Raw genomic sequence first — 222,160 nt, 5'->3', positions numbered from 1 at the left:
GCAATAGCGCGGTGGTCCCACCTGACCCCATGCCGAACTCAGAAGTGAAACGCCGTAGCGCCGATGGTAGTGTGGGGTCTCCCCATGCGAGAGTAGGACACTGCCAGGCATCAAATAAACGTTATCAGTGTGACGACTGGTAATGCGCAAGTCGCAGAGTGCGATATTGCCGGTATCGAAAGATACAACGTAAAAGAATCGGTGGAGCGGTAGTTCAGTTGGTTAGAATACCTGCCTGTCACGCAGGGGGTCGCGGGTTCGAGCCCCGTCCGTTCCGCCACTTATTTAATTATGCCTGCTTTATTAGCAGGCATAATGTTAAGCGAGATTTAGGGGCGTAGCTCAGTTGGTAGAGCACCGGTCTCCAAAACCGGGTGTCGCGAGTTCGAGTCTCTCCGCCCCTGCCATATTAAGAACCCTTTGCGAAAGCAAAGGGTTTTTTTTTACCTATTATCCCTTTCCTTAGCGCGTTATCGTTTTGGAAAAGAGCGCATCGGCTGTTCTATGCTGATGTTTATCTGATCCGAGTTGCTCCATAACCTTTCGATCTTTACCTCCGCAGAGCTCCTGATTCTCCTGCCATTTTGCATTTTCTTCTCTCAGAAGGCGATGGGCGGCTTTTTGCATGATAGACAGCCAAGACCACGGTGGCGGCTTTTAAGGCCGCCATAGCGCTTTAGGCTGCGGTATTTAAAGGTATTTTAAGTAATTGCCGAATCAAAGGTTGTTGATCGCTATTTTGCAACCAGACGGCATACAGTGGGCGGATAATCGGCGGGATCTCGCTGGCGGCCACCAGCTGTGGGTACTCTTTTTCCCAATGGCTGGGTAGGAAAGCGCATCCGCCCGTGGTTTCCAACAGCTGACGCGTCAGGTGAGCGGAGGTGGTGGTAAGCACCGGTACGTTATCACCTTCCAACATGCGGTTTTCCTGTTGGTGGAAGTCGGCTCCCCATTCCAGCTTGATGTAGGGCATTGGGGCCTGTTTGTCACGATAAGCGGATGAGAACAGGCGTAATGAGAAATTGCTCAGCTGCTGGCTGGCCAATTCATCCATCTTCGGCGGTTCAGTGGTGATCAGTAAATCGAGCTGCCTTTCATGCAGTTGTTTTACCAAAGAGTGCCTTAATGCCACCCTGGCTTCTAGCTGCAGCGCCTCGCGTTGTTGATAGAGTGCTTGCAACCAGGGAGTCAGATAGGCCTCCCACAACGAAGCGGTAGCGCCGATCGATAACTCGGTGTGTTGCAGCGAACGCACGACTTCCTTCTTCGCCAACTGCCAGGTGTTCATCAGGCTCTCGGCATAGGGCAGAAGCCGCTCGCCGGCAGGCGTCAGGCGGATGTTATTGCGATGACGGGTAAATAAATTTGCGCCCAACTGGTTTTCTAACTGACGGATGCGGAAACTGACCGCGGACTGCGTTAAGTACAAAGATTCTGCGGCTCTGCCAAAGTGACGCGTTCTACTGACCTCCAAAAAGGTTTTCAGTAATTCGGTATCCACACCTATCTCCAAAAAAATTTGTCGTTAAGATTTAAATGTTTTGTTTTACACGCTGTCAAGCCTATCTAATACTCCGCGCCATAAACAGCACGGCCATAAGAGAATTAGGAGCGTGTCAGATGGCGGATAGCTTCACCACGACCAATCGTTTTTTTGATAATAAACATTACCCTCGCGGGTTCTCCCGTCACGGCGATTTCACCATTAAAGAGGCGCAATTGCTAGAGCGCTTCGGCTACGCGTTTAACGAGTTGGACTCGGGCAAACGCCAGCCGGCCACTGAAGAAGAACAGCTGTTCGTCGCAGTGTGCCGAGGTGAGCGCGAAGCGGCTACCGAGCAGGAAAAAGTATGGGCTAAATATCTGGCGCGCACACGTCGCCCGAAGAAATTCCATACTCTGTCCGGCGGTAAACCGCAGGCTGACGCAGTAGAAGATTACAGCGACAGCGAAGACTAAAGACGATGGGGCCTGCGGGCCCCATTTTCATTCCAGACTGCGATGCAGTTGTAACAGCAGACGGTCCATACTGCGATAGCCCAGTGCTTCGCTGAGGTGGTGCCTGTCGAGTTCAGCATCTCCCGCCAAATCCGCCAGCGTGCGCGCCACTTTCAAGATGCGCTGCCAGGCGCGAACCGATAACCCCAGCGTGTTTAATGTTGCTTCCAAAAACTCGGCGTCAGCCGCCTGCAAAACGCAATCTCGTTCCACTTCGCGGTTGCTCAACAGCGCGTTGACTTTACCGGCGCGTTCGAGCTGCCGGGCGCGTGCCTGCTGCACCCTTTTCCGTACTTGTTCGCTGCTTTCTCCATGGGTTTTCCGATGACTGAGCGTACCCGGCGGCAACAACGGTACTTCGATAGACAGATCGAAACGGTCGAGAAAAGGCCCTGACAGCCGGGCCAGATAGCGCAACACCTGCTGCGGTGAGGCGCGATTGTGCAATCCCTGATAATGCCCTGTCGGGCTGGGGTTCATTGCCGCGATCAGTTGCACCCTGGCGGGGAAACAGACCTTGGCGTTGGCACGCGAAATCACGATCTCGCCGGATTCCAACGGCTCACGCAGCGCATCCAGTACCTTACGCTCGAATTCCGGCAGTTCATCCAGAAACAGCACGCCGTTATGCGCCATCGAGATCTCGCCCGGTCGCGGCAGTGAGCCGCCGCCGACCAATGCCGCCATCGAGGCGCTGTGGTGCGGTGCGCGGAACGGCCTCTGACGCCATGGTAGAGCGGCGGGAATATGATGCTGCAAGCTGGCGACCGCCAGGCTTTCCAGCGCCTCAGTCTCCGTCAGCGGCGGCAGTAAGCCCGTGAGACGGCTGGCCAGCATGGTTTTACCGGTGCCCGGTGGCCCAATCAACAGTAGGTTATGCCCGCCGGCGGCGGCGATCTCTAATGCCCGCTTGGCCTGTTCCTGGCCGATGATGTCGCGCAGGTCGTCGTTTTCGCACGCGTTGTCTGCATCGGGGGGCGTGGCCGCCACCGGCAGTTCGCCTTGGCCGAGCAGAAAAGCGCAGACTTCCAGCAGGTGTTGGGCAGTATGGGAGTGCGACTGCGCGATCAGGCCGACTTCGGCGGCGTTGTCCGTCGAGAGGATCAGTTGCCGCCCGGCATCAGCCGCCGCCAGCGCCGCCGGGATTGCTCCCCTGACCGCGCGCAGTGAGCCGGACAGCGCGAGTTCGCCAAGAAACTCGTAGCGTGCCAACGGTGCGAGGGGTAACTGCTCGGAGGCGGCGAGGATCGCCAGCGCTATCGGCAGATCGTAACGCCCGCCTTCTTTCGGCAGATCGGCGGGGGCTAAATTGACGGTGATGCGCCGGGCGGGAAAGGTGAAACCGTTGTTGATCAGGGCGCTGCGCACCCGATCGCGCGCTTCTTTTACCGTGGTTTCCGGCAGGCCGACCAGCGTCAGGCCGGGCAGGCCATTGCTGATATGCACCTCCACCGTCACGGAAGGGGCCTGAACGCCGATGATGGCGCGGCTATAGATTAACGCCAGTGACATATCGCTCTCCTTGCTGAGGACGACATGATGCGTGATTCATCCTGGCATTGCGCGGCGTTATTGGTGGTTTTTCTAGGGGTTTCGCAGCGTAATTGCTCATTTTCATCGAAGTAAATGAGATTGTGCGAGCCGCCTCGCATCCTGCGGCAATACCCATTAACAATTCGCTGAAGGCTGCAACACATTAGCGGCCCATACACATTGCAATCATAGGGTTAACGGGTGTATTTAACAATTGATTAAAAGAAAAATCACTTCTTTAACAAGCCCCGACCGCCGCCGCATTCTGCCCGGCAGCCGCTAAACCTCCTGACTTCGTACTCTACGGTAGGGATAACACTATGTTTGGTTGGACCCCGCTGCAACGCAACGCGGCAATCGCCAGTTTTTCAAGCTGGACGCTCGACGCTTTCGATTTTTTCGTGCTGGTATTCTTACTCAGCGATATCGCGCAGTCCTTTCACGTCGGTCTGGAACAGGTCACGTTGGCGATTCTGCTCACGCTGGCGGTGCGCCCGATTGGCGCGCTGATCTTCGGGCGTGCGGCGGAAAAATATGGCCGCAAACCGATCCTGATGTTGAATATCGTCTTCTTCTCGGTGTTTGAGCTGCTCTCCGCCGCCGCGCCTTCGCTGACGGTCTTCTTGCTGTTGCGGGTGTTGTACGGTGTTGCGATGGGCGGCATCTGGGGCGTGGCGTCATCGTTGGCGATGGAAACCATACCGGACCGCTCACGCGGCCTGATGTCGGGTATTTTCCAGGCCGGCTATCCGTTTGGTTATCTGCTGGCGGCGGTGGTGTACGGCCTGCTGTTCGAAACGGTCGGCTGGCGCGGCATGTTCGTCATCGGCGCGGCGCCGATCCTGCTGCTGCCGTTTATTTATTATTGCGTGCAGGAGTCGCCGGTATGGCTGGCGGCGCGTGAACGCAAAGAGAGCACCGCCTTGCTGCCGGTGTTGAAGAGCCACTGGAAGCTGTGCTGCTATCTGGTGCTGCTGATGGCGGCGTTCAATTTCTTCTCCCACGGTACGCAGGATCTGTATCCGGTGTTTCTGAAAGTTCAGCACGGTTTCGACCCTAAAACCGTCAGTATTATCGCCATTAGCTACAATATCGCGTCAATTATCGGCGGTGTTTTCTTCGGTTCGTTGTCAGAAAAGATCGGCCGCAAAAAAGCGATCATCATTGCCGCGCTGTTGGCGCTGCCGGTGATCCCGCTGTGGGCGTTTTCCAGCGGTTCGCTGATGTTGGGGATCGGCGCTTTCCTGATGCAGTTCATGGTGCAGGGCGCCTGGGGCGTGGTGCCGACCTATCTGACCGAGCTGGTGCCGGCCAACACCCGCGCGGTGCTGCCGGGGTTCGTGTACCAGCTGGGTAACCTGATCGCCTCGGTCAACGCCACGCTGCAAGCCACCATCGCCGAGCATCATGGGCATAATTACGGCCTGGCGATGGCGATCGTCGCCGGTACGGTGGCGGTGGCGATCGCCCTGTTGGTGTTCTTCGGCAAGGATACGCGCGGCAAGGCGATCACCGACGCGGTAGAAAATCCGGGTATGCGCGCCAACGTGTGAAAGAGGGGCGATTCGCGTGAGGTATGACCAGATTGCGCCGAATAATAACGCAAAAAAAGTGTTGTCATGTCGCGCGCGGCTGTGGTACCTCTGTAAGCATTAGTTCTGAATGAGCACAGTGAACAAACCCATTATGAAAGCCTTTGCCCAAGTGATTAGCCTAGTCGTGATTAGCGTGGTGGTGATTATTATCCCACCGTGCGGGGCTGCACTTGGACGAAGAAAGGCTTAGCAAACAAGCCGGAATCGCAAGAGAACCCCCGCACCGTCAGGTCCGGGGGTTTTTTATTGGCAAGAGAAAAGTGGAGCAAGGGGCAGAGCATGAAAAACAGAACAAAATCCTGCAGTTGTCGAAGAAAGGCGGGGAAATAACTATGAATGGCGCTCAGTGGGTAGTTCAAGCGTTGCGTGCGCAGGGTGTAGATACCGTATTCGGCTATCCGGGCGGGGCAATCATGCCGGTGTACGATGCGTTGTATGACGGCGGCGTGGAACACCTGCTGTGCCGCCATGAACAGGGCGCCGCCATGGCCGCCATCGGCTACGCCCGCGCCACCGGCAAAGTCGGTGTCTGTATCGCCACTTCCGGCCCCGGTGCCACCAACCTGATCACTGGCCTGGCTGATGCGCTGCTCGATTCTGTTCCCGTTGTCGCCATCACCGGCCAGGTGGGTTCCGCGCTGATCGGCACCGATGCCTTTCAGGAGATCGATGTTCTCGGCCTGTCTCTGGCCTGCACCAAGCACAGCTTCCTGGTGGAGTCGCTGGACGCCTTGCCGGGCATCATGGCGGAAGCGTTCGCCATCGCCGCAGGCGGCCGGCCCGGCCCGGTGCTGATCGATATCCCGAAAGACATCCAGCTGGCGCAGGGGGACTTGCACCCGCATCTGATGCCGGTTGACGAAGCGCCGGCGTTCCCGTCGGCGGCGTTGGCCGAGGCGGCCGCGCTGCTGGCGCAGGCGCACAAACCGATGCTGTACGTCGGCGGCGGCGTGGGCATGGCGCAGGCGGTGCCAGCGCTGCGTGAGTTTATCGCGGTGACCCGCATGCCGAACGTCGCCACCCTGAAGGGGCTGGGCGCGCCGGACGCGCAAGACCCGCTGTATCTCGGCATGTTGGGCATGCATGGCGCCAAGGCTGCCAACCTGGCGGTGCAGGAGTGCGATCTGCTGATCGCCGTCGGCGCGCGTTTCGATGATCGCGTGACCGGCAAACTGAACGCCTTCGCGCCGCACGCCAAAGTGATCCACATGGATATCGATCCGGCGGAGATGAGCAAACTGCGCCAGGCGCATGTGGCCCTGCAGGGTGATTTGAAAACGTTGCTGCCGGCGTTGCAGCGCCCGCTGGACATCGCCGCCTGGCAGCAGCAGGTGACGGCGCTGAAAGCCGAGCACGCCTGCCGCTACGATCACCCCGGCCAGCCGATCTACGCACCGCTGTTCTTGCGCCAGCTGTCTGACCGCAAGCCGGCCAACAGCGTAGTGACCACCGACGTCGGTCAGCACCAGATGTGGAGCGCGCAGCACATGACGTTCGAACGTCCGGAGAATTTCATCACCTCCAGCGGCCTCGGCACCATGGGATTCGGCGTGCCGGCCGCGGTAGGCGCTCAGATTGCCCGCCCGCAAGATACGGTGATCTGCGTCTCGGGCGATGGCTCCTTCATGATGAACGTGCAGGAACTGGGCACTATCAAGCGCAAGCAGCTGCCGCTTAAGATCGTGCTGCTGGACAACCAGCGCCTCGGGATGGTGCGTCAATGGCAGCAGCTGTTCTTCGACGGCCGCTACAGCGAAACCAACCTTTCCGATAACCCCGACTTCCTGATGCTGGCCGCCGCCTTCGGCATTCCCGGCCAGCGCATCAGCCGCAAGGATCAGGTGGAGGGCGCCCTCGAGGCGCTGTTCAACACCGAAGGCCCTTATCTGCTGCAGGTCTCTATCGACGAACTCGAAAACGTCTGGCCGCTGGTGCCGCCGGGCGCCGGCAACGAAACCATGTTGGAGGAAATATCATGATGCAGCATCAACTCTCGATCCAGGCGCGTTTTCGCCCCGAAATGTTAGAGCGCGTATTGCGGGTCGTGCGTCATCGCGGCTTTCAGGTTTGTGCTATGAATATGGTTTCCCCGGCCAACGCCGACAGCATCAATATCGAATTGACCGTTGCCAGCCCGCGCCCGGTTGCCCTGTTGTCATCTCAATTAAGTAAACTGATGGACGTCTCCTGCGTCGAGATCCAGCAGCCAACATCACAACAAATACGCGCCTGAGGCGCCGAGAAGGATAAATAACAATGACAAAGAAAGCCGATTACATTTGGTTCAATGGTGAGATGGTTCCTTGGGCCGAGGCCAAAGTGCACGTGATGTCGCACGCGTTGCATTACGGCACGTCGGTGTTTGAAGGCGTACGCTGCTATGACTCGCACTTGGGGCCGGTGGTATTCCGTCATCGCGAGCATATGCAGCGCTTGCACGATTCGGCGAAAATCTACCGCATGCCGGTTTCGCAAAGCGTCGACGAACTGATGGAAGCCTGCCGCGCCACGCTGCGCAAGAACAATCTGGTCAGCGCCTACATTCGCCCGCTGGTGTTCGTCGGCGATGTCGGCATGGGCGTCAACCCGCCGGCCGGTTATAAAACGGACGTGATTATCGCGGCGTTTCCTTGGGGCGCTTATCTGGGTGAAGAGGCGCTGGAGCAAGGCATCGATGCGATGGTCTCCTCCTGGCACCGCGCCGCGCCGAACACCATCCCGACCGCGGCCAAAGCCGGCGGCAACTATCTTTCCTCTCTGCTGGTGGGCAGCGAAGCGCGCCGCCACGGCTATCAGGAAGGCATCGCGCTTGACGTGCACGGCTACATTTCCGAAGGGGCGGGCGAGAACCTGTTCCAGGTGAAAGACGGCGTGATTTACACCCCGCCGTTCACCTCGTCGGCGCTGCCGGGCATCACCCGCGACGCGATCATCAAGCTGGCGAAAGACATGGGCTTCGAAGTGCGTGAGCAGGTGCTGTCGCGCGAATCGCTGTACCTGGCCGATGAGGTGTTCATGTCCGGCACTGCGGCGGAGATCACGCCGGTGCGCAGCGTGGACGGCATTCAGGTCGGTATCGGTAAACGTGGCCCGGTGACCAAACAGATCCAACAGGCGTTCTTCGGCCTGTTCACCGGCAAGACCGAAGACAAGTACGGTTGGCTGGATCCGGTAAACCCGTAACGACAAGGCTCGCCGCGCAGCGTGGCGGACGACAAGACAGACAAGATAAGAAATATCCAGGCGGTTCGTTCGCCGCCTGCCATAAATACATTTGGAGTGAAAAGAGCATGCCTAAGTACCGTTCCGCCACCACCACCCACGGCCGCAATATGGCGGGTGCCCGCGCATTGTGGCGCGCGACCGGGATGACCGACGCCGATTTCGGCAAGCCGATCATTGCCGTGGTCAACTCCTTTACCCAGTTCGTGCCTGGCCATGTGCATCTGCGCGATCTGGGCAAACTGGTCGCCGAACAGATTGAAGCCTCCGGCGGCGTGGCCAAAGAGTTCAACACCATCGCGGTGGATGACGGCATCGCCATGGGCCACGGCGGCATGCTCTATTCCCTGCCGTCGCGCGAGCTGATCGCCGACTCGGTCGAATACATGGTGAACGCCCACTGCGCCGACGCGATGGTGTGCATCTCCAACTGCGACAAGATCACCCCGGGTATGCTGATGGCGGCGTTGCGCCTGAACATTCCGGTGATCTTCGTCTCCGGCGGCCCGATGGAAGCCGGCAAAACCAAACTCTCCAACCAGATCATCAAGCTGGATCTGGTGGACGCGATGATCCAGGGCGCGAACCCGAACGTCAGCGACGCCGACAGCGAGCAGATCGAGCGTTCCGCCTGCCCGACCTGCGGCTCTTGCTCCGGCATGTTCACCGCCAACTCGATGAACTGCCTGACCGAAGCGCTGGGCCTGTCGCAGCCGGGCAACGGTTCGCTGCTGGCCACCCACGCCGATCGCAAGGAACTGTTCCTCAACGCCGGCAAGCGCATCGTCGAGCTGACCAAACGCTATTACGAGCAGGACGACGAGAGCGCGCTGCCGCGCAATATCGCCAACAAGGCGGCATTTGAAAATGCCATGACGCTGGACATCGCCATGGGCGGTTCGACCAATACCGTGCTGCACCTGTTGGCTTCGGCGCAGGAAGGCGAGGTGGACTTCACCATGGAAGACATCGATCGCCTGTCGCGCAAAGTGCCGCACCTGTGCAAGGTGGCGCCGAGCACGCAGAAATATCACATGGAAGACGTGCACCGCGCCGGTGGCGTAATCGGCATCCTCGGCGAGCTGGATCGCGCCGGCTTGCTGAACCGCGAGGTGAACAACGTATTGGGGCTGACCCTGCCGCAGACGCTGGAGGCCTACGACGTGATGCTGACCCGCGACGAAAGCGTCAAGAAAATGTACTCCGCCGGGCCGGCCGGTATCCGCACCACGCAGGCATTCTCCCAGGACTGCCGCTGGGATTCGCTGGACACCGACCGCAAGGAAGGCTGCATCCGCACCCGTGAGCACGCCTACAGTCAGGACGGCGGGTTGGCGGTGCTGTACGGCAACCTGGCGGAAAACGGCTGCATCGTCAAAACCGCCGGCGTCGACAAGGAAATCCTCACCTTCCGCGGCCCGGCCAAAGTGTATGAAAGCCAGGACGACGCGGTAGAAGCGATCCTCGGCGGTAAAGTGGTGGCGGGCGACGTAGTGGTGATTCGCTACGAAGGGCCGAAAGGCGGCCCGGGCATGCAGGAAATGCTTTACCCAACCACCTACCTGAAATCGATGGGGCTGGGCAAGGCGTGCGCGCTGATCACCGACGGGCGTTTCTCCGGCGGCACCTCCGGGTTGTCCATCGGTCACGCTTCGCCGGAAGCGGCCAACGGCGGCCTGATCGCCCTGGTGCAGGACGGCGACATGATCGCGATCGACATTCCTCATCGCGGCATCCAGCTGGATGTCAGCGAGCAGGAGTTGGCGGCGCGGCATGAGGCGGAACTGGCGCGCGGCGACGCGGCCTGGACACCGAAAAACCGTGAACGTCAGGTGTCCTTCGCGTTGCGCGCCTACGCCTCGTTGGCTACCAGCGCCGACAAAGGCGCGGTGCGCGACAAGAGCAAACTGGGGGGATAAGCAGCATGGCGGTCTCTCAACCCCTACCCAGCGCCCCCTGCGGCGCGGAATATCTGCGAGCGGTACTGCGCTCGCCGGTTTACGAGGTGGCGCAAGTCACCCCGTTGCAGGCCATGAGCAAAATCTCTTCGCGCCTCGGCAACACCATTTTGGTGAAGCGCGAAGATCGCCAGCCGGTGCACAGCTTCAAGCTGCGCGGGGCCTATGCGATGATCGCCGGGCTGGACGAGGAGCAGAAGGCGCGCGGCGTCGTGACGGCTTCGGCCGGTAACCACGCGCAGGGCGTCGCCTTCTCCGGTAAACGGCTGGGGATCAAAACGCTGATCGTGATGCCGGTGTCCACTGCGGACATCAAGGTGGATGCGGTGCGCGGTTTCGGCGGCGAAGTGTTGCTGCACGGCGCCAATTTCGACGAGGCCAAAGCGAAGGCGATCGAGCTTTCCCAACAGCAGGGCATGACCTTTGTGCCGCCGTTCGATCACCCGACGGTGATCGCCGGGCAGGGCACGCTGGCGATGGAGCTGCTGCAGCAAGACGCGCATCTGGATCGGGTTTTCGTGCCGGTTGGCGGCGGCGGCCTGGCCGCCGGGGTGGCGGTGCTGATCAAACAGCTGATGCCGCAGATCAAAGTGATCGGCGTCGAAGCGGAAGACTCCGCCTGCCTGCGCGCGGCGCTGGATGCCGGCCATCCGGTGGATCTGGCGCGCGTCGGGCTGTTCGCCGAAGGCGTGGCGGTGAAGCGCATCGGCGACGAAACCTTCCGCCTGTGCCGTGAGTATCTGGACGACGTGATCACCGTGGACAGCGACGCCATCTGCGCGGCGGTCAAAGATCTGTTCGAGGACGTGCGCGCGATTGCCGAACCTTCCGGCGCGCTGGCGCTGGCGGGGCTGAAAAAGTACGTCCAGCAGCACAACATTCAGGGCGAGCGTCTCGCGCACGTGCTGTCCGGCGCCAATCTCAACTTCCACGGGCTGCGCTATGTTTCCGAGCGTTGCGAACTGGGCGAACAGCGCGAAGCGCTGCTGGCGGTGACCATTCCGGAACAGCAGGGCAGCTTCCTCAAGTTCTGCCAGCTGCTGGGCGGCCGCTCGGTGACCGAATTCAACTACCGCTACGCCGATGCCGACAACGCCTGCATTTTCGTCGGCGTGCGGCTGACGCGCGGTCACGCCGAACGGCGGGAGATCATCGACGAACTCAACGCCGGCGGTTATCAGGTGGTGGATCTGTCGGACGATGAGATGGCCAAGCTGCACGTGCGCTACATGGTGGGCGGGCGTCCGTCGAAGCCGCTGCGCGAACGGCTGTTCAGCTTTGAGTTTCCGGAGTCGCCGGGCGCGCTGCTGAAGTTCCTGCAAACGCTGGGCACGCACTGGAACATCTCGCTGTTCCACTATCGCAGCCACGGCACCGACTTCGGCCGGGTGCTGGCGGCCTTCGAGCTGGCGCAAAGCGAGCCGGAATTCGAGCGGCACCTGCAGGCGCTGGGCTACGATTGCCACGACGAAACCGACAACCCGGCGTTCCGCTTCTTTTTGCAGGGGTGAGCCGGATTGATAAGCAACCGTGACGCGTTAGTCAGTTTATGGGTTGCATGGTTGTGATTTTGTCGTGCATTTTTATACTGCCAAGACTTCTGACGTATAGGGATGCACGACAATGAAAACCGCTTTTTCTACGCCGTTCGGTTCTCCCGAAGACGATTTGACCAACGCCGAATTTGCCCGCCTGTTGGGCAATGCCGGGGTACAAGAGTTCTATCGCGATATTAATCTGCAAGCCTTGCAGGACTCGCTGGACTGCAGCCTCGCTTTTCATGGCGTGGGAATTATTTTTTCCGACGGGCAAAACTCATTTTTAGTCCGCCCGACGCAGCACACCGGTTATTCGAACGCTTCGCAGGTCACCCACGTGGTCATCAGCAAAACGGTGGCTCATACCTCGCGCGTTGCCGCGACCAATACGCTGTCGGAAGCGTTGAGCAAACCCAGCGTGAGCAAAGAGTTGGCCTCGGCCGCGCTGTCGTGCGGAACGCTGCTGGTATCGGTATTTTTACTGGCGTCGGGCAGCGTCGCCGTGCCGTTCACCGGCGGCACCAGCTCTGCGGTGGCTTATCTGGGCTATGCCGGCATGGCCGCCAGCGCGCTGCAGTGCGGCAATGGGCTATACCGCGTCAACAAGCTTTATGACGGGAAAGGCGATGAATTGGCGCAGCTCGACTCTGAGCAGTGGTATATCGCCACCAGCACCGTACTCGATGTGATCTCGCTGGCCAGCGCGGGGGCCGCCCTGAAGGAAGCGACGATGACCTACCGCGCCATGCGCCGCATTTCGGCGCGCAAGGCGACGGAATGGCTGAAAAGCATGCCCCGCAGCGAAAGGAAGCGGCTGACCGAAAACATCATTCGGGCGGAAAATCCGGGGATTTCCAATAACGTCTTGAAAGAAATGGTGAAGAACGGCTTATACCCGAAGCGTTACCCGACGGAAGCGATCCAAAACGGGCTGCGTCAGCAATTGCATTCGGCGCTTAATAACGCGTTGACGTTCGTGGGCAGCGGCATCAGCGGCACCCTGTCTGCGCCGGTGAATGTGAAAACCACCGGGCAGTATTTTGTAGGCATTATGCAGAAATTGCCGCAGATGGTGAGGTAATGGCGGACTGGATGATTAAACGCCTGATCGTGCAGGGCCGGGAGATGGAACGCCAAATCGCGGCGCGCGATCGCGCGCTTTTCGCCGGCGTGGATGCGCAGCTTGAGCAGCATTTCCTGACGCCGGGCCAGCGGCTGTCACCGCCGGGCGTCAGCAATGTCATGTTGCTGATGGTATGCCTGACGCTGGGGCTGGCGGGCGTGATGGGCCTGGCCACGGACGTGGCGGCCGCCTGGAGCGGCAAGACTTCCGCCGCCGTTCTCATGGGCAGCGGCGCGATCGTGGCGGTGTGGATGACGCTGATCCTGTTCCAACTGGTGCAGGGGAAAAACAGCGGGGTGGTATTGCTGCAATATTACCTTGGCATGCTCGGTCTGTGTTGCCTTGGCGCCGCAGTAGCGTGGGCGACGGGCATGACCGGCATCGCCACCGGCGCCATGTTGCTGGGGGGCGCAGTGGGTGGTGCGCTATTCAGCAATCGGGCGGCGTTCTACCTGTATGTCGCTTATTTTCGCACGCGTCGGCGCGTGTTTATCAAACGCCGTTGGCAGAGGGAAGATCTGCGCAACACCCGATAAATCGTCAGAACGGAAAAGCTTATGACGCAACCCTTCTCCGGCTTTAGTCAGCAGGGCTTGAATTTCCTGCAGCAGGTGCGGATTGAGAATGATAAGGCGTGGTTCGACGGCAACCGCGACATCTACGATCGCGAGCTGCTGGCGCCGTTCCGCGCGCTGGTGGAGCAGTTGGCTCCCGGCATGCTGGCGATCGATCCGCAGTTCGAGACTCGCCCGGCGATCGGCAAAACGCTGTCGCGCATTCATCGCGATACGCGCTTTTCTCATGATAAATCGCGCTACCGTAGCCGCATGTGGCTGACGTTCAAGCGTCCGAGCAAAGACTGGAAAGACGCGCCGGTGTATTTTTTTGAACTGGGGCCGGACATGTTGCGCTATGGGCTCGGCTACTACAGCGCCAACAAGCCGACCATGGATCTGTTCCGCCATACGCTGAGGCAGCGGCCGCAGCCTTTCCTTGAGGTGGCCGCCTGCTGCCGGCCGCCGTTCGAGCTGGTGGGCGAAAGCTACAAGCGCCCGCTGGTGAAGGAGCAGGCGGCGGAGATCGCCACCTGGTACAACCGCAAATCGTTCGCGGTGATGGTGACTGACAGCGAAGTGGAAAAGCTGTTCAGCGCCGATCTGGCGCCGCGGCTGGCCGGGGCATTTTTGCAGCTTGAGCCGCTCTACCACTGGCTGATGCAGGTAGAGACGATGAAGCAGATCGATCCGGCGGATCTGTAAACCTCGCGTCAGCGGGGATGCAGCAACCGCCAAAAGGCGTCGATCAGCGGATCGCTGAGGCGCTTTTTCTGGACGCAGACCCCCAGCTCGAAGGGTTCGACCATCGAGATGTTATCCAGCTGCGAGATGCGGTTGCGCACCGGCTCCGGGCTGTTATCCACCACCACGCTCGGGATCAGCGCGATGCCGCAGCCCAAAGCGACCATCGAAACGATCGCTTCGTGGCCGCCGACGGTGGCGTAAATCAGCGGATTGCTGATGCGGTGGCGGCGGAACCACAGCTCGATGCGTTTTCGCGAAGGGCCGTGTTCCGGCAGGATGAACGGGATCTCGGCCCAGTCGGGTTTGTCGGCAAACGCCTGGCTGCGTACCGCGCAGGGCAGCGCCGGTGCGATCAGCACCAGCGGGATTTCACCGATTTTGGTGAACGCCACGCTGGCGGGCAGCGTTTCCGGCCGGCCGGCGATGCCGAGATCGGCCTCGTTGGACTGCACCTTGTCGACCGCGTCGGCGGCGTCGCCGGTGGTCAGCTTAATTTCTACCAGCGGGTGCTGCGCGCGGAAGCGATCGAGGATCGGCGGCAGGTGGCTGTACGCCGCGGTCACCGAGCAGAACAGCCGCAGTTCGCCGCTCAGCGAAGGGCCGTGCTGGCCGAGCGAGTGCTTCAGCTGCTGATATTGCAGCAGCGTTTGCTGGGCGAATTCTTTCAGCTGTTCGCCGGCGTCGGTGAGCTGCACGGTGCGGTTATCGCGCAGGAACAGCGGCTGCCCGAGGATCTCTTCCAGCCGCTGGATCTGGCGGGAGAGCGTCGACGGGCTGACGTGCATCGCCTTGGCGGTGCGCCCGAAGTGATGGCTTTCGGCCAGATGCAGGAACAGCTTTAAATCACGTAAATCCATATCGATACGCTCGCAGTGAGAGTGTTGCAAAAATTGCAATATCACGTTCTCAATATATCAATTTAAGCAACGCATTTCCTGTTATACATTGAGTTTAACGAATCTCCGCACAGACAGGGCGGGGAATGAAAATAACAATGCAAGACAACATCAAACCGGAGTACCACCATGGCTAACTATTTCAACACATTGAACCTGCGTCAGCAGCTGGCGCAATTGGGTAAATGCCGCTTTATGGCGCGCGACGAATTTGCTGACGAAGCCGGCTACCTGAAAGGTAAAAAAGTGGTGATTGTCGGCTGTGGCGCCCAGGGCCTGAACCAGGGGCTGAACATGCGTGACTCCGGCCTGGATGTCGCCTATGCCCTGCGCAAAGAAGCGATCGACGAAAAGCGCGCTTCCTGGCGCAAGGCGACCGAAAACGGCTTTAAGGTCGGCACCTACGAAGACCTGATCCCACAGGCGGATCTGGTGGTTAACCTGACCCCGGACAAGCAGCACTCTTCTGTGGTGCGTGCGGTGCAGCCGCTGATGAAAGACGGCGCGGCGCTGGGGTATTCCCACGGCTTCAACATCGTTGAAGTGGGCGAGCAGGTGCGCAAAGACATCACCGTGGTGATGGTCGCGCCGAAGTGCCCGGGCACCGAAGTGCGCGAAGAGTACAAGCGCGGCTTCGGCGTGCCGACCCTGATTGCGGTTCACCCGGAAAACGATCCGAAAGGCGAAGGCATGGCGATCGCCAAAGCCTGGGCGGCGGCGACCGGCGGCCACCGCGCCGGCGTGCTGGAATCCTCCTTCGTCGCTGAAGTGAAATCTGACCTGATGGGTGAGCAGACCATTCTGTGCGGCATGCTGCAGGCGGGGTCTCTGCTGTGCTTCGACAAGCTGGTTGCTGAAGGCGCCGATCCGGCTTACGCCGAGAAACTGATTCAGTTCGGCTGGGAAACCATTACCGAAGCGCTGAAGCAGGGTGGCATCACCCTGATGATGGATCGCCTGTCCAACCCGGCCAAGCTGCGTGCCTATGCGCTGTCCGAACAGCTGAAAACCATCATGGCGCCGCTGTTCCAGAAGCACATGGACGACATCATTTCCGGCGCCTTCTCCAGCGGCATGATGGCCGACTGGGCGGAAGACGACGTGAAACTGCTGACCTGGCGCGAAGAGACCGGCAAAACCGCGTTCGAGAATGCGCCGCAGTTTGAAGGCAAGATCAGCGAGCAAGAGTACTTCGATCATGGCGTGCTGATGGTGGCGATGGTGAAAGCGGGCGTTGAGCTGGCGTTCGAAACCATGGTCGATGCCGGCATCATTGAAGAGTCGGCTTACTACGAGTCGCTGCACGAGCTGCCGTTGATCGCCAACACCATTGCGCGTAAGCGTCTGTATGAAATGAACGTGGTCATCTCCGATACCGCGGAGTACGGCAACTACCTGTTCGCCAACGCAGCGGTGCCGTTGCTGAAGGACTTCATGACCACCCTGCAGGCGGGCGATTTGGGCAAAGCCGTGGCGGGTACGGCGGTGGACAACGCGCAGCTGCGCGACGTGAACGAAGCGGTGCGCAGCCACCCAATCGAAACCGTCGGCCGCAAACTGCGTGGCTACATGACCGACATGAAACGTATCGCCGTTGCGGGCTGATTTTCCGCAAGATAAAAAACAAAAGCCGGCTGCAATGCCGGCTTTTTTATGCCTGCGGCGGCGCGATCAGTTGCCGTTCAAGGCCGCGCCGGATCGCGTGTTTGGCGTTGGCGACCCCCAGCTTACGCACCGCATTGCCGATGTGAAACTTCACCGTGCCGGTTTTGATCCCCAGGATCAGCGCGATCTCGTTATAGGTTTTGCCCTGGCTGGCCCAATAGAGAATTTCCCCTTCGCGTGGCGAGAGCCGATCCTTTCGGCCAGCCTCGGCGCTGGCCAACGCAAACGCGTGCTGGTGGGTATCGACCAAGACCATCTGCAGGCTGGCCCTTTCTTCCGCCATTAGCTGCCGCAGTTCGGCGTCATCGGCCGCCGTCGCGCTGATCGACAAGATCGCCAGGTTGTTGTCGTGATCGTGCAAAACAAAGCTGCAACCGTGCACGATGTCGTACTCCCGCGCCTGGCTGAAGATCTTCCGGTAATGCCGATCCTCGGTGGTGAGGGCGGTGTCGTGCCACATAAAGGGCGCACAGCGGCTATGGGCGGCGCGCACGACGGGATCGATGTGCTGATAGCGATTGGTACTGTAGATGTCCAGCCATTCTTGCGGGTAGTTCGATACCAGCAGATGGCGATCGGGATGGTGTTTGTTGAAGGTCAGGTAAGCGTATTTGAATTGGCTGAAGGCCTGTAGCCGGCCGTCAAGATGTAGTCTTGCGGCGACGGCGTTGGCGAATGTGGCGGCCATCGGTAACCTCCCTGTCGTTCGGCGGCTCAGCCCGACCTGCACCAAAGTCCAGCTAGTCAGTGCGGCGGATTGAAATTTATACTCGGCTAATAAATTCAAAAAGACGGCAATGCCAAGACCCGAGCTTAGCAGCTCTGGGCGGAAATAAGCCAACGCCAGGGAAATTCTTTCAATCATCCTCTGATCAATGCTTCTGGGATCCATTGCGTGGGCGGCGGGGGTGACTTCGCCGCCGCCTTATTGATTATGCGGGCATCGCCGCTGCGGGAATGATGGCGCCGCGATGTTGGATCACCGTCGCAGCAAGCTGGTGGCCGCGCTGCGCCGCCTGCTGGGCACCGCCGCCGTTCAGGCGCACCGCCAGGTAGCCGGCGCTGAAAGAGTCGCCCGCCGCGGTGGTATCCACCACGCGCTCCGGCGGCAGCGCGATCGCCGGCACCTCAAGCCGCTCCCCCTCCACATTGAACACCAGACAGGCATCCGCGCCGCGTTTGATAACGATCTCGCCGACGCCGAGCGCCTGCGTGCGCGTCACTATCTGTTCAACCGGCTGCGCTCCCCACAGCAATTCTTCGTCATCCAGCGTCAAAAAGGCGATGTCGGTGCAGGCCAGCACCTCGCGGTAGGCCTGCTGCGTTTCCTCACGGCTTGGCCACAGGCGCGGGCGGTAGTTGTTGTCGAAGATCACCTTGCCGCCGTTGGCGCGACAGCGGCGCAGCAACGCCAGCAGCTTCGTGCGGTCGGCAGGCGCGAGGATCGCCAGGCTAATGCCGCTGAGGTACAGGTAATCGAACTGCGCCAGCCGCGCGCACAGTGCGTCGGCCTGCGGTCCAGCAAGCCAATAGCGGGCGGCGGCGTCATTGCGCCAATAGTAGAAAGTGCGTTCGCCGGCGGCGTCGGTTTCGATCACGTACAGGCCCGGCAGCTTGTTGTCGAATTGCTGAATCAACCCGGTCTCGATCTTCTCCTGCCGCCAGGCCTGCAGCATCTCGCCGCTGAAGCTGTCGGTGCCGAGCGCAGTGACGTAATGCACCTGCAACGTCTGTTTCGGCATTTGGCGGGCGAGGTAGACGGCGGTGTTGAGGGTATCGCCGCCAAAGCCGCGCGTCAGCTGTGCGCCCTGCTGCGACAGCTCGATCATGCATTCGCCGATCACGGCGAGGTTTCGGATAGTCATCGTCAATAAGCCCTGGCTAAAGAAGAAGCAACAGCCACCAGTCTCCACGCAAGGCGGTAAGGGAGTCAATAAATTAAAACAGTGTTTTAATTTTTTATGATCGCGATCGGCCAACGCCAACAGGGTGAAGAGGAAAGCGTGCGGCAATTCGTGCTTAAAGTTTTACGCGGCGTGGCCGATAAGTTGGGTAAAGAAACAGCGGCAGCGCTCTCACTTCCCCGCCACGGCGATAGTACCGATGATAACCAATCTGATCTCGGGTCTGCTGGCGCCCTGTTTTGCCCTCTATGCCTGCGCCAAATCGCGGCGCTACTGGCGGCAATGCCGGCGCTTGTATACCTTCCAGCCGATTTATCGCACCAGCGGCGCGCTGTTGGCGGTGGAACTGCTGACGGCGGTATATCACCCGAATGAGCCGGACAAGCGGCAATCCCCGGAACACTATTTTGCCTCGCTCGGCGTCGCCCAGCGTTTGCGGGTGGTTCAGGAACAGCTGGCGTTGTTGCAGCGCTGGCAGGCGTTGTTCACCCGCCATGCGGTGATGGTATCGGTCAATATCGACGGCATCGCGCTGCAAGCATTACAGCGTCATAGCGCCTTGCAACGGCAGATCGCCGAGATGCCCTATCTGCGCTTCGAGCTGGTGGAGCACGCCGCAACGGCATCAAGCCGCCCGCTGCAGCAGATTGTCGGCGGCGAGCGGCTATGGCTGGACGATTTCGGCAGCGGGCTGGCCAACTTCTCCGCCGTCGGCGCCTGGCGCTATCAATACATCAAGGTGGCGCGCGAATTGTTCACCTTGCTCAAACAGTCGGAAGAGGGGGTGCAGCTGCTCGGCACCCTGATCAAAATGATGAACCAGCACAGCGACGGGGTGATCGTCGAAGGCGTGGAAACCGAGCAGGAGTGGCGGCTGGTGCAGCGCTCCGGCGCGTTGGCCGCCCAGGGCTACTACCTTTCCCGTCCGGCGTGCTTTGAAACGCTGCACAGCGTGCCGACGCTGTTCGCCGCACCCGGCGCGCCGGCGTGAACTCCGGCCCATCCTCAGCTAGGCTTAAACGGGGCTGCTAACTCCTTTTCCTTTCATTCGGCAGCCCGATTTATGCGCTGAGGGAGCCGCTATGACAAGAACAGGAAAGGTTTTCAGCTGGCTGGGCGGCATTGTGCTGCTGCTGATCGTCGCGCTGGCGATCTTCATCGCGACCTTCGACTGGAATCGACTCAAGCCCACCATCAACGACAAAGTGTCGGCCGAACTGCGGCGACCGTTTGCCATTCGCGGCGATCTGGGCGTCGACTGGTCGCGCAATCCGGATGAGGGCGGCTGGCGCGCCTGGGTGCCCTGGCCGCATATTCACGCCGAAGACGTGTGGCTGGGTAATCCGAAAAACATGCCCGGCGACAGCATGGTGACGCTGCAGCGCGTCGACGCCAGCATTGCGCCGCTGGCGCTGCTGGGTAAAGAGCTGCTGATCCCGCGCATCTGGCTGAAGCAGCCGAATGCTTCGTTGCAACGCCTGGCCAACGGCGACAACAACTGGACGTTTGACCTGGCCGCCGGCCAGGATCCCAAGCAGCCGCCTTCCGACTGGTCGTTCACCGTTCACGACATCGTGTTCGACAAGGGGCAGATCGCCTTTAAGGACGCCACGCTGAAGGCGGATTTCCGCGCCGTCATCGATCCGCTCGGCAAGCCGTTGCCGTTCAGTGAAGTGACCGGCAAACAGGGCGGCGACAAGGCCGCCACCCCCGATTACGTTTTCGGCTGGCAGGTGAAAGGCAAATATAACGGCGAGCCGTTGAGCGGCAGCGGCAAGATTGGCGGCATGCTGTCGCTGCAGAGCGCCGATTTGCCCTTCCCGCTGCAGGCAGACGTGCGCTCCGGCAGCACCCGGGTGGTGGTCGCGGGCACCTTGTCCGATCCGCTGAATCTCGGCGGCCTGGATGTACAGCTGAAATTTTCCGGTGAAAGCCTGAGCAACCTCTATGGCCTGACCGGCGTGTTGTTGCCGAATACCCCGCCGTATGCGACCGATGGCCATCTGACCGCCCGCCTGCATCAGCCGGGCGGCGCGGTGTTTGAGTACCAGAAATTCGACGGAAAAATCGGCGACAGCGACATTCACGGCAGCTTGAAGTACGTTGCCGGTAAACCGCGGCCCACGCTGAGCGGCGCGGTGAACTCCCGGCAGCTGAGGTTGGCGGATCTGGCGCCGCTGATCGGCGCGGACTCCAACGCCGCCAAAGCCGGGCGCGGCGAGAAAAGCCGTCAGCCGGCGGATAAGGTGCTGCCGGTCGAACAGTTCGATACGCAAAGCTGGAGCAAGATGGATGCGGACGTGAAGTTTGCCGCCGCGCGCATTGAACGCGGCAGCGATTTGCCGCTGAGCGATCTGGCCACGCACCTGAAGCTGAACAATGGCGAACTGCGCCTGGATCCGCTGCGCTTCGGCATGGCGGGCGGCAGCCTGAACGCTGTCGTGCGTCTCGACGGCGGCAAAAAGCCGATGCGCGGGCAGGTGGATATGCATGCACGCAAACTTCAGCTTAAACAGCTGTTGCCGAACGTGGAGGCGATGAAGCGCAGCCTCGGGCAGATGAACGGCGACGCCAGGTTGACGGGCAGCGGCAATTCGGTGGCCGAACTGCTGGCCACCAGCAATGGCGACCTGCGCCTGCTGATCAATAACGGGGTGATCAGCCGCAGCCTGATGGAGATCCTCGGTCTGAACGTCGGTAACTATCTGGTGGCGCAGCTGTTCGGCGACGACGTGGTGGGCATCAACTGCGCGGCGGCGGACGTCGGCATCCGCAGCGGCGTCGCCGCGCCGCGACTGTTTGTGTTCGACACCGAAAACGCGGTGATCAACATCACTGGCAACACCAACCTCGCCACCGAACGGCTGGATTTGTCCATCGATCCGGAAAGCAAGGGCATGCGCGTGCTGACCCTGCGATCGCCGCTGTACGTGAAAGGCACCTTCAAGCACCCCGACGCCGGGGTCAAAGCCGGGCCGCTGATCGCGCGCGGCGCGGCGGCGGTGGCGTTAGGGGCAGTGCTGACGCCGGCGGCGGCGCTGCTGGCGCTGGTCTCGCCCAGTGAAGGCGGCGAGGAGAACCAGTGCGGGCAGATCCTGCGGGAGATGAAAGGCAAAAAATAATCAGGCGCGCGGCGGCGGCGTGAGCAGCCGGCAGTCGTGATCCTGGATCTCTTCCGCCGAGGCCAGGGTGAACGGCAGCAGGCTGCGCTCGGTTGCCAGCAGCAGGAAATCGCCGTCCGGCAGCGCGGTCATCGCCAGGCCGAAGCTGCCCATGCGCCCGTCGGCGCGCGGCAGGCCGGAGGCCAGCAGGCGGAAGGCGCCCTGTTGTTCCAGTTCAGCGGCGGTCACCCGCCGCCCCAGATAGTCATGCCCCAACAGGCCACCGGGCAGCGGTTGCCATTGCTTGATGAAATGGGGGCCGATTTGCGCCAGCCGCTGTTTTACCGCCGGCAGCAGGCAGGAGATATGAATGTGCAGCTGGTTTTGCGTGCGGCCATATTCCGAATTGATCGCCAGGGAAATATCGCCGTCGTCGATCGGTTTGCCATAGCGTTCCGCCATCACGTGGCGCGCGCGCCAGGCCTGGGCGAAGAAATTCGGCGTGGCGGCGTCCAGCACCGCCGGGCTTTCGATACCGGTGATTTTGGCGCTGGGCATCAGCAGGTATTGCAGCGGCCCGTTGCGATCTTTAAACACCACGAAACCGGCCTGCACATCCACCTGCGCGCAGGGCGCCGGGTTGTCGTGCGCCTGCTGATTGGGCAGACATTGCTGGCTGACGATGCGCCACAGCGCATCGGGATGGTCGGGTTTCAACCCGTAAAAGAGCGCGATGGCGAGAGCCGCCAGCAGCACCATGCAGACAAATACCCCACGACGCAGAGACATCGGCCGATCCTGTTACCGAGAGAAACATTCAGCATAGCCCGGTTTTATGACAGGAAACGAACACCGCGTGCGGCCCCCCGCAGTGAGGGGGCCGTAGGGGATCACAGCGACTGATGGCGGGTTTCTTTCATCAGCAGCAGGGCCAGCAGCGTCAGCCCGGCCATCGCCGCCAGGTACATGCCGACGTAGAACAGCCCGTAGTGGGCCGCCAGCCAGGTGGCGATATAAGGCGCCACGGACGCGCCGAGGATCGACGCGACGTTGTAGGAGAACGAGGCGCCGGTATAGCGCACTTCGGTAGGGAACAGCTCCGGCAGCAGCGCGCCCATCGGGCCAAAGGTCAGCCCCATGATGCTCAGGCCGCACAGCAGGAAGCCCATCACCAGCGCCTGGTTGCCGGAGCCCAGCAGGGTCGGGAACAGGAACGCGAAGCCGATCATCAGCAGGGTAATGGCGATCATGGTCTTGCGGCGGCCGAACGCGTCCGCCAGCAGACCGGCGATCGGCACCATCACGCCGAAACCGATCACCGCCACCATCAGCATCCACAGGAAGCTGTTGCGGGAGTAACCGAGCCCGAGCGGCTGCGGCGCGGTGCCGTAGGTCATCGAATACACCGTCATCAGATAAAACAGCGTGTAGGTCGCCAGCATGATGAAGGTGCCGAGGATGGTGGCTTTCAGATGCTTGCTCAGCAGCGTGCCGAGCGGCACTTTTACCTGTTTGCCGGCCTTGGCCACTTTGGCGAACACCGGCGTTTCATGCAGTGATATCCGCACGTACAGGCCAATCAGCACCAATGCGGCGGAGAGGATGAACGGCACGCGCCAGCCCCATTCCATAAACTGCTGGTCGCTCAGCAGCCATGAGAGCAGCAGGAAGGTGCCGTTGGCGAAGAAGAAACCGATAGGCGCCCCTAACTGGGGGAAGGAGCCGTACAGCGCGCGCTTTTTGGCCGGCGCGTTCTCCGTTGCCAGCAGGGCAGCGCCGCCCCATTCGCCGCCCAGCCCGAGCCCCTGCCCAAAGCGCGCCAGCGCCAGCAGGATCGGGGCGAAGATGCCGATGGTTTCATAGCTCGGCAGCAGGCCGATCAGCACGGTGGAAATCCCCATGGTCAGCAGCGAGGCGACCAGCGTCACCTTGCGCCCCACGCGATCGCCGAAGTGGCCGAATAGCGCAGAGCCGATAGGGCGCGCGACAAAGGCGACGGCGAAGGTGGCCAGCGATTGCAGCGTCGCGGTGGTCGGGTCGCCCTGTGGGAAGAAGATATGTGGAAACACGATCACCGCGGCGGTGGCGTAGATGTAGAAGTCGAAAAACTCGATGGCGGTGCCGACCAGCGAGGCGACGATGACTTTCCCGCGGGAGTTCACCGGTGTGGACGCGTCGTCGGCGTCGAGTGGGGGTGCGATGGTGGCTTGCATATCTATTTCTTATTGTTGGAGGGGGTAAAAATCCATCTTAGTGACAGCATTCCGCCTTTTCAACGCTGGAACTCTGGGCAGCGCCGCCGCTAACCGGTTAAAAAGACTAATGTTTTATCTGGCTTCTTTTCTGCAGCGTTAAACGTTGAGAAAGGGCTTTCGTGCAGAGGGAATGGCTGTAAAAGCGGGAAAGAAAAGTGATTGGGTAGTTTGTTATGCTGGTTTTTCGAATACCATGCCGCATGATTTAGAGGGATTGACTGGTTTTCTGCTTATTAACCAGAGGAAAGTGCCGGCGCGTGCGATAACACCGGCACGATTGCATGGCTTCAGCGTGCCGGCGGCTCACGTTCCGGCAAGGCTTTGTCGCCTTTGTAGTCGGCCGTTGCGATCCAGGCGGCGCAAAACAGCGTCAGGCGGGCGAAGAAGTAGAAGAACGCCATCAGCCCGATCACCGAGCCGAAGGCCGCGCCGGAAGGCGATTTCGCCACCTGCGGCAGCGTCATCGTCATCACGAACTTGATCACCTCAAAGCCGATAGCCGCAAGCAAGGTGCCGCGCAGCAGCGCTTTTTTCTTCGGTTTGTGGCGCGGCAGCATCCAGAAAATCCACAGGAACAGCAGATAGTTGGCGAAAATCGAGATCGACAGTGCGATCGTCGTCAGCGCCGGCCGCAGCCATTCGATACCGTCCAGCCCCAGCGCGTTGACGATCGCCGCCTGCGCCGACCCGGCGACCGAGGTCAGCGACAGCGTGATGATCAGCGCGACCACCAGGCCGGTCAGCGAGATGAAGTCGCGGGTGTACTTGAAATAGATTTTCTCCTGATCCTGCGGATTGCGCTCCCAGACGTCACGCGACTGCGCGCGGATCGCTTCGCGCAGGTTGCCCATCCAACTGATGCCGGAATAGAGCGCCAGCGCCAGACCGGTCAACCCCACGGTGGTGCGCTGCTGAATGGCGGTATTGACGGTGTTCTTCAGCGTGCTGGCCAGCGTCGGATCGCTGATGCTGCCGACGATCCGGTTGATCAAGCGGGCCAGCAGATCCGGGTTGGAAGCCAGCACGAAACCGGCGGCGGCGAACGACACCATCAGGATCGGGATCAGCGAGAGGAATGAAAAGTAGGTGATGGCGGCGCCGAACTGGCTGCCCAGCCGATCGTTAAAGCGTTCGGCGGCGCGCAGCAGGTGCGCCACGCTCGGCCAGGCTTTGATGCGTTCAATCAGACGTGAAAAACCGCTGATGCGGCGGTCGAGCGTCTCATGGCCGGTCTTGATGGCGATAAGCGGCTTCGGCGGCGTGTCTTGTGCGGGCTGGCGGCGTTCCTGGTCTGGTCCTGTAGGCATTACTTCACGATTTCCTTAACGTTAAACGGCATGTATCAGCGTTGATTATAGCCAAAGCCCTGCGGCGTTTTGAGCGCCGGGGCGGCAAACGGTCAATTTCCGAGCTTAACGCGTTAGCGCCCGGCATGAAATGCCGGGGATGGTGCGATAGGTAAAATTCCTATGAAAACCCCGTGGCGCCTCGGTTTTTTTCACTTCTCTACCTCCAATTTTTATCTGTTTCGTCGGCGAGAAAGCGTTTACTCATGATGTGGCGTCGCGCTTTGCCGCTCGCCGCTCCGCTGCAGCCGTAGGGGCTGGAACGGTCTCATCCGTCATCAACAGAAAAACTGGAAGGTCTTATGAAATTGCTTAATCACCCCACCTGTCGTCCGTTTACCGAAGCGGGCAATCTGTCGCAGATCTCCGCCTACTATGAAGAGGGGCGGCACATCATGTGGATGCTGCTGCGCGCTGCGCCACGCCCCTGCTTCAACCAGGCGTTGATTGAAGACATCATGACGCTGGCGCAGGCGGCGAAGGAGTCTTCGCTGCGGTTCGACTTCTGGGTCACCGGCTCGCTGGTGCCGAACATGTTCAACGTCGGCGGCGATCTGCAGTTCTTCGCCGAAGCGATCAAAAACCGCAAGCGCGAGGCGATGATGGCCTACGCGCGCGCCTGCATCGACTGCGTGCATGCGGCGGCGCGCGGTTTCGACACCGGCGCGGTCAGCATTGCGATGGTTGAAGGCAGTGCGCTGGGCGGCGGTTTTGAAGCGGCGCTGGCGCACCATTTCGTATTGGCGCAAAACAATGCGCGCATGGGGTTCCCGGAGATTGCGTTCAACCTGTTTCCCGGTATGGGGGGTTACTCGCTGGTGGCGCGCAAGGCGGGCATGCGCTTGGCTGAGGAGCTGATTTGGGGCGGCGAGTCGCACACCGCAGAGTGGTTCGAGAGCCGCGGGCTGGTAGACCAGCTGTTCCAGCCCGGCGACGCTTACCTGGCGACGCGCACCTTCATCGATACCATCCGGCCGAAGCTCAACGGCATGCGCGCCATGCTGCGGGCGCGTCAGCGCGTGTTGCAGCTGACGCGTTCCGAGCTGATGGACATTACCGAAGATTGGGTGCACTCGGCCTTTACCATTGAGGAAAAAGACCGTGCCTACATCGAGCGGCTGGTGATGTTGCAGGATCGCCATACCCTGAACCTGCGTCGTGCCGGCTAACGTTAACGCGCCCGCCTCATGCGGAGGGTGAGCGCGGGCGATAGGACTGCAGCCAATGCTCCAGCTGTTCCGGGAGCATTGGCCGCGCGAACAGAAAGCCCTGTTTTTCGTCCACGCCGACTTCGTCGAGGAAGTGGTTTTCGCTCTCGGTCTCCACCCCTTCGGCGATCACGCGGAAGGCCAACGCCTCCGCCGCCGCGACGATCGCGCGTACCAGCGATTGCGATACCGGATTGAAATTCACCCCGCGCACGAAGCTTTTATCCAGCTTGATGGCGTCCAGAGGAATGCGTGCCAGCTGCGCCAGCGACGAATAGCCGGTGCCAAAGTCGTCGAGATGCACCTGCGCGCCCAGTTCGCGCAGCCGGGTGATCAGCGCGCGCGCGCGATTCTCGTCTTCAATCAGGCTGCTTTCGGTCAACTCGAAGTCCAGCAGACAGGGGGCCATGCGGTGACGGTGCAGCACCCCGAGCAGGTCGTTGACGATGCTGTCATCGGCCAACTGACGGGCAGAGAGATTGACCGCCACCCGCAGATTCAATCCCCGCTCTTGCCACTGCGCCGCCTGCCCGGCGGCGGTTTGCAGCACCCATTGGCCCAACGGGCCGATCAGGCCGGACTCCTCGGCGTAGGAGATGAACTGCAGCGGCGGGATCAGGCCGCGCTCCGGCGAATCCCAGCGCACCAGCGCTTCCACGCTGTGCACTTCACCGCTGTGCGCGTCGATTTTAGGCTGGTAATACAGCACCAGCTGATTTTGCTCCAACCCTTTGCGCAGATTGGTGTCCAGCCACATGTACTCGGCGACGCGTTTGTTCATCTCCGGCGAGAAGACGGTATAGGTGCGTTTTCCGTGCTCCTTGGCGACGTACATGGCGGTATCGGCGCTGCGGATCAGGCTGTCGAGATCGTTGCCGTGCTCCGGGCACAGCGCGATGCCGATCGAACAGCCGGTATACACCTCAATCAGGCCGATGCGAAAAGGGGTCTTCAGCCTGTCGATAATGCGCTGCGCCAGCGTTTGCAGGCGCTCGCGATCGCTTTGTGGCGCCAGCACCAAGAATTCGTCTCCGCCGAGGCGGGCGAGCACTTGATCCGGGCTCAGGCAACCGAGGATCGCCAGCGCGACCTCGACCAGCAGCCGATCGCCGAACATATGGCCGTAAGCGTCGTTGACCTTTTTGAAGTTGTCGAGATCGAGGTACACCAGGCCGAAACTCTCTTCGCCGCGCGTGGCGATGGCGTGATTGATCTTGTCCTGTATGGCGTTACGGTTCGGCAGGCCGGTGATGAGATCGGTGTTGGCCAGCACCCGTAGCCGCTCTTGCGCGCGGCGTTCTTCGGTGATGTCGGTACCGGAGCAGATCAGAAAGACTTCGTTTTTTCCGCTGCCGCTGTGCACGAATTTGTTGCGAAACAGGAACAGCCGTTCACCCTTGACCGTCTTTACCCAGCGTTCCACCTCATAGGACGAACCGTTGCGGAAGAAGCCGGCGATGTTGCGCCGCGAAGCGGCGGCTTCTTCCGGGCTCATAAACAGTTGGAATACGTTTTTGCCGATCACCTCGTGTTCGTGCAGCCCGGTGTACTCCTCGCTCAGCCGGTTGAAGCGCTGGATGCGGCCGTGCTGATCGACGATCACGATCACCGAGTTGGCTTCGGACACCACCTGCTCGGCGAAGGAGAGGCCGTGCACCAGGTCGCGCGCCACGGATTGGGTGTCGCTGAAGGCGGAAGCGGTGCCCGCCCATTCGAGGTTGTTGACGCGGCGCCCGACCAGATGCAGATGCAGCGGTTCACCGGCTAGCGTAATGGTCAGCTCAAGGCTGGCGGTCACGCCGGTCAGACGGCGGATTTTCGCCGCTTCCATGGCGCTGAGCGCCACCGCGACATGAGCTTTGCCCTTAATAGCGGACAGCTCCAGGGCATTGCTGTCAAACGCCAGCCGCCAGTGGGGGCTTTGGGTGCCGAAGTGAGCGCTAAGAAGCTCAGGGCCTTGGTCTGCGGGCATGACGATTCCTCAAAAGAGCACGGGCGGGCGGCCGGCACAGCGCCGGGCAGCCTGTTGGCCCGAAAGCGATCGCCGTACGCATCTGTGCATCATATAACAGGTTTTCACAGGCGGGGCGGGTGATGGAAACTATTATATAAGCAATGATTAGTTTTGCGGTGTAAACGTCGCCCGGCGGCCGCTTGCCTTAAAGTGTAGGAGAACATCGGATCGTGTGATGCTTAGTGATTTTCCCTGCTATCGGAAAACGGTTGATACAAGGTTGCCGTGCAGGTGAGTAAATTATAGCGGTGAGGGGAAAGCGGAAAAATAACTCCACCGGGGGGATTTTTGCCGAGAAATTAAAATTTCCATCAAATAAACGCCATCTTCATAGTTTTCTCATAATTGGTGAATAAATCCGAGACGGGTTTTAAAAAGTTTACACACCCTCGCATTACTTGAAATTTATCAGCCTATTATTATCTCCGACAACGAATGAGCCTGTTAACGTACAGCGCTCCTGATGAAGAAAATTTTTAAGGAAATGATTATGCGTAAATTGACGGCTTTATTTATTGCTTCCACGCTGGCTCTGGGTTCTGCTTCCGCGGCGTTCGCCGCCGATACGGCGACGGCCCCGGCGGCGGATGCGGCGCCGATGAAAATGATGCATCACAAGGGTGAAGGCAAAGGCGGCCCGTTCGCCGGGCTGAACCTGACCGAGCAGCAGCGCCAGCAGATGCGCGATATCATGAAAGAGTCGCACCAGAAGCGCGGGCCGGGCATGAAAGAGGAGCGCCAGGCGTTGCACAATCTGGTCGCTTCCGACAGCTTTGACGAAGCGAAGGCGAAGGCACAAATTGACGCGATCGGCAAAGCGCAATCCGAACGCATGCTGGCACGCGCCAAAGCGGAAAATAAAATGTATAACCTGCTGACGCCTGAGCAGAAAAAACAATACAATGAGAATTATCAGAAACACGAGCAAAAGATGATGGACCACATGAATAAAATGAAGGAGCAGATGCCCTCCGGTCAGTAATATCCGCTCGCGGTGAATAATAAAGGGCCAGGCTATTTGTCTGGCCCTTTTTATTTGGCGTTATCACCGGCAGGTTCTGCAGTGAGTGATAATCATTCCCCGCCGACAATGCGCCGGAACTGTTCGGCAACGGCCTGTGCAAAGCGCGGGTCGTTAATATGATAAGGCGTTTTTATCAGCCGGCGTTTGTCGGTGGCGTATACCGTCTCCTCCAGCGCTTGCGTAAAGGCGGCCAGCGCCGCCGGATCCCAGAACGGTTGACCGGGCGCATCCAAAGCCGATACGCCGCCCGCCGGGATAACGAAACGCACTTCGCCCGCGCAGGCGTTGATCTTTTCGCCCATCCAACGCCCCATTAACGCATTCTCCCGCGCGCTGGTGCGCACCAGCGTCACTTGCGGGTTGTGATGGTGACGCAGACGGTTGGCATAGCGAGCCGGCACCGTATTCGGCGCGCCGAAGTTGATCATGTCTATCGCGCCGCAGGAGAGCACGCACGGGATGCCGGTACGCGCAATGGCACCAAAACGATCCGTATTGCAGGGCAGCACACCGCCAAACAGGTAATCGGCCACTTCGGTAGTGGTTAAATCGATGGCGCCGTGCAGTTGGCGGTTATCGATCAGTTTTTCCAACGATCTGCCGCCGCTGCCGGTCGCATGAAACGTCAGACAATCCCATTGTGTTCCCAGTTCGGCAACCAACGCCTGAACGCAGGGCGTGGTGACGCCAAACGTCGTCAGGCCGATCGCGGGTTTGTTATCGTGATAGTCGACGGCGGCGAAGTGCACTGCGCCGGCTATCTGGCGCGCTGCGTTGCTCAGCACCCGTCGCGAGATGCGATTCAGGCCGGCGAGATCGGTGACCGAATACAGCATGTTGATATCGCTGGCGCCGACATAGGCGGAAACGTCTCCCGCCGCCATGCTCGAGACCATCACTTTCGGCAGGCCGATCGGCAGCTGCTGCATGGCCGGCGTGATGATGGCGGTGCCGCCTGAGCCGCCCAGGCCAAGCAAGGCGGCGATATCGCGGCGCGTCAGGATAAAACGTTCGAAAGCGGTCGCCATGGCGGCGATCGCCTGGCCGCGACTGGCGCAGAAGACCGCGTCGGCGCCCGCCGGATGGTGGCGTGCGACGTCCTCTGGACCGATATCGGCCGGGGAGTCAAACGGCAAGCGACGAGTGGAAAGATCGACGGTTCGCGTGGGTAAATTCAGGGCAGCGATCAGCCGCCGTACATACTCCAGCTCTTGTCCTTTCGTATCTGCTGTGGTAGCAATATAGACAAAATTTGAAGTGTCTTTCATGTATCTTCCTGGGGTGTTTCTAATTTTTATTTAAAAAAATCATTTTGTTATATTTTTTTAGGGTGCCCTGGTGTTGGCGTTTAAATTAAATTGATTAATGTATTTATATAATGAGACGGCAGTATCATTTTTGCAAGGGCAGCTCAGTGCAAAATGGGACTCCTGTCTCATTTTTGAGCTTTTCAACGTGGCCGGCGCTTTGCCGGCAGCCAGTCGACAGAGGCGCATCCTCTGTTGCGCAAGCGTGTGCAGATGCATGAGGTTTATGTGCCGATAGATGCTTTTCCCACCCCGTTTGATCCTTCACTGACTTCCACCCGGGCAAAAACCTACCGTTTGTTGCTGGCCAGCGCGATGACGCTGTATGACGAAGGGGCGTTTCCTTCGATCACCGAACTGGCGGCGCATGCGCAGGTATCGCGTGCGACGGCCTACCGCTATTTTCCGACCCAGAGTGCGCTGATTAGCGCCGTGGTGGCGGAAAGCCTGGGGCCGATTCTGGAATGGCGCCCGCAAGACGATGACGCCCTGAAACGCATCCAGCAGTTGCTGACTTTCGCCTATCCTCAGATGGAGCGGCACGAGGGAGCATTGCGCGCGGCGCTGCAGCTCTCTTTGCAACAGTGGGCGCACGCGACGCCGGGCGAGAAATTCGTGCGCGGCAACCGCAAGCGTCTGTTGGCGCTGGCGGTGGAACCGCTACAGGGCAAACTGCCGCCGGACTCTCTGCAGAGAGTGATTCATGCTTTCTCGCTGATTTACGGCTCGGAGGTGTTTCTGGTGCTGAAAGATATCTGGGGGCTGGAGCTTGAGAGCATTCAGGACGTCACGCAATGGATGGCCAAAGCCATTCTGCGTCAGGCGGAAGAGGACGCGACGAACTGCAAAAAAACATCAGCAGGATAATCCAATTTTTGCCGATGGCCGAGTGAAAAACCAGCATAATTCACTGAGTGAATATTGGCAAAATTTATAATTAAAAGTGATAAAAGACGCCTGTTAAGCACTTTTCAGGCGGCCGCACTCTTCATGTGTCCCTAGGTTATATTTTTATTTATCAGTAAATTATAATTTATCCCTTCACTTATTATCGCCGTTTCGATACCGGTAAACGTCATTGTCATTTCTTATCGGCATAGGCCTGATTCACCCCTGAAACATTCTCTCCTCCCGTCGAACTGCCGGATGACACATTAAGCGCACTTGAGATTGTTGTGCTTTATTTATTTGGTGTTACCAAACTGTTACACAAAAAATCTTATAAAACATTTGCAAACAACAACGGACGGTATCTGGGATGGAGAAGAAACGTAGAGGAGTCAAATCCGCTCGGGCGGCCTTCGGCTGGCCTGAAATCGGAGTTCATCGCGCACAATGGAGCGCGATGCTGATCTGCCTGACGGCGATTGGCGGGGCGCAGGCCTCCAGCTATATAGAGAACGGCCAGGCGGGCGATCCGGCCAGCTGGCGCAGCAGTGAGTTCAATGCAGAATGGGGGCTGGGGGCGATCCACGCTGACCAGGCCTACGCCGCCGGTTATACCGGAAAAGGCATCAAACTTGGCATTTTCGATCAACCGGTTTACGCCAGGCACCCGGAGTTCGCCGGTGAGAATAAGGTGATCAATCTGGTTACCGAAGGCATCCGCGAATACACCGATCCCTATATTCCGGTGAAAAAAGGCGACGCTTTCCGCTATGACGGCACGCCGAGCGTGGATTCCGATGGCACGCTCGGTTCGCACGGCACCCACGTGGGCGGCATCGCCGCCGGCAGCCGAGACGGCGGCGCCATGCACGGCGTGGCGTTCAACGCGCAGATCATCAGCGCGGAGAACGGCGATCCCGGCCCGGAGGACGGCATCATCCTCGGCAACGACGGCGCGGTGTATAAGGCCGGCTGGGATGCGCTGGTGGCCAGCGGCGCGCGCATCATCAACAACAGCTGGGGCATCGGTATTACCGAAAAGTTTGATGAGGGCGGTTATGACCCGGCTTATCCGCATTTCACAGTAAACGATGCGCAAAAGCAGTTCGATCAGATCAAACAGATCCTCGGTACCAAGCCTGGCGGCGCCTATCAGGGCGCGATCGACGCGGCCCGCAGCGGCGTGGTCACCATCTTCGCCGCCGGTAACGACGGCAATCTGAATAACCCCGATGCCATGGCCGGCTTGGCCTATTTCGTGCCGGAGATTGCGCCGAACTGGCTGTCGGTCGCCAGCTTGCAGGATCCGACCAATACCGGCGATTACAGCATCAGCACCTTCTCCTCTCGCTGTGGTTATACCGCCAGCTTCTGCGTCTCGGCGCCGGGCACCCGGGTATACAGCTCGGTGATTGAAGGCACCAGCCTAGAGAATCTGACAACCGGCTACGCCAAATACAGCGGCACCTCGATGGCGGCGCCGCACGTGGCCGGCGCAGTGGCGGTGCTGATGGAGCGTTTCCCGTATCTGAGCGGCGCACAGGTGGCGGAAGTGCTGAAAACCACCGCCACCGACATGGGCGCGCCGGGCATCGACGCGCTCTACGGTTGGGGGATGATCAACCTGGGCAAAGCCATCAACGGCCCGGGCATGTTGGTGACTGCCGAAGATATTCCTGCGGAGTTCCGTATTCCGGATCCGACAGGCGTGGCCTACGGCCCGACCCAGTTTGTGGTGGATCTGCCGGGCGTTGGCGCGGTGCTGGACAAGGGTAAACCGACCGAGCGCGTCTGCAGCGATGTGCTGTGCGGCCTGGATTTCTGGAGCAACGACATCTCCGGCCATGGCGGCCTGACCAAACAGGGTATCGGCACGTTGGTACTGACCGGTAACAACACCTATGCCGGCCCGACGCTGGTTAATCAGGGGCGGCTGGCGATCAACGGCTCGGTCACCTCGGCCGTCAGCGTGCAGAACGGCGGCATCGTCGGCGGCAGCGGCACGGTCGGTTCGCTGACTGCCCGTCAGGGCGGCACCGTGGCACCGGGCAACTCGATCGGCACCCTGAACGTGGCCGGCAACGTCAGCTTCGAGCCGGGTTCGCGCTATGCGGTGGAAGTGGGGCCGAACGGCCAGAGCGATCGGATCCAGAGCAGCGGAGCGGCGACGATCGGCGGCGGCGAGGTGGCGGTCACGCTGGAGAACAGCAGCAACCTGCTGACGCAAAGCGAGGTGCGCAGCCTGCTGGGCCAGCAGTACACCATCCTGAGCGCGCAGCAGGGGGTGAGCGGGCAGTTTGACGCGGTGGCGCCGAACTACCTGTTCCTCGGCACCGGGCTGAGCTACCAGCCGAATGGGGTGACGCTGAGCGTCGGGCGCAACGGCACAAGCTTCGCCAGCGTGGCGCAGACGCCGAACGAGCGGGCGGTGGCGGTGGCGGCGGATGCGCTGGCGGCGGGCAACCCGGTGTACGAAAGCCTGCTCAACAGCGGCTCGGCGGGCGAGGCGCGGCAGGCGTTCCGCCAGCTGTCGGGGCAAATCCATGCGGACATCGCGTCGGCGCTGGTGAACGACAGCCGCTACCTGCGTGAGGCGCTGAACGGGCGCCTGCGTCAGGCGGAAGGGCTGGCGAGCTCGTCGGCCATCAAGGCGGATGAGGACGGCGCCTGGGCGCAGCTGCTGGGGGCGTGGGACCATGCGTCGGGCGACGCCAACGCCACCGGCTATCAGGCCTCGACCTACGGGGTGCTGGTGGGGCTGGACTCGGCGGCGGCGGCCGACTGGCGGCTGGGGGTGGCGACCGGCTACACCCGCACCTCGCTGCACGGCGGGTACGGGTCGAAGGCGGACAGCGACAACTACCACCTGGCGGCGTACGGCGACAAACAGTTTGGCGCGCTGGTGCTGCGCGGCGGTGCGGGCTACACCTGGCACCGCATCGACACCAAACGGTCGGTGAACTACGGGATGCAGTCGGACCGCGACACGGCGAAGTACAGCGCGCGCACCGAGCAGCTGTTCGCGGAAGCGGGTTACAGCGTGCAGGGTGAGTGGCTGAACCTGGAGCCGTTCGTCAACCTGGCGTACGTGAACTTTGAAAACAACGGCATCGCGGAAAGCGGCGGCGCAGCGGCGCTGCGCGGCGACAAACAGCACACCGACGCGACGGTGTCGACGCTGGGGCTGCGCGCGGACACCGCGTGGCAGGTGAGCCCGGGCACGACGGTGGCGCTGCGCAGCGAGCTGGGGTGGCAACACCAGTACGGCGGGCTGGAGCGTGGCACCGGGCTGCGGTTCAACGGCGGCAACGCGCCGTTCGTGGTGGACAGCGTGCCGGTGTCGCGTGACGGCATGGTGCTGAAGGCGGGGGCGGAAGTGGCGGTGAACGAGAACGCCTCGCTGTCGCTGGGCTACGGCGGGCTGCTGTCGCAGAACCATCAGGACAACAGCGTCAACGCCGGTTTCACCTGGCGCTTCTAAGCAACATCGACTCAATCCTTGTACGGGAACCGTCTGCGGGCGGTTCCTTTTTCACATCCTGCTAATGAGAACCCGGCGCACCTGGGGCGTCGGCCAATAACAAGCAAAAGGTAAGGAAATGACAACAACAATGGGTTTTGACAGCAAAGGAAACGCTCGTCGCTCGCCGTGGCGGCTGAACGCGCTGGTCTGCTGCATGGCGCTGGCGGGGTATGCGCAGGCGGCGCCGCACGAGGTGAATGGCCAAGCCGGCGATCCGGCCAGCTGGCGCAGCGCCGAATTCAACGCCAACTGGGGGCTGGGGGCGATCCACGCCGATGAGGCCTACGCCGCCGGCTACACCGGCAAAGGGCAAAAGGTGGGCATTTTCGACACCCCGGTTAACCGCCATCCCGAGTTCGCCGGCGACGGCAAACTGATCAACGTCGTCACCGAAGGCTACCGCGCCTATACCGATCCGCACCGGCCGGGGATTAACGCCGGCGATCGCTTTTACTTCGACGGCACCTTCCACTTCTACAGCGGTTCACAGGGCATGCTGAGCAATCACGGGGTGCACGTCGCGGGGATCAGCGCGGCGAACCGCGACGGCGTCGGCATGCACGGCGTGGCCTTCGATTCGCAGGTGATCAGCGTCGATAACGACAACGACGGCCCGGCCTACGGCGAATTCCTCGGCCTGGACGGTGCCGTCACCAATGCCGGCTGGCAGGCGATGATCAAGAGCGGCGTACGGGTGATCAACAACAGCTGGGGCGTCAGTATTCCCGATTTCCTGTCCGACGGCGGCCGCGATCCCAACGCGCTGCACTTTGAGCTGAAGGATGCGCAGGAACAGTTCGATCAGGTCAAACCGCTGCTCGGCAGCCTGGCCGGCGCAGGCTATCAGGGCGCCATCGACGCGGCGCGCAAAAATATTCTGGTGCTGTTCGCCGCCGGTAACGACGGCAACTACAACCAGCCGGATGTGATCAGCGGGCTGGCCTATTTCGTGCCGGACATCGCGCCGAACTGGCTGTCGGTCGCCAGCGTGGCGCAGGATGCGACATCGACCAACAGCGTGCCTTACACCATCAGCAGCTTCTCTTCCCGTTGCGGCTATACCGCCAGCTTCTGCGTCTCGTCGCCGGGCAGCAAAATCTACAGCACCGTGGCCAACGGTTCCGATCCGGCCAACCTGGTGTCGGACTACGGCAATAAAAACGGCACCTCGATGGCGACACCGCACGTCACCGGCGCGGTGGCGGTGTTGCTGCAGCGCTTCCCGTACATGAGCTCGGCGCAGATTGCCGACGTGCTGAAAACCACCGCCACCGACATGGGCGCGCCGGGCATCGACGCGCTCTACGGCTGGGGGATGATCAACCTGGGCAAGGCCATCAACGGCCCGGGCATGTTCTATACCGTCGAAGATATTCCTGCGGAGTTCCGCATTCCGGATCCGACGGGCGTGGCCTACGGCCCGACCCAGTTTGTCGCCAATATTCCGGGTCTGGGCGCCGAGGTGGATGCCGGCACGCTGCACGCCAGAAAGTGTGACGACATCAGTTGCGAGCTGGAAGTCTACTCCAACAACATCTCCGGCCATGGCGGCCTGACTAAAGAAGGGATGGGCACGCTGGTCATGATCGGCGCCAACACCTATGCCGGCCCGACGCTGGTCAATCAGGGGCGGCTGGCGATCAACGGCTCGGTCACCTCGGCCGTCAGCGTGCAGAACGGTGGCATCGTCGGCGGCAGCGGCACGGTCGGTTCGCTGACCGCCCGCCGCGGCGGCACCGTGGCGCCGGGCAACTCGATCGGCACCCTGAACGTGGCCGGCAACGTCAGCTTCGAGCCGGGTTCGCGCTATGCGGTGGAAGTGGGCCCGAACGGCCAGAGCGATCGGATCCAGAGCAGCGGAGCGGCGACGATCGGCGGCGGCGAGGTGGCGGTCACGCTGGAGAACAGCAGCAACCTGCTGACGCAAAGCGAGGTGCGCAGCCTGCTGGACCAGCAGTACACCATCCTGAGTGCGCAGCAGGGGGTGAGCGGGCAGTTTGACGCGGTGGCGCCGAACTACCTGTTCCTCGGCACCGGGCTGAGCTACCAGCCGGCCGGGGTGACGCTGAGCGTCGGGCGCAACGGCACAAGCTTCGCCAGCGTGGCGCAGACGCCGAACGAACGGGCGGTGGCGGCGGCGGCGGATGCGCTGGCGGCGGGCAACCCGGTGTACGAAAGCGTTCTTAACAGCGGCTCGGCGGGCGAGGCGAGGCAGGCGTTCCGCCAGCTGTCGGGGCAAATCCATGCGGACATCGCGTCGGCGCTGGTGAACGACAGCCGCTACCTGCGTGAGGCGCTGAACGGGCGCCTGCGTCAGGCGGAAGGGCTGGCGAGCTCGTCGGCCATCAAGGCGGATGAGGACGGCGCCTGGGCGCAGCTGCTGGGGGCGTGGGACCATGCGTCGGGCGACGCCAACGCCACCGGCTATCAGGCCTCGACCTACGGGGTGCTGGTGGGGCTGGACTCGGCGGCGGCGGCCGACTGGCGGCTGGGGGTGGCGACCGGCTACACCCGCACCTCGCTGCACGGCGGGTACGGGTCGAAGGCGGACAGCGACAACTACCACCTGGCGGCGTACGGCGACAAACAGTTTGGCGCGCTGGTGCTGCGCGGCGGTGCGGGCTACACCTGGCACCGCATCGACACCAAACGGTCGGTGAACTACGGGATGCAGTCGGACCGCGACACGGCGAAGTACAGCGCGCGCACCGAGCAGCTGTTCGCGGAAGCGGGTTACAGCGTGCAGGGTGAGTGGCTGAACCTGGAGCCGTTCGTCAACCTGGCGTACGTGAACTTTGAAAACAACGGCATCGCGGAAAGCGGCGGCGCAGCGGCGCTGCGCGGCGACAAACAGCACACCGACGCGACAGTGTCGACGCTGGGGCTGCGCGCGGACACCGCGTGGCAGGTGAGCCCGGGCACGACGGTGGCGCTGCGCAGCGAGCTGGGGTGGCAACACCAGTACGGCGGGCTGGAGCGTGGCACCGGGCTGCGGTTCAACGGCGGCAACGCGCCGTTCGTGGTGGACAGCGTGCCGGTGTCGCGTGACGGCATGGTGCTGAAGGCGGGGGCGGAAGTGGCGGTGAACGAGAACGCCTCGCTGTCGCTGGGCTACGGCGGGCTGCTGTCGCAGAACCACCAAGACAACAGCGTCAACGCCGGTTTCACCTGGCGCTTCTAAGCCAAGCGGTCATTACAGGGTCAACGGAGCCGGCATGCCGGCTCCGTTTTTATTTGCGGCTGCGGGGTGAGTCCGTATGATGGCGCGGCGCCAGGGCAATAAAAAACCGGGACCCTGACGGATCCCGGCTTAAAAGTGGGTAAAACAGATTAGCGCTAAAGGCTCAAGCCCCGTTTTGCTTATGCAGTCCAAGCGATGTGAGCATCGTCTCAGTAGCGGCAACGGAACAAATTTTCCCTGGTGTTACTATGGTTATTATTAAAAATCGTGCTGGTGTTATTTTTTATAGTGTATTGCTGTATGTCTCTTTTGATACCATGTTTGACGATACAACATGGTATGTCAAGCAACGTTTTTAACGCATAATTGCATGGGATGCTAGTTTTAGGTGTGGCTTTTTCAGCAGAAATAATCAAAACGACTGATAAATCAGTAAAAAAAATCGAAGGAACAAATGGATAACAATCATCAAAAATTCGATTCACAGTCGATTGCCAATCGGGTCAGGGAGCTGTTTTTACATTACGGGATTGGAAAACGTCAGCATGCCCGCGAACTCAGCCGCATCTTGGATCTGAGTTTTTCACATGCGCACCGCAAATTGAAAGGGCAAAGCCCCTGGACGCTGGAACAGATCAACAGCGTCGCGGCCGCGTTGGGAGAAACGCCGGCGGCGATCGCCGATTTGAGCGCCGAACATGAGACGACCGAGCCAAACATGGCGCGTGATGCCATCTTTTTCGTGGCGGGAGTGGCGATCCCCTGCGTCGGGCACATTGGCGACGAACTTTCTGCCGGGCGGCCGGCGGAATTTGTGGCGCTGCGTGTGGAGGGGCAATGGCATATCTATCGCGCCGATGAGGCGCCGGCAGGTCTGCGTTACGGCGTCGAACTGATAGAAATCCGGCCTGGCTACGGCGATGACGAGCGGTTGAGCATCGCGGTATTGGACGATTCGCATCAGGCGGCCGATGAGCTGGCCAAGTACCTCGGCGGCTGCGGTTTCAACGCAGTGGCGTTTTACGATGTCGACAGCTTCTGCCAGGCGTTGCAGCAAAGCCTGTTCGACGGTTACGTGGTGGACTGGCTGATCGGTGAGGAAACGGCGGATCGCTGTATCGCTACCATCCGCGCTTCCGACAACCCGGACGCGCCGGTACTGGTGCTGACCGGCGAACTGGGCACCGACCGACGCGAGTCGGAGATCGCTCAGGCGATGCGCGAGTACGATGTGCTCGGCCCTTATGAAAAACCGGTGCGGCTCCATGTGATCGAAGCCGCACTGCAACGCTGTTTTAATCTTTAGCGGGGAACACCTCGGCCAGTGCGCTCGACAGCGCATCCAGCCGAACCGGTTTCATCAGGTAGTTATCGAACAGGGCGCGCTGATCCGCCGTCAGCTGCTCCGGCGTATAGGCGCTGATGCCGATGATTGGCACATGGCGGTTGGGGCCGCGACGATTGCGCAGCTGCCTGGCCAGGGCGGCGCCGTCGATGCCCGGCATCTGCAGATCCAGCAACAGCGCGTCGTAAGGGCGTCTGAGCAGCTTCTGCAACGCGCGCTCCGGCGAGTCGCACAGTTCGTGCTGGTAGCCCAGTTTGTCCAGCAACGCCGCAAAGGCGTCACCCACCGACTTGTTGTCATCCACCACCAGCACCTGCTGCGGTTTCTGCTGCAGAGAGGTATTGGCGGTGGCGGGCTCGTCGGCGCGTTCTTCTTCACTGATCTGCACCGGAATGCTGACGATAAAGGTGCTGCCCTTCTTGATTTCGCTGTACACCGTGATGGTGCCGTTGAGCAGCGTCACCAGGCCGTGCACGATCGCCAGCCCCATCCCCACGCCGGCATACTGTTTGGTATGCGACTGATCCAACTGGGTAAAGGGTTTGAAGATCTGATCGAGCTGGTCTTTTTCGATACCGATGCCGGTGTCGGTCACTTCGATGATCAACGAATTGCCGCCCGGCTGGCGGCGCAGGCAGCTGTGCAGCGTAATGCTGCCGCTTTCGGTGTATTTGTAGGCGTTGGTCAGCAGGTTAACGATAATCTGCCGGATGCGCAGCGGATCGGAGTGCACCAACAGGTGGCTGCACTCCACTTCGCAGCTCAGTTTGACCTGCTCTTTGCGGGTCAGGGTGGCGATTTCATTGGCGGTTTCCGCGATCAGCTTCTGCGCGTCGAACGGCACGATGCGCAATTCCATCATGCCGCTGTCGAGGTGCGCGTAGTCGGTCAGATCCTTCATCTGGCTTTCGATTTGCTGCGCGGCGGTCTCCAGCCGCTGGAAAGTGTCCGCATGCTCCGCCGACACCCGGGTGTTCACCAGCACGTCGATGGCCGACATCACGCTCTGCAATGAGGTGCGCAGCTCGTGGCCGATGGCGCCGAGGAAGGCGTTTTTGGTGCGTGTCGCTTTCTCCGCCTCAATGGCCTTGGCCTGCTGGCGAATGGTCAGCCGCTGCTGGCGGAACACGATCAGGGTGATGGCGATCAGCGCGATCACCGAGAACATGACGATCACCAGCCCATAGAAAATGATGTGCCGTTTCTCGATGTAGTCCTCATAGGCGGCGGTGCGCTGCTTCACCTCGGCGTGGTCGGTCAGGTTGGCCATTTCGATGGCGTAAGGCTTGATGGCCTTCATGGCCGCGAAAACCTGGCTGAAGTCGATTTTCGGGTTATCCAGCAGTTTATCGATGCGATCCATCTGCAGGCGCATCTGCTTGACCACTTCCGGGTAGCCCGGCTCGGCGTACAGCGGTTGCGTGGATTCGGAGACGGTTTCCAGCACGTAAAAGCGCGAATAGAGGATTTCGAACCGCAGCCGCAGGTTGTCGCTGTCCACCTGCGCGGCATGGCTCTGCTGCTCGACGAACGTGTCGAATTCCGCCAGCTTGATGGAGAACTTGGCGATAGACCAGGAGTAGTTCTCCTGCGTGCCGGCGATGGCATACAGCCCTTTTTTCGACAGGGTGGCGCTGTAGTAATAGAGCGTGACGGTCGAAGCCACTAAAAACAGCGCGGCAAAGATGGCCGGGATCGCCAGCCTGCTGCCGTTCTTAAAGGTCGTCAGCTTCATTTGATCACGATCCTGTCGACTTGCCAAATAAAGCGTGAATTGTACAACGGCGAGTTCAGTTCAGGCCCGGCGGCGTCGCGCGGGTAAACCAGGAACAGCGGGCCGAAGTTTCTGAGCTTCAGCATTTCCCCGTCCATCCTGTAGGCCAGGATCATGTTGTATTTCTTGACGTCGGACAGCGGCACGTCGATGTAATAATCGTTCAGCGCGTAGAAAGTCAGCGTCTCGCCCTTGGCGCCGACGCGCTCCAGGATATCGGCCACCGAAATCCCTTCAAATTTTCTCTGCGGCGTCCAGGAGGTGGAGGTGGTGATGCTGCGCACCGGCATCGCCAACAGCTGCTTATCGGTGAACAGATAGCTTTTTTTGACCGGGTCGGTCACGTTGTCGATCTTGCCCGCCACTTCCAGGGTAAAGCTGAGCGCGCTGCTCTGGGCGATAATCAGGGCCACGCAGGCCATCGCAAGGGTTTTGCATAGTTTGAACAGCATCGGCGTTCTCCAGAGGCGCGGGGAGGTTTGTATCAGTCCCGCTAATTTATCAGGCAGAATAATGGCAGAAAAAGCAGGCGGGTGCGAAGGGAATAGTAAACCGCACAAAAAGAACAGGCCGGTATTTACGCCGGCCTGAGAGTGGGATAAACGTAGCGGTTAGCGCATGGTGACGAACTCTTCCGCCGCGGTCGGGTGGATCGCCACGGTGTTGTCGAAGTCCTTCTTGGTGGCGCCCATCTTCACCGCCACCGCGAAGCCCTGCAGGATCTCGTCCATGCCGAAGCCGATGCCGTGCAGGCCGACGATTTTCTCTTCTTTACCCGCGCACACCAGCTTCATGCGGCACGGCTGGCGGTGCTGCGTCACGGCGCTGTACATGGCGGTGAAGGAGGATTTGTACACCTTCACATTGTCCGCACCGAACTTCTCGATGGCTTCCGGCTCGGTCAGGCCGACGGTACCGATCGGCGGGTGGCTGAACACCACGGTGGCGATGTTGCTGTAGTCCAGATGCTCGTCCGGCTTGTTGTTGAACAGGCGCTCGGACAGACGGCGGCCGGCGGCCACGGCGACCGGGGTCAGCTCTACCGCGCCGGTGTTGTCACCCACCGCGTAGATGCCTTTAACGTTGGTGTTCTGGAACTTATCGACGTCGATGTAGCCTTTCTCATTGGTTTTCACCCCGGTAACGCCGAGGTTCAGGTTGTCGGTCGCCGGTTCGCGGCCGATGGCCCAGATCAGGCAGTCGACGGTGAATGCTTTGCCGTTTTCCAGCTGCAGCGTCAGGCTGCCGTCGGCGTTCTTGACGATCGCTTTCGGCACCGATTCGGTGTGCAGGCTTGGCCCTTCGGTGTTCATTACTTCCACCAGGGTTTCGACGATCATCGGATCGAAGCTGCGCAGCGGCGCGTGCTTGCGCACGAACAGGTGCGTTTCGGCGCCCAGCGCGTTCAGCACGCCGGCGATTTCCACGGCGATATAGCCGGCGCCGACTACGGCGACGCGTTTCGGCATGGCGTCCAGCTCAAAGAAGCCGTCGGAGTCGATGCCGTATTCCGCACCCGGAATAGCCGGATGGCTCGGGCGGCCACCGGTGGCGATCAGGATGTGATCGGCGGTGATGGTCTCGCCGTTCACTTCCACGGTGTGCGCATCCACGAAGCGCGCGAAGCCTTTGATCACGTCGACCTTGTTCTTGCCCAGCACGTTATCGTAGGAGTTGTGGATGCGATCGATATAGGCGGTGCGGTTGGCGACCAGCTTTTTCCAGTCGAAGGCGTTGACGGTGGTGTCGAAGCCGTAGTCCGGGCCGTACTGATGGATAGCCTCGGCGATTTGCGCCGCGTGCCACATGACTTTTTTCGGTACACAACCCACGTTTACACAGGTGCCGCCCAGCTCTTTGGCTTCAATCAGCGCACACTTTTGGCCGTACATGGCTGCCCGGTTGATCGATGCGATACCGCCGCTGCCGCCGCCAATTGCTAGATAATCGTAATGTTTCGTCATCTGGGATTTCCATGAGTTGTGAATTTGAAGAGGGTAAGAGTTTAACGCCTGACCGGGGTTTGTCGCAAAGATTGCGTCGATGGCTGCGATAGGTGGACGCAGGGCGCGGCAAACCGCGCCCTGATGGGGATTATTCCGGTACCACCCAGTTTACCAGATGGTGACCGATGCCCGACGGCACCAGCACCTTGTGCAGCCACGGCAGCACGTTCTTCATCTGCTGTTCCAGCTTCCACGGCGGGTTGATGACGATCATGCCGGAGGCGGTCATGCCGCGCTGATCGCTGTCGGGTTTCACCGCCAGCTCGATCTGCAGGATGCGGCGAATGCCGGTGGCTTCCAGATCGCGCAGCATGCGTTTGATCTGCTGGCGCATTACCACCGGGTACCACAGCGCATAGGTGCCGGTGGCGAAACGCTTGTAGCCTTCCTGAATGCCTTTGACCACGTCCTGGTAATCGGTCTTCATTTCATACGGCGGGTCCATCAGGATCAGGCCGCGGCGCGACAGGGGCGGCAGCTGGGATTTCAGCTGCTGATAGCCGTCGGCGCGCTGCACTTTGGCGCGTTCGTCTTTCTGGAATTCGCTGCGCAGCAGCGGGTAGTCGCTCGGGTGCAGCTCGGTCAGGTGAATTTTGTCCTGCGGGCGCAGCAGCTGGCGGGCGATCAGCGGCGAGCCGGGATAATAGCGCAGCGTGCCGGAACGGTTGAAGTTGTGCACCACGCTCATGTAGGCCGCCAGCTCTTCCGGCAGATCGTCGCGTTGCCACAGCAAACCGATGCCTTCCAGGTATTCGCCGGTGCGCTCGGCGTGTTCGCCGCTGAGCTGATAACGGCCCGCGCCCGAGTGGGTATCCAGATACAGGAACGGCTTCTCTTTTTCCTTCAGCGACTCGATGATCAGGCTCTGAACGGTGTGCTTGAGCACGTCGGCGTGGTTGCCGGCGTGGAAACTGTGGCGATAACTTAACATGACGGGTGGCGGTTCCTTGTGCTCCGCAGGCGGAGCATTCAATGCAATAAGGCTTATAATCTGCACAGTATAAACTGTCTGGCCGGGAAAAACCGGACTCCGTTGCCGCAGACGTTAACAGAAAGGGACAGGACGATGAGCAAACAGGCGATTTTGGCGAATTACCCCGACGCGGCACGCTGGGCGTTCGGCGACGGCCCCGCGTTAGCCGACGAACTGCTGGGATTGGTGCTGAGCGGGGATAAAACCGCCACCTGCAGTTCCTATGCGAGCTATCGTCGGGAACAAACCCCGCGGATCGGCGATTACAGCATCGTTCTCGATGGCCGCGGCGAACCGGCCTGCGTGATCAGAACCCTGGCGCTGCGCCTGGTGCGCTACGACCAGGTGACCGCCGAGATGGCGGCCAAAGAGGGTGAAGGCGACAAAAGCCTGGCGTTTTGGCGCCAGGGGCATCAAGAGTTCTTTACCCGCGAGGGCACTTTTGCGCCGGACATGTGGCTGGTGTTCGAAGAGTTCGAATGGGTTGAAACGCTGTGAATCACAAGGAGAAAGGATGAGCTGCATTTTTTGCGACATCGTGGCGGGCAAGGCGCCGTGCCATAAAATCTGGGAAGACGACGACCATCTGGCATTTCTGTCTATCTTTCCCAACACCGACGGTTTCAGCGTGGTGATCCCCAAGGCGCACCACCCGAGCTACGCGTTTGATCTGCCGGACGAGGTGCTGAGCGCGTTGATGCTGGCGACCAAGCGGGTGGCGAAGCAGCTGGATCGCGCGTTCGACGACGTCGGCCGCTGCGGCATGGTGTTCGAGGGCTACGGCGTCGACCATGTGCACGCCAAACTGATCCCGCTGCACGGCACCGCATCGCTGGAGCAGTGGCGGCCGATCGAATCGACCTCGCCGAAGTTTTTCGAACGCTACGAGGGCTATATCTCCTCCCACGACGCCGCGCGCGCCGACGACGAACAGCTGGCGGCGCTGGCCGCCCGCATCCGCCAAAGCGCCATTTAAGGCACGAACGATCAACGCCGGGCATTGATTTTCCTGCTGTCTGGCTCCATGTTAGAGATTCATACGCATTTTAAGGCTCGCCCGTGTGGCGGGCCCAACGCTAATCAGGACTGCCCTATGACAAATCCGTTGCTGACCCCGTTTTCCCTGCCGCCTTTCTCGGCGATCCGCCCTGAAGATATCGTGCCTGCGGTGCAATCCGCGCTGGCGGACTGCCGCGCCGCGGTAGAGCGCGTGGTCGCGCAGCCGGGCCCGTTCACCTGGGACAATCTGTGTCAGCCGTTGGCGGAGTCGGACGATCGCCTGTCGCGCATCTGGTCGCCGATCGGGCACCTGAACTCGGTGAAAAACAGCCCGGAGCTGCGCGCCGCCTATGAGCAGGCGTTGCCGCTGCTGTCCGAGTACGGCACCTGGGTCGGCCAGCACGAAGGGCTGTACCAGGCCTACCGCAGCCTGAAAGAGGGCGCGGCGTTCGAGGCGCTGAGCGTGCCGCAGCGCAAGGCGGTGGACAACGCGCTGCGCGATTTCGAACTGTCGGGCATCGGCCTGTCGGCGGATAAACAGCAGCGCTACGGCGAGATCGTCGCGCGCCTGTCCGAACTGGGTTCCACCTACAGTAATAACGTGCTCGACGCCACCATGGGCTGGAGCAAACTGATTACCGACGAAGCGGAACTGAGCGGCCTGCCGGAAAGCGCCCTGGCACAGGCGCAGGCGATGGCGCAGGCCAAAGAGCAAGACGGCTGGTTGCTGACGCTGGACATGCCGAGCTACCTGCCGGTGCTGACCTACGCCGACAACCGCGCGCTGCGCGAAGAGATGTACCGCGCCTTCGCCACTCGCGCCTCCGATCAGGGGCCGAACGCCGGCAAATGGGACAATAGCGAAGTGATGGCGGAAACGCTGGCGCTGCGCCACGAGCTGGCTCAGCTGCTGGGCTTCGATACCTACGCCGACAAGTCGCTGGCGACCAAAATGGCGGAGAGCCCGGAGCAGGTGATCGGCTTCCTGAGCGATCTGGCCAAGCGCGCCCGACCGCAGGCCGAGCAAGAGCTGGCGCAGCTGCGCGCCTTCGCCAAACAGCACTATGGCGTGGACGAGCTCGAAGCCTGGGACATCACCTATTACGGCGAAAAACAGAAACAGCATCTGTTCTCCATCAGCGACGAGCAGCTGCGCCCGTACTTCCCGGAGCAGCGGGTGGTGGAAGGGCTGTTCGAAGTGGTGAAACGCATCTACGGCATCACCGCCAAAGAACGTAAAGACGTGGAAACCTGGCATCCGGACGTGCGCTTCTTCGATCTGTTCGACGCTAACGGCGAGCTGCGCGGCAGTTTCTACCTCGATCTGTACGCCCGCGAAAACAAACGCGGCGGCGCCTGGATGGACGACTGTGTCGGCAGCCTGCGCAAGGCCGACGGCACGTTGCAAAAACCGGTCGCTTACCTGACCTGCAACTTCAACCGCCCGCTGGGCGACCAGCCGGCGCTGTTCACCCATAACGAAGTGACCACGCTGTTCCACGAATTCGGCCACGGTCTGCATCACATGCTGACGCAGATCGATACCGCCGGCGTCTCCGGCATCAATGGGGTGCCGTGGGATGCGGTCGAGCTGCCGAGCCAGTTTATGGAAAACTGGTGCTGGGAGCCGGAAGCGCTGGCGTTTATCTCCGGCCACTATCAGAGCGGCGAGCCGCTGCCGAAGGAAATGCTCGACAAGCTGCTGGCGGCCAAGAATTACCAGGCGGCGCTGTTTATCCTGCGCCAGCTGGAGTTCGGCCTGTTCGATTTCCGCATGCACTTCGAATACAGCCCGGAGAAAGGGGCGCAGATCCTGCCGACGCTGGCGGAAGTGAAGAAAATGGTGGCGGTGGTGCCATCGCCGAGCTGGGGCCGCTTCCCGCACGCCTTCAGCCACATCTTCGCCGGCGGCTACGCGGCAGGTTACTACAGCTACCTGTGGGCGGAAGTGCTGTCGGCCGACGCCTACTCGCGCTTCGAAGAAGAGGGGATTTTCAACGCCGAGACAGGCAAATCCTTCCTCGACAACATCCTGTCGCGCGGCGGTTCGGAAGAGCCGATGGCGCTGTTCAAACGCTTCCGTGGCCGCGAGCCGCAGCTGGATGCTATGCTGCGCCATTACGGCATTAAAGGATAACCCGACACGTGAGCGTGTGTTTATTGTGTGAAGCAGGCGCCGATCCCGGCGCCTTGTCTGTTTTGGCGCAGCGCTGGCGGCTGACGTCCGACGACGACGCGCCGATGGCGCTGGTACTGACCCCGCAACGGCTGGAGCTGCGCAAGCGCGACGAGCCGAAGCTCGGCGGGATCTACGTCGATTTCGTCTCCGGCGCCATGGCGCACCGGCGCCGCTTCGGCGGCGGCCGCGGCGAGGCGGTGGCCAAAGCGGTCGGCATCAAGGGCAGCTACCTGCCGGACGTGGTGGACGCCACCGCCGGGCTGGGGCGCGACGCCTTCGTGCTGGCGGCGCTGGGCTGCCGGGTGCGGATGCTGGAGCGCAATCCGGTGGTGGCGGCGTTGCTGGACGACGGCCTGCAGCGCGGCTATCAGGATGCGGAAATCGGCCCGTGGCTGCGCGAGCGCCTGACGCTGCTGCACGCCTCCAGCCTGACAGCGCTGGCGGATCTCAGCCCGCGTCCCGAGGTGGTGTATCTGGATCCGATGTTCCCGCACAAGCAGAAAAGCGCGCTGGTGAAGAAAGAGATGCGGGTGTTCCAATCGCTGGTGGGCAGCGACGATGACGCCGACGGCCTGCTGGAACCGGCGCGCCGTTTGGCCACCAAGCGCGTGGTGGTGAAACGCCCGGACTACGCGCCGCCGCTGGCCGACGTGCCGGCGCACGCCGCCACGCTGACCAAAAGCCACCGCTTCGATATCTACATGCCGCTGTAATGTCTGCCGGGCCCGCCGTGTCGGGTCCTCAGTTTTCCTCTCGCAAACTTTTCCCCACGCCGCCGCCCGGATGCACCGCCAGCAAGGCGCTCTTGTCGTAACCGCTGCGCGCCATCAGGCAGGCGCAGGCGGCGTCGAAGATCGCCAACACCAGCACAATTGAGGTGGTGGCCAGCATGTTCAGCGGATCTATCTCCTTCTGCACCCCGGTAGCGATCGTCAGTTGCGCCGCCTGCGCGATGGCGGAATGCGGGTTTTCCGTCACCGCGATCAGCGTCACCCCCTTGGCTTGCAGCGTCGGCAGCAGGCGGGTCAGCTCGTCGGAATTGCCGCCGCGCGAGATCAGGATCAGCAGATCGTCGGCGCGCAGGAAGCCCAGATCGCCGTGCGCCGCGCCGGTGGCGTCGAGATAGACCGCCGGCCGCTCCACGCAGGCCAGCATATGGGCTATCTTGCGCGCCGCAATCCCCGAGGTGCCGACGCCGGTGACGGCGATTTTACCGCGGCAGTCGGCCAGCAGCGCCAGCAGCCGCTGCCAGGTGTGCGCGTCGAGGCGTTCGCCCAGCTGCGCCAGCTCCTGGCTGTAGGTTTGCCAGCCCTGTACGGCCTGCCGCCACTCCTGCTGCATCACGCCTCCTCCTGCATCAACCGGCGGTATTTCATGTGGTCGTTGTACAGCTCGTGGAACACCCGGTATTTACGGTCGTAATAGTTTTTTATCTGGTTGGTCTGCGGCGTGACCGTCTTGCCGATGCGGCTCATGGCGCTCATCGCCTCCGGCAAGGTGTCGAACACGCCGGCCGCCACGGTGCCCATCATCGCGCCGCCCAGCAGCATCGCTTCGCTCTCCTCCGGCAGCAGCATGGCGCAGCCGGTGGCGTTGGCGTGCTCCTGCACGAAGATCGGGTTCTTGGTGCCGCCGCCGCTGGCCATGATGGTGTCGATGCTGTAGCCGCTGTGGTTCATGGTTTCGATGATGTGGCGAGTGCCGAGCGCGATGGCCTGAATGGTGGCCAGGTAGTGCAGCGCCATGTCTTCCGGCGTGCGCGACAGCTTCAGCCCGGTCAGGATGCCGGTCAGCGTCGGGTTGGCGCGCGGCGAGCGGTTGCCGTGGAAATACGGCAGCATGTGAATGTCCTGCGTCAGGAAGGCGATGTTCTCCGGCTCGCCGGCCATGCGGCGCAGAATGGCGTTCAGCACCTCATAGATGGTCTGCCCCTGAGTTTTCGCCTGCGCCAGCAGCTCCTGATAGCACGGATGCGACTGGATGACGTGGTCGATCAGCGCGCCGGTAGCGGACTGGCCGCCCTCGTTCAGCCAGTATTCCGGCAGGATCGCCGAGTAATACGGCCCCCAGACGCCACCGATAAAGCGCGCGGTGCGCGACATCGCCATATGGCCGGTGGAGGTGCCGCCGATCAGCGCGACGCGGCGATTGAAGTCGGCCACCTCGCCGGAAACGCCGGTGGCGCCCAGCGTGCCGAGGGTGCCGGCGTGCGCGTCGATGATCGATACGCTCACCGCCGTGCCGGCGATCAGCCCCATCTCGCTGGCGGCACGCTGGGTCAGACCGTGGCCCAGCGGCTCACCCATCATTTTAACGTCGCTGCCGATCTTGGCCGCGTCATGTTCCAGCACGTCTTCCAGCCCGATCTGCTGGAAGTAGCTCTTGTCCCAACGCTGCTCGTGGCCGAGATAGGTCCACTTGCACACCGTCGAGCACAGCGAACGGGTGGCGTCCTGGGTGGCGCGCCAGGTGAGAAAGTCCGGCAGATCGAACAGGTAGCCGGCGTTGGCCCAGGTGGTGGGCATGTGCTGTTTCAACCACAGCAGTTTCGGCGTCTGCATCTCCGGCGAAATGATGCCGCCGACGAAGTCCAGCACCCGGTGTTTGGTGGCGTTGATGCGCTCGGCCTGGGCGATCGCCCGGTGATCCATCCACACGATGATGTTCTGCTCGGTTCGGCCGGAGGGGCTGACGGTCAGCGGCTTGCCCTCTTTATCCAGCACCACCAGCGAACAGGTGGCGTCGAAGCCCAACCCCTTGACCTGGATCGGGTTGATGTCGGCCTGGTTGACCGCGTCGCGCACCGCATTGCACACCGCCTGCCAGATGTTATCCGACGACTGCTCGACGAAATCCGCCTTCGGCCGGTACAGATCGATGGCCCGGCTGGCCTGGCCGACCATGCGCCCATTGAGATCGAATACGCCTGCGCGCGCGCTTCCGGTGCCCACATCTACGCCAATAAAATAGCTCGCCATTATCTGTTTTCTCCTAAGCTTTTCGATTCTGTAACGCGATAAACAGGATCAGCACGCCGCCCCAAAGGGCCATGGTCAGGTAGCTGCTGACCCCCAGCAAATTGAGGCCGCTTTCCAACATTTGCAGCACGATCAGCGCCAGCACCAGCCCCAGAATGCGGCCGAAACCGCCGTCCGGGTTGATGCCGCCCAGCACCGAGGCCAGAATGGTCACCAGCAGATAAGATTCGCCGTAGCCGGCCTTGGCCGAGTTGAACTTGGCCATCATCAGCAGCGCTGCGCCCCAGCCGAGCAGCGCCGACAGGATGTACACCGCGATCTGCACCCGCGCGGTGTTCACGCCGCTAAAGCGGGTGGCCTGCTCGTTGGAGCCGATCAGGTACAGGCTGCGGCCCAGCGTGGTGTGCTCCAGCAGCAGCCACAGACCGACCGCCACCAGCAGGAACAGGATCAGCGCCACCGGTACGCCGAGCACGGTGCCGTTGCCGAGAAATTGAATCGCCGCCGGGAAGCCGGAGATCACCGCGCCGTTGGACAGCAGGATGTTCAGGCCGGTGATCAGCGTCATGGTGCCGAGCGAGGCGAGGATCGGCGAAACGCCGATCCAGGCTACCAGCACGCCGTTCAGCGCGCCGATCGCCACCGCCACCAACAGGCCGGCCAACAGCGCCAGCGCCAGGAACAGCGGCTGGTCGGGATGGCTGACGATGATCGCCGCCATCACCAGCGAACAGGCGTTGGCGCCGGCGATGATCGACAGGTTGATGCCGCCGGTCAGCATGGTGATGCCCATGCCGAGCGCCAGCAGGCCGAGGATCGGCAGCTGCGAGGCGATCGACTGGAAGTTGCCGAGGCTGAAGAAGCGCGATCCGAGCAGCCCGGCGAACAGCAGCGCCACCGCGATGATGATCGCGCCCTGCAGGCGAATGATCCGATCGTTTGGGATCAACCGAGTTAACTGCGTCATGTCAGATCTCCTTGAGCAGCTTGCGTTTTTCGTTCCAGGCGGTGGTGCTGATGCTGATCAAAATGATCGCGCCGCTGAATACCTGGTGCCAATAGGCCGAGACGCTGAGCAGCGTCAGCCCGTTTTGCAGGAAGGCCAGCAGCACCACGCCGAGCAGGGTGCCGGTCAACGATCCGCGGCCGCCGCTCATGCTGGTGCCGCCCAGCACCACCGCCGCCAATACCGTCAGCTCGAAACCGAGCAGCGAGTTGGGCGCCACCGACTGGGTGATTTGCGCCTGCACCACCGCCGCGACGCCGGCCAGAATGCCCATATAGCCGTAGACGCAAAAATGCAGCCGCAGCAGGTTCAACCCCAGGCGCGACGCCGCGTCGCGATTGCCGCCCATGGCGTAGATCTGGCGTCCCAGCCGGGTGCGGTTCATCAGCACGCCGGTGACGACGATGGTCGCCAGCAGGCACAGCAGCGGCAGCGTCAGGCCGTAGTCGTAGCCGTCGGCGCCCTGGAACGAGAACCAGTTGATGCCGTTCATGAACCAGTCCGGGAAGCCGTACAGCCAGGTGCCGTTGGTGGCGTATACCAGCAGGCCGTAGAACAGGTTAAGGGTAGCGATGGTGATGATGATCGCCGGCACCTTGAGCCAATACACCAGGAAACCGTTCACCAACCCGAGCAGCAGGCCGACGCCAATCGCCAGGGCGAACGCCAGCGGGAAGCTGCCGCCGTGCTGGATCACCCAGCTGGCCATCACATACTGCGCGATGGCGGTGACCGCCGGGAACGAAATGTCGATGCCGCCGGCGATCAGCACCACGAACAGCCCGCAGGCCAGGATGCCGAGAATGGCGTAGCTGGTGGCGACGTCGGTCAGGTTGCCGAGCGTCAGAAACTCATCGGTGCCGGCGCTCAGGCCGATCGCCAGCAGCAGCACCAGCAGGCCGAGATAAAACTCGTGCCGCCCGGCCAGGCGGGCCAATAATGACTTATCCATTCACCACCTCGGCGATCTGTTGTTCGGTACTCTGGTGCGGCGCGAATTCGGCGATCAACTCGCCCTTGCGCATCACCATCACCCGATGGCTGTTGTAATAGGCTTCCGGGATCTCGTCGCAGATCATCAGCACCGCCATGCCCAGCTGCGCCAGATCGCGGGCGATCTGATAGATCCCCTCTTTGTTGGCGATGTCGACGCCGACGGTGGGTGAGTCGAGGATCAGGATCTTCGGCTGGGTTGCGACCCATTTGGCGATGGCGATGCGCTGGGCGTTGCCGCCGGACAGGGTCTTCACCGGCAATGCGCTGTCGGACACCTTGATGTTCAGATCGCGGATCAGCCGGTTGACCAGCTCGGTCGCCTTGGCGTGATCCAGCAATCCAAGCGAGGTATGCAGCCGATCGAAGACGGTGACGATGGTGTTGTCGTAGATCGATTGCTCCATGATCAATCCCTGCGTCAGACGATCCTCCGACACATAACCGATGCCGTGGCGCACCGCTTCGCGGTTGTTGTGCAGCTGCACCGCTTGGCCCTCGATGCGGATCTCGCCGCTGTCCGGCCGCGTCATGCCGAACAGGCTGAGGCACAGTTCGGTGCGGCCGGCGCCGAGCAGGCCGACGATCGAGACGATCTCGCCGCCGCGCAGCGCCAGATTGACGTTGCGGTATTTTTCGCCGCGGCTGAGGTTGCGCACCTCGAGCAGCGGCGCCTGTTCGGCCGGCGGCAGCGGGGGCAGCGGGCTGTAATGAAAGCGTTGGCCGGTCATCAGGAACGCCAGTTCATGGCTGTCCAGTTCGCTGGCCGGCCAGGTGCCCACCAGCTTGCCGTCGCGCATCACGCTGATGCGATCGGCGACTTCCATCACTTCATCCAATCGGTGGCTGACGAACACCACGCAGATGCCGGCTGCTTTCAGTTCGTTGACCACCCGCAGCAGGCCATCGACCTCCTGGCGGGTCAGCGAGGCGGTCGGTTCGTCCATGATAACCAACCGCGCTTCGGCGGCGATGGCGCGGCAAATCGCCACCAGCTGCCGATCGGCGATCGACAGTTTTTCTACTTTTTTATCGGGATCGATGTGTACGCCGACCCGCGCCATGGCGTCCAGCGCCGTCTGGCGCATCACCCGCTTGCGCACCCAGAAGTGGCCGCCGGGCAGGTAACGGTGGATGGCGATGTTTTCCGCCACCGTCAGGTTAGGGAACAGCGACAGGTCCTGGTAGATCACCTGTATGCCGTAATAACCGGACAGCTGAGGCGTCAGGGCGTGGAAGAGTTTGCCTTCCAGCGAAATATTGGCGCCTTTTTCCGGCTGATAGACGCCGGAGATGATTTTAATGATGGTGCTTTTGCCGCAGCCGTTTTGCCCGGCCAGGCAGTGCACTTCGCCTTTATTCAGCGTCAGGTTGATCTGGTCTAATGCCAGCACGCCTGGGAATCGCTTGCTGATATTCTCCAGGGTGATAAATGCGGGGGAGGCTGTCATAACGTTAACCTGTGCTTGCGTAGCGGCCGAAGCCCTGGGCGCAGCAGGCTGCGCCCCTACGAGGGTTTAACTACTTTCCCGGTGTAGCGAAATTACGCGAAAAATCAGAATCCGAGCGATTTGGCGTTGTCTTTGGTCACTTCCAAAATCTTATTAAACCGAATCACTTTGTGTTCCATATCGACGTCGGCCTTGCCGAGGCCCTCGATCGACAGGTCTTTGTTCACGTCCTTGCCCTGCAGCAGCTGGTCGGCCACCGTCACCAGCGCATAACCGGCGTCTTTCGGATCCCACAGCAGCGCTTTCTTGATGTCGCCGCGCATCAGGTAAGGGGCGGCCTGCGCCGGCATGGCGATGCCCACCACCGCGATTTTGTCCTTGGCGCGCTTCTTGGCCACCGCCTGGCCGGCGCCGATTGGGCCGAGCGAACCGAAGCCGATGATGCCCTTCATCTGCGGATAGGTTTTCATCAGATCCAGCGTGGTGGCGTAGGATTTGTCGATGCTTTCCGCCACCGGCAAGCGCGAGGTGACTTCAAACATGTCCGGGTATTTTTCTTTCTGATACTTGATGGCGGAATCGGCCCAGGCGTTGTGCAGCGGCACGGTCAGCGAGCCGACGTAGATCGCGTAGCCGCCTTTGCCGCCCATGTCTTTCGCCAGTTCATCGACGTTGGCCTGCGCGTATTTCTCGCTGTCGATGGTCTCGATGTCCCACTGGCCGATCTGTTGGTCCGGGGATTCATGGGTCAGCACCACGATGCCTTTGTCGCGCGCTTTTTTCAGCACCGGCTCCAGCACTTTGGCGTCGTTCGGCACCACGATGATGGCGTTGACGTTCTTGGCGATCAGATCCTCAATCACCTTGACCTGTGCGGCCGGATCCGGCGTAGAAGGGCCGGTCTGGTAGGCGTTGACGTCGAGTTTTTTCGCCGCTTCGTTGACGCCCACTTCCATGCGGTTGAACCACGGAATGCCGGTCACTTTGGCGACCACGGCAATCTCATATTTATCAGCGGCGAACACAGGTGTTGTCGATAACATGCACGCAGAAACCACACATGCATTTAATAATGCGAGGTTAAATTTCATTAGCTGTACCTTTTTTTATCTGTAGGGGTGGCGGTTTTTCCACCGCTGCAGATTACAAAGGAATGGAAGAGGGGGCGTAGCCGAAGTTAACGAAATGTGATCTGCGCACATTTAAGTAAAATATTGGCGTATTTAGTGTTAAATAAATGTTTAATTATTTGTCGGTGGTAAATTTACTATCAACAAAACGGCTGAAAATAACTTTTTATTAACTTTTAATTAACGCATATGCATCATTTTGATGGCTTGGACGCGGAAAAAAATGCCGGCGAAGGAGCCGGCATTGAAGCATTTAATCGATGTGTGAACAAGATCACCTTTGCGCCCGATTACAGCACGCCCTGCGCCAGCATCGCCTCCGCAACCTTAACGAAACCGGCGATATTCGCGCCGTGCACATAGTGGGTTTGCTTGCCCTCGCCGCCGTATTCCACGCAGGCATGGTGAATATCCGCCATGATATGTTGTAAACGTACATCCACTTTTTCCGCCCGCCAGCCGATGCGCGCGGCGTTTTGCGCCATCTCCAGCCCCGAGGTGGCCACGCCGCCGGCGTTGGCCGCCTTGCCGGGCGCGAACAGCACCCCGGCGTCAAGGAAGGCGTCGGTGGCCTGGATGGTGGTCGGCATGTTGGCGCCTTCCGCCACCGCTTTCACCCCGTTGCGGATCAGCGTCTGCGCCGCCTCGAGATCCAGCTCGTTCTGGGTGGCACACGGCAGGGCGATATCCACCGGCACGCTCCACGGCTGCTGGCCCGCCAGATACGTCAGACCGCGCTCACGGGCATAGTCCGCCACCCGGCCGTAACGCTGGTTCTTGATCTCCGCCAGATGCGCCAGCTTCTCGGTGGTGAAACCGTCTTCGTCCACCAGGGTGCCGCCGGAATCCGATACGGTGATCACGCGCGCGTCCAGTTCCAGCGCTTTCTCGATGGTGTACTGCGCCACGTTGCCGGAGCCGGATACCGCCACCCGCATGCCCTCAAAGCCCAGGCCGTGGCGCTGCAGCATGGCGTCGGTAAAGTACACCAGGCCGTAGCCGGTCGCCTCGGGGCGGATCAGGCTGCCGCCGAAGGAGAGGCCCTTGCCGGTAAACACGCAGGCGGTGTTGTTGGACAGTTTTTTCATCATGCCGGCCATAAAGCCGACTTCACGGCCGCCGACGCCGATGTCCCCGGCCGGCACGTCGGTGTCCGGGCCCAAGTGGCGATACAGCTCGGTCATCAGTGCCTGGCAGAAGCGCATGATCTCGCCCTGGCTTTTGCCCTTGGGATCGAAATCGGAGCCGCCTTTGCCGCCGCCCATCGGCAGGGTGGTCAGCGCATTCTTGAAGGTCTGCTCAAAGCCGAGGAACTTCAGGATCGACAGGTTTACCGATGGGTGGAAGCGCATGCCGCCCTTGTAGGGGCCGATGGCCGAGTTGAACTGCACGCGGAAGGCGCGATTGACCTGCACCTGGCCGCGATCGTCCACCCAGCTGACGCGGAACTGAATGATACGCTCGGGCTCCACCAGGCGCTCCAGCAGCGCCTGTTCGCGATAGCGCGGGTTGCGCTCGATAAATGGCCACAGCGAGGTGAACACTTCGCGCACGGCCTGCAGATATTCCGGCTGGTGAGGGTTATGGCGTTGTAACGAGGACAGGAAAGACTCTACCGATACGGCATATTCCATGGATAACTCCTTTTCGCATTAAATTTCCCCCGCTATTTCTTATAAATATGGGTATAGGCGATGCTCGGGGGAGGATGTTGTGTCTTTAGCGACTATATCATCGGAGGGCGGTTGATTATCAAGCGATTAATCGGCGTGGCGGCATGAAAAACGCCCGCAGGGCGCGGGCGTTGGTCAGTTAAGTTAGCAAACGCTTACTTCATTCGTCTTCTTCATCGCGCAGCGGCACGATCAGCATATCGATGTGCACGGTATTGATCAGCTGGCGCGCGGAAGACATCAGCTTGCTCCAGAAGTCCTGATGGTGGCCGCACAGCACCAGGTCCATATCGTATTTCTTGATGGCGTCCACCAGCACCTGCGCCAGATCGCCGCTGCCGCTCAGGGTCTCGGTGATCGGGTAGCCGGCGTTTTGCGACAGCTCGGTCAGCGCCTGATGGGTTTCTTCAGAGATGCGTTTTTGCATGTCGCCGAGATTGACGTCGATAAGGCCGGTATAGAGGTCGGAATAGTTGACATCGACGTGGATCAGAGAAACTTTGGCGTTATACGGCCGCGCCATAGAGACGGCTTTTTCTACCAGGATCTTGCTTTCCGGGGATAGGTCTACCGCGATCAATATGTGTTTGTAAGCCATAAGAATACTCCTTCCATAAACATGCCGATTAAAAAGGGTTAGCAGGCGTTCCGTGTACCCGCCTGGCGCTGTTGGTTCCATAGTATCATTCGGATAACGCAATGATATGTTGGGGCGATCACACTGCGCCGCATCGAAAATCTCTGCGCACGATACCTTTTGTTGTACACCCGCGTGGCGTAAAAGCCTATGGGTTATGCGGGTTTTAACGGTCTGACCGCTTGAATTATAAGCGTTATTAAACAAAGTATAGCGCTAAATGTGCAATCAGCGCTCCAGATGCGGCTGCAACAGGCTTTCAAACCACTCATGAAACACCGCCAAACGGCGGGAACGCTGGCGGCGATGGGGGTAGATCAGGGCGATCGGCATGGAGGCGGCGCGGTAACCGGGCAGGACTTCCACCAGTTCACCGGCGTCGAGCAGGTGTTGCACGTCGTAGCGCGGGATTTGCATCAGCCCCAGCCCGGCGCGGCAGCAGGCGATATAGCTTTCGGCGTTGTTGACCACCACCCGGCTGGGCAGTTCGAGCCGTTGCGTAGGGCCGTCGCCGGTCAGGAATTCCCAGGGGGATTCGCGGCCGGTCTTGGGCGAGGCGTAGCCGATGCTCCAGTGCCCCTCGGCAAGATCGCCGGGGTGGAGCGGATGACCGAATTCGCTCAGGTAGGCGGGGCTGGCGCAGTTGATCAGCGCGATATGGCCGAGCGGGCGCATCACCAGGCTGCTGTCGTGCAGATCGCCGACGCGCACCGCGCAGTCGACCCCCTCCTGCACCAGATCGATGGCGCGATCGGCGGAGCCGAGCACCAGCTGCAGGTGAGGATGCCGCCGCAGCAAGCCGGGCAGCGCCGGAGCGATCAGCCGGCGGGCGATGCGGCTCGGCACGTCGACGCTGAGCCGCCCGGAGGCCTGCCGTTGGCTGGCCTGAAATGACTGATCGATGTCCTCCACTTCGGCCAGCAGCGGGCGCAGCCGCTCGAGCAGCTGTTCGCCGTCGGCGGTCAGCCGCACCTGCCGCGTGGTGCGGTGCAGCAGGCGCACGCCCAGCTGCGTTTCCAATTGCTGCACGGCGGCGGACACCGAGGCGCGCGGCACCTCCAGCGCATGGGCCGCCCGGATAAAGCTGCCCATTTCCGCCACCTGTACGAATACGCGGTATTGATTGAATCTGTCCATCTCGTTGACCTGCTGTTCCTTGGCGCCGTTCCCGACAGAAAGTGTAGCCGCATGGCGCGGTTGCGCGCGAGCAGGTGCGGGGGCCTCTCCGCCCCCGTCGAACTATTTGGTGGTGTAGCCGCCGTTGATCAGGATGGTTTGGCCGGTTACCCACCAGCCGTCGCTGACCAGATGGCGGATGAACGGCACCACGTCTTCGATATCGGTCAGGCCGGTTTGGCTGAACGGCGACAGCGCCGCCGCCGTTTTGTGGTAGGCCACGGCGTCCGCACCCTCTGCCGGGTAGAAGAACGGGGTATCCATCGGGCCGGGGCCGACCGCCGTCACGGAGATGCCGCGCTCGCCGAACTCCTTGGCGGCGGCGCGGGTGAAGTGCTCCACCGGCGCCTTGGTGCCGGCATAAGCGGCGTAGAACGGCGTGAAGGCGCCGAGCAGCGAGGTGACCAGCGTGCAGATTTTGCCGTTGTCGTTAAGGTGCTTACCCGCTTCTTTCAGGAAGAAGAACGCGGTTTTGGCGTTGACCGCCGTCATCTCGTCGTACTCGGCTTCGCTGATGTCGATCAGCGGCTTTTTCAGCACCTTGCCGACGGTATTGATGGCGATATCCGGCTTGCCGACGGCGGCGACCGCATCGGCGAACAGCTTCTCGACCGCGCCTGCGGTGGTCAGATCGGCCTGCAGCGCGACACCTTGCGCCCCGGCGGCCTGAATGGCGGCGACGGTTTTCTCCGCTTCGGCTTTGGAAGCGGCGCTGTTGTAGTGGATCACCACCGCTTTGGCGCCTTGTTCAGCCAAATCGCGCGCGATCAGCCCGCCGAGGTTTTTGGCGCCGCCGGCGATGAGGACGGTTTTTCCCTTGATTGAATGGTTTGCCATAACAGTTTCCTTGGATGAGCGTAACGGAAACCTGAGTCTAGCCAGCGTGGGGGGAAAGATCAGTGGCGTGGCGCGGGATAGACTATCCAGAAAAGCGACATAATCGAAACGGACGGTTATCGCTTATAACGCCCCGGCAGGTGACTTTTCGGTACAGGGCGGTAAATTTTATCCACTGCTCAGGCCAGTTTGCGTTCCATTAACCTACAATGATGGATATGGGCCTCACCATTTCTCCTCTGAGTAGAACCATGCCGTGCAAATCTCATCGTGCGGTGCGGCAACGTCTTCGGAGGCGGTGGGTTATGGGCGTGGCTCGTGCAGGCAAAAAAAGGGGATGAGAGCGGTAAGCTCCAGCAGAGTATCGGGTAATGAGGTAGGGCGGTTGGACCCGGCGGATGGCCGCGGATAACAACGCCTTGAGGGGGTAATCATGATCAGTACCGTCGCGCTGTTTTGGGCCTTATGTGTGGTGTGTGTGGTAAACATGGTGCGGTATTACTCTTCTCTGCGCGCGTTGCTGGTGGTATTGCGCGGCTGTGACCCGTTGCTGTACCAATACGTCGACGGCGGCGGCTTCTTCACCGCCCACGGCCAACCCAGCAAGCAACTGAGGCTGGTGCGCTATATCTTTGCGCAGCGCTATGTCGAACACCACGATCCGGAGTTTATTCGCCGCTGTGAGCGGGTGCGCGGGCAGTTTATGCTGACCTCGGCCCTGTGCGGCCTGGTGGTCATCTGCCTGATAGCGATGATGATTTGGTATTAATGCCTTTCTGTTTCCCTTGATGCAGGCAAAAAAAAGGCGGCCCTGCGGCCGCCTTCCTCATGATGCTTATCGCTTAGATCAGCTTCAACGCAATCCAATACAGCGCACCGGAAAGCAGAATCGAGATTGGCAGGGTCAGTACCCAGGCCAACAGGATGTTCTTCACGGTTTTGCTCTGCACGCCGCCGCCGTCCACGATCATCGTCCCGGCAACCGCCGAAGAGAGGACGTGGGTGGTGGAGACCGGCATGCCGGTATAGCTCGCCACGCCGATCGACAGCGCCGCGGTCATCTGGGCCGATACGCCCTGGGCGTAGGTCATGCCTTTCTTGCCGATCTTCTCGCCGATGGTGGTGGCCACGCGTTTCCAGCCCACCATGGTACCGAGCGACAGCGCCAGCGCGACGGCGACGATGATCCACATCGGCGCGTACTCGACGGTCTGCAGCAGATCCTGACGCAGGTTCTTCAGGAAGCGCTGGTCGGCGGATGAGGTTTCCGGCAGCTTGGCGACTTTATCCGCCGTGTCGGTCACGCACATCAGCAGGCGGCGCAGGTGGCTGCGCTGGTCAACCGTCAGCTGATCGTAGCTTTGCAGGTTGGTCAGCATGCCCTGAGCCAGCTCGATCGCCGGCATGGCGCGCGAACTGTCACAGTGGAACTCGGCCGGTTTGCCAGACGCAGCTTCGTCATCCGGGCTTGGCACCAGCGGCGTCAGCGACACCGCATGCGACAGCGCGTCGCCGTGCTGCTGGTAATATTGCTGCAGGTGGGTCACGGCGTCACGCGTACGGGTGATGTCATAACCGGTTGCATTCATATTGACCACGAAGCCGGCCGGCGCAACGCCGATCAACACCAGCATGATAAGGCCGATGCCTTTCTGGCCGTCGTTGGCGCCGTGCGAGAAGCTGACGCCAATCGCCGACAGGATCAGCGCGATACGGGTCCAGAACGGCGGCTTGCGTTTGCCGTCGACCTTTTCACGTTCCGCAGGGGTCATGTGGATACGCTGGCGTTTCTTGGTGCCACTCCAATAGCGGCGCAAGGCGAACACCATCACTCCCGCCACCATCATGCCGACCAGCGGCGAGAACAGCAGAGAAAGGAAAATACCAATCATTTTCGGGACGTTAAGCGCATCCACCACCGAAGTGTGGGTCATCAGGGCGTTGGTTAAACCGACACCGATGATTGCGCCTATCAGCGTATGGGAACTGGAGGCCGGCAGACCGAAATACCAGGTGCCGAGGTTCCAGATGATTGCCGCCAACAGCATGGAGAAGACCATGGCTAATCCGTGTGCTGAACTGACGTTCAACAACAGATCGGTAGGCAGCAAGTGGACGATGGCGTAAGCAACACTCAAACCGCCGAGCATTACGCCAAGAAAGTTGAACAAACCTGCCATCACGACCGCAAGTTGCGAGCGCATGGCGCGGGTATAAATAACTGTAGCGACCGCATTGGCCGTATCATGAAAACCGTTGATGGCTTCATAAAACAACACGAACAACAATGCGAGAATTAACATCAGGCCGGTATGGAAATCCAGGCCAGCGAACAAATGCAGCATAAGCGTTACGCCAGTTTGTGGACATGAACGCCGCGCATTATCAGTGACAACCGGGGCCGGGGAAAAGGAAAATATGACGTTTTTTTGATTTGGACATGACGAAACGATGACGCGCCTATAACAAAAATATTGAATATCAACGCGTTATTCTCCTCTGACCTCTGTAATATTTTCTTACTGTGGCGTTGGCGGCGCCGGGGCTTTACAATCTGCCGCCGTGAATTTGGCGGTGACCGGCGGCGAAACGGCGTAATATGGCGCTCTTTTGTCGCGATTGTGGTTTTGATAAGTGAGGCTCAGGTGGAACAGTTTGATGTCGTAGTGATTGGGGCGGGTGCCGCCGGCATGTTTTGCGCCGCGCAGGCGGGGCAACTCGGTTGCCGCGTGTTGCTGCTCGACAACGGCAAAAAACCGGGCCGCAAGATCCTGATGTCCGGCGGCGGGCGCTGCAACTTTACCAACATGTACACCGAACCGGCGGCCTATCTGTCGAACAACCCGCACTTCTGCAAGTCGGCGCTGGCGCGCTACACCCAGTGGGACTTCATCGATCTGATCAACCGCTACGGCATCGCCTACCATGAAAAAACGCTGGGGCAGCTGTTCTGCGACGACTCGGCGCAGCAGGTGGTGGATCTGCTGGTCAAAGAGTGCGAGCTGGGTCAGGTGACGATGCGCCTGCGCAGCGAAGTGCTGGGCGTGGAGAAAACCGAGAACGGCTACCAGCTGGCGCTCAATGGCGAAAAAGTAAGTGCTCGCTCACTTGTGGTGGCCAGCGGCGGATTATCCATGCCGGGGTTGGGCGCCTCGCCGTTCGGTTACAAACTGGCGGAGCAGTTCGGCCTCAGGGTGCTGCCGACGCGCGCCGGGCTGGTGCCTTTTACCCTGCATAAGCCGCTGCTGGAGCATGTGCAAACGCTGTCCGGCGTGTCGGTGCCGGCGGTGATCACCGCCGAGAACGGCGTCAGCTTCCGTGAAAGCATCCTGTTCACCCATCGCGGTCTCTCCGGCCCGGCGGTATTGCAGCTGTCCAGCTACTGGCAACCGGGTGAGTATGTGAGCGTTAACTTACTTCCTGAGCTGGATCTGGCGGGCTTCCTGGATAACCAACGCCAAGAGCACCCGAACCAAAGCCTGAAAAACACTCTGGCGCTGCATTTGCCGAAGCGGCTGGTGGAGTGCTTGCAGACCCTGGGACAACTGCCGGAGGCGACGCTGAAGCAGCTGAATGCGCCGCAACAAGCGGCGCTGGTTGATCTGTTGCAGAACTGGCGCGTGCAGCCGAACGGCACCGAAGGCTACCGCACGGCGGAAGTGACGCTCGGCGGCGTCGACACCAACGAACTTTCTTCCAAGACGATGGAGGCCCACAAGGTGCCGGGGCTCTATTTCATCGGCGAAGTGGTGGACGTGACCGGGTGGCTGGGTGGCTACAACTTCCAGTGGGCCTGGAGTTCGGCCTGGGCCTGTGCCCAGGCGCTGGCGGCGCAGGGGCGTTAAAACCCGCTCAGCCTTGACACGTGCCGGGTCACATTGGCCCGGCCTTGAGCTGATTCATTAATTTCATTTTAGTGTTGCCGTCGAGAAAACTCGCCTCCAGCGCCTGTCGGTTGCTGCGGTTAAAATCGTCATCCTGCCAGCCGAAGGCGTCATGCAACAGCTGGTACTCCTTGTTCAGCGTGGTGTCGGCGACGGTGCGCGCATCGGTATTCACGTTCAGCCGCACTCCCATCCTTTTCAGCCGATCTATCGGATGATCGTCGATGCTGTCGAACAGATTGCAGACGAGATTGCAGCTGGGGCAGATCTCGAGCAGGACGCCGGTGGCTATCAGACGCTCGATAAGGGCAGCATCCTCGATGCTCCTGACGCCGTGGCCGATGCGCGACACCTGTAGCTGCTCCAGCGTTTCCCGTACGCTGTCGGCGCCCTTCGCCTCGCCGGCGTGGGCGATGACGTTGCCGCCGGCTTCGCGCACCGCCCGAAAGGCCGCTACGTGATTGGCCAGCGGGTAACGCGCTTCATCGGCGGCCAAATCCAGCGCCACCACGCCGCTTCCCTGATAATCGATAACCAGTTTCGCCGTTTGCAGGCTGGCGGCCGCGTCGAAATGTCGCAGCGTACACAGGATCAGCCCGGCGGCGATGCCGTAAGCCCGTGATGCGTGATGCATGGCCGCCAGCACCGTCTCGACCACCGCTTCGCCGGTTAATCCCAGCCGGGTATGCAGCAGCGGCGCGAAGCGCAGCTCGGCATAGATGACATTATCCGCCGCCAACTGCGCGAATAAGTCCTCGACGGCCAGCGTTATCGCCTGGCGTGTCTGTAATAGATCTATTTGCGGCGCTATCTTGCTTAAAAAGTTCCCCAGATCGGCGCATCGCTTCGGCGCGATAAATTGCCGATTAAATGCCGCTCTGGTTATTTGCGGGTCGACCTTTTTGACATAGTGGTAGCTTAAACAGGTATCCAAATGGACGTGTAATTCCACTTTCTTCAATTTTCTTGGATCGAATTTCATAAGGGCCACTTATTTCATTAACGGCTGAGATAACAACGAGAACAGTTTTTCTTTAAACAGGCCGGGTTTGATGCGGGTGATCACGCGCGCATTGGCCGGTTCGTCGGTCAGGTGGGTGGAATCGATGACGTAATGGCCGTAAGACCTTTCACTTTTATATTCAACCCAGGAATACGCCTCCAGACTGGTTTCGACGATGTCCGGGTAGAGCGCCACCGCCATGGTGGTCGGATCGGGCAAATCAAAGCCTTTACGTTCGGTGCGCATGGCGTTGAACGCCATCAGCGTGCGATTGCAGCGCACGGCAAAGCGCCCCAGTTCGCCGAGATTATTCAATCGCTCTATATCGCGTTCGTTGATAAATGCTTCCCCCATGCCGATCTCCCAGCCAACGAGGGTGAGTGGCAGCCCGGCAGTGAGCACCAGATGCGCGGCCTCGGCATCGGCGTAAAAATTAAATTCGGCCAGCGGGGTGATATTGCCGGGCATCAGCCCGGAACCGCCCATCACATAAACCCTCTTCACTTTTTCGGCCAGCGTGGGCGCTTTCAGCACCGCCATCGCGAGATTGGTCAACGGCCCGAGGGTGACGATTTCCAGCTCGCCATTGAGCCGTGCGGCACAGTCGATGATGGCGTCCACGGCATGAACGGGTTCGGCGTTCTGGCGCGGATCGGGCAAGGCCATGTCGCCCATGCCGTCTTCGCCGTGAATATGGTGCGAATGATAACGCGTTCGGAAAAGCGGTTTCGCCATGCCGGCATAAACCGGGGGCGCATAGGTTCCCGCTTTTTCCACGCAGATAAGTGCATTTTTGACGCACTGTTCAAGCGGGCAGTTTCCCGCGACGGTGGTGATCGCTTCCACCTTCACGTCGGGTGCGCGCAACGCCATCAGCAGCGCGACGGCATCGTCGGAAGCAGTATCGGTATCTATCAAAATATGTCGCATGGCCATCTCCTCGGGTGGGCTATGCGGAGAAAGTACCCAGACGACCTAAGGCAAAAAAGGTCAGATGTCCTTTTTCGTTCTGAAGCGCGTCGGCTATGCTGAACGCAGTCGAAAGCGAGGATGTAAGACGTTTAAGGATGAGCCCTGGGAGTGAATCGCCTTGAAAACGGTCGGTGACAGCAAGCTAAAAGAAGCTTTTATCGACGCTCACGATCTGCGAACGGCGCTTTCGCCCACGCTGCTCGCCGCACTGCGCCTGGTCAGCGTCGAGGCCGGCGAATACCTGGTGACGCAAAGCGATCGTTTGACCCACCTGTTTTTTCTCGTGCAGGGAAAATTGCAGGTTGAGAATTTTGATGTGAATGGCGCGCACATTGTCTTTTCCTTCGAAACGGATTTCTCGGTGATTGGCGATCTGGAGCTGTTCTCCCAGGCGCAGCGCACGCTGTTCAGTACCGTGCAGGCGGTGACCGACGCGCTGCTCCTCGCGGCACCGATAGAGGCCATCAACAATCACGCCCTGAGCGACCCGGCGTTCCTCACCTTTATCTGCCGGCAATTGAGCAATAAGCTGCTGAATGCCTCTTTGCTGCATGCGAACGGCGTTTTTACGGCGGAGTATAAACTGCGAAAATTTTTATTATTCAAGATAAAGAACGAAGGGGAATTGATTGAGCTGGAAAACCGGGAGGCGCTGGCGGCGAGATTGGGCATCTCCGTCAGACAGCTGAGCCGCGCGCTGGCGCAGCTCGCGGCGGATGGCATCATTCAATTTAAAAACAAATCACTGCGGGTGACGGATCGCCAACGGCTGTCCGACATCAACGGGAGCGCCAGGATCTAGCCGATCGCCGGCCCCTTCAATTCCACGCGATTGCCGTCCGGATCGCTGAAATAAATGGACGGGCCGTCGCCTTCAGCGCCATAGCGCGATTCGGCGGGATCAACGCCGATCCCCTGCGATCGCAGATAGGCCAACAGCTCGTCCTCGTTGAAAGGATCGATGCGCAGGCAGATGTGATCGACATTTTGCCGGTGAGGATCGGGCGCCGTGCCGCCTTTTTTCCCCAACACGCCGTTAATATCCACCAGATCGATCATGGCCGCTCCGGCGCGCAGGTGCATCAGCCCCAAATCCGGCCGCTGTTTGGCGATATCACAGCCGACGATCCGGGTATAAAAATGCAGGCTTTTCTGCATATCGCGCACGCGCAGCACCACATGGTCGATAGTCTTCAGGCTGAAAGGGCGCACGGCCATCTCCTCAAACGGAAGTCTCCTTTACAGCATAAACGGCGCTGGCGGATTTATCCTGCTCCAGAGCTAAAGCAAAAAAACGGCCGATGGTTTTCACCATCGGCCGTAAGCGTGAGGAGTGTTCACGCATTAGCGCGGGAAGTTGCCGCTCAGCGCATCCAGGCCATCCTGGTAGATGCCATGGAACAGGGCGACGGCTTCGTCGTCGCTGATATTGACCGGCGTGAAGCTGCCCGACCATTCCACGCGCGCCACGTTGGCGTCGTCGGTGGCGTGTACCGACAGGGTGGACAGGTAATTCACCACCGGGAACGGCGCCTGCATGATGGAGTAGCTGTAGCTGCGTTGACGGTTGTCGAACGCTTCCAGCCGCTCGATAACGGTGCCGCCGTCAGAGGTCGTCAAAGTGCGCACGCGGCCGCCTTCAGAAACGACGCTTTTCGGAATGAACGGCAGCCAGTCAGGCAGGGCGTCGAAGCCGCCGATCAGTTGCCATACGGTGTCGGCGGATGCCGGGATGTTCATAGATACGGATGTAGTAGCCATTTTCTTTCTCTCTTGATATCGGTTTAGGGTACGGAATTACATTGCCAGGGTGTCGACGACGCCGCCGTCGACGCGCAGCGCCGCGCCGGTAGTGGCCGAAGACAGCGGAGACGCAAGGTAAACGGCCAGGTTGGCCACTTCATCGACGTCCGCCGCGCGTTGAATGATGGAGCTTGGGCGTTCGGTTTTAACGAACTCGTCGGCCTGATCGCGCGCGCTGCGCCCGGATTTGGCCGCCGCTTCCGCCAGCATCTCCTGCAGGCCTTCGGTAAAGGTTGGCCCTGGCAGGATGGCGTTGACCGTCACGCCGGTGCCGGCGAGGCGTTTCGCCAGGCCGTGAGATACCGCCAGGTTGGCGCTTTTGGTCACGCCGTAGTTGATCATATCCGCCGGGATGGCGACGCCGGATTCGGACGACACGAAAATAATGCGTCCCCAGCCCTGTTCGGTCATGCTCTGCGCGTAGTGGCGCGCCAGACGCACGCCCGAGAGGACGTTGACGTTATAGAAGTGCATCCACTCGCTGTCGGGCACGGTAAAGAAGTCTTTATCGTTGAAAATACCGAGGTTGTTGACCAGCACGTCGGCTTTCGGCTCCGCGGCGAACAGGGTTGCAGCCCCTTGTTCGGTGCCGAGATCGGCGACCACGCCGCGTACCTGCGCGCCGGGCACGTTGGCGCTGATGTCGGCGATGGCGTTATCGACTCCGGCTTTCTGACGGCCGACGATCACCACGGTGGCGCCCGTTTTGGCAAGCCCGCGCGCGATGCCGAGACCGATGCCGGAGGTGGAGCCGCTGACGACGGCGACTTTGCCTGAAAGATCCAGTTTCATCATGTATATCACTCTGTCATGTGGGTAATGGGGCCGGGGGGGCGGCCCCATAAAACTTAACGAATCGGCAGCGGCGCGTTGTCGGCCACCAGTTTCTGGCGGCGCATCTCCGCCCAGAACTCAGCCGGGATCACTGCATCCAGCGCAGCCAGATCTTCGGCCATGCGGCCAGGGCGGCTCGAACCGGGGATCACGGCGGCGACGGCCGGGTTAGCCAGCGCGAATTGCAGCGCGGCGGCTTTGACGTCTACCTGGAAGCGAGCGGCGATCTCTTTGATTTTCGCGACTTGCTGGCGAATAGCCGGGGACGCTTTCTGATATTCGAAATGTTCGCCGCCGGCCAGCACGCCGGAGCTGTATGGGCCGCCGACGACGATATCGACATTCTGTTCCAGCGCTTCCGGCATCAGGCGTTGCAGGGCGCGTTCGTGATCCAGCAGGCTGTAGCGGCCGGCCAGCAGGAAGGCATCCGGTTTCGGCTCATCAAGCGCCAGCGTCAGTTCGCAAGGCTCGACGCGGTTGACCCCGAGGCCCCAGGCTTTGATCACGCCTTCGTCACGCAGGCGGGACAGTGCGCGGAAGGCGCCGGTACGGGCGATATTGAACTGTTCCAGCCAGCTGTCGCCGTAGAAATCCTGAGCGACGTCGTGGATCCAGACGATATCCAGACGGTCGGTTTTAAGACGCTTCAGGCTGTGTTCAATGGAGCGAAGCGTGCCCTCTTCCGAGTAGTCGTTCAGGATCTTGTTTTTCAAACCGTGTTCGAACAGGCCGCCTTTCTCACCCAGATCGCGGGCGGCGGGATCTTCCATTTCGTCCAGCATGATGCGGCCCACTTTGGTGCTCAGCACGAACTCATCGCGTGGGTACTGAGAGAGCGCTTCGCCCATGCGAATTTCCGACAGGCCGGAACCGTAAAGCGGTGCGGTGTCGAAGTAGCGGATGCCCAAGTCCCAGGCGCTGGTTACGGTAGCCAGCGCTTCTTCTTCTGGAATGGCGCGGAACATATTGCCGAGCGGCGCGCCGCCCAAACCGATCTTGCCGGGTAAAATATTTTTGATGCTCATGGTGAATCCTCAATACGTTATCTTTTCAGGGAAACTAGTGGGGCTCATACAGCGTCTGCCCCGTCACGAGGCTAAAGATAACTTGGCAAGTTGTGACTTGATAGGACATAATTTGTCTAAGTTAAGTCCTTTGAGGTCTCACATGATCGATTTACGTCAGTTGAAATACTTTGTGGCGGTGGCGGAAGAAGAGCACGTCGGCCGCGCCGCCGAACGGCTGCACATTTCCCAGTCACCGCTGAGCCGGCAGATTTCCCAGCTTGAGGAGCGCCTCGGATTGATGCTGTTCGAACGCAATCAGCAGCGCATCCGCCTGACCGCCGACGGCCAGACGTTTCTGGCCGAAACCCGCGCGCTGTTGACGCACGCCACCCGGCTCGAGTCGCTTGGGCGCCGTCTGGGGCGCGGGGAAGACGGCGGGCTGTGCATTGGCTATATCGAAAATGCGATGCACTCCGGCGTCTTGTCGAACGCCTTGCGGTCGCTGCGGGTGTCCCGGCCGGATGTGCACATCGTGCTTTACAGCCAGCCTTCTTCCATGCAGCTGGAAGGGCTGCGGCAGCGTAGCCTGGACGTGGCGCTGGTCAATACGGCGCCGGATCGCGACGATCAGGATTTGGACTATACGCAGGTGTTGGACGATCGCATGTTGCTGGCCCTGCCGCAGACGCATCCGCTGGCGGACAGGGAAACGCTGCAGCCGGCGGATCTCACCGATCAGGCCTGGATCTCGGTGATCCACAAAGAGGATGCCCATTCGCGCGACGACTTCGTGGCGGCCTGCGTGAAGGCCGGGTTCGATCCGGATATTCGGCTGGAGGCGGGCGAGCCGCTGACTGCGTTGGGGTTGGTCGCCGCCGGGTTGGGGATGACGCTGATCCAGCACAGCCTGCGGCATAACGCGCCGCAAGGCGTGGTGCTGCGCGAGCTGCCCTGGATGCAATACACCACGCAGCTGTGGGCCGTGTGGCACAAGGCCAACCTGCGCCCGCTGGTCACCCATTTCCGCGAAGTGATGTCGGCCGGGCCGGCCTGCCACTGACTGCGCGGCGGTGTCCGGCCCGGATGGCGCCCGCTACGGCGCAGCGCGCAGGGCCGCGACGATCGCCGCCAGGTCGGCGCGTTGCTCGTCTGCCAGCGCGGGCTGCGCCTGCTCGGCATTTTCCGCCAGCAGGGTCTGCAGGCCGATCAGCCAGTCATAGATATAAAATGCGGTATTTTTGGTTGGCGTCGGTGCCAGCCGGGTGAGCCGCTGCTGGCCGCTCCAGTCCACCGCCGGCTGCGGCGGTGGGGTAAAGATCGGTTGGCCGGGATTGACGCGGCTCTCGGGGCGCATTGCCGCATCGCGCCGCTGGAAGCCGAGCCAGGCGACGAAGTCGCCCAACAGCGCCAACGCCTGGCTGATCTGCCGATCTTCCCCCTGTTCCGGCAGGCCGCCGGCGCACAGCGCGCGCTCCAGCTCATCATCGAGCCGCTGGCGGCAGGCGGCGCCGATCAACGCATCAACCAGCAGTTCGAGATGCGGTTTGTCGACGCCGAGCAGATCCAGCAAGCGGCGGCTGTCCGGCAGGCTGCGCAGATGGTTGATCCAATCCGCGAATATCCGCGCGGCAAAGGGTGACGTGGGGGGCTCGCCGGGCGCCGGGGTTTCCGGTGCGCCGAACAGATCGATGTCGAGCCCGAACGGCGCAGGCGTAGCCGGGGTCGGCGCGGCGTGCTGCTGTTGCTGGTAAAGCTGGCGCAGCGTATCGCGCTGGGGCAACAATCGTTCCAGCAGTTCGCCGTGGCGGCCGGCCTGCGCCTGCAGCGCGCGCAGCAGCTGTTGGGCGCGTTGCTGGGTCGCGTATGGATCGGCGGCGGTGAGCCAGTTGCCGAGCAGGCTTTCCGTCAGCTCGCGCTGCAACTCTTCGCGCAGCTCGAGCAGGCGCGCTTGCTTGTGGGCCGGGCGCGCCTGTGCGGCCAGGTAGTTCACCATGCGGCGGCAATCCTGCTCATCCAGCGCCAGCAGTGTGGCCCAGCTGTCACCGGGTTCGCCGACCTGGCGCTGAACGGCGTCGTCAGGGCGCGGTTTGCCTTCCTGGCGTGGGTCGAACGGCGTGATCGCCCAGATTAAACCGGGTTTGCGGCGCTGGCGCAGCGCCGGGGTTTCCCCCTGGGTGTGGTCGACCCAACCGGCGAGCGCCTGGCCGATGCGCGCGGCGTCCTGCGGCGTGGCGGCGGCATCGGCCACCAGCAGCAGGTTGGCGTGCAGGCCGTCCGCGCAGCGGGCCAGCAAATGGGCGCGTTTCGCCTGTTGCAGCCGCTGCGTCGGTTCCGCCTGCGGGCGGGCGCAGCTGCCGGGCAGGTCGATCAGCGCCACGTCGGCGGGCAGGCCCGCCTGCGCGGTTTGCGGCAGAACGGTGGTGACTTCGGCGGTCAGCCAGACCAGATCGCTCAGCGCGATCTCCCGTTCACCGCCGTGTTCGGCCATCACGACGATTGCCGTGTTTTCCGGTGCGGCGCTCGCGGTCAGCAGCGTCAAGGCGCGGCGCGGGGCATGAACCTGTCGGCTGCCACCGAGGGCATGCAGCGTGTGTGCCAGCTGGCGATAATGCGTCGTCAGCGTCGGTTCCTCTCCCCACAGCGGCGCAAACAGGCGCGCGCGATCGTCGATGCTCAGCTGCGGCGCCAGCGCCACGGCCTGCGGCCAGAAATGCCTGTCCAGCGTCTGTTGCCCCTTGTCGCCGTGGCGGCGTTGGCTATCCCACAGCGCCAGCACATCGCCGTCGCTGAGGCCGTCGGGGGCGATGGCTTGGCGGTGGCGCGCCAACGTTTGCAGATGGCCGGCGATCGCGCGGGCGTCCCAGTCCAGCCGGAAGCCGCCCATCGCGGCGGCATCGAGCGTGATGGCCAGCCACTGCGCTTCATTGAGCAGGGCGAGGGCGATCGGATACTCGGCGGGCCCCGCCTCGGCCGCCGTGCAGTAGCGCACCGCGAGCGAAAGGTCCGCGTTGAAGTGCTTTGCGCCAGGCGCCAGCGCCGCCAGCAGATGGGCCTTGGCGGCGGCGTTGTGGCCATACAAACCGATGGCGACCTGCGCAGGGCATGTGTTTTCCAACCGTGCGGCGCGGTTATGGCAACGGCGCAGGCGCAGCGTCAGGCGATCGGCCTCCCGCTCCAGGCGGGGGGATTGCCGGCGAGCGGCGTCCACCCAGCCGATAGCTTGCAAAATGCCGGCGCTGAGCGCGTTATTCGGAGCCGCAGGGGTGAAGGTTTGCGTGTTCATCGTGGGTAAATGCTCCCGCTGTCTATCCAGTAGTGGGTCGCGCCGGAGGCGCTGGCAGCCAGGGTATTGAGTTTCAGTTGCAGGTGGTGCGCCGGGACGGGGCTGCCGTCGGCCAGCAACGCCTGCGCGATCTTGACGCTTTCGGCACCCTGTTCGGCGCTGGCGGTGATGGCCAGCCGCAGGCTGATCACCGCATCGCCGGCCAGTTTGCGCGCCAGCTGGGCATCATTGATGGTCAGCGTATAGAGTGGCGAGGCCGGCCAGCGTTCGTTGTCCAATTGGCGGAACCCCAGACGCAGCGGGCCGCGCAGCTGGAAGCTGCCGGCGGGATCGAGCGCGAAATCGGCGCGATCCAGATCGATGTCGCGGTAATAGACGTTATCGTCCGCCAGCATGTTGTTACCGTCCAGCATGCCCAGATAACGAATGGTGGAGTAGGGCTGGAAATCCCCGACGTTGAAGTAAAAGCTCTCCAGCCGCAGGTCGATCGCCAGCAGGCACAGCATGGCGCCCACCGCGGCGGTGGATTTTGGGTTGTCGATGCGGCCGCGTTTGTTGAACGGGTACCAGCTGCGGGTGTGATACCCCTCGAGCGGCAGAATACGGCTGGCGGGCAGCGGCTGCAGATGGCGCAGCAACGCCTGCACGCCGGGAAAACGCGCCGGGCGGCCGGTCAACAGCAGTACGTCGCAGGTATACAGCGCCACCACCTCGGCCAGCAGGCGCAGGCAGCGGCCGATGCCGATGCGATCGGACAAGAAGGCGGCGTGCAGATCGGCCAGGCGGATCACCAGCGGGGTGTGCAGGATATCGAAGGCGTTGCTGTCGGCTTCGCGCTGCACTTCGCCGTTGATAAACGCCAGCACCTGCGGCGTCGGCGGCTGCGGCAGCAGATCGCCCAGGCTGGCGGCGATTTCCGCCCGGTTGTCCAGCGGGTCGTATTCTTCATAGGCGCCGAGCAGCGCGCGTCCGGCGGGCATGAAGATCTGCAGCGCGGCCTGCTGACGCAGGGTGGAAAGCCCGTCCATGCGCCCTTCGTTGCCGAACAGCCTGTCCATCAGCGCCGGGGCGGTGCTCACGCCGGCGGCTTCGAATGCCTGCTGCACGGCGGGCAGGATAAACTGCTGGATGGCGTCCAGCAGGATATCGTCGCCGGCGACTTTAAAGCCCTCGCGGAACAGCAGGCGCGGGTTGATTTTGATGTTGTTGCCCACGCCGTCGTCGAGCGAATAGTGCGTGATCGCCAGATCCGTGGTGCCCCCGCCGATGTCGATGGAGGCGATACGCAGCGTTTTTCCCGCCTGCTCACCCGGCGCCAGCGGCCGGTCGGGCCGGGCCATGGCGGCGAAAAAGGCGTCGGTGCGGCCGGCGAAGTTCACCTGGGTTTCGTTGTACAGATAGACCATCTGACCGCAGGTGGCCTCGTCCCACTCCATCTGCACCTGCGGCGCCGGGAAGTGGGCGTGCGCGCCGTCGAACGGCGCATCCTGCGGGTGCCAGCCGAGGGCCTTCCACACCAGCCCGATCGCCTCCTGCATGCGGCGGCGGAAGATCTCGCGCTCCGGTTTCGGCATCGCCGAAGGCAGCGTCAGAATGATGGCGCGCAAACGGCGCGGCGCGGCGGCGTTCGGCATGCGGCTGCGCTGGGCGATGCTGTTGATCTGCATCAGCGCCTGCGCCAGCAGCTCGCTCAGCATCAGCGTCATCACCGCGCTGCGGCTGTAATGGGCGGCGAACACCGGCAGCCGTTGCGCCGTCGGCAGGGCGGACAGCGGCACGCCTTCGTCGTTGATCAGGGTGGTCAACGGCGCGGCGGCGGCCATCGGCTCGTGCCGCTCGTTGAAGCGCCAGCCGGGCGCATAGCGCTCCTCGTCCCACAGGTAGCGGCGCGGGCTGGAAATGCCGGTGGTGCCTTCATGGCCTGTTCGCCGCTGCGCCAGCTGCGCGGCTTCGCGGCCGACGCGGGTGATGGACGGCCACTGGAAGGCGTCGTCGCGCCCGCTCTGGAACGACAGATGCGGCTTGCCGAAGCTGGCCTGAGAAAACTCCACCCGGCTCTCGAACAGCTCGTTGTAGACGCGGTGCGGTTCAGACAGCGAACGCAGCTGCAGCTCGTAGGTTTGCTTCAGGCCGTTGCTCTCTTCCGGGTGGTCTTCGACCAGCACGCCGCAGGTGTGCGAGTTGCCGACGTCCAGCACCAGATCGACGCCGATCGCCGGTTGCTGCAGCGTTGCCGCCACCATTTTTATCTGCGGCACCGCCAGCTGGTGGCCGAGCATGTGCAACAGGTTGAGGTAGTGCGCCTGATACTCGAAGGTTTTCAGCCCGGCGTTGATCTCCGTCTCGGCGCGCTGTTCCCGCTCGGCGGCGCGCTGGCTGAACGCCTCGCGCAGCCAGCCGTCCACCCAGGTCAGATCGAGAAATTCGCCCAGCTCGTGGTTGCGGTGCGCCAGCGCGAAGCTCAGATCGGCGCCGAGATCGCTTTCGCCCGGCGCCAGCGCCTCCTGGCCGGGCGTGGCGGCGCGAGTGTCGAAGGCCAGCACCACGCGCAGCAGGTTGCCGTCCTGATCCGGTTCATCCAGCTGCACCACCTGCAGGCGCGCCCAGTTGTCCGGGCCCGACAAAAACAGGCCCGCCGGGGTGTGGCGCAAGAAGGGCAGCGGCAGCCAGAGCTTATCCAGCAGGCGCAGCGACTGCTGCAGCGGGTAGCTGAACTCCGGCCGCACCACTTCGGCGGCCTGGTCGCCCACGGCCGGCAACTGGTATTTGCCGCTCTCGGCCTCCCATTGCAGGCGCAGCAGCGGGCCGCTGGCGGTCTTGCGCACGAATTTGCCGGGAAACTCGGCGTCCAGCAGCGGGGTCAGGGCAAAGTCCAGAAACTGAATGCCGCTGTCCTGGATCAGCGTAATGCCGTGTTTGTAGTCCGTAAGAGGTGCCAGCATCATTTACTCTCGCGCTTGAACGTCATGGGATAGGTGGTGTCCGCATCGTAGCGGCCGGTGCACTCTGCCGCGCCGGTTTCGCCCTGGCGGCAGACGATCTCCGGGATCTGGTAGCGGCTGCCGTCGCTGCAGCGCGCCTTGGTGCGGCTGTTGATCACCAGATTGCCGGACTGCATCAGCCCGGCTTCGACCGCCACCCGGCAGCTGACGCCGTCGCCGTAGGCGATGACGGCGCTGCCCTTGCCGCCGTTCAGACGGTATTGCAGACCGGGGCGCTTGCCGGTAATCGGGTCTTTCAGCGCCACCGTGGCGCGCCATTTGCCGTTAAGGAAACGGGTGGAACCGGCCTTCACCGCCTCGGGCGGCAGCACCAGCGCATTTTTGTCCAGCGGTTGCGGGATGGCCGGCGCCGGGGGCGGCGGCATCAGCGTCGCGTGCGCCAGCGGCAAGCGCAGCTTGGGCAACGGCGCGGCGGTTTTTTTCGGCGGCGCCGGATGCCGTACCTCAGCCGGTATCGCCGGTTGCGGCGGCGGTGAGCGGTGCAGCCAGGCGGCCAGCGCCGCACTGCCAAGCAACAGTACGGGCAACAGCCAGAGAGCGTGGCGCCGGCGAGCGGCAGGGGATTCGATAGGCGCTGCCGGGGCGGGCGCCGGTTCGGGCTCGGCGGCCGGGGCCGGTTTTACCGGTTCGACAACCGCTGGTTTACGCGGAGCGGCGGCGATCGGCACCGGTTTTTCCACTTCGACTTTCATCTCTGCTTCGATCGGGCGCAGGCAGGCCAACGGATCGTTCGGGCTCTGCGCCTGCGGCTTGATAAAGCCCCAGAAGGTCAGCACCGGTCGATCGTCCACCAGGTAAACGTGGTTGGGGTCGGGTATGTGCATCGCTTTGGCCAGCAGCGCGCCGAACAGGCGATGGCTGGGGTGATCGGTCGCCAGGGCCTGTTCCGTCAGGCTGCGGAAGGTCGTCAGGCAGTGTTCCAGGTGCCGTACCGCCTGCGCGCGCTGGGCATCGCTCGCCGCCAGCCAGGAGGTGACTTTGCCGGGGAAGGGCGCATACCAGTCGATGCGGGTGCCGCTTTCGTTCGGCTGGGGGATCGCCAGACAGTCGGCGGCCTGCTGCTGCCGGCGAAGGCGCAGGGTTTCCCGCAGCTGCTGCGCGCAGGCGTAGACCGGTTGCCCGTTCTCGCCTAAAGCCAGCACATCATCCAAACTGCCACTGCGTAAGAAGGGTTTCACCACGGCGCCGCACCTTGTCCTGTTCTACAAAAACGCATAAAAGTCCATGATACCCCGCAGGCAGGGCCGCCAAACGGCCAAGGACAGCCCGAAAAACGCCCTTCTTTGGCGTTAGCGGCGCGCTTTGCTAACCGGCACAGTAAAAATTTCACTATCTGGACCTGTCTGTGAACCGCTTTATCTGAAAAATAGAACGCAGCCCCGGCAAACGAGCCGGGCAACGATGTTCTCTTTCACTATGACATCGCCTCGCGGGTTGCCGATTTCGGTATGCCTCAGGCGTGCGGAGCGTTCACATGACGGACAGTCAGTCTGCAAAAACTCTCGTTGTTACCCCTGCACATCCCGCCGCCGGTCATTCGGCCCAGGGCTGGATGAACGGTTTTCTTGGCATGATGATCTTCAGCGGCTCGTTGCCCGCCACCCGGGTGGCGGTGCTGGAGCTCGATCCGCTGTTTCTGACGGCGGTCAGGGCGGCGATCGCCGCTTTGCTGGCCCTGTGTGCGCTGCTGATCACCCGGCAGGCGCGGCCGACGCGGGCCGATTTGCCGCCGCTGCTGTTTGTGGCGCTTGGCGTAGTCATCGGTTTTCCGCTGCTGACGGCGCTGGCGCTGCAGCACACCACCTCGGCGCATTCGCTGGTGTATATCGGCCTGCTGCCGCTGGCGACCGCCGGTTTTGGCGTTTTGCGCGGCGGAGAGCGGCCCAAGCCCGCTTTTTGGGCTTTTTCAGGCGTCGGCGCCGTGCTGGTGGGCGCTTTCGCGTTGAGCCAGGGGAGCGGCGGCGCCTGGCAAGGGGATGCGCTGATGGTCGGGGCGGTGTTGCTGTGCGGCCTGGGTTATGCCGAAGGGGCGGTGCTGTCGCGCCGGATCGGCGGCTGGCAGGCGATCTCCTGGGCGCTGGTGGTCGCCTTGCCGTTGACGCTGGCGGCCACCTGGCTGGCGGCACCGGCCGCCTGGCCCGTGGTCAGCGGCGCTGCCTGGCTGTCGCTGGTTTACGTCTCGGTGTTCAGCATGTGGATTGGGTTTATTTTCTGGTATCGCGGCCTGGCGCAGGGCGGCATCGCCGCCGTCGGGCAGTTGCAGCTGCTGCAGCCGTTCTTCGGCCTGGCGCTGGCGGGCTGGCTGCTGCATGAGACCGTCCAGCCGATGATGATCGCCGTGATGGCCGGCGTGGTGGTTTGCGTGTTCGGCGCCAAACGTTTTTCCCGCTAGGCGCCGCTGCCGGCGCAGGCCAGGATCACCTGTCCGAGCCGTTCCACCGCCTGTTGCACCTGGCGGTCGGCGTAACCGCCCAATCCCAGCACCAGGCCCGGCTCACCGTGGCCGGGCGCATACATCGGCGACACCGCCCGCAGCGCCAACCCGGCTTCGTTGGCCAGCAGGGCGACCCGCACGTCGTCGAGATCTTTTCTCAACCACAGCACCATGTGCATGCCCTGATCGCAGGGCTGCACCACCGCTAGCTCGGCCGGGATGTACGCGTTGATCGCCTCGATCAGCACCCGACGCTTCTCGGCGTAGACGCCGCGCATTTTGCGGATATGCCGGTCGAGATACCCTTCGGCAATAAAGGCGGCCAGCACGTATTGATCCGCGCTGGGTGGATGGCGATCCATCAGGATCCTGGCGCCGCAAAAGGCGTCGACCAGCGGCGGCGGCACGACGGCGTAACCCAGCCGCAGCGAAGGGAACAGCACCTTGCTGAAGGTGCCGAGATAAAGCGTCCGCTCGGGTGCCAGCCCCTGCAGCGAAGGGAACGGGTGGCCGGCGTAGCGCATCTCGCTGTCGTAATCGTCTTCCACGATCCAGGCTTGCCGCTCTCTGGCCCAGGCCAGCAGGGCGCTTCTTTTCGCCATGCTCATCGGCATGCCCAGCGGATACTGATGCGACGGCGTGACAAAGGCGGCGCGGGCATTGGCGGCCAGGCGCACGCCGGCGGCGACGTCGATGCCGTCGTCGGCGACGGGCACCCTAATCATGCGCCGATCGCGGAACAGGCTATCGAAAATGGCGGTAATGCCGGCGTAGGCAGGATCTTCGACCCAGGCGCTGTCGCCGGCATCCAACAGGATCTGCGCGGCCAGATACAGGCCCTGTTGGGTGCCGGAGGTGATGAGGATTTGCTGCGGCGTACAGTTTACCGAGCGGGAACGGCGCACATAGTCGCAGATGGCTTCGCGCAGCGGCAGTGCGCCCAGCGGATCGCCGTAGCCCGACGGCGCGCCGGGGCCGCGGGCGCGGATGCGGTTGCCGAGCCGCCGCCAGATATCGTCGGGCGCGGTATCGCCGATTGGCACTGACACAGTGAACGGCACCGGCGGCAGCGCCCGCGCCTGCGTGGCAAAGCGCGCCAGATGCTGCGCCTGTGAAGAAAGCGGAACCGCTACCGCCGAACTCGCCTGCGCCGTGGCGTGCGGCGTGCGGCGCGGCGCCTGATAGTGGGCGACCCGGGTGCCGGAGCCGGGCTGCGGTTCGAGAAAGCCTTCCGCCGTCAGCTGAGCAAAGGCTTCCAACACCGTGCCGCGCGCCAGATCCAGCGCCGCCGACAGCCGGCGCGTCGAGGGCAGCAGATCGCCCGCTTTCAGATCGCCTTTGTGAATGGCCCGGCGCAGGGCCTGCGCCAGCTGGTGGCTAAGCTGCCCCGCCTGGCGGTCAATCTCGCCGAGGGCGGGGACGTCAACGACTTGGGCTGTTCTGGGCATGGATTCCGGTCCACATTAAAAAAAGAAATCGCTTAGGCAGAGTAAACCACTTTATCCCGCCATGCATGCGTTGCCGAATTCGCGGTGCCGCGGCATGGCGATTGTTTCAGCCTCGCCATAATTTAGTGACGCCTGACTGTCGATATAGAGGAGGTAATGTTGCTGATTCCTTGTGCCTGTCGGCGTGGCGACTGTTTTCATCGCGGACGTAGAGCATTTATATCGCGAGCGGCGTTGAATGTGATTTGCCTGAGTGAACAGGATCAGCGCTGAATAAAGCGCACGATAATAAACGATGTGAGGAGGGTCGCGGCAAATGAATAAGCTCGAGAAATTCTCCCCGGATAGGGCGCGTGACGATGATTCGTGAACGTAGCGGGGACCGGCTTTTGCCCTGTAAGAGTCTAAATACGGTTCATTAATGGTGTAAATGTTAATTTTTGGTGTTTATGTTTGTTAATTGGCGTTTTGGATGAAATTTAATTCTATTTAAATTATTAAAATTTATCGAAAGTATAAGTCAGATATGCTGCTAACTATTAATTAAATCTATTTTTTGTTCATTAAAATCTATTTTTACTCATTTGGTGTTATTTTGTTCTGAATTATATTAAAAAATCAACATATACATCTGAAAAGGTGTTTTTATCTGTATCATTGCTCCAGGTCATTCAAACGAGGAGAGAGGCGCTGATGGCGCGCAGAGAACAGGCTCTCAGCGTTGTAATGCGGAATGCTGATGAGAGGTTGGGTCTAAAAAAAGTAACGCTTTTTTAGGTTTTTGAAGTTTTCAGCTAGTTTATCCGAAAATGCAGAGTGAAAGACTCACCGCTAAAAGAATGACGGATTTGATATTTTTTTCTGATAACTTTATTGCCTTGGTCAAAAATAAGGCGAGGCCGAACTTTAATGGACATTAAATCTGTTTTATGACGTTTATGGTCATTATGGCTGATTAGTTAGCAGGGATTGTCTCAGAGTGTTCTGAAATTATAATGTCATAGCGATATTATGATTATGAGTTATTTGTTTTTTATTTTATCCAGGGAATGACATGATGGAACGCAATCTTTTTGGTTTTATCATCGATAACGATATACAACTCGATATCGCTAATAAGCGGCTGGTGCGCATTAATTCTTTATCGCCGGAAAAACTGGTGTTATTTAGTGCCGTGACGCTCAATGATGCCATGGTGCGGCTGCTGGTTTTTTTGCTGATTCAATATGGTAAAGGCCGGCAGCTTTCGAAGAATGAAATACTGAAAAAAGTCTGGGATGAAAATCATTATTCTTCGTCCAGCCAAAAACTTTGGCAAACCATTAAAGAGCTGAGGATACGGCTCGATGCCATCGGTTTGCCGCACGACTTCATAGTGAATGTGAGGGGGTCGGGTTATACCCTGAATAATCCTATCGTTATACCTTTGTTCTACGAGTGAGCTTATTGAACGTGCGTTGCATGAAATAACGTATTGCTCAAGGAGCTCGTTCCCGCTGGCTATCACCTACGGAAATAGAACGCGTTATAATTAAAATCATCAGGAGTATATATGAAAAAGACCTCCGTAATAGGATTGGCCTTGCTGGGCTGCGTTGGTCAGGTGCAAGCCGCCAGCACCGGGACGATCAATTTTAGCGGCACTGTATCTACGATGACCTGTGATGTACGGGTCAATGGGCAGGAAGCCGATGGTAATGTTGCTTTGCCGGCTGTAAGCGAGAGTCAGCTGAGCGTGATGAGCTGGACTGCAGGTCGCACGGCGTTTGAGCTGAAGTTGAATAATTGCCAGGGCGCCTTGAAAACCACGACGGCGTTCTTTGAAGCTGGCCCCGGCGTGGATTCAAGCGGACGCCTGCGCAACCTTACGGGCACGGCGAAAAACGTCGTGCTGCAGCTGCGTGAAGGCTCCGGAGCGCTCAATCCGATCGTAGCGGGCAGTCAAAACCAGATAGCGAACGCTACCTATTACACCATCACCAATGGCATGGCGACCCTGCCGTATACGGTTGAATATTATGCCATGGGCGCCGCGACCGCCGGCTCGGTGGTAAGCAACGTCGTATATTCACTGCAATATAAATAACCCGTATTCCAAGGGGGGAGTTTCCCCCTGTTTCTCTGCTATTTATTGGGGCGATTATTATGAGCAGACAGGCTCGTATTTTATCGCAGGCTTTCTTGCTTGCAGTTATTTCTCTTTTTTCGACAATGACATTTGCCAGCGTGGTGATTAGCGGTACGCGCGTTATTTATTCCTCGGAAGCGAAGGATGTCACCGTTAAATTGAACAATGTCGGTAAAGCGCCGGTATTGATTCAAAGCTGGATCGATGACGGTGATATGACGGCGAAGCCGGAAAATATCCGCGTGCCTTTTATTTTGACGCCGCCGATTAATCGCGTCGATCCGGGCAAAGGGCAAACCTTGCGCCTGAGCTATACCGGGGCGGCGCTGCCGATGGATAAAGAAAGCGTTTTCTGGTTGAACGTGCTGGAAATCCCGGCCAAGAAACAGCTCAAAGATGATGCCAGCCTGCTGCAAATGGCTTTTCGTTCGCGCATCAAGCTGTTTTTCCGTCCGGCGGGCTTGAACGGCGACGCCAATGACGCGGCGCAGAAAGTGACGTGGTCTGCCGCGCCGGGCGGCGTGAAGGCGTTCAACCCGACGCCGTATTTCGTCTCGTTGGTGAGTTTGGCCGTCAATGGCAAGGAAAGTGAAGGGCAAATGATCGCGCCGCATTCCTCGCTGATGTTTAACGGTATGCGCGCCGCCGCGGGAACCCAGATCGCCATTGAATTCGTCAATGACTACGGCGCTGTCAATAAATTCGATGCGCTGGTGAAGTAAGCGAAGCACATCGCCATTTAATGCCTCATCGGCAGCAGCCGAACCTTGCGGAAAAAAGTTCATGACCGAATATGTTAGCGTTGCGCATGGCCTTCGCACGGCCTCTGCGCGCTTAACGCCGGCGGCGCTGTGCGTGCTCGGCGCATTAAGCGGTGCTCAGGCGTGTGCCGACGACCGTGCGCCGCAGGCCATCGCCGGAAAGGTCGAATTCGACTCGTCGTTTCTTAACCTGAGCGATCGCGCTGGCGTCGATCTGGCGCGCTTTGCGCGCGGGGCTGCCGGGCTGGCCGGCACGCATCGGGTGGCGTTGTTTATCAATGACGAGGCCTTTGGCAATAAAGAAATCGAATTTCGCAGCCGCGCCGATGAGAGTCTGTATCCTTGCCTGACGCCGGCTATTGTCAATAGCATCGCTTTTAACGACGCCGCGCTGCCGGCGGGAGCGCTGGCGCCATTGGCGCAGGGTGAACCCTGTTTTAATCTGCCGCGGCAGATCCCTGATGCGCAGATCAACTTCGACAGCGGCGAGCAGCGGCTGGATATCGTGGTGCCGCAGATTTATATGCGCAAGGCCGCGCGCGGCAGCGTTGACGCCGCGCAGTGGGACAGCGGCGTCTCGACGTTGTTTCTTAATTACAACTTGAACGGCTATTCCAGCACGTCTCGTGGAGCGGACTATAACTCCGTCTACGCCGGTTTGTCCGGCGGGGCCAACCTCGGCGCCTGGTATTTGCGCCATAACGGTGCCTATAGCTGGACGCAAAACGGCATTTCGCAATACGACAGCATTAACACCTTCCTGCAGCGCGATATTCCGCCGCTGAAGGGCAGAGGCGTGATCGGCCAGGCGAACACCACCGGCCAACTGTTCGATACGCTGGCGTTTAACGGCGTGCAGCTGGCCAGCGATGAGCGCATGCTGCCGGAATCGCAGCGCGGCTATGCGCCGGAAATCCGCGGCATCGCCAGAAGCAACGCGCAGGTGACCGTGCGGCAAGGGGGGCAGGTCATCTATCAGACCTCGGTAACGCCGGGGGCATTTCTGATCGACGATCTGTATCCCACCGGTTACGGCGGCGATCTGGAAGTGACGGTGCGTGAAGCCGATGGCGCGCAAAGCGTCTTTACTGTGGTTTATGCGGCGGTCACCCAACTGCTGCGACCAGGCGCCAATCGGTACGAAGTCGTTGTTGGCAAGGCCGACAATGACAGCCTGCGGGAAAAGCCCTGGCTGTACCAGGCCACCTACCAGCGTGGTTTATCCAATGCGTTCACCGCCTACGGCGGCCTGCAGGCCGCCCGAGATTATCAGGCCGTGCAGTTGGGTGGGGCCGTCGGTTCCTCGCTGGGCGCACTTGGTTTCGATGTGACGCAGAGCGATAGCCGTCTGGGCCGCGAGCGGCGTCAGAGCGGGCAGAGCTATCGGCTCAGCTACAGCAAAACCGTGAATGACATCGGCAGCAGCCTGTCGCTGGCCGCTTACCGATTCTCTACCTCCGGCTATATGGATTTCATGACCGCTATGCAAACGCGCGACCGGCTGAGGCAAGGCGGCGGAGAGGGCGATATCGCGCGCGCGCGCAATCGGGTGACGTTTTCCATTTCGCAGGGGTTGGCGTCTGGATGGGGGCAGCTGTATGTCAGCGGCTCTGTGCAGGATTACTGGAATGGGCAGGGCAGCGACAAGCAGTATCAGTTGGGGTATAGCAACAGCTATAAAGCCGTCACCTACGGGTTGAACATGACGCGCAGCCAGGCGAGCAATGGCCGGACGCAAAACAGCTATCTGCTGAATTTCAGCCTGCCGTTAGGGCGCCGTGACAAGGCCGGCACGCCGCAGCTGCGGCTCGGACTGGCGCATGACAGCGACGGGTTATCGAGCCAGCAGGCCACCCTCTCCGGCAACCTGGGGGCCGACAGTCGGTTCAGTTACGGCATGAGCGCGATGAACGCCAATCGCAATGGCGGCAGCGGTTCGGTAAACGGTCAGTATCGCAGTCAGGCGGCGCTGCTCAGCGGCGCTTACAGTTCCGGTAAAGGCTACCGCAGCGCCTCCGCCGGGCTAAGCGGCACCGTCGTGGGGCATGCCGGCGGCGTCTCGTTCAGCTCTTACGGCTCGGAAACGTTCGCGTTGGTGGAGGCGAAAGGGGCCGAAGGCGCCAGCGTCTCCGCTTATCCAGGGGTGTATGTGGATGCGCAAGGCTATGCGTTGGTGCCGTATTTGACGCCGTATCAGCTGAATGAAATCAGTCTGGATCCCAAGGGCAGCGCCTCTGACCTTGAAATGGATGAGACCATGCAGAAGGTCGCGCCTTATTCCGGCGCAGTGGTGAAAGTGAAATACAACGCCCGCCAGGGCTCTCCGATTCTGATCGATACCGCTGCCGCCGGTGCGCCGGCGCCGTTCGGCGCCGAAGTGCTCGAAGAAGGCGGCGCCGTGGTTGGCGCCGTGGGGCAGGGCGGGCTGGTTTATGCGCGCGTCGCTCAGGACAGGGGGGCGTTGCGCGTTCGCTGGGGGGCGGATCGCGCTGCGCAGTGCGCCCTGAATTACGTGCTGATGCCGCAGCAGAAAGGCGGTCAGCCGGTGTTGCAGCGCTTTAGCGCGCCGTGTCGCAGCGGCGTTGGCGCAGAACGATGAGACCTATTTTTTGCTCGGGAACGCCGTCGGGCACGGCTGCAGCGACGGCGTTTCAGCGCACGGGAGAGAATGAGATGACACAGAAAAACCGCCAGGGCATTTGGCGCGGCATCGCCTTGTTGGCGCTGTTGCTGGCTCAATCGGCGTGGGCCGACTGTTATTACAGCGATAAATCGGACGTTAAAAACGATCTGAATATCAATGCGCCCATTGTATCCGGCAATATCACCGTTGGGTCCGAAGTGGCCCGGGGCGCTACGCTGTATACGCAAAATTTTAACCCCACTTTCTGGAGCGTGTACGTTGAATGTTCGACGGCGCAGCCATTCGTCGCGATAGACATGGGCTATGAGCCGCCGCCGCATCCTCTGTCGGAGTGGAGTGGCGGTTTTGGCAAGGTTTATCAGACGGGCGTACCGGGTGTTGGCGTGTTTATCGATAACCACACTTTGCCCTTTACCCTACCGTACTCGTCACAAAGCACGGAGAGTCATACCCTGTATGGGTGGTCGTCGAATCTTTTTAAATATCGTATTCGGCTGATAAAAACCGGCGATATTCAACCCGGCACCATCACCGGCGCCGATCTGCCCTGTCTGGTGACTCGGGTTGGTCCGGTTGTGTCCCCCTTTACCGCGATGCGGCTTTGCTTTACCGGCTCTATCAATATCGTAGCGCAAACCTGCACCACGCCAGATGTTTTCGTTGCCATGGGGAACTACGAAACGGGCGCCTATTTTAAAGGACAGGGGAGCGTAACGGAGTGGAAAGATGCGTCCATTCATCTGTTGAATTGCCCACGTTTTTACGGCACCACAAGCACCTATTATTCCGACAGTGGGGCGGGCGGGATAACTTCGTCTACACCGAATCGGATAGAGGTATCGTTAACGCCTAATACCGACATCATTGACAGCGATCAGGGCATACTGTCGCTCAAAAAAGGCGCCGGTAGCGCAGACGGTATCGGTATTCAGCTGGCCTACAATTTTGGCGGTGTGCGGCAGTGGGTGAAATTTGCGCTCACCATGACGCGTGAGATGCCGAATTCAGACGCTACGTCGTATACCATTCCGTTGCAGGCCCGCTATATCCAAACCGAGCCCACGGTCACGCCGGGTGCCGCCGACGCAACAGTGACCTTTAACATCAATTATTATTGAGTGGGCGGGCTGGTCAACTCAGCCCGCGCTGATTCAGCAGCACTTTATTCAGCTCGCTGTTTTTTCGCACGTTCAGCTTGCGCATCGCCGAGCGTTTATGGGCGCTGATGGTTTTCTGGCTGCGCTGCAGCAGGCCGGCGATGCTGCAGGCGGACATGCCGCTGCTCATCAACCCCAACACCTTTTTTTCGCAGTGGCTGAGTGCGGCGATGCGGCAGGCCTGGCATTTCCACATGCCGGCGGCGTGCAGCGCCATCCACGGATGCTGGATAAATTTCTCCAGCGCCATCTGCAATTTGAGGCGGATGGCGTAGGCCGAATCGCGCCGATGGATGCTGAACAGCGGCGGCAGGTTTTTCACCTGTTGCTGGGTCGTGTCGTCGAGGATCAGCAGGGTCAGCTGCCGCTGGCGCGGGATGCCGTAGGGGCTCTGGTAACAGCAGGCGCAGCCCCAGCGCTCTTCCGGCGTGCGGAACACGATTTCGATGTTATCCAACGCCTGCAGCGCCAGCGGCGAGAACTGCGGGTACCGGCGCTGGCATTCGTTCAGGGAGTGCAGATAATCCTGCAGCAGCAGACGCAGCCCCTGCTGGTAGAAGTTATCGCTGTCGAACAGCGTGAAGCGAATATCTGGCATGGGTGCCTCCTTAAAAGGCCGCGCCGGAGCGAACGGTGACGGCCCATTGCCGGCGATTGCGCGCCGGGCGTTTTCCTGATTTCCCTGGGACGGTGCGGGGCTTATTGGTACGCCAGCACAAAATTGGCGACGGACGTGAATTCGCCTTCGGTAATGCTTTGGTTCTGAATCGCGCTCGGCCGCCCTTGTACATAGGCGGTGAAGTTCAGGTTGTTGGGGCCGTTTTGCAACGCGACGGCGCTGGTGGCCTTATTCAGAGAGATGTCCGCACCCTGATGATCGAACAGGGCGATGGCGGCGCCGTTCGCGCCGTTGTTGATCGCCAGCTTGCCCGGCAGCTCTCCGTCTTCGGCGCCGCTGAAGGTCACGCTGACGGATTTGAACACCGTGGTCTTGCAGTCGGTCAGCTTGATGCTGAACGGCACCGGCGTGGTATGGCCGTAGCGGTACAGGGTTTTGACGATCACCGTGCCCATCTCCACCAGCTGATCGGCGGACTGCGGTTCGATATTGCACGGGCGGCTCACCACGGTGCCGTGGAACTGCACCGGCGCGCCGATAAGCTCGGTGTTCGCCGCCGCCGGCATGGCGGCAAACCACCAGGGCGCGCAGCTCAGCAGCGCTAAAGCGCGTAGACGCATTTTCCGTTCCTCCCTCGGTTACTGGAATGCCGCCACGATGGTGGCCGATGCGTTGAATTCCCCTTCGCCGATCTCTGCGCCGCCGTTGGCGAGCGGCGCCGCCACCAGGTTCCAGGAGCCGCCGTTGCCGATGTTCGGCACCGGGTAAAACTCATTCGGGATAACCAGCTGGCCGTTGTGCGTCAGCCGGATGCCGAGATCGTTCTTGTCGGTTTTGAACACCTCGTTGCTGAAGGAGGCCGCCGTGCCCGACACCGCCAGCTTGATGTTCAGCGTGCCGTCCTCGAAGCTGCCGCCCTCGCACTGGAAGCGCACCGGAATGCTTTGCGGGTAGTTCGAGCCGTTGAGATCGCTGCCGCCGATCTCGCCAAACTCCACGTTGATCAACTGGCCTTCGTTCACCACGCATTTATCGGGCACGTAGAGGATTGCGGACTGGATAAACACCTGCGCCATCGGGTTGGGGCCGAAACCGCCGTCGGTCGAGCCGAGGCGGCCGTACATCTCGATGATCTGCCGATCGTTAATCTCAACGCCGTTAATGATCTTTTTGCGCACCCGGAAGGTGATCTTGCCTTTGGAGCCGCTGCCGTAGTTGTTGACCTGCAAGTACGGCGGCTGGCAGCGGTGTTGGCTCAGCAAATTCGATTCGTTGTAAAAAGGCACGGTGACGTAGGCGTTCTTGTTGCCGGCAATCCACACCTCGGCTTTTAAATCCAAAAAGTCATTCAGCTTTAAATAGCCGTTGCCGTAGTCGGAGGGGGGCAACGCCGAATCCGACTTGTAAAAGTGTGGGCTGGTGGGGATAGGGGTATCGCAATACACCTTGCCGGTATAGGTGCCACCCAGATCATAGGGAAACAGTTTGGTGAACCCCACCTGGTTGGTGATGTTGCTTTCATTCAGATCGATATAGAACTGTTTCGGCCCGCCGTCCGGCGTGACATAGCCGTTGGCCCAGGCGGCGGGGGCCGCCAGCGCGATCGCCAGCGGCAGGCAGAGTTTGGTCAGTTGAGTTTTCATTGCGTTCTCGAGCCTCACAGGTAAATCACCTGAATGTGCGCCACGGCGGCGAACCCGGCCGCCATCACTGCCCGCTGGGTGGATTCCACGCTGGCGCTGAACCACAGGGTGTTGCTGCCGGGCTGCAGAATGTAAGGGCGGCTGCGCTGATTCAGCTCCAGCGCCTGGCCTTGTTGGTCTTGCAGCCGCAGACCGATGCCCTGTACGCCGCCGTTCAGCTTCAGCAGCGACGGGTTGTCGACGTCGCTTTCGCCGAGAAACACCAGCGTGGCGGCCTGCTCACCCTGCAGGTAGAGGCGGCCGGCATCGCCGTTGCGCGGGCCGGCCGGGTTATCCGCCAGCGCGCGCGCGCCCAGCAGGCAATTGCGGAACGAGAGACGAAAACGCACCGGCGCACTGCGATCGCCGGCGTTGCGGAAGTCGCGTGCGCTGACGTCGCCCAGATCGACGGACTGATCCCGGCTGTCCGGCGTCAGGCTGCAGGGAGAGCTGAGCAGACCGCCGTGAAAGCTGACGGTGCCGGTGGTGCCTTCGATCACGCCCAGCGGCGTTGCCGCCAGCGCGCCGCCGCCGCACAGCAGTGCGCCGAGCAGCAGAGGGCGCAGTCGATCGGTGAATTCAGCCATGCTGGACCTCCTTATTTTTTCTCGGGCACGGCGGTGCAAACGCTGCCGTTGCAGACGAAGCGCAGCTCGGGGTGGCCGCCGTAGTCGTTGATGTAGGTGATGACGAAGCTGTTCATGCCGGTGTCGTGCAGCTTGAGGCTTTCGCTGGATTTCGGCTTCAGCATCAGCGGCTGAAAACCGCCGATCGCGCCGCCGCCCTGTTTTTGCGTCTGCCGCGTCATGCCGGTCAGGGTGATGTAAAACGGCGTCGGGTTGTCGACGGTGATGGCGCTGCCGCTTTTACGGAACACCAGCTTTTCCTGCCACACTTCACCCTTGGGCGCGACAATCGCCTTCGGCCGGTAGAACAGCTTGATCTGCGTCTGCAGCGCCAGCTGCATCACGTTGGTTTTGGTGCTTTTTGGCGGGATCTCGCGCAGGTTGAAGTAGAACACCGACTCGCGATCCTGCGGCAGGCGATCCGCTTCCGGCGTCTTGGTGATGCGCACCACGCTGCGCTCGCTCGGCTCCACGCGCTGCAACGGCGGCAGCACCACCAGCGGCGAGGTGATTTTCTGATGCTGCTCGTTCTCCAGCCAGGACTGCGCCAGGAAAGGCAGCTCTTTGTTTTCGTTGACGATATTCAGGCTGATCGATTTGGCGTCGCTCACATAAACGGCGCGCGTGCGATCCAGCGATATCGCCGCGTCGGCGGTGGGCAGTACGGCGCTCAGGGCCAGGCCGGCGGCGGTCAGTAGCGTTATCGGGTGTTTGTTCATGTCATTATTTCTCAGCGTTACGGATTACAGGGTGGCGCACGGCAGCAGCAGCTGGTCCAGCGGCTTGGCGGCGCCCGGGATCACGATGCGGCAGCGGCGTTGGCCTTCCCAGGCGACGTCCAGTTTTTCCTCCGGCTGCACGCCGGTCAGGTAGACCGAGCCGCCGTCGTTGACCACCGCGACCTCGCGGCCTTTCTCGCTCAGCACCGCGGCGCCGAACGGCGGTTCGCTGCCGTCCGCGAGGCGAATGGTGGCCAGCAGCTTGCTGCCTTTCACCACCTCGAAGTGGCGGTAACCGATGGCGCCTTCGGTCAGCGTGCCTTGCACCACGGCGCGAGTGGCCTCGACGTCGTCCGCCAGCTTGTTGACGTCGATGCGGGTGTCGGTGTTGTAGTAGCTGGTGATGTCGGAAATCACCGCCAGCCCGAAACGGTTGCTGTAGGCGCGGCCGTTGTTGATCGGCACGCCGGCGATGCCGTCGGTGTCGAGCATCATGCGGCTGCCGCCGTTGCTCGAGTTCTGATGCGCCGCGATACCGTGCCGGGTCGCGGTGAGACCGCCGCGGAACGAGCCGCCGATCGACGAGTAGCTGTCCTGCTGGTAAGAGGCGCTGGCGTTCAGCGAGCCAAACGAGGCGTTGTGGGTGTAGTACCCGCGCGCCAGCGATTTGCCGGACTGGTTAAAGCCGCCGCTGACCTGCCAGGTATTGTCCGGATCGCTGTAGTCGTTGTACGACGCGGTCTGCGTGACGTCGCCGTTGTTGGTTTGCAGCGCATAGCCGACGCGCCGACGATCGCCGATCGGTACGGTGAAGTTGAGCATCACGCTGTCGTCGGTGCGGCCCTGGTAATAGGTGCGGTAAGCCGACAGCGAGGCGGTGATGTTGCTGATATCGCCGATGCTGAACAACTTGCTGGTCGACAGCCCGTAACGATCCTGGGTTCGCGCGTCCCAATAGGTCTGGTGCGAGTAAGTCAGATAGGTGGTGATCGCCCTGGCGCTGTCTTCCGCCATAAAGGTTTTACTGGCGGTGATGGTATACAGCTCTTTCTGACGGCCGTTGTAATTCTTGTCGTAATCGCCGTAGCGCTCCTGCAGATACTGCGACATGTTCATGAATTTGCGTTGCGAGAAGCGGTAGCCGGCGAAGGTGATCTGGCTGTTCAGCTCGTCGAAGCGTTTGGCGTAGTTGAGCTTGAACGACATGCCGCTGGCGGTCGGCTCGCCGGGCAGGCGAGCGATCGACTGGGTGACGTCCAGCGACATGGCGCCGAACACGTTCAGATCGCGGCCGAGGCCGAGCGCCCAGGCGTTATAGTCGCCGCCGAGCAGCGCGCCACCATACAGCGACCAGGCGTTGCTCAGCCCCCAGGAGAAGTCGCTGGCGGAAAACAGCGGCCCCTGGGTGCGGTGGTCGTAGGCCGAGGTTTTGCCGAGCGCCACGTTGTAGCGCACGTAGCCCGGGCGGGTCAGGTACGGAATGGTGGCGGTATCCACCTGGAAGGTCGAAACGGTGCCGTCCTGCTCTTCCACCTTGACGTCCAGCTTGCCGCGCACCGAGCTGTTGAGATCCTGGATGGCGAACGGCCCGGCGGGCACGGTGGTTTCGTACAGCGTGCGGCCTTCCTGCGAGACGGTGATCTTGGCGTTGCTCTTGGCGATGCCGCGCACTTCCGGCGCGTAGCCCTGCAGGTTCGGCGGCAGCATGCGCTCGTCGCTGGCCAGGTTGAGGCCGGTGAAGCGATAGGCGTCGAACACCCCGGAGTCGAGATAGATCTCGCCCAGCGTCAGCTTGGCGGCCTGCATCGGCAGCGCGCGGTAGGCGTAGATCTGGTTCCAGTCGAAACCGGTGCTGCGATCGCCGGCCTGCTGATTGTAATTGGCCTGGTAGTCCGCGCGCAGGCGCCAGGGGCCCAGGTTGGCGCCCAGCGTGCCGTAGCTGCTCAGGTTCTGGGCGGTGTTGTTGTTGTGGCTCTGCTTGCCTAACTGGCCGCTCAGGTTGTAGTCCAGCAGCAGGCCGGGAATGCCGTCGTCCCACTGCTCGGGCGGCGTCCAGTCGGGATCGGAGTATTTCATCCACGCCTGCGGGATGGTGATCGCCAGCACGCCGCCGCCGATGCGATCGGAGATGGTCGCGCCTTTGATGCCGCGAATGTCGGCGCACTGGTTGTCGTGCCACAGGGTGATTTTTTTGGCCGCTTCTTCTTTCAACGCCATTTTTTCCACCAGGTCAGGCGGCAGGCACACCTGGCTGCCGCTCTTGTTATCCGGTGACGGGAAATACTGAATGCTGCGCTGGGGCAGCGTTTTCTGGTTGATCTTGATGTCCAGCAAATAAGCGCCGGGCATGACGTAGTCGGCGTCGGAGAAGCGCGAAAGATCCACTTTGCTGCGCTCGCCGATATCCAGGACGTCGGTATTGAATTCCGTGGCGGAAAATGCCGGACGCACCCAGAGGAAAGATAGAATGACGAGGAGAGGTAGGTGTTTCCGTGTCAGTAATGACGTCATAGCATAATCACTCATGGCAAGTCCGCGCCCAATAGCAGGTCATCCGTACGACCTGAATACGTAATGCTGTGCAGCGCCCGCCGGCGCTAGAGATAAGACAGGGTGAATTTGGCCAGAGAGCTGAAGCCGCCCGCCCGCGCCTTGTCGGGATGCAGGCGCAACTGCGCGCCAAAGCGCAGCGTGTTGTCGCCGGCGACGATCTGGTAATCCGCCGTCGTGCTGCCGAGCGGGATCGGCGTGCCGGCATCGTTCAACAGCTCGATAGCCACGCCCTGCGCCTCGCCGTAAACGCCGAGCAGGGAAGGATCCCCGCTGTCGGCGGTGCCGTCGAACGTGACGTTGGCCGCGCGATAGATGAAGTCAGGCTTCACCTGGCTGGCCAGCTCGCAGTTCACCAGTTTGATCGTGAAATGGCGGCGGCTGCCGATCAGCACCGACTGCCCATCCTGCGAGGCGTCGGTCATGGAAATCAGACCAAAATCGACGGTTTGATCCAGGCTGTCGCTGGCGATGCCGCACGGCGTTTCAACGATGGTGCCGCCCAGGCTGACTTTGCCGTGGCCCTGATTTTTCGCTGCCGCCGCCGCGCTGCCGACGCTTAGCGCGATGAGCAACAGGCCGCAAAGGCGGATAGTCATGCTGGCGTCTCCCTGTCTTTCCCTGTTCCCTTGCCGGTATCCTCGGCATGCAATAAAGCGGGGGATGCCCTGAGACATCCCCTGTGGGGTATTACAGGTAAGCCAGGGTGAAGTTCGCCACGCTGGTGAAGTCGCCCGGCACCACGGCGCTTGAGGCGCTGCTGCCCTGCAGATAAGCGGCGAATTTCAGCGAGTTGTCGCCGTCGTTCAGGCCCTGACCGTCGGTCGCGGTGCCCAGTTCCACCTCTTTGGAGTGCAGGTTGTCGTAGATCACGATGCCGGCGCCGGTTGCCGTGCCGCTCAGGGCCAGCAGTTTGTTGTTAACCGGATCAGGCGTGCCGGTAAAGGTCACTTTGACGTTTTTCATGGTGGAGATGGAGCAATCTTTCAGTTCGATGTTGAAAGGCTGCATGCTGGATTTACCCTGGTTGGCCAGGATGCGGCTGCTGATCTGGCCCATCGGCACGGTTTGGTCAACGGATTCCGGCGCGACGCTGCATGGCGCATCGATAATTTCGCCGGTAAAGGTGACTTTACCGCTGCCCTGATTAGATGCGGCATGAGCAACAGATGCGGAAGCGAAAGCAATCATGGTTGCCAGCATTAATTTATTCAGTTTCATTTCTCAGGTTCCTGTAGAGAGTTTTTAAATAAAAAGAACAGCACATCTAAATCCCCCGCGGCGGTGGCAACGCCATGTCGCCGCCCGTGCGGTTGGAGCCAGATCCTTTTGCTCTGGGCAATACGCCGATATCCGTTATTTATGAGAAATAACGAGATTTGGAAAATCGATAATGGATTTTCTGGTAAATAAAATACGTTTTTTACGTGTGGCGTGTTGCTGGGAATATTCTTGCAAATAATAGTATTGCTTGGAAATAGATTTTATTAAATTAAGTCAAATTCAGAATATAAAACCAAAAGGAAAAAGAAATATATTTGCTTTAAAATCAATAGATCGTATACAAATATTATCCAGTATAAATCACTATATAAATAACGATATGCGAGATATTAGATCGGGGGAAATAGGGTGACACCTACAATTCACAATATTGTTTTGCTAATATCGCTCTGAGGCAGCAGATGATGCATTTCCCTTTAGAAACAAAATATAAAACATAATTTATTGTTTTTATTGTTATTTCATGGTTGTTTGTTCATGAGGGAATGGGGTTTCTTATTCGCGTTTAGCCAGCGTTTAGACCTAATTGGTTAACAATTAAATAACAATTGCACCGGTAGTGAATTATTCTATCGCATTGCGTGATAGGGATTTTTTGCTACCTAACCCATTTTGATTAATCAAATTAAGGCATGTGCTGCTGCCGTTCGCCACATAATGATGACCTAAGTGACAATTAAAGGATTATAAACGGAATGATAACGATGATTAATGCTTGCGGCGGGCGCCGTTGGGTGGGATTGACCCTATTTCTGCTGTCTCTTATGGCGCTTTCTGGCTGTGCGGGCGGGAGCAAGACAAAACTGAATTCCGTGAAAAAAATCTCACAGAATAATCCTAATGATAAATCCGATGAGCAACGCATCGCGCTTTGTCAGCAGCGGGTTAATTCATTAAAGAATATTAATCCGCAAAGTTACCAAAAACGCATCGCCTATTTTAATGGCCTGCTTTCCAACGCTTCCGGATATGCCGGGGTGCGCGGCAATGTGGATGAGAGTACCCGTAAAGCGATTGATGCTCTTTATCAATATAAAACCGAGAAATTCTGCGCTGACGTCGAGCATGAGCTGATGTCCGATCTGTCCAGCCGGGTTGAGAATCTGTAGCCATGAAGCGATGCGCGCAAGGATGGGCGATGGGGCTTTTGCTGTTGGCGGCGAGCGGGGCCGCTTGCGCCGCCGATGACGGCATTCCCGCGCTGTTGAAGTTTGCCGAACAGCGGCAGGCGCCACCGGCCGCGCCCAGGGAAGATACCGCGCGTAAATCGGCGTCAGCACCAGCCGCCAAACCGGCCGCAGACAGCGCTCGTTTAACGTCGTTGCAGCACTCTGTGCAACAGCAGGCAGAGAAAATCCGTCAGCTGGAGCGGCAGTTGGCGGCGGCTCAGGCCGCCGCGGCGCCGAAACGGGAACCGGCCGTCGTCGATATTCGGCCGCTGGCCGATGCCCTGAAGGGATTGCGGCAGGCCGTTGCGCCGGTGCCTGAAGTGAGCGTGCTGGCCGCTTCGTTAACGCGGGCCGAACAGCGCAGCGCAAGTTTGGCGACGCAGCTGGCGCAGCAGCAGCGGCGGGTGGAGACCTTGCTGGCCGAACGGCAGCAGGCGGCCGAGCCGCCTGCGCTGGCCAGCGCGGCGGACAAGCAGGCGTATGCCGCCGGCGTGTCGCTCGGACGCGACATTCTGCATCTGCAGCAGGAGAACCGGCGCGCGGGTCTGGAAGCGGATACCCAGCTGTTGCTGGCGGGCATCGCCGATACCCTGGCCGGGCGATTGCGGCTCGATGAAGCCGCCATCGACGGCGCGCTGCACACGGCGCTGCACACGGCGCAGCAGCGGTTGCAGCAGGCGCTACAGACGCAGGCGCCGCCTCGGGATGACAACGCCTACCTGGCCAATTTCGTTCGCCAGGAGGGGGTCAAGCAGGATGCGCTCGGTTTCTATTACCGGGTGGACTATGCCGGCAGCGGGGCGATCGGCGCCGACGATCGGGTGGATATCGTGGTGCGCGAAAGCCTGACCGACGGCCGGGTAGTCAAAGACATGGAGCTGGCGGGGACGGTGATCTCGCAGCCGTTGACGCGCTACCCGCCGCTGTTTCGCGCGGCTATCGAGAAGCTGCAGCGTCACGGTGCGATCACGCTGGTGGTGCCGCCGGCGCTGGCGTACGGCAAACAGGGCAACCCGCCGGCGATCCCCCCGAATGCCACCATGATTTACACCCTGCGCATCGCTGACGTGCAGCCGTGAGCGGGGTGCTCAGCAGTAACCACTCAGGAGGAATGCTATGGCCAAGGCGCCGAAAACGTTTGAAAGCAGAAAATCGCTGATGCTGAATGTGTTGCAAGGATTGTGCAGGGAGCGTGTGGAAGGATCTGGGGGCCATCATCCCCCGCCGGAGCAGTGGCCGAAGACGCGCGAGCTGGCGGATAAATGCGGCGAAAATATTTATACCACCCGCACCCTGCTGCTGGCGCTGGAAAAGGAGGGTAAGGTTCACTGCACCCACCGCAGCATCAACAATTCTCTCCGCTGGTACAGCTGCGACGAACAGGCAGCGATAAAAAAAGAGTGATTCGACCCTGGCGGTCGCTTTTGACTATTCCTACAGCTAATCATTAATTAAATTTATCATTTGGCGGGGCGTTTCGCTCCGTCAATCCTTCCCCTTCGTTCGCTGCCATCCGCACAGCCATTGCTAAGATGTTTTTGGCGGCCATATACTTATCGCTCAGACGGGAACAGGTATAGGGAGCCGGCATCGTAATGAAGGAAAAGAAAGACATACTGAGATTGGATGATATTCATTATCAAATAGACAGCCAGGTGATCCTGGATTCCGTCTCTTTCACGCTGGGTGAAGGCGAGTTCAAACTGATCACCGGACCTTCCGGCTGCGGGAAAAGCACCCTGCTGAAAATCATCTCTTCCTTAATGGATCCGACCAGCGGAAAGCTCTATTTCGACGGCCAGGCGATCGACGAGATGTCGCCGGAGGCGTATCGCAAGCAGGTCTCTTACTGCTTCCAGACGCCGTCACTGTTCGGCAATACGGTTTACGACAATCTGGCGCTGCCCTACCAGATCCGCCAGGAACCGCCGGCCGAGCGAAAAATGAAGGCCGATCTGGCGCGTTTCGGGCTGCCGGAGGCGATGCTGACCAAAAGCATCAATGAACTGTCCGGCGGGGAGAAGCAGCGGGTATCCCTGATCCGCAACCTGCAGTTTATGCCCCGGGTGCTGTTGCTCGATGAGATCACCAGCGCGCTGGACGAGGAAAACAAACGTAACGTCAATGAGATAGTGCATCAGCTGGTGGCGGAACACCGGCTGGCGGTGCTGTGGGTGACGCACGATACCGAAGAGATAGCGCATGCGGACGAAGTGATCACCCTGCGCGCGCACGGCGCCGAGCAACAGGAGCAACAGCATGAATCAGCATAACATCACCAACGAATCCTTGGGCTTGTCGATGGTGCTGGTGGTGGTCGCCATCCTGATCAGCCACCGGGAAAAGCTGGCGCTGGAAAAGGACATTATCTGGAGCATCTGCCGCGCGGTGGTGCAGCTGATCATCGTCGGCTACGTGCTGAAGTATATTTTCGACCTGGATAACGCCGTTCTCACCGTGTTGATGGTGCTGTTCATCTGCTTTAACGCGGCTTACAACGCCAAGAAACGCAGCAAGTACGTCGAACACGCGTTCGTGACGTCGTTTATCGCCATCACCACCGGCGCGGTGCTGACGTTGGCGGTGCTGGTATTGACCGGCTCCATCGAATTTACGCCGATGCAGGTGATCCCCATCTCCGGGATGATCGCCGGCAACGCCATGGTGGCGGTGGGGCTGTGCTACACCAACCTCGGCCAGCGTTTCAAAGGCGAGCAGCAGAAGATTCAGGAGATGCTCAGCCTGGGGGCGACGCCCAAGTTCGCCTCGGCGGCGCTGATCCGCGACAGCATCCGCGCTTCGCTGATCCCGACCGTGGACTCGGCGAAAACCGTTGGGCTGGTCAGCCTGCCGGGCATGATGTCCGGGCTGATCTTTGCCGGCATCGACCCGGTGAAAGCGATCAAATACCAGATTATGGTGACCTTTATGCTGCTTTCCACCGCCAGCCTGTCGACCATCATCGCCTGCTATCTGGCTTACCGTAAGTTTTACAATGCGCGCCACCAGCTGGTGGTCGGCAACCTGAAGTAACGCCATGAAAAACGGCCTCCGCGGAGGCCGTTTTTTTTACCCTTGCAGCAGGGCGATGCTCTGGCGGATTTCCCGTTCGATATCCGCTTCGCTCCAGCCGTCCAACTGCGAAGAGAAGGGCTCGAAGGCATAGACGCCGGTGTAGCCCAGGCGTTCCAGGTTCTGTACCTGGCGGCGGCTTTCCAGCCGATCGCCCGCGCTCAGCATGATGCGCTCTTCATCGCTCAGCGCGCCTTTATCCCGCCCATCCTCCACGCCGGACAGATGCACCAGGCCGATCTGCGCCACCTGGATCTGCGCGTCGAAGTCGGCTTGCGCCACACCGCTCAAATAGTGGTGGAAAGTATCGAGCACGATGCGGTATGGCGCGCCCGAATCGCGGATGATCGCCTGGGTCAGCAGCGACGATCGCAACGAGCTGATGCCGAAGCCCAGCGGCTCGACGTATCCCTGCACGCCGTAGCGGGCAAACAGCGGCGCCAGCAGACGCAACGCGGCGAGGGTATCGTCCCGTTTTTGCTGCTCGCTGCGCGTGTCGTCGGCGCTGCAGTGCGGGCACAGCACCAGCGCCCGGCTGTGGATGGCCTGCGCCTGCGCCAGCAACGCTTCGGCGCGCTGCTGCAGCGCCGCCGGGTCATCCATCTGATTGAACATGCCGAGGGCGTTGATCGTGACGATTTCAATGCCGTATTGCGCGGCGAGCGCGTTGAGCTGCGCGTCGCTCAGATCGTCGGTCACCTTGCCGCTGGGCATGTCATTGCGCAGCTCAACTTTGCTGAGCCCGCAGCGTTTCACCAGGCGGAAAAAATTGTCCAGATCGAGATTCGGCGCGATCTTGCGGTTAATGCAGAAGCGGTCCAGCGCAATGTTCATGGGGCATGACTCCAGCGATAAGGGGTGAGAGATCAGGATTTGCCGTTTTCCAGCGGCAGCGGCTTGCCGTCGGGCAGGGATTGACGGTGGCGTTTGGCCAGCACCACCTGTTCCATTTTTTCCAGCGAGACGCCTTTGGTTTCAGGAATATAGCGGCCGATAAACCAGTAGCTGAACAGGCAGCAGGCGGCAAAGATCCACATCGGGAAGGCGCCGTGGAAATGCGAGAATAGGTAAGGGTGGTCGTTGATCATCGGGAACGACTGCGACACCGCAAAGTTGGCGACCCACATGCAGCCGACGGCGATGCTCATCCCCTGTGCGCGCATGCGGTTTGGGAAGATTTCCGACACCAGCACCCAGGCGCCGACGCCCCAGGACAGCGCATAAAACACCATGAAGAACAGCATGCCGAACAGCGCGAAATAGCCGGTGGCCTGCGTGTAGAGCGCGTACGAGGTGAGCAGCAGGCCGGCGATGGCGCCCAGCGTGCCGTAACGCATCAGCGGAATGCGGCCCATGCGATCCATCAGCATGGCACCGATGACCGAACCGACCAACTGCAGCACGCCGATCCAGATGGTTTGGAACAGCGCTTCCTGCGCGTTTTCGGTGACGGTTTTCAGCACCACCGGCGCGTAATACATCATCACGTTGACGCCGGTGACCTGCTGCAACATGGCGATCATGCAGCCGACGAACAGGATGAACCGCACCCGCACATCGCCGTAGTTCAGCTTCCGGTGCTGCTGCTGTTGATCCTGCTGCAGCGAGTCTTTGATTTCTTTCAGCAGATTCTGCGCGTGGGCGGCGTTGGAGACCTTGGTCAACATCGCCAGCGCCTGATCGTCGCGGCCCATCATCACGTTCCAGCGCGGCGATTCAGGAATGACGAACACCAGGATGCAGAACAGAATGCAGGGGATCACGCCCGAGGCGAACATCCAGCGCCAGCCCATTTCCACCAGCCAGGCTTCGCTGGCGATGCTGGCGATTTTGAAGTTGACGTAGAAAATCACGATTTGGCCGAAGACGATGGCGAATTGCTGCATGCTGAGCGCCCGCCCGCGCATGTCTTTCGGCGACACTTCCGACATGTACATCGGCGACACGGTGGCGGCAATGCCGACCGCCAGCCCGCCGATGATGCGGTAGATGACGAACCAGGTGAAGGTTGGAGCCAATGCGGCGCCGACGGCGGACACGGTGAACAGCAGCGCCGCCAGCATCAGCGCCTTTTTACGGCCCCAGCGCGCCGCCAGCGGCCCGGCGGCGAAGGCGCCGACCACGCAGCCGATCACCACGTTGGAGACGGCCCAGCCGGTTTCGGCCGGGCTGAGATCGAAATAGGCTTTCAACGCTTCGATCGCGCCGGAGATCACGGCGGTATCGTAGCCGAACAGAATGCCGCCCAGGGCGGCGATGCCGCAAATTCGCAATATGTAGCCGGTATTGTGCTTACGCTGATATGACATGTGTTGCTCCGATTTTTATCCTGGCTTCCGTCCGCACGGTTGGGTTGTCGGGAAGAGGGCGAGCGGAAGGGTGTGAACCGTGCCTGTCATCAAGGCGATGTCGTCGATAAATGCTGGAACAAACAAGAACATTTATTTCATAATTAGTGAATAATGGAATATTGATTTTTAGATCCAGTTCAAAAAAAACCGTCGCGAGCGATTCGGGCACCTTGGGCGCTCGAGGGCGTGCGGTAACGGCGGCAGGGCAGGCGCAGTGCGGTTTTCTGTAGCAAAGTCAGTGTGTATTACCCCAACTTTCTCCGCCGCAGTTGCGCTTTCCCTTGCACGGCAATGCAAGCGCCAACCCGATCGACACCGCAAAATTGCGACCTCACGCACTAAAAACAAATTTTTCAAAACAATTTATTTGAAACTTTTTTTTCAATGAAATAGAGTTTGCTGCATCCGGTCAGGATTTAGCCGGCTTGCCGACGGGGTTTGGCGAGCGGGACGATTAACGCCGCGCCGCCTGGGTGTGGCCAGGCGACAGCGGACTTGAAAAGAGGGCGTGACATGAAAACCGTGGGTAACTTTATTGACGGGCAGGTGTGCCTGAGCAGCAGCAATCAAACCGTCGACGTGCACAACCCGGCCAGCGGGCAGGTTGAGCGGCGCGTCACGCAGAGCACCGCCGCCGAAGTCAAGCAGGCCATCGACGTGGCCCATCGGGCGTTCGCCGACTGGTCGCGCACCACGCCGCTGCGCCGCGCGCGCATCATGTTCAATTTCAAGGCGCTGCTGGAACAGCACCGCGACGAGCTGGCCGAGCTTATCGTCAGCGAACACGGCAAAGTGTATTCGGATGCGCTGGGCGAACTGACGCGCGGCATGGAAGTGGTCGAATTTGCCTGCGGCATCCCGCATCTGATCAAGGGCGAGTACTCGCCGGACGTCGGCAGCGGCGTCGACAGTTTCTCGCTGATGCAGCCGCTGGGCGTGGTGGCGGGCATTACCCCGTTCAACTTCCCGGCGATGGTGCCGATGTGGATGTTCCCTATCGCGTTGGCCTGCGGCAATACCTTTATCCTCAAGCCGCCGGCGCTGGTGCCTTCGGCCTCGGTGCGCCTGGCGGAGCTGCTGAAAGAAGCCGGCCTGCCGGACGGCGTGTTCAACGTGGTGCACTGCGCCAATGAAGACGCGGCGCAGCTGTGCACCGATCCGCGCATTCAGGCGGTGAGCTTCGTCGGTTCCTCCACCGTGGCGGAACATATCTATACCACCGCCAGCGCGCACGGCAAGCGGGTACAGGCCTTCGGCGCGGCGAAAAACCAGGCGATCATCATGCCGGACGCCGATCTGGACGCCACGGTCAATGCGCTGATGGGCGGCGCGTTCGGCTCTGCCGGCGAGCGCTGCATGGCGTTGCCGATCGCCGTGGTGGTCGGTGACGACACCGCCGACAAACTGATCGCCAAACTGAAGCCGCTGATCGCGCAGCTGCGCGTCGGGCCGGGCTTGCAGCAGGGCGGCGAAGAGAATGAAATGGGGCCGCTGGTATCGTCCGCTCACCAGAAAAAGGTGCTGGGCTACATCGATCTGGGCGTGGAAGAAGGCGCCACCCTGGTGGCCGACGGCCGCAATTATCAGGTGCCGGGCTATCCTGAAGGCTACTACGTCGGCGGCACGCTGTTCGACCATGTGAAGCCGAACATGCGCATATACCGCGAAGAGATCTTCGGGCCGGTGCTGGGCATCGTGCGGGTGCCGGACTATCGCACCGCCATCGACACGGTTAACGGCCACGAGTTTGGCAACGGCAGCGCCATCTTTACCGGCAGCGGCCACTACGCGCGCCAGTTCGTGCAGGAAGTGCAGGCCGGGATGGTCGGCGTCAACGTGCCGGTGCCGGTGCCGATGGCGTTCCACAGCTTCGGCGGCTGGAAGCGCTCGGTGTTCGGCGCGCTGAACGTGCACGGCACCGACGGCGTGCGTTTCTACACGCGCATGAAGACCGCCACCGCGCGCTGGCCGGCCGGGCAGCAGACGGTGTCTGAATTCAGCATGCCGACGCTGGGTTAAGCGATCGCAGAGTATGAGCGGGCCGTTGCTCCATGGGGGCAGCGGCCTTTGCACGGGGAGTTAACAGGAGAATCGAAATGTCTTCACTGCTTGCCAAATGTCAGGCGCCGAACGCCGAGGGGCGTATCCAGCACGTGACGCCGGAAAATGCCGGTTGGGGCTATGTCGGCTTTGACGTTTACCGCCTGGCCGCCGGGCAGTCGCTGCAGCTGGAGTGCGGTGACAAGGAACTGTGTCTGGTACTGGTGGCCGGTATCGCCTCCGTCGCCACGCTGCGCGCCGAATACCCGCATATCGGCAAACGCATGAGCCCGTTCGAGCGCACGCCGCCTTACGCGGTGTACGTGCCGCACCACGATCGCATCGACGTGCGGGCAGAAACCGATCTGGAGTTGGCGGTGTGCAGCGCGCCCGGCAGCGGCCACCTGCCTTCACGCCTGATCACGCCGGCGGAAATCGGCGTGGAGCGGCGCGGCAAGGGGCGCAACCAGCGGTTGGTGCATAACATTCTGCCGGACAGCGAGCCGGCCGACAGTCTGCTGGTGGTGGAGGTTTACACCGACGAGGGCAATACCAGCTCCTACCCGAGCCACAAGCACGATCAAGAAGACTCGCCGGACGAGACCTATCTCGAAGAAACGTACTATCACCGCATTCAGCCGGAGCAAGGGTTCTGCATGCAGCGCGTCTATACCGACGATCGCACGCTCGACGAATGCATGCCGGTCTACAATCGCGACGTGGTGAAAGTGCCGCGCGGTTATCATCCGGTGGCGACCCTGGCGGGCTACGACAGCTATTATCTCAACGTGATGGCCGGGCCGGTGCGGCAGTGGAAATTCACCTGGGAAAAAGACCACGCCTGGATTAACGGCGACGCCTATCCCGCCGCGCAGTAAGCGCTTGAGGCCCGGCTTGCCGGGCTTTCTCTTTATCAGGGGATAAATTTGACCTAAATTTGCCCTCTATCCTTGCTCAAATGATAACCTGTCCGCACACGATTGCTCCCTGGCTGAGTGAATCTAACGAACCGCTGTTATGCAGTGAGAATGCCGGTACACAGGAGGAAAAACTATGACAACCACCATGTCTCAAAAAGCGGCGCGCGAAGGATTAGGTTCGCCCGATCTGTTTGAAGGCGGGGTTTACGTCACAAAAAATGGTGTTGCCGAGCTGTTTGTACAAACGGCGGCTGAGAGAGGGGCCGAAATACGGGAACGCAATCTCGAGCGCCAGTCCAACGCGTTGTTGAAACTGACTATGATGGCGAAGCAAGAGATTAAAAATCAGCGCGGTCTGTCGCCCGAAGAAACCTTGCAGCGGCTGCGTGACGCGCGGAAATAGACCCGAGGTGCAGGATGCCCCAGGAAATACGTTTTACCGTCGCGCCGGCGGCGGAATGGAGCCTGAAAGACATCGAGTCTTATAAGAGCGGAACGATAGGGGCCGTCGCAGCCGGGATGTTCGTGGACAATCAGTTGTTATCGTCCCTAGCGGCAAATTGCCGACGATCCCGCCCGCTACCGCTTCAACGCCGTGCTGGCGGGCATGGGAGTGCGGTTGCACGAACGATTGGATCCCGACAGCGAATACCGCGTCATCTATGACTACGACGGCCAAACGGTGGAGATTCTGCTTTTCATCAGCATGAAGCAGGATCTGGAAAGCGCGCTCTACCGCTATTTGTTGCTGCAATAATCCCGCCGCGCCCGAGCCTGTCGGGCGCGTTCACATCCGCCTTACTCGTCCCGGGCGTTATTCAGCGCCAGCGAGACCGCCAGCGTCTGCGCCAGGCACATCGAGGCCACCTGCGAACGGAACCCGTCCACCTGCGCTTCGCGCACCACGAAACAGACGTCGCTGAACGCGGCCAGCGGGCTGACCTGGCTGTCGGTGATGGCGATCTGCTGCGCGCCGCGCTTGGCGCCCAATTCCACCAGTTCCACCGCCTCGCGGGCGTACGGCGAATAGCTGATGGCGATCACCACGTCTTTCGGTTTCACCATGCTCAGCTGTTCGGTGAACATGCCGCCCAGGCCGTCGATCAGAAATGCGCGGCGCTCCAGATGGCGCAGCGCATAGGTGAGGTAGGAGGCGACGCTGAACGAGCGGCGCAGGCCGATCACGTAGATGTTTTCGGCGTTGTTGAGCAGTTCGACGGCGCGATCCAACTGCTCGGGGGCAATCTGCATCGCCAGCTGCTGCAGCGCCTGCGCATTGACCATGGTGAATACGTTGAGAATCTCCGCCGGCTTCTCCGGCGCGACGTTGTCGTCGGTAGAGGTTTGGCGGAACAGGCGCGCGCGCTCGGTATAGTTTACCGTTTCTTCCATCAGATGCTGACGGAACACCTGCTTCATTTCGTTGAAGCCGCTGAAGCCGAAGGCGTTGGCGAAACGGATCAAGGTGGAAGGCGGCACGCTGGCCTGTGCGGCGATGGAGGCAACGGTATCGAAAGCGATGCTGTTACTGTTATCCAAAATATAGCGCGCCACCTGCTTCAAACGCTTGCTCAGCGTTTCATAACGGTGGCGGATCTCGTCCTGTAACAGCGAAAGTTGAGTTGGGTTGTTCATCCATTCGGCTCGCAGTGGGGTGAAGGCGCATTGGCCTGATGCCTGAAATATTGACAGGGTATTTTAACAGACGGAGCGGAAATTTCATTTCCTCAAAAAGCGATTTATTCGATCGCACATTGCGCGACTTCACAGAAAAGGGGCAAAAAAATCCCCTTAAAGCGGCGAAATGGCCTTAAGGGGACGTGAACCTGCTGTTGCTGTCAGTGCGTGCCGCCCGCCTGCGGACGGTACTGGCGCCAGAAACCGATCAGCGTCAGGTATTTTTGTTTCACCTGCTCGATCAGGGCCGCGTCGTCGATTTCCCCCTGCAGCCAGCGGCGCGAAGGTTGGCCGAAAATGGTGCGGCCGACGGCGAAACCTTTCACCCAGCGCGCATCCGCGGCGGCGGCGAAGCCCGCCTTCAGCACCGCCTCCGGGGAGTCGAGCCCCAGGATCAGCACGCCGCGGCAGAAGGGATCGTAGGTGTCGATCAGGGCACCGACCTGCCGCCAGTTTTCTGCGCTCAGCGGTGGCAGTTTCCACCAGTCCGGCTGAATGCCCAACTGGTAGAAGTGTTCAATCATCTCCAGGTAATAGCGTTCGTCTTTGTCGGCGTTGCTGTCCGGCAGGATCACCTCCAGCAGCAGCTCGTGGCCGGATTTACAGCAGCCGCGGTAGACGTCGGCGATCAGCTCATCCTGTTCGCGGCGCAGTTCCTCCGCATCGTGCGGGTGATAAAACACCAGGCACTTCACCACGTGCTCCTGCGGCCAGTCGATCAATTGCGAACCGATATTGCCGTGCTCCAGACGCAGCGGGCGCGAGCTGGGCAGCTCCACCGGCCGGCCGATCCACCATCCCCGGCCAGTGATCTCGTTCAGCGCCGCCTGCCCGTAGGTGGTGTCGGCCAGAATGCCGCTGTTGCCGTTGAGGCCGGCCTGCGCGGCAGCCTGTTGCGCCGCGGTGAGCAGCAGGGTCTTCAGGCGCGGAATGCGTTCCTCGCCGACGCCGGCTTCGCGCGCCATGTCCGCCAGTTGCTTGCGGTGATCGAAGGCGAACACGCACAGTTCCGGCCACTGCTGCTTGCGGGTGGTGACCCGGTGCAGGTGGTTCAGGCGCGCGTCGCGGTCCGGGCGCGTGACCTGCTGTTCACGCTGCAGGTAGTCGTCCAGCTCCCGTTTGGTCGGCATCGCCGGCGCGCAGCCGTGGCGCGAAACCACCAATGCGCCGCAGGCGTTGGCGTAGCGGCAGGCCTGCTCCCAGCCCTCATCGTTCAGGTAGCCGCGAAGCAGCCCGGACATAAAGGCGTCGCCGGCTCCCAGCACGTTCAGCACTTCAACCCGCACACCGGCGTGCAGCTTCACCTGCGCCCAGTCGTCGGCGATTTCACCTTCGAACACCGAGCAGCCCTGCGCGCCGCGCTTGCACACCAGCGTGGCCGCGGTAGTCCGGCGCACGTTTTTCAGCGCCGTCAGCGTGTCGGTGCTGCCGCCGGCGATATGAAATTCCTCTTCGGTGCCGACGATCAGATCGAAATGGTGCAGCACCTCCTGCAGTTCGCGGGTCACCTGGTCTGATTCCACAAAGCGGGTTTCGCCGTCGCCCAGCGACGTCAGCCCCCACAGTACCGGGCGGTAATCGATGTCGAGCGCGGTGCGCAGGCCGTGGCGGCGCGCATACTCCAGCGCCTTCAGCACCGCGGCGCGGGTGTTCGGGTGCGACAGGTGCGTGCCGGTGATGGCCAGCGCGCGGGAGGAGGCGATGTAGGCCTCGTCGATGTCGTCCGGCGTCAGCGCCATGTCCGCGCAGTTTTCGCGGTAGAAGATCAGCGGGAAGGTTTCCTGATCCTTGATGCCGAGGATCACCAGGCCGGTTAATCGTTGCTTGTCGGTGATCAGACAGCGGGTATCGGCCCCGACGCGCTGCAGCTCTTCTCGCAGAAAGCGGCCCATGTGTTCATCGCCGACGCGGGCCAGCATGCCGGATTTCAACCCCTGAATGGCGGTGCCATAGGCCACGTTGCCGGAAGAGCCGCCGAGGTATTTGGCGAATGTGCCGGCGTCTTCCAGACGCGCGCCGATCTGCTGAGCATAGAAATCGACGGCGATGCGCCCGAGACAAATGACATCAAGCTGTTTTTGTTGTGTAGCCATACCCGTTTCCTTCTGTTAAGCAAAACTCCGGCGGCGGCCCGAGCGTGGCGCCCTGCAGGAAGCATGGGGACAGTATGGGGAATGAAAATTTCAATTTCAATATGAAATGAAATTTACACCCCAAAAATGTGATGCGTTTAAAACATCGACAGAGGCGTGGGAAAAGGCGATGAATCGGCTGCGCAAGGGCCGCTGAGGCCGAACATAAAAGGGGGATGAGGGCAGGGGAAAAGGCTGTCAGCCCATGTGCCAACGACTTTTATCGGCCGGTGCGCGGCACGAAGCCCATGAAGGCTGAACCACAAGATGAAACGGGCTTTTCATGCAATATGCGATCTTTATCGCAAAATGAAATGTTTCTTCTGTAATGTGATTTTATGAAAAATATATTTGTTTATAATCGCTTCACGTTTCAGGTTGTCGACTTCGTGAGCAGCGCGGGCATCGCCTGCTCAAGATAATAGCTGCCGCCGCGTAACACAAACACGGGATTGTCGGCTCGGCATGAGCGCTTTCCGGGGCGGCCCTTAATCTAAAGGGTGGGTAAATGGGCAAGATCAGGTTAACCATGGCGCAGGCGCTCGTCAGATTTCTCGATAACCAGTATCTGCTGGCCGACGGCGTGGAAACCAAATTCGTCGCGGGCATTTTCGCGATTTTCGGCCACGGCAATGTGCTGGGGCTGGGGCAGGCGCTGGAACAGGATAGCGGCGATCTGCGGGTGCACCAGGGCCGCAACGAGCAGGGGATGGCCCATGCGGCGATCGGCTTCGCCAAACAGAAGCTGCGCCGGCAAATTTACGCTTGCACCTCATCGGTCGGCCCCGGCGCCGCCAATATGATCACCGCCGCGGCCACCGCCACCGCTAACCGCATTCCTTTATTGCTGCTGCCGGGCGACGTTTACGCTTCCCGCCAGCCGGACCCGGTGTTGCAGCAAATCGAACAGTCTTACGATCTCAGCATCAGCACCAACGACGCATTCCGTGCGGTGAGCAAGTACTGGGACCGCATCGTGCGGCCGGAACAGCTGATGAGCGCCTGCATCAACGCGATGCGCGTGCTGACCGATCCGGCGGAAACCGGCGCGGTGACGCTGTGTCTGCCGCAGGACGTGCAGGGGGAAGCCTACGACTACCCCGACTATTTCTTCCAAAAACGCGTGCACCGACTCGATCGCCGCCCGGCGACCGATGGCATGTTGGCGGACGCCTTGGCGCTGCTGACGGCCAAACGCAAACCGCTGCTGGTGTGCGGCGGCGGCGTGAAATACTCGCAGGCTGGGCGGGCGCTGCGCGAATTCGCCGAGCGCTTCGGCATTCCGTTCGCCGAAACCCAGGCCGGCAAAGGCACGGTATCGAGCGACCATGAATTCAACCTCGGCGGCATCGGCGAAACCGGCTGCCTGGCGGCCAACACGCTGGCCCGGCAGGCCGATCTGGTGATTGGCGTCGGCACCCGTTATACCGATTTCACCACCTCGTCCAAATGGTTGTTCCAAAATCCGAGCGTCAGCTTCCTCAACATCAACGTCAGCGCCTTCGACGCCGGCAAGCTCGACGGCGTGCAGGTGTTGGCGGACGCCCGCGAGGCCCTGAGCGAACTGGGCGCGCTGCTGGCGCAGGCCGATTATCGCGCCGGCTGGGGCGACGCCATCGCCGCGGCGCGCGGCGCCCAGCGTGAAGAGACCGAGCGGGTTTACGCGGTGGAATACAGCGGCGCAGGCTTTGTGCCGGAGATCGACGATCACCTCGATCGCGAGCGGGTGTTCGCCGAATTTATCGCTCAGACCGACTCGGCGATGACGCAAAGCCGGGTGCTGGGGGTGCTGAATCGCGAGCTGCCGCCGGACAGCGTGATCGTCGCCGCCGCCGGCAGCCTGCCGGGCGATCTGCAGCGGGTGTGGCACAACCGCGGCGAGCACGGTTACCACGTGGAATACGGCTACTCCTGCATGGGGTACGAGGTGAACGCCGCATTGGGGGTCAAGCTGGCCGAGCCGCAGCGTGAGGTGTACGCGATGGTGGGTGATGGCGCGTTCATGATGCTGCATTCCGAGCTGGTCACCTCGATTCAGGAAGGCTGCAAGATCAACGTGGTGCTGTTCGACAACATGACCAACGGCTGCATCAACAACCTGCAGATGGAACACGGCATGGACAGCTACACCACCGAATTCCGCTTCCGCAATCCACAGGGCGGCAAGCTCGACGGCAAGCTGGTGCCGGTCGATTTCGCCATGCTGGCGGCGGCTTACGGCTGTAAAACCTATCGCGTCACCACCGAGCAGCAGCTGCTCGACGCGCTGGCCGACGCCCGCAGGCAAACCGTGTCCACGCTGCTGGACATCAAGGTGCTGCCGAAGACCATGGTGCACAAGTATCTCAGCTGGTGGCGCGTGGGCGGCGCTCAGGTGGCCGACAGCGAAAAAATCGTCGCAGTGGCGCGCAAGCTGCAGGAAAACATCGATAAGGCGCGCGATTACTGATTCGTTTTCATACATTAATCTCGAGGGTAGCGAAAATGACATTGAACATTGGGGTTATCGGCACCGGCGCCATCGGCCGCGATCATATCCGTCGCTGCAGCAAAGTGTTGCAGGGCGCCCGCGTGGTGGCGGTCAACGACATCAACCGCGACAACGCCGCCAAGGTGGTGAGCGATCTGCAGCTGGATGCGCGGGTGTATGACAACGGCCACGATCTGATCAAGGCCGCCGACGTGCAGGCGGTGCTGGTCACCTCCTGGGGGCCGAGTCATGAAGAGTTCGTGCTGGCGGCCATCGCCGCCGGCAAACCGGTATTCTGCGAGAAGCCGCTGGCGGTGACCGCGCAGGGTTGCAAAAACATTGTCGACGCCGAAGCGAAGCACGGCAAACGGCTGGTGCAGGTCGGCTTCATGCGCCCCTATGATCAGGGCTATCGCGCGCTGAAACAGGTACTGACCAGCGGCCAGATCGGCGAGCCGCTGATGCTGCACTGCGCGCACCGCAACCCGACGGTCGGCGAGGCCTACACCACCGATATGGCGATCACCGACACCCTGATCCACGAAATCGACGTGCTGCGCTGGCTGCTCGACGACGACTATGTGTCGGTGCAGGTGGTGTTCCCACGCAAGAGCCCGAAGGCGTTCCCGCACCTGAAAGATCCGCAAATTGTGCTGTTTGAAACCGCCAAAGGGACGCGCATCGACGTCGAAATCTTCGTCAACTGCCAGTACGGCTACGACATTCAGTGCGAAGTGGTGGGGGAAACCGGCATCGCCAAACTGCCGGAACCGTCCTCGGTGCAGATGCGCAGCGGCGCCCGCCTGTCGACCGAAATCCTGACCGACTGGAAGGATCGCTTTATCGATGCCTATGACGTCGAGCTGCAGGGCTTCATCAACGACGTAGCCGCGGGCAAGTTGACCGGGCCTTCCGCCTGGGACGGCTACGCCGCCGCAGTAACCGCCGACGCCTGCGTGGCGGCCCAGCTCAGCGGCGAGATCGTGCCGGTGACCCTGCCGGCGCGCCCGGCGTTTTACGGTAAATAACCGCTCGCAGCGCGTAACCACGATTGCAGAGGAGTGACCATGAAGATCGCTTTTGATGTCGACGTTATCCGGGATTTGGGCGTCACCAAAATGGTTCAGCAGGTGGCGGACTGGGGCTACAAATACATCGAGCAGTCGCCGCACCCGCAGATCAACCCGTTTTACAAACATCCGAAGGCCAGCCGCGAAATCATGGCGGAGTATAAAAACGCCCTAAAAGCGACCGGCGTGGAGATCTCCTCATTTATCGTGGTGTATCGCTGGTCCGGTCCGGGGGAAGATCGCCGCCAGGCGGCGGTCAAAAACTGGAGGCGGATGATCGAAATCGCGGTGGAAATGGGCGTGCAGGTGATCAACACCGAGCTGGCCGGCAACCCCAACGAACCGGAGATCTGCGAGGAGTTGTGGTATCGCTCGATGGAGGAGCTGCTGCCGATCGTTGAGCGCGAGGGTATTCGTATGGAGATCCAGTCGCACCCGTGGGACTTCTGCGAGCTGAGCAACGAAACCGCCGATCTGGTGAAGTCGCTGCGCAGCGACCACGTCAAATACCTCTACAGCGTGCCGCACACCTTCTACTACGACAAGGGGCAGGGTGACGTAGCCGGCATGCTGCAGTACGCCGGGGACGATCTGTCCCACGTGCTGATCGCCGACACCATGAACCACACCAAGCATTGCCGTTATATCGTCAACCCGCCGGGCGTTGACGCCGCGGTGCACCAGCACGTCGGCATCGGCGAAGGCGAGGTGAATTTCGACGCCCTGTTCCAGACGCTGCGCGACATGGAATTTGCCAACCGCAGCTTCAAGGTCGGCGGCGAATCGATCATCTGCACCTCGCTGTTCGGCTACCCGGAAAAGATGCCGAGCCAGGCGGTGGCGACCAGAGAACGCATCGAAAGAGAGCTGTTGGGCAAATAATCTGATTCGGCTCGCCGGCGGCGTTTGTACCGGCGGCCCTGCAAGGACCGAGGCAACCATGAATAAAGACAACGTGAAATTGGCCATTGCGCCGATCGGCTGGACCAACGACGACATGCCCGATCTGGGCAAGGAGAACACCTTCCAGCAATGCGTCAGTGAAATGGCGCTGGCCGGTTTCACCGGCAGCGAAGTGGGCAGCAAATACCCGCGCGATCCGGCGGTGCTGAAACCGATGCTGGATATTCGCGGCATCCAGATCTGCAACGCCTGGTTCAGCACCTTTTTCGCCGACGGCCAGAAAGACAAAACCATTGATGAATTTATCAACCACATGAATTTCCTGCATGCCATGGGCGCCAGGGTGATTGGCTGCTCAGAGCAGAGCAAGAGCATTCAGGGCACCACCAAAGGCGTGTTCGAAGAGAAGCCGTACTTCAGCGATGAAGAGTGGCAGCGCGTGGCCGACGGTTACAACGAGCTGGCGAAGATCGCCGCCGATAAAGGCATGCAGGTGTGCCTGCACCACCACATGGGCACCGGCATTCAGACCACGGCCGAAATCGATCGCTACATGAGCATGGTCAACGACGACGTTTACCTGCTGTTCGATACCGGCCACGCCTACTATTCGGAAGGCAGCCAACAGGCGATGATGGCGATCCTGGAAAAGTATCTGCCGCGCATCAACCATGTCCACCTGAAGGACGTGCGCGATGAGGTGGTGGCGGAAGTGAAGGCCAACAAGCTGAGCTTCCTCGACGGCGTGAAGAAGGGCACCTTCACCGTGCCGGGTGATGGCGTGATCGACTTCAGGCCGGTGTTCAAGCTGCTGGACGAGCGCGGTTACAAAGGGTGGATGGTGGTGGAGGCCGAGCAGGATCCGGCGCTGGCCAACCCGTTCGAGTATGCGGTGAAGGCGCGCCGTTATATTCGGGAAACCGCCGGCATTTAGGCGGTGGGGGGCAATAAAGATCGAGGGGCGCCGCCGGCGCCCCTTTTTTGATGGCGGCGCGTTAGCCGCCGAGCGTTTGCCAGGTTGTGACCTGGCTGCCCGGCCACGGCGTGGCGGCGTATACGCCCCGGGCGATCGCCCGAGCGAGGGTGTCCGCCGCCAGCGCGCCGATCTGCAGCACCGCCAGTTCGCGGCTGCCCTGTACCTCGCGCTGCCCGGTGGACAGGGCGAACACCACGTCGCCGTCAAACGGGCTGTGCAGCGGGCGAATAGCGCGCGCCATGCCGTCTTGCGCCATGATGGCCACCCGTTTCAACTCCACCCGCGTCAGCGCCAGATCGGTGGCGATGCAGGCCAGGGTGGTGTTCTTTCTGCCGCCCTGCGGCTCTTGCACCATCCAGTCTTCGCCCTGCGCGCGCAGTTGCGCCAGCGCCGTCGCGCCGCCGTTGCCGAATTCACCGTCAATTTCATAGGGCGTCGCCCAGAAGGCGCGGGTGCCGGGCGCTACCACCGCTCCCAGGCTGTTCACCGCCACCAGTGCACCGACGGTAGCGCCGCTGGCGGCAACGATCGATGCCGAACCGAGCCCGCCTTTCAGCTTGCCCATGCCGGTCATGGCGCCGTTGCCGGCGCCGACGGTGCCCAGTGGAAAGTCCAATCCAGCCTTGCCGACCGCGTCGATGCCCAGCTGGCGATACGGCGGCGTGAGCTGCCAGTTTTTGTCACCGCCGTTGGCCAGATCGTACAGGCAGGCGGTGGGCACGATAGGTGAGACCGGCACGCCGGGAGCCGGCCGCAGCGCATAGCCTCTGCCTTGTAGCCCGAGCCAGGCCGCGACGCCGTCCGCCGCCGCCAGGCCGTATACCGAACCGCCGCTGAACGTCAACGCATCGACGGTCTGTACCAAATTGTCTTCACCCAGCGCGTCGGTTTCCCGGGTGGCGGGGCCGCCGCCGCGCACGTCCACGGCGGCAATCGCCGGGCTGTCCGGCAGGATCACCGTCGCGCCGGTGCGCACCCGGCTGTCCTGCGCCACGCCGACCTTCAGGCCGGGCACATCGGTAATCAGGTTGCGGGCGCCAGGGCGCCCGGCGGCGGAAGTTGGCATAGCGGCACCTAATGGGGTGAAGGGGGAGAACATGCCGGCGGCGGTCAGGCCGGCCAGCGCGTGTAAAAAGGTTCGGCGGTTGATATTCAGGGGCCGGCGCAGCGGCCCCTGCGGGGGGATGAGATCACGCATCGCCGCGCGGCTGCCCGGAGCGAAAACGCGCCATATGGTAGGCATCGACCAGCACGCCGTCGCGAATGGCGAAAGCGCGGCTGGTGCCTTCAATCTCAAAACCGAACTTGCGATACAGCGCGATGGCCGCCGGGTTGTCGGTAAACACCGTCAGTTCGATGCGCTCGATGGCCGCCCAGTTGTCGCACAGGTCGATCATCGCCTGCATCAGGCGGCTGCCGACGCCTTTACCGTGGTAGCGCGGATCGACGCCGATGCCGAAGGTGGCCACGTGGCGGCGGCGAACGCGCTGATTCAGCATCACGGCTAACTGACCGACAAGCTGCCCGTCAACGAAGGCCGCCAGGTTATGCGTGCCCGGTTCGGGGTTGGCGAGGCGTTTCTGCCAGGACTCGACGGACGGTAGCGGGAGCTGCAGCGTATCGCGGTAGACGGGCGTCTGAGAATAAAGATGATGCAGAGCCTGCGCATCCGATGTTTCCACGTGGCGTATCACGATCTCGCTCATCTCGCTGCTCCTTTTGCTTACCGGTTGAATAACCTCTGAATTTATCCGTTTACTGCCTTGAGTCAATATTATTTCAACGGGTCAAAAAAAACGCTTTACAGGTGCGAATGATAATGATTATTATTGCGATGCGTTCCGGGGAGGGCATCAATCCTTGATACTCTCGCTGCGAAGGCACGACATTGCTCACATTGCTTCCAGTGTTTACTTAGCCAGCTCGGGTGCTGGCTTTTTTTTTTGCCCTTTTTCAGCCGGTTCCGCTTTCAACAAATCCGCTGCCCATCCGCTGTTTCATTCCATCGAAATTTTTGAACAGAGGCATGAGTTTTTTACGCTTTCTTATTCTGCTGGCAGGACTAGACTGTAAAAAAACATTGAGGAGAGTTGAAAATGATTTATGTACGTAAAGCGGAAGACCGCGGCCACGCCAATCATGGCTGGCTGGATAGCTGGCACACCTTCTCATTTGCCGATTACTACGATCCGAACTTTATGGGGTTCTCGGCGCTGCGAGTGATCAACGAAGATGTGATCGACGCAGGGCAGGGTTTCGGTACTCACCCGCATAAAGACATGGAAATCCTGACCTACGTGCTGAGCGGCACGGTGGAACATCAGGACAGCATGGGCAACAAGGAGCAGATCCAGGCCGGTGAATTCCAGATCATGAGTGCGGGCACCGGGGTGCGTCACTCTGAGTACAACGCTAATCAGGATCGTCCGTTGCACCTGTACCAGATTTGGATCATCCCGGATCAGGTCGGGCTGGAGCCGCGCTACGAGCAGCGCATGTTCGACGCGCCGCAGGGCCGTCAGCTGGTGCTGTCGCCGGATGCGCGTGACGGCTCGCTGAAGGTGTTCCAGGATATGACGCTGTCGCGTTGGGCGCTGAATAAGGGCGAGCAGGGGGAATGCCCGATTGCCGCCGGCCGTCGCGTTTGGATCCAGGTGGTGCGCGGCAAGGTCTCGGTCAACGGCCAGACCGCCGGCATCAGCGACGCGTTCGCGGTGTGGGATGAATCGGCGCTGACGATCCAGGCCGACGAAGAGAGCGAAATCCTGCTGTTCGATCTGCCGCCGGTGTGATTAAGCGGTAAATATCAAGGGCTCACGATGTGAGCCCTTGAGGTTAATGACACGTCTGACGATGTTGCCTGACTTGACGCCGCCAGCATATAAAAACAAGGAAAATCAATTTATTGATTTTCGGCTAATCATCACAAAGGGGGAAAAACCACGCTTTTTCCCCCTTTGTCAGCGTATGAAGGGCTCACGGTGTGAGCCCTTTTTGCGTTGGCCGTCGCATAACCGACAATATCGGCCCGCCGTTTTTTTTGCTAAAATGACTGCCCATTCACGGTTAGTCAGTTCATTGATAATGAAGAAAAAACGGCCGGTACTCCAGGATGTGGCAGACAAGGTGGGCGTGACCAAGATGACGGTGAGCCGTTATCTGCGCAATCCCGACCAGGTTTCCGCCGCCCTGCAGCAAAAAATCGCCGTCGCGCTGGATGAGCTGGGCTACATCCCCAACCGCGCGCCGGATATCCTCTCCAACGCCACCAGCCGGGCGATTGGCGTGCTGTTGCCGTCGCTGACCAACCAGGTGTTCGCCGAAGTGCTGCGCGGCATTGAAAGCGTGACCGACGCGCACAACTACCAGACCATGCTGGCGCACTATGGCTACCTGCCGGAACGTGAAGAAGAGCGTCTGACCTCGCTGCTGTCTTACAATATCGACGGCCTGATCCTGTCCGAGCGCCACCATACGCCGCGTACCCTGAAGATGATCGAGGTGGCGGGCATTCCGGTGGTGGAGCTGATGGACTGCGTCTCGCCGTGCATCGATCTGGCGGTGGGCTTCAACAACTTCGAGGCGGCGCGCCAGATGACCCAGCAGATCATCGCGCACGGCCACCGTCACGTGGTCTATTTCGGCGCTCGTCAGGATGAGCGTACCATCATCAAGCAGCAGGGGTATGAGCAGGCGATGCGTGAATCCGGCCTGGAGCCGTACAGCATCATGACCGCGCGTTCTTCCTCTTATTCCGCCGGCGGCGAGCTGTTGCGCCAGGCGCAGCGTGACTACCCGCAGATCGACAGTATCTTCTGCACCAACGATGACCTGGCGATCGGCGCGGCCTTCGAATGCCAGCGGCAAGGGCTGTCGATCCCGCAGGACATGGCGATCGCCGGTTTCCACGGCCATGACATCGGCCAGGTGATGGTGCCGAAGCTGGCCAGCGTGCTGACGCCGCGCGAACGCATGGGGCAGATCGGCGCCGAGCGTTTGCTGGCCCGGCTGCGCGGCGAAACGGTGTGCCCGCGCATGGTGGACGTCGGTTTCACCGTGATCCCCGGCGGCAGCATCTGAGCCATTTTAACGTTCTGTTTTAACATTCTTTCTTTTTACAGCGCGCCCTGAGGCGCGCTGGTTACCCCGCCTGTAAGCCCGCCGCTCGTTGCCGGCATAAGTTTGATCTCTGTCCCAGAACGCGAATTTTAGCCGGTTACCCGGTTCCGGCGCTTATGTTGTTACCGGTATCATGATACCGGTAACAACGAGTGCGCGGTCATCTTGCTGCAAGACTGAACCTCTGACTCAACAACACCTACAGCTCTTCTTAAACACCGGGAAAGAGCCTAAAAATAAAACAACCGCACGCTTTACGCCTATTGTAAAGAGAGTCGCGATAAAAGGTTGGAGAAAAACTATGCCATTAGTGATTGTTGCAGGCGGCGTAGCGCTGCTGCTGCTGCTGATGATCCGCTTCAAGCTGAACGGCTTTATCTCTCTGGTTCTGGTTGCTTTGGCGGTCGGGATCGCGCAGGGTATGCCGGTCGATAAGGTCATCGGCTCCATCAAGGCCGGCGTGGGCGGCACGTTGGGCAGCCTGGCGCTGATCATGGGCTTCGGCGCCATGCTCGGCAAACTGCTGGCGGACTGCGGCGGCGCACAGCGCATCGCCACCACGCTGATCGACAAGTTCGGCAGAAAACACATTCAATGGGCGGTGGTGCTGACCGGCTTCACCGTCGGCTTCGCGCTGTTCTACGAAGTGGGCTTCGTGCTGTTGCTGCCGCTGGTGTTCACCATCGCCGCCTCCGCGCGTATCCCGCTGCTGTACGTCGGCGTGCCGATGGCCGCCGCGCTGTCGGTGACCCACGGCTTCCTGCCGCCGCACCCAGGCCCGACCGCCATCGCCACCATCTTCCATGCCGACATGGGTAAAACCCTGCTGTACGGCACGCTGCTGGCGATCCCGACGGTGATCCTGGCCGGCCCGGTCTACGCCCGTTTCCTGAAAGGCATTGACAAGCCGGTGCCGGAAGGCCTGTACAACCCGAAAACCTTTACCGACGCGGAGATGCCAAGCTTTGGCGTCAGCGTCGCCACGTCGCTGGTGCCGGTGATCCTGATGGCGCTGCGCGCGGTCGCTGAAATGGTGCTGCCGAAGGGCCACAGCCTGCTGCGCTTCGCCGAGTTCTTCGGCGACCCGGTGATGGCCACCCTGATCGCCGTGCTGATCGCCATCTTTACCTTCGGCCTGAATCGTGGCCGTACCATGGATGAAGTGATGGGCACCATCACTGACTCGATTAAAATCATCGCCATGATGCTGTTGATCATTGGCGGCGGCGGCGCCTTCAAGCAGGTGCTGGTGGACAGCGGCGTTGAGCAGTACATCGCCGGCCTGATGGAAGGCAGCAACGTTTCGCCGATCCTGATGGCCTGGTCGATCGCCGCCGCGCTGCGTCTGGCGCTGGGTTCCGCCACCGTGGCGGCGATCACCGCCGGCGGCATCGTGGCGCCGCTGATCGCCACCACCGGCGTCAGCCCTGAGCTGATGGTGATTGCGGTCGGCTCCGGCAGCGTCATCTTCTCGCACGTCAACGATCCGGGCTTCTGGCTGTTCAAGGAGTATTTCAACCTGAGCATCATGGAAACCATCAAATCCTGGTCGGTGCTGGAAACCATTATCTCGGTGTGCGGCCTGGTGGGCTGTCTGCTGCTGGCGACGGTCGTATAATCTTTATCCGGCGCCCTGCGGGGCGTCGGCGTTCCAGAATATCTTTATCAGTTGGGACGCATTTGGCGCGCTCGCGCCAGTTCCCATAAGGGCATGACACAATGAGCAATCCGCAGAATCACGTATTTGTTTTGATGGGCGTTTCCGGCAGCGGCAAATCCGCCGTGGCCAGCGCTGTCGCTCACCAGGCCAACGCCGCCATGCTGGACGGCGATTACCTGCACCCGCGCGCCAACATCATCAAAATGTCCTCCGGGCATGCGTTGGACGACAACGATCGCGCGCCGTGGCTGGCGGCCCTGAACGACGCCATCTTCGCCATGCAGCGCACCAACGACGTGTCGCTGCTGGTGTGCTCGGCGCTGAAGAAAAGCTATCGCGACCGCCTGCGCGAAGGGAATAGCAACCTGCATTTCCTGTATCTGAAAGGCGACCAGTCGGTGATCGAGGAGCGTCTGAAGCAACGCAAGGGCCACTTCTTCAAGCCGCAGATGTTGATTTCCCAGTTCGCCACGTTGGAAGAGCCGGGCGAGCAGGAGCCGGATGTGCAAGCGATCGACATCAACCAGCCGCTGGACGGCGTGGTTGCCGATACGCTCGCCTATATTCGCCGCGTTACCGCCCGCTAAGCGCGGACCGTTGTCGGCGCCGCCAGGCGCCTACAGCTTCATGTAAGCCCGCACGCCGTCCAGGAACATCTGGGTCGACAGCATCACCAGAATCAGCCCCATCAACCGCTCCAGCGCGCTGACGCCTTTGCTGCCCAGCAGGCGCAGGAACAGGTTCGACATCAGCAAAATGGCCGCAGAGAGGCCCCAGGCGATCAGCAGCGCCGCCACCAGATGGGGCAGCTGATGCGGATACTGGTGCGACAGCAGCATCAGCGCCGCCAGAATCGATGGCCCGGCCACCAGCGGGATCGCCAGCGGCACCAGGAACGGTTCCTCGCCGGCGGACAGCCCGGAGCTGTTCCCCTCCTGCGTGGGGAAAATCATCTTGATGGCGATCAGAAACAGGATGATGCCGCCGGAAATGGAGACGGTTTCGGTGCGCAGGTTGAGGAACGCCAGAATTTTCTCGCCGGCGAACAGAAAGATCAGCATCAGCAGCAGGGCGATCAGCAGCTCGCGAATCAACACTACGCGGCGGCGGCGCGGCTCCAGGTGCTTGAGCACCGACATGAAAATCGGCAGGTTGCCCAGCGGATCCATAATTAAAAACAGCAATACCGTAGCGGAAATCATCTCTGTCATGGTGACCTCGTGATCGGGAAAACGCCTCGGCCTTTACGGCCGCGTCCTTGCCTATAAGAAGGATTGCTGAGAAATCCCCAGCCATCGAATAAATTCACTTTGCGCCCGCGCCGACATTTTGTAAGGTGAGGAGATATTGCACACAACTCGTTATCACCTAATAAGCCCTTATCCGGGCGGGACACAGATATTATGAAAAATGTTGGTTTCATCGGTTGGCGCGGAATGGTCGGCTCGGTTCTCATGCAACGCATGACGGAAGAGCGCGATTTCGACGCCATTCGCCCGGTCTTTTTCTCCACCTCGCAGCACGGTTCCGCCGCGCCGGCCTTTGGCGGCCAGCAGGGCACGCTGCAGGATGCGTATGACATCGACGCGCTGAGCGCGCTCGATATCATTATTACCTGTCAGGGCGGCGATTATACCAACGAAGTTTATCCTAAGCTGCGCGCCAGCGGTTGGCAGGGTTACTGGATCGACGCGGCCTCGTCGCTGCGCATGCAGGACGACGCCATCATCATCCTGGATCCGGTCAACCACGCGGTGATCCAGCAGGGCCTGGACAAAGGCATCAAAACCTTCGTCGGCGGCAACTGCACCGTCAGCCTGATGCTGATGTCGCTCGGCGGCCTGTTCGCCAACGATCTGGTGGAGTGGGCGTCGGTCGCCACCTACCAGGCGGCCTCCGGCGGCGGCGCGCGCCACATGCGCGAACTGCTGACCCAAATGGGCATGCTGCACGCCGACGTGGCGAAAGAGCTGCAGAACCCGGCCTCCGCGATTCTGGATATCGAACGCAAGGTGACCGAAGCCACCCGCAGCGGCAAACTGCCGACCGACAACTTCGGCGTGCCGTTGGCCGGCAGCCTGATCCCGTGGATCGACAAGCAGCTCGACAACGGCCAGAGCCGCGAAGAGTGGAAAGGCCAGGCGGAAACCAACAAGATCCTGAACACCGCCAGCGTGATCCCGGTCGACGGTCTGTGCGTGCGCGTCGGCGCGCTGCGCTGCCACAGCCAGGCGTTCACGCTGAAGCTGAAAAAAGACGTGTCGCTGCCGGAAATCGAGCAGATGCTGGCGACGCACAACGACTGGGTGCGCGTGATCCCGAACGACCGCGAACTGACCATGCGCGAACTGACGCCGGCGGCGGTGACCGGTACGCTGAATACGCCGGTCGGCCGTCTGCGCAAGCTGAATATGGGGCCGGAGTACCTGTCGGCGTTCACCGTGGGCGACCAACTGCTGTGGGGCGCGGCCGAGCCACTGCGCCGCATGCTGCGCATCCTGCTGTAAACCCGCACTTCCAGGGGGCTGGCTGCTTTCAGCCCCCTAATGCCTTATTTTCCGCTTTTTTGTTCGCCGCGCACCGCGTCGGGCAGCGTCATCGCCAGCCTCGTTTCAATGGGCGGGATCCCGCCTATCTCCTCGTCAGCCGCCGCATGCAAACGCCGCCAGGCTGGCAGTTTTCTTAATGAAGAATTTTCCTGAGCAATGCTGAGCAGTTTTTAACAGACATTGGCTATGCTTAACGCATGGGTGGACAATTTTTCACCATGACTGAAATATTTCAAAAAATAAGCATAAAGAGCGAAATTCAGGTCGGCAGAGTAAAGATTGGTCAATAACCGACCGCAATCACGCTTTAGAGTCCGAATGCATTGCATGATGACCAAAACGGCCAAGGAATAATCAACAAGCCGTGCTTAGATCATGCTGTTAATCTAAGGAAGAAGACTATGCCTGTACTTCCCGATCGTGACGTGATTGTTCAGATCATCGCCGGCCATTACGCCGATCCCTTCGCTCTGCTAGGCATGCATGCGACCGATAACGGTCTGCAGGTGCGCGCGCTGCTGCCGGACGCCGGCGCAGTCTGGCTGGTGGAACAGCAAACCGGCCGGCGGCTGGTGCAGCTGAACTGCGACGATCCGCGCGGTTTCTTCAGCGCCGTGGTGCCGCGGCGCAAAAATCCTTTCCGCTATCAGCTGCAGGTCAGCTGGCGCGATCATCAACAGATCGTCGACGATCCTTATCGGTTCGGCCCGCTGCTGCAGGATATCGACAGTTGGTTATTGGCTGAGGGTACGCATTTGCGCCCCTATGAACGGCTGGGCGCCCACCTCGTCACGCTGGATGGCATCGACGGCGTCAGCTTTGCGGTCTGGGCGCCCAACGCCCAGCGTGTTTCGGTGGTGGGGGAATTCAACTTCTGGGACGGCCGCCGCCACCCGATGCGTCTGCGGCGTGAAAATGGCATCTGGGAGCTGTTCTTGCCCGGCGTGCAGGCCGGCCAGCTGTACAAATATGAAATCGTCGATTGCTACGGCAATACTCAGTTGAAAGCCGATCCTTACGCCTTCGAGGCGCAGATGCGCCCGGATACCGCCTCGCTGGTGGCGCCGCTGCCGGAGGTGGTGCCGTCGACGCCGGCGCGCCGCCGCGCCAACGATTTTGACCAGCCGATCGCCATCTACGAGGTGCATCTCGGCTCATGGCGCCGCCACACTGACAACCACTTCTGGCTCAGCTACGGCGAGCTGGCGGTGCAGCTGATCGATTATGTGAAGGACATGGGATTCACCCATATCGAGCTGCTGCCGATCAACGAGCATCCGTTCGACGGCAGCTGGGGCTATCAGCCGCTGGGGCTGTATGCGCCGACCCGACGCTTCGGCACGCCGGCCGACTTCAGGGCGTTTGTGGCGGCGGCGCATGAGGCGGGCATCAACGTGATCCTCGACTGGGTGCCGGGGCACTTCCCGAGCGACGCCTACGGCCTGGCGAATTTCGACGGCACTGCGCTGTACGAGTACGCCGATCCGCGCGAGGGTTACCATCAGGACTGGAATACGCTGATCTACAACTACGGTCGTCACGAGGTGCGCAACTACCTGGCGGGCAACGCGCTGTATTGGCTGGAGCGTTTCGGCATCGACGCGCTGCGGGTGGATGCGGTGGCGTCGATGATCTATCGCGATTACAGCCGCGCCGACGGCGAGTGGGTGCCGAATTACTACGGCGGCAACGAGAACCTGGAGGCCATCGCCTTCCTGCGTTATACCAACCAGACTATCGGCCAGGCGCAGCCGGGGGCGGTGACGCTGGCGGAGGAGTCCACCGACTATCCCGGCGTCACCCTGCCGCCGGATGCCAACGGCCTGGGGTTCCATTACAAATGGAACCTCGGCTGGATGCACGACACGCTCAATTATATGAAGTGCGATCCGGTGCACCGCAAGTATCACCACAACCAGATGACTTTCGGCATGCTGTACGCCTATACCGAGAACTTCGTATTGCCTATCTCGCACGATGAAGTGGTGCACGGCAAAAAATCGATCCTCGACCGTATGCCGGGCGATGCCTGGCAAAAGTTCGCCAACCTGCGCGCCTATTACGGCTTTATGTGGGCGCATCCGGGCAAAAAGCTGCTGTTTATGGGCTGCGAGTTCGCGCAAGGGCGCGAGTGGAATTTCGATACCAGCCTCGACTGGCATTTATTGGAAGGGCTGGATAACTGGCATAACGGCGTGCAGCGGCTGGTGCGCGATCTGAACCACTGCTACCGGCAGCAGGCGCCGCTGTATGAGCGCGACTACTTCCCGGATGGCTTCGAGTGGCTGGTGGTCGACGATCACGATAACTCGGTGTTCGCCTTCGCGCGCTACGATTCGCAGGGCAATGAGCTGATCGCCATCAGCAATTTTACCCCGGTGCCGCGCTACCGCTACCGCATCGGCCTCTCGCGCGCCGGTGACTACCGCGAGATCCTCAATACCGATTCGCACCACTATCACGGCAGCAACGCCGGTAATCAGGGGCGGGTCTCTTCCGAAGCGGTCGGCAGCCATGGCCGCGATTTCTCTATCAGCGTGACGTTGCCGCCATTGTCGACCATTTATCTGCTGCGGGAGGCGCCATGACCGAGCTGACGGCCGGCCTCGCCGCGCCGCTGGGCGCGCAGTATGACGGCGAAGGCATCAATTTTACCCTGTATTCGGCGCATGCCGAGCGGGTGGAGCTGTGCCTGTTCGACGGCCAGCAGCGCGAAGTGCGCCTGCCGCTGCCGGCGCGCAGCGGCGATATCTGGCATGGCTATTTGCCGGGCGGCAGGCCGGGGCAACGTTACGGCTATCGGGTCTACGGCCCGTTTGATCCGGCGAACGGGCAGCGCTTCAACCCCAACAAGCTGGCGCTCGATCCGGCCGCGCGCGCGGTGGAAGGGCCGGTGGCGGACCACCCGCACCTGCACGGCGGTTACGAGCAGCCGGATCCGCACGACAGCGCCGAGCTGATGCCGAAGTGCGTGGTGGTGGACGAACAGTATGACTGGCAGGACGATCGCCCGCCCGCCACGCCCTGGGGGCAGACGGTGATTTACGAAGCCCACGTGCGCGGCCTGACGCTGCTGCACCCGCTAATCCCGCCGGCGCTGCGCGGCAGTTTCGCCGCGCTGGGGCACCCGGCGATGATCGCCCACTTCAAACGCCTTGGCATCACCGCGCTGGAACTGCTGCCGGTGCAACAGCATACCTCCGAGCCGCGCTTGCAGCGGCTGGGGCTGATCAACTACTGGGGCTATAACGTGCTGGCGCCCTATGCGCCGGACAACCGCTACGCCAGCCTGAGCACCGATGCCACGCCGCTCAACGAATTTCGCGATGCGGTCAAGGCGCTGCACCAAGCCGGCATTGAGGTGATCCTTGACGTGGTGTTCAACCACAGCGCCGAGCTGGACAGGGATGGGCCGATGCTGTCGCTGAGCGGCATCGATAATCTGAGTTACTACTGGCTGACGCCCGAAGGGGATTACGTCAACGACACCGGCTGCGGCAACACCCTGCGGTTGGATCAGCCGCAGGGCGTAGCCTGGGTGATGGATTGCCTGCATTTTTGGGTGCGGGAGTGCCACGTCGACGGCTTCCGCTTCGATCTGGGCAGCGTGCTGGGCCGCACGCCGGGGTTCGATCGCGATGCGCCGCTGTTCCAGGCGATGCTGGCGGACGATCTGCTGTCGCGTTGCAAGCTGATCGCCGAACCCTGGGACATTGGTCCCGGCGGCTATCAGGTGGGGGCATTTCCCGGCCGCTTCGCCGAATGGAACGATCATTACCGCGACGACATGCGCCGTTTCTGGCTGCAGAGCGGCGTGTCGCTTGGCCAGTTCGCCCGGCGTTTTGCCGCTTCCAGCGATCTGTACAACCAGCGCGGGCGGGCGCCTTACGCCACCGTCAACATGCTGACCGCCCATGACGGTTTTACCCTGCAGGACGTGGTCAGCTTCAACGAGAAACACAATCAGCCGAACGGTGAGGGCAACCGCGACGGCAGCGATCGCAATTTCAGCAACAACCACGGCGTGGAAGGCCTGGTCGCCGACGACGCCATTGTGCAACGCCGCAGGGCCAGCCAGCGGGCGATGCTCGCCACGCTATTGCTGTCCCAGGGCACGCCGATGCTGCTGGCCGGCGATGAACAGGGACACAGCCAGCAGGGGAACAACAATGCCTATTGTCAGGACAACGCCACCACCTGGCTCGATTGGGCCACGGCGGATGACGCGCTGACCGATTACGTCGCGGCGCTGATCGCGCTGCGCCGCCAGATCCCCGCGCTGCAGCAGGACCGCTGGTGGCAGCAGGACGACGGCAGCGTGCAGTGGCTGAACGCGCAAGGCCTGCCGCTCGACGCGCAGCAGTGGGAGCGGGGCGAGCTGCTCATGCAGATCCTGCTGTCGCAGCGCTGGCTGTTGCTGGTCAACGCCACGCCGCAAACGACGGAGATGAGGTTGCCGGAAGGCGATTGGCAGGTTGTCGCCCCGTTCACTCAGGAAGACTCACGGGCGGTATTGCCCGCCTGGCACCAGGCCGCGCGCTCGCTTTGCGTTCTGGTACGGAAATAATAAAAGGAGTCCGCTATGGTTAGGTTTGAAAATAAAGACCCCCTGATGTTGGCGCGCCAGTTGCCGATTAAATCCGTAGCGCTGATCCTGGCCGGCGGCCGCGGCTCACGTTTGAAAGATTTGACCTCCACCCGCGCCAAGCCCGCCGTCCACTTTGGCGGCAAATTCCGCATCATCGATTTCGCCTTGTCGAACTGCCTGAACTCCGGCATCCGCCGCATCGGCGTGATCACCCAATACCAGTCGCACACGCTGGTGCAGCACATTCAGCGCGGCTGGTCGTTCCTCAACGAGGAGATGAACGAGTTCGTCGATCTGCTGCCGGCCCAGCAGCGCCTCAGCACCGAGCATTGGTACAAGGGCACCGCCGACGCGGTGTACCAGAACCTGGATATCATCCGCCGCTACGAGGCCGAATACGTGGTGATCCTGGCGGGCGATCACATCTACAAGATGGATTATTCGCGCATGCTGATCGATCACGTCGAGAAAGGCGCTCAGTGCACCGTGGCCTGCCTGCCGGTGCCGCGCAGCGAAGCCGGCGAATTCGGCGTGATGAAGGTGGATGAAAGCGACCGTATCATCGAGTTTCTGGAAAAGCCCGCCGATCCGCCGGCGATGCCGGGCAACCCGGATATGTCGCTGGCCAGCATGGGCATCTATATTTTTAATGCCGCCTACCTGTTCCAGCTGCTGGAAGAGGATATGTCGACCCCCGGCTCCAGCCACGATTTCGGCAAGGATCTGATCCCGAAAATCACCGCGCAGCAGGCGGCGTGGGCGCATCCGTTTACCTTGTCCTGCGTGACGTCCAACCCCGATCTGCCGCCGTACTGGCGCGACGTGGGCACGCTGGACGCCTACTGGCGCGCCAATCTCGATCTGGCGTCGGTGACGCCGGAGCTGGACATGTACGACCGCGCCTGGCCGATCCGCACCCACATGGAACCGCTGCCGCCGGCCAAGTTTGTGCAGGATCGCTCCGGCAGCCACGGCATGACCATGAACTCGCTGGTGTCCGGCGGTTGCATCGTGTCCGGATCGGTGGTGGTGCATTCGGTGCTGTTCCCGCGCGTGCGAGTGAACTCGTTCTGTACCATCGACTCTACCGTATTGTTGCCGGACGTGAACGTCGGCCGTTCCTGCCGCCTGCGGCGCTGCATCATCGACCGCGCCTGCCACATTCCGGAGGGCATGGTGATCGGGGAAAACGCCGATGAGGACAGCAAGCGTTTCTATCGCTCGGAAGGCGGCATCGTGCTGGTGACGCGCGAAATGTTGTCAAAATTGTGAGTTAACGTGGGGGGGCAGAACGATAGCCTGCCGCCCGATGAACGGTTCGATGGCTTGCGCAACGCGGCACACATAACAGCGGCAAGCCTGCTTTATTTCTTATCCAGAGGCCTTCGGCCGACTTTCAGGAGTGATAATGCAGGTCTTACACGTATGTTCTGAAATGTTCCCCCTGCTGAAAACGGGCGGACTCGCAGACGTGGTTGGCGCGCTGCCGGCGGCGCAAATCGCCGAAGGCGCCGATGTTCGGGTGCTATTGCCCGCTTTCCCTGACGTACGCAACGGCATACCCGACACCGTGCTGGTGGCGGAAATCGACTCGTTCGCCGGCCGGGTTGGCCTGCGTTACGGCACCTACCATGGTGTGGGCATCTATCTCATCGATGCGCCCTGGCTGTATGACCGGCCGGGCAGCCCGTACCACGATCAGTCCATGTATGCCTACCCCGACAACCACCGCCGCTTTGCGCTGCTGGGCTGGATGGCCTGCGAGCTGGCCAAGGGGCTGGATCGCTACTGGCGCCCGCAGCTGGTGCATGCCCACGACTGGCACGCCGGTCTTAGCTGCGCCTATCTGGCCGCCAACGGCCACCCGGCGCGTTCGGTGTTCACGGTGCATAACCTGGCCTATCAAGGGCTGTTCTCCGCCCATCACGTGACCGAGCTGTGGCTGCCGGCGTCGTTCTACAACGTCTATGGCCTGGAGTTCTACGGCCAGATGTCGTTCCTCAAGGCCGGGCTGTTTTATGCCGACCACGTGACCGCCGTCAGCCCGACCTATGCGCGTGAGATCACCCGGCCGGAGTTCGGCTACGGCATGGAGGGGCTGCTGCAGGAGCGGCAGCGGCAGGGCAGACTGAGCGGCATCCTCAACGGGGTGGACGACAAGATTTGGGATCCGGCCCACGACCCGCGGCTGAGCGCCCGCTATGACGCCGACGATCTGAAAAGCAAGGTCAAAAACAAGCTGCATCTGCAAAAGGCCATGGGGCTGAAGGTGGACGAATCACTGCCGGTGTTCGCGGTAGTGAGCCGATTGACCAGCCAGAAAGGCCTCGATCTGGTGCTGCAGGCGTTGCCTGAACTGCTGGCGCAGGGCGGGCAGCTGGCGCTGCTGGGAGCCGGCGATGCGGTGCTGCAACAGGCGTTTCTGGCCGCCGCCGCCGACTACCCTGAACAGGTCGGCGTGCAGATCGGTTATCACGAATCCTTCTCCCACCGCATCATCGGCGGCGCCGACGTCATTTTGGTGCCGAGCCGCTTCGAGCCCTGCGGCCTGACCCAGCTCTACGGCCTGAAATACGGCACGCTGCCGCTGGTGCGCCGTACCGGCGGGCTGGCGGACACGGTGGTGGACTGCGCGCTGGAGAACCTGGCCGACGGCACCGCCAGCGGATTCGTGTTCGACGATTGCGACGCTGTCGCGCTGGGCAACGCCATCCGCCGCGCCATGGTGCTGTGGAGCCGGCCGAAACACTGGCGCCACGTTCAGCGCCACGCCATGAGCGTGGACTTCGGCTGGCCGGTGGCGGCGAAAGAGTATTTATCGCTTTATCAACGTTTGTAGCCTGCGTTTCGCGTTTCGGGTTGACGCGCGGCGGGCAGCCGTAAGGGTAGATTGTCGGGGCGCGGCGTGCCGCGTCCATGTTCAGCGGAGCCCGCTATTCCGCGGCGAATGGCGGGGCTCCCTACAAGGGATTAAAAAGCCATGACTTCACCGTTTAGTTACACCTCACCTACGGTCAGTGTGGAAGCGCTGAAACACTCCATCGCCTATAAGCTGATGTTTATCGTCGGCAAGGATCCGGCCATCGCCAACCGGCACGATTGGCTGAACGCCGTGCTGTTCGCGGTACGCGATCGCATGGTGGAGCGCTGGCTGCGTTCCAACCGCGCCCAGCTGTCTCAAGACGTGCGGCAGGTGTATTACCTGTCGATGGAGTTCCTGATCGGCCGCACCCTATCAAACGCGCTGCTGTCGATGGGCATCTATCAGGATATCGACAACGCGCTGAACGAGATGGGGCTGAACCTGGCGGAGCTGCTGGAGGAAGAAAACGACCCCGGGCTCGGTAACGGCGGTCTGGGCCGGCTGGCGGCCTGTTTCCTCGACTCGCTGGCGACGCTGGCGCTGCCGGGGCGCGGCTACGGCATTCGTTATGAATACGGCATGTTCAAGCAGAACATCGTCAACGGCCAACAGATGGAGTCGCCGGACTACTGGCTGGAGTACGGCAATCCGTGGGAGTTTCCGCGCCATAACACCCGCTACAAGGTGCGCTTCGGCGGCCGCGTGCAGCAGGAGGGGGCCAAGGCGCGCTGGCTGGAGACCGAAGAGGTCGTGGCCATCGCCTACGATCAGGTGATCCCCGGTTTTGACACCGACGCCACCAACACGCTGCGGTTGTGGGGCGCGCAGGCCAGTAATGAGATCAACCTCGGCAAGTTCAACCAGGGCGATTACTTCGCGGCGGTGGAAGACAAAAACCACTCGGAGAACGTGTCGCGCGTGCTCTATCCGGACGATTCGACCTCGTCCGGGCGCGAGCTGCGGCTGCGGCAGGAGTATTTCCTGGTGTCGGCCACGGTGCAGGATATCCTCAACCGCCATTGGCTGATGCACAAAACCTTCGACAACCTGGCGGACAAGATCGCCATTCACCTCAACGACACCCACCCGGTATTGTCGATTCCGGAGCTGATGCACCGGCTGATCGACGAGCATAAATTCAAGTGGCTCGACGCCTGGGAAGTGGTGGAGCAGGTGTTCTCTTACACCAACCACACGCTGATGAGCGAGGCGCTGGAGACCTGGCCGCTGGATATGATTGGCCGCATCTTGCCGCGCCACCTGCAGCTGATTTTCGAAATCAACGATCACTTCCTCAAGATGGTGCAGGAAGTGGCGCCGGACGACAACGATCTGCTGGCGCGGGTCTCGATCATCGACGAAACCAACGGCCGCCGGGTGCGCATGGCGTGGCTGGCGGTGGTGGCCAGCCACAAGGTCAACGGCGTTTCCGCCCTGCATTCCGAACTGATGGTGCAGTCGCTGTTCGCCGACTTCGCCCGGCTATTCCCGACCCGTTTCTGCAACAAAACCAACGGGGTGACGCCGCGCCGTTGGCTGGCGCTGGCCAATCCGCCGCTGGCGGCGGTGCTGGACGACTGCATCGGTCAAACCTGGCGCACCGATCTCAGCCAACTGAGCGAGATCAAGGCCAACGTCGATTACCCGAGCTTCCTGCAGGCGGTGCAGCGCGCCAAACGGCAGAACAAGGAGCGGCTGGCGCTGTACATTGCCAAAACGCTCAACGTGGTGGTCAACCCGGATGCGTTGTTCGATGTGCAAATCAAGCGCATCCACGAGTACAAACGGCAGCTGCTCAACGTGCTGCACGTCATCACGCTGTATAACCGTTTGCTGGCTGACCCTGACATCGAGCGCGTGCCGCGGGTGGTGATCTTCGCCGGCAAGGCGGCCTCAGCCTACTATGCCGCCAAGCAGATCATCCGCCTGATCAACGACGTGGCCAAAGTGATCAACAACGATCCGCGCGTGCATACCCAACTGAAGGTGGTGTTCATCCCGAACTACGGCGTCAGCCTGGCGCAGATCATTATCCCGGCGGCGGATCTGTCGGAACAGATCTCGCTGGCGGGCACCGAGGCCTCGGGCACCAGCAACATGAAGTTTGCGCTGAACGGCGCGCTGACCATCGGCACGCTGGACGGCGCCAACGTCGAGATGCGCGAGCACGTGGGGGAGGAGAATATCTTTATCTTCGGCAATACCGCCGAGCAGGTTGAGGAACTGCGCCGCAACGGTTACAACCCGCGCCAGTACTATGAGCAGGATCCGGAGCTGCATCAGGCGCTGACGCAGATCGCCACCGGGGTGTTCAGCCCGGAAGAGCCGAAACGCTATGGCAATTTGTTCGACTCGCTGGTCAACCTCGGCGATCACTATCAGCTGTTGGCGGATTACCGCAGCTATGTGGACACGCAGGACAAGGTGGACGAGGTCTATCTCAATCAGGACGAGTGGACGCGGCGCGCGGTGCTGAATATCGCCAATATGGGCTACTTCTCATCCGATCGCACCATTCAGGAATACGCGGATGAAATTTGGCACATTAAGCCGGTGAAGCTGTAAAGCGAGAGAGGAAAAAAGCAAAGGGCCGGATAACCGGCCCTTTTTCGTTACGCTGCAGCTCAGGAAGCCAGAGACAGCGCTTTCGTTTTCGCGTGTTCCGCCAGCCAGGCTTTCACTCGCGCCTGCTGCGCTTCGTCCAGCCACATGCCCAGCTTGGTGCGGCGCCAGATGGCGTCGTCCAGCTCCACGACCCACTCTTTCTCGGTCAGGTAGCGCAGCTCGGCTTCATACAGACCGTGGCCGAAATCTTCGCCCAGATCGGCGAGGCCGTTGGCGCCGGCCAGGATCAGCTCGCTCTGGCTGCCGTAGGTGCGGGCATAGCGGCGCGCCAGGGCTTCCGGCAGCCAGCTGTGTGCACGGCGCAGTTTGGCCGCGTAGCCGTCGCGATCGCCATCGATGTCACCGCCCGGCAGCGTGGCGTTTTTGGTCCACGCCGGGCCGCAGCCTGGGTAGTAGTGGGCCAGTTTTTCCATCGCATGTTCGGCCAGCTTGCGGTAGGTGGTCAGCTTGCCGCCGAACACCGACAGCAGCGGCGCCTTGCCTTGCTCGTCGTGCACGTCCAGCGTGTAATCGCGGGTGATCGCCTGCGGTGAATCGGATTCGTCGTCGCACAGCGGACGCACGCCGGAGTAAGTCCAGACGATGTCGTCGCGGCCCAGCTGCTTCTTGAAGTGATCGTTGTACACTTTCAGCAGATAAGCGATTTCGTTCTCGTCGATCTTCACGTCTTTCGGATCGCCTTTGTACTCCACGTCGGTGGTGCCGATGATGGAGAATTCGTCATTCCACGGGATCACAAACACGATGCGGTGGTCTTCGTTCTGCAGAATGTAAGACTGCGGCTGATCGTGCACGCGCGGCACCACGATGTGGCTGCCTTTGATCAGGCGGATGCCGTAAGGCGATTTCAGCTTCAAGCCGTCGTCGAAGAAGTTTTTCACCCACGGGCCGGTGGCGTTCACCAGGCCTTTGGCGCGCCAGGTGAAGGTTTTGCCGCTGTCGATATCGACCGCTTCCACCATCCACAGGCCGTTTTCACGCCATGCGCGGGTCACTTTGGTGCGGGTGCGCACTTCGCCGCCGCGTTTTTCCACTTCCTGCGCGTTCAGCACCACCAGGCGAGCATCGTCGACCCAGCAGTCGGAATATTCGAAACCGCGCTTCAGTTCAGGCTTCAGCACCGACTCTGGTCCAAAGCGCAACCCCTTGCTGCCCGGCAGGCTGGTGCGTTTGCCCAGGTGATCGTACAGGAACAGGCCGATGCGGATCATCCAGGCCGGACGCAGGTGCGGCTGGTGCGGCAGGCGGAAACGCATCGGGAACGCGATGTGCGGCGCCAGCTTCAGCAGCACTTCACGCTCGGCCAGCGCTTCGCTTACCAGACGGAATTCGTAGTGTTCCAGGTAGCGCAGGCCACCGTGGATCAGTTTGGAACTGGCGGAAGACGTAGCACAGGCCAAGTCTTGCGCTTCCAGTAGCAGTACCGACAGCCCGCGCCCGGCAGCATCCGCCGCGATGCCGGCACCGTTGATGCCGCCACCGATAACGATCAAGTCTTTGGTTTCCACGTCATCTTCCTCCAGATGTTCGAAATAGCTCTTTCATGTTCGTTTTCGCTCATGATTGTAATCAAAAACCAACAAGCAAGCCAAGAGTTAACCAAACAAAAACATTTAGGCGTGATAGAGGTAACAGTTTGGTGATGATAGTCACATAAACAGTATGGATATGGCGCGGGCGCGCAAACGGCTGTCGATGAGGGGAGTCTGAAGGGATGAAACGGGGCGGCGGCGCGCCCCGCAGGTTAAGGCCGGATCAGCACAACTCCAGCTGCACGTCGTACTGTTCGATGATTTTCATCACGCTCGGCGGCGGCAGTTGGTCGGTAAACAGGTAGTCGATCAGGTTCATGTTGCCCAGGTTGACCATAGCGTTGCGGCCGAATTTGGAATGGTCGGTGACCAGCATCACGCAGCGGGAATTTTCGATAATCGCGCGTTTGGTGCGCACTTCGTGATAGTCGAATTCGAGCAGCGAGCCGTCCATATCGATGCCGCTGATGCCGAGAATGCCGTAATCGAGGCGGAATTGGGAGATGAAGTCCAGGGTGGCTTCGCCCATGATGCCGCCGTCGCGGGTGCGCACTTCACCGCCGGCCAGGATCAGGCGGAAGTCTTCCTTGGCGGTCAGCAGGGTGGCGACGTTAAGGTTGTTGGTGACCACGCGCAGGTTCTTGTGGTTCATCAGCGCATGGGCCACCGCCTCCGGCGTGGTGCCGATATCGATGAACAGCGTGGCGCCGTCCGGGATCTGGCTGGCGACGCGCTGCGCGATGCGGGCCTTCTCTTCCGACCACATCACCTTGCGATCGTTATAGGCAGCGTTGACCGAGCTGGAAGGCAGCGCCGCGCCGCCGTGGTGACGCTGGATCTTGTTCTGGTCGGCCAGGTCATTCAAATCGCGGCGAATCGTTTGCGGGCTGACGTCAAAATGTTCGACCAGCTCTTCCGTGCTGACGTAACCCTGCAGGCGCACCAGCTCGATAATTGCGTCATGACGCTGTGTTTGCTTCACGATAATCCCCTAAAACGCCCGCTATGCCCATTGGGGCATAGCTCCCGGCTGTTATTGTTCGTTGTGTGCGCGATGACGCGTATCCCAAAATGCCATCAATAACCCTAACACTAAACCGGCTACGTGTGCCGCGTTGGCGATCGACATTCCTAAAATATCGAAATATCCGGCCACCAGCCACAGCACCGAGAACACCATCAGGCCGCGCGGCAGCATCAGGCCGCGCTCCGGCGCCCGTTCGCCCGACAGCCAGACATAGCCCATCAGCGCATAGACCACGCCCGACAGCCCGCCGAACAGCGCGCCGCTGAACAGCGATTGCGCCCAGCCGCTGAAGAACGCCGACACCACCGCCAGCACGAACAGCTTGCCGGCGCCGAGGCGTTTTTCCATCTGGCCGCCGAGATACCACCACCACATCAGGTTAAACAGGATATGCAGCAGGGAGAAATGCAGGAACGCATGGCTGACCCAGCGCCACAGCTGGGTGTATTGGCTGCTGTCCTGCGGCCAGGAGAGCCAGTACATCACGGTATCGTCGCCCAGCGCCTGCATCAGAATATAGACCGCGATGCACAGCACCATCACGCCGAGCGTCAGCGGCCCGGCCTTGCTGCGCAGGGTGTGCAGGTAGGATTCGCTCTGATAATGCAGGCCGGCGTCGGTATGGCCGGTCTGCCAGCTGGCGGCCTGATAACGGCGGTTGAGCGGATCGGCCAGAAACTGCTGCAGCTCGTGTTGCACCTGCTCGAGGTGACCGTCGTCGGCCAGCCAGATTTCCGCCGCCTCGCTGCTGTTGCGCAGCTCAAGCCGGATGCCCTGGGTCGCCATATAGTCGACAAAGGCCAGCGCCAGGCGCGGGTTGGATATGGCGATTACTCTAACCATTGCTCTTCCGTCGTAAGTGAATGATTTTGGCCGCGGCTTGCTCGCCGGCGACCCTGACGGCCGATTATAACGTCGAAATCCTGAGCGCTGGCAAACGGATCTGCGAAAAACCCGCGAAAACGCGCACAAAAACGAAGGGGAAGCCCGCCGACGCACGGCGGGCAGCGGGGATCAGGCAGAGGTTTCCACGTCTTGCGGATACTGGCGGGCCCAGGCTTCGAAGCCGCCGTCGATGCTGTAGACCGCGTCGAACCCCTGGTGCAGCAGGTACTGCGCCGCGCTGCGGCTGCTGTTGCCGTGGTAGCACATCACCATCACCGGCCGCTCGAAGTCGTTTTGCTGCATAAAGGCCGACAGGGTGGCGTTGGTGAGGTGAAAAGCGCCCGGCGTATGCCCGGCTTCAAAACTTTGCGGATCGCGGATGTCGACCAGGGCGGCGCTGCCCTCTTTCCAGCGGGTGTACGCCTGCTCAACGTTGATCGCTTCGAACTGTTCCATACTGCTGACTGCCTCGTAATAGGGGGACGCCGCTATTGTAACCAACTCTGCGGCGTTTAAGACCAGAGGGATATCAGGGTTTTTACGCGCCGTACCCCATCATTTTCAGCAGCTGCTGCGCCTGCTGCACCGCCTCCTGGCGATGAGCCACGCCCAGTTTCTGATACAGGTTGCGGATATGGGTCTTGATGGTGGTGGCCGCTACATCCAACTCACCGGCGATCTGGTCGTTGCTGTAACCGGAATAGATCAGCCCCAGCACCTGCCATTCGCGTTGGGTCAACGGACTGGTGCGGATCAGTTCCGGCACCTGTGGGTGGGTCAGCAGCTTATCGACGAAGTTCTCGTCAAAATGCGCGAACTTGTGCCGATGATGCTGGTTGATGTCGCGCAAGATACGCTGGGCGCGATGCTGTTCCAGCTCCGGCAGCGTGTTGAGCTGGATCAGCTGGCGCAGCTGCTGCGCCATCGCTTCGCCCTCGATGACGAAGTGGCTGATAAAGCCGGTGCGGTTGGCCAGCGACAGCGCTTCGATCAACGCCTGCTGCGCTTCGCCTTTGCGCTCTTGCAGCCAGTAAAGCTGGTTGCTGAGCAGCAGATTGCGGTTGAGATCGCTCACCAGCCGCAGGCGGCGGGCGTTTTCGTTCAGTTCATCCAGCACCACGCCGGCCTCTTCATACTGGCCGAGCAGGATCTGCACCCGCGCGATGTTGCGCCATTGGCCCTGCGTGAAGTGGTTGTCCGCCATGCCGGGTTTTTCGGTGTGGCGCAGCCACTGGGCGGCGGCGGCGGTGTCGCCGGTCATCTGCCAGTGGATCACCCGCGATTTGTCGGTGTTGGTCAGCCAGTCGCGATGATAGTGCGCGCCGTGCAGCAGGGTTTCGCAGCGCTGCAGATGGGTATTGGCGTTGTCCAGATCGCCGCGCGCCAGCGAGCATTTGGCCAGCATGGCGATGCACTGCAACTGCTGTTGCGGTTGGTAGTTGGCCAGGATTTTCAGCCCGGCGCGCGCCGCGTCTTCCGCCTCGTCCAGCCGCGACCACGACCACAGGATCTGGGCGCGGATGCGCAGCAGGAATTCGTGCATCGGTAGCTGTTCCAGATGCTGTTCGCGGATCAGTTCGAACGCCTTGTCCTGGGTTTCGTAAGCGGCCTGCAGGAAGCCTTGGGCGATAAGGATTTCGCTCTGCTGCAGCAGCGCCCAGAGCGCGTAATGGTTGGCCTGATGACGACGCGCCATCTGCTCGGTTTGCTGCATCATCGGCAGTGCGCGCGCCAGTTCGCCCTTGCAGTGGTGCACTTCGCCGGTCACCGAGGTGGTGACGATGCGGCTGTAATAGCTCGACAGCGGCAGGAATTTCAACGCTTCGGTCGCCAGCCGCTCGGCTTCTTCCGGTTTGCCGGCGTTGATCGCCACCTGGGCGCGCAAGGCGTCAAACTCGGCGTGCAGCGTTTGGTCTATCTCGATTTTCTGCTCGCGCATGGTGCGCTCGGCGCGCTCCAGCAGGGTGTTGACCTCACTGTAGCGGTGCTGGCTCTGTGCCAGCCAGGCCTGCAGCAGCGCCAGCTTGGGGTTTTGGATCAGTCGCTCATAAGGCAGCGCGTTGAGGCACTCCTCCAGCAAGGCCAGTTCGCTGTGGTGGAACAGCGACCAGGCGTGTTGCAGCAGGATATCGCGCAGCATGCTGACGTCGCTGGCCGCCAGCGCATGGTGTATGGCCTCCGCCGGATACCCCAGCGCCAGCCAGCCCTCGGCGGCGGCGCGGTGCAACCCCGGCAGCTCCAGCGCCAGTTCCCACTGGCAGCGCTGGCGCAGGAAAGAGGCGAACAGCGGATGGAAGTTGAACCATTCGCCGGTGTCGTCCATGCGGTGGATAAACAGCCCCTGGCGCTCCAGCTCCTCCAGCCGTTGCTGGCCGTTGTCTTCGCCGGTCAGCCGCACGATCAGCGCGTCGTTCATCGAGCGCAACACCGAACAGCGCAGCAGGAAGGCGCGCGCATCGGCATCGACATGATCCAGCACTTCGTCCACCAGATAGTCGGACAGGTGACTGGCGTTCAGCCCCGCCAGCCGCTTGGCCGACAGCTGAGCCGATGAGGCGGATTGGCGGGCCGACAGCGCGATCAGCTGCAGCGCGGTGGCCCAGCCTTCGACTTCGTCGCACAGGCGGCTGCTGTCCTGCTGTTCCATTGGCGCCGCCAGACGGCAATCGAAGAACTGTTTGGCCTCTTGGTGGGTGAACGCCAGCTGCTGCGTGCCCATTTCCAGCAGCTGGTCGCGCACCCGCAGGTTGGCGATGCCGAGCGGCGGCAGGGTGCGCGAGAGCAGGAGCAGCGTCAGGTTTTCCGGCTGATGGCGCAGGAAAAAGCGCATGGCTTCGTGGATGGCGTCGTTGGTGATCAGGTGATAGTCGTCGATCACCAGATACAGCGGTTGATGCCAGTCGGCCAGCTCGATAAACAGTTGGGCGAACAGCGCCGACAGGCTGGCGTACTGGTGTTTCTGGCTCAACGCCTCGCTCTTGACGCAGCGGCCGCCGCTGGCCTGCTGCAGCGCGGCGATCAGGTAGCTGGCGAAACGCTCCGGCTGGTTGTCGCTCTCATCCAGGGAATACCAGCCCAGATCGGCCTTGCCGGCCGCCCATTGGGCGATCAGCGTGGTTTTCCCGTATCCCGCCGGGCAATTGACCAGTGTCAGACGATAGTTGCCCGCGCTGGCCAGTTTGGCCAGCAGGCGATCGCGGATCACGGTATTTTGCAGCCGTACCGGGCGGCTCAGTTTTGATGGGATCAGCATAGTATTCCAGGGTATAAATCGCGGTTCCCGCCGGGATTGGAGTGGCGCTAATTATTTTATGGTTCGTAATTAATAGCTCCCCCTAACTTCTGCCAACCCTAAACGTATTGCAACAAGCTTCCGCATCGGCTTGGAGTTAAGTTGCTATCGATCACACTTTTTTACGTTTGGCGTCGGAGTACGGCGATACGGTGGCGGATCGCATTTCCGGCCATGGACAAAACTTCAGCAGCGCGAATACTTGTGCTAACGTCAGGGTTAACGTTCTCAGTGCTCGCCGCACGCGTTGGCGGGCTTTTTTGCATCGTTGCAAGGGAGTCAAAAAGTGCCTGAGATCACAATTCCAGCTACGCCCCAATCCTCCTCCCCAGCTAATCCCCAGGCGGGATGATGCCGTCAGGCTTTCTCACCGGCACGATAGCGGCAATTTGACCCACTTACTGGATAGAGAGTTTTCCTTATGTCACAGCCTACGCTCAAGAAGGATGCTTTTCTGGCGGCGCTCGCCCGTCAGTGGCAACGGTTCGGCCTCAGTTCCGCACAGCAGATGACGCAACATCAATGGTGGGAAGCCGTCAGTGCGGCGCTGGCCGAGCAGTTGGCCGCGCAGCCGGCGCCGCGCAAAAGCGCCAAACCGCTGCGCCACGTAAACTACATCTCGATGGAGTTTCTGATCGGCCGGCTGACGGCGAACAACCTGATCAACCTGGGCTGGTACGACACCGTCGAGCAGGCGCTGGCCGAGCAAAACGTCAAGCTGGCGGATCTGCTGGAGCAGGAAACCGATCCGGCGCTGGGCAACGGCGGGTTGGGGCGGCTGGCGGCCTGTTTCCTCGACTCGATGGCGACGGTGGAACAACCGGCCACCGGCTATGGGCTGAATTACCAGTACGGGCTGTTCCGTCAGTCGTTCCGCGATGGGCAACAGCAAGAGGCGCCGGATAACTGGCAACGCGAGAGCTATCCGTGGTTCCGTCACAACGCCGCGCTGGCGGTGGACGTGGGCATCGGCGGCAAGCTGGAAAAGCAGGCCGACGGCCGCGAACTGTGGCGCCCCGCCTTCACCCTGCGCGGCGAAGCCTGGGATTTGCCGGTGCTGGGGTATCGCAACGGCGTGGCGCAGCCGCTGCGCCTGTGGCAGGCGACCCATCAGCATCCGTTCAACCTGAGCGATTTCAACGACGGCAAGTTCCTGCAGGCGGAGAAGCAGGGCGTAGAAGCCGACAAGCTGACCAAGGTGCTTTACCCGAACGACAACCATCAGGCCGGCAAGCGCCTGCGCCTGATGCAGCAGTATTTCCAGTGCGCCTGCTCGGTGGCGGACATTTTGCGCAAGCACCATCAGGCCGGCCGCAAGATTGAAGAGCTGCCGAAGTACGAAGTGATCCAGCTGAACGACACCCACCCGACCATCGCCATTCCGGAAATGCTGCGCATTCTGCTGGACGAGCACCAGCTGGAGTGGGAGGCAGCCTGGGCGATCACCAGCAACACCTTCGCCTATACCAACCACACCCTGATGCCGGAAGCGCTGGAATGCTGGGATGAAAAATTGGTGCGCAGCCTGCTGCCGCGCCATTTCTCCATCATCAAACAGATCAACGCCAGGTTCAAAAAGCTGGTGGATAAGCACTGGCCGGGCGACGAGGCGATGTGGGCCAAACTGGCGGTGCACCACAACAAGCAGGTGCGCATGGCCAACCTGTGCGTGGTCAGCGGCTTTGCGGTCAACGGCGTGGCGCAGCTGCATTCGGATCTGGTGGTGAAAGATCTGTTCCCGGAATACCACCAGCTGTGGCCGAATAAATTCCATAACGTCACCAACGGCATCACGCCGCGCCGCTGGCTGAAACAGTGCAACCCGGCGCTGTCGGGCCTGATCGATGAGACGCTGAAGGTGGAGTGGGCGAACGATCTCGACGCGCTGCGCGGGCTGGAGAAATTCGCCGACGACGCGGCGTTCCGCCAGCGTTATCAGCAGATCAAACGCGACAACAAGGTGGCGCTGGCCCAGTACGTGCACGGTGTGATGGGGTTGACGCTCGACCCGGACGCGATCTTCGACGTGCAGATCAAACGCCTGCACGAGTACAAACGCCAGCACCTGAACCTGCTGCACATCCTGTCGCTGTATCGCCAGCTGCGCGACAACCCGAACCTGGACATCGTGCCGCGCGTGTTCCTGTTCGGCGCCAAGGCGGCGCCGGGTTACTACCTGGCGAAGAACATCATCTACGCCATCAATCAGGCGGCCGAGAAGATCAACAACGATCCGCTGGTGAAGGATCGCCTGAAAGTGGCGTTCATCCCTGACTACCGTGTGTCGGTAGCCGAACTGATGATCCCGGCGGCGGATATCTCCGAACAGATCTCCACCGCCGGCAAAGAGGCTTCCGGCACCGGCAACATGAAGCTGGCGTTGAACGGCGCGCTGACGGTCGGCACGCTGGACGGCGCCAACGTCGAAATCGCCGAGCAGGTGGGCGAAGACAATATCTTTATCTTCGGCAATACCGTGGAGCAGGTGAAGGCGATAGTGGCGAAGGGTTACGATCCGCTCAGCTACCGCAAGAAAGACAAGCACCTGAAGGCGATTCTGGACGAGCTGGCGAGCGGTGCCTTCAGCCACGGCGACAAGCACGCGTTCGACATGATGCTGCACAGCCTGCTGGAAGGCGGCGATCCCTACCTGGTGCTGGCGGACTTTGCCTCGTACTGCCAGGCGCAGCGCCGGGTCGACGAGCTGTATCGCGATCGGGACGAATGGACGCGGCGGACTATCCTTAACACCGCGCGCGTCGGCATGTTCAGCTCGGATCGCTCGATCCGCGATTATCAGCAGCGTATCTGGCAAGCCAAACGTTAAGGAGAGCGAATGGATCGCAAGCGTATCGATCAGGCGGCAGCGCAGGCGGGGATCGCTGCCGATTTTATCAATGCCCACGGCAAGCGGCAGGCGATTGAACCGGAGACCAAGCGCAAGCTGTTGGCGGCCATGAATCGGGCCGATGGCGCGCAGGAAGGCGCGGCATCACCGTTACCGGCGGTCAAGGTGTTCTATCAGGGCGCGCCGCTGGCGTTGACCCCGGCGGGTGAAGGCGAGTACCTGTGGGCGCTGCAGCGTGAAGACGGCGAATGCCTGCAGGGGCGCGTCGGCGCGCGCAAGACCCTGACGCTGCCCGGCGATCTGCCGATGGGGTACCACCAATTGACGCTGAGCCAGGGCGAGCAGCAGTGGCCATGCCGAGTGATCGTCGCGCCGAGACGCTGCTTCGAGCCGGACGCCTTGCTGACCGGCAAGAAACTGTGGGGCGCCTGCGTTCAGCTGTATACGCTGCGTTCCGATCGCAACTGGGGCATCGGCGATTTCGGCGATCTGCGCCTGATGGTGGAGCAGGTGGGGGAACGCGGCGGTGCCTTCGTCGGCCTCAATCCGATCCATGCGCTGTATCCGGCCAACCCGGAGAGCGCCAGCCCCTACAGCCCCTCATCGCGCCGCTGGCTGAATCTGGCGTATATCGACGTCAATGCGGTGGAGGATTTCCAGCGCAGCGACGCGGCGCAGCGCTGGTGGCAGAAGCCGGCGACGCAGAAGCAGCTGGCCAAGGCGCGCGCCGCGGAGTGGGTGGACTACACCGCCGTGATGCAGCTGAAGCTGGCGGCGCTGAAGCTGGCGTTCCCGCTGTTTCAGGCGCGCCAGCCGAACGACGCGCAGCGTCAGGCGTTCGAGCAGTTCGTGGCTGAGGGGGGCGACAGCCTGTATCAGCAGGCGGCGTTTGATGCGCTGCATGCCCATCTGGCGGCCAAAGACGCCAGCCAGTGGGGCTGGCCGGCCTGGCCCGAGCGCTATCGGCAGGGGCAGAGCGACGCGGTGCGGCAGTTTTGCGCCGAACATCAGGACGCGGTCCGCTTTTACCTGTGGCTGCAATGGCTGGCGGCCACCCAGTTCGCGCAGTGTTTTGACCAGAGCAGGCAGCAGCAGATGCCGATTGGCCTGTATCGCGATCTGGCGGTCGGGGTGGCGGAAGGCGGGGCGGAAACCTGGTGTGACCGTGAGCTGTACTGCCTGAAAGCGTCGGTCGGGGCGCCGCCGGATATTCTGGGGCCGCTGGGGCAAAACTGGGGCCTGCCGCCGATGGATCCGCACGTGATGGCGGCGCGCGGGTATCAACCGTTCATCGATCTTTTGCGCGCCAACATGACCAGCTGCGGCGCGCTGCGCATCGATCACGTCATGGCGCTGCTGCGGCTGTGGTGGATCCCGTATGGCGAAACCGCCGATCGCGGCGCCTATGTCAAATACCCGGTGGACGATCTGCTGGCGGTGCTGGCGCTGGAAAGCCAACGCCACCGCTGCATGGTGATCGGCGAGGATCTCGGCACGGTGCCGGTGGAGATCGTCGGCAAGCTGCGCGACAGCGGCGTCTACTCCTACAAAGTGCTCTATTTCGAAAGCGACGGTGAGCACCATTTCCGTGCGCCGCAGGCCTATCCGGTGCAGGCGATGGCGACCATCACCACCCACGATCTGCCGACGCTGCGTGGCTACTGGCAAAGCGACGATCTGACGCTCGGCAATCGGCTGGGCCTTTACCCGGATGCGGAGATCCTGCAGGCGCTGTTCGCCGATCGGGAACGCGCCAAACAGGGGTTGCTGGACGGATTGCATCGCTATGGCTGCGTGCCGCAGAAGGTAGGCAAGAAGGCGGCGCTGCTCGGCATGAGCCCGCTGCTCAACCGCGGCCTGCAGCGTTATGTCGCCGACAGCGCCAGCGCCTTGCTCGGCCTGCAGCCGGAAGACTGGCTGGATATGGCCGATCCGGTCAACATTCCCGGCACCAGCGATCAATACCCTAACTGGCGGCGCAAGCTGACCCAGACGCTGGAGGAGATGTTCGCCGACCCGCGGATAAACCGGCTGCTGAAGGATTTGGACAAGCGCCGACGCAAGGTATCGGTGGGTTGAAAACGACAATGCCGGAACGGGTTCCCCCTTCCGGCATTGTGTTATCTACCGTGGCGCGAACGCCGGGTATCAATAGTAGGAGTGCTCGCCGCGCTGGTGCTCGGTCAGGTCACGCACGCCCTTCAGCTCCGGGAATTTCTGCAGCAGCTCTTTCTCGATGCCTTCTTTCAGCGTGACGTCCACCATCGAACAGCCGTTGCAACCGCCGCCGAACTGCAGAATAGCCATGTTGTCGTCGGTGATCTCCATCAGCGTTACGCGGCCGCCGTGGCCCGCCAGCTGCGGGTTGATCTGCGACTGCAGCACGTATTCCACGCGCTCCATCAGCGGTGCGTCGTCATCGACCTTGCGCATCTTGGCGTTCGGCGCCTTCAGCGTCAGCTGAGAACCCAGCTGGTCGGTCACGAAGTCGATTTCGGCGTCTTCCAGATACGGCGCGCTCAGCTCATCGACATAGGCGGACAGTTTGTCGAACTTCAGTTCGGTATCCGTCGCTTCTACCGCGTCCGGCGGGCAATAAGAGACACCGCATTCGGCCGTCGGCGTGCCCGGGTTGATCACGAATACGCGGATTTGGGTGCCTTCTTCTTGATTTGCCAGCAGTTTGGCAAAGTGTTCCTGTGCAGCATCTGTTATACGGATCATAGCATTAGCTCAATAGTTGACTTCTATAGTCGGTTATAATACGCCCATTGCCGTGGCACTACAACGTGCGGCAAACGCACCATATCTGCACCGAGGCGGCGCCTTGCCGCCGCAGCAGCGCCGCGATCGCCGCGACGGTGCTGCCGGTGGTCACCACGTCATCCACCAGGGCGATATGCCGGCCGGCGACCGGCACGGTACAGGCGAACGCGCGCTGCAGATTGCGTCTGCGGGCAGAGGCGCTCAGCCGCTGTTGCAGGGCGGTTTTGCGCACCCGGCGCAAGGCGGCGGGCCGATAGGCGCAGCCCAGCCAGCGCGCCAGCGGCCGGGCCAGCAGATCGCTCTGATTATAGCCACGGCGCCAGCAGCGTGATGCATGCAAGGGTACCGCTAAAATCAGGTCGGGTCTGTTCAGATACTGCTCTCTTCGCGCCTGCTGCCACCGCAGCAGCATCAGGCGCGCCAGCGTCGGCGCCAGCTCGGGCGCGCGGTGGAACTTGAACCTTTTTACCAGTTGGCTGAGCGGCGCAACGTAGTCGCCGACGAACACCAGCCGCTGCCAGGGCGGCGGCCGTTGCAGGCAGCGGCCGCAGGGCATTTGCGTCTCGCCGGCGGGCAATCCGCAGCGCGGGCAACACGGAGGGTTGACCGGCAGATGGCGCAGGCAGCAACTGCAGATGCCATGACGCACCAGGCTCAACGGCTGTCGGCATAGCCAACAGCGGCTGCGGATTGATAGCATAGGGTCTCCGACACGGATAAGCATGAAAGGACAGTAACCAATGACAGCGCTGTACTGGCAAACAATAGGCGAAGGCGAACGCGATCTTGTGCTGCTGCACGGCTGGGGATTGAACGCCGAAGTGTGGAGTTGCATCCAGGCGCGACTGACGCCGCATTTTCGCCTGCATCTGGTCGATCTGCCGGGATACGGCCGCAGCCAGGGGTTCGGCGCCCTGTCGCTGGAGCAGATGACGGATATCGTGCTGGCGGCCGCCCCGCCGCAGGCCTGGTGGCTTGGCTGGTCGCTCGGCGGGCTGGTGGCCAGCCAGGCGGCGCTGATGCAGCCCGGGCGGGTCAAGGGGCTTATCACCGTGGCCTCCTCGCCGTGTTTTGCCGCTCGCGATGCGTGGCCGGGGATCCGCCCGGACGTGCTGAGCGGTTTCCAGCATCAGCTGAGCCTGGATTTCCAGCGCACCGTCGAGCGTTTTCTGGCGCTGCAAACGCTGGGCACCGAGAGCGCGCGTCAGGATGCGCGCCAGCTGAAAGCGGTGGTGCTTAACCAGCCGACGCCGAGCGTCGAGGTGTTGAACGGCGGGCTGGAGATCCTGCGCACCGCCGATCTGCGCGCGCCGCTGGCGGAGTTGAATCTGCCGCTGCTGCGGATTTACGGCTATCTGGACGGGTTAGTGCCGCGCAAGGTCGCCGAGCTGCTCGATGCCGCCTGGCCGAACTCCACGTCGCAGATCGTGGCCAAAGCCGCCCATGCGCCGTTTATCTCTCATCCCGATGAATTTGTGACGATGATCGAAGCGTTTATTGCAGCACATTGAATGCAGCGGGAAAACGCACGATAGAGCGCGAAAAAAAACGCTGCCGGGTGGATAAAAGACAAAGCTGTTCAATACTTAGTGAGTCAATGCGTTGGCTGCAAAATGAAAAGACCGCGTGCGGCGCTTTTCATTTTGGCGTTTCGTCTCTGGGAAACGGGCCCCGTCAGGGAAAGCAACGAGGCCTGAGGATGTCGCGGCAGCCTGCGGTACTACGCATGGATTTTTGACGGCTTTCATAACAGATAAATTATCCATTGAGAGGTTAGTGTCATGAAATCATTGAAGATGATTATTGCAGCGGCAGTGCTGGGTTCGGTGTCTTTCGGCTCCATGGCGGCAACCCTGCTGACCAAGGAAGATCTGGATAAGAACCCGGGTAAATACGAGAAGATCGGCACCGTCACCACGACGGCGGAAACCACGTCACCGATGGACGCCAAGGAAGAGCTGTCCAAACTGGCTGACGAAAAGGGCGGTCAATACTACGTGATCCTGGCAGGCCGCGAACACGGTAAATTCAGCGCCATCGCCGAAGTTTACAAAGACAAACAATAAGCCTTGAACGGTAATGGGGCGCCCGTCATTGGCGCCCCTTATCTTCAGGCTTTCAGTCGGTAGAACACCGTGCTGCACCCCTGGCCCTGCGGGCAGCTTTTGCAGCCGCAGCTCAAACAGGCGCCGTCATCCTGTTCGATGCGCTCCACTTTCCCCATCGCCGTCAAACGATCCAGCATCGCCTGCACCAGCGGCAGCGGCGTCGCCAGCGATTGGCTGAGCTGCTGCGCCTGGGCGCTGCCGCGCAGCGCCAGCGCATCGCGCACCTGCAGCAGCCCGGCCATCAGTGACAGCTCCCTTTGGCGCCCTGACAACAGGCCGCCGGCGTGGCGTTGCCCAGGCGCACCGTGACGCGGCTGCGCGCCCGGCGCAGGCCGAACAGCACCAGCAGATTCACCAGCAGCACCGCCAGGATCGCCGTCAGGCTGTACTGCGGGTGTTGGTTGAAGGTCGCCGCTTGGTAGAACAGCGTCGCCAGTGAGTAGGCCACGTTCAGCCCCCACAGGATGGAGAATGTCATCCAGCCGCGGCTCGATTCGCGGGCGATGGCGCCCATCACCGAGACGCAGGGCACATACAGCAGCACGAAGATCAGATAGCTGTAGGCGGAGATGCCGGAGCCGAATTTGCTGCTCATCACGCCCATCGAGCCGACGCCCATCTCGCCATCGCCCTTGCTGGCTTCGATCGGGTTGGACAGCACGCTCAGGCTGAAGGTGTTTTTCAGGCCGTCCCAGGTTTCCTGCAGCGCGCCGCCCAGCTCATCGAGCAGGTTGAAGTTGGCGGCGTCGAACGCCTCTTTGTTGATGTGCTCGGCGGTATACAGCGTATTCAGCGTGCCGACCACCACTTCTTTCGCCATCGCGCCGGTCACCAGGCCGACGGTGGCCTGCCAGTTATCGCGGTGGACGCCCATCGGCTGCAGCAACGGCGTCAGCACCTTGGAAACCGTGGCCAGCGCGGAGTCGTTGATGTTGTCGACCGTTTTGCCGCTGAACGAGAAGCTGTTCAGGCCGCCGATGAATATGCTGGCCACCACGATCACCTTACCGGCGCGCAACACGAAGCCTTTCAACCGCTGCCAGGTTTGCAGCAGCAGGCTTTTCAGGTGCGGCACGTGGTAAACCGGCAACTCCATCACGAACGGCGAGGCTTCGCCGCGCATGAGGGTGTATTTGAGTACCAGGCCGGTGAGGATCGCCACCGCGATACCGAGCATGTACAGCGAGAACACCACCCCTGCGCCGTCCTGGCCAAAGAAGGCGGCGGCGAATACCGCGAAGATCGCCAGCCGGGCGCCGCAGGACATGAACGGCGCCATCATGATGGTGATCAGGCGCTCGCGTTGGGCGTCCAGCGTGCGGGCGCCCATGATGGACGGCACGTTGCAGCCGAAACCGACGATCAGCGGCACAAAGGATTTGCCCGGCAGCCCGAGCGCCTGCATCAGGCGATCCATCACGAACGCCGCACGCGCCATGTAGCCGGAGTCTTCCAGGAACGACAGGAACAGGTACATCATGCCGATCTGCGGCACCAGCGGCAGCACGGTGTTGATGCCGCCGCCGACCCCCTGCGCCAGGAAAACGGTCAGCCAGTCGGGGAAGTGCAGGGTGTAGCCGAGCCACTGAATGCCCTGAATGAAGATCGCCGCCGAGCCGATATCGAAGATCGGCTGCAGCGCGCCGCCGATGTTGATCGCCAGCAGGAACATCAGGTACATCACCAACAGGAAGATCGGTACGCCCAGCCAGCGGTTGAGGATCACTTTATCCAGCATGTCGGTCAGGCGGTTGGGCATCGCCTGCTGCGAGTTGCTGACCGCGTCGCTCAGGGTGGCGATAGACTGGTAGCGCGCGTCGGCGATCACCAGCGCCGGGTCTTCTTGCTGCTGCTGTTGCAACGCCTGAATGGCCGCAGGCAGCAGCGCGACGGCGGGACCGGCCAGCCGGTGGCTGTAGATGTCGCCTTCCAGCATCTGCAATGCCAGCCAGCGGCGTTGCACCGCCGGCAGCGTTTGCGGCATGGCATCGCTCAGCGTGGCGACCGCTTTCAACAGCAACGGCGGGTAGTTCACCAGCGCCTGCTGTTCGTTGATGCGATGATTGTCGATCATCTGTTTCAGCACGCCGATGCCGTCGGCGCGGGTGGAGATCATCGGCACTACCGGGCAGCCGAGGCGTGCCGACAGCGCGGCGACGTTGATATCGATATGCTGGCTTTTGGCGATGTCGAGCATGTTCAGCGCCACGATGCAGGGAATGCCCAGCTCCAGCAGCTGCAGCGTCAGGTAGAGATTGCGCTCCAGGTTGGAGGCATCGACCACGTTGATCAGCAGATCGGCGTCGCCGCTCAAAATGTAGTGGCAGGCGATCTGCTCATCGAGCGAGGTTTGCTCTGAAATGGTGGTCAGGGAGTAGGTGCCGGGCAAATCGACCAGCCGCACGTCGGACTGCGGGGTAGTGAAATGGCCTTCTTTGCGTTCGACCGTCACGCCCGCCCAGTTGCCGACCCGTTGGCGTGCGCCGGTCAGCTGGTTGAACAGCGTGGTTTTGCCGGAGTTCGGGTTACCGATTAAGCCGATGGTGAGTTTTTTCATAGTTCAGCGTGTCGTCTTCAAGGAGAGCCGCGCCGGCGCAAGGGCGCGTCGGCAAATGGAGGCGCGCCGGTTCAGGACTGGCCGTCGAGCTGCAGCAGCGCCAGATCCTTCCTGCGCAGCACCAGGCTGACGCGGCGAGTTTTTATTTCTATCGGATCGCCCAGCGGCGCGACGCGCACCACGTCGAACGAAGAGCCGGGCAGCATGCCGAGCGATAACAGTTTCTGGCGGTAGGCCGGTGCAATTTCACCGGAAAAGCCGACAATCTTATATGTGTGTTTAGGTTGAAGCTGCATGTGATTAACCTTCCGGGTGCCGATGAACATCGGGCTGATGATAATTGGACGTTGCCGGCGAAAATGCCACGCCGTCGGCGGTATTCATCCATAAGGTCATGCAATAAAGTGAGCGCAAATAATAGTAATTATCATTATCGAATTCAATACAAAAAATAGGGGTATTGTAACCAATTATTATGGCGCCGACAGTTTTTGGTTGTGTCGTCTTGATAAGCCCCGTTTTACCACTGCTTTTACTCGGCGACAAATGAGAATGGTGAGTTAAATCAGTTGCGTATTTGTAGCCGAGTTTTCTCGTTTGCAAATATTGATGGCGTTTTTCCCTTATTTATTTCTGATAAAAGGCAATTCAATAACATTATTCCGCCGTAATACGAGCGGTAACCATTTGTGTTTCGCTCACAATTCGCAAAATGAAAAATGCGTGTTAACGACGTTGTTAATAAACGGCTGCAGAAGGGATGTTTGCCGCTTTAACAATGAGAGGGCGGTCACGCAGCAACGGGAAATAAAAAGATGAAGGTTTATTGAGACGGGTCAAAAAATGCCGCAAGTTTTCTTTCTCGGAAAGGGCGGAGCAGGCTCCGCCCTGTCGGTTCCGACTTAGCGTTTCTTGCCGAATGCCGCCGCCAGCGCGTCGCCCATGGCGCTGTTGCCGGCCGGCGCCGCGTTGCGCGGTTTGGCCTTGTTGCCGCCTGCCGAACGGTTGGCGTTGTCGCGCGTCTGGGCAGGCGCGTTGCCGCCGCGGCGCGGTGAACCCTCGCCCGGTTGCTCATCCAGGCGCATGCTCAGCGCAATGCGTTTACGCTGCAGATCGACTTCCATCACCTTCACTTTGACGATGTCGCCGGCTTTCACCACGGTGTGCGGATCTTCGACGAATTTGTCCGCCAGCGAGGAGATGTGCACCAGGCCGTCCTGATGCACGCCGATATCCACGAAGGCGCCGAAGTTGGTGACGTTGGTCACCGAGCCTTCCAGGATCATGCCCGGCTGCAGATCGTTGAGGGTTTCCACGCCTTCGGCGAAGGTGGCGGTTTTGAACTCCGGACGCGGATCGCGGCCCGGCTTCTCCAGCTCTTTCAGAATGTCGGTGACCGTCGGCACGCCGAACTTGTCGTCGGTGAAATCAACCGCTTTCAGGCTGCGCACCGCCGAGGCGTTGCCCATCAGGTCCTGCAGCGCCTGCTCGGTGGCGGCCAGGATGCGTTGCACCACCGGATAGGCTTCCGGGTGAACGGTGGAAGCATCCAGCGGGTTGTCGCCGTGGTTGATGCGCAGGAAGCCGGCGCACTGTTCGAAGGCCTTCGGCCCCAGACGGCTGACCTTCAGCAGCTGTTCACGGTTGCTGAAGCGGCCGTTCTCATCGCGCCAATTGACGATGTTCTGCGCCATCATGCGCGTCAGGCCGGCCACGCGGGTCAGCAACGGCACCGACGCGGTGTTCAGATCGACGCCGACGGCGTTTACGCAGTCTTCCACCACCGAGTCCAACTTTTTCGCCAGCTGGCTCTGGCTGACGTCGTGCTGATACTGGCCGACGCCGATGGATTTCGGGTCGATCTTCACCAGCTCCGCCAGCGGATCCTGCAGGCGGCGAGCGATGGACACCGCGCCGCGCAGCGATACGTCGAGATCCGGGAATTCCTGCGCCGCCAGTTCAGACGCGGAATACACCGACGCGCCCGCTTCGCTGACGATCACTTTCTGCGCCCGGACTTCGCCGAACTGCTTTTGCAGGTCGAGATAGAAGCGCTCGGTTTCACGTGAAGCGGTGCCGTTGCCGATGGCCACCAGCTCCACGTTGTGTTTGATGCACAGCGCCGCGACGATGGCGGCGGCTTTCGCCGCTTGCCCGGTGTGCGGGTAGACGGTGTCGGTGGCGACCAGTTTGCCGGTCGCGTCGACCACGGCGACTTTCACTCCGGTGCGCAGGCCCGGATCGAGGCCCATGGTGGCGCGCATGCCGGCCGGCGCGGCCATCAGCAGGTCATGCATATTGCGGGCGAAAACGTTGATTGCTTCATCTTCCGCGCGCTCGCGCACCGTGCCCATTAGCTCGGTTTCCAGGTGCAGCAACACCTTGATGCGCCAGGTCCAGTTGACCACCGCCTTGCGCCAGGCGTCGGCCGGGGCGTTGTTCAGGCGCAGGTTGAGGTGATTGATGATGATCAGCTCCGCCTGGCTTTCGCGCGGGGCTTCCTCAAACTGCGGATCGGCGTTCAGCGCCAGCTGCAGCACGCCTTCGTTGCGGCCGCGGAACATCGCCAGCGCGCGGTGTGAAGGCACCTGAGAAATCGGTTCGTGGTGATCAAAATAGTCGCGGAACTTGGCGCCTTCTTCTTCCTTGCCTTCGACCACTTTGGACACCAGATGGGCGTTTTTCCACAGGTAGTCGCGCACCTTGGCCAGCAGCGCGGCGTCTTCGGCGAAGCGCTCCATCAGGATATAGCGCGCGCCGTCGAGGGCGGCTTTCACGTCCGCCACGCCCTTGTCGGCGTCGACGTAGCGTTCAGCCAGTTGTTCCGGCTGCTGTTGCGGATCCTGCCACAGCGTATCCGCCAGCGGTTCCAGGCCGGCTTCGATGGCGATCTGGCCACGGGTGCGGCGCTTCGGTTTGTACGGCAGGTAGAGGTCTTCGAGTTCGGTCTTGCTCAGCGTGGCGTTGATCGCCCCCGCCAATTGTTCAGTCAGTTTGCCCTGTTCATCGATCGACTTCAGGATGGTCTGGCGACGATCTTCTAGTTCACGCAGATAACCCAGGCGGGTTTCCAGCTGGCGCAGTTGGGTGTCGTCCAGGCCCCCGGTGACTTCCTTACGATAGCGTGCAATAAAGGGCACGGTATTACCTTCATCCAGCAGACGGATGGCGGAGTCGACTTGCTCCGGCCGGGCCTGCAGTTCTGTTGCAATAATGCGGCTCAGTGGGTCATTCATAGGTCTGGTATCTGTATTGAGATCGGTGAATAAACAGGGGACAGTTATACGGATTGATCGGGGAAAATGCCAGCGAAGCGGGCCGCCGCCGCGCGGCCGCGGCATGGAGAACAGCGCAGACGGCGGCGTTGGCGGCGGTTAGGAAAAAGCTGAAAGCTTACTTCGGGTAGTTTATCTCGTTAACGTACCACTGCGCCTCGCCCAGCGGGGTATTGACGGTGGCGACGTCCCCGACCTCTTTTTTCAGCAGGGCGCGCGCCATCGGCGCATCGATGGAGATGTAATCCTTGCGGCCGAAAATCTCGTCGTAACCGACGATGCGAAAGCGTTTGGTTTCGCCGTCTTCGTTCTCCACCTCTACCCAGGCGCCGAAGAACACTTTGCCTTCCTGCTGCGGTGAATAATCGACGATCTTCAACTGCTCCAGGCATTTGGTCAGATAGCGGACGCGGCGATCGATCTCGCGCAGCCGCTTCTTGTTGTACTGGTAATCGGCGTTTTCGCTTCTGTCGCCCAGGCTGGCGGCCCAGGTCACTTTCTTGGTCACCTCGGGGCGTTCTTCGCGCCAGAGGTAATCCAGCTCTTGTTTGAGCTTGTCATACCCTTCACGGGTTATCAGTTGAGTTCTCATCGTGATTTATCTTTATGGGGCCACCGCCACAGTGTACGTGAATGCGGGGGGCTTTAGAAATGGCGCGCGGGCCTGTGCCTTGTCGCACGGTTTTTATTCAGTTTGCGCAGCTTTTAACGATCGGGAGTATGCTTAGCGTAGCGGAAAAGGAATGTGACGAAAGGAGGATATCTGGCGAGAGAGACAAGGAATTTTGGCGCACAACCCAACACATTGAAGGTATTACCGCATGGAATTTAAAGATTACTACGCCACGATGGGCGTTGAGCCCAACGCCGATCTGAAAACCATCAAAACGGCCTACCGTCGGCTGGCGCGTAAATATCACCCTGACGTGAGCACTGAAGACGATGCCGAAAGCAAGTTCAAGGAAGTGGCCGAAGCCTATGAGGTGCTGAAGGACGAGGAGCGCCGCGCCGAGTACGATCAGATCCGGCTGCACCGCAACGATCCGAACTTTGGCCGCCAGGCGCGCGGCGATCGCGGCGGCTATCAGCAGAGCGCTTCATGGCACGGCGGCGGCGCCGACGCGCAAGACTTCTCCGATTTCTTCGAAAGCATGTTCGGCGGGCGGGCGGCGGGCGGGCATCGCTCTGCTTCGCACTCGCACGGCGGGCATGGCTTCCGCGGCCAGGATCTGGAGATGGAGGTGCCGCTGTTCCTCGAGGAAACGCTGCATGGCCAAAGCCGCGAGATTTCCTACAAGTTGCCGGTGTACGACGAACTGGGGAGGCAGGTAAGCGAAGCCAGCAAGACGCTGAACGTGAAAATTCCGGCCGGCGTGGGCGACGGCGAGCGCATTCGCCTCAAGGGGCAGGGCGTTGCCGGCGTGGGCGGCGGCCAGAACGGCGACCTGTATCTGGTCATCCGCCTTGCGCCGCATCCGCTGTTCGAGATCGACGGCCACAACCTGAGCATCGTGGCGCCGCTCGCTCCGTGGGAAGCGGCGCTCGGCGCCAGCATTGAGGTGCCGACGCTGACCGGCAAAATCGCGCTGACCGTGCCGGCCGGCAGCCAGAGCGGCAAACGGCTGCGGGTCAAGGGCAAAGGGCTGGCGGGCAAGAAAGAGCCCGGCGATCTGTATGTCATTCTCAAGGTGGTGATGCCGCCGAAGCCGAACGAGAAGGCCAGCGCCCTGTGGCGGGAACTGGCTGAACAGGCGGCGTTCAACCCGCGCGCGGAATGGGAGTAAAGCAGATGATGAAAAAAGAGATCACTTTCACCGTGGTGGAATTGTGTCAGAGGGTGGAGATTTCAGAGGACGAGCTGGTCGAGATCGTCGGCCTGGGCGTTATCGTGCCGCTGGAGCCGGCGCAGCCGCGCTGGGAGTTTGATTATCCGGCGCTGAGCCACCTGCAGCGCGCGCGCAGGCTGCGTGCCGAGCTGGATCTGGATTGGCCGGGGATCGCCATGGCGCTGACGTTGCTCGATCGGGTTGATGCGTTGCAGCAAGAGAACCGGCAGTTGCGCCGGCAGCTGGCGCGTTTCCTGCAGACTTCCTGATCCGACAGCTAAACGCCACCGGTCGGTTCGCCGGTGGCGAAATTGTGCAAAATTGGGCCGTCACCCCACATTGCGCCGATAAAGGGCGAAATTTTAACGAACCCCCGTCGACATTCACTGAAAATTGTTGATAAATGGGGAAAAGAATAAGCTTTGTAACAATTTCGTCTAGAATACATACCATTAAACGCTGTCTCAAATGGCAAGGTTTTCTAACAATATTCGAGTCAGGCAATAAAGCCTTTGGGAGTAATACCATGCAAGAGAATCATAAGATCCTGGTTGTCGATGATGACATGCGCCTGCGCGCGCTTTTAGAACGTTATTTAACCGAGCAGGGCTTCCAGGTTCGCAGCGTTGCCAACGCTGAGCAAATGGATCGCTTGCTGACTCGTGAATCCTTCCATTTGATGGTGCTCGATCTGATGTTGCCGGGTGAAGACGGCCTGTCCATCTGCCGCCGCCTGCGCAGCCAGAGCAACCCGATGCCAATCATTATGGTCACCGCCAAAGGCGAAGAGGTCGATCGCATCGTGGGGCTGGAAATCGGCGCCGACGACTACATTCCTAAACCGTTCAACCCGCGTGAGCTGTTGGCTCGTATCCGCGCGGTGCTGCGCCGTCAGGCGAACGAACTGCCGGGCGCGCCTTCGCAGGAAGAGGCGGTGATCGCGTTCGGCAAATTCAAACTGAACCTCGGCACCCGCGAGATGTTCCGCGAAGACGAACCGATGCCGTTGACCAGCGGCGAGTTCGCGGTACTGAAGGCGCTGGTCAGCCACCCGCGTGAACCGCTGTCGCGCGATAAGCTGATGAACCTGGCGCGTGGCCGCGAATACAGCGCCATGGAACGCTCCATCGACGTGCAGATCTCTCGCCTGCGCCGCATGGTTGAAGAAGATCCGGCGCATCCGCGTTATATCCAGACCGTGTGGGGTCTCGGCTATGTCTTCGTACCGGACGGCAGCAAGGCATGAGGCGATTGCGCTTTTCACCGCGTAGCTCGTTTGCCCGAACCCTGTTGTTGATCGTCACCTTGCTGTTCGTCAGCCTGGTGACGACCTATCTGGTGGTGCTGAACTTCGCCATCCTGCCCAGCCTGCAGCAGTTCAACAAGGTATTGGCCTACGAAGTGCGTATGCTGATGACCGATCGGCTGCAGCTGGAAGACGGCACGTTGCTGGAAGTGCCGCCGGCGTTCCGCCGTGAGATCTACCGCGAACTGGGCATCTCTCTCTACACCAACTCGGCGGCGGAGGAGAGCGGCCTGCGCTGGGCGCAGCACTACCAGTTCCTCAGCCAGCAGATGGCGCAGCAGCTCGGCGGGCCGACCGATGTGCGGGTGGAGGTGAACAAGAACTCCCCGGTGGTGTGGCTGAAAACCTGGCTGCAGCCCGATATCTGGGTGCGCGTGCCGCTGACGGAAATCCACCAGGGCGACTTCTCGCCACTGTTCCGCTATACGCTGGCGATCATGCTGCTGGCGATCGGCGGCGCCTGGCTGTTTATTCGTATTCAAAACCGCCCGCTGGTGGAGCTGGAACATGCGGCGCTGCAGGTGGGCAAGGGCATTATTCCGCCGCCGCTGCGCGAGTATGGCGCTTCCGAAGTGCGGTCGGTGACTCGCGCATTCAATCAGATGGCGTCGGGCGTCAAGCAACTGGCGGATGACCGCACGTTGCTGATGGCCGGGGTCAGCCACGACCTGCGCACGCCGTTGACGCGCATCCGGCTGGCGACGGAGATGATGAGCGCCGAAGACGGCTATCTGGCCGAGTCGATCAATAAAGACATCGAAGAGTGCAACGCCATCATCGAGCAGTTCATCGATTATCTGCGCACCGGGCAGGAAATGCCGACCGAAAGCAGCGATCTGAACGCCATTTTAGGCGAAGTGGTCGCGGCCGAGAGCGGCTATGAGCGGGTGATTGAAACCGCGCTGTCGCCGGGCGAGCTGATGATGAATGTGCATCCGCTGTCGATTAAGCGGGCGGCGGTGAATATGGTGGTGAACGCGGCGCGTTACGGCAATGGCTGGATCAAGGTCAGCAGCGGCCGTGAGCTGCAGCGCGGTTGGTTCCAGGTGGAAGATGACGGTCCGGGCATCAAACCGGAAGAGTTGAAGCACCTGTTGCAGCCGTTCGTACGCGGTGACAGCGCGCGCAGCACCAGCGGCACCGGTCTGGGGCTGGCGATCGTGCAGCGCATTATCGACGCGCATGACGGCGAACTGGATATCGGCACCAGCGAGCGCGGCGGGCTGTTGATCCGCGCGTATATTCCGTTGCCGATGGAGAAAAAAGAGTCGACCAACGGCCATCAAACGGCCAGGGAAAACGCCTGACCTCTGGTGTGGGCCGCGCCGCTGCGGCCCCGTCAGGACTTTCTGCTCATCACGTAGTATTCCGCCGCATCTTCATGCAACCGACGGCCGGTCGGCGCCTGCCACGGATCGATTAACTCGATGCCGCAGTGGAGGAAGTCTTTGGTATTGCGGGTGGCCAGGGCGGCGCCGTAATGCAGGCAGGTGGCGGCGATTTGGGTATCGGGCATGCTCATCGCTTTACCCAGCAGCCGATTCCTTGCCGTCAATTCCGCGTATTGCATCGCGCACAGCCCATCAAACGGCAATATCTGCCCCTCGAACTTCAATTCAATGGCGTCTGCCAATTTCAGCTTGAGATCCCGCTGGCGCTTGCCGTCAGGCATGCAGGCCACGCCGCTGAACAGTTCGGCGAGGACAATGGCGCTGAGATAGAGCTCGTCATTGTCCTTTTCATTTAACCAGTTAATGACGTTGTAGTACGGGCTGGGACGCAGCGTTTCTGAAATGACGTTGGTGTCGATAATGATCATGCGTTGTCATCTTCATCATCAAAGGTGACGATGCGTGGCGGCACGGCGTCACGCGGTGGGATCTCCAGCTCAACGCCGCCGAATTCGGCGAAGTGCTGATGCATCCAGGTACCCAATCCATAGCGCGGCGGCTTTTTCACCAGCGCCTGTTTCAGGATCATGCGCGCTTCCTCTTCCATGGAGTGGCCGTTTTTCGCCGCTGAGATACGCAGCAGCTCTTTGATTTCGTCGTCCAGATTTCTGACGGTGATAGTCGCCATTTAAACCTCCTTTGCTATCAATGATTGCATTGACTTATTTTCTCGTCTTGCCGATTAAAAAGCAATCAATTGAAATAAAAAAAGGCGCGGGATCCGCGCCTTAGCTGAAGAGGTAATGCTACCGAATTACAGCTTCGGGCCGGCGCTGACCAGCGCGGCGCCCGCAGGCGTGTCGGTGTATTTGTCGAAGTTGGTGATGAAGCGCTCGGCCAGATCCTGCGCTTTTTCCTGCCACTGCTCGAGGCTGGCGTAGGTATTGCGCGGATCGAGGATCTCCGGATTCACGCCCGGCAGCGCGGTCGGCATCGCCAGATCGAAGATCGGCAGAGTGACGGTTTCCGCCTTGTCGATCTCACCGCTCAGGATGGCGTCGATGATGCCGCGCGTATCTTTGATCGAGATGCGTTTGCCGGTGCCGTTCCAGCCGGTGTTGACCAGGTAAGCCTGGGCGCCGGCGGCCTGCATGCGTTTCACCAGCACTTCGGCGTACTGCGTCGGGTGCAGCGACAGGAACGCGGCACCGAAGCAGGCGGAGAAGGTTGGCGTCGGTTCGGTTACGCCGCGCTCGGTGCCGGCCAGTTTGGCGGTGAAGCCGGACAGGAAGTGGTACTGAGTCTGGTTGGCGGTCAGACGCGATACCGGCGGCAGCACGCCGAAAGCGTCGGCGGTCAGGAAGATCACCTTGGTGGCGTGACCCGCCTTGGACACCGGCTTGACGATGTTCTGGATATGATAGATCGGGTAAGAAACGCGGGTGTTTTCGGTTTTCGAACCGTCATTGAAGTCGATGCTGCCGTCGGCCAGCACGGTGACGTTTTCCAGCAGCGCATCGCGTTTGATGGCGTGGTAGATGTCCGGCTCGGCTTCTTCAGACAGCTTGATGGTCTTGGCGTAGCAGCCGCCTTCGAAGTTGAACACGCCGTCGTCGTCCCAGCCGTGCTCGTCATCGCCGATCAACTGACGCTTAGGATCGGTGGAGAGGGTGGTCTTGCCGGTGCCGGACAGGCCGAAGAACACCGCCACGTCGCCTTTCTCGCCCACGTTGGCCGAGCAGTGCATCGAGGCGATGCCTTTCAGCGGCAGCAGGTAGTTCATCATCGAGAACATGCCTTTCTTCATTTCGCCGCCGTACCAGGTGCCGCCGATCAACTGCATGCGCTCGGTCAGGTTGAAGGCGACGAAGTTCTCCGAGTTCAGGCCTTGCTGCTGCCAGTTCGGGTTGGTGCATTTGGCGCCGTTCATCACCACGAAGTCCGGTTCGAAGTCAGCCAGCTCTTCGTCGCTCGGGCGGATAAACATGTTTTTCACGAAGTGCGCCTGCCAGGCCACCTCGGTGATGAAGCGCACTTTCAGGCGCGAGTCGGCGTTAGCGCCGCAGAAGGTATCCACCACGAACAGGCGCTTGCCGGACAGTTGTTCGGTGACCAGGTGTTTCAGATCGGCCCACACTTCCGGGCTGAGGGGTTTGTTGTCGTTCTTGCCTTTGCCCTGATCGGCCCACCACACGGTATCGCGGGTGATGTCGTCGCGGACGATGTATTTGTCTTTCGGCGAACGGCCGGTGAAGATGCCGGTATCGACGGAGACGGCACCCAGCTTGGTGACTACCCCACGCTCAAAACCTTCCAGAGATGGGTCTGTTTCTTCCTTAAACAGCAGTTCATAGCTCGGGTTGTGAACGATTTCGCTAACGTCGTGAATGCCGTAAGCGGCCAGATCCTGAGGGGTTATACCTTTAACGCGCATGTTACTACTCCTTGGTCACAGAATTTCTGGCGGCAATTGTAGGGATCTAACGGTGCGTAACCGCGATGGGTATCAAATATTTAACGTTTTAGGCGGTATTTCGTTACGATCTGAGAGATAGCACACGGAAAAAAGCAAACGTGCAAACGGCGGGCGTTGGCGGGCGCCGGGCGCGCCCGCCGAAAGGGTGTAACTTAGTGCAACTGGTCGCTTTCGCCGGTGTTACCTGCATACAGCGCGGCAACATCAACCGGGTCAAAGATATAGTGGCTGCCACAGTAGTCGCAGTGCATGTCGATATTGCCGTCCTGCTCCAGCATGTCCGCCACTTCGTCGGTCGGCAGGGTCAGCAGCGCGTCGGCGCAACGCTGGCGAGAACAGGTGCAGCGGAACTGCACGTCCTGCGGTTCGTACAAGGTGACCTCTTCCTGATGGTACAGGCGGTACAGCACTTCGTTGGCCGGCAGGCCGAACAGCTCTTCGCTTTTGACCGTGTTGGTCAGTTGCACCAGATGATCGAAATCATCGAGGTTGCCGTCCTGCGCCGGCAGCACCTGCAGCAGCATACCGGCCGCCGCGGCGTTGCCTTCCGCTTCGCCGGTGCGGATGAACAGGCGGGTTGGCAGCTGTTCGGACTGGCGGAAGTAGGCTTCCAGGCATTCGGCCAGGGTTTCACCTTCCAGGCCGACGACGCCCTGATAGCGCTCGCCTTCCGTCGGGGAAATGGTGATGACCATGACGCCGTTGCCGATCATCTGATGCAAGGTGCTGTCGTCGGCGATAGGCGCCTGGGTGCGCGCAACGCCGCGCATCTCCTGGCGGTTGTTGCCGTTGATCACCGCCAGCTTCAGCGGGCCGTCGCCTTGCAGCTGAACGGTGATGTCGCCGTCGAACTTCAGGGTCGCGGTCAGCAGACTGGTGGCGACCAGCAGCTCGCCCAGCAGTTTTTGTACCGGCGCCGGGTAGTCGTGGTTATTCAGGATCTGCTGATAGGTTTCGCTGACGGTAACCAGCTCGCCGCGCACCGCGTAGTTTTCAAACAGGTAACGGTGCAATTGGTCATGGTTGGACATAATCTTCTCTCATTGCGGTGAGGGGTTATTCCGGCTCACCAAATTTAAATTTTATCAGATCGCGCCGCTCCTTTTTGTCCGGACGACGGTCCGGATGCGGCATGGTCAACGCGTTCATCTTGCGCGCCAGCGCCATTTTTTCGCGGTTGGCGATGCTGGCTTCGGTTTCCTGATACATTTGCTGCGCCTCGCTGGCGCCGCGGCGTTGGCTGGTCAGCGCCAGCACGATCACCGTACGTTCTTCGTTGCCCTGCCGCAGCTTGAGCTCGGCGTTAAGTTCGACAATCTTGCTCGGCTTGCCACGCTGGCCGTTGTAATGCACCTTGCCGCCGTCGATCATTTCGCGCGCCAGCGCGCGGGTCTTGTAGAAGCGTGCGGCCCACAGCCACTTATCCAGCCGGACCGCGTCGTCGCGCGTCGCTTTTTCCTTCATGCTTCCCCCTTGGCCAGCGCCGGTATCAGCAGGCGATAGTCGCGCATCGACGGATGGCGCTGGAAGCTTTTCTCCGCCGTGCTGGAGTCCGGGTTTTGCACGCCCAGGCAGTAACGAATGCCGAAAGTGCGCGCCGCGTCGAGGATCGGCTCGCCGTCGTCGACGAACAGCGTGCGCTGCGGGTTGAACCCGGTGTGCTGTTGCACCGCCTGCCACAGACGCTGATCTTCTTTCGGATAACCAAATGTGTGGGTGGAAAACAATAAATCAAGGTGCCGATCCAGACCGGTATGCTCGATTTTCACCGCCAGGCTGTGCGGATGGGCGTTGGTCAGCAAAATGGTTTGCAGGCCGGCGCCGCGCAGCGCCCGTAAAAATGGCTCGGTGTCCTCGCGCAGCCGGGCGCGGCTGCCCACTTCGCTGGTCATGCGGTAGATATCCAGATCCAACCGCTCGCTCCAGTAATCGAAGCAATACCAATTCATGGTGTGCTGCACCGCCTGATATTCCCGCTCAATAATATTGCGGGCTTCGTCAAACGGAATGGCGCGCCTTTCGCTCAGCGCTTGCGGCACCAGGCTGAGCCAAAAGTGGCTGTCGAATTCCAGATCCAGCAAGGTGCCGTCCATATCCAGCAGCACGGTATCGATCTGCGGCCAATCAAACTCGGGAACCATAAAAACTCCACGGGCGAACCGACGGGCGGTCCGCAGATGAGAATAATAGCGTTAGCGTAGCATAAGCAGATGACAGGGCGCAGGCCCCGGCGTCAGGTTCAGGGCATCGGCCGCATCGACATCGGATTGAGCTGCGGGTTGAAGCAGCTGTCGTAGTAACGTTGGATATCGGCGACGCGGTGTTGATTGATGCGCCGACGCTGCACCAGCCGCCAGGCGTTATAGCCCAGGCTGACGACCACCGCCAGCAACAGCAGGCTGGTGCCGAGGTAGCGCCACAGGGTGATCATGTCCGGTTCGCTGTGCAGCGCCACGTGGCGGGTGCCGTTGGCATCGACGCTGAGGCTGGTGATCACCCCCTGAGCCTGGAACGGGGTATGCAACAGCAGAGTGGAAAGGCGCTGCAGCTCATTCCACTGGTCGAGGGCGTTGTATTCGCTTTGCGGCACCGAGGATTGCGGGTGGCTGACCAGTTGGCGGCCTTCGTCGCTGCGGATCAGGAAACCGCCCGGTGGCGGGCTGTTGAGCGCCGCGGCGGCCAGGCGCGTTTCATTGAAGATGAACGATGACGTGGCCACTTTGGTCAGGCTTTCCAGTGACTCGGCGCTCACCGGGCGCAGCAGGACGTTGACGCCTTGCAGCGCGCCGGACCTGGCGCGTTTCATCAGGCCGCTCCAGTTTTTGGCGTTGCCCAGGTTGACCAAGGCGTTTTTTAACCGCACGCAGTCGTTTTCTGCCTGACATAGATCCTGCGTTTTCAAAACGATATCAGAGAAGTCATCCAACAGGATCATGCCGGATTTCTCGATGGCGCTGGCCAGCTGCGGGTTGACCTTCTGATCGGCGCCGCTCGGATGCAGCTGGCTGTTGACCGTGGCCAGCAGGGCCGTCGCTTTGTCTATGACTTCCGATTCCGGCTGCGGCAGCGGGGCGGCGTTGTTCCAATAGATGCCGGAGCAGTCGAACGGCGCAAAATTGACGGTACCGCCACCGTTGGCCGGCGGCGGCACATAGCACATGCCGCTGCCGCGCACTTTCAGCGTGTCGCCGATGCGCAGCGGCGTGGCTTCCAGGGCCTGCACGCTGGTCACTTCCACTTTTTGCGCACCCTGCAGCCAGGCCATGCTGAGGGTCAGCGGCAGGTTGAGCGGGATATAGATCAACAGCAACAGCAGTACCAGCGCCGAGCTGGCGACCAGCACCGCGTTGCGGCCCCACTGCTGCAGCGGGAAATTCTTCACTTCGTCATGAAGCGAGAGGAAGCGCCCCTGGCGCACTACCTGCCGATTGAGGTAGACGTCCACATCGGTGGTCTTGCCCAGATCCTGAGTCAGGTACGGCTGCCAATGCGGTGGGTAGATAAGATCGATGATGCCGAGCGAAATGTTGCTGATCTGCCCCTGATCGGACTCGCCGAACAGGCCCCAGCGCTTCGGCGTGCCGCGCAGGCAGTGGATCTCTTTCAGCTCACGCGACGCCGGATGGCGGAACAGGTTCCAGCATCCCCAGGCGATCATCAGCACCGCCACAAAAATCATCCAGGGGATAACCAGCACCGGGCTTATCAGGCTGAAGAACAGCAGCAGCAGTGCGGCGGAGATGATGACGGCTTCGCGGATGCCGTTCGGCCGGTTCAGCGCATGCTCTTCCGGCGTTTCCTTGCGAATATTGACCAGCTCGACATGCTCGCTCTCTTCCTTGCGGATGGACGCGTTTTTGGTCGGCGTGGCGGCCACCACCGGCGGCTGCGGCCGATCGTGAATGTGATCTTTCAGCGAGTGCCCGTTGAGCGAAATCACCAGCGGCAGCGTCTGGGTTCTGATCACTTCCACATGGTTGTCGGCGGTGATATAGGGTTCCCAAAACGGCGGCAGATGCACCTCTTCCGCGTCGAGGTAATAGCGCCATTTATTGGGATCGTCGCTGGCCAGCCCGTAGCGGGTGATGGCGTGCGTGACCGGATATACGTTATCGCTTTGCGGGGTGAGCGCCAGTTTGGCCGCAGGCAGCGTAGCGCCGCCGCCGGGCAACAGTTTGTTGCTCAGTTTGTTTTGCTGACTGAGATAGAACTCGACCGCGGCGCGCTCTTCGTCGGTCAGCTTGCGGTGGGCAGGCTTGATAAACGGCAATGCGTGCGCCAGCGCCGACGGGTTGCGGGCCTTGAACCACAGGTACAGGCCGGCGGCAATCAGGCAGACAAGCACTAAGGCCAATATCAACACTATTGTGCTCATGCAATCCCCATCTCACACCCGTGAATTTCGCCAACCTGATGAAAAGCTGAATATTATACGGAGTAAACCGCCAGGAGGCACCCAGAACTAATGAGGGAACAAACAGATTCTCGCTCTGGATCTCATTCCTTCATGACGCAAGGCCATTTTATCACTGATTCTTGCCTGCGTGATACTAGCAACCGGCCTCTGTCGTCGATATCGGTATTATCCTATTTTCTTGCGCGCTGTTTGCTGAATCAGTACGGAAAATCGCCGGCCGCTGGCTACGCTTGTTAAAAGAAAGTAAATTACTGTTCATGCGCGTTGCGGCGGAGCTTGCCCTTAACGCACAATGTGATCAGGATCGAATTTGGTCAGCGTTTGAGCGCCAACGAGCCGTGCGTTACGCCAATCATTTTTTCGGTTGCCCCGTCCGCGCCTGGGTAACCTCTTTGAGGCAATCATGGATAAACACCTGCAAAAACCTAAAATTCTGAAAGTGGAAACGGTCGCGCGTTCGCGTTTGTTTAACGTCGAGTCGGTCGATTTGGAATTCAGCAACGGTGTTCGGCGGGTGTATGAGCGCATGCGGCCTTCGGATCGCGAAGCGGTGATGATCGTGCCGGTGATTGGCGATGACCTGCTGCTGATCCGCGAATATGCGGTCGGCACCGAATCCTATGAGCTGGGGTTCCCGAAAGGGCTGATCGATCCCGGTGAAGGGGTGCTGGAGGCGGCCAACCGCGAGCTGATGGAAGAGGTGGGGTACGGCGCGAAACGCTTTGATTTTCTCAGTAAGCTGACGATGGCGCCGTCCTACTTTTCCAGCAAAATGAATATCGTGCTGGCGCACGATCTCTATCCGCAGAGCCTGGAAGGGGATGAGCCGGAGCCCTTGCCGCAGGTGCGCTGGCCGATCGCCAACATGATGGCGCTGCTGGCGGAACCGGATTTCCGTGAGGCGCGCAACGTCAGCGCGCTGTTCCTTTCCGAGGCATTTTTGCGCGCGTCGCGCTGATACGCTTCACGCCGAATAAAAAAAGGGCCAGATTTCTCTGGCCCTTTTCGATCAGAACAGCTCGTGGCTTTCGCCGCCCGGATCGGTCAAGGTGGTGCCGGTATCGCGCGATGGGTAGTCCGTCGGCTGCGTCCCTTCGATGAAGTATTCGGAACGGCTGCCGCCGCCACCGCCTGAGAGCTTGCCGCTGCTCTTGTCGATGGTGACGCTGATGATGCCCGGCGGCGGCGTGACTTTCTGCTCTGGGATGCCTTCCAGCGCGGTTTTCATAAAGTCGTCCCACGCCGGCTGGGCGCTCTTGGCACCGCCTTCACCGCCGGAAATCTGATCCGGGATAGCGCCGGATACCGTTGAACGGCCCAGGTCGCGGCGGTGATCGTCGAAACCGATCCACACCGAGGTCACGGTATCCGGGCCGTAGCCGGAGAACCAGGCGTCCTTGGAACTGTTGGTGGTACCGGTTTTGCCGCCGATATCATGACGTTTCAGATCGCGGCCGGCGCGCCAGGCGGTACCCATCCAACCCGGTTCGCCGAAGATGTTGCTGTTCAGCGCGTCGTGGATCAGGAAGGCCAGCTGTGTGCTGATGACGTGCGGCGCATACTGTTGGTCGCCGTCCTGCTGTACCTGAGCCGGGGTGACTTGCTCCAGCTGAGGCATCGGCACCGTGCTGTTGTTGCCTTCCTGCGAGGTGGCGACGTTTTCGATGTTGTCGTCGGACAGCACCGCTGAACGGTGGGTATCGCCGTAGATCACCGGCAGGTTACAGCTGCCGCACACCACTTTCGGTTTGGCCTCGAACACCGTATTGCCGTTATCGTCTTCAATTTTGGTGATGAAGTACGGATCGACCAGGTAACCGCCGTTCGCCAGCACCGCGTAGCCGCGCACCAGCTGCATCGGGGTGAAGGAGGCGGACCCCAGCGCCAGCGATTCGGTATGCACGATATTCTGCGCCGGGAAGCCGAAGCGCTGCAGATATTCCGCCGCGTAGTCGACGCCCATCGCGCGCATCGCGCGCACCATCACCACGTTCTTCGATTGCCCCAGCCCCTGTCGCAGGCGAATCGGGCCGTCGTAGGTCGGCGGCGAGTTCTTCGGCCGCCAGTCGGTGCCGGCGCCGGCATCCCAACGGGTAATCGGCAAGTCATTCAGAATGGTGGCCAGCGTCAGGCCTTTATCCATCGCGGCGGTGTACAGGAACGGTTTGATGTTCGAGCCCACCTGACGCAGGGCCTGCGTGACGCGGTTGAACTTGCTCTGATTAAAGTCGAAGCCGCCAACCAGCGCTTTCACCGCGCCGTCGTTCGGGTTGATAGAGACCAGCGCCGAGTTGACGTCCGGCACCTGCGACAGCCACCAGGCTTCGTTCACTTTACGCACCCACACTTGCTGGCCGGCCTGCACTACGTCGGTGACGCGTTTCGGCGTTGGGCCTTGCTGAGTGTCCGAACGGTATGGGCGTGCCCAGCGCATGGTCGCCATCGGCAGGGCAATACTGCTGCCGTCGGCCAGCATCGCCGTCGCTTCCTGCGGGTTGGCGGCGGTGATCACCGCCGGCGCCAGCGGGCCGTAGTTCGGCAGGTTTTTTAGCGAATCGACAATCTGTTTGCGATCCCAGGCCGCTTCGCCGACTTTCCACAACACGTTGGATGGGCCGCGGTAACCGTGGCGCATGTCATAGGCCAGCACGTTGTTGCGCACCGACTCCTGCGCCGCCAGCTGCAGCCGTTTGGTGACGGTGGTGTAAACCTTGTAACCATCGGTATAGGCGTTTTCACCGTAACGCTTGATCATCTCCTGACGCACCATCTCGGAGAGATACGGCGCGGAGAAGCTGATTTCCGGCGCATGGTAATTGGCGACCAGGTCTTCGGAGCGCGCCTGATCGTACTGCGCCTGCGTGATGTAGTGTTCGTCCAGCATGCGCGACAGCACCACGTTGCGACGGGCAACGGCGCGATCGTGCGAATAGAGCGGGTTGAAGGTGGATGGCGCTTTCGGCAGGCCGGCGATGGTCGCCATTTCGCTCAGGGTCAGCTGGCTGACGTCTTTGCCGAAATAGACCTGCGCGGCGGCGCCCACGCCGTAGGCGCGGTAACCCAGATAGATCTTGTTCAGATACAGCTCAAGGATTTCATCCTTGGTGAGCATCTGCTCGATGCGCACCGCCAGGAAGGCTTCCTTGATTTTACGCATCAGGGTGCGTTCCGGGCTTAAGAAGAAGTTACGCGCCAGCTGTTGGGTAATGGTACTGGCCCCCTGCGAAGCGTGGCCGGAGACCAACGCGATGGAGGCGGCGCGGAAGATGCCGACCGGATCGACGCCATGGTGATCATAGAAGCGGCTGTCTTCGGTGGCGATGAATGCGTGCACCATCACCGGCGGAATTTGATCCAGTTTCAGCGGAATGCGGCGTTTCTCGCCGTATTGGGCGATCAGTTCGCCATCGGCGCTGTAGACCTGCATCGGTATCTGCAGCCGCACATCTTTCAGCGTTGCGACGTCGGGCAGCTGCGGCTCGACATATTTGTACAAGCCGAAAATCGAGGCTGCTCCCAGCACGATGCAACATACTGCAAGGATTAGTAAATACTTTACGAACTTCACCTGAGATTTCCCATTTCTAAGTCATTTGGGCAGTTTATAAACAACCGCGCGGTAGTATAAAGGCAAGCCTGCGACATGGATATGTTCTTTTATCATCTGATGTTATGGAGGCTTGCGAAACATGTTCCCTCAAGCATGGCAGGTGGGGCTGGATATACAAATCGACTGCGTGCGGGCGGTGGCGGCCCAACGGCGCCGCAACGGCTGGCAGTTGCGCCACTGGTGGCAGCAGGCGCTGCCGCAGGCGGTTTTACGCGATGGCTGTCTGGAACCTTCCGAATTTCTTATCCGGGCGCTGCGGCAATGGCGCGTCCAACTGCCGCGACATATTTCCTTACGCATTGCCCTGCCGGCGCAGCGCGTGTTGCAGCAACGCATGGCGCAGCCGGACGCGCGGCTGCGCGAGCCGGAACGCAGCGACTATATCGGCGGCCACGGTGTGAAGCAGTTTCCGCTCGACGGCCAGACGCTGGCGCTCGACTATCGCACCGCGCCGGCGGATGAGGCGGCGCTGTTGCTGACCGCCGCGCGGCGGCAGGAGCTGCAGCAGTGGCTGCATTGTCTGCGTCAGGCTGGCCTGCATCCGCAAGCGGTCGATATCACCCCCTGCGCGCTGCGGATGATGGCGACGGCGGCAGGCGTGCCGCCCGCTGCGGGACTGATGCACCGTCTCGAACGAGAATGGCTGTGGGTGGCGCCGGCCGACGGCGCGTTCGCCTTTGGTCTGGCGCCGGGCGACGATGACGCGCAGGCGCTGCGGGCGCTGCAAGCCCAGATGCCGGCGGGCGACGATCGGCCGATCTATGCCGGCAGCGTGCTGGCAGGTGCCTTGCCCGCCGGTTGCCTTGCCTGGTCGCCGCTCAGCGCCTTCACGCAGCTGCGTCCGCCGTTGCCTGCGCATCCTTCGGCGTTCGCGTTGGCCGGTGGCCTGGCGCTGCGCGAGGAGGATCGCTGATGTATCAGGTCAACTTTCTGCCCTGGCGACAACGCCGCGAGCGGCGACGCGGCTATCTCTGGTTGGGCGTGCTGCTGTTGCAGCTAACGGCACTGCTGCTGGCGCTGTTCCTGGTCGACGGCCAGTTGCGTCACCAACAGGCGCAGCGGCAGGCGCGGCTGGCGATGCTGAGTGAAGAGCTGGCGGCACTGACGTTGCTCGCCCGTCAGCAACAGCAAGAGCGGGCGCAGCGGGCGCTGCAGCGCGCCCACGCCGAACGGCAGGCGAGCAACGCCCAACATAACCGGCGTTATTTTCAGCTGCTGCAGCAATTGTCCTCCAGCATTCCTCCACCGCTGTGGCTTACGGCGATGGAGAGTGATGCGGTGAACGGCCTGCGGCTGCGTGGATTGAGCCGCTCTCCTGCGGCCATCACGCAGTTCGAACGGCGGCTGGCGGGGATGCCTGCGTTGCCGCGGTTGCGTTTGGCTGAGGTGGCGCAACGCGACGACGGCCTGTACACCTTTCATCTGGCGGCGCAGTGGGGGCGTGATGGATAACCGTTTGTCATCCGGGCTGCGTCTCTGGCTGAGCTTGCCGGGCTGGCTATTACTGCTGTCGCAAGGGTTGGGTATCGGCACGTTGGCGCTGTTGGGCGGCGGCTGGATGCTGCAAGACGAATGGCGTCAGCGGGAAAGCGCGGCGGAGCGGCAACAGCGTCTGTTGCAACAGATCGCCATGGTGCAACGCCAACTGGATGAGGTGCCGGAAACCGCTATCCCGGCGGCGCCGCTACCTCCGTCCACCACCGGCGATCTGGCGAGCGTGCTGCAACGGGCGGGAGGCGCCTTGTTGCGCTGGCAGCGGCAGGAAAAACCGCCGCGGCAAACGCTGAGCTTGCGCATTGACTACGCCGGTTTGCTGGCGCTGCTGGAGACGCTGCCCACCGATTTACGCCTTGAGCAGCTGAGCGTGGAGACGCCGTCCCTTGGCATGACGGCGCGGTTGGTTTTGCAGGATGCCACCGAGGATCAGCCCAATGAGTAAAAGGCCCGGCCGTTGGTGGTGGTTGCTATGGCCATGGGCATTGTGCGCTGAGCCGCGCGACCCGTTTGCGCCGCTTCCGATGCCTGCTTGTGCCCAAACGGAGGCGTCGCCGGCGGGCTGGCGACTGAAAGGCGTCATCGGGCAACCGACGCTGCGCTATGGCTGGGTGGTGACGCCGGCGGGGCAATGGTTGCGCCTGCGGCCACAGCAACGGGTGCTGGCCGAGCGCTGGCAGGTCACGCAGGTGCAGGCGCGTAGTCTGACGTTAACGGCGCTGACGGCCGAACCAGATTGCCCGGCGAGCCAGGGCGACGTCTCGCTCATGATGGACAACAAGGATGGCAAACCATGAAAGGATGTGTTGGATTGGGCTTGGCGCTGTGGTGCCTGGCGCTCGGCACCGCGCAGTCGCAGGATAAGCAGCGGGTTTCCCTGGAATTTCAGGATGCGCCGGTCACGGTCATCCTGCAGGCGTTGGCGGATTATCGGCAGATGAACCTGATCGCCGCGCCCGGCGTGAGCGGCAACCTGACGCTGCGGCTGGAGAATGTGCCCTGGCCGCAGGCGCTGGCGTTGACCCTGCGCATGGGCAAACTGGCGATGACGCGGGAAGGCAACGTGATACTGATCTCGCCGGAGCCGGACGCACAGGAAAAAAGGCAGCAGCGAGAAGCGTTGGCGCAGCGGCAACCGCTGCACAGCCTGACCTTGACGTTACAGAACGGCGATGCGGCGGAAATTGCCGAAAGCCTCAACGCCCAACGTGGCGCGTTGCTGAGCGAGCGTGGCAGCGTGTTGGCGGATAAACGCACCAATACGCTGCTGCTGCGCGACACCGCGCCAATCCTGACGCAGTTGAAAAAGCGGGTAACGGAAATGGACGCGCCGCTGGCGCAGGTGCAACTGGCGGCGCATATCGTGACCATCAACCGCGAAAGCCTGCGTGAGCTTGGCGTGCGTTGGGGGTTGGCGCCCGACGACAGGCCGGCGCGGCCGTTGCGGCCGGGCAATGTCGGTGTCAACCTGCCGCTGGAGCGCAGCGCGGTGAACGCCGGTTTCCATCTGGCGCGCATCAGCGGGCGTTTGCTGAGCCTGGAGCTGACGGCGCTGGAGCAGGAGAATCAGGTGGAGATCATCGCCAGTCCACGCCTGCTGACGGCGCACCTGCAAACCGCCAGTATCAAGCAGGGAACCGAGATCCCTTACGAAGTGTCAAGCGGCGCCAGCGGTGCGACTGCCATCGAGTTCAAAGAGGCGGTGCTGGGCATGGAGGTGACACCGAAAGTGTTGCCGGACGGGCGCATCACGCTGACGCTGCACATCAGCCAAAATATGCCGGGCCGCGCTATCAGCCGCGGGGCGGGTGAGGCACTGACCATCGATAAACAGGAGATTAAGACGCAGATCACGGTGAAAAACGGTGAAACCCTGGTGCTCGGCGGTATTTTTCAACGGCATAGCGGCAAGACGGCGGACAAGGTGCCGGGGTTGGGGGATGTGCCGTTATTGGGAGGCTTGTTCCGACAAAGCGGCGCACAACAGAAAAAACGCGAGCTGGTGATCTTCATTACGCCGACTCTGATTAAGGGATAAGCGGCGGCCTGTCGGCCGGGCGGCAAATCTCCTAAAGTTGATGAGCAGATACACTTTTTTATCTCCTTGGGGGGATCTGCGTTTGACGCTGCGGCCGATTTAGCTTACAAGGGTTACCGAATTGAGCACCGAGGTTTTTTGTTAGCGTCAAGACGCCGTTAAAAACATATGGTTTCCCTCCCGCGGCGTGGATTGCGATTTATTCGGTTGCCAAACTACCAAGAGTGTTGAGATAATTTTTCGTCTGATCTCGCACTATCGCTCATGAGGTTTCAGTTTAGGTCCCGCCGCTGATTTGATTGGCGGGGCGGGTTAACATTAACGAATTGTCTTAGTAATACCGAAAAACATGGCAGAGAAACGCAATATCTTTCTGGTTGGGCCTATGGGTGCCGGCAAAAGCACTATTGGCCGTCAGTTAGCTCAGCAACTCAATATGGAGTTCTTCGACTCCGATCAAGAAATTGAGCGACGTACCGGAGCTGACGTGGGCTGGGTATTCGACGTGGAAGGGGAAGAAGGTTTCCGCGATCGTGAAGAAAAAGTCATTAATGAACTGACGGAAAAACAAGGGATTGTGTTGGCGACCGGCGGCGGTTCGGTGAAGTCGCGCGAAACGCGCAACCGTCTGTCCGCGCGCGGTGTGGTGGTCTATCTGGAAACCACGATCGAGAAGCAGCTTGCTCGTACCCAGCGTGATAAAAAACGCCCGCTGCTGCAGGTCGATTCTCCGCCGCGTGAAGTGCTGGAAGCCTTGGCGAAAGAGCGCAATCCGTTGTATGAAGAGATTGCCGATGTCACCATCCGCACCGACGATCAGAGCGCTAAAGTGGTTGCCAACCAGATCATCAACATGCTGGAAAGCAACTGATTGCCGCTTTCCGCGTTCGCCGTCGGCCAATGCGGAAAACTGATTTGTGTTCCCCGCCGCAGCGGGGATCAACCACCGCCGCACCATACAGAGAACTGAGCGCGACATGGAGAGAATTACTGTAACGCTTGGGGAGCGCAGCTACCCGATTACCATCGCCGCCGGATTGTTTAACGATCCGGCTTCTTTTATGCCGTTGAAGGCGGGTGAGCAAGCGATGTTGGTCACCAACCAGACCCTGGCGCCGCTTTATCTTGAGCGTGTCCGGCAGGTGTTGGAGCAGGGCGGCGTCGTGGTGGATCAGGTGATCCTTCCCGATGGTGAGCAGTACAAATCTCTGGCGGTGTTGGAGCAGGTGTTTTCGGCGCTGCTGGAAAAACCGCACGGGCGTGATACCACGCTGATCGCCCTCGGCGGCGGCGTTGTCGGCGATCTGACCGGCTTTGCCGCCGCGTGCTACCAACGCGGCGTGCGCTTTATTCAGGTTCCCACCACGCTGTTGTCGCAGGTGGACTCTTCCGTGGGCGGCAAGACCGCCGTCAACCACCCGCTCGGCAAAAACATGATCGGCGCTTTCTATCAACCCGCTTCGGTGGTGGTTGATCTGGATTGCCTGAAAACCTTGCCGACGCGTGAACTCTCTTCCGGCCTGGCAGAAGTCATCAAATACGGGATCATCCTCGATCGCGAGTTCTTCGTCTGGTTGGAAAACAACATCGATGCGCTGATGGCGCTGGATATGCAGGCGTTGGCCTACTGTATCCGCCGCTGCTGTGAGCTCAAGGCCGAGGTGGTGGCCGCCGACGAACGCGAAAGCGGCCTGCGCGCCTTGCTGAATCTGGGCCATACTTACGGCCACGCCATCGAAGCCGAAATGGGCTACGGCGTATGGCTGCACGGCGAAGCGGTGGCGGCGGGCATGGTGATGGCGGCGGAAACCGCGCACCGTCTCGGCCAGTTCTCCGTTGAAGATATCGAACGCATCAAAACGCTGCTGCTGCGCGCCGGCTTGCCGGTCTGCGGGCCGCAGGAAATGACGCCGGCATCCTATCTGCCGCACATGCTGCGCGACAAGAAAGTGCTGGCGGGTGAACTGCGCCTGGTGCTGCCGACCGCGATCGGTGCGGCGGAAGTGCGCGGCGGCGTAGGGCATGAGCTGGTGTTGGCGTCGATCGCCGCCTGCCTGCCTGAGCAGACACGTAATTAAATCGGACTAAGTAACAGTGGCTTAGCCGCCATTTGCATCTATATTAATACAGTGAGCAGAGCACGACGGGTGTCGCTTTGCCATCATCGGGTTAATCTGCCCGTGCCACGGTAGGTCTACGGTGGTGGGCTTTTGCCTCTAGTTGGAGGGTTTCAGATGGACGAGTTTAAACCGGAAGACGATCTCAGACCTGATAGCAGCGATCGTCGCCCTACGCGCTCGCGTAAGCCGGCCGCCGCGCCGCGCTTCGCCGTTTCACGCCAACATTTGATGATTGGCATTGGCATTTTGGTGCTGCTGCTGCTGATTATCGGCATCGGTTCCGCCCTGAAGGCGCCGACCAAACATGAAGCGGCTCAGGAGAACGGCGCGCAAAACGGCGGAGCCCGCGATATCAACCTGTCCGGTTCTTCGTCGCTGACTACCGCCAACAACGGCGTGCCGGGCGGTACCACGGATACCCACGATAACAACGGCGTGAGCGCGACTCAGCCGCAGCAACCGCAGAACGTCAGCGTTCCGCCGATCTCCGGCACGCCGACCGAAGCGCAAACGCAGCCTCAGCAGGGCGGTGCGCAGCAGCGCGTCGATTTGCCGGGCAACATGGCGGATGCGTTGTCGCAGCAGCAGGGGCAGGTGGATTCGGCGACCCAGGGCATGACCGGCGCAGCGTCGACGTTGCCGACCGCACCGGCGACGGTGATGAGCGGTGCCGCAGCGCGCGAAGCGACGCGTCCTGTGCAGGGAACCGCGCAACAGCAGCATAAAACGCCGGCGAAAACTGCCGCCGCCAAACCGACCGCAACGCAGCATAAATCACCGACCACGGTGTATACGCCGCCGGCCAAGCCGTCTTCCACCGCGAAAGCGGGAGCGGTCGCCAGCAGCGGCAGCTCTGTGCAGTCTGCGCCGGGCAGCCACTATACCTTGCAGCTGAGCAGCGCTTCGCGTTCCGATACGCTGAACGCCTACGCCAAACAGCAGAAGCTGCAGAATTACCTGGTGTACGCCACCAAGCGTGACGGCAAGCCGTGGTACGTACTGGTGAGCGGCAACTATGCTTCTTCCGCAGAAGCGAAGCGCGCCATTGCTTCGTTGCCGGCGGATGTGCAGGCGAAAAAACCATGGGTCCGACCTGTACACCAAGTGCAGCAAGATCTTAAAAAATAAATCATTTAAATTTGTGCGCTGATGTGCTGTCTGAAACAGAGTACAATCCGCCGCTCTGAATTGTATAAGTAGCTAATTGACGGCATGAAGAAAAACCGCGCTTTTTTAAAATGGGCTGGTGGAAAATACCCGCTGGTAGATGAGATTCGTCGCCATCTGCCGGCGGGAGACTGCTTAATCGAGCCCTTCGTGGGTGCGGGATCCGTCTTTCTGAATACGGATTACGACGCCTACATTCTCGCCGACATCAATAGCGATCTTATCAACCTGTATAACATCGTTAAGCTGCGCACGGATGACTTCGTGCGCGATGCCCGCACGCTTTTCGCCGATGAATTCAATAACTCGGATCAGTTTTACCTGCTGCGAGAAGAGTTCAATACTAGCACCGAGCCTTACCGCCGGGCGCTGCTGTTCCTGTACCTGAACCGTCACTGCTATAACGGCCTGTGCCGCTATAACCTGCGCGGCGAGTTTAACGTGCCGTTCGGCCGGTACAAGAAACCGTACTTCCCGGAAGAAGAGCTCTACTGGTTTGCCGAAAAATCGCGCAATGCCACTTTTGTCTGCGAGCATTACCGCGATACCATGGCGAAGGCCGTGGCCGGTGCCGTGGTGTATTGCGATCCGCCTTACGCGCCGCTGTCGGCGACGGCGAATTTCACCGCTTACCACACCAACAGCTTCAGCATCGCCGATCAGCAGAGTTTGGCGCATCTGGCGCACCAGCTCTCGGTAGAGAGCCAGGTACCGGTATTGATCTCCAATCACGATACCGAGCTGACGCGCGACTGGTACCAGCATGCTGCGCTGTATGTGGTGAAAGCGCGCCGCACGATCAGCCGCAATATTCTCGGCCGCAGCAAAGTGAACGAGCTTTTGGCGCTGTATCGCTAAGCCGGGGGCACCCCGGCGCATAACAACTCGACCCTACGTTTGGAGAAGCGGATGAAAAAGTTTTTGATTGCCCCGTCCATTCTGTCGGCAGATTTTGCCCGGTTAGGTGAAGATACCGCTAACGTGCTGGCCGCAGGCGGCGACGTGGTGCACTTCGACGTCATGGACAACCACTACGTGCCCAATCTGACCATCGGTCCGATGGTGTGCGAAGCGCTGCGTAACTACGGCATTACCGCGCCGATTGACGTGCATCTGATGGTCAAGCCGGTAGATCGTATCGTGCCAGATTTCGCCAAGGCCGGCGCGTCTTATATCTCTTTCCACCCCGAAGCTTCCGAACATGTCGATCGCACCATTCAGCTGATCAAAGAGCACGGTTGTAAGGCCGGCCTGGTGTTCAACCCGGCGACGCCGCTAAGCTACCTCGATTACGTGATGGATAAAATTGACGTGATCCTGCTGATGTCGGTCAACCCGGGCTTCGGCGGCCAGTCGTTTATCCACGGCACTCTGGACAAGCTGCGCCAGGTGCGCAAACTGATCGACGACAGCGGCCGCGATATCCGCCTGGAAGTCGACGGCGGGGTGAAAGTGGATAACATCGCCGAAATCGCCGCCGCAGGCGCCGATATGTTCGTCGCCGGTTCCGCCATCTTTGGCCAGCCGGACTACCGCAAGGTGATTGACGAAATGCGCAGCGAGCTGGCGAAGGTTACCCATGGCTGATTTCGGCGCGATCCGCGCATTGGCCTTCGATCTGGACGGCACGCTGGTCGACAGCGCGCCGGGTCTGGCGGCCGCCATCGATATGGCGCTGGAAGAGACGGGCCTGCCGCAAGCGGGTGAGGAGCGGGTCGGCACCTGGATCGGCAACGGCGCCGACGTGCTGGTGCAGCGCGCGCTGCGTTGGGCGGAGGCGGAAGGCACGCCGGAGCAGTGCAGCCGGCTGCGTGAACGCTTCGACCATTTCTACGCGCAGACCGTCGACAGCGGCAGCCGTCTGTTCCCACAGGTGCAAGAGACGCTGGCCCGCCTGGCCGCGCACGGTTACCCGATGGCGCTGGTGACCAACAAGCCGACGCCGTTCGTGGCGCCGCTGTTGGCATCGTTGGGCATTGGCGACTATTTCTCGCTGGTGATCGGCGGCGACGACGTGACGGAAAAGAAACCGCACCCGGCGCCGTTGTACCTGGTGCTCGGCAAGCTTGGCCTGCGCGCGCATGAACTGCTGTTCGTCGGCGACTCACGCAACGATATTCAAGCCGCGCAGGGCGCCGGTTGCCCGAGCGTCGGCTTTACCTACGGTTATAACTACGGCGAATCGATCGCCCTGAGCCACCCCGATCGGGTGTTGGAGCGCTTCGCCGATTTGTTGCCCGCTCTTGGGCTGTCATCTTTAGAGAATCAGGAAATTTAAACATGAGTAAGCCCATCGTATTTAGCGGCGCGCAGCCGTCCGGCGAACTGACCATCGGCAACTACATGGGGGCGCTGCGTCAGTGGGTGCAGATGCAGGACGACTACGACTGCATCTACTGCATCGTCGATCTGCATGCCATCACCGTGCGCCAGGACGCCGAGAAGCTGCGCAAGGCCACGCTGGATACGCTGGCGCTGTACCTGGCCTGCGGCATCGATCCGGAAAAAAGCACCATCTTCGTGCAGTCGCACGTGCCTGAGCACACGCAGCTGAGCTGGGTGCTGAACTGTTACACCTATTTCGGCGAACTGAGCCGCATGACGCAGTTCAAGGACAAATCCGCGCGCTACGCGGAGAACATCAACGCCGGGCTGTTCAGCTATCCGGTGCTGATGGCGGCGGATATCCTGCTGTATCAAACCAATCAGGTGCCGGTGGGCGAAGATCAGAAACAGCACCTGGAGCTGAGCCGCGACGTGGGCCAGCGTTTCAACGCGCTGTACGGCGACGTGTTCAAAGTGCCGGAGCCGTTTATTCCTAAATCCGGCGCGCGCGTGATGTCGCTGCAGGAGCCGACCAAGAAGATGTCCAAGTCGGACGACAACCGCAACAACGTGATCGGCCTGCTGGAAGATCCGAAAGCGGTGACCAAGAAGATCAAACGCGCAATGACCGACTCGGAAGAGCCGCCTGTCGTGCGTTACGACGTGGTCAACAAGGCGGGCGTCTCCAACCTGCTGGATATCCTCGCCGGCGTGACCGGCAAGAGCATTGCGCAGTTGGAAGCCGAGTTTGAAGGCCAGATGTACGGCCACCTGAAAGGCGCGGTGGCGGAAGCCGTCTCCGGCATGCTGGCTGAGCTGCAGGAGCGCTACCACCGCTTCCGCAACGACGAAGCCTATCTGCAGCAGGTCATGCGCGACGGCGCCGCCAAGGCCCGTGCACGCGCGCAGGAAACCCTGGCGAAGGTCTATCAGGCCGTCGGTTTCGTACCGCCGCAGGCGTAACGCCGGCGCAAATAAAAAAGCGGCCTTAGGCCGCTTTTTTTACGTCGGTATTACGCCATTTTCGCCAGGCCGGCGGGCGATTCCTCGCTGGCGAACCAATTGAGCTTGCTGCGCAGGCTGACCACGCTGCCGACGATGATCAGGCTGGGGCTGGCGGCCTGCAGGGACAAGGCGCCCAGTTGGTGGAGCTCGCCTTCGATCACCCGCTGGCGGCAAGAGGTGCCGTTTTCCACCAGCGCCACCGGCGTGGCGGCCGGCAGTCCGTTCGCGATCAGCCGGCGCTGGATTTCCGCCGCTTGCGACAGCCCCATATAGAACACCAGCGTCTGTTGCCCGGCGGCCAGCATCGCCCAGTCCAATCCACCGTCGGCCTTGGCGTGGCCGGTCACCAGGCGGACGCTCTGCGCATGGTCGCGGTGGGTGAGCGGGATGCCGCTGTAGGCGGAACAGCCGGAGGCGGCGGTAATGCCCGGCACCACCGAGAACGGCACGTTGGCGTCCGCCAGCGTCTCCAGCTCTTCGCCGCCGCGGCCGAAGATAAAGGGATCGCCGCCCTTCAGCCGTACCACGCGTTTGCCTTGCCGCGCCTGCTGCAGCAGAATTTGGTTGATCTGTTCCTGCGGCACGCAGTGATGGCCGGCGCGTTTGCCAACGAAGATGCGCTCGGCGTCGCGGCGCACCAGCGTCATGATCGCTTCGGAGACCAGCCGGTCGTAAACCACCACGTCGGCCTGCTGGATCTGTTGCAGCCCTTTCAGCGTCAGCAGGCCGGCATCGCCCGGCCCGGCGCCCACCAGCACCACTTCACCGCGATCTGCCGGCTGTTCGCTGAACAGTTGCTCGAGCTGGCGTTCGGCCAGCGCGGCGTCGTCATTGGCCAGCGATTGCGCCAGCCGATCGTGAGCGAACAGCCGCTCCCAGAAGCGGCGGCGCGCGCCGAGGCTGCTGAAGCGCTGTTTCACCCGTTGACGCAGCGATCCGCTGAGCTGTGCCAGCTTGCCGAGGTGTTGCGGCAGTAGCGCTTCCAGCTTCTCGCGCAGCAGCCGCGCCAACACCGGCGCTTTGCCGCCGGAGGACACCGCCACCATGATCGGCGAACGGTCGATAATCGACGGCATGATAAAGCTGGCGCGTTTCGGGTCGTCGACCACGTTGCAGAATACCCGCTGCTGGTTGGCGCATTGGTACACCCGCGCGTTGACCTCCAGCCGGTCAGTGGCGGCGATCACCAGCCATTTTTCCGCCAACAGGCTCGGGCTGAATTCGCCCTCGGCCAGCGTCACCAGGCCTTCTTCCGCCCATTGGCGGAACTGCGGGGTGAAGTCCAGGGCGTTGACGGTCAGCGCCGCGCCGGCGTCCAGCAGCAGGCGCGCTTTGCGTTCGGCGATTTCGCCGCCGCCGACCAGCAGGCAGGCTTTGTGTTGCAGTTGGCAGAAAATCGGCAGGTAATCCATCGGCACTCCTCGGGGTCATCAGGGTGGGGGCGAAAGGCGCCCCCGAAAACTCAGGCGGTCTGACGTGCGGCGGCTTTCGCCGCCTGCGGGCGTTCGGCGCGCGGCGTGGCGTACCAATACCCCAGGCCCATCAGCACCGAGCCGGACAGGATGTTGCCCAGCGTCACCCACAGCAGGTTGTGGCCGATGCCGGCGAGGGTGTAGGCCTCGCTGTGGTTGCCGAACCAGGAGAGGGCGAACAGCGTCATGTTGGCGACGGAGTGTTCGTAACCCGAGGCGATAAAGGCCAGCAGGCACCACCAAATGGCGATGAACCTGGCGGCGCCTTCAACGCGGATCGCCATCCAAATCGCCAGACAAACCAGCCAGTTGCACAGCACGCCCTTGAAGAACAGCACCTCGGCCGTCGCGGTGGTTTTCGCCAACGCGGCGCTGTGTACCAGACTGGTATCCACCGGCAGCAGGCTGCCGCCGCCGTAGTAATACATCAGCGCCACCAGCACCGAGCCGAGCAGGTTGCCGAGCCAGGTTTGCGGCAGCACCGCCCACATCTGGCTTTGGCGGATGGTGCCGGCTTTGACGCCGAGCGTCAGGAACATCGTATGGCCGGTGAACAGCTCGGAACCGGCGATGATCACCAGCGTCAGCGCGATGCCGAAGGTGGCGCCCATCACCAGCGGCCGTATGCTTGGGTCGACCAGGTTGCCGAGGGTGAAGATCAGGATGATGCCGAGGCCGACGTAGGCGCCCGCCATCGCCGAACTGATCCAAAAGCCGAGCGGGCTCTCCTTCGCCAGGCGGACGATGCGCGCCGCGTTGGCGGCGCATTTGTTGATCGTATCGGTAAACATGTTGCCTCCCGAAAGGTTATGCCGCGACTTGCACGATGCCGTCGACCACCCGGCTGGTGAAGCTGGCGACGGAACGACTGTCATCTTCCAGACAGTGACCGTCGTACAGGCGGAAATGCTGTTTCTTCAGCGGGCTGGCGACCCACAATTCGCCCTGATGTTCGGCGATGAGGCCGCGCGACAGCACGCTGGCCTGGGCGAACGGGTCGATATTGCTGATGGCGAACACCTGTTCGTCGGCATAGGGGCGGAACACCGCCACCTGCCGATCGCCGATCAGGGCGCACACGCCGGTGCCGGGCAGAATGTCGGTGACGGGACAAACGGTAATCCACTGGCTCATGCGTGACTCTCCTCGGTATCGATCAGGGTGACGGGAATGCGCTCGTCCGGGCGCGCCGGGCGGTGCTGGTCGCGTTCGGCCACCACCTGCACGTTCGGATCGCGCAGCGGGCTATTGATGAAGTGGGCGAAGCGCAGCTGCGTTTCCGGGTGCTCGACGGTCTCTTTCCATTCGCAGACCACCGCGTCGCGCAGGCGGGCGATCTCGGCTTCCAACTGCGCGTTGATGCCGAGCTTGTCGTCGACGATCACCTTGCGCAGGTAATCGATGCCGCCTTCCAGGCTTTCCAGCCACACCGAGGTGCGCTGCAGCTTATCGGCGGTGCGGATATAGAACATCATGAAGCGGTCGAGGTAGCGCACCAGCGTCTCGCGATCGAGGTCGGCGGCCAGCAGGTCGGCGTGGCGCGGTTTCATGCCGCCGTTGCCGCAAACGTACAGGTTCCAGCCGTTCTCGGTGGCGATGATGCCGACGTCCTTGCCCTGTGCTTCAGCGCATTCACGGGTGCAGCCCGAGACGCCGAACTTCATTTTGTGCGGGGTGCGGATGCCTTTGTAACGATGTTCCAGCGTGACGCCGAAGCCGACGCTGTCGCCGACGCCGTAGCGGCACCAGGTGCTGCCGACGCAGGTTTTCGCCATGCGCAGCGCCTTGGCGTATGCGTGGCCGGTTTCAAAGCCGGCGGCGAGCAGCTTGCTCCAGATGGCCGGCAGGTCGTCTTTCTGCGCGCCGAACATGCCGATGCGCTGCGAGCCGGTCATTTTGGTGTAGAGGTTGTACTCCTTGGCGATTTGGCCGATGGCCAGCAGGCCGTCCGGGGTGATTTCGCCGCCGGCGGAGCGCGGGATCACCGAGTAGGTGCCGTCTTTCTGGATATTGCCGAGGAAGTTGTCGTTGGTATCCTGCAGCGGCGTATGCTGCGGCTTGAGGATGTACTCGTTCCAGCAAGAAGCCAGCAACGAGCCGACGGTTGGCTTACAGACTTCGCAGCCGTAGCCTTTGCCGTATTTGGTCAGCAGCGCCTCGAACGACTTGATGCCTTCGACGCGGATCAGGTGGAACAGCTCCTGGCGCGAATAGGCGAAGTGTTCGCACAGGTGATGGTTGACCTCGATGCCTTGCTTGCTCAGCTCGGCGTTCAGCACCTGGGTGAGCAGCGGGATGCAGCCGCCGCAACCGGTGCCGGCTTTGGTTTCGGCCTTCAGCGCCGCCACGGTGTGGCAACCTTTGTTGACCGCCTGAATGATGTCGCCTTTGCTGACGTCGAAGCAGGAGCAGATCTGCGCGCTTTCCGGCAGCGAATCCACGCCGATGGCCGGTTTGCTGCCCGCATGGGCCGGCAGGATTAGGCCGTCCGGGTTCTCCGGCAGTTCGATGCCGTTCAGCGCCAGCTGCAGCAGGTTGCCGTAGTCGCTGGTGTCGCCCACCAGCACCGCGCCGAGCAGAGTTTTGTTGTCGGCGCTGACGATGAGGCGTTTGTAGACTTCTTTGCTTTCATCCAGATAGACGTAGCTGCGGGCGCCCTCGGTGCGGCCGTGGGCATCGCCGATGCCGCCGACGTCTACGCCCAGCAGCTTCAGCTTGGCGCTCATGTCGGCGCCCTGGAAGCCGTTTTCGCGGCCCAGCAGGTGATCGGCGGCCACCTGCGCCATTTTGTAACCCGGCGCCACCAGGCCGAAGGTGCGATCGCGCCAGGCGGCGCACTCCCCGATGGCGTACACGTCTGGATCCGACGTCTGGCAGCTGTCGTTGATGGCGATGCCGCCGCGGCGGCCAATCTCCAGCCCGCATTGACGTGCCAGCTTGTCCTGGGCGCGGATGCCGGTGGAGAACACGATGAAATCCACTTCCAGCAGGCTACCGTCGGCGAAATGCAGGGTTTTGCGCGCCGTGCCGCCGCCGTTGACGATCTCCTGGGTGTTTTTGCCGGTGTGTACCTTGACGCCCATGCGCTCGATCTTGCGGCGCAGCTGGTCACCGCCCATCGGGTCGAGCTGTTCGGCCATCAGCACCGGAGCGAACTCGATCACGTGCGTTTCCACCCCCAGGCTTTTCAGCGCGCCGGCGGCTTCCAGCCCCAGCAGCCCGCCGCCGACTACCGCGCCGCGCTTGCTGCGGCGCGCGCAGGCTTCGATGGCGTTCAGGTCTTCGATGGTGCGGTAAACGAAGCAGTCCTGGCTATCCGAGCCTTTAATCGGCGGGATCCACGGGTAAGAGCCGGTGGCCATGATCAGCTTGTCGTAATAGACGGTGCGGCCGGTGTTGGAGTGGATGACCTTCTCGGCGCGATTGATGGTGATAGCGCGCTCGCCGATCAGCACCTTCACGCCGTGTTTTTCGTAAAAGCCTTCGCGCACCAGCGACAGCTCTTCGGCGGTGTGGTGCGAGAAGTAGGAGGAAAGGTGCACGCGATCGTAAGCGATGCGCGGCTCTTCGCAAAATACGGTGATGTCGAATTGGTCTTTGTCTGCTTTATCCAACAGATCTTCGATGAACCGGTGGCCGACCATGCCATTGCCGACGACGGCAAGTTTGACTCTGCTCATTATTGCCTCAAAATTCGGGTTTCCTAGGCTTACCTTATCTCTCCCGAGGGGCAATTTATTGATGCAAATCAATCACACCCTTATATACCTCTAACGTGGTATATAGATGATTTTTCACGATTTTTGATAAGTTGCGGATTTTATTCACCTTTAGCTGAAGCGAGTCAGTTTGCATGCAAATTACCCCGTAGGGGGTAGCCGCAGGAGGTAGGAGCGAAACGGTGACTTTGTCAGCGCGATCCGCTGCCAGTATGATGAAGAAAACCAGCGCAACGGCAGAGGTGAAGGGTGGCGAAACGTCCATTGAAGTTTATCGACAACCTGCGTTTAAGCGGGCATGAAGGATTGTGGCAACTGGCGATTGAGCAGGGGCGCATTGCGCATCTGGTGCCGCAGCCGGAAGGGCAGGAGTGGCGCAGCGACGTGCTGGATGCGCAGGGCGGGCTGGCGCTGCCGGCGTTCGTCGAACCGCATATTCACCTGGATACCACGCAAACCGCCGGCCAGCCGGCCTGGAACCAGTCCGGCACGCTGTTCGAAGGCATCGAGCGCTGGGCCGAACGCAAAGCGCTGTTGACCCATGAAGACGTCAAGCAGCGCGCCTGGCAAACGCTCAAGTGGCAGATCGCCAACGGCGTGCAGTATGTGCGCACCCACGTCGACGTCTCCGATCCCACGCTGACCGCGCTGCGCGCCATGCTGGAGGTGAAACAGGAGGTGGCGCCTTGGGTGACGCTGCAGATCGTCGCCTTCCCGCAGGAAGGGATCCTCTCTTATCCCAACGGCGAAGCGCTGCTTGAAGAGGCGCTGCGGCTGGGGGCCGACGTGGTGGGCGCCATTCCGCACTTCGAATTCACCCGCGAATACGGCGTGGAGTCGCTGCACAAGGCGTTCGCGCTGGCGCAAAAATACGATCGGCTGGTGGACGTGCACTGCGACGAGATAGACGACGAGCAATCGCGCTTCGTCGAAACCGTGGCGGCGCTGGCGCTGAAGCTGGAGATGGGGGCGAAAGTCACCGCCAGCCACACCACGGCGATGCACTCTTACAACGGCGCTTACGCCTCGCGGCTGTTCCGCCTGCTGAAAATGTCCGGCATCAACTTTGTCGCCAACCCGCTGGTGAACATTCACCTGCAGGGGCGTTTCGACAGCTATCCGAAACGGCGTGGCGTAACGCGGGTGAAGGAGATGCTGGAGGCAGAGATCAACGTCTGCTTCGGCCACGACGACGTGTTCGATCCCTGGTATCCGCTCGGCACCGCCAACATGCTGCAGGTGCTGCATATGGGGCTGCACGTGTGCCAGCTGATGGGCTATGGCCAGATCGACGATGGGCTGAAGCTGATCACCCACCACAGCGCGCGCACCCTTAACCTCAGCGACTATGGCCTGGCGGCCGGCAACAGCGCCAACCTGGTGATCCTGCCGGCGGAAAGCGGTTTTGACGCGGTGCGCCGCCAGACGCCGGTGCGTTATTCGATTCGCCAGGGGGCGGTGATCGCCGAAACGCGGCCGGCGGAAACCACGCTGCATTTGCAGCAGGATGAGACGGTGGATTTCCGGCGCTAAGGCGCAAAAAAAGGGCGCCTTGCGGGCGCCCTTGATGTATTTGATGCGAAGAAATCAGTGCGTCACGTGACCGTGGCTGCGGTGCTTGGTCACGAAGCCTAGCAGCAGACACATCACGAATACCGCCAGGTACAGGCCGTTGGCGGTGGTCAGCGCCGCGTGCGCGCCGCCTTTCGCCACGATCGGGCCGGTGACCACGAAGGTCAGCATGGTGCCGATGGTGCCGCAGGTCAGGATAAAGTTGACCAGCTTCGGCGAGGAGACCTTGGTCTGCAGCGAGCCGAGGGTGATCAGCGTGGTGTAGATGGCGCTGGAAACGAAGCCCAGAGCCATGATGTAGTAGCCCAGGTGTTCCGGATTGTCGGTGCTGACGAACAGGTACATCGCACCGGTAGCCAGCGCGGCCAGTACGGTAACGATGCGCTGCAGATCGAAGAAGCGCAGGATGAAGCTGAACACCCACATGCCGACCATGTATGAGGTCCAGAAGTCGCTCACCAGCTTACCGGCCTGGCCGATGTCCATGTTGAACGACTTGGTAGCGTACTCAGGCACCCACTGAATGAAGCCCAGCTGGCCAAGGATGTAGCACAGCGCGGCGATCGACAGGAACAGCACGCCGATGCCCCATTTTTCTTTCTCGACCGGTTGACCGGCGTCGGCGCCTTTCTTGCCCAGCACCGGGAATTCGGAGCACAGGGTCAGCACGAAGATCCCCACGTACAGCAGGCCGATGCAGGCATAAACCCAGTACCAGCCGATATGGCGAGCCAGCAACATCGCGGCGACGATTGGGAAAATCATTCCGGCCATGCTGAAGAAGGAATCGGTGAACAACAGGCGTGAACCGCGCTGGCGGCCGGCATACATATGGGTGATCAGGAAGGTGCCGATCGACATGGTGATACCGCTAACCACGCCAAGGATAAACATGCACAGCGAGAACATGGTCAGGCTCTTGCCGAGCATCAGCCCTGCGACCGCCAGCACCATCAGGACAAAGCCGAAGATCAGCTGACGCTTCAGCGGGATGATTTCCATCAGCCAGGCATTGAGGAAGATCGAAATCAAAATACCGGCGTTGAGGAAAGTAAAGGTGTTACTCATGCTGGAAACCGGCAGATTAAAGTACTCTGCAATGTTTCCCATCACCATCCCTGTGACGATCACTAAAGCACCGGTCAGCGCGTACGAAAAGAAGCTGATCCAGGTAAGCCGTATGCGGTTACTGTCATTCATTGTATAGGCCTGAATATGTCTGTTAGAGGTTTTAACGCTGGCATAAGGCCGCTGGCTTTTCCTGGCAAACGCAGAAAAAAGTCCCGATCAGGCCACCAGGGGGCGGATCCTAGCACAGACAACGGGATTTTTTGTGATGGTTGTCGATTTTTTGATGCAACCTATGAAGGGAGGGTACGCATTATTGTGATCTATTTGCGTACCGTCACAATGGAATCACGGTTGACGATCGTCGGCTCAAATGGGTGCGCTGGGGTGGTGGGGTCGATCAGCCTGCGCGCCGCGTATTGGGCCATCTCGCTGATGGGAAAATGTACGCTGCTCAACGCCGGGCGGACGAAGGGCGCGCGTTCGCCGCTGTCGTAACAGATCAAGGAGATATCCTGCGGCACCCGCAGGCGGTGCTCGTTGATCGCCAGCAGCGCGCCGATCGCCATCTCTTCGTTGCAGCAGTAGATGGCGCTGGGTCGTGCGGCTTGCTGCAGCAGGCGATCGGCGCAGCGGTAACCGCTTTCCAGATCGTAAACGCCCTCCAGACAGGCCACCGGCTCGATATTCGCCGCCTGCATCGCCTCTTCAAACCCTTGCAACCGCAGGCGGCTCGACGGGCGCTCGCGCGGCCCGCTGATGCAGGCGATGCGCCGGTGCCCGGCATCGAGCAGTTGCTGGGTCGCCATGCGGCTGGCGAGCGGGTGATCGAAGGTGACGCAGCGGTCTTCCAGCCCCGGCACCAGCCGATCGAGCAACACGAAATGACGTTGCTCCGCCGCCAGCTGGCGCAGCCGATCGTCGCTGAGAAAACGCACGTGCAGGATCACGCCGTCGCAGCGCAGGCTGAACAGCCGCTGCACCGCCTGCCATTCGTTTTCGGCGCTGTTGCGGCCCTGGGTCACCAGCAGCTGCTTGCCGTGGGATTCGGCCTCGGTTTGCACGAAGTCCATCAGCGCGCCGAAGAAGCCGCCGCGATATGACGTGGTCACCAGCCCGAGGGTATTGCTGTGGCTGGAGGCGAGCGCGCGGGCCGCCGGGTTGGGGGTGTAACCGAGCTGGGCTACGGCGCGTTCAACCTTCTCGCGGGTCGGCGCTTTGACGTTGCTGTCGCCGTTCACTACCCGCGATACGGTGGCGCGCGATACGCCCGCCAGCGCCGCGACATCTTCCAGTGTCACCATCGTCCAACTCCTGATTACGGCTAAAAAAATGGGTTCGGCGCGCCGAACCCCTGTCATACCGCGCGCAGGCGCTTACCTGAACTGCGGCAAATACGGCGCGTTTATCGTCAACACCTCGTCCAGCAACGGCTGCGCCAGATTGGCGTTGCCCACCAGCGGGTTGGCGATCAGTGCCAGCAAGCCGCTGCGGCGATCGCCGTGCACCGCGGCCTCGATGGTCAGGCGTTCGTAGGCTTTCACCTGCTGCGTCAGCGCCTGCATCGGTTCCGACAGCGGGCCGAAAGTCAGCGGATGCGCGCCCTGAGCATCGACGATACAGTTGATTTCTATCACAGCATCGTCCGGCAGGCCATGGATTGCGCCGCGGTTTGCGGTGTTGACCACTAATTGCGTGCCGAGATTATTATGGATAGCACGGATCAGCTCCAGCGCAACTTCGGAATAGAAAGAACCGCCGCGGAAGCTGAGCTGCTCCGGCTTACTGTTCAACTGCGGATCGGCATACAGCTCGAACAGCTCTTTTTCTACCTGCATCACCTGCTCGGCGCGGGTGCCGCGCTCGCCGGCGGCGGCCATCTCTTCCGCCAGCATCTCGCGGGTCTGGTAAAAATAGCGGTGGTACGGGCAGGGGATGGCGCCGAGCGCGCGCAGGAAGTCCGGCTGCCAGGGCTCTTCCTTGATGTTGTTCATGGTCAGCGCCGCGCCGTCGCACAGCATGTCGATCACCTTGGCGGTGACGTCGCGCCCCTGCTGCGTGACCTGATGCACCCAGACCATGTGGTTCAGGCCGGCGAACCGCAGCTGCACGTCGGCGTAAGGCGCCTGCAGCATGTTGGCGATCATGTGATGCATGCTGATCGGCACGTTGCACAGGCCGATGATCTTCGCTTTGGTAAAGCGAGACACCGCCTCGGTGACGATACCGGCCGGGTTGGTGAAGTTGATGATCCAGGCGTCCGGCGCCAGCTTTTCCACCCGGCGGGCAATATCCAGCATCACCGGAATGGTGCGCAGCGCCTTGGCGAAGCCGCCGACGCCGGTGGTCTCCTGGCCGAGCAGCTGGTATTTGAGGCCCAGCCGTTCGTCGGCGGCGCGCGCCGGCAGTTGCCCGACGCGGAACTGGGTCAGCACGAAAGCGGCGCCGCGAATCGCTTCATCCAGCGTGAAGTGCACGCTGACCTTCACCTGTTCCAGCCCGTGGCGCGCCAGCATGCGGCGCGTCAGGGCGGCGATGGTTCCCACTTTTTGGCGGCCTGGCTCGACGTCCACCAGCGCCAGTTCGGTGACCGGCAGCTCCTCGATGCGCTGGATCAGCCCATCGACCAGCTCGGGAGTGTAGCTGCTGCCGCCGCCGATCACGGCGATTTTGAGCGTGCTCATGGGCGGCCCTCCGTCAGCGACTGACGGCGATAGAGCTCGATCATGTCGTCGGCCAGATCCTGGATCACCATGGCGTTCATCAGATGATCCTGCGCATGCACGGTGATCAGATTGATCGCCAGCTTGCCGCAGCCTTCGTCCAGGCCGATCAGCTCGGTCTGGATCAGGTGCGCTTTCTTCACCCACTCTTTGGATTCGGCCATGTGTTTGGCCGCGGCGGCGAAGTCGCCGGCGCGCGCTTGTCGCAACGCCATCAACGCATTGCTGCGCGCGCTGCCGGAGAACACCAGCAGTTCCATGATGGTGCTTTCAAACTCGGGGCTGACTTCAGTCATCAATTCACTCACGTCATTTCTCCAGGGGTTGCGCGGCGATGCCGCCGTGGGATGCTTCAATATCCGTTCTTTTTATAATGAGAGCGCTCTCATTTATATAGAGTAACGACAATGCGTGTGCAAACTGGGAGGCAGATCGCAAAAACCGCCCCAGGGCGGCACGGGGCAAAAAATGCGTGATGCGGTTGGCAAAAAAGCCTTCTGCGCCCATACTTTCCGCAGCAAAATTCAGGGCCGCCTAGGATATGTCCCGTAATTGGGTAAATATAGGTAAATGGCTGGCACTTGCCGATACAGCTCTTTAGAATCAAAGCGCTTTTCCGTTGTTTGTCTCTCAGAGAAAGGACCCGTTAATGTTCAAACGTACTTTAGTGACCTTCGTCGCGCTGTGTTCCCTGTCCGCAGTGGCACCAGCCGCACTCGCCGCCGGTGAGACCCATGTCATGCTGACGACCTCGGCGGGGAATATCGAATTGGCGCTCGACAGCCAGAAGGCACCGGTTTCCACCCAGAACTTCGTCGATTACGTGAACAGCGGGTACTACAACAACACCATTTTCCACCGCGTGATCCCGGGCTTCATGATCCAGGGCGGCGGTTTCACCGCTGACATGCAGCAAAAATCCACCAAGGCGCCGATCAAGAACGAAGCCGACAACGGCCTGCGCAACCTGCGCGGCACCATCTCGATGGCGCGCACCGCCGACAAGGACAGCGCCACCAGCCAGTTCTTCCTGAACGTGGCGGATAACGCCTTCCTGGATCACGGCCAGCGCGACTTCGGCTACGCGGTGTTCGGCAAAGTGGTGAAAGGCATGGACGTGGTGGACAAGATCGCTCAGGTGCCGACCGGCAACGTCGGCCCTTACCAGAATGTGCCGACCAAGCCGGTGGTGATTCTGTCGGCCAAGGTGCTGCCGTAAATTTTTTGGCCGATCCCGCTGGGGTCGGCCGTCCTTCCTCCCGAAGCCTTGCCTTCATCACTGTTTTCTCCCGCGCCCCATGCTCTAATCGGCAGACAATAACCAGACCGGAAATCCGGCGTTCGCCCTTTGTTGTCTCTGGATGAGTTGCTGCCATGTATGAATTTAACCAGGTGCTGTTGCTGTTGCAGCAGATGTGCGTCTATCTCGTTATCGCCTATCTGCTGAGCAAAACCCCGCTGTTCATTCCGCTGATGCAGGTGACCATTCGCTTGCCGCACAAGCTGCTGTGCTACGTGATCTTCTCGGTGTTCTGCATCATGGGCACCTATTTCGGGCTGCATATTCAGGATTCGATCGCCAACACCCGTGCGATAGGCGCGGTTCTGGGCGGGCTGCTGGGTGGGCCGTCGGTGGGCTTTCTGGTCGGGCTGACCGGCGGCCTGCACCGGTATACGCTCGGCGGCATGACCGATGTGGCCTGCGCGATCTCCACGGTGTCCGAAGGGCTGGTCGGCGGCATCGTACACAGCATCGCCATGCGCCGGGGGCGCATCGAGCTGCTGTTCAATCCGCTGTTCGTCGGCGGCGTGGCGCTGGTGGCGGAAGTGCTGCAGATGGCGATCATTCTGGCGGTGGCGCGCCCTTATAACGAGGCGTTGCAGCTGGTGGAACACATCGCGCTGCCGATGATGATCGCCAATACCGTCGGCGCGGCGATGTTTATGCAAATCCTGCTGGACAGGCGCGCCATGTTCGAGAAGTACACCAGCGCCTTTTCGTCCAAGGCGTTGAAAATCGCCGAGCGCACCGAGGGTATTCTGCGGCAGGGGTTCGATCAGGAAAACAGCATGAAGGTCGCCCGGGTGATTTATCAGGAGCTGGGCATCGGCGCGGTGGCGATCACCGATCGCGACAAGCTGCTGGCGTTCATCGGCATTGGCGACGATCACCACCTGCCGGGCACGCCGATCGCCTCGGTGCATTCGCATCGCGCCATCGACAACAACGAGGTGGTCTATGCCGACGGCAATCAGCTCTCTTACTGCTGCTCGATCAATCCGGCCTGCAAACTGGGATCGACGCTGGTGATCCCGCTGCGCGGCGAAAACCAGCGGGTCATCGGTACCATCAAGCTGTATGAACCGAAAAGCCAGCTGTTCAGCACCATCAACCGGACGCTGGGCGAGGGCATCGCCAGCCTGCTGTCGGCGCAGATCATGGCCGGACAGTACGAGCGCCACAAGCAGCTGCTGGCGCAGTCGGAGATTAAGCTGCTGCATGCGCAGGTCAACCCGCATTTCCTGTTCAATGCCTTGAATACCCTGGTGGCGGTGATCCGCCGCGACGGCGAGCGCGCCTGCGATCTGGTGCAGTCCCTCTCGACCTTCTTTCGCAAAAACCTCAAACGTTCGGATGACGAAGTCAGCCTGGCGGACGAAATTGAACATGTGAACGCCTACCTGCAGATAGAGAAAGCGCGCTTCGCCGATCGGCTGGAGATTGCGGTATCGCTGCCCGAGGCGCTGCTGGCGGCGCGGCTGCCGGCGTTTTCGCTGCAGCCGATCGTCGAGAATGCCATCAAGCACGGCACCTCGCATCTGTTGGGCGTGGGCCGCATCGAAATCGGCGCCTGCTGCGAAGGCGAGCATCTGCTGCTGCAGGTGACGGACAACGCCGGGCTGTTCCAGCCGAAACCGAACTGCAGCGGGCTGGGTATGAATCTGGTGGATAAACGCATTCGCGTGCGCTACGGCGAAGGCTATGGTGTGCAGGTGGATTGCCGGCCGGACGCCTACACCCGCATTACGCTTAATGTCCCTATGGAGAGGGCAGCCTGATGTTAAACGCACTGATTGTTGACGATGAACCTTCCGCGCGCGACAACCTGCGCCACCTGCTGGAAGCTGAAGCGGGGATCTCGATTATCGGCGAGTGCGCCAACGCCATCGAAGCCATCAGCCAGATCCATCGGCTGCAGCCGGACGTGGTGTTTCTCGATATCCAGATGCCACGCATCAGCGGGCTGGAAATGGTCGGCATGCTGGATCCTAACCGCATGCCGCACATCGTGTTTCTGACCGCCTACGACGAATACGCGGTGCAGGCGTTCGAGGAGCACGCCTTCGACTATCTGCTGAAGCCGGCGGAGCCGACGCGGCTGAGCAAGACGCTGCAACGCCTGCGGCAGCGCAGTGCGCCGCAGGACGTGACGGCGCTGGATGAGAGCGCCGGCTACCTGAAATACATTCCCTGCACCGGCCACAGCCGCATCTATCTGCTGCGGTTCGATGAAGTGCTGGCGATCCGTTCCAAGCTGAGCGGGGTATTCGTGGTGCGCAGCGACGGCATGGAGTGTTTCACCGAATTGACGCTGCGCACGCTGGAAAGCCGTACGCCGCTGGTGCGCTGCCATCGGCAGTATCTGGTCAACCTGGAGCAGGTGCGCGAGATCCGCTTCGAAGAGGGCGGTGCGGCAGAGATGATCATGTCCGCCGGCGATCCGGTGCCGGTCAGCCGGCGCTATTTGAAAGCGCTGAAGGAGCAACTGGGGCTGCGGGGGTGACTATGCCGGCGGCCACCGGCGGCGAGTATGCACGATGGCCAATATGATGACGCGTTGAGCCGCCAATTCATAGACCAACAGATAGGACGGGGAGATGACCAGCTCGCGCGTGCCGGCTATCCGACCCGTTTTCCCGCTGGTGGGATGATGCACGAGGCGTGCCGCCGCGTCAGCGATTTTTGCATCATTTTCTGCGGCGGCGGCCGGATTTTTAAGTTCCAACCATTCATAAATCGCCAGACGATCGGCGATGGCGGGTACCGTCCATGTCAGTTTCACAAAAGTCCTTTTGTGTTTTATTGCGTTGATTTAGCTCTACGTTCGGCGAAATAAGCAGCCACCTCTTCATCGTCGGCGAACTTGCCTTCACGCAACGCCTTGCGGCTCACCTCGACCTTTTCCTTTAACCACTGGTCGTACTCTTCCTGCTGCGCCTGGCGGCTGACAAACTCGCGCATGAAATCGCGCAGCAGTTGCGAAGCCGTGCGATCGGCGGCCTTTGCCGCGCTGGCGAAAGCGGTTTTTAACTCGTCATCCACGCGGATTACCACGGTAGATTCAGACATGGTATTTACCTCGTATATACAGCGTAATGCTCACTATAACACTGGTGCTTTATTGTTCAAGCAAAGACGCTCTGACGCTAAGCGCAATCTGAATTCATCAGGCCCCGACGGCGCCCTTTTTGTTTGTCCTTGACGGGGTTACGCGGCGCTTATAGCTTTATTGCATCAACAGGCGCGTTTCGCGCCGCGTCAGCGTCAAAGGAACAGAAAATGAGTGAACCACGGATTATCGCCAAAGCGATGAAAAACGGAAAACCGGAACAGGATCTGGTGATTTTGCCGGCGTTGGCCAACCGCCACGGCTTGATCACCGGGGCAACCGGCACCGGCAAGACGGTGACGCTGCAGAAAATGGCCGAACAGTTCTCACGCATCGGCGTGCCGGTGTTCCTGTCGGATGTGAAGGGCGATCTGTCCGGCATCGGCGCCGAGGGCGTACCTTCCGAAAAGCTGCAGGCGCGCCTGGCGGCGATTGGCGTCACCGACTGGCAGCCGCAGGCCTGTACCATTATCCCGTGGGATATTTACGGCGAAAAGGGGCATCCGATCCGCGCCACCATTTCCGATCTCGGGCCGCTGCTGCTGGGGCGCCTGTTGGATCTGAACGAGGTGCAAAGCGGCGTGCTGCAGCTGGTGTTCAAAATCGCCGATGACAATGCGCTGCTGCTGCTGGACATGAAAGACCTGCGCGCCATGGTGCAGTTCGTCGGCGACAACGCCAAACAATTCCAAACCCAGTACGGCAATATCTCTGCCGCCTCTATCGGCGCCATTCAGCGCGGGTTGTTGACGCTGGAGGAGCAGGGGGCCAACCAGTTCTTCGGCGAGCCGATGCTGGACATCAACGATCTGATGAAAACCGACGCCAACGGCCACGGCGTGATCAATCTGCTGGCGGCGGACAAGCTGATCAATCAGCCGAAGCTGTATTCGGTGTTCCTGCTGTGGCTGCTGGCCGAGCTGTTTGAGCACCTGCCGGAAGTGGGCGACCCTGAACAGCCGAAGCTGGTGTTCTTCTTCGATGAAGCGCACCTGCTGTTCAACGATGCACCGGCGGCGCTGCTGACCAAGATTGAACAGGTGGTGCGTCTGATCCGCTCCAAAGGCGTCGGCATTTACTTCGTCACGCAGAACCCGCTGGACATCCCGGACAGCGTGCTGGGCCAGTTGGGCAACCGCGTGCAGCATGCGCTGCGCGCCTTTACCCCGCGCGATCAGAAGGCGGTGAAGACGGCGGCGCAAACCCTGCGCGCCAACCCGGCCTTCGATGCCGAAACGGCGATCACCGAGCTGGGCGTGGGCGAAGCGCTGGTGTCGTTCCTCGACGAGAAGGGCCGGCCGAACGTGGTGGAGCGGGCGATGGTCATCGCGCCGGAATCCAAAATGGGCATGCTTGGCGCGGAAGGGCTGAACAGCGCGATCAACAAGTCGCCGCTGTATGGCCGCTATGAAGACATGATTGACCGCGAGTCCGCCTACGAGAAGCTGTCGTCGGGTGGTTTCGCCACCATCGGCACCCCGCAGCAGGGGCAACAACCGCAGACGCAACAGCAACAACAGCAGGCGGGCGGCGGCCTGATGGATGGTTTGAACGAGCTGTTGTTCGGTTCCACCGGCCCGCGCGGCGGCAAACGCGACGGCATCGTCCAGACCGCCGCCAAGAGCATGGCGCGCGATCTCGGCCGCCAGATCCTGCGCGGCGTGCTGGGCTCGATCACCGGCGGCCGTAAAAAGTAAGCGGAAATTATCGTCGGCAGCGGCGGGTTAAATCAGTAAACTATGGCGGCGTTTTTCTCTGCCGGACCTGACATGCTGCTGCTGATCGATAACTACGACTCCTTTACCTATAACCTTTACCAGTACTTCTGCGAGTTGGGCGCCGAGGTGGTGGTGAAGCGCAACGATGAGCTGCAGCTGGCCGATATCGAGCGGCTGGCACCGCAGCATCTGGTGATTTCCCCCGGCCCCTGCACCCCGAACGAAGCGGGTATCTCGCTGGCCGCCATTCGTCATTTCGCCGGCAAACTGCCGATCCTTGGCGTGTGCCTGGGGCACCAGGCGCTGGGGCAGGCGTTCGGCGCCGAGGTGGTGCGCGCCCGCGCGGTGATGCACGGCAAAACGTCGGCCATTCGCCATCTGGGCGTCGGCGTGTTTCGCGGCCTGAACGATCCGCTGACCGTGACCCGCTATCACTCGCTGGTGCTGAAAGCCGATACGCTGCCGGACTGCTTTGAAGTGACCGCCTGGAGCGAACGCGACGGCGTGCGCGACGAGATCATGGGCATCCGCCACCGCGCTTTGGCGTTGGAAGGCGTGCAGTTCCATCCGGAAAGCGTGCTCAGCGAGCAGGGCCATCAGCTGCTGGATAATTTCCTCAACCGTTAATCCCGATGCGTTTTTTTCGCTCGTTAGGCGTTTTGCGTTTGCGCTTGGTTGGTTTTTTATGCATATTTCGTGATTATGTTTTCAATCTAACATTACGATAGCGCTGAAAAACCTTCAGGGTGGAGCCGAAAATGACTGAAAAATCCGCAGTGAGCCGCAGCACCTTTGACCAGGTGATCCTGCCTGTTTATGCACCGGCCCAGTTTGTGCCGGTGCGCGGCCAAGGCAGCCGGGTCTGGGATCAGCAGGGAAAAGAGTACATCGATTTTTCCGGCGGCATCGCGGTGACGGCGCTGGGGCACTGCCATCCGGCGCTGGTCGAGGCGCTCAAACGTCAGGGTGAGACTCTGTGGCATACCAGCAACGTCTTTACCAATGAACCGGCGCTGCGCCTGGCGAGCAAACTGATCGACGCCACCTTCGCCGATCGGGTGTTCTTCGCCAACTCCGGCGCAGAGGCCAACGAAGCGGCGTTCAAACTGGCGCGTCATTACGCCATCACCCGCCACAGCCCCTATAAAACCAAAATCATCGCTTTCTATAACGCGTTCCACGGCCGCACGCTGTTCACCGTGTCGGTGGGCGGGCAGGCCAAATACTCTGACGGGTTCGGGCCAAAGCCGGCCGACATCGTGCACGTGCCGTTCAACGATCTGGCGGCGGTGAAAGCGGTGATGGACGACCACACCTGCGCGGTGGTGATGGAGCCGATTCAGGGCGAGGGCGGCATTACGCCGGTCGACGCCGGCTTCCTCAAAGGCGTGCGCGAGCTGTGCGACCAACATCAGGCGCTGCTGGTGTTCGACGAAGTGCAAAGCGGCATGGGGCGCAGCGGCAAGCTGTTCGCCTATATGCATTATGGCGTGACGCCGGACATTCTCACCACCGCCAAGGCGCTGGGCGGCGGCTTCCCGGTCAGCGCCATGCTGACCACCGAAGAGATTGCGTCGGTGATGCAGGTGGGCACTCACGGCACCACCTACGGCGGCAACCCGCTGGCCTGCGCGGTGGCGGAGGCGGCGTTGGACGTGATCAATACGCCGGAAGTGCTGAGCGGCATCGAACAGCGCCACGCGCTGTATGTGCAGGCTTTGCAGGATATCGGCGATAAATACGGTATTTTCACCGCCATTCGCGGCATGGGGTTACTGATCGGCGCCGAACTGACGCCGCATTATCACGGCAGAGCGCGCGATTTCCTCACCGCCGCCGCCGCGCGTGGGCTGATGATCCTCAATGCCGGGCCGAACGTGATCCGTTTCGCGCCGTCGCTGGTGGTGGAGCTGCAGGACATCGAGGCCGGCATGGCGCTGTTCGAGCTGGCGGTGCAGGATGTGATCAACGCCTGAAGCCCGTGCGGCGAATAACGGGGCGCGGCATGCCGCGCCCTTATTGGTCGCGCAGTTTGCGCTTGAGCCAGATGCCGTGGTGCGGGCGCTGGCGCCAGGCCAGCGACGAAATGGTATGCATCACGCTCAGGTGCGACAAAATGCGCCGCAAATGACGTTCCATCTCGGTGACGGGCATGTCCGGATGCAGATCCGGCGGCTGCATGATGCCGCTGTTGTCACTGCTCGGGCCATCGTATTCCAACCGCTGCTGGCAGCTTTGCAGCGCAATTTCACAGGTTTGCAGATAGGCTTCCGCCAGTTTCGGCGTCAGCATGTAGTGCTCGCGCGCCAAAATGGTCATGGCGTTCAGGTGTTCGACGATGAACTGGCTGTGAGTGACCCACAGCCGCATGTCCGCCAGATAATTCGACGCGAACCCCGGCTCCTGCATCGCCTGATTGAGCGAGGTGAACAGCGCGTTGTGCGCCTGGTTGACCTGCATGCGGGTATAGGCCAATGCGGTGGCGTCCGGTTCCGGTTGCTTCAGCATCAGCCGCAGCGCGGCTTGATCGTTCTCCAGCGCCTGATGGGCATTCTTGCGCAGCAGCCCGCTTTGCCACTGCGGCCACAGCCAAATGGTGCCGCCGAACGCCAGCACGCAGCCTATCAGCGTATCGATCAGACGCGGTACCAGAAAATGCGAGCCGTTCAGTGCCAGCAGCTGCAGGGTGTAAACCGCCGTGACCGTAAAGCCAATCACCGACAGCCCGTAGTTCTTGCGCGAAACCAGGTAGGCCAGCAGCGTGATCACCAGCATGATGCTCAGCGTTTCTCCTTCCGGCAGCTGCAGCTGCAACAGCCCGGCCGCCAGCAATAGCCCGGCAATCGTGCCCAGCGCACGGTGCTGAATACGCACCCGGGTGGCGTTATACCCGTTTTGGCTCACCAGCATGATGGTGAGCAGGATCCAGTAAGGTTTCGGCAGGTTGAAGACCGCACCCAGGCTGCTGCCGACCGCCAGCGTCACCCCCAGCCGCGCGGCGTTGCGCAGGGCGGTGGATTTGAACGACAGGTAGCTGGCCAGCGCCGGCCAAAACGGCAGGCGGTGCTGGCCGGGCATCAGGTCGCGGCGGTACAGCGGATGCTGGGTGCGCAGCAGGCGGGCGATGCGGCTGAAGTGGTAATAACAAAACTGGCCGACCGGGTTATCGGGATGCTGCGCCGCCATTTTTTCCAGCGCCGCCAGTTCGTGGCTCATGGAGAAGCGCTTCGAATGTTGATGGTAGAGAATATCGTGCGCCACCACGCGCAGCCGGCCGGCGATCACCTGAGCGTTGCGGCGAATGATCGCTTCGGCCTGGCTCTGCTCCACCAGTTTTTGCACTTCCTCCGGCAGATGCAGGCTGACGGTGATGTGCTCCTGCAGATCCATCGCCACCTGAAAGGCGCGCTGCAGGCGCTTTTGTTCGAGGTTGTTGGCGTGCGGCAGGAAATTGAGCTGTTGGTATAAAAGGCTGATCAGATCCATCACCTTTTGTTGGCGTACCAGCAGCGGCGGCAGCGCGGTTTGCGGATCGGTGTGCTGGGTCAGCAACGAGTATTTGGCTTCGAAATAGTCCGCCAGCTCCAGATAGAGCTGGCTGAGCGTCTCGCGCATTGGCTGTTCTTTCCACAGCTTGAACCAGAACCAGGTGAATAAGCCGTACCAGACGGTGCCGATCGCGTACAGCAGCGGCGCCTGCCAGAGGGGTACCGTGCCGGCCGTGCTGAGGGCGAAAATGGCGGCCACCAGCGCCGCCGGCAACAGCCGGGCGTGCAGCGGGCTGATTTCGCCGGTGACGCCGAGCAGCAGCGCCAGGCCCAGCATCAGCGCCGGCAGCGGCACGTGCCACAGCAGTGCCTGTTGCAGCAGCACGCTGCTGAAGGCGAACAGCGAGCCGCCGACGATCAGCCGTTTAAAGAAGCGCTTATGCGGCGTGTCCAGACCGGCGATATTGCAGCAGGCGGGCACCAGAGAGAACATCAGGCCGAGCTGCAGCTGGCCTATCAACAAGCCGAACAGCACCGGCAGGCACAACACCAGCGTTTGTCGCAGTGCGTAGTTGACTTCCGGGTGGTAGATCAGGCGGCGCCACATGGCAGGGAGCAGATAAAAAAACGGCGCAGACTGCGCCGTTTCTTCGGGGATTAACGGGTGCCGTAGACGACAATGGTTTTGCCGTGGGCGGAAATCAGGTTTTGATCTTCCAGCATTTTCAGAATACGGCCAACGGTTTCACGCGAGCAGCCGACGATCTGGCCGATCTCCTGACGGGTGATCTTGATCTGCATGCCGTCCGGGTGAGTCATGGCGTCAGGTTGCTTCGCCAGATTCAGCAGGGTTTGCGCGATGCGGCCGGTCACGTCCAGGAAGGCGAGGTTGCCCACTTTTTCGGAGGTGACCTGCAGGCGGCTCGCCATTTGGGCGGACAGACGCATCAGGATGTCCGGGTTCACCTGGATCAGCTGGCGGAATTTCTTGTAGGAAATTTCGGCCACTTCACAGGCGGTTTTCGCGCGAACCCAGGCGCTGCGCTCCTGGCCTTCTTCGAACAATCCGAGCTCGCCGATGAAATCCCCCTGGTTGAGGTAGGACAGGATCATCTCTTTACCTTCTTCATCCTTGATCAGCACCGCGACGGAGCCTTTCACGATGTAGTAAAGCGTTTCGGCCTTTTCACCTTGGTGAATCAGCGTACTCTTCGATGGATATTTGTGGATATGGCAATGAGACAGGAACCATTCGAGAGTAGGGTCTGTTTGCGGTTTGCCGAGAACCATTCGCTGTTATCCTCTGTTGTTATCGCTGCCTTGTGTCACAGGGGTCAGAGTTCCCTGTAAAACCCGCCTGTAGCCGCAGTTATGAGCGAGGGCTACCGGCAAGTTTTGAGGCGTGTCATAAAAATACGCTGTCGCTCTAGCATATTAACTTGCCGTAAGCGCTGCAAGCTACATTCTGTTAACATACCGGTAAAGGAGCCTTTCTCTGGGCGTTTCCCTGAAATTCAGTGTCCCGGAAAGATTTATTGCGGCTCTGTTTGTAGCACAGAGTAAGGCGGGTGTCTCGTGTTGTCTCGCTTCAGCATGATTAGCATCAGGTTACGTTGCCTGTTTCTATGCGAAAGCGTACTCTGATTTTAAGAAATCAACCGGAGTGACCAGAATGCAGGCAAGAGTTAAGTGGGTGGAAGGGTTAACGTTTTTGGGTGAATCGGCCTCCGGCCACCAGGTGCTGATGGACGGCAATGCCGGTGATAAAGCGCCCAGCCCGATGGAGATGGTGCTGATGTCGGTGGGCGGCTGCAGCGCGATCGACGTGGTATCCATCCTGCAAAAGGGGCGCAACGACGTGCGCGACTGCGAGGTGAAGCTGACCTCCGAGCGCCGCGAAGAAGCCCCGCGGTTGTTCACCCATATCAACCTGCACTTCATCGTGACCGGCCAGGATCTGACCGACAAGATCGTCGAACGTGCGGTGAACCTGTCGGCGGAGAAATACTGCTCGGTGGCGCTGATGCTCAACAAGGCCGCCACGGTAACCCACAGCTTCGAGATCCGCCAACCGGCGTAATCGAGGCGGAGCGCGGCCGGCGCCGCGCTCAACGCATTTATTCGATCTTCTTGCCTTCCAGCAACCGTTGCACCAGCGGCGCCATGATCAGCTCCATCGCCAGCCCCATTTTGCCGCCCGGCACCACTAACGTATTGATGTGCGAGATAAACGATCCCTGCAGCATCGCCAGCAAGTAGGGGAAGTCGATCTGGTCCAGGCCGCGGAAGTGGATCACCACGAAGCTTTCATCCAGTGAGGGAATGGCCTTGGCGGCGAACGGGTTGGAGGTGTCCACCGTCGGCACGCGCTGGAAGTTGATGTGGGTGCGCGAGAACTGCGGCGTAATGTAGTTGATGTAGTCTTCCATCGAGCGCACCACCGAATCCATCACCGCTTCACGGGAGTGGCCGCGTTCGCCGGTATCGCGGATCAGCTTCTGGATCCACTCCAGGTTGACGATCGGCACCACGCCGACCAGCAGATCGACGTGTTTGGCCACGTCATGGTGCTCGGTGACCACGCCGCCGTGCAACCCTTCGTAGAACAGCACGTCGGTCGGCGCCGGCAGCGGCTCCCACGGGGTGAAGGTGCCCGGCACCTGATTGTAGGGCACCGCTTCGTCGTAGGTGTGCAGATACTTGCGCGAGCGCCCGGTGCCGTTTTTGCCGTAGTCGATAAAGCTCTGCTGCAGCAGGCCGAAGTCGTTGGCCTCGGGGCCGAAATAGCTGATGTGTCTGCCCAGATCGCGCGCCTTGCGGATCGCCGCGTCCATTTCCGGCCGGGTATAGCGGTGGAAGCTGTCGCCCTCCAGTTCGGCGGCGCGGATATTGAGCTGCTGGAAGATTTTACGGAACGCCACGCTGGTGGTGGTGGTGCCGGCGCCGCTGGAACCGGTCACCGCGATAACGGGATGTTTGGCAGACATGATGGTTGTCACTCCGTGTTGAATGCGCCGGCGTCAGGGGATTATTGTGGCTCTTGTTGACGCTCTCTATGTCAGGAAAAATGGCGCGCGCTGGTTTGCAATGCCCCATTGTTACCTGATTTTTTCCGTCAGTCATAGAACCGGGCGCCACTAAATTTCTTCCTGCCCGGCGCGGAATTGGCCGCGCGGCATGATGTTGACGCTCTCATGCAGTTCCGACCACACCAGCACCACTTCGCCGTTTTTCAGTTGGCGGCGCACGTCCTCCACCTTCTGCTCCAGCGAGCGTTCGTGTTCGCCGTAATCGGTGCCTTCGCGCAGCACAAAGGATTCGATCAGGCTGTTCAGGGTGTCGGTTGCCAGTTCTTGCCAGGGAATAATCACGTCGGAATGTCCAGATAAGGGGAAAGCCAGGCCGGAATGCGATGCTCCAGCCACATGTGCGGTTTTTTCAGCGTGCCGCCGACGAAGCCGACGTGGCCGCCGAACTCAGTCAGCTGATATTCGATATTGCGCGGCAGGCCGGCGACGTCGGGGATCACCTCAGGGGTCATGAAAGGGTCGTCCTTCGCATGGATGATCAGCAGCGGCGTCTGGATAGACGGCAACAGCGGCAGGGCGCTGCAGCGGCGATAATAGTCGGTGGCGTCGCTGAAGCCGTGAATGCGCGAGGTGATGGCGTCGTCGAATTCGCGGATGCGTCGCAACCCGTTCAGCTGTGACAGTTTGAGCGGCAGAGTGTCCGGGTAGTGCAACAGCTTGCGGGTGGCGTTTTGTTTCAGCTGCCCCAGCAGGTAGCGCTGATAAACGCGGGAGAAGCCTTGCTCCATGCGGTAGGCGCAGGGTTCCAGCATCAGCGGCGCCGAGACCATCACCGCCGCCTGCAGCAGGCTGTCGGCGCCTTGTTGCGCCAGATAGCAGGCCAGCATGTTGCCGCCGAGCGAAACGCCTACCGCCGCGGTCGGCACCTCGCCGTAGCTATCGCGCAGCCAGCGCAGAAAGAAGCGCGCGTCTTCGGTTTCACCGGAGTGGTAGATACGCTGCTTGCGGTTGGGCACGCCGCTGCAGCCGCGAAAGTGCATCACCACGCCGAGCCAGCCGCGCTCGCGCCAGGCGTTGAGCAGGCCGTGCGCGTAGGGGCTGTAGAAGCTGCCTTCCAGGCCATGAAACAGCACCGCGCGCGGCTTGGCGCGCGCCTGCGCCGGATCCTCGCTCCAGGCGAGATCGACGAAATCGCCGTCGGGCAATTCCAGCCGTTGCCAATGCGGTTTCAATAACACGCGGCGGCGCACCAGCCGCGGCAACAGCGTTTGCAGGTGCGGGTTACTGGCCCCTGTCAGAGGGCGAAAGGTGTTAGGCATAGGCTGAGTAAAATGTTGTGGGCGGCTATTGTGAGATCCCTAGCGCACTGTTAGCTTCAATACCAAGAATTATCAATGATACTGCAAAAAAGCGCCTTGGGTGAGGAGCACCCGTGCCATGGAACCGAGTTTATTCCTTTCGATGCTGGGCTTCCTGTGGGTCGCCGCCATCACGCCTGGCCCCAATAATCTGCTGCTGACCACCTCCGGCGCTAACTTCGGCTTTATGCGATCGCTGTGGCTGATGGTCGGTATCATGCTCGGCATGCAAAGCATCTTGCTGCTGGTGGCGTTCGGCGTCGGCAGCCTGATCCTGGTCTACCCGTCGCTGCACCTGATCCTGAAAATCCTCGGCAGCCTGTACCTGCTGTGGCTGGCATGGAAAGTCGCCACCGCCGCCTATGAAAAGCTGGAAACCGACGTGGCGCCACCGCAGCCGGTGCGGCTGTATCAGGGCTGGCTGCTGCAGTTCCTCAACCCGAAAGCCTGGCTGATGGCGCTGGGGGCGGTGGCGAGCTTCAGCCTGGCGGGCGATAAGTACAACGGTTCCATTGCGGCGATCGCGCTGGGCATTGTGGTGGTGAACATCGTCGCCGGCATTATCTGGCTGGCGTTCGGCACGGTGCTCGGCCGCCTGCTGCGCAGCAAAAAGGCCTGGATTATCTTCAACGTTTCCATGGGGCTGCTGACTGCAGCCTGTGTATTACTGATTTGGCATTAAGGAGCGGAACGATGGCGGAAAACTATTATCACGTGGTCGCCTTTACCGGTGAGGGGTTGCGCGGCAACCCGGCCGGGGTCTGCCTGCTGACGCAGCCGCTGCCGACGGAGCGGCTGCAGGCGATCGCTAACGAGATCGGCCTGCCGGAAACCAGCTTTGTCTGGGATGACGGCGATATGACCGCCATCCGCTGGTTTACCCCGGAACGCGAGGTCGATCTTTGCGGCCACGGCACGCTGGCGGCGGCGCATGTGATGTTCAGCGCGGTTAACCCGGCGCTGAAGGATATTCGCTTCAGATCGGCCGGCGGCGAGCTGTTCGTCAAGCGCGATGAGCGGGACGGGGAGCGGCTGGTGCTTGATTTCCCCGCCAGGCCGCCGCAGAAAGTCGCCGAACCGGCGGGCCTCGCGGCGCTGCTGGGCGTGCAGCCACAGGAAGTGTGGCAGGCGAAAGCGCTGCTGGTGGTGCTTGAAAACGAGGCGCAGGTGCGCGCGCTGCGGCCGGACATCCCGGCGCTGATCGCATTGGCCGGCCGCGCGGTGATCGTCACCGCGCCGGGTGACACCGTGGACTTCGTTTCGCGCTATTTCACGCTCGACGGCGGCGAGGATCCGGTGACCGGCTCCGCGCATTGCACGTTGATGCCCTACTGGACGGCGCGTCTCGGCCGCCATCGGTTGCACGCCCGGCAGATTTCGGCGCGCGGCGGCGAGCTGTTCTGCGAACTGCAAGGGGACCGCACGCTGCTGGGCGGCTACGCTCATGTGTTCTTGCACGGGACGATCGCGCTGTGATCCGCTTTAATATTACCTAAGGTAATAAAGAAGACTTTTTTATTCTTTTATCGCCCGTCATCGCTCAGATAAAACTGTCAGCAACTGAACAGATTTTTATCAACGGAGCGGAACATGGCGGGCAAACTCTTTTCTTTACGCAACGCGGCGCTGCTGGCGCTGTCGCTCAGCGCGGCCAGCGCCTACGCGGTGGACGTGACCGTGGCGTACCAGACGTCGGCGGAGCCGGCCAAGGTGGCGCAGGCGGAAAACAGCTTCGCCAAACAGTCCGGCGCGACCGTCGACTGGCGTAAGTTCGACAGCGGCTCCAGCGTGCTGCGCGCGCTGGCCTCCGGCGATGTGCAGATCGGCAATATCGGCTCCAGCCCACTGGCGGTGGCCGCCAGCCAAAAACTCCCCATCGAAGTGTTCCTCATCGCCTCGCAGCTCGGCAGCTCCGAAGCGCTGGTGGTGAAAAATGACATCAAAAGCCCGCAGGATCTGATCGGCAAACGCATTGCGGTGCCGTTTATTTCCACCACCCATTACAGCCTGCTGGCCTCGCTCAAACATTGGGGCATCAAGCCTGAACAGGTGAAGATCCTCAATCTGCAGCCGCCGGCCATCGCCGCCGCCTGGCAGCGCGGCGACATCGACGGCGCTTACGTCTGGGCGCCGGTGGTCAACGAACTGGCCAAACAGGGCAAGGTGCTGACCGACTCCGCGCAGGTGGGCGAATGGGGCTCGCCGACGCTGGACGTGTGGGTGGTGCGCAAAGACTTCGCAGAGAAACATCCCGACGTAGTAACCGCCTTTGCCGCCAGCGCCCTGCAGGCGCAAAAGGCCTACCTGGCGGCACCGGAACAGTGGCTTAAAGATCCGAGCCATCTCAGCACGCTGGCGCGCCTGAGCGGCGTGCCGGAAGCGCAGGTGCCGGAACTGGTGAAGGGGAACCGTTATCTGCCGGTGGCCGATCAGGTAGCCCAACTCGGCCAGCCGGTGGACAAGGCAATCCGCGATACCGCCGAATTCCTCAAGCAGCAGGGCAAGATCCCGCAGGTCGACAGCGACTACAGCGCTTACGTCACCGACCGTTTTGTGAAACAGGTGCAGGCTGCTCCGCAGTCGTAAGGAAGCAGGATGCTAAACGTCAATCATCTTTCAGCAGAGTATCAGGGGCGGCCCGCGCTGCGTGACGTGTCGTTCCAGATCGCCGCCGGGCAACTGGTGGTGGTGCTCGGCCCATCGGGCTGCGGCAAGACCACGCTGCTGAATTTGATCGCCGGGTTTATCGAGCCTTCAGCTGGCAGCATCACGCTGGATGGAACGCCCGTTCACGGCCCGGGTGCCGAACGGGGCGTGGTGTTCCAGCATGAGGGCTTACTGCCGTGGCGTAACGTGGTGGACAACGTTGAGTTCGGCCTGCAGCTGGCCGGCATCGGCAAGGCGCAACGCCGCCAGGTGGCGGAGCAGATGCTGCAGCGCGTGGGGCTGGCAGGCTATGAACAGCACTTCATCTGGCAGCTTTCCGGCGGCATGCGCCAACGCGTCGGCATTGCCCGCGCCCTGGCCGCCGATCCGCGTCTGCTGTTGCTGGATGAGCCGTTCGGTGCGCTGGACGCATTCACGCGCGAGCAGATGCAGGAGTTGTTGTTGACCATCTGGCGAGATACCGGCAAACAGGTGCTGCTGATCACCCACGATATCGAAGAGGCGGTGTTCCTCGCCAGTGAACTGTTACTGCTGTCGCCGGGGCCGGGGCAGGTGGTGGAGCGGCTGTCGCTGAACTTCGGCCAGCGCTATGCCGACGGCGAAGCCTGCCGCGCCATCAAGTCCGATCCTGAATTTATCGCTCAGCGCGAATACGTGCTGGGCAAAGTTTTCCAACAGCGCGAGGCCTTGCTATGAGCCTGCATTCCACTATGAAGGCCGCAGCCCAGCCGCAGGGCAAAGCGGCGCGCCGTTTCAGCGTGCCGCGCAACGTTTGGTTGAGCGGCGCCACGCTGTTGACGGTGTTGATCGTCTGGTGGGGCGTGACGGCGCTGCAGCTGATCAGCCCGCTATTTTTGCCGGCGCCGCAGCAGGTGCTGCATCAGCTGATCACCATCGCCAGCCCGCAAGGCTTTATGGACGCCACGCTATGGCAGCATCTGGCGGCCAGCCTGGGGCGCATTTTGGTGGCGCTGCTGGCGGCGGTGATCGTCGGCATTCCGGTGGGCATCGCCATGGGGCTGAACGACACGGTGCGCGGCATCCTCGATCCGCTGATTGAGATCTATCGTCCGGTCCCGCCGCTGGCCTATCTGCCGCTGATGGTGATTTGGTTCGGCATCGGCGAGACCTCGAAAATCTTGCTGATTTATCTGGCGATCTTCGCGCCGGTGACGCTCTCCGCCGTGGCGGGCGTGCGCAGCGTGGCGCAGGTGCGGGTGCGCGCCGCCCGCGCGTTGGGTGCGACGCGTTGGCAGGTGCTGCGTTTCGTGGTGCTGCCGAGCGCGCTGCCGGAGATCCTGACCGGCATTCGCATCGGGCTGGGCGTCGGCTGGTCGACGCTGGTGGCCGCCGAACTGATCGCCGCCACGCGCGGCCTGGGATTTATGGTGCAATCCGCCGGTGAGTTTCTGGCGACCGACGTGGTGCTGGCCGGCATCGGCGTGATTGCGGTGATTGCATTTGGGTTGGAGCTGGGGCTGCGCGCCCTGCAGCGCCGATTGACCCCGTGGCATGGAGTACAGCAATGAACGAACGTCTGAATATCACCCCGCTGGGGCCTTACATCGGGGCGCTGGTGGAAAACGTCGAATTGGCCCGGCCGTTGGGTGACGGCCAGTTTGAACAGCTTTATCATGCGTTGCTCAAGCATCAGGTGCTGTTCTTCCGCAACCAGCCGATCACGCCGCTGCAGCAGCGCGATCTGGCCGGGCGCTTCGGCGATCTGCATATCCATCCGGTCTATCCGCACGCCACCGACGTGGAAGAGATCATCGTGTTCGATACTCACGACGACAATCCGCCGGACAACGACAACTGGCACACCGACGTGACCTTTATCGAGAACCCGCCGCTGGGCGCGATCCTGGCGGCCAAGACCTTGCCTGCCACCGGCGGCGATACGCTGTGGGCCAGCGGCATCGCGGCCTACGAAGCGCTGTCGGCGCCGTTCAGAACGCTGCTCGCGGGGCTGCGCGCAGAGCATGACTTCACCAAGTCGTTCCCGGAGCACAAGCATCGCGGTAGCGAAGAAGAACACCAGCGCTGGCAACTGGCGGTGCAGAAAAACCCGCCGCTGCTGCATCCGGTGGTGCGCACTCACCCGGTCAGCGGCCGACAGGCGCTGTTCGTCAATGAAGGGTTCACCACGCGGATCGTGGATGTGGCGCCGAAGGAGAGCGATGCTTTACTGAATTTCCTGTTCGCTCACATCACTAAGCCAGAGTTTCAGGTGCGCTGGCGCTGGCAGGAAAATGACGTGGCGATCTGGGATAACCGCGTGACGCAGCACTACGCCAACGCGGATTATCTGCCGCAGCGGCGCATCATGCACCGCGCGACCATTCTGGGGGATAAACCTTTTTACAAGGCCTGAGGCTTAGGCTTCGAACGCCTGCGTTAACTGTTCCAGCTGTTCCTGCGCATCCAGCCAGGTCATTTCCGTCTCTTCCAGCGCGGATTTGGCCTGGCTTTGCTTTTGCAGGCAGTCGGTCAACTCGGCCTTGCGGCTGATGTCGTACAGCGCGGGATCCGCCAGCTGTTCCTCCACCGCCGCCAGTTCGGCGCCCAGTTTTTCCATCTGCTGTTCCAGCTTGGCGATCTGCTTGCGCAGCGGTTGGGTTTGCGTACGGAACTCCGCCTCGCGGCGTTTTTGATCCTTGCGCGCCTGCGCGCTGTTGCCGCCGCTCTCTTTTTCCGGCGCGTCCTGCTGGCTTTCCTGGCGCTGCAGGTCGACAAGCCACTGCTGATAATCGTCGAGATCGCCTTCGAAAGGCTCGACCTGGCCATCGTGCACCAGGTACAGATCGTCGGTGGTGGAGCGCAGCAGGTGACGGTCGTGCGATACCACCACCAACGCGCCTTCGAAATCGATCAGCGCCTCGGTCAGCGCCTGACGCATGTCGAGATCCAGATGGTTAGTCGGTTCATCGAGCAGCAGCAGGTTCGGGCGCTGCCAGACGATCAGCGCCAGCACCAGCCGCGCCTTCTCGCCGCCGGAGAAGCGTTCGGTGATTTCACTGACCTTGTCGCCCTGGAAGCCGAAACCGCCCAGATAATCGCGCAGCTGCTGCTCCAGCACCCTTGGGGCGATGCGGCTCAGGTGCTGCAGCGGCGATTCGTCGGCGCGCAAAAATTCCAGCTGATGCTGGGCGAAGTAACCCAGCTTGATGCCTTTCGCCAGGCCGATCTCGCCGCTCAGCGGCTCCAGGGTGCCGGCCAGCAGTTTGATCAGCGTCGATTTCCCGGCGCCGTTGCGGCCGAGCAGGCCAATGCGCGAGCCGGGCACCAGGTTCAGCTTGATTGACTTCAGGATCACTTTATCGCCATACCCGGCGCTGACTTTTTCCATGCGCAGCAGCGGGTTCGGCAGGCTTTCCGGCGGGCGGAAGCTGAAGGTGAACGGGTTGTCGACGTGCGCCGGGGCTATCAGCTCCATGCGCTCCAGCATCTTGATGCGGCTCTGCGCCTGTTTGGCCTTGGTGGCCTGCGCGCGGAAACGGTCGATATAGCTTTGCAGGTGCGCCACTTTCTCTTGCTGGTGCTGATACAGCGACTGCTGCTGCGCCAGCTTGGTAGCGCGCTGGCGTTCGAACGACGAGTAGTTGCCGGTGTACTCGTTCATCGTCTGCTGTTCGATATGCAGGATCTTGTCGACGATCGGATCGAGGAAGTCGCGGTCGTGCGAGATCAGCACCAGCGTGCCGGAATAGCTTTTCAGCCAGCGCTCCAGCCAGATCACCGCATCGAGATCCAGGTGGTTGGTCGGTTCGTCGAGCAGCAGCAGATCGGAACGGCACACCAGCGCCTGCGCCAGGTTGAGGCGCATGCGCCAGCCGCCGGAAAAGTCGCGCACCGGGCTTTGCAGCTGTTCGTTGGAGAAGCCGAGGCCGTGCAGCAGGCTGGCGGCGCGGGAACGGATGGTCCAGGCGTCGATGGCGTCCAGCTTGCCGTGCAGGGTGGCGATGGCGTGGCCGTCGTTGCGATCGTTGGCCGCCTGCAACTCGGCTTCAAGCTGGCGAAACTCGCGGTCGCCGTCGATAACATACTCGATCGCCGGCACGTCCAGCGCCGGCGTCTCCTGGTTGACCCAGGCCAGCGCCCAGTTGCCGGGGAAGGTGAAGCTGCCGCCGTCCGCCGCGATCTCGCCCTTCAGCAGCGACAACAGCGTGGATTTGCCGCAGCCGTTTTTGCCCACCAGGCCGACCTTCTGACCTGGATTAACCGTCGCCGTGGCGTTGTCCAGCAGGACGCGGATGCCGCGTCGGATTTGTAGCGAGGAGAATACAATCATAAAGCGCCGTATGTTCAGAGTATGTTAAATTATCATTAAGGTAACAGAACGCGCACCGCGCGCTGTTTTTGTCTTTGCGATGCATGGTAACGGAAAACCGCTACCCTGACGACGCTTTGGAGGGGAATGATGTCGCAGCCGCCCAAGGTCTTGCTGCTGTATGCCCATCCGGAATCTCATGACTCGGTGGCGAACCGGGTTTTGCTTCGACCGGCGCAGCAGTTGGAACATGTCACCGTGCACGATCTCTACGCGCACTATCCTGATTTTTTTATCGATATCCATCACGAACAACAGCTGCTGCGTGAGCACCAGGTCATCGTGTTTCAGCATCCTCTTTATACCTACAGCTGCCCGGCGCTGCTGAAGGAGTGGCTGGATCGCGTGCTGGCGCGCGGCTTCGCCAGCGGCGTGGGCGGCAATGCGCTGGCGGGCAAATACTGGCGCTCGGTGATCACCACCGGCGAGCCGGAAGGCGCCTACCGTACCGGCGGTTATAACCACTATCCGATGGAAGATATCCTGCGGCCGTTCGAGCTGACCGCCGGGATGTGCCATATGCATTGGTTGACGCCGTTCGTGGTGTATTGGGCGCGGCGGCAAAAGCCGGAGGTGCTGCGCAGCCATGCGGACGCCTACGGGGACTGGCTGAGCCACCCGCTGCCGCACGGAGGACGATGATCATGGAAGGATCGACCTTACTGACCGCCATTTTGCTGTTCCTGTTCGCCGCGGTGGTGACGGTGCCGATTGCCCGCCGTCTGGGGATCGGCGCGGTGCTGGGCTATCTGATCGCCGGTATCGCCATCGGCCCGTGGGGATTGGGCTTCATTCGCGACGTTGACGAGATCCTGCACTTCTCCGAGTTGGGCGTGGTGTTCCTGATGTTCATCATCGGCCTGGAGCTGAACCCCAGCAAGCTGTGGGAGCTGCGGCGCTCGATCTTCGGCGCCGGCGCCGGCCAGGTGTTGATCACCGCGGCGGTGCTGGGCGCGTTGCTGTACCTGACGCACTTCGCCTGGCAGGCGGCGGTGATAGGCGGTATCGGCCTGGCGATGTCTTCCACCGCCATGGCGCTGCAGCTGATGCGCGAAAAGGGCATGAATCGCAACGAAGGCGGGCAGCTGGGTTTCTCGGTGCTGCTGTTCCAGGATATGGCGGTGATCCCGGCGCTGGCGTTGATCCCCATTCTGGCCGGCGCCGGCGGCACCAGCGACGACTGGGCGAAGATCGCGCTCAAGGTGGCGGCGTTCGGCGGCATGCTGATCGGCGGCCGCTTCCTGCTGCGGCCGCTGTTCCGCTATATCGCCGCTTCCGGCGTGCGCGAGATCTTCACTGCCGCGGCGCTGTTGCTGGTGCTCGGCTCGGCGCTGTTTATGGAGACGCTTGGCCTGTCGATGGCGCTCGGCACCTTCATTGCCGGCGTGCTGCTGGCGGAGAGCGAATACCGCCACGAACTGGAGATCTCCATCGAGCCGTTTAAAGGGCTGCTGCTGGGACTGTTCTTTATCTCGGTGGGCATGGTGTTGAATATCGGCGTGCTCTACACCCATCTGGCCGAGGTGTTGATCGGCGTACTGGCGTTGGTGGCGGTGAAATCCGGCGTGCTCTACGGCGTGTCGCGCCTGTTCGGCCTGCGTAGTTCGGTGCGCCTGCAGTTTGCCGGCGTGCTCAGCCAGGGCGGTGAGTTTGCCTTCGTGCTGTTTTCTGCGGCGGGCGCGCAAAAGGTGCTGCAGCCGGATCAACTCTCTTTGCTGTTGGTGGTAGTGACGCTGTCGATGATGACCACACCGTTACTCATGCAGGCCATCGACCGCATTTTGGCGCGCCGCTATAACGCCAAAGGCGAAGACGAGGAGACGCCGTACGTAGAGGACGACGATCCTCAGGTGATCATCGTTGGCTTCGGGCGTTTCGGCCAGGTGATCGGCCGCCTGTTGATGGCCAACAAAATGCGCATTACCGTACTGGAACGCGACGTCAGCGCCGTCGGGGTGCTGCGGCGTTACGGATATCAGGTTTATTACGGCGACGCCACCGAGTTGGAGCTGTTGCGCGCGGCGGGCGCCGAAAAGGCCAAGTCGATCGTGATCACCTGCAATGAGCCGGAAGACACCATGGAGATCGTGCGGCTGTGCCAGCAGCACTTCCCGAATCTGAGTATTCTGGCGCGGGCACGCGGCCGCGTGGAGGCGCATGAGTTGCTGCAGGCGGGCGTGAAACAGTTCAGCCGCGAAACCTTCTCCAGCGCGCTGGAACTGGGGCGCAAGGCGTTGATGGAGTTGGGCATGCACCCCCATCAGGCCTTCCGCGCCCAGCAGCATTTCCGCCGCCTGGATATGCGCATGCTGCGTGAACTGATGCCGCCGCATCAGGGCGACGTGGCGCAAATTTCCCGCGTGAAAGAGGCGCGGCGCGAGCTGGAAGAGCTGTTCCATCGCGAAATGCAAAAAGAAAGTCGCCAGTTCGACGGCTGGGATGAATACGAATAAGCGGGAGCATAACGATGTCTGCAACACGTAAGAGATTTATCGCCGGGGCGGTGTGCCCAAGCTGTAGCGCCATGGATACGCTGGCGGTGTGGCGGGAGGATCAGGTGGAAGTGGTGGAGTGCGTCAAGTGCGGCCATCACCAGCGCCAGACCGAGCAACAGGTGGAAAAACACGTTCGCCCGCAAGAGCAGGTGATCGGCATTTTTCAGCCGAAGTAGCGTTTTTTTATCCCGGAGGGTACAGCGAGGCAGATTTCCGTTACAATCTGTCCGGAAAAGGCGCGCATCCCGATAACGGTGCGCGTCCTAGTAGCCAACGGTAGGAGATATCATGAAAGTAGCAAAAGACTTGGTGGTCAGCCTGGCTTACCAAGTACGTACAGAAGACGGTGTTTTGGTTGATGAGTCTCCGGTGAGCGCACCGCTGGACTATCTGCACGGGCATGGTTCTCTGATCGCAGGTCTGGAAAAAGCGCTCGAAGGCCACGACGTTGGCGATCGTTTTGACGTTCACGTCGGCGCGAACGACGCGTACGGCAACTACGACGAAAACCTGGTGCAGCGCGTACCGAAAGACGTCTTCATGGGCGTTGACGAACTGCAGGTCGGCATGCGTTTCCTGGCTGACACCGATCAGGGCCCGGTACCGGTTGAAATCACCGAAGTTGACGGCGACCACGTGGTGGTTGACGGCAACCACATGCTGGCCGGCCAAAACCTGAACTTCAACGTGGAAGTTGTCGCGATCCGCGAAGCGACCGCAGAAGAACTGGCACACGGTCACGTACACGGCGAGCACGACCATCACCACGAACACGGTGAAGGCTGCTGCGGCGGTCACGGCCACAGCCACGATCACGACCATGGTCACGACCACGGTAAAGGCGGTTGCGGTAACGGCGGTTGCGGCTGCCACTAAGCAGAACGCGATCACGAGACAAGAGGGCGGCCATCGGCTGCCCTTTTTTATGCGCGGCGCACCGGGCGCCGAACAGCACGACAGGACATGTCATGGCCACCATGAAAGACGTTGCGCGCCGCGCCGGCGTTTCCACGGCCACCGTCAGCCGGGTGATCAATAATACCGCCTACGTTGAGCCGGTGACCCGCGAACGCGTCGAGAAGGCGATGCGCGAGTTTAACTACCACCGTAACGCCGCCGCGCTGGCGTTGGCGAAAAGAAGCGGCAATATGCTGGGGTTGCTGACCGGCAACCTCGACGATCCGTTTTTTTCACGCCTGGCGCGGGGCGTGGAAGACATCACGCGACAGGCCGGCGTGCGTTTGATGCTGTGCAGCGGCGGGCATCAGGCCGAACTGGAAAAAAGCGGCCTCGACTTTCTCATCAATCAGGGATGCGAAGCCATCGTGGCGCACGTCACGCGCATGGGGGAGGAGGAGCTGCTGCGCTACGCCGCTCACGCGCCCGCGCTGGTGCTGATCAACCGCTACCTGCCCGCCATCGCTAACCGTTGCATCTGGCTCGACAACGCCAATGCGGCGCAGACGGCGACCAAGCTGCTCATTCGTCAGGGGCATCGGAGAATCGCCTGCGTGACAACGGATCTGCCGATCGACGACCGCGCGCAGCGGTTAGCGGGTTACCGCCAGGCCATGGCCGCCGGCGGCATTGAGGTGCCCGGCAGCTGGATCATCAGCGTGCCCTTCAATGAAAGAGGGGGCGAACTGGCGGCCGAGCGCGTTCTGGCCAGCGACCAACGCTTCACCGCCGCAGTGACGTTCAACGACGTGATGGCCGCCGGCATGATGCGCACCTGCCACCAACGGCAAGTCCAGTTGCCTGAAGCGCTGTCGATCGTCGGTTTTGACGACATTGCCCTGGCGAAATATCTCCACCCCGCGTTGACCACCGTGCATTACCCCATCGAGAAAATGGCCCGACGTGCCGCGCGTCTGGCGCTACAAATCCACAGCGGCAGCGACGTTGTGCCACGTAACAACCGCTTTTCGGCCGAACTTATCCTGCGAGACTCCGTCGCCGATGGTGAGAGGACTGAGCAAAGCAAGCGCGGCGAATGAGAGGCGGCTCACATAACGCCATCTCATGAAACCGATTACATGGCCAGTGGCCTGCGCTCACATCCTCCGATTACCGAAGCCATTACGCTGTTGCAGTACCCCCTCTTCAACAGGAGCCGTATATGGATAATAAGAAAACGCTCAACCTTGGGCTGGCGACGCTGCCGATTGTGGCCATGCTGTTGCTGCTCATCATCGGCTATGGCCAGTTTGGCCTGCGCATTGAACCGCTGCTGCTGGTTTCCGCCGCCATCGCCGCCGCGTTGGCCTGGTGGCAAGGCTACCGCTGGGATGACATCATCGGGGCCATCGTGGCCAAGCTGGCTAAGGCGATGCCGGTGATCATGATCCTGATCTGCGTGGGCGGGCTGATCGGCACCTGGATGATCAGCGGCACAATCCCTTACATGGTGTATTGGGGGCTGAAGCTGATTAGCCCCCAATACATTCTGATCGCCGCGTTCTTCATCACCAGCGTGATCTCGGTGTGCACCGGTACCTCGTGGGGGGCGGCCGGTACCGTGGGCGTGGCGCTGATGGGCGTGGCCGCCGGTCTGGACGTGCCGCTGGCCGCCGCGGCCGGGGCGGTGGTGTCCGGCGCCTACTTCGGCGACAAAATTTCCCCGTTGTCCGATTCGACGAACTTCGCGGCTATCGTCGCGGATACCGATCTCTACAGCCATATCCAGCATCTGATGTACACGACGCTGCCGAGCTTCATCCTGGCCGCCGTGGTGTACCTGATCGCCGGCCACACCGGCGCGGTGGGCAGCGTGGCAACGCCGGAAAAAGTGACCGAAATCGTCAGCGCGCTTGAGGGATTGTACCATTTCAATCTGCTGTTGATCCTGCCGCCGGTGCTGGTGCTGTGGGGCGCGGTGACCAAACGGCCGGTGATCCCCGTCATGCTGGCCGCCTGCGCGCTGGCGATCGCCATCGGCGTCGCGCTGCAGGGTTTTAGCCTGCAACAGGGGCTGAATGCGTTGATGGACGGTTTCAATCTGTCGATGTTCGCCAGCCAGGGCCATAACGTTGAAGGGATCGTCGCCGATGTGCCGCGCCTGCTGAACCGCGGCGGCATGTTCTCGATGATGAGTACGATCCTGCTGGTGTTCTGCGCCTTTTCCTTCGCCGGCGCCTTGACGCTGACCGGCGCGCTGACGGTGATCATCAGCCGGCTGCTGAAAGTGGTGCACACCACCGGCCAGCTGATCGCCGCTACCGTTGCCACCACCATCCTGGTGACCGGCGCGACCAGCGACGGCAAGCTGGCGCTGCTGATCCCGGCGGAGCTGTTCAAAGGGGCCTATCGACGCATGGGGCTGGACAACAAAAACCTGTCGCGCACCGTCGAAGATGCGGGCACCGTCATCGAGCCACTGATCCCGTGGACGGCCGCCGGTATTTACATGGCGACCACGCTAGGAGTGAGCACGCTCGATCTGCTGCCGTGGGCGATCCAATGTTATGTCGCAGTGGTGTTCGCCCTGATTTATGGCTTCACCGGCTTCGGTATCGCCAAACTCCAACCTCAGAACGACTTGCAGCGTAAGGAAGCCTGACATGACGAGTCATTTCAACGCCATCATCGATCGCCACAATACCGGCTCCGTGAAGTGGGACTTCATCGACCGCTATCTGCAACTGGACGGCAGCGAATTGTTGCCGATGTGGGTGTCCGATTTCGACTTTCCATGCCCGCCGGAGGTGCAACAGGCGCTGCATCAGCGGGTGGACCACGGCGTCTTTGGCTACAGCGAACGCGACGACGCCTACTACCAGGCGGCGATCGACTGGTTTGCCAAGCGGCACGACTTGCTGCTGCGGCGCGAGTGGTTCACGTCGATTGAAGGGGTGGTGCCGGGGTTGGCGATGCTGATCCAACTGCTCAGCAAGCCGGGGGACGGCGTGGTGGTGCAGGGGCCGTACTATGGCTCGTTCGCCAAGATAGTCACCATGAACGGCAGAGAGGTGATTGAAAATCCGCTGCTGGAAACCCCGCAGGGATACCGGATCGATTTCGACCAGCTGGCCGCCTGCCTGGCGCAGCGTAAACCGCCGCTGTTGTTGCTGTGCAATCCGCACAATCCGACCGGCCGTTGCTGGCGCCGCGAGGAACTGGAGCGGCTCATGGCGATCTGCCACGCCCACGATGTCACGGTGATCTCCGATGAAATTTGGGCCGATCTGCTGCTGCCCGGCGAGACGTTTACATCGGTGTTGCATCTGGACGAGGAATATCGTGAGCGGGTGATTGCGGCGACGTCCGCCAGCAAAACCTTCGGACTCTCTTCGCTGCGCATTTCGAATTTTCTGATCCCCAATGCCCGGCTGCGGCAGGCGTTTGTCGATCGGCTGAACGCCCACGGGCTGGATGTATTCAACGCGCTGTCGATGACGGCGGCGACCGCGGCCTATCAACGGGGCTCTGCCTGGCTTGATGAGCTGCTCGACTACCTGGCGGAGAATCGGCGCTGGTTTGAGCAGGCGTTGGCGGCCGCCGCGCCCTGGTGCACGATGACCCAGGCTGAAGGGACTTATCTCGCCTGGCTGGATTGCCGTGCACTGGGTTTGAACGATGCTGACTTACAGCAGGCGCTGGTGGCGGTGGCGAAGCTGGCGCCGTCGATGGGCAGCGGTTTCGGCCCGCAGGGGAGCGGTTTTATCCGCATCAACCTGGGGTGCCCGCGCCGCTATCTCGAGCGTGCCGTCGACGGGCTGGCACGCCTGAAATAACCGCGCAGCGGGCCCTCAATAGTGCGGCGGAGGGGTTTCTTCCGATTGCGAGGCGATCATTGAGGTTTGGGTCGAGCGCAGCTTGTCGGTCAACATGCGCAGGTGTTCGCGCATCTTCAGCATTTCCATTTGATGCTGGATGACGGTCTGGTTGAGCTCTTCGATGGTGAGCTCTTGGAAGGCCTGGCGGCTCTCCAGTTCTTCAAGCCGCTGTAGCAGGCGTTGAATGTCGGCGTTGTGCATGAGGCTACCTCTGACGCGATAAAATCCTGATTCGGCGTTATGGTAACAGCTGACGCCGGGTTTGCTCGCGCTATTTCTCCAGGCGGCGCGCAACGTTGCGATCGGCAGTGTAAAGTGCTGAAAAGTTGCACGCCCGATACGCCGTTTTTTGCTAACCTCGCCGAATATTCTGCAAGAAAAATCTGATTTATCATGCGAGTAGCACGCAGGGGGAAACTTCTTGGCAAAGCGGGAGTCACACTTTGACTCGATTGGTTACCTGTGCGACTGTTTTGTTTTGTTTCAGGCAGCTATAGTAGCCCGGTTATCTTACCTAATGATTGTTTGGGGCATTGCTTCAGACACTGGAGAAATGGATGAAATCTTTGTTTAAAGTCACGCTTCTGGCAACCACCATGGCTTTTGCTCTGAATGCGACCCAGGTCATGGCAGCCGATGCCGCCAAACCGGCAGAAGCCGCTAAACCAGCGGACGCGGCGGCAGCACCGAGCACCGGCAAGTTCAAAAACGACGACGAGCAAGCCGCTTACGCACTGGGCGCCTCTCTCGGCCGTTACATGGACAACTCTCTGAAAGAGCAAGAGAAGCTGGGCATCAAGCTGGACAAAGATCAGCTGATCGCCGGCGTTCAGGACGCGTTCGCCAACAAGAGCAAGCTGAACGACGCCGACATCGAGAAGACCCTTCAGGGCTTCGAAGCGCGCGTGAAGGCTTCTGCTCAGGCGAAGATGGAACAGGACGCCAAGGACAACGAAACCAAAGGCGCTAAGTACCGCGACAGCTTCGCGAAAGAAAAAGGCGTGAAGAAAACCGAATCCGGCCTGCTGTACCAGGTAGAGAAACCGGGCGCGGGTGAAGCACCGAAAGACAGCGACACTGTGGTAGTAAACTACAAAGGCACCCTGACCGACGGTACCGAGTTCGATAACTCCTACACCCGCGGCGAGCCGCTGTCGTTCCGTCTGGATGGCGTGATCCCGGGCTGGACCGAAGGCCTGAAGCACATCAAGAAAGGCGGCAAAATCAAGCTGGTGATCCCGCCGGCATTGGCCTACGGCAAAACCGGCGTTCCGGGCATCCCGGCTAACTCCACGCTGGTGTTCGACGTTGAGCTGCTGGACGTGAAAGCGGCGCCGAAAGCCGACGCTAAAGCCGAAAAATCGGCTGACGCGAAAGCAGACGCTAAAGCGAAATAATCTCGTCGCTCTGTTTGCCACCGCCGCGGATGCCCTCCGCGGCGGTTTTCATTTCGACCGCCGCCGCTTCTCTCTCCATTGAACGCTTGACGCCTGCCGGGCATCGGGCTTAACGTCAATACCACGCGCAAACGCAAGGACTTTACTCCGGCCGCTTTGCTAGACTAATAATTCTGACTTATCAGTCATGCGTCTGCCCCTTAGGGCGTGTACCTAAAATTGTTCCCGGCCGCCTCGCCCGCGGATGTCATCGTGCCGTTTATGCTGCTCTCAGCCAGCCGTGCTGCGGCGTGCCGACGACGGCAGCGATCCGGTCCGAGCGGTTTTAGCTGCGCCCCCTGGCACAGGCGATCTATGAGGGTGGTATCTTCGATGTCGAATTCGCTTTTATCCAGCGAAGCCAGCGAACTTGATTTGCTGAATGAACGTCCGTTTACTCAAACGGATCATGAAATCCTGAAATCCTATGAAGCGGTGGTCGATGGGCTGGCGATGTTGATCGGCGGCCACTGCGAGATCGTATTGCACGCGCTGGAAGACCTGAACAGTTCGGCGGTGCGCATCGCCAACGGGGAACATACCGGGCGTAAAATCGGTTCGCCGATCACCGACCTGGCGCTGCGCATGCTGCACGACATGGCTGGCGACGACAGCAGCGTGTCGAAAGCCTACTTCACCCGCGCCAAGAGCGGCGTGCTGATGAAGTCGGTGACCATCGCCATTCGCAATCGCGAACAGCGGGTAATCGGCCTGCTGTGCATCAACATGAACCTCGATGTGCCGTTCTCGCAGATTATGCAGACCTTTATGCCGCCGGCCACGCAGGACGTGCCGTCGTCGGTGAATTTCGCCTCTTCAGTCGACGATCTGGTGGCGCAGACGCTGGAGTTCACCATCGAAGAGGTGAATGCCGATCGCTCGGTATCCAATAACGCCAAGAACCGCCAGGTAGTGCTAAACCTCTATGAGAAAGGCATCTTCGACATCAAGGATGCGATCAATCAGGTGGCGGATCGCCTGAATATCTCCAAACACACCGTGTATTTGTATATTCGCCAGTTCAAGAGCGGCGATCTGTTGGGAAGCGACCGTTGATGCTCGATTATTGTCTGTTGGTCACCGGCCCGGCTTACGGCACGCAGCAGGCCAGCAGCGCCTATCAGTTCGCTCAGGCCCTGCTGGCGAAAGGGCACCGGCTTTCCAGCGTCTTTTTCTACCGCGAAGGGGTGTTGAACGCCAACCAGCTGACCGCGCCCGCCAGCGATGAGTTCGACCTGGTGCGCGGTTGGGCGCAGCTGGCTCAGCAACACGGCGTGGCGCTCAACGTCTGCGTGGCCGCCGCGTTGCGCCGCGGCGTCACCGACGAGCAGGAGGCGGCGCAGCAGGGGCTGGCAAGCGCCAACCTGCAGCCCGGTTTTACCCTGAGCGGGCTGGGTTCCCTGGCCGAAGCGTCGCTAAGTTGCGACCGTCTGGTGCAGTTCTGAGGATAGGATGAAACGAGTCGCTTTTGTTTTCACCCATGGGCCGCACGGCGGCGCCAGCGGCAGGGAAGGGCTGGATGCGCTGCTCGCCACGTCGGCGCTCAGTGAAGATGTGGGGGTGTTTTTTGTCGGCGATGGCGTATTGCAGCTGTTGCCGGGCCAACAGCCGGAAAAGATTTTGGCGCGCAATTACATTGCCACCTTTGGCGTGCTGCCGCTGTATGACGTGGAGCGGTGCTATCTGTGCCAGGCTTCACTGCAGGAACGCGGACTGAGCCAGGTGACCGATTGGGTGCTGGACGCCGAGGTGCTGGCGCCGGACGAACTGCGCCGCGAACTGGACGGCTACGACGCCGTGATGACGTTTTAGGATCCTCTGATGCTGTATACCCTGAGCCATTCGCCAAACCAATGTGACCTGCCTGCGCTGCTGCGCCTGACGGCGCAGGGCGACGCGCTGTTGCTGCTGCAGGACGGCGTGCTGGCAGGCCTTGCTGGCAGCGCTCATCTTGAATTGCTGCTCGCCGCCCCCATATCCCTTTATGCGCTGCAGGACGACCTGGAAGCCCGGGGATTGGTTGGTCATTTTTCGCACAAAATCACTGTCGTCGGCTATAATCACTTCGTTGAATTAACCGAACAACACCGCAGCCAAATGGCCTGGTGATGAGAGTGATGTTGTATATTTCTTGACACCCATACTGGTCAGCCATAAAATTCTGCGTCCTCGTACTTTGCCAGTAGTGCATACGAGGGGATTTATCACATGTTTACGAAGCTAGTACGAAGCAAAAACCAGGAGCTTTTTTAATGGCAACAATTAACCAGCTGGTTCGCAAACCACGCTCTGTGAAGGCTGCTAAAAGCAACGTTCCAGCGCTGGAAGCCTGCCCGCAGAAACGTGGCGTATGCACCCGCGTATATACCACTACCCCGAAAAAACCAAACTCCGCACTGCGTAAAGTTTGCCGTGTGCGTTTGACCAACGGTTTCGAAGTGACTTCCTACATCGGTGGCGAAGGCCACAACCTGCAGGAACACTCCGTAATCCTGATCCGTGGCGGTCGTGTAAAAGACTTGCCAGGTGTGCGTTACCACACCGTCCGTGGTGCACTTGACTGCTCCGGTGTTAAAGACCGTAAGCAAGCTCGTTCCAAGTACGGCGTGAAGAAGCCAAAGGCTTAATGGTTCTCCGTTAAGTAAGGCCAAACGTTTTAACTTTAATGTCAAAATAAACTCGTAGAGTTTTGGACAATCCTGAATTAACAACGGAGTATTTCCATGCCACGTCGTCGCGTAATCGGCCAACGTAAAATCCTGCCAGATCCTAAGTTCGGATCTGAGCTGCTGGCCAAATTTGTAAATATCCTGATGGTAGACGGTAAAAAATCTACTGCAGAAGCAATCGTCTATACCGCGCTGGAGACCCTGGCTCAGCGTTCTGGTAAAGATCACCTGGAAGCTTTCGAAGTCGCTCTCGACAACGTTCGCCCGACTGTAGAAGTTAAGTCGCGTCGCGTTGGCGGTTCTACTTATCAGGTACCAGTTGAAGTCCGCCCGGTTCGTCGTAATGCTCTGGCAATGCGTTGGATCGTTGATGCTGCACGTAAACGCGGTGATAAATCCATGGCTCTGCGCCTGGCGAACGAGCTGTCTGACGCAGCAGAGAACAAAGGTTCTGCTGTTAAGAAGCGTGAAGACGTTCACCGTATGGCCGAAGCCAACAAGGCGTTCGCCCACTACCGCTGGTAATCATCCGGCTGTAGTCATGCTAACCAAGCGGGCGCGTCAAATCGGCCCGCTTGGGTTAACTGAACTTGAACGCCCTAGGAATAGAGGAATCAAATGGCTCGTACAACACCCATTGCACGCTACCGTAACATCGGTATCAGTGCTCACATCGACGCCGGTAAAACCACCACTACCGAACGTATTCTGTTCTACACCGGTGTAAACCACAAAATCGGTGAAGTTCATGACGGCGCTGCCACCATGGACTGGATGGAACAGGAGCAGGAGCGTGGTATTACCATCACTTCTGCAGCGACTACTGCCTTCTGGTCTGGTATGGCCAAGCAGTTCGAACCGCATCGCGTAAACATCATCGACACCCCAGGGCACGTTGACTTCACCATCGAAGTAGAACGTTCCATGCGTGTGCTGGATGGCGCGGTAATGGTTTACTGTGCTGTTGGTGGTGTTCAGCCACAGTCTGAAACCGTATGGCGTCAGGCTAACAAATACAAAGTGCCACGTATCGCGTTCGTTAACAAAATGGACCGTATGGGCGCTAACTTCCTGAAAGTTGTAGGCCAGATCAAAACTCGTCTGGGCGCCAACCCTGTTCCTCTGCAGCTGGCTATCGGCGCAGAAGACAAATTCACCGGCGTTATCGACCTGGTGAAGATGAAGGCGATCAACTGGAACGAAGAAGACGCAGGCGTAACCTTCGAATACGAAGACGTGCCGGCTGACATGATGGATCTGGCTGAAGAATGGCGCCAGAACCTGATCGAGTCCGCTGCGGAAGCTTCCGAAGAGCTGATGGAAAAATACCTGGGCGGCGAAGAGCTGACCGAGGAAGAAATCAAATCCGCTCTGCGTCAGCGCGTGCTGAACAACGAAATCATCCTGGTTACCTGTGGTTCTGCGTTCAAGAACAAAGGCGTACAGGCGATGCTGGATGCGGTAATCGAATACCTGCCGGCACCAACTGACGTTCCTGCGATCAACGGTATCCTGGACGATGGCAAAGATACTCCGGCTGAACGTCACGCAAGTGATGACGAGCCGTTCTCTGCGCTGGCGTTCAAAATCGCTACCGACCCGTTTGTGGGTAACCTGACCTTCTTCCGCGTGTACTCCGGCGTTGTTAACTCCGGCGACACCGTGCTGAACTCCGTTAAGGCTGCGCGCGAGCGTTTCGGCCGTATCGTTCAGATGCACGCCAACAAGCGTGAAGAGATCAAAGAAGTTCGCGCAGGCGACATCGCCGCTGCGATCGGTCTGAAAGACGTGACCACCGGGGACACCCTGTGTGATCCAGACTCTCCAATCATCCTGGAGCGTATGGAATTCCCTGAGCCGGTAATCTCTATCGCCGTTGAACCAAAAACCAAAGCTGACCAGGAAAAAATGGGTCTGGCTCTGGGCCGTCTGGCTAAAGAAGACCCGTCATTCCGCGTATGGACTGACGAAGAGTCTAACCAGACCATCATCGCCGGTATGGGTGAACTGCACCTCGACATCATCGTTGACCGCATGAAGCGTGAATTCAACGTTGAAGCTAACGTGGGCAAACCTCAGGTAGCTTACCGCGAAGCGATTCGCGCGAAGATTACCGATGTTGAAGGTAAGCACGCCAAGCAGTCTGGTGGTCGCGGTCAGTACGGTCACGTTGTGATCGACATGTACCCACTGGAGCCGGGCTCTAACCCGAAAGGTTACGAGTTCATCAACGACATCAAAGGTGGTGTAATTCCTGGCGAATACATCCCTGCCGTTGATAAAGGCATCCAGGAGCAGCTGAAGTCTGGTCCGTTGGCTGGTTACCCGGTAGTAGACATGGGTATTCGTCTGCACTTCGGTTCTTACCACGACGTTGACTCCTCTGAACTGGCGTTTAAACTGGCCGCGTCTATCGCCTTTAAAGAAGGCTTTAAGAAAGCGAAACCAGTTCTGCTTGAGCCTATCATGAAGGTTGAAGTTGAGACTCCAGAAGAGAACACCGGTGACGTTATCGGTGACTTGAGCCGTCGTCGCGGCATGCTGCGTGGTCAGGAATCTGAAGTGACTGGCGTTAAGATCCACGCTGAAGTACCGTTGTCCGAAATGTTCGGCTACGCAACTCAGCTGCGTTCTCTGACTAAAGGTCGCGCATCATACACCATGGAATTCCTGAAGTATGATGATGCACCGAACAACGTCGCTCAGGCCGTAATCGAAGCCCGTGGCAAATAAGCCGCAGGGTTAAAACCAAAGTCCCGTGCTCTCTCCAGAAGGGGAGAGCGCTATAGTAAGGAATATAGCCGTGTCTAAAGAAAAATTTGAACGTACAAAACCGCACGTTAACGTTGGTACTATCGGCCACGTTGACCACGGTAAAACTACCCTGACTGCAGCGATCACCACCGTACTGGCTAAAACCTACGGCGGTTCTGCACGTGCTTTCGACCAGATCGATAACGCGCCAGAAGAAAAAGCTCGTGGTATCACCATCAACACCTCCCACGTTGAGTATGACACCCC

194 protein-coding genes, 2 tRNA genes, 1 rRNA gene and 1 pseudogene are annotated in these 222,160 nt (G+C 60.8%); 111 read left to right on the top strand and 87 right to left on the bottom strand.

Annotation, left to right across the window (positions count from 1 at the left end; translation table 11 throughout):
• The 3 genes from rrf to ACJ8IJ_RS22525 all read left to right on the top strand — a co-directional run.
• Positions 1–109, top strand: a 5S ribosomal RNA gene (rrf, locus tag ACJ8IJ_RS22535); the annotation flags it as partial.
• Between the two features lie 94 nt (positions 110–203).
• A tRNA-Asp gene (locus ACJ8IJ_RS22530) sits at positions 204–280 on the top strand.
• Positions 281–331: 51 nt separating this feature from the next.
• Positions 332–407, top strand: a tRNA-Trp gene (locus ACJ8IJ_RS22525).
• Positions 408–676: 269 nt separating this feature from the next.
• On the opposite strand, the gene hdfR is transcribed toward ACJ8IJ_RS22525, so the two are convergent.
• A complete protein-coding gene (hdfR, locus tag ACJ8IJ_RS22520) occupies positions 677–1,504 on the bottom strand; it encodes an HTH-type transcriptional regulator HdfR (protein WP_004929945.1) in 828 nt (275 codons plus the stop codon).
• Positions 1,505–1,623: 119 nt separating this feature from the next.
• On the opposite strand from hdfR, the gene ACJ8IJ_RS22515 reads away from it, so the two are divergent.
• Positions 1,624–1,962, top strand: a complete 339-nt coding sequence (locus ACJ8IJ_RS22515) for a DUF413 domain-containing protein (protein ID WP_004929946.1) — start codon at positions 1,624–1,626, stop codon at positions 1,960–1,962.
• Between the two features lie 27 nt (positions 1,963–1,989).
• On the opposite strand, the gene ACJ8IJ_RS22510 is transcribed toward ACJ8IJ_RS22515, so the two are convergent.
• Positions 1,990–3,513: a YifB family Mg chelatase-like AAA ATPase gene (locus tag ACJ8IJ_RS22510; protein ID WP_154871846.1), complete on the bottom strand. Its 1,524-nt coding sequence runs from the start codon at positions 3,511–3,513 to the stop codon at positions 1,990–1,992.
• 341 nt (positions 3,514–3,854) lie between these two features.
• On the opposite strand from ACJ8IJ_RS22510, the gene ACJ8IJ_RS22505 reads away from it, so the two are divergent.
• The 10 genes from ACJ8IJ_RS22505 (at position 3,855) to ACJ8IJ_RS22460 (ending at position 14,229) form a co-directional block, all read left to right on the top strand.
• Complete coding sequence (locus ACJ8IJ_RS22505) at positions 3,855–5,087, top strand: MFS transporter (RefSeq protein ID WP_004929950.1); 1,233 nt, start codon at positions 3,855–3,857, stop codon at positions 5,085–5,087.
• 133 nt (positions 5,088–5,220) lie between these two features.
• The gene (gene ilvL, locus ACJ8IJ_RS22500) at positions 5,221–5,319 is read left to right on the top strand and encodes an ilv operon leader peptide (protein WP_013814970.1); all 99 of its coding nucleotides are present in this window, start codon (positions 5,221–5,223) and stop codon (positions 5,317–5,319) included.
• A gap of 142 nt (positions 5,320–5,461) precedes the next feature.
• Positions 5,462–7,108 (top strand): acetolactate synthase 2 catalytic subunit, encoded by a 1,647-nt coding sequence (gene ilvG / locus ACJ8IJ_RS22495; protein WP_286093661.1) that lies wholly within the window; start codon positions 5,462–5,464, stop codon positions 7,106–7,108.
• Positions 7,105–7,362, top strand: coding sequence for an acetolactate synthase 2 small subunit (gene ilvM, locus ACJ8IJ_RS22490; RefSeq protein WP_004929955.1), 258 nt, complete (start codon positions 7,105–7,107; stop codon positions 7,360–7,362). Before ilvG ends, ilvM begins: the two co-directional genes overlap by 4 nt.
• 23 nt (positions 7,363–7,385) lie before the next feature.
• Positions 7,386–8,312, top strand: a complete 927-nt coding sequence (locus tag ACJ8IJ_RS22485; RefSeq protein ID WP_004929958.1) for a branched-chain amino acid transaminase — start codon at positions 7,386–7,388, stop codon at positions 8,310–8,312.
• 107 nt (positions 8,313–8,419) lie between these two features.
• Complete coding sequence (ilvD, locus tag ACJ8IJ_RS22480) at positions 8,420–10,270, top strand: dihydroxy-acid dehydratase (protein WP_015379395.1); 1,851 nt, start codon at positions 8,420–8,422, stop codon at positions 10,268–10,270.
• 5 nt (positions 10,271–10,275) lie between these two features.
• Positions 10,276–11,820: a threonine ammonia-lyase, biosynthetic gene (ilvA, locus tag ACJ8IJ_RS22475; RefSeq protein WP_004929963.1), complete on the top strand. Its 1,545-nt coding sequence runs from the start codon at positions 10,276–10,278 to the stop codon at positions 11,818–11,820.
• Positions 11,821–11,932: 112 nt separating this feature from the next.
• The gene (locus tag ACJ8IJ_RS22470) at positions 11,933–12,928 is read left to right on the top strand and encodes a hypothetical protein (protein WP_004929965.1); all 996 of its coding nucleotides are present in this window, start codon (positions 11,933–11,935) and stop codon (positions 12,926–12,928) included.
• Complete coding sequence (locus tag ACJ8IJ_RS22465; protein WP_442518961.1) at positions 12,928–13,506, top strand: hypothetical protein; 579 nt, start codon at positions 12,928–12,930, stop codon at positions 13,504–13,506. Before ACJ8IJ_RS22470 ends, ACJ8IJ_RS22465 begins: the two co-directional genes overlap by 1 nt.
• Positions 13,507–13,527: 21 nt before the next feature.
• Positions 13,528–14,229, top strand: coding sequence for a DUF2461 domain-containing protein (locus tag ACJ8IJ_RS22460; protein ID WP_004929969.1), 702 nt, complete (start codon positions 13,528–13,530; stop codon positions 14,227–14,229).
• A gap of 8 nt (positions 14,230–14,237) precedes the next feature.
• Here the strand turns inward: ACJ8IJ_RS22460 and ilvY are convergent, their stop codons facing one another.
• On the bottom strand, positions 14,238–15,128 hold the full coding sequence (ilvY, locus tag ACJ8IJ_RS22455; RefSeq protein WP_004929971.1) for an HTH-type transcriptional activator IlvY: 891 nt from the start codon (positions 15,126–15,128) through the stop codon (positions 14,238–14,240).
• Positions 15,129–15,296: 168 nt separating this feature from the next.
• Here ilvY and ilvC point away from each other — a divergent pair, with 168 nt between their 5' ends.
• Positions 15,297–16,772 (top strand): ketol-acid reductoisomerase, encoded by a 1,476-nt coding sequence (gene ilvC, locus ACJ8IJ_RS22450; RefSeq protein ID WP_004929973.1) that lies wholly within the window; start codon positions 15,297–15,299, stop codon positions 16,770–16,772.
• Positions 16,773–16,818: 46 nt separating this feature from the next.
• Here the strand turns inward: ilvC and ACJ8IJ_RS22445 are convergent, their stop codons facing one another.
• Positions 16,819–17,520 (bottom strand): LuxR family transcriptional regulator, encoded by a 702-nt coding sequence (locus tag ACJ8IJ_RS22445; RefSeq protein ID WP_044030082.1) that lies wholly within the window; start codon positions 17,518–17,520, stop codon positions 16,819–16,821.
• A 244-nt stretch (positions 17,521–17,764) separates the two neighbouring features.
• Positions 17,765–18,697, bottom strand: coding sequence for a sugar kinase (locus ACJ8IJ_RS22440; RefSeq protein ID WP_004929977.1), 933 nt, complete (start codon positions 18,695–18,697; stop codon positions 17,765–17,767).
• A gap of 238 nt (positions 18,698–18,935) precedes the next feature.
• Here ACJ8IJ_RS22440 and pdeH point away from each other — a divergent pair, with 238 nt between their 5' ends.
• Together pdeH and ACJ8IJ_RS22430 are read left to right on the top strand one after the other, a co-directional pair.
• The gene (pdeH, locus tag ACJ8IJ_RS22435; protein WP_021505226.1) at positions 18,936–19,727 is read left to right on the top strand and encodes a cyclic-guanylate-specific phosphodiesterase; all 792 of its coding nucleotides are present in this window, start codon (positions 18,936–18,938) and stop codon (positions 19,725–19,727) included.
• Positions 19,728–19,818: 91 nt separating this feature from the next.
• Complete coding sequence (locus tag ACJ8IJ_RS22430; protein WP_131165602.1) at positions 19,819–21,858, top strand: AsmA family protein; 2,040 nt, start codon at positions 19,819–19,821, stop codon at positions 21,856–21,858.
• On the opposite strand, the gene ACJ8IJ_RS22425 is transcribed toward ACJ8IJ_RS22430, so the two are convergent.
• From ACJ8IJ_RS22425 to yhjD, 3 genes are all read right to left on the bottom strand, one after another.
• Positions 21,859–22,626, bottom strand: a complete 768-nt coding sequence (locus ACJ8IJ_RS22425; RefSeq protein WP_442518960.1) for a CDP-diacylglycerol diphosphatase — start codon at positions 22,624–22,626, stop codon at positions 21,859–21,861. It abuts the gene before it with no gap.
• A 101-nt stretch (positions 22,627–22,727) separates the two neighbouring features.
• Positions 22,728–24,050 carry an MFS transporter gene (locus ACJ8IJ_RS22420; RefSeq protein ID WP_442518959.1) on the bottom strand — a complete coding sequence of 441 codons (1,323 nt, stop codon included), beginning with the start codon at positions 24,048–24,050 and terminating at the stop codon, positions 22,728–22,730.
• A gap of 329 nt (positions 24,051–24,379) precedes the next feature.
• Complete coding sequence (gene yhjD / locus ACJ8IJ_RS22415) at positions 24,380–25,399, bottom strand: inner membrane protein YhjD (protein ID WP_021505224.1); 1,020 nt, start codon at positions 25,397–25,399, stop codon at positions 24,380–24,382.
• Positions 25,400–25,740: 341 nt separating this feature from the next.
• Here yhjD and ACJ8IJ_RS22410 point away from each other — a divergent pair, with 341 nt between their 5' ends.
• Positions 25,741–26,607 (top strand): crotonase/enoyl-CoA hydratase family protein, encoded by an 867-nt coding sequence (locus ACJ8IJ_RS22410; RefSeq protein WP_004929989.1) that lies wholly within the window; start codon positions 25,741–25,743, stop codon positions 26,605–26,607.
• A gap of 16 nt (positions 26,608–26,623) precedes the next feature.
• Here ACJ8IJ_RS22410 and pdeR read toward each other — a convergent pair whose 3' ends face one another.
• Positions 26,624–28,618, bottom strand: a complete 1,995-nt coding sequence (pdeR, locus tag ACJ8IJ_RS22405; RefSeq protein WP_021505223.1) for a cyclic di-GMP phosphodiesterase — start codon at positions 28,616–28,618, stop codon at positions 26,624–26,626.
• 532 nt (positions 28,619–29,150) lie between these two features.
• Between pdeR and spy the strand changes: the two genes are divergently transcribed.
• Positions 29,151–29,642, top strand: coding sequence for an ATP-independent periplasmic protein-refolding chaperone Spy (gene spy, locus ACJ8IJ_RS22400; RefSeq protein WP_442518958.1), 492 nt, complete (start codon positions 29,151–29,153; stop codon positions 29,640–29,642).
• Between the two features lie 92 nt (positions 29,643–29,734).
• Here the strand turns inward: spy and ACJ8IJ_RS22395 are convergent, their stop codons facing one another.
• The gene (locus ACJ8IJ_RS22395) at positions 29,735–30,952 is read right to left on the bottom strand and encodes a Tm-1-like ATP-binding domain-containing protein (RefSeq protein ID WP_044030077.1); all 1,218 of its coding nucleotides are present in this window, start codon (positions 30,950–30,952) and stop codon (positions 29,735–29,737) included.
• Between the two features lie 252 nt (positions 30,953–31,204).
• Here ACJ8IJ_RS22395 and ACJ8IJ_RS22390 point away from each other — a divergent pair, with 252 nt between their 5' ends.
• From ACJ8IJ_RS22390 to ACJ8IJ_RS22375, 4 genes are all read left to right on the top strand, one after another.
• Positions 31,205–31,858 carry a TetR/AcrR family transcriptional regulator gene (locus ACJ8IJ_RS22390; protein ID WP_048326479.1) on the top strand — a complete coding sequence of 218 codons (654 nt, stop codon included), beginning with the start codon at positions 31,205–31,207 and terminating at the stop codon, positions 31,856–31,858.
• A 478-nt stretch (positions 31,859–32,336) separates the two neighbouring features.
• The gene (locus tag ACJ8IJ_RS22385) at positions 32,337–35,360 is read left to right on the top strand and encodes an autotransporter outer membrane beta-barrel domain-containing protein (RefSeq protein WP_442524993.1); all 3,024 of its coding nucleotides are present in this window, start codon (positions 32,337–32,339) and stop codon (positions 35,358–35,360) included.
• 118 nt (positions 35,361–35,478) lie between these two features.
• Entirely contained in the window at positions 35,479–38,583 is a 3,105-nt protein-coding gene (locus ACJ8IJ_RS22380; protein ID WP_442524992.1) for an autotransporter outer membrane beta-barrel domain-containing protein, read from the top strand.
• A gap of 454 nt (positions 38,584–39,037) precedes the next feature.
• Positions 39,038–39,889 carry a helix-turn-helix domain-containing protein gene (locus ACJ8IJ_RS22375; RefSeq protein WP_004931021.1) on the top strand — a complete coding sequence of 284 codons (852 nt, stop codon included), beginning with the start codon at positions 39,038–39,040 and terminating at the stop codon, positions 39,887–39,889.
• Here the strand turns inward: ACJ8IJ_RS22375 and ACJ8IJ_RS22370 are convergent.
• The 4 genes from ACJ8IJ_RS22370 to ACJ8IJ_RS22355 form a co-directional block, all read right to left on the bottom strand.
• Entirely contained in the window at positions 39,879–41,663 is a 1,785-nt protein-coding gene (locus tag ACJ8IJ_RS22370) for an ATP-binding response regulator (protein ID WP_049186557.1), read from the bottom strand. The two genes, ACJ8IJ_RS22375 and ACJ8IJ_RS22370, sit on opposite strands and share 11 nt — an antisense overlap.
• A complete protein-coding gene (locus tag ACJ8IJ_RS22365; protein ID WP_004931017.1) occupies positions 41,660–42,154 on the bottom strand; it encodes a molybdopterin-dependent oxidoreductase in 495 nt (164 codons plus the stop codon). The genes ACJ8IJ_RS22370 and ACJ8IJ_RS22365 overlap by 4 nt, the downstream gene beginning before the upstream one ends.
• Positions 42,155–42,313: 159 nt before the next feature.
• Positions 42,314–43,666: a glutathione-disulfide reductase gene (gorA, locus tag ACJ8IJ_RS22360; RefSeq protein ID WP_021505213.1), complete on the bottom strand. Its 1,353-nt coding sequence runs from the start codon at positions 43,664–43,666 to the stop codon at positions 42,314–42,316.
• A gap of 130 nt (positions 43,667–43,796) precedes the next feature.
• The gene (locus ACJ8IJ_RS22355) at positions 43,797–44,639 is read right to left on the bottom strand and encodes a 23S rRNA (adenine(2030)-N(6))-methyltransferase RlmJ (protein WP_004931012.1); all 843 of its coding nucleotides are present in this window, start codon (positions 44,637–44,639) and stop codon (positions 43,797–43,799) included.
• Positions 44,640–44,774: 135 nt separating this feature from the next.
• Here ACJ8IJ_RS22355 and ACJ8IJ_RS22350 point away from each other — a divergent pair, with 135 nt between their 5' ends.
• The 4 genes from ACJ8IJ_RS22350 to rsmJ all read left to right on the top strand — a co-directional run bounded on the left by ACJ8IJ_RS22350 (position 44,775) and on the right by rsmJ (position 48,572).
• Positions 44,775–45,179, top strand: coding sequence for an ASCH domain-containing protein (locus ACJ8IJ_RS22350; protein ID WP_004931010.1), 405 nt, complete (start codon positions 44,775–44,777; stop codon positions 45,177–45,179).
• 16 nt (positions 45,180–45,195) lie between these two features.
• The gene (locus ACJ8IJ_RS22345; protein ID WP_103086199.1) at positions 45,196–45,657 is read left to right on the top strand and encodes an HIT family protein; all 462 of its coding nucleotides are present in this window, start codon (positions 45,196–45,198) and stop codon (positions 45,655–45,657) included.
• A gap of 117 nt (positions 45,658–45,774) precedes the next feature.
• Positions 45,775–47,817: an oligopeptidase A gene (prlC, locus tag ACJ8IJ_RS22340; protein WP_154871836.1), complete on the top strand. Its 2,043-nt coding sequence runs from the start codon at positions 45,775–45,777 to the stop codon at positions 47,815–47,817.
• Positions 47,818–47,825: 8 nt separating this feature from the next.
• Positions 47,826–48,572, top strand: coding sequence for a 16S rRNA (guanine(1516)-N(2))-methyltransferase RsmJ (gene rsmJ, locus ACJ8IJ_RS22335; protein ID WP_028128290.1), 747 nt, complete (start codon positions 47,826–47,828; stop codon positions 48,570–48,572).
• Positions 48,573–48,600: 28 nt separating this feature from the next.
• Here rsmJ and ACJ8IJ_RS22330 read toward each other — a convergent pair whose 3' ends face one another.
• The 10 genes from ACJ8IJ_RS22330 to ACJ8IJ_RS22285 all read right to left on the bottom strand — a co-directional run bounded on the left by ACJ8IJ_RS22330 (position 48,601) and on the right by ACJ8IJ_RS22285 (position 59,740).
• The gene (locus ACJ8IJ_RS22330; protein ID WP_004931004.1) at positions 48,601–49,200 is read right to left on the bottom strand and encodes a KpsF/GutQ family sugar-phosphate isomerase; all 600 of its coding nucleotides are present in this window, start codon (positions 49,198–49,200) and stop codon (positions 48,601–48,603) included.
• Positions 49,200–50,837: an FGGY-family carbohydrate kinase gene (locus ACJ8IJ_RS22325; protein ID WP_044030062.1), complete on the bottom strand. Its 1,638-nt coding sequence runs from the start codon at positions 50,835–50,837 to the stop codon at positions 49,200–49,202. The genes ACJ8IJ_RS22330 and ACJ8IJ_RS22325 overlap by 1 nt, the downstream gene beginning before the upstream one ends.
• 13 nt (positions 50,838–50,850) lie before the next feature.
• A complete protein-coding gene (locus tag ACJ8IJ_RS22320; RefSeq protein WP_442518925.1) occupies positions 50,851–51,804 on the bottom strand; it encodes an ABC transporter permease in 954 nt (317 codons plus the stop codon).
• 1 nt (position 51,805) lies between these two features.
• The gene (locus ACJ8IJ_RS22315) at positions 51,806–52,795 is read right to left on the bottom strand and encodes an ABC transporter permease (RefSeq protein WP_015379367.1); all 990 of its coding nucleotides are present in this window, start codon (positions 52,793–52,795) and stop codon (positions 51,806–51,808) included.
• A complete protein-coding gene (locus ACJ8IJ_RS22310) occupies positions 52,788–54,287 on the bottom strand; it encodes a sugar ABC transporter ATP-binding protein (RefSeq protein WP_015379366.1) in 1,500 nt (499 codons plus the stop codon). Before ACJ8IJ_RS22310 ends, ACJ8IJ_RS22315 begins: the two co-directional genes overlap by 8 nt.
• Before the next feature lie 104 nt (positions 54,288–54,391).
• On the bottom strand, positions 54,392–55,378 hold the full coding sequence (locus tag ACJ8IJ_RS22305; protein ID WP_028128102.1) for an autoinducer 2 ABC transporter substrate-binding protein: 987 nt from the start codon (positions 55,376–55,378) through the stop codon (positions 54,392–54,394).
• 329 nt (positions 55,379–55,707) lie between these two features.
• Positions 55,708–57,051 (bottom strand): NADP-specific glutamate dehydrogenase, encoded by a 1,344-nt coding sequence (gene gdhA, locus ACJ8IJ_RS22300; protein WP_016930438.1) that lies wholly within the window; start codon positions 57,049–57,051, stop codon positions 55,708–55,710.
• Positions 57,052–57,250: 199 nt separating this feature from the next.
• Positions 57,251–57,688, bottom strand: a complete 438-nt coding sequence (uspA, locus tag ACJ8IJ_RS22295; RefSeq protein ID WP_004930988.1) for a universal stress protein UspA — start codon at positions 57,686–57,688, stop codon at positions 57,251–57,253.
• 267 nt (positions 57,689–57,955) lie between these two features.
• Positions 57,956–58,864 carry a LysR family transcriptional regulator gene (locus ACJ8IJ_RS22290; protein ID WP_442518924.1) on the bottom strand — a complete coding sequence of 303 codons (909 nt, stop codon included), beginning with the start codon at positions 58,862–58,864 and terminating at the stop codon, positions 57,956–57,958.
• A gap of 102 nt (positions 58,865–58,966) precedes the next feature.
• Positions 58,967–59,740: an SDR family oxidoreductase gene (locus tag ACJ8IJ_RS22285; protein WP_004930983.1), complete on the bottom strand. Its 774-nt coding sequence runs from the start codon at positions 59,738–59,740 to the stop codon at positions 58,967–58,969.
• Between the two features lie 433 nt (positions 59,741–60,173).
• Between ACJ8IJ_RS22285 and uspB the strand changes: the two genes are divergently transcribed.
• Positions 60,174–60,509: a universal stress protein UspB gene (gene uspB, locus ACJ8IJ_RS22280; RefSeq protein WP_004930978.1), complete on the top strand. Its 336-nt coding sequence runs from the start codon at positions 60,174–60,176 to the stop codon at positions 60,507–60,509.
• A gap of 73 nt (positions 60,510–60,582) precedes the next feature.
• Here the strand turns inward: uspB and pitA are convergent, their stop codons facing one another.
• Positions 60,583–62,085, bottom strand: coding sequence for an inorganic phosphate transporter PitA (gene pitA / locus ACJ8IJ_RS22275; protein WP_015379362.1), 1,503 nt, complete (start codon positions 62,083–62,085; stop codon positions 60,583–60,585).
• Between the two features lie 300 nt (positions 62,086–62,385).
• Here pitA and ACJ8IJ_RS22270 point away from each other — a divergent pair, with 300 nt between their 5' ends.
• A complete protein-coding gene (locus ACJ8IJ_RS22270) occupies positions 62,386–63,585 on the top strand; it encodes an NAD(P)/FAD-dependent oxidoreductase (protein ID WP_197753914.1) in 1,200 nt (399 codons plus the stop codon).
• 28 nt (positions 63,586–63,613) lie between these two features.
• Here ACJ8IJ_RS22270 and add read toward each other — a convergent pair whose 3' ends face one another.
• Together add and ACJ8IJ_RS22260 are read right to left on the bottom strand one after the other, a co-directional pair.
• Positions 63,614–64,606, bottom strand: coding sequence for an adenosine deaminase (gene add / locus ACJ8IJ_RS22265; RefSeq protein WP_049240476.1), 993 nt, complete (start codon positions 64,604–64,606; stop codon positions 63,614–63,616).
• A gap of 9 nt (positions 64,607–64,615) precedes the next feature.
• Positions 64,616–65,557, bottom strand: a complete 942-nt coding sequence (locus ACJ8IJ_RS22260; RefSeq protein WP_131165320.1) for a nucleoside hydrolase — start codon at positions 65,555–65,557, stop codon at positions 64,616–64,618.
• A 160-nt stretch (positions 65,558–65,717) separates the two neighbouring features.
• On the opposite strand from ACJ8IJ_RS22260, the gene ACJ8IJ_RS22255 reads away from it, so the two are divergent.
• Positions 65,718–66,401 carry a Crp/Fnr family transcriptional regulator gene (locus ACJ8IJ_RS22255; RefSeq protein WP_021505201.1) on the top strand — a complete coding sequence of 228 codons (684 nt, stop codon included), beginning with the start codon at positions 65,718–65,720 and terminating at the stop codon, positions 66,399–66,401.
• On the opposite strand, the gene ACJ8IJ_RS22250 is transcribed toward ACJ8IJ_RS22255, so the two are convergent.
• The 4 genes from ACJ8IJ_RS22250 to ACJ8IJ_RS22235 form a co-directional block, all read right to left on the bottom strand.
• On the bottom strand, positions 66,398–66,817 hold the full coding sequence (locus ACJ8IJ_RS22250) for a VOC family protein (RefSeq protein ID WP_004930960.1): 420 nt from the start codon (positions 66,815–66,817) through the stop codon (positions 66,398–66,400). The genes ACJ8IJ_RS22255 and ACJ8IJ_RS22250 overlap by 4 nt on opposite strands.
• Positions 66,818–66,943: 126 nt before the next feature.
• Positions 66,944–67,360: an SRPBCC family protein gene (locus tag ACJ8IJ_RS22245; protein WP_031300306.1), complete on the bottom strand. Its 417-nt coding sequence runs from the start codon at positions 67,358–67,360 to the stop codon at positions 66,944–66,946.
• Positions 67,361–67,396: 36 nt separating this feature from the next.
• Positions 67,397–68,194, bottom strand: a complete 798-nt coding sequence (locus ACJ8IJ_RS22240) for an SDR family NAD(P)-dependent oxidoreductase (protein WP_004930955.1) — start codon at positions 68,192–68,194, stop codon at positions 67,397–67,399.
• A gap of 56 nt (positions 68,195–68,250) precedes the next feature.
• A complete protein-coding gene (locus ACJ8IJ_RS22235; RefSeq protein ID WP_004930952.1) occupies positions 68,251–69,261 on the bottom strand; it encodes an aldo/keto reductase in 1,011 nt (336 codons plus the stop codon).
• A gap of 142 nt (positions 69,262–69,403) precedes the next feature.
• On the opposite strand from ACJ8IJ_RS22235, the gene ACJ8IJ_RS22230 reads away from it, so the two are divergent.
• Positions 69,404–70,303, top strand: a complete 900-nt coding sequence (locus ACJ8IJ_RS22230) for a LysR substrate-binding domain-containing protein (protein ID WP_015379354.1) — start codon at positions 69,404–69,406, stop codon at positions 70,301–70,303.
• A gap of 33 nt (positions 70,304–70,336) precedes the next feature.
• Here the strand turns inward: ACJ8IJ_RS22230 and ACJ8IJ_RS22225 are convergent, their stop codons facing one another.
• The 3 genes from ACJ8IJ_RS22225 to ACJ8IJ_RS22215 are packed head-to-tail and all read right to left on the bottom strand — an operon-like array spanning position 70,337 to position 76,709.
• Entirely contained in the window at positions 70,337–72,526 is a 2,190-nt protein-coding gene (locus tag ACJ8IJ_RS22225; protein WP_442518923.1) for a virulence factor SrfC family protein, read from the bottom strand.
• On the bottom strand, positions 72,523–75,468 hold the full coding sequence (locus ACJ8IJ_RS22220; protein WP_325962829.1) for a virulence factor SrfB: 2,946 nt from the start codon (positions 75,466–75,468) through the stop codon (positions 72,523–72,525). Before ACJ8IJ_RS22220 ends, ACJ8IJ_RS22225 begins: the two co-directional genes overlap by 4 nt.
• Positions 75,468–76,709: an SrfA family protein gene (locus ACJ8IJ_RS22215; RefSeq protein WP_033645629.1), complete on the bottom strand. Its 1,242-nt coding sequence runs from the start codon at positions 76,707–76,709 to the stop codon at positions 75,468–75,470. Before ACJ8IJ_RS22215 ends, ACJ8IJ_RS22220 begins: the two co-directional genes overlap by 1 nt.
• A gap of 293 nt (positions 76,710–77,002) precedes the next feature.
• Here ACJ8IJ_RS22215 and ACJ8IJ_RS22210 point away from each other — a divergent pair, with 293 nt between their 5' ends.
• On the top strand, positions 77,003–77,920 hold the full coding sequence (locus tag ACJ8IJ_RS22210) for a DMT family transporter (protein WP_015379350.1): 918 nt from the start codon (positions 77,003–77,005) through the stop codon (positions 77,918–77,920).
• Here ACJ8IJ_RS22210 and pdxR read toward each other — a convergent pair.
• A complete protein-coding gene (pdxR, locus tag ACJ8IJ_RS22205; RefSeq protein ID WP_442518922.1) occupies positions 77,917–79,410 on the bottom strand; it encodes a MocR-like pyridoxine biosynthesis transcription factor PdxR in 1,494 nt (497 codons plus the stop codon). The genes ACJ8IJ_RS22210 and pdxR overlap by 4 nt on opposite strands.
• A gap of 1,054 nt (positions 79,411–80,464) precedes the next feature.
• On the opposite strand from pdxR, the gene ACJ8IJ_RS22200 reads away from it, so the two are divergent.
• From ACJ8IJ_RS22200 to ACJ8IJ_RS22180, 5 genes are all read left to right on the top strand, one after another.
• Positions 80,465–80,851, top strand: coding sequence for a winged helix-turn-helix domain-containing protein (locus tag ACJ8IJ_RS22200; RefSeq protein WP_154871826.1), 387 nt, complete (start codon positions 80,465–80,467; stop codon positions 80,849–80,851).
• Between the two features lie 111 nt (positions 80,852–80,962).
• Positions 80,963–81,496, top strand: a complete 534-nt coding sequence (locus tag ACJ8IJ_RS22195; RefSeq protein WP_442518921.1) for a fimbrial protein — start codon at positions 80,963–80,965, stop codon at positions 81,494–81,496.
• Between the two features lie 59 nt (positions 81,497–81,555).
• Entirely contained in the window at positions 81,556–82,260 is a 705-nt protein-coding gene (locus ACJ8IJ_RS22190) for a fimbria/pilus periplasmic chaperone (RefSeq protein ID WP_440484824.1), read from the top strand.
• A gap of 61 nt (positions 82,261–82,321) precedes the next feature.
• Positions 82,322–84,898, top strand: a complete 2,577-nt coding sequence (locus ACJ8IJ_RS22185; RefSeq protein WP_442518920.1) for a fimbria/pilus outer membrane usher protein — start codon at positions 82,322–82,324, stop codon at positions 84,896–84,898.
• A 74-nt stretch (positions 84,899–84,972) separates the two neighbouring features.
• Complete coding sequence (locus ACJ8IJ_RS22180; RefSeq protein WP_165491298.1) at positions 84,973–86,061, top strand: fimbrial protein; 1,089 nt, start codon at positions 84,973–84,975, stop codon at positions 86,059–86,061.
• 13 nt (positions 86,062–86,074) lie between these two features.
• Here ACJ8IJ_RS22180 and ACJ8IJ_RS22175 read toward each other — a convergent pair whose 3' ends face one another.
• From ACJ8IJ_RS22175 to ACJ8IJ_RS22140, 8 genes are all read right to left on the bottom strand, one after another.
• A complete protein-coding gene (locus ACJ8IJ_RS22175; RefSeq protein WP_176326528.1) occupies positions 86,075–86,698 on the bottom strand; it encodes a LuxR C-terminal-related transcriptional regulator in 624 nt (207 codons plus the stop codon).
• Positions 86,699–86,799: 101 nt separating this feature from the next.
• Positions 86,800–87,339 (bottom strand): fimbrial protein, encoded by a 540-nt coding sequence (locus tag ACJ8IJ_RS22170; protein ID WP_015379347.1) that lies wholly within the window; start codon positions 87,337–87,339, stop codon positions 86,800–86,802.
• An 18-nt stretch (positions 87,340–87,357) separates the two neighbouring features.
• Positions 87,358–88,362 (bottom strand): fimbrial protein, encoded by a 1,005-nt coding sequence (locus ACJ8IJ_RS22165; RefSeq protein ID WP_049186522.1) that lies wholly within the window; start codon positions 88,360–88,362, stop codon positions 87,358–87,360.
• A 14-nt stretch (positions 88,363–88,376) separates the two neighbouring features.
• Entirely contained in the window at positions 88,377–88,988 is a 612-nt protein-coding gene (locus tag ACJ8IJ_RS22160) for a fimbrial protein (protein ID WP_004930909.1), read from the bottom strand.
• Positions 88,989–88,999: 11 nt separating this feature from the next.
• Positions 89,000–89,746: a fimbrial biogenesis chaperone gene (locus ACJ8IJ_RS22155; RefSeq protein WP_004930906.1), complete on the bottom strand. Its 747-nt coding sequence runs from the start codon at positions 89,744–89,746 to the stop codon at positions 89,000–89,002.
• Positions 89,747–89,770: 24 nt separating this feature from the next.
• Positions 89,771–92,257, bottom strand: coding sequence for a fimbria/pilus outer membrane usher protein (locus tag ACJ8IJ_RS22150; protein ID WP_049186521.1), 2,487 nt, complete (start codon positions 92,255–92,257; stop codon positions 89,771–89,773).
• A gap of 86 nt (positions 92,258–92,343) precedes the next feature.
• Positions 92,344–92,895, bottom strand: a complete 552-nt coding sequence (locus tag ACJ8IJ_RS22145) for a fimbrial protein (RefSeq protein ID WP_015379343.1) — start codon at positions 92,893–92,895, stop codon at positions 92,344–92,346.
• 91 nt (positions 92,896–92,986) lie between these two features.
• A complete protein-coding gene (locus ACJ8IJ_RS22140; RefSeq protein WP_004930897.1) occupies positions 92,987–93,517 on the bottom strand; it encodes a fimbrial protein in 531 nt (176 codons plus the stop codon).
• 758 nt (positions 93,518–94,275) lie between these two features.
• Between ACJ8IJ_RS22140 and ACJ8IJ_RS22135 the strand changes: the two genes are divergently transcribed.
• The 5 genes from ACJ8IJ_RS22135 (at position 94,276) to fetB (ending at position 97,782) form a co-directional block, all read left to right on the top strand.
• On the top strand, positions 94,276–94,689 hold the full coding sequence (locus ACJ8IJ_RS22135) for a hypothetical protein (protein WP_015379341.1): 414 nt from the start codon (positions 94,276–94,278) through the stop codon (positions 94,687–94,689).
• 29 nt (positions 94,690–94,718) lie between these two features.
• Positions 94,719–95,828, top strand: coding sequence for an FKBP-type peptidyl-prolyl cis-trans isomerase N-terminal domain-containing protein (locus ACJ8IJ_RS22130; protein ID WP_442518919.1), 1,110 nt, complete (start codon positions 94,719–94,721; stop codon positions 95,826–95,828).
• A 37-nt stretch (positions 95,829–95,865) separates the two neighbouring features.
• Entirely contained in the window at positions 95,866–96,153 is a 288-nt protein-coding gene (locus tag ACJ8IJ_RS22125) for a FaeA/PapI family transcriptional regulator (RefSeq protein ID WP_004930885.1), read from the top strand.
• Positions 96,154–96,344: 191 nt separating this feature from the next.
• Positions 96,345–97,022 (top strand): iron efflux ABC transporter ATP-binding subunit FetA, encoded by a 678-nt coding sequence (gene fetA, locus ACJ8IJ_RS22120; protein ID WP_004930881.1) that lies wholly within the window; start codon positions 96,345–96,347, stop codon positions 97,020–97,022.
• Positions 97,009–97,782: an iron efflux ABC transporter permease subunit FetB gene (fetB, locus tag ACJ8IJ_RS22115; RefSeq protein WP_033631883.1), complete on the top strand. Its 774-nt coding sequence runs from the start codon at positions 97,009–97,011 to the stop codon at positions 97,780–97,782. Before fetA ends, fetB begins: the two co-directional genes overlap by 14 nt.
• A 36-nt stretch (positions 97,783–97,818) precedes the next feature.
• On the opposite strand, the gene ACJ8IJ_RS22110 is transcribed toward fetB, so the two are convergent.
• Positions 97,819–98,655: a TIM barrel protein gene (locus tag ACJ8IJ_RS22110; RefSeq protein ID WP_197753902.1), complete on the bottom strand. Its 837-nt coding sequence runs from the start codon at positions 98,653–98,655 to the stop codon at positions 97,819–97,821.
• A gap of 32 nt (positions 98,656–98,687) precedes the next feature.
• Positions 98,688–100,130, bottom strand: coding sequence for a sugar porter family MFS transporter (locus tag ACJ8IJ_RS22105; RefSeq protein WP_049186517.1), 1,443 nt, complete (start codon positions 100,128–100,130; stop codon positions 98,688–98,690).
• A gap of 555 nt (positions 100,131–100,685) precedes the next feature.
• Between ACJ8IJ_RS22105 and ACJ8IJ_RS22100 the strand changes: the two genes are divergently transcribed.
• The 4 genes and pseudogenes from ACJ8IJ_RS22100 to ACJ8IJ_RS22085 all read left to right on the top strand — a co-directional run bounded on the left by ACJ8IJ_RS22100 (position 100,686) and on the right by ACJ8IJ_RS22085 (position 103,889).
• Entirely contained in the window at positions 100,686–102,191 is a 1,506-nt protein-coding gene (locus ACJ8IJ_RS22100; RefSeq protein ID WP_099981731.1) for a CoA-acylating methylmalonate-semialdehyde dehydrogenase, read from the top strand.
• 77 nt (positions 102,192–102,268) lie between these two features.
• Positions 102,269–103,090, top strand: coding sequence for a 5-deoxy-glucuronate isomerase (iolB, locus tag ACJ8IJ_RS22095; protein WP_154871820.1), 822 nt, complete (start codon positions 102,269–102,271; stop codon positions 103,088–103,090).
• Positions 103,091–103,265: 175 nt separating this feature from the next.
• Complete coding sequence (locus tag ACJ8IJ_RS22090; protein ID WP_131165336.1) at positions 103,266–103,535, top strand: hypothetical protein; 270 nt, start codon at positions 103,266–103,268, stop codon at positions 103,533–103,535.
• A gap of 14 nt (positions 103,536–103,549) precedes the next feature.
• A pseudogene (locus tag ACJ8IJ_RS22085) lies at positions 103,550–103,889 on the top strand (type II toxin-antitoxin system RelE/ParE family toxin).
• 41 nt (positions 103,890–103,930) lie between these two features.
• Here ACJ8IJ_RS22085 and ACJ8IJ_RS22080 read toward each other — a convergent pair.
• Together ACJ8IJ_RS22080 and ACJ8IJ_RS22075 are read right to left on the bottom strand one after the other, a co-directional pair.
• Positions 103,931–104,767, bottom strand: coding sequence for a MurR/RpiR family transcriptional regulator (locus tag ACJ8IJ_RS22080; protein ID WP_004930856.1), 837 nt, complete (start codon positions 104,765–104,767; stop codon positions 103,931–103,933).
• A gap of 203 nt (positions 104,768–104,970) precedes the next feature.
• Positions 104,971–106,902 (bottom strand): bifunctional 5-dehydro-2-deoxygluconokinase/5-dehydro-2-deoxyphosphogluconate aldolase, encoded by a 1,932-nt coding sequence (locus tag ACJ8IJ_RS22075; RefSeq protein ID WP_442518918.1) that lies wholly within the window; start codon positions 106,900–106,902, stop codon positions 104,971–104,973.
• 547 nt (positions 106,903–107,449) lie between these two features.
• On the opposite strand from ACJ8IJ_RS22075, the gene iolD reads away from it, so the two are divergent.
• The 4 genes from iolD to iolE are packed head-to-tail and all read left to right on the top strand — an operon-like array spanning position 107,450 to position 112,318.
• Complete coding sequence (iolD, locus tag ACJ8IJ_RS22070; protein WP_442518917.1) at positions 107,450–109,390, top strand: 3D-(3,5/4)-trihydroxycyclohexane-1,2-dione acylhydrolase (decyclizing); 1,941 nt, start codon at positions 107,450–107,452, stop codon at positions 109,388–109,390.
• A 35-nt stretch (positions 109,391–109,425) separates the two neighbouring features.
• Entirely contained in the window at positions 109,426–110,439 is a 1,014-nt protein-coding gene (locus ACJ8IJ_RS22065; RefSeq protein WP_004930848.1) for a Gfo/Idh/MocA family protein, read from the top strand.
• Positions 110,440–110,478: 39 nt separating this feature from the next.
• Entirely contained in the window at positions 110,479–111,363 is an 885-nt protein-coding gene (locus ACJ8IJ_RS22060; protein WP_004930845.1) for a sugar phosphate isomerase/epimerase family protein, read from the top strand.
• 58 nt (positions 111,364–111,421) lie between these two features.
• Positions 111,422–112,318 (top strand): myo-inosose-2 dehydratase, encoded by an 897-nt coding sequence (gene iolE / locus ACJ8IJ_RS22055; protein WP_015379329.1) that lies wholly within the window; start codon positions 111,422–111,424, stop codon positions 112,316–112,318.
• A gap of 61 nt (positions 112,319–112,379) precedes the next feature.
• Here the strand turns inward: iolE and ACJ8IJ_RS22050 are convergent, their stop codons facing one another.
• Positions 112,380–113,558, bottom strand: a complete 1,179-nt coding sequence (locus ACJ8IJ_RS22050) for a P1 family peptidase (RefSeq protein WP_442518916.1) — start codon at positions 113,556–113,558, stop codon at positions 112,380–112,382.
• Positions 113,551–114,066: a GNAT family N-acetyltransferase gene (locus ACJ8IJ_RS22045; RefSeq protein WP_015379327.1), complete on the bottom strand. Its 516-nt coding sequence runs from the start codon at positions 114,064–114,066 to the stop codon at positions 113,551–113,553. The genes ACJ8IJ_RS22050 and ACJ8IJ_RS22045 overlap by 8 nt, the downstream gene beginning before the upstream one ends.
• Positions 114,067–114,456: 390 nt before the next feature.
• Here ACJ8IJ_RS22045 and ACJ8IJ_RS22040 point away from each other — a divergent pair, with 390 nt between their 5' ends.
• The 4 genes from ACJ8IJ_RS22040 (at position 114,457) to gntK (ending at position 118,726) form a co-directional block, all read left to right on the top strand.
• Positions 114,457–115,152, top strand: a complete 696-nt coding sequence (locus ACJ8IJ_RS22040) for a pirin family protein (RefSeq protein WP_004930835.1) — start codon at positions 114,457–114,459, stop codon at positions 115,150–115,152.
• A 292-nt stretch (positions 115,153–115,444) separates the two neighbouring features.
• Positions 115,445–116,440, top strand: a complete 996-nt coding sequence (gntR, locus tag ACJ8IJ_RS22035) for a gluconate operon transcriptional repressor GntR (protein ID WP_004930833.1) — start codon at positions 115,445–115,447, stop codon at positions 116,438–116,440.
• Between the two features lie 340 nt (positions 116,441–116,780).
• On the top strand, positions 116,781–118,097 hold the full coding sequence (gntT, locus tag ACJ8IJ_RS22030; RefSeq protein WP_016930400.1) for a gluconate transporter: 1,317 nt from the start codon (positions 116,781–116,783) through the stop codon (positions 118,095–118,097).
• A gap of 101 nt (positions 118,098–118,198) precedes the next feature.
• Entirely contained in the window at positions 118,199–118,726 is a 528-nt protein-coding gene (gene gntK / locus ACJ8IJ_RS22025) for a gluconokinase (RefSeq protein ID WP_033645624.1), read from the top strand.
• 30 nt (positions 118,727–118,756) lie between these two features.
• On the opposite strand, the gene ACJ8IJ_RS22020 is transcribed toward gntK, so the two are convergent.
• On the bottom strand, positions 118,757–119,350 hold the full coding sequence (locus ACJ8IJ_RS22020; protein WP_004930825.1) for a YhgN family NAAT transporter: 594 nt from the start codon (positions 119,348–119,350) through the stop codon (positions 118,757–118,759).
• Between the two features lie 192 nt (positions 119,351–119,542).
• Between ACJ8IJ_RS22020 and asd the strand changes: the two genes are divergently transcribed.
• The 6 genes from asd to glgP all read left to right on the top strand — a co-directional run bounded on the left by asd (position 119,543) and on the right by glgP (position 130,704).
• A complete protein-coding gene (asd, locus tag ACJ8IJ_RS22015) occupies positions 119,543–120,646 on the top strand; it encodes an aspartate-semialdehyde dehydrogenase (protein ID WP_004930820.1) in 1,104 nt (367 codons plus the stop codon).
• Positions 120,647–121,089: 443 nt separating this feature from the next.
• Positions 121,090–123,276 (top strand): 1,4-alpha-glucan branching enzyme, encoded by a 2,187-nt coding sequence (gene glgB / locus ACJ8IJ_RS22010; protein WP_442518915.1) that lies wholly within the window; start codon positions 121,090–121,092, stop codon positions 123,274–123,276.
• Positions 123,273–125,255: a glycogen debranching protein GlgX gene (gene glgX / locus ACJ8IJ_RS22005; RefSeq protein WP_044030026.1), complete on the top strand. Its 1,983-nt coding sequence runs from the start codon at positions 123,273–123,275 to the stop codon at positions 125,253–125,255. Before glgB ends, glgX begins: the two co-directional genes overlap by 4 nt.
• 15 nt (positions 125,256–125,270) lie before the next feature.
• On the top strand, positions 125,271–126,548 hold the full coding sequence (glgC, locus tag ACJ8IJ_RS22000; RefSeq protein ID WP_004930810.1) for a glucose-1-phosphate adenylyltransferase: 1,278 nt from the start codon (positions 125,271–125,273) through the stop codon (positions 126,546–126,548).
• Between the two features lie 136 nt (positions 126,549–126,684).
• Positions 126,685–128,115 carry a glycogen synthase GlgA gene (gene glgA, locus ACJ8IJ_RS21995; protein ID WP_004930807.1) on the top strand — a complete coding sequence of 477 codons (1,431 nt, stop codon included), beginning with the start codon at positions 126,685–126,687 and terminating at the stop codon, positions 128,113–128,115.
• Between the two features lie 141 nt (positions 128,116–128,256).
• Positions 128,257–130,704 (top strand): glycogen phosphorylase, encoded by a 2,448-nt coding sequence (gene glgP, locus ACJ8IJ_RS21990; RefSeq protein WP_004930804.1) that lies wholly within the window; start codon positions 128,257–128,259, stop codon positions 130,702–130,704.
• Between the two features lie 59 nt (positions 130,705–130,763).
• On the opposite strand, the gene glpD is transcribed toward glgP, so the two are convergent.
• From glpD to malT, 5 genes are all read right to left on the bottom strand, one after another.
• Positions 130,764–132,272 carry a glycerol-3-phosphate dehydrogenase gene (gene glpD, locus ACJ8IJ_RS21985; protein WP_131165343.1) on the bottom strand — a complete coding sequence of 503 codons (1,509 nt, stop codon included), beginning with the start codon at positions 132,270–132,272 and terminating at the stop codon, positions 130,764–130,766.
• Between the two features lie 247 nt (positions 132,273–132,519).
• A complete protein-coding gene (locus ACJ8IJ_RS21980) occupies positions 132,520–133,278 on the bottom strand; it encodes a DeoR/GlpR family transcriptional regulator (protein ID WP_004930797.1) in 759 nt (252 codons plus the stop codon).
• A 51-nt stretch (positions 133,279–133,329) separates the two neighbouring features.
• Entirely contained in the window at positions 133,330–134,166 is an 837-nt protein-coding gene (gene glpG, locus ACJ8IJ_RS21975; RefSeq protein ID WP_442518914.1) for a rhomboid family intramembrane serine protease GlpG, read from the bottom strand.
• A gap of 171 nt (positions 134,167–134,337) precedes the next feature.
• Positions 134,338–134,664, bottom strand: a complete 327-nt coding sequence (gene glpE, locus ACJ8IJ_RS21970) for a thiosulfate sulfurtransferase GlpE (RefSeq protein WP_004930790.1) — start codon at positions 134,662–134,664, stop codon at positions 134,338–134,340.
• Between the two features lie 82 nt (positions 134,665–134,746).
• Positions 134,747–137,461, bottom strand: coding sequence for an HTH-type transcriptional regulator MalT (malT, locus tag ACJ8IJ_RS21965; RefSeq protein WP_442518913.1), 2,715 nt, complete (start codon positions 137,459–137,461; stop codon positions 134,747–134,749).
• A gap of 460 nt (positions 137,462–137,921) precedes the next feature.
• Between malT and malP the strand changes: the two genes are divergently transcribed.
• Both malP and malQ read left to right on the top strand, forming a co-directional pair.
• Positions 137,922–140,327, top strand: coding sequence for a maltodextrin phosphorylase (malP, locus tag ACJ8IJ_RS21960; RefSeq protein ID WP_166730414.1), 2,406 nt, complete (start codon positions 137,922–137,924; stop codon positions 140,325–140,327).
• Between the two features lie 9 nt (positions 140,328–140,336).
• Entirely contained in the window at positions 140,337–142,427 is a 2,091-nt protein-coding gene (gene malQ, locus ACJ8IJ_RS21955; protein WP_286093648.1) for a 4-alpha-glucanotransferase, read from the top strand.
• A 69-nt stretch (positions 142,428–142,496) separates the two neighbouring features.
• Here malQ and nfuA read toward each other — a convergent pair whose 3' ends face one another.
• Positions 142,497–143,072, bottom strand: coding sequence for a Fe-S biogenesis protein NfuA (gene nfuA / locus ACJ8IJ_RS21950; RefSeq protein WP_004930777.1), 576 nt, complete (start codon positions 143,070–143,072; stop codon positions 142,497–142,499).
• A gap of 58 nt (positions 143,073–143,130) precedes the next feature.
• Positions 143,131–143,814: a DNA utilization protein GntX gene (gntX, locus tag ACJ8IJ_RS21945; protein ID WP_033645623.1), complete on the bottom strand. Its 684-nt coding sequence runs from the start codon at positions 143,812–143,814 to the stop codon at positions 143,131–143,133.
• 40 nt (positions 143,815–143,854) lie between these two features.
• Between gntX and bioH the strand changes: the two genes are divergently transcribed.
• Both bioH and ACJ8IJ_RS21935 read left to right on the top strand, forming a co-directional pair.
• Entirely contained in the window at positions 143,855–144,625 is a 771-nt protein-coding gene (bioH, locus tag ACJ8IJ_RS21940) for a pimeloyl-ACP methyl ester esterase BioH (RefSeq protein WP_004930771.1), read from the top strand.
• Between the two features lie 270 nt (positions 144,626–144,895).
• Positions 144,896–145,180 carry a YdgH/BhsA/McbA-like domain containing protein gene (locus ACJ8IJ_RS21935; protein WP_004930765.1) on the top strand — a complete coding sequence of 95 codons (285 nt, stop codon included), beginning with the start codon at positions 144,896–144,898 and terminating at the stop codon, positions 145,178–145,180.
• Between the two features lie 44 nt (positions 145,181–145,224).
• Here ACJ8IJ_RS21935 and ACJ8IJ_RS21930 read toward each other — a convergent pair whose 3' ends face one another.
• From ACJ8IJ_RS21930 to greB, 5 genes are all read right to left on the bottom strand, one after another.
• On the bottom strand, positions 145,225–145,464 hold the full coding sequence (locus tag ACJ8IJ_RS21930; protein ID WP_442518912.1) for a FeoC-like transcriptional regulator: 240 nt from the start codon (positions 145,462–145,464) through the stop codon (positions 145,225–145,227).
• Entirely contained in the window at positions 145,464–147,779 is a 2,316-nt protein-coding gene (gene feoB, locus ACJ8IJ_RS21925; protein ID WP_442518911.1) for a Fe(2+) transporter permease subunit FeoB, read from the bottom strand. Before feoB ends, ACJ8IJ_RS21930 begins: the two co-directional genes overlap by 1 nt.
• Before the next feature lie 71 nt (positions 147,780–147,850).
• Positions 147,851–148,075 carry a ferrous iron transporter A gene (gene feoA, locus ACJ8IJ_RS21920; protein WP_004930752.1) on the bottom strand — a complete coding sequence of 75 codons (225 nt, stop codon included), beginning with the start codon at positions 148,073–148,075 and terminating at the stop codon, positions 147,851–147,853.
• A 606-nt stretch (positions 148,076–148,681) separates the two neighbouring features.
• On the bottom strand, positions 148,682–151,015 hold the full coding sequence (locus ACJ8IJ_RS21915) for a Tex family protein (protein ID WP_021504764.1): 2,334 nt from the start codon (positions 151,013–151,015) through the stop codon (positions 148,682–148,684).
• A gap of 157 nt (positions 151,016–151,172) precedes the next feature.
• Entirely contained in the window at positions 151,173–151,646 is a 474-nt protein-coding gene (gene greB, locus ACJ8IJ_RS21910) for a transcription elongation factor GreB (protein WP_004930745.1), read from the bottom strand.
• Positions 151,647–151,875: 229 nt separating this feature from the next.
• Here greB and cbpA point away from each other — a divergent pair, with 229 nt between their 5' ends.
• From cbpA to envZ, 4 genes are all read left to right on the top strand, one after another.
• Positions 151,876–152,838, top strand: a complete 963-nt coding sequence (gene cbpA / locus ACJ8IJ_RS21905) for a curved DNA-binding protein (RefSeq protein WP_004930742.1) — start codon at positions 151,876–151,878, stop codon at positions 152,836–152,838.
• Positions 152,839–152,843: 5 nt separating this feature from the next.
• A complete protein-coding gene (locus ACJ8IJ_RS21900) occupies positions 152,844–153,149 on the top strand; it encodes a chaperone modulator CbpM (RefSeq protein WP_004930739.1) in 306 nt (101 codons plus the stop codon).
• Positions 153,150–153,406: 257 nt separating this feature from the next.
• Positions 153,407–154,126, top strand: a complete 720-nt coding sequence (gene ompR, locus ACJ8IJ_RS21895; protein WP_004709363.1) for an osmolarity response regulator transcription factor OmpR — start codon at positions 153,407–153,409, stop codon at positions 154,124–154,126.
• A complete protein-coding gene (gene envZ / locus ACJ8IJ_RS21890; protein ID WP_015379311.1) occupies positions 154,123–155,493 on the top strand; it encodes a two-component system sensor histidine kinase EnvZ in 1,371 nt (456 codons plus the stop codon). The genes ompR and envZ overlap by 4 nt, the downstream gene beginning before the upstream one ends.
• Before the next feature lie 32 nt (positions 155,494–155,525).
• On the opposite strand, the gene ACJ8IJ_RS21885 is transcribed toward envZ, so the two are convergent.
• The 7 genes from ACJ8IJ_RS21885 to ACJ8IJ_RS21855 all read right to left on the bottom strand — a co-directional run bounded on the left by ACJ8IJ_RS21885 (position 155,526) and on the right by ACJ8IJ_RS21855 (position 162,428).
• On the bottom strand, positions 155,526–156,005 hold the full coding sequence (locus ACJ8IJ_RS21885; RefSeq protein ID WP_004930733.1) for a type II toxin-antitoxin system VapC family toxin: 480 nt from the start codon (positions 156,003–156,005) through the stop codon (positions 155,526–155,528).
• Complete coding sequence (locus tag ACJ8IJ_RS21880) at positions 156,002–156,265, bottom strand: FitA-like ribbon-helix-helix domain-containing protein (protein WP_004930730.1); 264 nt, start codon at positions 156,263–156,265, stop codon at positions 156,002–156,004. The genes ACJ8IJ_RS21885 and ACJ8IJ_RS21880 overlap by 4 nt, the downstream gene beginning before the upstream one ends.
• Before the next feature lie 126 nt (positions 156,266–156,391).
• Positions 156,392–158,011: a phosphoenolpyruvate carboxykinase (ATP) gene (pckA, locus tag ACJ8IJ_RS21875; RefSeq protein WP_015379308.1), complete on the bottom strand. Its 1,620-nt coding sequence runs from the start codon at positions 158,009–158,011 to the stop codon at positions 156,392–156,394.
• Between the two features lie 194 nt (positions 158,012–158,205).
• Positions 158,206–159,084, bottom strand: a complete 879-nt coding sequence (hslO, locus tag ACJ8IJ_RS21870) for an Hsp33 family molecular chaperone HslO (RefSeq protein WP_280631137.1) — start codon at positions 159,082–159,084, stop codon at positions 158,206–158,208.
• A gap of 25 nt (positions 159,085–159,109) precedes the next feature.
• Positions 159,110–159,517: a ribosome-associated heat shock protein Hsp15 gene (hslR, locus tag ACJ8IJ_RS21865; protein WP_442518910.1), complete on the bottom strand. Its 408-nt coding sequence runs from the start codon at positions 159,515–159,517 to the stop codon at positions 159,110–159,112.
• A complete protein-coding gene (yrfG, locus tag ACJ8IJ_RS21860; RefSeq protein ID WP_004930298.1) occupies positions 159,514–160,194 on the bottom strand; it encodes a GMP/IMP nucleotidase in 681 nt (226 codons plus the stop codon). Before yrfG ends, hslR begins: the two co-directional genes overlap by 4 nt.
• Before the next feature lie 98 nt (positions 160,195–160,292).
• Positions 160,293–162,428 carry an intracellular growth attenuator family protein gene (locus tag ACJ8IJ_RS21855; RefSeq protein WP_442518909.1) on the bottom strand — a complete coding sequence of 712 codons (2,136 nt, stop codon included), beginning with the start codon at positions 162,426–162,428 and terminating at the stop codon, positions 160,293–160,295.
• A gap of 445 nt (positions 162,429–162,873) precedes the next feature.
• Here ACJ8IJ_RS21855 and nudE point away from each other — a divergent pair, with 445 nt between their 5' ends.
• Entirely contained in the window at positions 162,874–163,428 is a 555-nt protein-coding gene (gene nudE / locus ACJ8IJ_RS21850) for an ADP compounds hydrolase NudE (protein ID WP_015379304.1), read from the top strand.
• A gap of 51 nt (positions 163,429–163,479) precedes the next feature.
• On the opposite strand, the gene mrcA is transcribed toward nudE, so the two are convergent.
• Entirely contained in the window at positions 163,480–166,038 is a 2,559-nt protein-coding gene (gene mrcA / locus ACJ8IJ_RS21845) for a peptidoglycan glycosyltransferase/peptidoglycan DD-transpeptidase MrcA (RefSeq protein ID WP_031300057.1), read from the bottom strand.
• Between the two features lie 121 nt (positions 166,039–166,159).
• On the opposite strand from mrcA, the gene pilM reads away from it, so the two are divergent.
• From pilM to trpS, 12 genes are all read left to right on the top strand, one after another.
• The gene (pilM, locus tag ACJ8IJ_RS21840) at positions 166,160–166,993 is read left to right on the top strand and encodes a pilus assembly protein PilM (protein WP_033631912.1); all 834 of its coding nucleotides are present in this window, start codon (positions 166,160–166,162) and stop codon (positions 166,991–166,993) included.
• A complete protein-coding gene (locus ACJ8IJ_RS21835) occupies positions 166,993–167,532 on the top strand; it encodes a PilN domain-containing protein (protein WP_442518908.1) in 540 nt (179 codons plus the stop codon). The genes pilM and ACJ8IJ_RS21835 overlap by 1 nt, the downstream gene beginning before the upstream one ends.
• Positions 167,525–168,019, top strand: a complete 495-nt coding sequence (locus ACJ8IJ_RS21830; RefSeq protein WP_015379300.1) for a hypothetical protein — start codon at positions 167,525–167,527, stop codon at positions 168,017–168,019. Before ACJ8IJ_RS21835 ends, ACJ8IJ_RS21830 begins: the two co-directional genes overlap by 8 nt.
• Positions 168,012–168,371 (top strand): HofP DNA utilization family protein, encoded by a 360-nt coding sequence (locus tag ACJ8IJ_RS21825; protein ID WP_033645613.1) that lies wholly within the window; start codon positions 168,012–168,014, stop codon positions 168,369–168,371. Before ACJ8IJ_RS21830 ends, ACJ8IJ_RS21825 begins: the two co-directional genes overlap by 8 nt.
• Positions 168,368–169,612 (top strand): DNA uptake porin HofQ, encoded by a 1,245-nt coding sequence (gene hofQ, locus ACJ8IJ_RS21820; protein ID WP_442518907.1) that lies wholly within the window; start codon positions 168,368–168,370, stop codon positions 169,610–169,612. Before ACJ8IJ_RS21825 ends, hofQ begins: the two co-directional genes overlap by 4 nt.
• A gap of 349 nt (positions 169,613–169,961) precedes the next feature.
• Positions 169,962–170,483, top strand: a complete 522-nt coding sequence (gene aroK, locus ACJ8IJ_RS21815; RefSeq protein WP_004391482.1) for a shikimate kinase AroK — start codon at positions 169,962–169,964, stop codon at positions 170,481–170,483.
• Positions 170,484–170,589: 106 nt separating this feature from the next.
• Positions 170,590–171,690: a 3-dehydroquinate synthase gene (gene aroB, locus ACJ8IJ_RS21810; protein ID WP_004930315.1), complete on the top strand. Its 1,101-nt coding sequence runs from the start codon at positions 170,590–170,592 to the stop codon at positions 171,688–171,690.
• A gap of 156 nt (positions 171,691–171,846) precedes the next feature.
• The gene (locus ACJ8IJ_RS21805; RefSeq protein ID WP_442518906.1) at positions 171,847–172,860 is read left to right on the top strand and encodes an SPOR domain-containing protein; all 1,014 of its coding nucleotides are present in this window, start codon (positions 171,847–171,849) and stop codon (positions 172,858–172,860) included.
• An 84-nt stretch (positions 172,861–172,944) separates the two neighbouring features.
• Positions 172,945–173,757 (top strand): adenine-specific DNA-methyltransferase, encoded by an 813-nt coding sequence (gene dam, locus ACJ8IJ_RS21800; protein ID WP_004930319.1) that lies wholly within the window; start codon positions 172,945–172,947, stop codon positions 173,755–173,757.
• Between the two features lie 51 nt (positions 173,758–173,808).
• Entirely contained in the window at positions 173,809–174,486 is a 678-nt protein-coding gene (rpe, locus tag ACJ8IJ_RS21795) for a ribulose-phosphate 3-epimerase (protein WP_004930320.1), read from the top strand.
• Entirely contained in the window at positions 174,479–175,177 is a 699-nt protein-coding gene (locus ACJ8IJ_RS21790; protein ID WP_004930322.1) for a phosphoglycolate phosphatase, read from the top strand. Before rpe ends, ACJ8IJ_RS21790 begins: the two co-directional genes overlap by 8 nt.
• A gap of 2 nt (positions 175,178–175,179) precedes the next feature.
• Positions 175,180–176,187 (top strand): tryptophan--tRNA ligase, encoded by a 1,008-nt coding sequence (gene trpS, locus ACJ8IJ_RS21785; RefSeq protein WP_004930324.1) that lies wholly within the window; start codon positions 175,180–175,182, stop codon positions 176,185–176,187.
• A gap of 50 nt (positions 176,188–176,237) precedes the next feature.
• Here the strand turns inward: trpS and cysG are convergent, their stop codons facing one another.
• From cysG to nirB, 4 genes are read right to left on the bottom strand one after another with little or no spacing between them, the layout of a single operon-like run.
• A complete protein-coding gene (gene cysG / locus ACJ8IJ_RS21780) occupies positions 176,238–177,641 on the bottom strand; it encodes a siroheme synthase CysG (protein ID WP_442518905.1) in 1,404 nt (467 codons plus the stop codon).
• Between the two features lie 50 nt (positions 177,642–177,691).
• The gene (gene nirC, locus ACJ8IJ_RS21775) at positions 177,692–178,492 is read right to left on the bottom strand and encodes a nitrite transporter NirC (protein ID WP_154871809.1); all 801 of its coding nucleotides are present in this window, start codon (positions 178,490–178,492) and stop codon (positions 177,692–177,694) included.
• Positions 178,493–178,508: 16 nt separating this feature from the next.
• Positions 178,509–178,835, bottom strand: a complete 327-nt coding sequence (gene nirD, locus ACJ8IJ_RS21770) for a nitrite reductase small subunit NirD (RefSeq protein WP_049186471.1) — start codon at positions 178,833–178,835, stop codon at positions 178,509–178,511.
• Complete coding sequence (gene nirB / locus ACJ8IJ_RS21765; protein ID WP_004930330.1) at positions 178,832–181,381, bottom strand: nitrite reductase large subunit NirB; 2,550 nt, start codon at positions 181,379–181,381, stop codon at positions 178,832–178,834. The genes nirD and nirB overlap by 4 nt, the downstream gene beginning before the upstream one ends.
• Before the next feature lie 303 nt (positions 181,382–181,684).
• Between nirB and ACJ8IJ_RS21760 the strand changes: the two genes are divergently transcribed.
• On the top strand, positions 181,685–182,953 hold the full coding sequence (locus ACJ8IJ_RS21760; protein ID WP_207188402.1) for a cytosine deaminase: 1,269 nt from the start codon (positions 181,685–181,687) through the stop codon (positions 182,951–182,953).
• Between the two features lie 54 nt (positions 182,954–183,007).
• Here ACJ8IJ_RS21760 and tsgA read toward each other — a convergent pair whose 3' ends face one another.
• The 4 genes from tsgA to ACJ8IJ_RS21740 form a co-directional block, all read right to left on the bottom strand.
• Positions 183,008–184,192: an MFS transporter TsgA gene (gene tsgA / locus ACJ8IJ_RS21755; protein WP_033636290.1), complete on the bottom strand. Its 1,185-nt coding sequence runs from the start codon at positions 184,190–184,192 to the stop codon at positions 183,008–183,010.
• Between the two features lie 191 nt (positions 184,193–184,383).
• Complete coding sequence (locus ACJ8IJ_RS21750) at positions 184,384–185,364, bottom strand: LacI family DNA-binding transcriptional regulator (RefSeq protein WP_076741268.1); 981 nt, start codon at positions 185,362–185,364, stop codon at positions 184,384–184,386.
• Positions 185,365–185,436: 72 nt separating this feature from the next.
• Positions 185,437–186,744: a 6-phospho-beta-glucosidase gene (locus ACJ8IJ_RS21745; RefSeq protein ID WP_442518904.1), complete on the bottom strand. Its 1,308-nt coding sequence runs from the start codon at positions 186,742–186,744 to the stop codon at positions 185,437–185,439.
• Positions 186,741–187,079, bottom strand: a complete 339-nt coding sequence (locus ACJ8IJ_RS21740; RefSeq protein ID WP_004930342.1) for a PTS lactose/cellobiose transporter subunit IIA — start codon at positions 187,077–187,079, stop codon at positions 186,741–186,743. Before ACJ8IJ_RS21740 ends, ACJ8IJ_RS21745 begins: the two co-directional genes overlap by 4 nt.
• A 353-nt stretch (positions 187,080–187,432) precedes the next feature.
• Here ACJ8IJ_RS21740 and ppiA point away from each other — a divergent pair, with 353 nt between their 5' ends.
• The 3 genes from ppiA (at position 187,433) to btsR (ending at position 190,568) form a co-directional block, all read left to right on the top strand.
• Positions 187,433–188,002, top strand: coding sequence for a peptidylprolyl isomerase A (ppiA, locus tag ACJ8IJ_RS21735; RefSeq protein ID WP_015379288.1), 570 nt, complete (start codon positions 187,433–187,435; stop codon positions 188,000–188,002).
• 155 nt (positions 188,003–188,157) lie between these two features.
• Positions 188,158–189,843, top strand: a complete 1,686-nt coding sequence (locus ACJ8IJ_RS21730) for a sensor histidine kinase (protein WP_004930349.1) — start codon at positions 188,158–188,160, stop codon at positions 189,841–189,843.
• Entirely contained in the window at positions 189,843–190,568 is a 726-nt protein-coding gene (btsR, locus tag ACJ8IJ_RS21725; protein ID WP_004930351.1) for a two-component system response regulator BtsR, read from the top strand. The genes ACJ8IJ_RS21730 and btsR overlap by 1 nt, the downstream gene beginning before the upstream one ends.
• Here the strand turns inward: btsR and ACJ8IJ_RS21720 are convergent, their stop codons facing one another.
• Entirely contained in the window at positions 190,569–190,847 is a 279-nt protein-coding gene (locus ACJ8IJ_RS21720) for a type II toxin-antitoxin system RelE/ParE family toxin (RefSeq protein WP_015379287.1), read from the bottom strand.
• A 17-nt stretch (positions 190,848–190,864) separates the two neighbouring features.
• A complete protein-coding gene (locus ACJ8IJ_RS21715) occupies positions 190,865–191,134 on the bottom strand; it encodes a hypothetical protein (RefSeq protein WP_004930356.1) in 270 nt (89 codons plus the stop codon).
• Positions 191,135–191,344: 210 nt separating this feature from the next.
• On the opposite strand from ACJ8IJ_RS21715, the gene ACJ8IJ_RS21710 reads away from it, so the two are divergent.
• The 3 genes from ACJ8IJ_RS21710 to argD all read left to right on the top strand — a co-directional run bounded on the left by ACJ8IJ_RS21710 (position 191,345) and on the right by argD (position 194,868).
• Positions 191,345–192,871: a helicase HerA-like domain-containing protein gene (locus ACJ8IJ_RS21710; RefSeq protein WP_275095234.1), complete on the top strand. Its 1,527-nt coding sequence runs from the start codon at positions 191,345–191,347 to the stop codon at positions 192,869–192,871.
• 72 nt (positions 192,872–192,943) lie between these two features.
• A complete protein-coding gene (locus ACJ8IJ_RS21705; RefSeq protein WP_033631932.1) occupies positions 192,944–193,519 on the top strand; it encodes an aminodeoxychorismate synthase component II in 576 nt (191 codons plus the stop codon).
• Positions 193,520–193,650: 131 nt separating this feature from the next.
• Positions 193,651–194,868 carry a bifunctional acetylornithine/succinyldiaminopimelate transaminase gene (argD, locus tag ACJ8IJ_RS21700; RefSeq protein WP_154871804.1) on the top strand — a complete coding sequence of 406 codons (1,218 nt, stop codon included), beginning with the start codon at positions 193,651–193,653 and terminating at the stop codon, positions 194,866–194,868.
• Between the two features lie 40 nt (positions 194,869–194,908).
• Here the strand turns inward: argD and ACJ8IJ_RS21695 are convergent, their stop codons facing one another.
• Positions 194,909–196,987, bottom strand: coding sequence for a YccS/YhfK family putative transporter (locus tag ACJ8IJ_RS21695; protein ID WP_442518903.1), 2,079 nt, complete (start codon positions 196,985–196,987; stop codon positions 194,909–194,911).
• Between the two features lie 50 nt (positions 196,988–197,037).
• Positions 197,038–197,670: a cAMP-activated global transcriptional regulator CRP gene (gene crp / locus ACJ8IJ_RS21690; protein ID WP_004090925.1), complete on the bottom strand. Its 633-nt coding sequence runs from the start codon at positions 197,668–197,670 to the stop codon at positions 197,038–197,040.
• A gap of 382 nt (positions 197,671–198,052) precedes the next feature.
• On the opposite strand from crp, the gene ACJ8IJ_RS21685 reads away from it, so the two are divergent.
• The gene (locus ACJ8IJ_RS21685) at positions 198,053–198,460 is read left to right on the top strand and encodes an OsmC family protein (RefSeq protein WP_004930372.1); all 408 of its coding nucleotides are present in this window, start codon (positions 198,053–198,055) and stop codon (positions 198,458–198,460) included.
• A 37-nt stretch (positions 198,461–198,497) separates the two neighbouring features.
• On the opposite strand, the gene ACJ8IJ_RS21680 is transcribed toward ACJ8IJ_RS21685, so the two are convergent.
• The 3 genes from ACJ8IJ_RS21680 to ACJ8IJ_RS21670 all read right to left on the bottom strand — a co-directional run bounded on the left by ACJ8IJ_RS21680 (position 198,498) and on the right by ACJ8IJ_RS21670 (position 200,728).
• Positions 198,498–199,367 (bottom strand): phosphoribulokinase, encoded by an 870-nt coding sequence (locus tag ACJ8IJ_RS21680; protein ID WP_004930374.1) that lies wholly within the window; start codon positions 199,365–199,367, stop codon positions 198,498–198,500.
• 150 nt (positions 199,368–199,517) lie between these two features.
• Positions 199,518–199,751, bottom strand: a complete 234-nt coding sequence (locus ACJ8IJ_RS21675) for a YheU family protein (protein ID WP_004930376.1) — start codon at positions 199,749–199,751, stop codon at positions 199,518–199,520.
• Positions 199,748–200,728 (bottom strand): hydrolase, encoded by a 981-nt coding sequence (locus tag ACJ8IJ_RS21670; protein WP_442518902.1) that lies wholly within the window; start codon positions 200,726–200,728, stop codon positions 199,748–199,750. Before ACJ8IJ_RS21670 ends, ACJ8IJ_RS21675 begins: the two co-directional genes overlap by 4 nt.
• Positions 200,729–200,846: 118 nt before the next feature.
• Between ACJ8IJ_RS21670 and ACJ8IJ_RS21665 the strand changes: the two genes are divergently transcribed.
• The 6 genes from ACJ8IJ_RS21665 (at position 200,847) to tauD (ending at position 205,808) form a co-directional block, all read left to right on the top strand.
• Positions 200,847–201,449 (top strand): LysE family translocator, encoded by a 603-nt coding sequence (locus ACJ8IJ_RS21665; protein WP_004930379.1) that lies wholly within the window; start codon positions 200,847–200,849, stop codon positions 201,447–201,449.
• 11 nt (positions 201,450–201,460) lie between these two features.
• Complete coding sequence (locus tag ACJ8IJ_RS21660; RefSeq protein ID WP_004930381.1) at positions 201,461–202,243, top strand: PhzF family phenazine biosynthesis protein; 783 nt, start codon at positions 201,461–201,463, stop codon at positions 202,241–202,243.
• Positions 202,244–202,357: 114 nt separating this feature from the next.
• Positions 202,358–203,353 (top strand): taurine ABC transporter substrate-binding protein, encoded by a 996-nt coding sequence (tauA, locus tag ACJ8IJ_RS21655; protein WP_004930383.1) that lies wholly within the window; start codon positions 202,358–202,360, stop codon positions 203,351–203,353.
• Between the two features lie 9 nt (positions 203,354–203,362).
• The gene (gene tauB, locus ACJ8IJ_RS21650) at positions 203,363–204,130 is read left to right on the top strand and encodes a taurine ABC transporter ATP-binding subunit (protein ID WP_004930385.1); all 768 of its coding nucleotides are present in this window, start codon (positions 203,363–203,365) and stop codon (positions 204,128–204,130) included.
• Entirely contained in the window at positions 204,127–204,963 is an 837-nt protein-coding gene (gene tauC, locus ACJ8IJ_RS21645) for a taurine ABC transporter permease TauC (RefSeq protein ID WP_004930388.1), read from the top strand. The genes tauB and tauC overlap by 4 nt, the downstream gene beginning before the upstream one ends.
• Positions 204,960–205,808 (top strand): taurine dioxygenase, encoded by an 849-nt coding sequence (tauD, locus tag ACJ8IJ_RS21640; RefSeq protein ID WP_442518901.1) that lies wholly within the window; start codon positions 204,960–204,962, stop codon positions 205,806–205,808. Before tauC ends, tauD begins: the two co-directional genes overlap by 4 nt.
• A gap of 3 nt (positions 205,809–205,811) precedes the next feature.
• Here tauD and ACJ8IJ_RS21635 read toward each other — a convergent pair whose 3' ends face one another.
• Positions 205,812–207,725, bottom strand: coding sequence for an ABC transporter ATP-binding protein (locus tag ACJ8IJ_RS21635; protein WP_442518900.1), 1,914 nt, complete (start codon positions 207,723–207,725; stop codon positions 205,812–205,814).
• Positions 207,726–207,854: 129 nt separating this feature from the next.
• On the opposite strand from ACJ8IJ_RS21635, the gene kefG reads away from it, so the two are divergent.
• The 7 genes from kefG to ACJ8IJ_RS21600 all read left to right on the top strand — a co-directional run bounded on the left by kefG (position 207,855) and on the right by ACJ8IJ_RS21600 (position 214,992).
• Entirely contained in the window at positions 207,855–208,406 is a 552-nt protein-coding gene (kefG, locus tag ACJ8IJ_RS21630; RefSeq protein ID WP_004930395.1) for a glutathione-regulated potassium-efflux system ancillary protein KefG, read from the top strand.
• 2 nt (positions 208,407–208,408) lie between these two features.
• Positions 208,409–210,217, top strand: a complete 1,809-nt coding sequence (gene kefB, locus ACJ8IJ_RS21625; protein ID WP_015379275.1) for a glutathione-regulated potassium-efflux system protein KefB — start codon at positions 208,409–208,411, stop codon at positions 210,215–210,217.
• A gap of 14 nt (positions 210,218–210,231) precedes the next feature.
• The gene (locus ACJ8IJ_RS21620) at positions 210,232–210,435 is read left to right on the top strand and encodes a YheV family putative zinc ribbon protein (protein WP_015379274.1); all 204 of its coding nucleotides are present in this window, start codon (positions 210,232–210,234) and stop codon (positions 210,433–210,435) included.
• Between the two features lie 112 nt (positions 210,436–210,547).
• Positions 210,548–211,135, top strand: a complete 588-nt coding sequence (slyD, locus tag ACJ8IJ_RS21615) for a peptidylprolyl isomerase (protein WP_004930407.1) — start codon at positions 210,548–210,550, stop codon at positions 211,133–211,135.
• Positions 211,136–211,227: 92 nt separating this feature from the next.
• On the top strand, positions 211,228–212,256 hold the full coding sequence (locus ACJ8IJ_RS21610; protein WP_004930409.1) for a LacI family DNA-binding transcriptional regulator: 1,029 nt from the start codon (positions 211,228–211,230) through the stop codon (positions 212,254–212,256).
• A 122-nt stretch (positions 212,257–212,378) separates the two neighbouring features.
• Complete coding sequence (gene nhaC, locus ACJ8IJ_RS21605; protein WP_044029964.1) at positions 212,379–213,818, top strand: Na+/H+ antiporter NhaC; 1,440 nt, start codon at positions 212,379–212,381, stop codon at positions 213,816–213,818.
• A gap of 1 nt (position 213,819) precedes the next feature.
• Positions 213,820–214,992 (top strand): MalY/PatB family protein, encoded by a 1,173-nt coding sequence (locus ACJ8IJ_RS21600; RefSeq protein WP_442518899.1) that lies wholly within the window; start codon positions 213,820–213,822, stop codon positions 214,990–214,992.
• 15 nt (positions 214,993–215,007) lie between these two features.
• Here the strand turns inward: ACJ8IJ_RS21600 and ACJ8IJ_RS21595 are convergent, their stop codons facing one another.
• Entirely contained in the window at positions 215,008–215,235 is a 228-nt protein-coding gene (locus ACJ8IJ_RS21595) for a SlyX family protein (protein WP_004930414.1), read from the bottom strand.
• Positions 215,236–215,591: 356 nt separating this feature from the next.
• Here ACJ8IJ_RS21595 and fkpA point away from each other — a divergent pair, with 356 nt between their 5' ends.
• From fkpA to ACJ8IJ_RS21550, 9 genes are all read left to right on the top strand, one after another.
• Positions 215,592–216,431, top strand: a complete 840-nt coding sequence (gene fkpA / locus ACJ8IJ_RS21590; protein WP_015379270.1) for an FKBP-type peptidyl-prolyl cis-trans isomerase — start codon at positions 215,592–215,594, stop codon at positions 216,429–216,431.
• A 372-nt stretch (positions 216,432–216,803) separates the two neighbouring features.
• On the top strand, positions 216,804–217,526 hold the full coding sequence (locus ACJ8IJ_RS21585) for a helix-turn-helix transcriptional regulator (RefSeq protein WP_004930418.1): 723 nt from the start codon (positions 216,804–216,806) through the stop codon (positions 217,524–217,526).
• Complete coding sequence (gene tusD, locus ACJ8IJ_RS21580; RefSeq protein WP_015379269.1) at positions 217,526–217,915, top strand: sulfurtransferase complex subunit TusD; 390 nt, start codon at positions 217,526–217,528, stop codon at positions 217,913–217,915. Before ACJ8IJ_RS21585 ends, tusD begins: the two co-directional genes overlap by 1 nt.
• 7 nt (positions 217,916–217,922) lie before the next feature.
• On the top strand, positions 217,923–218,282 hold the full coding sequence (gene tusC, locus ACJ8IJ_RS21575; protein WP_044029960.1) for a sulfurtransferase complex subunit TusC: 360 nt from the start codon (positions 217,923–217,925) through the stop codon (positions 218,280–218,282).
• 9 nt (positions 218,283–218,291) lie between these two features.
• Positions 218,292–218,579 (top strand): sulfurtransferase complex subunit TusB, encoded by a 288-nt coding sequence (gene tusB, locus ACJ8IJ_RS21570; RefSeq protein ID WP_004930424.1) that lies wholly within the window; start codon positions 218,292–218,294, stop codon positions 218,577–218,579.
• A gap of 143 nt (positions 218,580–218,722) precedes the next feature.
• The gene (gene rpsL / locus ACJ8IJ_RS21565; RefSeq protein ID WP_004930426.1) at positions 218,723–219,097 is read left to right on the top strand and encodes a 30S ribosomal protein S12; all 375 of its coding nucleotides are present in this window, start codon (positions 218,723–218,725) and stop codon (positions 219,095–219,097) included.
• A gap of 96 nt (positions 219,098–219,193) precedes the next feature.
• The gene (rpsG, locus tag ACJ8IJ_RS21560) at positions 219,194–219,664 is read left to right on the top strand and encodes a 30S ribosomal protein S7 (protein WP_004956203.1); all 471 of its coding nucleotides are present in this window, start codon (positions 219,194–219,196) and stop codon (positions 219,662–219,664) included.
• 93 nt (positions 219,665–219,757) lie between these two features.
• On the top strand, positions 219,758–221,872 hold the full coding sequence (gene fusA, locus ACJ8IJ_RS21555) for an elongation factor G (protein ID WP_004930429.1): 2,115 nt from the start codon (positions 219,758–219,760) through the stop codon (positions 221,870–221,872).
• Positions 221,873–221,942: 70 nt separating this feature from the next.
• The coding region (locus tag ACJ8IJ_RS21550) for a GTP-binding protein (protein ID WP_045142993.1) at positions 221,943–222,160 on the top strand (218 nt) is incomplete at its 3' end.

The sequence above is a fragment of the Serratia sp. CY40230 genome, from assembly GCF_052168835.1.
Taxonomy (GTDB): Bacteria; Pseudomonadota; Gammaproteobacteria; order Enterobacterales; family Enterobacteriaceae; genus Serratia; species Serratia nematodiphila.
Note: the sequence above shows the minus strand (reverse complement) of the source record. Positions and strands in the feature narration are given on the sequence as shown.

Coding starts and splice junctions, on each gene's coding strand:
- ACJ8IJ_RS22445 (WP_044030082.1), bottom strand. CDS start 17,520: ATGGCCGCCACATTCGCCAACGCCGTCGCCGCAAGACTACATCTTGAC.
- ACJ8IJ_RS22040 (WP_004930835.1), top strand. CDS start 114,457: ATGATTTATGTACGTAAAGCGGAAGACCGCGGCCACGCCAATCATGGC.
- ACJ8IJ_RS22210 (WP_015379350.1), top strand. CDS start 77,003: ATGACGGACAGTCAGTCTGCAAAAACTCTCGTTGTTACCCCTGCACAT.
- ACJ8IJ_RS21880 (WP_004930730.1), bottom strand. CDS start 156,265: ATGGCGACTATCACCGTCAGAAATCTGGACGACGAAATCAAAGAGCTG.
- malQ (WP_286093648.1), top strand. CDS start 140,337: ATGGATCGCAAGCGTATCGATCAGGCGGCAGCGCAGGCGGGGATCGCT.
- ACJ8IJ_RS21710 (WP_275095234.1), top strand. CDS start 191,345: ATGAGTGAACCACGGATTATCGCCAAAGCGATGAAAAACGGAAAACCG.
- ACJ8IJ_RS22230 (WP_015379354.1), top strand. CDS start 69,404: ATGATCGATTTACGTCAGTTGAAATACTTTGTGGCGGTGGCGGAAGAA.
- rpsL (WP_004930426.1), top strand. CDS start 218,723: ATGGCAACAATTAACCAGCTGGTTCGCAAACCACGCTCTGTGAAGGCT.
- ppiA (WP_015379288.1), top strand. CDS start 187,433: ATGTTCAAACGTACTTTAGTGACCTTCGTCGCGCTGTGTTCCCTGTCC.
- ACJ8IJ_RS22290 (WP_442518924.1), bottom strand. CDS start 58,864: ATGGACAGATTCAATCAATACCGCGTATTCGTACAGGTGGCGGAAATG.
- tauD (WP_442518901.1), top strand. CDS start 204,960: ATGAACGAACGTCTGAATATCACCCCGCTGGGGCCTTACATCGGGGCG.
- ACJ8IJ_RS21685 (WP_004930372.1), top strand. CDS start 198,053: ATGCAGGCAAGAGTTAAGTGGGTGGAAGGGTTAACGTTTTTGGGTGAA.
- ACJ8IJ_RS21935 (WP_004930765.1), top strand. CDS start 144,896: ATGAAATCATTGAAGATGATTATTGCAGCGGCAGTGCTGGGTTCGGTG.
- ACJ8IJ_RS22145 (WP_015379343.1), bottom strand. CDS start 92,895: ATGACTATCCGCCTTTGCGGCCTGTTGCTCATCGCGCTAAGCGTCGGC.
- ACJ8IJ_RS21830 (WP_015379300.1), top strand. CDS start 167,525: ATGGATAACCGTTTGTCATCCGGGCTGCGTCTCTGGCTGAGCTTGCCG.
- ACJ8IJ_RS22305 (WP_028128102.1), bottom strand. CDS start 55,378: ATGAAATTTAACCTCGCATTATTAAATGCATGTGTGGTTTCTGCGTGC.
- ACJ8IJ_RS22185 (WP_442518920.1), top strand. CDS start 82,322: ATGACCGAATATGTTAGCGTTGCGCATGGCCTTCGCACGGCCTCTGCG.
- nhaC (WP_044029964.1), top strand. CDS start 212,379: ATGGATAATAAGAAAACGCTCAACCTTGGGCTGGCGACGCTGCCGATT.
- ACJ8IJ_RS22195 (WP_442518921.1), top strand. CDS start 80,963: ATGAAAAAGACCTCCGTAATAGGATTGGCCTTGCTGGGCTGCGTTGGT.
- ACJ8IJ_RS22515 (WP_004929946.1), top strand. CDS start 1,624: ATGGCGGATAGCTTCACCACGACCAATCGTTTTTTTGATAATAAACAT.
- ACJ8IJ_RS22170 (WP_015379347.1), bottom strand. CDS start 87,339: ATGCGTCTACGCGCTTTAGCGCTGCTGAGCTGCGCGCCCTGGTGGTTT.
- glpE (WP_004930790.1), bottom strand. CDS start 134,664: ATGGAACAGTTCGAAGCGATCAACGTTGAGCAGGCGTACACCCGCTGG.
- ACJ8IJ_RS22240 (WP_004930955.1), bottom strand. CDS start 68,194: ATGAAACTGGATCTTTCAGGCAAAGTCGCCGTCGTCAGCGGCTCCACC.
- tauA (WP_004930383.1), top strand. CDS start 202,358: ATGGCGGGCAAACTCTTTTCTTTACGCAACGCGGCGCTGCTGGCGCTG.
- ACJ8IJ_RS22080 (WP_004930856.1), bottom strand. CDS start 104,767: ATGAACAACCCAACTCAACTTTCGCTGTTACAGGACGAGATCCGCCAC.
- ACJ8IJ_RS21745 (WP_442518904.1), bottom strand. CDS start 186,744: ATGAGCACGCTCAAAATCGCCGTGATCGGCGGCGGCAGCAGCTACACT.
- glgC (WP_004930810.1), top strand. CDS start 125,271: ATGGTTAGGTTTGAAAATAAAGACCCCCTGATGTTGGCGCGCCAGTTG.
- ACJ8IJ_RS22470 (WP_004929965.1), top strand. CDS start 11,933: ATGAAAACCGCTTTTTCTACGCCGTTCGGTTCTCCCGAAGACGATTTG.
- ACJ8IJ_RS22285 (WP_004930983.1), bottom strand. CDS start 59,740: ATGGCAAACCATTCAATCAAGGGAAAAACCGTCCTCATCGCCGGCGGC.
- ACJ8IJ_RS22355 (WP_004931012.1), bottom strand. CDS start 44,639: ATGTTAAGTTATCGCCACAGTTTCCACGCCGGCAACCACGCCGACGTG.
- ACJ8IJ_RS22105 (WP_049186517.1), bottom strand. CDS start 100,130: ATGTCATATCAGCGTAAGCACAATACCGGCTACATATTGCGAATTTGC.
- argD (WP_154871804.1), top strand. CDS start 193,651: ATGACTGAAAAATCCGCAGTGAGCCGCAGCACCTTTGACCAGGTGATC.
- aroB (WP_004930315.1), top strand. CDS start 170,590: ATGGAGAGAATTACTGTAACGCTTGGGGAGCGCAGCTACCCGATTACC.
- gntR (WP_004930833.1), top strand. CDS start 115,445: ATGAAGAAAAAACGGCCGGTACTCCAGGATGTGGCAGACAAGGTGGGC.
- slyD (WP_004930407.1), top strand. CDS start 210,548: ATGAAAGTAGCAAAAGACTTGGTGGTCAGCCTGGCTTACCAAGTACGT.
- malT (WP_442518913.1), bottom strand. CDS start 137,461: ATGCTGATCCCATCAAAACTGAGCCGCCCGGTACGGCTGCAAAATACC.
- glgB (WP_442518915.1), top strand. CDS start 121,090: ATGCCTGTACTTCCCGATCGTGACGTGATTGTTCAGATCATCGCCGGC.
- pdeR (WP_021505223.1), bottom strand. CDS start 28,618: ATGCCCGCAGACCAAGGCCCTGAGCTTCTTAGCGCTCACTTCGGCACC.
- fusA (WP_004930429.1), top strand. CDS start 219,758: ATGGCTCGTACAACACCCATTGCACGCTACCGTAACATCGGTATCAGT.
- ACJ8IJ_RS22430 (WP_131165602.1), top strand. CDS start 19,819: ATGACAAGAACAGGAAAGGTTTTCAGCTGGCTGGGCGGCATTGTGCTG.
- ACJ8IJ_RS21600 (WP_442518899.1), top strand. CDS start 213,820: ATGACGAGTCATTTCAACGCCATCATCGATCGCCACAATACCGGCTCC.
- glgA (WP_004930807.1), top strand. CDS start 126,685: ATGCAGGTCTTACACGTATGTTCTGAAATGTTCCCCCTGCTGAAAACG.
- fkpA (WP_015379270.1), top strand. CDS start 215,592: ATGAAATCTTTGTTTAAAGTCACGCTTCTGGCAACCACCATGGCTTTT.
- ACJ8IJ_RS22245 (WP_031300306.1), bottom strand. CDS start 67,360: ATGGCTACTACATCCGTATCTATGAACATCCCGGCATCCGCCGACACC.
- ACJ8IJ_RS21670 (WP_442518902.1), bottom strand. CDS start 200,728: ATGCCTAACACCTTTCGCCCTCTGACAGGGGCCAGTAACCCGCACCTG.
- btsR (WP_004930351.1), top strand. CDS start 189,843: ATGTTAAACGCACTGATTGTTGACGATGAACCTTCCGCGCGCGACAAC.
- ACJ8IJ_RS22060 (WP_004930845.1), top strand. CDS start 110,479: ATGAAGATCGCTTTTGATGTCGACGTTATCCGGGATTTGGGCGTCACC.
- tsgA (WP_033636290.1), bottom strand. CDS start 184,192: ATGAATGACAGTAACCGCATACGGCTTACCTGGATCAGCTTCTTTTCG.
- trpS (WP_004930324.1), top strand. CDS start 175,180: ATGAGTAAGCCCATCGTATTTAGCGGCGCGCAGCCGTCCGGCGAACTG.
- ACJ8IJ_RS22310 (WP_015379366.1), bottom strand. CDS start 54,287: ATGACAGCCTCCCCCGCATTTATCACCCTGGAGAATATCAGCAAGCGA.
- ACJ8IJ_RS21900 (WP_004930739.1), top strand. CDS start 152,844: ATGATGAAAAAAGAGATCACTTTCACCGTGGTGGAATTGTGTCAGAGG.
- nirB (WP_004930330.1), bottom strand. CDS start 181,381: ATGAGCAGAGTCAAACTTGCCGTCGTCGGCAATGGCATGGTCGGCCAC.
- gntK (WP_033645624.1), top strand. CDS start 118,199: ATGAGCAATCCGCAGAATCACGTATTTGTTTTGATGGGCGTTTCCGGC.
- ACJ8IJ_RS21635 (WP_442518900.1), bottom strand. CDS start 207,725: ATGATTGTATTCTCCTCGCTACAAATCCGACGCGGCATCCGCGTCCTG.
- ompR (WP_004709363.1), top strand. CDS start 153,407: ATGCAAGAGAATCATAAGATCCTGGTTGTCGATGATGACATGCGCCTG.
- yhjD (WP_021505224.1), bottom strand. CDS start 25,399: ATGCCTACAGGACCAGACCAGGAACGCCGCCAGCCCGCACAAGACACG.
- ACJ8IJ_RS22235 (WP_004930952.1), bottom strand. CDS start 69,261: ATGAGCATCAAAAATATTTTACCCGGCAAGATCGGTTTGGGCGGCGCG.
- ilvM (WP_004929955.1), top strand. CDS start 7,105: ATGATGCAGCATCAACTCTCGATCCAGGCGCGTTTTCGCCCCGAAATG.
- kefG (WP_004930395.1), top strand. CDS start 207,855: ATGTCGCAGCCGCCCAAGGTCTTGCTGCTGTATGCCCATCCGGAATCT.
- nirD (WP_049186471.1), bottom strand. CDS start 178,835: ATGAGCCAGTGGATTACCGTTTGTCCCGTCACCGACATTCTGCCCGGC.
- spy (WP_442518958.1), top strand. CDS start 29,151: ATGCGTAAATTGACGGCTTTATTTATTGCTTCCACGCTGGCTCTGGGT.
- ACJ8IJ_RS21885 (WP_004930733.1), bottom strand. CDS start 156,005: ATGATCATTATCGACACCAACGTCATTTCAGAAACGCTGCGTCCCAGC.
- ACJ8IJ_RS22190 (WP_440484824.1), top strand. CDS start 81,556: ATGAGCAGACAGGCTCGTATTTTATCGCAGGCTTTCTTGCTTGCAGTT.
- tusC (WP_044029960.1), top strand. CDS start 217,923: ATGAAACGAGTCGCTTTTGTTTTCACCCATGGGCCGCACGGCGGCGCC.
- tauB (WP_004930385.1), top strand. CDS start 203,363: ATGCTAAACGTCAATCATCTTTCAGCAGAGTATCAGGGGCGGCCCGCG.
- prlC (WP_154871836.1), top strand. CDS start 45,775: ATGACAAATCCGTTGCTGACCCCGTTTTCCCTGCCGCCTTTCTCGGCG.
- ACJ8IJ_RS22260 (WP_131165320.1), bottom strand. CDS start 65,557: ATGCGACATATTTTGATAGATACCGATACTGCTTCCGACGATGCCGTC.
- ACJ8IJ_RS22345 (WP_103086199.1), top strand. CDS start 45,196: ATGAGCTGCATTTTTTGCGACATCGTGGCGGGCAAGGCGCCGTGCCAT.
- cysG (WP_442518905.1), bottom strand. CDS start 177,641: ATGGATTACCTGCCGATTTTCTGCCAACTGCAACACAAAGCCTGCCTG.
- crp (WP_004090925.1), bottom strand. CDS start 197,670: ATGGTTCTCGGCAAACCGCAAACAGACCCTACTCTCGAATGGTTCCTG.
- ACJ8IJ_RS22420 (WP_442518959.1), bottom strand. CDS start 24,050: ATGCAAGCCACCATCGCACCCCCACTCGACGCCGACGACGCGTCCACA.
- ACJ8IJ_RS22365 (WP_004931017.1), bottom strand. CDS start 42,154: ATGCTGTTCAAACTATGCAAAACCCTTGCGATGGCCTGCGTGGCCCTG.
- ACJ8IJ_RS22505 (WP_004929950.1), top strand. CDS start 3,855: ATGTTTGGTTGGACCCCGCTGCAACGCAACGCGGCAATCGCCAGTTTT.
- fetB (WP_033631883.1), top strand. CDS start 97,009: ATGAATCAGCATAACATCACCAACGAATCCTTGGGCTTGTCGATGGTG.
- pdeH (WP_021505226.1), top strand. CDS start 18,936: ATGATAACCAATCTGATCTCGGGTCTGCTGGCGCCCTGTTTTGCCCTC.
- glpG (WP_442518914.1), bottom strand. CDS start 134,166: ATGGTTAGAGTAATCGCCATATCCAACCCGCGCCTGGCGCTGGCCTTT.
- ilvA (WP_004929963.1), top strand. CDS start 10,276: ATGGCGGTCTCTCAACCCCTACCCAGCGCCCCCTGCGGCGCGGAATAT.
- ACJ8IJ_RS22050 (WP_442518916.1), bottom strand. CDS start 113,558: ATGCGTGATCTCATCCCCCCGCAGGGGCCGCTGCGCCGGCCCCTGAAT.
- yrfG (WP_004930298.1), bottom strand. CDS start 160,194: ATGGTTCCCGAGTTTGATTGGCCGCAGATCGATACCGTGCTGCTGGAT.
- ACJ8IJ_RS22110 (WP_197753902.1), bottom strand. CDS start 98,655: ATGAACATTGCGCTGGACCGCTTCTGCATTAACCGCAAGATCGCGCCG.
- ACJ8IJ_RS22250 (WP_004930960.1), bottom strand. CDS start 66,817: ATGGCCGTGCGCCCTTTCAGCCTGAAGACTATCGACCATGTGGTGCTG.
- ACJ8IJ_RS22510 (WP_154871846.1), bottom strand. CDS start 3,513: ATGTCACTGGCGTTAATCTATAGCCGCGCCATCATCGGCGTTCAGGCC.
- ACJ8IJ_RS21705 (WP_033631932.1), top strand. CDS start 192,944: ATGCTGCTGCTGATCGATAACTACGACTCCTTTACCTATAACCTTTAC.
- tusD (WP_015379269.1), top strand. CDS start 217,526: ATGCTCGATTATTGTCTGTTGGTCACCGGCCCGGCTTACGGCACGCAG.
- asd (WP_004930820.1), top strand. CDS start 119,543: ATGAAAAATGTTGGTTTCATCGGTTGGCGCGGAATGGTCGGCTCGGTT.
- ACJ8IJ_RS22460 (WP_004929969.1), top strand. CDS start 13,528: ATGACGCAACCCTTCTCCGGCTTTAGTCAGCAGGGCTTGAATTTCCTG.
- ACJ8IJ_RS21805 (WP_442518906.1), top strand. CDS start 171,847: ATGGACGAGTTTAAACCGGAAGACGATCTCAGACCTGATAGCAGCGAT.
- gntT (WP_016930400.1), top strand. CDS start 116,781: ATGCCATTAGTGATTGTTGCAGGCGGCGTAGCGCTGCTGCTGCTGCTG.
- ACJ8IJ_RS22385 (WP_442524993.1), top strand. CDS start 32,337: ATGCTGATCTGCCTGACGGCGATTGGCGGGGCGCAGGCCTCCAGCTAT.
- feoB (WP_442518911.1), bottom strand. CDS start 147,779: ATGAAAAAACTCACCATCGGCTTAATCGGTAACCCGAACTCCGGCAAA.
- ACJ8IJ_RS22320 (WP_442518925.1), bottom strand. CDS start 51,804: ATGACGCAGTTAACTCGGTTGATCCCAAACGATCGGATCATTCGCCTG.
- ACJ8IJ_RS22045 (WP_015379327.1), bottom strand. CDS start 114,066: ATGAGCGAGATCGTGATACGCCACGTGGAAACATCGGATGCGCAGGCT.
- gntX (WP_033645623.1), bottom strand. CDS start 143,814: ATGCTATCAATCCGCAGCCGCTGTTGGCTATGCCGACAGCCGTTGAGC.
- tusB (WP_004930424.1), top strand. CDS start 218,292: ATGCTGTATACCCTGAGCCATTCGCCAAACCAATGTGACCTGCCTGCG.
- ACJ8IJ_RS22160 (WP_004930909.1), bottom strand. CDS start 88,988: ATGGCTGAATTCACCGATCGACTGCGCCCTCTGCTGCTCGGCGCACTG.
- bioH (WP_004930771.1), top strand. CDS start 143,855: ATGACAGCGCTGTACTGGCAAACAATAGGCGAAGGCGAACGCGATCTT.
- hofQ (WP_442518907.1), top strand. CDS start 168,368: ATGAAAGGATGTGTTGGATTGGGCTTGGCGCTGTGGTGCCTGGCGCTC.
- uspB (WP_004930978.1), top strand. CDS start 60,174: ATGATCAGTACCGTCGCGCTGTTTTGGGCCTTATGTGTGGTGTGTGTG.
- ACJ8IJ_RS21620 (WP_015379274.1), top strand. CDS start 210,232: ATGTCTGCAACACGTAAGAGATTTATCGCCGGGGCGGTGTGCCCAAGC.
- hslO (WP_280631137.1), bottom strand. CDS start 159,084: ATGTCCAACCATGACCAATTGCACCGTTACCTGTTTGAAAACTACGCG.
- ACJ8IJ_RS22130 (WP_442518919.1), top strand. CDS start 94,719: ATGGGGCTTTTGCTGTTGGCGGCGAGCGGGGCCGCTTGCGCCGCCGAT.
- ACJ8IJ_RS22330 (WP_004931004.1), bottom strand. CDS start 49,200: ATGCAGCAGGAGTGGCGGCAGGCCGTACAGGGCTGGCAAACCTACAGC.
- add (WP_049240476.1), bottom strand. CDS start 64,606: ATGAAATTCGATCCAAGAAAATTGAAGAAAGTGGAATTACACGTCCAT.
- pilM (WP_033631912.1), top strand. CDS start 166,160: ATGTTCCCTCAAGCATGGCAGGTGGGGCTGGATATACAAATCGACTGC.
- aroK (WP_004391482.1), top strand. CDS start 169,962: ATGGCAGAGAAACGCAATATCTTTCTGGTTGGGCCTATGGGTGCCGGC.
- ACJ8IJ_RS21790 (WP_004930322.1), top strand. CDS start 174,479: ATGGCTGATTTCGGCGCGATCCGCGCATTGGCCTTCGATCTGGACGGC.
- ACJ8IJ_RS22090 (WP_131165336.1), top strand. CDS start 103,266: ATGACAACCACCATGTCTCAAAAAGCGGCGCGCGAAGGATTAGGTTCG.
- ilvC (WP_004929973.1), top strand. CDS start 15,297: ATGGCTAACTATTTCAACACATTGAACCTGCGTCAGCAGCTGGCGCAA.
- glgP (WP_004930804.1), top strand. CDS start 128,257: ATGACTTCACCGTTTAGTTACACCTCACCTACGGTCAGTGTGGAAGCG.
- glgX (WP_044030026.1), top strand. CDS start 123,273: ATGACCGAGCTGACGGCCGGCCTCGCCGCGCCGCTGGGCGCGCAGTAT.
- ACJ8IJ_RS22315 (WP_015379367.1), bottom strand. CDS start 52,795: ATGGATAAGTCATTATTGGCCCGCCTGGCCGGGCGGCACGAGTTTTAT.
- ACJ8IJ_RS22020 (WP_004930825.1), bottom strand. CDS start 119,350: ATGACAGAGATGATTTCCGCTACGGTATTGCTGTTTTTAATTATGGAT.
- ACJ8IJ_RS21730 (WP_004930349.1), top strand. CDS start 188,158: ATGTATGAATTTAACCAGGTGCTGTTGCTGTTGCAGCAGATGTGCGTC.
- ACJ8IJ_RS21585 (WP_004930418.1), top strand. CDS start 216,804: ATGTCGAATTCGCTTTTATCCAGCGAAGCCAGCGAACTTGATTTGCTG.
- nfuA (WP_004930777.1), bottom strand. CDS start 143,072: ATGATCCGTATAACAGATGCTGCACAGGAACACTTTGCCAAACTGCTG.
- ACJ8IJ_RS22065 (WP_004930848.1), top strand. CDS start 109,426: ATGACATTGAACATTGGGGTTATCGGCACCGGCGCCATCGGCCGCGAT.
- fetA (WP_004930881.1), top strand. CDS start 96,345: ATGAAGGAAAAGAAAGACATACTGAGATTGGATGATATTCATTATCAA.
- ACJ8IJ_RS22180 (WP_165491298.1), top strand. CDS start 84,973: ATGACACAGAAAAACCGCCAGGGCATTTGGCGCGGCATCGCCTTGTTG.
- ACJ8IJ_RS22425 (WP_442518960.1), bottom strand. CDS start 22,626: ATGTCTCTGCGTCGTGGGGTATTTGTCTGCATGGTGCTGCTGGCGGCT.
- nudE (WP_015379304.1), top strand. CDS start 162,874: ATGGATAAACACCTGCAAAAACCTAAAATTCTGAAAGTGGAAACGGTC.
- ACJ8IJ_RS22175 (WP_176326528.1), bottom strand. CDS start 86,698: ATGCCAGATATTCGCTTCACGCTGTTCGACAGCGATAACTTCTACCAG.
- ilvD (WP_015379395.1), top strand. CDS start 8,420: ATGCCTAAGTACCGTTCCGCCACCACCACCCACGGCCGCAATATGGCG.
- ACJ8IJ_RS22410 (WP_004929989.1), top strand. CDS start 25,741: ATGAAATTGCTTAATCACCCCACCTGTCGTCCGTTTACCGAAGCGGGC.
- ilvL (WP_013814970.1), top strand. CDS start 5,221: ATGAAAGCCTTTGCCCAAGTGATTAGCCTAGTCGTGATTAGCGTGGTG.
- dam (WP_004930319.1), top strand. CDS start 172,945: ATGAAGAAAAACCGCGCTTTTTTAAAATGGGCTGGTGGAAAATACCCG.
- gorA (WP_021505213.1), bottom strand. CDS start 43,666: ATGACGAAACATTACGATTATCTAGCAATTGGCGGCGGCAGCGGCGGT.
- ACJ8IJ_RS21825 (WP_033645613.1), top strand. CDS start 168,012: ATGAGTAAAAGGCCCGGCCGTTGGTGGTGGTTGCTATGGCCATGGGCA.
- ACJ8IJ_RS21835 (WP_442518908.1), top strand. CDS start 166,993: ATGTATCAGGTCAACTTTCTGCCCTGGCGACAACGCCGCGAGCGGCGA.
- hslR (WP_442518910.1), bottom strand. CDS start 159,517: ATGAAGGAAAAAGCGACGCGCGACGACGCGGTCCGGCTGGATAAGTGG.
- ACJ8IJ_RS22140 (WP_004930897.1), bottom strand. CDS start 93,517: ATGAAACTGAATAAATTAATGCTGGCAACCATGATTGCTTTCGCTTCC.
- ACJ8IJ_RS21740 (WP_004930342.1), bottom strand. CDS start 187,079: ATGACTGAAGTCAGCCCCGAGTTTGAAAGCACCATCATGGAACTGCTG.
- ACJ8IJ_RS22100 (WP_099981731.1), top strand. CDS start 100,686: ATGAAAACCGTGGGTAACTTTATTGACGGGCAGGTGTGCCTGAGCAGC.
- ACJ8IJ_RS21715 (WP_004930356.1), bottom strand. CDS start 191,134: ATGTCTGAATCTACCGTGGTAATCCGCGTGGATGACGAGTTAAAAACC.
- ACJ8IJ_RS22075 (WP_442518918.1), bottom strand. CDS start 106,902: ATGGCTACACAACAAAAACAGCTTGATGTCATTTGTCTCGGGCGCATC.
- gdhA (WP_016930438.1), bottom strand. CDS start 57,051: ATGGAATATGCCGTATCGGTAGAGTCTTTCCTGTCCTCGTTACAACGC.
- ACJ8IJ_RS22485 (WP_004929958.1), top strand. CDS start 7,386: ATGACAAAGAAAGCCGATTACATTTGGTTCAATGGTGAGATGGTTCCT.
- nirC (WP_154871809.1), bottom strand. CDS start 178,492: ATGTTTACCGATACGATCAACAAATGCGCCGCCAACGCGGCGCGCATC.
- ACJ8IJ_RS22150 (WP_049186521.1), bottom strand. CDS start 92,257: ATGACGTCATTACTGACACGGAAACACCTACCTCTCCTCGTCATTCTA.
- rpsG (WP_004956203.1), top strand. CDS start 219,194: ATGCCACGTCGTCGCGTAATCGGCCAACGTAAAATCCTGCCAGATCCT.
- ACJ8IJ_RS21750 (WP_076741268.1), bottom strand. CDS start 185,364: ATGGTGACACTGGAAGATGTCGCGGCGCTGGCGGGCGTATCGCGCGCC.
- ACJ8IJ_RS22465 (WP_442518961.1), top strand. CDS start 12,928: ATGGCGGACTGGATGATTAAACGCCTGATCGTGCAGGGCCGGGAGATG.
- ilvY (WP_004929971.1), bottom strand. CDS start 15,128: ATGGATTTACGTGATTTAAAGCTGTTCCTGCATCTGGCCGAAAGCCAT.
- ACJ8IJ_RS21915 (WP_021504764.1), bottom strand. CDS start 151,015: ATGAATGACCCACTGAGCCGCATTATTGCAACAGAACTGCAGGCCCGG.
- iolB (WP_154871820.1), top strand. CDS start 102,269: ATGTCTTCACTGCTTGCCAAATGTCAGGCGCCGAACGCCGAGGGGCGT.
- ACJ8IJ_RS22380 (WP_442524992.1), top strand. CDS start 35,479: ATGACAACAACAATGGGTTTTGACAGCAAAGGAAACGCTCGTCGCTCG.
- ACJ8IJ_RS22370 (WP_049186557.1), bottom strand. CDS start 41,663: ATGAAGCTGACGACCTTTAAGAACGGCAGCAGGCTGGCGATCCCGGCC.
- ACJ8IJ_RS22200 (WP_154871826.1), top strand. CDS start 80,465: ATGATGGAACGCAATCTTTTTGGTTTTATCATCGATAACGATATACAA.
- iolE (WP_015379329.1), top strand. CDS start 111,422: ATGAATAAAGACAACGTGAAATTGGCCATTGCGCCGATCGGCTGGACC.
- pckA (WP_015379308.1), bottom strand. CDS start 158,011: ATGCGCGTTAAAGGTATAACCCCTCAGGATCTGGCCGCTTACGGCATT.
- pitA (WP_015379362.1), bottom strand. CDS start 62,085: ATGCTGCATTTGTTCGCTGGCCTGGATTTCCATACCGGCCTGATGTTA.
- iolD (WP_442518917.1), top strand. CDS start 107,450: ATGGGCAAGATCAGGTTAACCATGGCGCAGGCGCTCGTCAGATTTCTC.
- ACJ8IJ_RS21695 (WP_442518903.1), bottom strand. CDS start 196,987: ATGTGGCGCCGCCTGATCTACCACCCGGAAGTCAACTACGCACTGCGA.
- ACJ8IJ_RS22225 (WP_442518923.1), bottom strand. CDS start 72,526: ATGAACACGCAAACCTTCACCCCTGCGGCTCCGAATAACGCGCTCAGC.
- uspA (WP_004930988.1), bottom strand. CDS start 57,688: ATGGCTTACAAACACATATTGATCGCGGTAGACCTATCCCCGGAAAGC.
- cbpA (WP_004930742.1), top strand. CDS start 151,876: ATGGAATTTAAAGATTACTACGCCACGATGGGCGTTGAGCCCAACGCC.
- ACJ8IJ_RS22375 (WP_004931021.1), top strand. CDS start 39,038: ATGGATAACAATCATCAAAAATTCGATTCACAGTCGATTGCCAATCGG.
- ACJ8IJ_RS21660 (WP_004930381.1), top strand. CDS start 201,461: ATGGCGGAAAACTATTATCACGTGGTCGCCTTTACCGGTGAGGGGTTG.
- ACJ8IJ_RS21680 (WP_004930374.1), bottom strand. CDS start 199,367: ATGTCTGCCAAACATCCCGTTATCGCGGTGACCGGTTCCAGCGGCGCC.
- kefB (WP_015379275.1), top strand. CDS start 208,409: ATGGAAGGATCGACCTTACTGACCGCCATTTTGCTGTTCCTGTTCGCC.
- pdxR (WP_442518922.1), bottom strand. CDS start 79,410: ATGCCCAGAACAGCCCAAGTCGTTGACGTCCCCGCCCTCGGCGAGATT.
- ACJ8IJ_RS22165 (WP_049186522.1), bottom strand. CDS start 88,362: ATGAAAACTCAACTGACCAAACTCTGCCTGCCGCTGGCGATCGCGCTG.
- ACJ8IJ_RS21610 (WP_004930409.1), top strand. CDS start 211,228: ATGGCCACCATGAAAGACGTTGCGCGCCGCGCCGGCGTTTCCACGGCC.
- ACJ8IJ_RS22125 (WP_004930885.1), top strand. CDS start 95,866: ATGGCCAAGGCGCCGAAAACGTTTGAAAGCAGAAAATCGCTGATGCTG.
- rpe (WP_004930320.1), top strand. CDS start 173,809: ATGAAAAAGTTTTTGATTGCCCCGTCCATTCTGTCGGCAGATTTTGCC.
- ACJ8IJ_RS22350 (WP_004931010.1), top strand. CDS start 44,775: ATGAGCAAACAGGCGATTTTGGCGAATTACCCCGACGCGGCACGCTGG.
- feoA (WP_004930752.1), bottom strand. CDS start 148,075: ATGCAGCTTCAACCTAAACACACATATAAGATTGTCGGCTTTTCCGGT.
- ACJ8IJ_RS22325 (WP_044030062.1), bottom strand. CDS start 50,837: ATGGCGAGCTATTTTATTGGCGTAGATGTGGGCACCGGAAGCGCGCGC.
- ilvG (WP_286093661.1), top strand. CDS start 5,462: ATGAATGGCGCTCAGTGGGTAGTTCAAGCGTTGCGTGCGCAGGGTGTA.
- tauC (WP_004930388.1), top strand. CDS start 204,127: ATGAGCCTGCATTCCACTATGAAGGCCGCAGCCCAGCCGCAGGGCAAA.
- ACJ8IJ_RS22390 (WP_048326479.1), top strand. CDS start 31,205: ATGCATGAGGTTTATGTGCCGATAGATGCTTTTCCCACCCCGTTTGAT.
- ACJ8IJ_RS21595 (WP_004930414.1), bottom strand. CDS start 215,235: ATGCACAACGCCGACATTCAACGCCTGCTACAGCGGCTTGAAGAACTG.
- ACJ8IJ_RS21855 (WP_442518909.1), bottom strand. CDS start 162,428: ATGAGCACAATAGTGTTGATATTGGCCTTAGTGCTTGTCTGCCTGATT.
- ACJ8IJ_RS21930 (WP_442518912.1), bottom strand. CDS start 145,464: ATGGCCGGGCTGCTGCAGGTGCGCGATGCGCTGGCGCTGCGCGGCAGC.
- ACJ8IJ_RS22155 (WP_004930906.1), bottom strand. CDS start 89,746: ATGAACAAACACCCGATAACGCTACTGACCGCCGCCGGCCTGGCCCTG.
- ACJ8IJ_RS21665 (WP_004930379.1), top strand. CDS start 200,847: ATGGAACCGAGTTTATTCCTTTCGATGCTGGGCTTCCTGTGGGTCGCC.
- envZ (WP_015379311.1), top strand. CDS start 154,123: ATGAGGCGATTGCGCTTTTCACCGCGTAGCTCGTTTGCCCGAACCCTG.
- greB (WP_004930745.1), bottom strand. CDS start 151,646: ATGAGAACTCAACTGATAACCCGTGAAGGGTATGACAAGCTCAAACAA.
- malP (WP_166730414.1), top strand. CDS start 137,922: ATGTCACAGCCTACGCTCAAGAAGGATGCTTTTCTGGCGGCGCTCGCC.
- ACJ8IJ_RS22395 (WP_044030077.1), bottom strand. CDS start 30,952: ATGAAAGACACTTCAAATTTTGTCTATATTGCTACCACAGCAGATACG.
- ACJ8IJ_RS22220 (WP_325962829.1), bottom strand. CDS start 75,468: ATGCTGGCACCTCTTACGGACTACAAACACGGCATTACGCTGATCCAG.
- ACJ8IJ_RS22135 (WP_015379341.1), top strand. CDS start 94,276: ATGATAACGATGATTAATGCTTGCGGCGGGCGCCGTTGGGTGGGATTG.
- ACJ8IJ_RS22440 (WP_004929977.1), bottom strand. CDS start 18,697: ATGACTATCCGAAACCTCGCCGTGATCGGCGAATGCATGATCGAGCTG.